At 56.2% G+C, this 176,244-nt stretch carries 147 protein-coding genes, 1 rRNA gene and 1 riboswitch (1 of these 149 running past the window's edge); of the genes, 96 read left to right on the top strand and 52 right to left on the bottom strand.

Features of this window, described 5'->3' with window-relative positions:
- Positions 1-7 precede the first annotated feature (7 nt).
- The 5 genes from rrf to aceK all read left to right on the top strand — a co-directional run bounded on the left by rrf (position 8) and on the right by aceK (position 6,323).
- A 5S ribosomal RNA gene (rrf, locus tag K5Y30_RS13635) occupies positions 8-123 on the top strand.
- Positions 124-420: 297 nt separating this feature from the next.
- Complete coding sequence (gene metA / locus K5Y30_RS13630) at positions 421-1,350, top strand: homoserine O-succinyltransferase (protein ID WP_154154813.1); 930 nt, start codon at positions 421-423, stop codon at positions 1,348-1,350.
- 265 nt (positions 1,351-1,615) lie between these two features.
- Entirely contained in the window at positions 1,616-3,214 is a 1,599-nt protein-coding gene (gene aceB / locus K5Y30_RS13625) for a malate synthase A (RefSeq protein ID WP_222211764.1), read from the top strand.
- A 16-nt stretch (positions 3,215-3,230) separates the two neighbouring features.
- A complete protein-coding gene (gene aceA / locus K5Y30_RS13620) occupies positions 3,231-4,532 on the top strand; it encodes an isocitrate lyase (protein ID WP_222211763.1) in 1,302 nt (433 codons plus the stop codon).
- Positions 4,533-4,589: 57 nt separating this feature from the next.
- Positions 4,590-6,323, top strand: a complete 1,734-nt coding sequence (gene aceK / locus K5Y30_RS13615) for a bifunctional isocitrate dehydrogenase kinase/phosphatase (RefSeq protein ID WP_222184917.1) — start codon at positions 4,590-4,592, stop codon at positions 6,321-6,323.
- Here aceK and iclR read toward each other — a convergent pair.
- Positions 6,320-7,153, bottom strand: coding sequence for a glyoxylate bypass operon transcriptional repressor IclR (iclR, locus tag K5Y30_RS13610; protein ID WP_101763122.1), 834 nt, complete (start codon positions 7,151-7,153; stop codon positions 6,320-6,322). The genes aceK and iclR overlap by 4 nt on opposite strands.
- A gap of 197 nt (positions 7,154-7,350) precedes the next feature.
- On the opposite strand from iclR, the gene metH reads away from it, so the two are divergent.
- Entirely contained in the window at positions 7,351-11,034 is a 3,684-nt protein-coding gene (metH, locus tag K5Y30_RS13605; protein ID WP_222211762.1) for a methionine synthase, read from the top strand.
- A gap of 97 nt (positions 11,035-11,131) precedes the next feature.
- Here the strand turns inward: metH and K5Y30_RS13600 are convergent, their stop codons facing one another.
- The 5 genes from K5Y30_RS13600 to pgi all read right to left on the bottom strand — a co-directional run bounded on the left by K5Y30_RS13600 (position 11,132) and on the right by pgi (position 17,095).
- Positions 11,132-13,222 (bottom strand): YjbH domain-containing protein, encoded by a 2,091-nt coding sequence (locus tag K5Y30_RS13600; protein ID WP_110868117.1) that lies wholly within the window; start codon positions 13,220-13,222, stop codon positions 11,132-11,134.
- Positions 13,222-13,959, bottom strand: a complete 738-nt coding sequence (locus tag K5Y30_RS13595) for a capsule biosynthesis GfcC family protein (RefSeq protein WP_137384939.1) — start codon at positions 13,957-13,959, stop codon at positions 13,222-13,224. The genes K5Y30_RS13600 and K5Y30_RS13595 overlap by 1 nt, the downstream gene beginning before the upstream one ends.
- A complete protein-coding gene (locus K5Y30_RS13590) occupies positions 13,956-14,603 on the bottom strand; it encodes a YjbF family lipoprotein (RefSeq protein ID WP_222211761.1) in 648 nt (215 codons plus the stop codon). The genes K5Y30_RS13595 and K5Y30_RS13590 overlap by 4 nt, the downstream gene beginning before the upstream one ends.
- 73 nt (positions 14,604-14,676) lie before the next feature.
- On the bottom strand, positions 14,677-14,925 hold the full coding sequence (gene yjbE / locus K5Y30_RS13585) for an exopolysaccharide production protein YjbE (RefSeq protein WP_101763117.1): 249 nt from the start codon (positions 14,923-14,925) through the stop codon (positions 14,677-14,679).
- Between the two features lie 523 nt (positions 14,926-15,448).
- Positions 15,449-17,095 (bottom strand): glucose-6-phosphate isomerase, encoded by a 1,647-nt coding sequence (gene pgi / locus K5Y30_RS13580; RefSeq protein WP_222184921.1) that lies wholly within the window; start codon positions 17,093-17,095, stop codon positions 15,449-15,451.
- Between the two features lie 373 nt (positions 17,096-17,468).
- A riboswitch (Lysine riboswitch) is annotated at positions 17,469-17,663 on the top strand.
- 112 nt (positions 17,664-17,775) lie between these two features.
- On the opposite strand from pgi, the gene lysC reads away from it, so the two are divergent.
- The 3 genes from lysC to panS all read left to right on the top strand — a co-directional run bounded on the left by lysC (position 17,776) and on the right by panS (position 21,186).
- A complete protein-coding gene (lysC, locus tag K5Y30_RS13575; protein WP_110868121.1) occupies positions 17,776-19,131 on the top strand; it encodes a lysine-sensitive aspartokinase 3 in 1,356 nt (451 codons plus the stop codon).
- Positions 19,132-19,395: 264 nt separating this feature from the next.
- Positions 19,396-20,088 (top strand): aquaporin Z, encoded by a 693-nt coding sequence (aqpZ, locus tag K5Y30_RS13570; RefSeq protein ID WP_222211760.1) that lies wholly within the window; start codon positions 19,396-19,398, stop codon positions 20,086-20,088.
- A gap of 174 nt (positions 20,089-20,262) precedes the next feature.
- Positions 20,263-21,186, top strand: a complete 924-nt coding sequence (gene panS, locus K5Y30_RS13565; RefSeq protein ID WP_101763113.1) for a ketopantoate/pantoate/pantothenate transporter PanS — start codon at positions 20,263-20,265, stop codon at positions 21,184-21,186.
- Positions 21,187-21,273: 87 nt separating this feature from the next.
- On the opposite strand, the gene K5Y30_RS13560 is transcribed toward panS, so the two are convergent.
- Positions 21,274-21,867 carry a YhgN family NAAT transporter gene (locus K5Y30_RS13560; RefSeq protein WP_110868123.1) on the bottom strand — a complete coding sequence of 198 codons (594 nt, stop codon included), beginning with the start codon at positions 21,865-21,867 and terminating at the stop codon, positions 21,274-21,276.
- Positions 21,868-22,063: 196 nt separating this feature from the next.
- Here K5Y30_RS13560 and asd point away from each other — a divergent pair, with 196 nt between their 5' ends.
- The 6 genes from asd (at position 22,064) to glgP (ending at position 32,965) form a co-directional block, all read left to right on the top strand.
- Positions 22,064-23,173 carry an aspartate-semialdehyde dehydrogenase gene (gene asd, locus K5Y30_RS13555; protein ID WP_222184923.1) on the top strand — a complete coding sequence of 370 codons (1,110 nt, stop codon included), beginning with the start codon at positions 22,064-22,066 and terminating at the stop codon, positions 23,171-23,173.
- A 357-nt stretch (positions 23,174-23,530) separates the two neighbouring features.
- Positions 23,531-25,717 (top strand): 1,4-alpha-glucan branching enzyme, encoded by a 2,187-nt coding sequence (glgB, locus tag K5Y30_RS13550; protein ID WP_101763111.1) that lies wholly within the window; start codon positions 23,531-23,533, stop codon positions 25,715-25,717.
- Complete coding sequence (glgX, locus tag K5Y30_RS13545; protein WP_222184925.1) at positions 25,717-27,696, top strand: glycogen debranching protein GlgX; 1,980 nt, start codon at positions 25,717-25,719, stop codon at positions 27,694-27,696. Before glgB ends, glgX begins: the two co-directional genes overlap by 1 nt.
- Before the next feature lie 10 nt (positions 27,697-27,706).
- On the top strand, positions 27,707-28,999 hold the full coding sequence (gene glgC / locus K5Y30_RS13540; RefSeq protein ID WP_192236049.1) for a glucose-1-phosphate adenylyltransferase: 1,293 nt from the start codon (positions 27,707-27,709) through the stop codon (positions 28,997-28,999).
- Positions 29,000-29,062: 63 nt separating this feature from the next.
- Positions 29,063-30,496 carry a glycogen synthase GlgA gene (gene glgA, locus K5Y30_RS13535; protein WP_101763108.1) on the top strand — a complete coding sequence of 478 codons (1,434 nt, stop codon included), beginning with the start codon at positions 29,063-29,065 and terminating at the stop codon, positions 30,494-30,496.
- Positions 30,497-30,517: 21 nt separating this feature from the next.
- Positions 30,518-32,965: a glycogen phosphorylase gene (gene glgP / locus K5Y30_RS13530; protein WP_192236047.1), complete on the top strand. Its 2,448-nt coding sequence runs from the start codon at positions 30,518-30,520 to the stop codon at positions 32,963-32,965.
- A gap of 98 nt (positions 32,966-33,063) precedes the next feature.
- Here glgP and K5Y30_RS13525 read toward each other — a convergent pair whose 3' ends face one another.
- Positions 33,064-33,621, bottom strand: coding sequence for a DcrB family lipoprotein (locus tag K5Y30_RS13525; RefSeq protein ID WP_137384946.1), 558 nt, complete (start codon positions 33,619-33,621; stop codon positions 33,064-33,066).
- Between the two features lie 116 nt (positions 33,622-33,737).
- Positions 33,738-34,403 carry a 7-cyano-7-deazaguanine/7-aminomethyl-7-deazaguanine transporter gene (locus K5Y30_RS13520; protein WP_137384947.1) on the bottom strand — a complete coding sequence of 222 codons (666 nt, stop codon included), beginning with the start codon at positions 34,401-34,403 and terminating at the stop codon, positions 33,738-33,740.
- Positions 34,404-34,596: 193 nt separating this feature from the next.
- Here K5Y30_RS13520 and tusA point away from each other — a divergent pair, with 193 nt between their 5' ends.
- Entirely contained in the window at positions 34,597-34,842 is a 246-nt protein-coding gene (gene tusA, locus K5Y30_RS13515) for a sulfurtransferase TusA (RefSeq protein ID WP_036649974.1), read from the top strand.
- On the opposite strand, the gene K5Y30_RS13510 is transcribed toward tusA, so the two are convergent.
- Both K5Y30_RS13510 and K5Y30_RS13505 read right to left on the bottom strand, forming a co-directional pair.
- On the bottom strand, positions 34,839-37,115 hold the full coding sequence (locus K5Y30_RS13510; protein WP_222211759.1) for a zinc/cadmium/mercury/lead-transporting ATPase: 2,277 nt from the start codon (positions 37,113-37,115) through the stop codon (positions 34,839-34,841). The two genes, tusA and K5Y30_RS13510, sit on opposite strands and share 4 nt — an antisense overlap.
- Before the next feature lie 92 nt (positions 37,116-37,207).
- Positions 37,208-37,837, bottom strand: a complete 630-nt coding sequence (locus K5Y30_RS13505) for a lysoplasmalogenase (protein WP_101763104.1) — start codon at positions 37,835-37,837, stop codon at positions 37,208-37,210.
- 164 nt (positions 37,838-38,001) lie between these two features.
- Here K5Y30_RS13505 and K5Y30_RS13500 point away from each other — a divergent pair, with 164 nt between their 5' ends.
- The gene (locus tag K5Y30_RS13500; protein WP_222211757.1) at positions 38,002-38,358 is read left to right on the top strand and encodes a DUF2500 domain-containing protein; all 357 of its coding nucleotides are present in this window, start codon (positions 38,002-38,004) and stop codon (positions 38,356-38,358) included.
- Positions 38,359-38,427: 69 nt separating this feature from the next.
- On the opposite strand, the gene K5Y30_RS13495 is transcribed toward K5Y30_RS13500, so the two are convergent.
- Together K5Y30_RS13495 and rsmD are read right to left on the bottom strand one after the other, a co-directional pair.
- Positions 38,428-38,697, bottom strand: a complete 270-nt coding sequence (locus tag K5Y30_RS13495; RefSeq protein ID WP_008109883.1) for a DUF1145 family protein — start codon at positions 38,695-38,697, stop codon at positions 38,428-38,430.
- Positions 38,687-39,283 (bottom strand): 16S rRNA (guanine(966)-N(2))-methyltransferase, encoded by a 597-nt coding sequence (gene rsmD / locus K5Y30_RS13490; protein ID WP_192412715.1) that lies wholly within the window; start codon positions 39,281-39,283, stop codon positions 38,687-38,689. The genes K5Y30_RS13495 and rsmD overlap by 11 nt, the downstream gene beginning before the upstream one ends.
- A gap of 232 nt (positions 39,284-39,515) precedes the next feature.
- On the opposite strand from rsmD, the gene ftsY reads away from it, so the two are divergent.
- The 4 genes from ftsY to rpoH all read left to right on the top strand — a co-directional run bounded on the left by ftsY (position 39,516) and on the right by rpoH (position 43,705).
- Entirely contained in the window at positions 39,516-40,961 is a 1,446-nt protein-coding gene (ftsY, locus tag K5Y30_RS13485) for a signal recognition particle-docking protein FtsY (RefSeq protein ID WP_222211755.1), read from the top strand.
- A gap of 5 nt (positions 40,962-40,966) precedes the next feature.
- Positions 40,967-41,635, top strand: coding sequence for a cell division ATP-binding protein FtsE (ftsE, locus tag K5Y30_RS13480; RefSeq protein WP_008109888.1), 669 nt, complete (start codon positions 40,967-40,969; stop codon positions 41,633-41,635).
- Positions 41,625-42,608 (top strand): permease-like cell division protein FtsX, encoded by a 984-nt coding sequence (gene ftsX / locus K5Y30_RS13475; protein ID WP_101763100.1) that lies wholly within the window; start codon positions 41,625-41,627, stop codon positions 42,606-42,608. The genes ftsE and ftsX overlap by 11 nt, the downstream gene beginning before the upstream one ends.
- A gap of 239 nt (positions 42,609-42,847) precedes the next feature.
- Positions 42,848-43,705, top strand: a complete 858-nt coding sequence (gene rpoH, locus K5Y30_RS13470) for an RNA polymerase sigma factor RpoH (protein WP_064737937.1) — start codon at positions 42,848-42,850, stop codon at positions 43,703-43,705.
- A gap of 95 nt (positions 43,706-43,800) precedes the next feature.
- Here the strand turns inward: rpoH and panM are convergent, their stop codons facing one another.
- Positions 43,801-44,187, bottom strand: coding sequence for an aspartate 1-decarboxylase autocleavage activator PanM (gene panM, locus K5Y30_RS13465; protein WP_192236041.1), 387 nt, complete (start codon positions 44,185-44,187; stop codon positions 43,801-43,803).
- Between the two features lie 402 nt (positions 44,188-44,589).
- On the opposite strand from panM, the gene K5Y30_RS13460 reads away from it, so the two are divergent.
- The 10 genes from K5Y30_RS13460 to ugpQ all read left to right on the top strand — a co-directional run bounded on the left by K5Y30_RS13460 (position 44,590) and on the right by ugpQ (position 54,663).
- Positions 44,590-45,717, top strand: coding sequence for a branched-chain amino acid ABC transporter substrate-binding protein (locus tag K5Y30_RS13460; RefSeq protein WP_061718403.1), 1,128 nt, complete (start codon positions 44,590-44,592; stop codon positions 45,715-45,717).
- Between the two features lie 66 nt (positions 45,718-45,783).
- On the top strand, positions 45,784-46,710 hold the full coding sequence (gene livH, locus K5Y30_RS13455; protein WP_101763097.1) for a high-affinity branched-chain amino acid ABC transporter permease LivH: 927 nt from the start codon (positions 45,784-45,786) through the stop codon (positions 46,708-46,710).
- Positions 46,707-47,978 (top strand): high-affinity branched-chain amino acid ABC transporter permease LivM, encoded by a 1,272-nt coding sequence (locus K5Y30_RS13450; protein ID WP_110868130.1) that lies wholly within the window; start codon positions 46,707-46,709, stop codon positions 47,976-47,978. Before livH ends, K5Y30_RS13450 begins: the two co-directional genes overlap by 4 nt.
- On the top strand, positions 47,975-48,742 hold the full coding sequence (gene livG / locus K5Y30_RS13445) for a high-affinity branched-chain amino acid ABC transporter ATP-binding protein LivG (RefSeq protein ID WP_222211753.1): 768 nt from the start codon (positions 47,975-47,977) through the stop codon (positions 48,740-48,742). The genes K5Y30_RS13450 and livG overlap by 4 nt, the downstream gene beginning before the upstream one ends.
- A 1-nt stretch (position 48,743) precedes the next feature.
- Positions 48,744-49,457: a high-affinity branched-chain amino acid ABC transporter ATP-binding protein LivF gene (gene livF / locus K5Y30_RS13440; protein ID WP_101763094.1), complete on the top strand. Its 714-nt coding sequence runs from the start codon at positions 48,744-48,746 to the stop codon at positions 49,455-49,457.
- Positions 49,458-49,739: 282 nt separating this feature from the next.
- Positions 49,740-51,056, top strand: a complete 1,317-nt coding sequence (gene ugpB / locus K5Y30_RS13435) for a sn-glycerol-3-phosphate ABC transporter substrate-binding protein UgpB (RefSeq protein ID WP_222211751.1) — start codon at positions 49,740-49,742, stop codon at positions 51,054-51,056.
- A gap of 63 nt (positions 51,057-51,119) precedes the next feature.
- On the top strand, positions 51,120-52,007 hold the full coding sequence (gene ugpA, locus K5Y30_RS13430; protein ID WP_101763092.1) for a sn-glycerol-3-phosphate ABC transporter permease UgpA: 888 nt from the start codon (positions 51,120-51,122) through the stop codon (positions 52,005-52,007).
- Positions 52,004-52,849, top strand: coding sequence for a sn-glycerol-3-phosphate ABC transporter permease UgpE (gene ugpE, locus K5Y30_RS13425; protein ID WP_222184940.1), 846 nt, complete (start codon positions 52,004-52,006; stop codon positions 52,847-52,849). Before ugpA ends, ugpE begins: the two co-directional genes overlap by 4 nt.
- Positions 52,850-53,923 (top strand): sn-glycerol-3-phosphate import ATP-binding protein UgpC, encoded by a 1,074-nt coding sequence (locus K5Y30_RS13420; protein WP_222211749.1) that lies wholly within the window; start codon positions 52,850-52,852, stop codon positions 53,921-53,923.
- The gene (gene ugpQ, locus K5Y30_RS13415; protein ID WP_222211747.1) at positions 53,920-54,663 is read left to right on the top strand and encodes a glycerophosphodiester phosphodiesterase; all 744 of its coding nucleotides are present in this window, start codon (positions 53,920-53,922) and stop codon (positions 54,661-54,663) included. The genes K5Y30_RS13420 and ugpQ overlap by 4 nt, the downstream gene beginning before the upstream one ends.
- Here ugpQ and K5Y30_RS13410 read toward each other — a convergent pair.
- Positions 54,660-54,938, bottom strand: a complete 279-nt coding sequence (locus K5Y30_RS13410; RefSeq protein ID WP_101763088.1) for a DUF2756 domain-containing protein — start codon at positions 54,936-54,938, stop codon at positions 54,660-54,662. The genes ugpQ and K5Y30_RS13410 overlap by 4 nt on opposite strands.
- A gap of 328 nt (positions 54,939-55,266) precedes the next feature.
- Here K5Y30_RS13410 and ggt point away from each other — a divergent pair, with 328 nt between their 5' ends.
- Positions 55,267-57,018: a gamma-glutamyltransferase gene (gene ggt, locus K5Y30_RS13405; protein WP_222211746.1), complete on the top strand. Its 1,752-nt coding sequence runs from the start codon at positions 55,267-55,269 to the stop codon at positions 57,016-57,018.
- 83 nt (positions 57,019-57,101) lie between these two features.
- On the opposite strand, the gene K5Y30_RS13400 is transcribed toward ggt, so the two are convergent.
- Positions 57,102-57,596 (bottom strand): GNAT family N-acetyltransferase, encoded by a 495-nt coding sequence (locus K5Y30_RS13400; RefSeq protein ID WP_222211744.1) that lies wholly within the window; start codon positions 57,594-57,596, stop codon positions 57,102-57,104.
- 228 nt (positions 57,597-57,824) lie between these two features.
- A complete protein-coding gene (locus K5Y30_RS13395) occupies positions 57,825-59,396 on the bottom strand; it encodes an AbgT family transporter (RefSeq protein ID WP_222211742.1) in 1,572 nt (523 codons plus the stop codon).
- A 217-nt stretch (positions 59,397-59,613) separates the two neighbouring features.
- Here K5Y30_RS13395 and K5Y30_RS13390 point away from each other — a divergent pair, with 217 nt between their 5' ends.
- The 4 genes from K5Y30_RS13390 to gntU all read left to right on the top strand — a co-directional run bounded on the left by K5Y30_RS13390 (position 59,614) and on the right by gntU (position 63,465).
- Positions 59,614-60,309 carry a pirin family protein gene (locus K5Y30_RS13390; protein WP_222211740.1) on the top strand — a complete coding sequence of 232 codons (696 nt, stop codon included), beginning with the start codon at positions 59,614-59,616 and terminating at the stop codon, positions 60,307-60,309.
- Positions 60,310-60,447: 138 nt separating this feature from the next.
- The gene (gene gntR, locus K5Y30_RS13385) at positions 60,448-61,443 is read left to right on the top strand and encodes a gluconate operon transcriptional repressor GntR (RefSeq protein WP_101763082.1); all 996 of its coding nucleotides are present in this window, start codon (positions 60,448-60,450) and stop codon (positions 61,441-61,443) included.
- Between the two features lie 142 nt (positions 61,444-61,585).
- Positions 61,586-62,122, top strand: coding sequence for a gluconokinase (gntK, locus tag K5Y30_RS13380; protein WP_036621490.1), 537 nt, complete (start codon positions 61,586-61,588; stop codon positions 62,120-62,122).
- 2 nt (positions 62,123-62,124) lie between these two features.
- Entirely contained in the window at positions 62,125-63,465 is a 1,341-nt protein-coding gene (gene gntU, locus K5Y30_RS13375) for a gluconate transporter (protein WP_210081840.1), read from the top strand.
- 85 nt (positions 63,466-63,550) lie between these two features.
- Here the strand turns inward: gntU and K5Y30_RS13370 are convergent, their stop codons facing one another.
- From K5Y30_RS13370 to K5Y30_RS13345, 6 genes are all read right to left on the bottom strand, one after another.
- On the bottom strand, positions 63,551-65,176 hold the full coding sequence (locus tag K5Y30_RS13370) for a Na/Pi cotransporter family protein (protein ID WP_222211738.1): 1,626 nt from the start codon (positions 65,174-65,176) through the stop codon (positions 63,551-63,553).
- A 108-nt stretch (positions 65,177-65,284) separates the two neighbouring features.
- A complete protein-coding gene (locus K5Y30_RS13365) occupies positions 65,285-66,277 on the bottom strand; it encodes an ABC transporter ATP-binding protein (RefSeq protein ID WP_222211736.1) in 993 nt (330 codons plus the stop codon).
- 2 nt (positions 66,278-66,279) lie between these two features.
- Positions 66,280-67,065, bottom strand: coding sequence for an ABC transporter permease (locus tag K5Y30_RS13360; protein WP_222211734.1), 786 nt, complete (start codon positions 67,063-67,065; stop codon positions 66,280-66,282).
- A 10-nt stretch (positions 67,066-67,075) separates the two neighbouring features.
- Entirely contained in the window at positions 67,076-67,921 is an 846-nt protein-coding gene (locus K5Y30_RS13355; protein ID WP_176970057.1) for an ABC transporter permease subunit, read from the bottom strand.
- Positions 67,921-68,730 carry an alkaline phosphatase family protein gene (locus tag K5Y30_RS13350; protein ID WP_222211732.1) on the bottom strand — a complete coding sequence of 270 codons (810 nt, stop codon included), beginning with the start codon at positions 68,728-68,730 and terminating at the stop codon, positions 67,921-67,923. Before K5Y30_RS13350 ends, K5Y30_RS13355 begins: the two co-directional genes overlap by 1 nt.
- 10 nt (positions 68,731-68,740) lie before the next feature.
- Positions 68,741-69,802, bottom strand: a complete 1,062-nt coding sequence (locus tag K5Y30_RS13345) for an ABC transporter substrate-binding protein (protein WP_101763075.1) — start codon at positions 69,800-69,802, stop codon at positions 68,741-68,743.
- 224 nt (positions 69,803-70,026) lie between these two features.
- Here K5Y30_RS13345 and K5Y30_RS13340 point away from each other — a divergent pair, with 224 nt between their 5' ends.
- From K5Y30_RS13340 to ubiA, 4 genes are all read left to right on the top strand, one after another.
- Complete coding sequence (locus tag K5Y30_RS13340; protein ID WP_222211730.1) at positions 70,027-70,725, top strand: UTRA domain-containing protein; 699 nt, start codon at positions 70,027-70,029, stop codon at positions 70,723-70,725.
- Between the two features lie 68 nt (positions 70,726-70,793).
- Positions 70,794-71,204: a phosphate-starvation-inducible protein PsiE gene (gene psiE / locus K5Y30_RS13335; RefSeq protein ID WP_061718383.1), complete on the top strand. Its 411-nt coding sequence runs from the start codon at positions 70,794-70,796 to the stop codon at positions 71,202-71,204.
- Between the two features lie 82 nt (positions 71,205-71,286).
- Positions 71,287-71,805, top strand: coding sequence for a chorismate lyase (gene ubiC, locus K5Y30_RS13330; protein WP_101763073.1), 519 nt, complete (start codon positions 71,287-71,289; stop codon positions 71,803-71,805).
- Between the two features lie 7 nt (positions 71,806-71,812).
- A complete protein-coding gene (gene ubiA, locus K5Y30_RS13325) occupies positions 71,813-72,697 on the top strand; it encodes a 4-hydroxybenzoate octaprenyltransferase (RefSeq protein ID WP_110868146.1) in 885 nt (294 codons plus the stop codon).
- Positions 72,698-72,745: 48 nt separating this feature from the next.
- Here the strand turns inward: ubiA and plsB are convergent, their stop codons facing one another.
- Positions 72,746-75,169, bottom strand: coding sequence for a glycerol-3-phosphate 1-O-acyltransferase PlsB (plsB, locus tag K5Y30_RS13320; RefSeq protein WP_222211729.1), 2,424 nt, complete (start codon positions 75,167-75,169; stop codon positions 72,746-72,748).
- 127 nt (positions 75,170-75,296) lie between these two features.
- On the opposite strand from plsB, the gene K5Y30_RS13315 reads away from it, so the two are divergent.
- The 4 genes from K5Y30_RS13315 to K5Y30_RS13300 all read left to right on the top strand — a co-directional run bounded on the left by K5Y30_RS13315 (position 75,297) and on the right by K5Y30_RS13300 (position 78,221).
- Positions 75,297-75,665, top strand: a complete 369-nt coding sequence (locus tag K5Y30_RS13315; RefSeq protein ID WP_222211728.1) for a diacylglycerol kinase — start codon at positions 75,297-75,299, stop codon at positions 75,663-75,665.
- Positions 75,666-75,770: 105 nt separating this feature from the next.
- Positions 75,771-76,385 (top strand): transcriptional repressor LexA, encoded by a 615-nt coding sequence (gene lexA / locus K5Y30_RS13310; protein ID WP_008109941.1) that lies wholly within the window; start codon positions 75,771-75,773, stop codon positions 76,383-76,385.
- A gap of 136 nt (positions 76,386-76,521) precedes the next feature.
- On the top strand, positions 76,522-77,844 hold the full coding sequence (gene dinF / locus K5Y30_RS13305) for an MATE family efflux transporter DinF (RefSeq protein ID WP_222211722.1): 1,323 nt from the start codon (positions 76,522-76,524) through the stop codon (positions 77,842-77,844).
- Between the two features lie 164 nt (positions 77,845-78,008).
- A complete protein-coding gene (locus tag K5Y30_RS13300) occupies positions 78,009-78,221 on the top strand; it encodes a CsbD family protein (protein ID WP_176970066.1) in 213 nt (70 codons plus the stop codon).
- Between the two features lie 74 nt (positions 78,222-78,295).
- On the opposite strand, the gene zur is transcribed toward K5Y30_RS13300, so the two are convergent.
- A complete protein-coding gene (zur, locus tag K5Y30_RS13295; RefSeq protein WP_222211720.1) occupies positions 78,296-78,814 on the bottom strand; it encodes a zinc uptake transcriptional repressor Zur in 519 nt (172 codons plus the stop codon).
- A 451-nt stretch (positions 78,815-79,265) separates the two neighbouring features.
- Between zur and traF the strand changes: the two genes are divergently transcribed.
- The 3 genes from traF (at position 79,266) to pspG (ending at position 82,130) form a co-directional block, all read left to right on the top strand.
- Positions 79,266-80,516: a conjugal transfer protein TraF gene (gene traF, locus K5Y30_RS13290; protein ID WP_137384961.1), complete on the top strand. Its 1,251-nt coding sequence runs from the start codon at positions 79,266-79,268 to the stop codon at positions 80,514-80,516.
- 96 nt (positions 80,517-80,612) lie between these two features.
- Entirely contained in the window at positions 80,613-81,611 is a 999-nt protein-coding gene (dusA, locus tag K5Y30_RS13285; protein WP_110868152.1) for a tRNA dihydrouridine(20/20a) synthase DusA, read from the top strand.
- A 252-nt stretch (positions 81,612-81,863) separates the two neighbouring features.
- Entirely contained in the window at positions 81,864-82,130 is a 267-nt protein-coding gene (gene pspG, locus K5Y30_RS13280) for an envelope stress response protein PspG (protein ID WP_222211718.1), read from the top strand.
- Positions 82,131-82,324: 194 nt separating this feature from the next.
- Here pspG and K5Y30_RS13275 read toward each other — a convergent pair whose 3' ends face one another.
- The gene (locus K5Y30_RS13275; protein ID WP_176970069.1) at positions 82,325-83,308 is read right to left on the bottom strand and encodes a quinone oxidoreductase; all 984 of its coding nucleotides are present in this window, start codon (positions 83,306-83,308) and stop codon (positions 82,325-82,327) included.
- Between the two features lie 73 nt (positions 83,309-83,381).
- Between K5Y30_RS13275 and dnaB the strand changes: the two genes are divergently transcribed.
- The 7 genes from dnaB to K5Y30_RS13240 all read left to right on the top strand — a co-directional run bounded on the left by dnaB (position 83,382) and on the right by K5Y30_RS13240 (position 90,091).
- The gene (gene dnaB, locus K5Y30_RS13270; RefSeq protein ID WP_101763062.1) at positions 83,382-84,788 is read left to right on the top strand and encodes a replicative DNA helicase; all 1,407 of its coding nucleotides are present in this window, start codon (positions 83,382-83,384) and stop codon (positions 84,786-84,788) included.
- Between the two features lie 128 nt (positions 84,789-84,916).
- Complete coding sequence (locus K5Y30_RS13265; RefSeq protein WP_008109951.1) at positions 84,917-85,408, top strand: Lrp/AsnC family transcriptional regulator; 492 nt, start codon at positions 84,917-84,919, stop codon at positions 85,406-85,408.
- A 228-nt stretch (positions 85,409-85,636) separates the two neighbouring features.
- Entirely contained in the window at positions 85,637-86,251 is a 615-nt protein-coding gene (locus tag K5Y30_RS13260; protein ID WP_008109953.1) for a YitT family protein, read from the top strand.
- A gap of 48 nt (positions 86,252-86,299) precedes the next feature.
- Positions 86,300-87,493 (top strand): amino acid aminotransferase, encoded by a 1,194-nt coding sequence (locus tag K5Y30_RS13255; RefSeq protein WP_222211708.1) that lies wholly within the window; start codon positions 86,300-86,302, stop codon positions 87,491-87,493.
- A 183-nt stretch (positions 87,494-87,676) separates the two neighbouring features.
- Positions 87,677-89,212, top strand: coding sequence for a catalase (locus tag K5Y30_RS13250; protein WP_255606654.1), 1,536 nt, complete (start codon positions 87,677-87,679; stop codon positions 89,210-89,212).
- 108 nt (positions 89,213-89,320) lie between these two features.
- Positions 89,321-89,737, top strand: coding sequence for a secondary thiamine-phosphate synthase enzyme YjbQ (locus K5Y30_RS13245; RefSeq protein ID WP_222184964.1), 417 nt, complete (start codon positions 89,321-89,323; stop codon positions 89,735-89,737).
- A gap of 3 nt (positions 89,738-89,740) precedes the next feature.
- Positions 89,741-90,091 carry an MmcQ/YjbR family DNA-binding protein gene (locus K5Y30_RS13240; RefSeq protein ID WP_101763060.1) on the top strand — a complete coding sequence of 117 codons (351 nt, stop codon included), beginning with the start codon at positions 89,741-89,743 and terminating at the stop codon, positions 90,089-90,091.
- A 6-nt stretch (positions 90,092-90,097) separates the two neighbouring features.
- Here K5Y30_RS13240 and K5Y30_RS13235 read toward each other — a convergent pair whose 3' ends face one another.
- Positions 90,098-91,162 carry an NAD(P)-dependent alcohol dehydrogenase gene (locus K5Y30_RS13235; RefSeq protein WP_210081826.1) on the bottom strand — a complete coding sequence of 355 codons (1,065 nt, stop codon included), beginning with the start codon at positions 91,160-91,162 and terminating at the stop codon, positions 90,098-90,100.
- Positions 91,163-91,381: 219 nt separating this feature from the next.
- Positions 91,382-94,210: an excinuclease ABC subunit UvrA gene (gene uvrA / locus K5Y30_RS13230; protein ID WP_222211706.1), complete on the bottom strand. Its 2,829-nt coding sequence runs from the start codon at positions 94,208-94,210 to the stop codon at positions 91,382-91,384.
- A gap of 222 nt (positions 94,211-94,432) precedes the next feature.
- On the opposite strand from uvrA, the gene ssb1 reads away from it, so the two are divergent.
- Positions 94,433-94,987, top strand: a complete 555-nt coding sequence (ssb1, locus tag K5Y30_RS13225) for a single-stranded DNA-binding protein SSB1 (protein WP_061718369.1) — start codon at positions 94,433-94,435, stop codon at positions 94,985-94,987.
- A gap of 99 nt (positions 94,988-95,086) precedes the next feature.
- Here the strand turns inward: ssb1 and K5Y30_RS13220 are convergent, their stop codons facing one another.
- On the bottom strand, positions 95,087-95,614 hold the full coding sequence (locus K5Y30_RS13220) for an isochorismatase family protein (RefSeq protein ID WP_210081825.1): 528 nt from the start codon (positions 95,612-95,614) through the stop codon (positions 95,087-95,089).
- A gap of 121 nt (positions 95,615-95,735) precedes the next feature.
- On the opposite strand from K5Y30_RS13220, the gene K5Y30_RS13215 reads away from it, so the two are divergent.
- Positions 95,736-96,566, top strand: coding sequence for an AraC family transcriptional regulator (locus tag K5Y30_RS13215; RefSeq protein WP_222184969.1), 831 nt, complete (start codon positions 95,736-95,738; stop codon positions 96,564-96,566).
- A gap of 72 nt (positions 96,567-96,638) precedes the next feature.
- Positions 96,639-97,592: a DMT family transporter gene (locus K5Y30_RS13210; RefSeq protein WP_176970078.1), complete on the top strand. Its 954-nt coding sequence runs from the start codon at positions 96,639-96,641 to the stop codon at positions 97,590-97,592.
- Positions 97,593-98,525: 933 nt separating this feature from the next.
- Here K5Y30_RS13210 and K5Y30_RS13205 read toward each other — a convergent pair.
- Positions 98,526-98,921 (bottom strand): IS3 family transposase, encoded by a 396-nt coding sequence (locus tag K5Y30_RS13205; protein ID WP_008109970.1) that lies wholly within the window; start codon positions 98,919-98,921, stop codon positions 98,526-98,528.
- Positions 98,922-99,447: 526 nt separating this feature from the next.
- On the opposite strand from K5Y30_RS13205, the gene K5Y30_RS13200 reads away from it, so the two are divergent.
- Positions 99,448-100,704 (top strand): polysaccharide biosynthesis C-terminal domain-containing protein, encoded by a 1,257-nt coding sequence (locus K5Y30_RS13200; protein ID WP_222184973.1) that lies wholly within the window; start codon positions 99,448-99,450, stop codon positions 100,702-100,704.
- Between the two features lie 8 nt (positions 100,705-100,712).
- Positions 100,713-101,663 (top strand): ATP-grasp fold amidoligase family protein, encoded by a 951-nt coding sequence (locus K5Y30_RS13195; protein WP_101763051.1) that lies wholly within the window; start codon positions 100,713-100,715, stop codon positions 101,661-101,663.
- Between the two features lie 55 nt (positions 101,664-101,718).
- On the opposite strand, the gene K5Y30_RS13190 is transcribed toward K5Y30_RS13195, so the two are convergent.
- On the bottom strand, positions 101,719-102,000 hold the full coding sequence (locus K5Y30_RS13190; protein WP_008109973.1) for a YjcB family protein: 282 nt from the start codon (positions 101,998-102,000) through the stop codon (positions 101,719-101,721).
- Between the two features lie 254 nt (positions 102,001-102,254).
- Complete coding sequence (gene soxS, locus K5Y30_RS13185) at positions 102,255-102,686, bottom strand: superoxide response transcriptional regulator SoxS (protein ID WP_036649992.1); 432 nt, start codon at positions 102,684-102,686, stop codon at positions 102,255-102,257.
- 98 nt (positions 102,687-102,784) lie between these two features.
- On the opposite strand from soxS, the gene soxR reads away from it, so the two are divergent.
- From soxR to K5Y30_RS13165, 4 genes are all read left to right on the top strand, one after another.
- Positions 102,785-103,261 carry a redox-sensitive transcriptional activator SoxR gene (gene soxR, locus K5Y30_RS13180; RefSeq protein WP_064737890.1) on the top strand — a complete coding sequence of 159 codons (477 nt, stop codon included), beginning with the start codon at positions 102,785-102,787 and terminating at the stop codon, positions 103,259-103,261.
- 43 nt (positions 103,262-103,304) lie between these two features.
- Positions 103,305-103,970 carry a glutathione S-transferase family protein gene (locus K5Y30_RS13175; protein WP_222211704.1) on the top strand — a complete coding sequence of 222 codons (666 nt, stop codon included), beginning with the start codon at positions 103,305-103,307 and terminating at the stop codon, positions 103,968-103,970.
- A 260-nt stretch (positions 103,971-104,230) separates the two neighbouring features.
- Positions 104,231-105,580: an NCS2 family permease gene (locus tag K5Y30_RS13170; RefSeq protein WP_101763048.1), complete on the top strand. Its 1,350-nt coding sequence runs from the start codon at positions 104,231-104,233 to the stop codon at positions 105,578-105,580.
- Between the two features lie 139 nt (positions 105,581-105,719).
- Positions 105,720-107,369 carry a Na+/H+ antiporter gene (locus tag K5Y30_RS13165; RefSeq protein ID WP_101763047.1) on the top strand — a complete coding sequence of 550 codons (1,650 nt, stop codon included), beginning with the start codon at positions 105,720-105,722 and terminating at the stop codon, positions 107,367-107,369.
- Positions 107,370-107,440: 71 nt separating this feature from the next.
- On the opposite strand, the gene K5Y30_RS13160 is transcribed toward K5Y30_RS13165, so the two are convergent.
- The gene (locus K5Y30_RS13160; protein ID WP_222211702.1) at positions 107,441-108,343 is read right to left on the bottom strand and encodes a LysR family transcriptional regulator; all 903 of its coding nucleotides are present in this window, start codon (positions 108,341-108,343) and stop codon (positions 107,441-107,443) included.
- A gap of 104 nt (positions 108,344-108,447) precedes the next feature.
- Here K5Y30_RS13160 and K5Y30_RS13155 point away from each other — a divergent pair, with 104 nt between their 5' ends.
- The 4 genes from K5Y30_RS13155 (at position 108,448) to K5Y30_RS13140 (ending at position 110,873) form a co-directional block, all read left to right on the top strand.
- Complete coding sequence (locus K5Y30_RS13155) at positions 108,448-108,870, top strand: CidA/LrgA family protein (RefSeq protein ID WP_008109984.1); 423 nt, start codon at positions 108,448-108,450, stop codon at positions 108,868-108,870.
- Positions 108,863-109,558: an LrgB family protein gene (locus tag K5Y30_RS13150; protein WP_222184979.1), complete on the top strand. Its 696-nt coding sequence runs from the start codon at positions 108,863-108,865 to the stop codon at positions 109,556-109,558. The genes K5Y30_RS13155 and K5Y30_RS13150 overlap by 8 nt, the downstream gene beginning before the upstream one ends.
- Before the next feature lie 83 nt (positions 109,559-109,641).
- The gene (locus K5Y30_RS13145; protein ID WP_222211700.1) at positions 109,642-110,187 is read left to right on the top strand and encodes a YfaZ family outer membrane protein; all 546 of its coding nucleotides are present in this window, start codon (positions 109,642-109,644) and stop codon (positions 110,185-110,187) included.
- Positions 110,188-110,327: 140 nt separating this feature from the next.
- Positions 110,328-110,873, top strand: coding sequence for a YfaZ family outer membrane protein (locus K5Y30_RS13140; protein WP_008109987.1), 546 nt, complete (start codon positions 110,328-110,330; stop codon positions 110,871-110,873).
- A 173-nt stretch (positions 110,874-111,046) separates the two neighbouring features.
- Here the strand turns inward: K5Y30_RS13140 and actP are convergent, their stop codons facing one another.
- The 3 genes from actP to acs form a co-directional block, all read right to left on the bottom strand.
- Complete coding sequence (actP, locus tag K5Y30_RS13135) at positions 111,047-112,699, bottom strand: cation/acetate symporter ActP (protein ID WP_222211698.1); 1,653 nt, start codon at positions 112,697-112,699, stop codon at positions 111,047-111,049.
- Positions 112,696-113,022 carry a DUF485 domain-containing protein gene (locus tag K5Y30_RS13130; protein WP_222211696.1) on the bottom strand — a complete coding sequence of 109 codons (327 nt, stop codon included), beginning with the start codon at positions 113,020-113,022 and terminating at the stop codon, positions 112,696-112,698. Before K5Y30_RS13130 ends, actP begins: the two co-directional genes overlap by 4 nt.
- A gap of 146 nt (positions 113,023-113,168) precedes the next feature.
- On the bottom strand, positions 113,169-115,124 hold the full coding sequence (gene acs / locus K5Y30_RS13125) for an acetate--CoA ligase (protein ID WP_222211694.1): 1,956 nt from the start codon (positions 115,122-115,124) through the stop codon (positions 113,169-113,171).
- 581 nt (positions 115,125-115,705) lie between these two features.
- Here acs and gltP point away from each other — a divergent pair.
- From gltP to K5Y30_RS13100, 5 genes are all read left to right on the top strand, one after another.
- Positions 115,706-117,007, top strand: a complete 1,302-nt coding sequence (gene gltP / locus K5Y30_RS13120; RefSeq protein ID WP_007888562.1) for a glutamate/aspartate:proton symporter GltP — start codon at positions 115,706-115,708, stop codon at positions 117,005-117,007.
- A gap of 197 nt (positions 117,008-117,204) precedes the next feature.
- The gene (gene murQ, locus K5Y30_RS13115) at positions 117,205-118,116 is read left to right on the top strand and encodes an N-acetylmuramic acid 6-phosphate etherase (protein ID WP_222211692.1); all 912 of its coding nucleotides are present in this window, start codon (positions 117,205-117,207) and stop codon (positions 118,114-118,116) included.
- Complete coding sequence (gene murP, locus K5Y30_RS13110; protein ID WP_222211690.1) at positions 118,116-119,546, top strand: PTS N-acetylmuramic acid transporter subunit IIBC; 1,431 nt, start codon at positions 118,116-118,118, stop codon at positions 119,544-119,546. The genes murQ and murP overlap by 1 nt, the downstream gene beginning before the upstream one ends.
- Before the next feature lie 531 nt (positions 119,547-120,077).
- Positions 120,078-126,146, top strand: a complete 6,069-nt coding sequence (locus K5Y30_RS13105) for an autotransporter outer membrane beta-barrel domain-containing protein (RefSeq protein WP_222211688.1) — start codon at positions 120,078-120,080, stop codon at positions 126,144-126,146.
- A 494-nt stretch (positions 126,147-126,640) separates the two neighbouring features.
- Positions 126,641-128,185, top strand: coding sequence for a PAS domain-containing methyl-accepting chemotaxis protein (locus tag K5Y30_RS13100; protein ID WP_222211686.1), 1,545 nt, complete (start codon positions 126,641-126,643; stop codon positions 128,183-128,185).
- Here the strand turns inward: K5Y30_RS13100 and K5Y30_RS13095 are convergent.
- Positions 128,182-129,132: an AraC family transcriptional regulator gene (locus K5Y30_RS13095; protein WP_222184994.1), complete on the bottom strand. Its 951-nt coding sequence runs from the start codon at positions 129,130-129,132 to the stop codon at positions 128,182-128,184. The two genes, K5Y30_RS13100 and K5Y30_RS13095, sit on opposite strands and share 4 nt — an antisense overlap.
- Before the next feature lie 104 nt (positions 129,133-129,236).
- Between K5Y30_RS13095 and K5Y30_RS13090 the strand changes: the two genes are divergently transcribed.
- From K5Y30_RS13090 to K5Y30_RS13075, 4 genes are all read left to right on the top strand, one after another.
- Entirely contained in the window at positions 129,237-130,424 is a 1,188-nt protein-coding gene (locus tag K5Y30_RS13090; protein ID WP_222184996.1) for an MFS transporter, read from the top strand.
- A gap of 294 nt (positions 130,425-130,718) precedes the next feature.
- Positions 130,719-130,928, top strand: a complete 210-nt coding sequence (locus K5Y30_RS13085; RefSeq protein ID WP_192412651.1) for a DUF1471 domain-containing protein — start codon at positions 130,719-130,721, stop codon at positions 130,926-130,928.
- A gap of 215 nt (positions 130,929-131,143) precedes the next feature.
- Positions 131,144-132,196, top strand: a complete 1,053-nt coding sequence (locus K5Y30_RS13080; protein WP_222184998.1) for a YncE family protein — start codon at positions 131,144-131,146, stop codon at positions 132,194-132,196.
- 122 nt (positions 132,197-132,318) lie between these two features.
- Positions 132,319-133,959 (top strand): dihydroxyacetone kinase subunit DhaK, encoded by a 1,641-nt coding sequence (locus tag K5Y30_RS13075; RefSeq protein WP_222185000.1) that lies wholly within the window; start codon positions 132,319-132,321, stop codon positions 133,957-133,959.
- A 76-nt stretch (positions 133,960-134,035) separates the two neighbouring features.
- On the opposite strand, the gene sbmA is transcribed toward K5Y30_RS13075, so the two are convergent.
- Positions 134,036-135,271, bottom strand: coding sequence for a peptide antibiotic transporter SbmA (gene sbmA / locus K5Y30_RS13070; protein ID WP_222211684.1), 1,236 nt, complete (start codon positions 135,269-135,271; stop codon positions 134,036-134,038).
- A gap of 296 nt (positions 135,272-135,567) precedes the next feature.
- Between sbmA and K5Y30_RS13065 the strand changes: the two genes are divergently transcribed.
- Genes K5Y30_RS13065 through K5Y30_RS13055 form a run of 3 tightly spaced genes read left to right on the top strand, consistent with a single transcriptional unit; the run spans position 135,568 to position 139,420 of the window.
- Positions 135,568-136,302 carry a gluconate 2-dehydrogenase subunit 3 family protein gene (locus K5Y30_RS13065; protein ID WP_222211682.1) on the top strand — a complete coding sequence of 245 codons (735 nt, stop codon included), beginning with the start codon at positions 135,568-135,570 and terminating at the stop codon, positions 136,300-136,302.
- Between the two features lie 2 nt (positions 136,303-136,304).
- Positions 136,305-138,089: a GMC family oxidoreductase gene (locus K5Y30_RS13060; RefSeq protein WP_222211680.1), complete on the top strand. Its 1,785-nt coding sequence runs from the start codon at positions 136,305-136,307 to the stop codon at positions 138,087-138,089.
- A gap of 11 nt (positions 138,090-138,100) precedes the next feature.
- On the top strand, positions 138,101-139,420 hold the full coding sequence (locus tag K5Y30_RS13055) for a cytochrome c (protein ID WP_101762363.1): 1,320 nt from the start codon (positions 138,101-138,103) through the stop codon (positions 139,418-139,420).
- A 196-nt stretch (positions 139,421-139,616) separates the two neighbouring features.
- Here K5Y30_RS13055 and K5Y30_RS13050 read toward each other — a convergent pair whose 3' ends face one another.
- The 4 genes from K5Y30_RS13050 to K5Y30_RS13035 form a co-directional block, all read right to left on the bottom strand.
- Complete coding sequence (locus K5Y30_RS13050) at positions 139,617-141,044, bottom strand: MFS transporter (RefSeq protein WP_222211678.1); 1,428 nt, start codon at positions 141,042-141,044, stop codon at positions 139,617-139,619.
- A 190-nt stretch (positions 141,045-141,234) separates the two neighbouring features.
- A complete protein-coding gene (gene abgT / locus K5Y30_RS13045) occupies positions 141,235-142,755 on the bottom strand; it encodes a p-aminobenzoyl-glutamate transporter (protein ID WP_222185008.1) in 1,521 nt (506 codons plus the stop codon).
- Positions 142,756-142,932: 177 nt separating this feature from the next.
- Positions 142,933-144,375, bottom strand: coding sequence for a M20 family metallopeptidase (locus K5Y30_RS13040; RefSeq protein WP_222185010.1), 1,443 nt, complete (start codon positions 144,373-144,375; stop codon positions 142,933-142,935).
- Entirely contained in the window at positions 144,372-145,685 is a 1,314-nt protein-coding gene (locus K5Y30_RS13035) for an amidohydrolase (RefSeq protein WP_222185012.1), read from the bottom strand. Before K5Y30_RS13035 ends, K5Y30_RS13040 begins: the two co-directional genes overlap by 4 nt.
- 113 nt (positions 145,686-145,798) lie before the next feature.
- On the opposite strand from K5Y30_RS13035, the gene K5Y30_RS13030 reads away from it, so the two are divergent.
- Both K5Y30_RS13030 and yjdN read left to right on the top strand, forming a co-directional pair.
- A complete protein-coding gene (locus tag K5Y30_RS13030) occupies positions 145,799-146,701 on the top strand; it encodes a LysR family transcriptional regulator (protein WP_176970108.1) in 903 nt (300 codons plus the stop codon).
- Between the two features lie 77 nt (positions 146,702-146,778).
- Positions 146,779-147,210: a VOC family metalloprotein YjdN gene (yjdN, locus tag K5Y30_RS13025; protein WP_101762355.1), complete on the top strand. Its 432-nt coding sequence runs from the start codon at positions 146,779-146,781 to the stop codon at positions 147,208-147,210.
- Between the two features lie 144 nt (positions 147,211-147,354).
- Here yjdN and K5Y30_RS13020 read toward each other — a convergent pair whose 3' ends face one another.
- From K5Y30_RS13020 to K5Y30_RS13010, 3 genes are all read right to left on the bottom strand, one after another.
- Complete coding sequence (locus tag K5Y30_RS13020; RefSeq protein WP_176970110.1) at positions 147,355-148,221, bottom strand: nucleoside-specific channel-forming protein Tsx; 867 nt, start codon at positions 148,219-148,221, stop codon at positions 147,355-147,357.
- A gap of 388 nt (positions 148,222-148,609) precedes the next feature.
- Complete coding sequence (locus tag K5Y30_RS13015; protein ID WP_137384992.1) at positions 148,610-149,968, bottom strand: HAMP domain-containing sensor histidine kinase; 1,359 nt, start codon at positions 149,966-149,968, stop codon at positions 148,610-148,612.
- Positions 149,965-150,624: a response regulator transcription factor gene (locus tag K5Y30_RS13010; protein WP_008105599.1), complete on the bottom strand. Its 660-nt coding sequence runs from the start codon at positions 150,622-150,624 to the stop codon at positions 149,965-149,967. Before K5Y30_RS13010 ends, K5Y30_RS13015 begins: the two co-directional genes overlap by 4 nt.
- Positions 150,625-150,789: 165 nt before the next feature.
- On the opposite strand from K5Y30_RS13010, the gene K5Y30_RS13005 reads away from it, so the two are divergent.
- The 3 genes from K5Y30_RS13005 to K5Y30_RS12995 all read left to right on the top strand — a co-directional run bounded on the left by K5Y30_RS13005 (position 150,790) and on the right by K5Y30_RS12995 (position 153,445).
- Complete coding sequence (locus K5Y30_RS13005; protein ID WP_008105596.1) at positions 150,790-151,155, top strand: helix-turn-helix domain-containing protein; 366 nt, start codon at positions 150,790-150,792, stop codon at positions 151,153-151,155.
- A gap of 75 nt (positions 151,156-151,230) precedes the next feature.
- Positions 151,231-152,121 carry a LysR family transcriptional regulator gene (locus tag K5Y30_RS13000; protein ID WP_222211675.1) on the top strand — a complete coding sequence of 297 codons (891 nt, stop codon included), beginning with the start codon at positions 151,231-151,233 and terminating at the stop codon, positions 152,119-152,121.
- A gap of 112 nt (positions 152,122-152,233) precedes the next feature.
- Positions 152,234-153,445: an MFS transporter gene (locus K5Y30_RS12995; RefSeq protein WP_222211674.1), complete on the top strand. Its 1,212-nt coding sequence runs from the start codon at positions 152,234-152,236 to the stop codon at positions 153,443-153,445.
- Between the two features lie 163 nt (positions 153,446-153,608).
- Here the strand turns inward: K5Y30_RS12995 and K5Y30_RS12990 are convergent, their stop codons facing one another.
- Positions 153,609-155,999: a glucose/quinate/shikimate family membrane-bound PQQ-dependent dehydrogenase gene (locus tag K5Y30_RS12990; RefSeq protein WP_222211673.1), complete on the bottom strand. Its 2,391-nt coding sequence runs from the start codon at positions 155,997-155,999 to the stop codon at positions 153,609-153,611.
- Positions 156,000-156,283: 284 nt separating this feature from the next.
- Positions 156,284-156,883: a hypothetical protein gene (locus K5Y30_RS12985; RefSeq protein WP_222211672.1), complete on the bottom strand. Its 600-nt coding sequence runs from the start codon at positions 156,881-156,883 to the stop codon at positions 156,284-156,286.
- A gap of 419 nt (positions 156,884-157,302) precedes the next feature.
- Here K5Y30_RS12985 and K5Y30_RS12980 point away from each other — a divergent pair, with 419 nt between their 5' ends.
- Entirely contained in the window at positions 157,303-158,541 is a 1,239-nt protein-coding gene (locus K5Y30_RS12980; protein ID WP_101762348.1) for an MFS transporter, read from the top strand.
- A gap of 64 nt (positions 158,542-158,605) precedes the next feature.
- Here K5Y30_RS12980 and K5Y30_RS12975 read toward each other — a convergent pair whose 3' ends face one another.
- Complete coding sequence (locus tag K5Y30_RS12975) at positions 158,606-159,766, bottom strand: Gfo/Idh/MocA family protein (protein WP_222211671.1); 1,161 nt, start codon at positions 159,764-159,766, stop codon at positions 158,606-158,608.
- Positions 159,767-160,033: 267 nt separating this feature from the next.
- On the opposite strand from K5Y30_RS12975, the gene K5Y30_RS12970 reads away from it, so the two are divergent.
- Positions 160,034-160,912 (top strand): BadF/BadG/BcrA/BcrD ATPase family protein, encoded by an 879-nt coding sequence (locus K5Y30_RS12970; RefSeq protein WP_222211669.1) that lies wholly within the window; start codon positions 160,034-160,036, stop codon positions 160,910-160,912.
- 18 nt (positions 160,913-160,930) lie between these two features.
- Positions 160,931-162,055 carry an ROK family transcriptional regulator gene (locus tag K5Y30_RS12965; protein WP_222211667.1) on the top strand — a complete coding sequence of 375 codons (1,125 nt, stop codon included), beginning with the start codon at positions 160,931-160,933 and terminating at the stop codon, positions 162,053-162,055.
- Positions 162,056-162,133: 78 nt separating this feature from the next.
- Here the strand turns inward: K5Y30_RS12965 and K5Y30_RS12960 are convergent, their stop codons facing one another.
- A complete protein-coding gene (locus tag K5Y30_RS12960) occupies positions 162,134-163,225 on the bottom strand; it encodes an ABC transporter ATP-binding protein (RefSeq protein ID WP_101762344.1) in 1,092 nt (363 codons plus the stop codon).
- Between the two features lie 13 nt (positions 163,226-163,238).
- Positions 163,239-163,838 carry a GNAT family N-acetyltransferase gene (locus K5Y30_RS12955; protein ID WP_222185036.1) on the bottom strand — a complete coding sequence of 200 codons (600 nt, stop codon included), beginning with the start codon at positions 163,836-163,838 and terminating at the stop codon, positions 163,239-163,241.
- Between the two features lie 528 nt (positions 163,839-164,366).
- Here K5Y30_RS12955 and K5Y30_RS12950 point away from each other — a divergent pair.
- The 4 genes from K5Y30_RS12950 to K5Y30_RS12935 all read left to right on the top strand — a co-directional run bounded on the left by K5Y30_RS12950 (position 164,367) and on the right by K5Y30_RS12935 (position 168,865).
- Complete coding sequence (locus K5Y30_RS12950) at positions 164,367-165,710, top strand: ABC transporter substrate-binding protein (protein ID WP_008105576.1); 1,344 nt, start codon at positions 164,367-164,369, stop codon at positions 165,708-165,710.
- Positions 165,711-165,769: 59 nt separating this feature from the next.
- Complete coding sequence (locus tag K5Y30_RS12945) at positions 165,770-166,642, top strand: carbohydrate ABC transporter permease (protein WP_154154622.1); 873 nt, start codon at positions 165,770-165,772, stop codon at positions 166,640-166,642.
- Entirely contained in the window at positions 166,642-167,457 is an 816-nt protein-coding gene (locus K5Y30_RS12940; protein ID WP_222185042.1) for a carbohydrate ABC transporter permease, read from the top strand. The genes K5Y30_RS12945 and K5Y30_RS12940 overlap by 1 nt, the downstream gene beginning before the upstream one ends.
- A gap of 79 nt (positions 167,458-167,536) precedes the next feature.
- Complete coding sequence (locus tag K5Y30_RS12935; protein WP_222211664.1) at positions 167,537-168,865, top strand: glycoside hydrolase family 28 protein; 1,329 nt, start codon at positions 167,537-167,539, stop codon at positions 168,863-168,865.
- A 76-nt stretch (positions 168,866-168,941) separates the two neighbouring features.
- Here the strand turns inward: K5Y30_RS12935 and K5Y30_RS12930 are convergent, their stop codons facing one another.
- Entirely contained in the window at positions 168,942-170,012 is a 1,071-nt protein-coding gene (locus K5Y30_RS12930; protein WP_222185046.1) for a tartrate dehydrogenase, read from the bottom strand.
- A gap of 85 nt (positions 170,013-170,097) precedes the next feature.
- Here K5Y30_RS12930 and K5Y30_RS12925 point away from each other — a divergent pair, with 85 nt between their 5' ends.
- Positions 170,098-171,003 (top strand): LysR family transcriptional regulator, encoded by a 906-nt coding sequence (locus tag K5Y30_RS12925; protein WP_222185048.1) that lies wholly within the window; start codon positions 170,098-170,100, stop codon positions 171,001-171,003.
- A 25-nt stretch (positions 171,004-171,028) separates the two neighbouring features.
- Here the strand turns inward: K5Y30_RS12925 and K5Y30_RS12920 are convergent, their stop codons facing one another.
- Positions 171,029-172,984 carry a sigma-54-dependent Fis family transcriptional regulator gene (locus K5Y30_RS12920; RefSeq protein WP_222185050.1) on the bottom strand — a complete coding sequence of 652 codons (1,956 nt, stop codon included), beginning with the start codon at positions 172,982-172,984 and terminating at the stop codon, positions 171,029-171,031.
- Between the two features lie 197 nt (positions 172,985-173,181).
- Here K5Y30_RS12920 and K5Y30_RS12915 point away from each other — a divergent pair, with 197 nt between their 5' ends.
- The 4 genes from K5Y30_RS12915 to K5Y30_RS12900 all read left to right on the top strand — a co-directional run.
- The gene (locus tag K5Y30_RS12915) at positions 173,182-174,201 is read left to right on the top strand and encodes a Gfo/Idh/MocA family oxidoreductase (protein WP_222185052.1); all 1,020 of its coding nucleotides are present in this window, start codon (positions 173,182-173,184) and stop codon (positions 174,199-174,201) included.
- Entirely contained in the window at positions 174,201-174,980 is a 780-nt protein-coding gene (locus tag K5Y30_RS12910; RefSeq protein WP_222185054.1) for a TIM barrel protein, read from the top strand. Before K5Y30_RS12915 ends, K5Y30_RS12910 begins: the two co-directional genes overlap by 1 nt.
- Before the next feature lie 85 nt (positions 174,981-175,065).
- A complete protein-coding gene (locus tag K5Y30_RS12905) occupies positions 175,066-175,980 on the top strand; it encodes a substrate-binding domain-containing protein (RefSeq protein ID WP_222185056.1) in 915 nt (304 codons plus the stop codon).
- A gap of 248 nt (positions 175,981-176,228) precedes the next feature.
- Positions 176,229-176,244 carry the start of a glycosyltransferase family 25 protein gene (locus K5Y30_RS12900; protein WP_222185058.1) on the top strand. It continues 749 nt past the right edge of the window, so only the first 16 of its 765 coding nucleotides appear in the window; it begins with the start codon at positions 176,229-176,231; its stop codon lies beyond the right edge, outside the window.

Below are 176,244 nucleotides of genomic sequence, written 5' to 3'. Positions count from 1 at the left end.
GAATTTGCCTGGCGGCTTTAGCGCGGTGGTCCCACCTGACCCCATGCCGAACTCAGAAGTGAAACGCCGTAGCGCCGATGGTAGTGTGGGGTCTCCCCATGCGAGAGTAGGGAACTGCCAGGCATCAGACAGTGAAGAAGCCCCGGACGAAAGTCCGGGGCTTTTTTACGTCTAAAATTTACTAAAATCGCAGAGAATAGAGCGATTTAGTGTATGAAAATCGCGCAAATCTCACCGCAAAACCTTCATTTCAAGAAGCTAATCCAGCATAAATATGCCACGACTTATCCCAAATCCCACCTAAAGCTGAAACATTTTCATAAACCGCATGAAGACTCGACATTCCCGACATAACAAGCTAATGTCGGGCATCTGGATGTCTAAACGTTTATACGGTTATCAGTAAGAGGTGAGTAGGTTATGCCAATCAGGATTCCCGACGAATTACCGGCAGTGAATTTTTTGCGTGATGAAAACGTCTTTGTCATGACGTCGTCGCGCGCCAGTGTTCAGGAGATCCGTCCGCTAAAAGTGCTGATTCTTAACCTGATGCCAAAGAAGATTGAGACAGAAAATCAGTTCCTGCGTCTGCTCTCTAACTCACCGTTGCAGATTGATGTGCAGCTGCTGCGCATTGATAGTCGCGAGTCGCGCAACACGCCGACGGAGCATCTGAACAACTTCTACTGCAACTTCGAAGACATCCAAAACGATAACTTCGATGGACTGATTGTTACCGGCGCGCCGCTGGGATTGGTCGATTTCAATGATGTCGCTTACTGGCCGCAGATTCAACGCGTACTGCATTGGGCGAATGAACACGTCACCTCCACGCTCTTTGTCTGTTGGGCGGTTCAGGCGGCACTCAACATTCTGTATGGCATTCCTAAGCAGACGCGGCAGAACAAATTGTCCGGTGTTTATGAGCACCAAATCCTGCATCCCCACGCCTTACTAACGCGCGGTTTTGACGACAATTTCCTGGCCCCGCATTCACGCTATGCTGATTTCCCGAGCCAGCTGATCCGCGATTACACCGATCTCGAGCTGTTTGCCGAGTCGGAATCCACCGGTGCATATCTGATGGCGAGCAAAGACAAGCGCCTGGCGTTTGTCACCGGCCATCCTGAGTACGATGCGCTGACGCTCTCGGGTGAATATCATCGCGATTACGATGCTGGCCTGCAGCCGGAAGTGCCGTTCAACTACTTCCCGCACGACAACCCAGAGCTGCCACCGCGCGCCACCTGGCGCAGCCACGGCAACCTGCTGTTCTCCAACTGGCTGAACTACTACGTTTATCAGATCACGCCGTTCGATCTGCGCCGGATGAATCCAACACTCGAATAGCTCCAACATCTCGTTTGATCCTGCCGCGCTAGCCGAAAGCTATCGCGGCTTTTTTTTGCCTTCAATTAACCAGTGGAAGTTATTGCCTTTATTTCGAGAGATTAAATTACATAAATATCAATCTCATAAATCAATATAAACATTAAAATGGAAATAGTTTTTGAAATTGAAATAAAAATCATTATGCTCTGATCTTGCAGGTTATAAAACACCCTACATCCGGATCCGATCGTTAAACGATGGATCAACCCAGGAGGCAGCCCGCATGACAGACTCGGTTATCAGCAATACGCTAACCTTCAGCCAGCCTTTTACCCACGCGGAAAAGCAGCTGCTTACCCCAGAAGCGATCGACTTTGTACACGCATTGGTGGTGCGCTTCGCACCAGAGCGCGAACGCCTGCTGAAAGCCCGCCAGCAACGGCAGAAGCGTTACGATCAAGGTGAGTTACCGGGCTTTGATTCGGAAACCGCTTCCATTCGTGGAAATGAGTGGCAGGTTCGTCCTATTCCGCGACTGCTGCAAGATCGTCGCGTGGAGATCACCGGGCCGCCGGATCGCAAAATGGTGATCAACGCGCTCAATGCGAACGTCAACGTCTTCATGGCCGATTTTGAAGATTCACTGGCGCCAACCTGGCGGAAGCTGATCGACGGACAATTAACACTGCGCGATGCCGTCAATGGCACGCTGAGCTTCACCAGTGAAACCGGCAAGATCTACCAACTGCGCGCCAATCCGGCGCTGCTGATGTGTCGGGTGCGCGGTCTGCATCTGAATGAAAAGCATGTGGAGTGGCGCGATCGGGCCATTCCCGGCGGATTGTTCGACTTTGCGCTCTACTTTTTCCACAACGTTGAAGCGCTGCTGGAGAAGGGCCACGCGCCATGGTTCTATCTGCCGAAAACCGAGCATGCCGCTGAAGTGGCGTGGTGGCGTGAGATCTTCCGCTTCAGTGAAGATCGCTTTGATCTGCCGCGCGGCACCATCAAAGCCACGGTGTTGATCGAAACGCTGCCGGCGGTATTCCAGATGGATGAGATCCTGTGGGAACTGCGCGATCACGTCGTTGGCCTGAACTGTGGCCGTTGGGATTACATCTTCAGCTACATCAAAACGCTGGGCCAGCATCCCGATCGTATCCTGCCGGATCGCCAGCAAATCAGCATGGATCAGCCATTCCTCGATGCCTATTCACGCCTGCTGATCCGAACCTGTCATCGTCGTGGCGCGCTGGCGATGGGCGGTATGTCGGCGCTGATTCCGAGCAAAGACGCGGAGCGCAATTTATGGGTGACGCAAAAGGTGCAGGAAGATAAAGCGCGAGAAGCGGGCAACGGTCACGACGGAACCTGGGTGGCGCATCCCGGCTTGGCTGATATCGCGATGGAGGAGTTTGACCGTCGGCTGGGCGATCAGCCCAATCAACTGCACATCACGCGTGAGCAGGATGCGCCAATCACCGCCGAACGTCTGCTGGCGCCCTGTCGCGGCAAGCGTACTGAAGCCGGCATGCGCGCCAATATCCGCGTGGCGCTGCAATATCTGGAAGCCTGGATCAGCGGCAACGGCTGCGTTCCGATTGATGGGTTGATGGAAGATGCCGCCACCGCTGAAATCGCCCGCACCTCCATCTGGCAATGGATTCATCACAAACAAATTCTCAGCGATGGCCAGCCGGTAACGGTGGCGCTGTTTGAACGGCTGCTGGAGGAAGAGCTGGCCACCTTGCAGCAAACCGTTGGCGCAGAACGTTTTCAAAATGGACGCTTCGACGATGCCGCCGCGCTGATGGCGCAAATTACCACCGATGACGAACTGGTTTCCTTCCTCACTCTGCCGGGCTACCGCCTGCTGCCTTGAACCTGGAGATATGACGATGAATCGTACGCAACAGATCAAACAACTGGAATCGAGCTGGAATGATGCGCGCTGGCAGGGAATTACTCGTCCGTACAGTGCGGAGGATGTGGTCAATCTGCGCGGTTCGGTCAATCCCGCCTGCACGCTGGCGGAGCGCGGTGCCACCAAACTCTGGTCGCTGCTGAATGGTGAATCGAGCAAAGGCTACATCAACAGCCTCGGCGCGTTGACCGGCGGACAAGCGGTGCAGCAGGCGAAAGCCGGCATAGAGGCGATTTACCTCTCCGGCTGGCAGGTGGCGGCAGATGCTAACCTGGCCGGGCAGATGTATCCCGACCAATCGCTGTATCCGGTGAATTCGGTGCCAAATATGGTGGAGCGGATTAATCAGAGCTTCCAGCGAGCCGATCAAATTCAGTGGGCCAGCGGCGTATCGCCAGAAGACAGTGATTTTATTGATTACTTCCTGCCGATTGTCGCCGATGCGGAAGCGGGCTTTGGCGGCGTGCTCAATGCGTTCGAGCTGATGAAATCGATGATTCAGGCCGGTGCCGGCGCGGTGCATTTTGAAGACCAACTGGCGGCGGTGAAGAAGTGCGGCCACATGGGTGGCAAGGTATTAGTCCCAACGCAGGAAGCGATTCAGAAACTGGTGGCGGCGCGTCTGGCCGCGGACGTCATGAACGTACCGACGGTGTTGCTGGCGCGCACCGATGCGGATGCCGCCGATCTGATCACCTCAGATTGCGACCCGCGCGATGCGGCGTTTATCACCGGCGAGCGCACCTCGGAAGGCTTCTTCCGCACGCGTGCCGGGATTGAACAGGCGATCAGCCGCGGGCTAGCGTATGCGCCTTATGCCGATGTGCTGTGGTGCGAAACCTCAACGCCAGATCTGGAGATGGCGCAGCGCTTTGCCGACGCGATTCATGCGCAGTATCCCGGCAAGTTGCTGGCTTACAACTGCTCGCCTTCGTTCAACTGGAAGAAGAACCTTGACGATCGCACTATCGCCCGTTTCCAGCAGGCGCTGAGCGAAATGGGCTACCGCTTCCAGTTCATTACGCTCGCCGGAATTCACAGCATGTGGTTCAACATGTTTGACCTGGCGCACGCCTATGCACAGGGCGAAGGCATGCGCCATTACGTGGAGAAAGTGCAGCAGCCGGAGTTTGCGGCGCGCGATAAGGGTTACACCTTCTCATCGCATCAGCAGGAAGTGGGCACCGGCTATTTCGATCGCGTCACCAACGTCATCCAGGGCGGACAATCCTCCGTGACCGCGCTGACCGGCTCCACCGAAGCCGCACAATTCTGAAGCCGTTGTAAGGTCGCCATTCAATGGCGACCACTTACCGCTAAAGGAGCGTTGCCGATGACGCCGAGAGAATCGCTGATCGCCCACACCATTCTGCAAGGTTTTGACGCGCAGTATGGCCGCTTTCTGGATATTACCGCCGGTGCGCAACAGCGCTTCGAGCAGGCCGACTGGCACGCGGTGCAGCAGGCAATGAAGGCGCGTATCCATCTTTACGATCACCATGTTGGCCTGGTCACCAACCAGCTGCGCATTCTCAATGACACTTCGGATTGGGATGACGCGTTCTGGCTACGGGTGAAAAGCCATTACGAAACGTTGCTGCCCGGCTATCCGCGCCATGAAATCGCCGAAAGCTTCTTCAACTCGGTCTATTGTCGCCTGCAGGGCCACAGTCATCTGTCGCCCGAACGCCTCTTCATCTTGCCGTCACAGCCCTATGCGCCCGCACCGGTTGCGCCGCGTCCGTTGTCGCGCCTCTATCGTCCGCAGCAGAATTGGCAGGAAACATTGCGTCAGGTGCTGAATGACATTCCGCTGCGTCTGACGTGGCAGGATCAAACGCGCGATATCGGCTGGATTGTGCGCCATCTGCACGAGCAGTTTGGTGCCGCACAACTGGCAACGGCGACGCTGGATGTCGCCAGCGAACTGTTTTACCGCAACAAAACCGCGTGGATCGTGGCGCGCCTGCAGCTGAGTGATGGCATGGTGCCCTGTTTACTGCCGATTCAGCGCGATGAGGCCGGCCGTTTATGGATCGATACCTGTCTCACCGACAGCGATGATGCCAGCATCGTGTTTGGCTTCGCCCGCGCCTATTTCATGGTTTACGCGCCGGTGCCAGCCGCGCTGGTGGCGTGGCTGCAACCGATTCTGCCGGGAAAAACCGTGGCGGAGCGCTACATGGCGATTGGCTGTCAGAAGCACGGTAAAACCGAATGCTACCGCGAATATCTGCACTATCTGGCGCACAGTCAGGAAGATTTCACCGTCGCACCCGGCATTCGCGGCATGGTAATGATGGTGTTCACGCTGCCGGGTTTTGATCGCGTATTTAAGGTGATCAAAGACCGCTTCGCACCGCAAAAAGAGGTCACCGATGCGCAGGTGCGCGACTGCTATCGCATGGTCAAAGAGCACGATCGTGTGGGTCGCATGGCGGATACGCAGGAGTTTGAGCACTTTGCGTTACCGCGCGCGCGTATTCCGGCCGAGCTGATGGCGGAGTTTGAGCGCGATATCCCGGAAAAAATCGAGGTGCGCGACGACGTGGTGATCATCCGCCATCTGTGGCTGGAACGTCGCATGGAGCCGCTGAATCTATGGCTGGCTCAGGCTTCGCCGGAACAGCGGCAGCACGCGATTGGCGAATACGGTGATGCGATTCGTCAGCTGGCGGCGGCGAACATTTTCCCCGGCGACATGCTGTTCAAAAACTTTGGCATGACGCGTCACGGCCGCGTGGTGTTTTACGATTACGACGAAATCCGCCCGATGACCGAACTGGTGTTCCGCGATGTGCCGCAGGCGCGCTATGAAGAAGATGAGCTGCAGGCCGAGCCGTGGTACAGCGTCGGGCCGGATGACGTGTTCCCGGAAACCTTCCGCTATGCGCTGTGCAGCGAACCGTCGACCGGCAAACTGCTGCAGGCGCTGCATCCGCAACTGTTTGATCCCAACTGGTGGCGCGCGCTGCAAACGCGCATCCGTGAAGGGCATATTGAAGAGGTAATTGCGTGGCGCGCCAGCCAGCGTTTCAGCGCGCGCTATGCGTCGGTGGCCGCTTAGCGGCCAGAATAGGTTTGAGTCACCTGCTTCGCGGCGCGGATCACCAGCGCACCCAGCTCGGTGATACGGTCGTCGGTCATGCGCGCAATCGGGCCGGAGATTGAGATGGCGGCGAAGGGTTCGCCATGTTCGTCATAAATCGGTGCCGCAACGCAGCGCAGACCCAGCGCGTGCTCTTCATCATCGTGCGAAAAGCCCATCTTACGAATCAGCGCCAGATTCTCCTTCAGGCTGTGCGGCGACATCAGCGTTTTCGGCGTGTAGTGATGCAGCCCTTTTTGATGCAGCAGCGCGGTAACTTGCTCATCGCTCAGATGCGCCAGAAACGCTTTGCCGGCGCCGGATGCATGCATCGGCAGCTTGCCGCCAATTGGTGCGGACATGCGCATCAGTTGCGTACACTGCACCTGATCGATGATCACCGCCTGATAATCGCTGAGATCCAGCACCGCCAGATTCACCGTCTCGCCGGCATCTTCCATCAGCTTGCGCAGCAACGGATGCACAATCGCCAGCAGATTGCGGCTCTGAAGGAAGCTGCTGCCGACCACAAACGCGTGCGAACCAATGGTCCACAAACCTAAGTCGCCCACCTGATGCACAAAACCTTGCTGCTGCATGGTGGAGAGCAGGCGATGAGTGGTGGAGTTGGGTAAACCGGCCTGTTGTGCCAGTTCGGTCAGCGCCACGCTGCCGTGGGATTCGGCAATCAGCTCCAGCAGGCGCAGACCACGCGTCAAAGATTGTACTTGCCCGCCGACGGGCGCGCTGGTGGTAGCCGTTGTCGCACGCGGTTTCTTGCCGCGTTTCACGGGCGCAGGGGTTGCCATAACGTCTCCAATTCGCATCAATGCTGGAAACCATTTTCGTTTTTAACCGCATTAATGCAAACGCTGACTTTCTGGTCAGACCTGTCATCGGCAATAGCTGAAAATGTCTCATCTGAGCTGACTTTTGATCACCTGCAAGTTGTGCCAGTATGACTGGCTGGCATATTAGCCAACGCAATGACGTGGACGAGGCGAGAGTGAGCAACAAAACAGAAATGCTGCAGCAGCAGCTGGCGCAACGCATTATGATTCTGGACGGTGGCATGGGCACCATGATCCAGAGTTATAAACTGAGTGAGCAGGATTTCCGTGGCAGCCGCTTTGCCGACTGGCCATCTGATTTGAAGGGCAACAACGATCTGTTGGTGCTAACCAAACCAGAGGTGATCCGCGAAATCCACGATGCCTATCTCGCTGCCGGCGCGGATATTCTCGAGACCAACACCTTCAACTCCACCACCATTGCGATGGCCGATTACGCGATGGAAGCGCTGTCGGCGGAGATCAACTTCGAAGCCGCCAAACTGGCGCGTGCCAGCGCCGATGCATGGACGGCGAAAACGCCGCATCGTCCGCGCTACGTGGCGGGCGTGTTGGGCCCGACCAACCGCACCTGTTCTATCTCGCCGGACGTCAACGATCCCGCCTATCGTAACGTCACCTTTAATCAGCTGGTGGAAGCCTACCGCGAATCGACGCATGCGCTGATCGCCGGTGGCTCCGACCTCATCATGATCGAAACGGTGTTCGATACCCTGAACGCCAAAGCGGCGATCTACGCGGTGCAGGCCGAGATGGAAGCGATGGGCGTGAAGCTGCCGCTGATGATCTCCGGCACCATCACCGATGCGTCCGGTCGTACGCTCTCCGGCCAAACCACCGAAGGTTTCTATAACTCGCTGCGCCACGCCGAACCGCTGTCGTTCGGCCTCAATTGTGCGCTGGGCCCGGATGAACTGCGTCAGTATGTGGCGGAGCTGTCGCGCATTGCTGAAGGCTACGTCACCGCGCACCCGAACGCCGGTTTGCCCAACGCCTTTGGTGAATACGATCTCGATGCGGCGATCATGGCTGAGCAAATTGGTGAGTGGGCGCGCGCCGGTTTCCTCAATATTATCGGCGGCTGCTGCGGCACCACGCCGGAACACATCGCGGCGATGGCGGCAGCGGTAGACGGCGTTGCGCCGCGCCAGCTGCCTGAGATTCCGGTTGCCTGTCGCTTAGCCGGGCTTGAACCGCTGAACATTCAGGCCGATTCGCTGTTCGTCAACGTCGGTGAACGCACCAACGTCACCGGCTCGGCCAAATTTAAGCGTCTGATCAAAGAAGAGAAATACAACGAAGCGCTGGATGTGGCGCGCCAGCAGGTAGAGAACGGTGCGCAAATCATCGACATCAACATGGATGAAGGCATGCTGGATGCGGAAGCGGCGATGGTGCGCTTCCTCAATCTAATTGCCGGTGAGCCGGATATCGCCCGCGTGCCAATTATGATCGACTCCTCGAAATGGGAAGTGATCGAGAAAGGCCTGCAGTGCATTCAGGGCAAAGGCATTGTGAACTCTATTTCGATGAAAGAGGGCGTGGAACCGTTTATCGCGCACGCGCGCAAAGTGCGTCGCTACGGCGCAGCGATGGTGGTGATGGCGTTTGACGAAGCGGGTCAGGCGGATACGCGGGCGCGCAAAATTGAGATCTGTCGTCGCGCCTACAAGATTTTGACCGAAGAGGTCGGTTTCCCGCCAGAAGACATCATTTTCGACCCGAATATTTTTGCCGTAGCGACCGGCATTGAAGAACACAACAACTACGCGATGGACTTTATCGGTGCCTGCGAAGACATCAAGCGCGAACTGCCACACGCGATGATCTCCGGTGGCGTCTCCAACGTGTCGTTCTCGTTCCGTGGCAATGAACCGGTGCGTGAAGCGATTCACGCGGTGTTCCTCTATTACGCCATCCGCAACGGCATGGACATGGGCATCGTGAACGCCGGTCAGCTGGCGATTTACGACGATCTGCCTGCCGAACTGCGTGACGCGGTGGAAGATGTGGTGCTGAATCGTCGTGACGATGGCACCGAGCGCTTGCTGGAGTTGGCGGAGAAGTATCGCGGCAGCAAAAGCGACGGCGAGCAGGAGAAACAGCAGGCCGAATGGCGCAGCTGGGACGTGGTAAAACGTCTGGAATACTCGCTGGTGAAAGGCATCACCGAGTTTATTGAGCTGGATACCGAAGAGGCGCGCCAGGCAGCAGCGCGGCCGATTGAAGTGATTGAAGGGCCGCTGATGTCCGGCATGAACGTGGTTGGCGATCTGTTCGGCGAGGGCAAGATGTTCCTGCCGCAGGTGGTAAAATCAGCGCGCGTGATGAAGCAAGCGGTGGCCTATCTCGAACCTTATATTCAGGCCAGCAAAGAGGCCGGACGCAGCAACGGCAAGATTGTGCTGGCGACGGTAAAAGGCGATGTGCATGACATCGGCAAAAATATCGTCGGCGTAGTGCTGCAATGTAACAACTACGAAATTATTGACCTCGGCGTTATGGTGCCGAGTGACAAAATCCTCAAAACCGCGATTGCCGAGAACGCCGATATCATCGGGCTTTCCGGCCTGATCACGCCGTCGCTGGATGAGATGGTTAACGTCGCCAAAGAGATGGAGCGCCAGGGATTCACCATCCCGCTGCTGATTGGCGGCGCGACTACCTCGAAAGCGCATACCGCAGTGAAAATCGAGCAGAACTATAGCGGACCAACGGTCTACGTGCAGAACGCCTCGCGCACCGTGGGCGTGGTGTCATCGCTGCTGTCCGAGACGCTGAAAGAAGATTTCGTGGCGCGCACGCGCAAAGAGTACGACACGGTGCGTATTCAGCACGCGCGCAAAAAGCCGCGCACGCCGCCGGTGAGCCTGCAAACTGCTCGCGATAATGATTATTCCATCGATTGGGAAAGCTATACGCCGCCGGTGGCGCACCGTCTCGGTGTGAGTCCGGTCGAAGCCAGCATTGAAACGCTGCGCAATTACATCGACTGGACGCCGTTCTTTATGACCTGGTCGCTGGCCGGCAAATATCCGCGTATCCTGGAAGATGAAGTGGTGGGCGAAGAGGCCAAACGCCTGTTTGCCGATGCCAACGCCATGCTCGATATGCTGAGCAGTACCGGCACGCTCAATCCACGCGGCGTGGTGGGGATTTTCCCGGCTAACCGTGTCGGCGATGACATTGAAATCTACAGCAACGAGAACCGCAATCAGGTGCTGTGCGTGAGTCATCACTTGCGTCAGCAGACCGAGAAAACCGACTTCGCCAACTACTGTTTAGCCGACTTTGTGGCACCGAAATCCAGCGGTAAAGCCGATTATCTCGGCGCGTTTGCGGTTACCGCCGGAATTGAGGAAGATGCGCTGGCCGAGGCGTATGACAAGCAGCACGATGATTACAACAAAATCATGGTGAAAGCGGTGTCGGATCGCCTGGCAGAAGCCTTTGCTGAATATCTGCACGAGCGCGTGCGGAAGGTGATTTGGGGCTTTGCCGCCCATGAAAATCTCAGCAACGAAGAGCTGATTCGCGAGAACTATCAGGGCATTCGTCCCGCGCCAGGTTATCCGGCTTGTCCGGAACACACTGAGAAAGCACCGATCTGGCAGCTGCTGGAGGTGGAAAAACATACCGGCATGAAGCTCACCGAGTCTTTCGCCATGTGGCCAGGCGCAGCGGTTTCCGGCTGGTACTTTAGCCATCCCGACAGCAAGTACTTCGCCGTGGCGCAGATTCAGCGCGATCAGGTGGAAGATTACGCCGCGCGTAAAGGCATGAGCGTGAGCGAAGTTGAGCGCTGGCTAGCACCCAATTTGGGTTATGACGCAGATTAATAGTCGGTAACGCGCAATAAATGGCGCCGCTACGGTATGTGCACCTCTCCGTAGCGGCGCGATTTATCGCGCGGGTTTCACACCACCCGCGCTGATGTTAATTAAACCGCGCATCACGATCTGACGTCAGGTCATACAGCTGATATTTACGACCCAGCATCTGCCCACCATCACGCGTCAACGGCACCCAGTTCACCTGCGCGCGGCCTCGCGTTGGCGTCACGGTAAACAGATCCATCGGCACCGAAATGTAGAAGCCTTTGGTGAAGTCGCCTTCGCCATAGGCTTCCGCCGACACGTTGGTTTTGGTGGCGTAGAAGCCCACCATCACGCCGCTATCAAACCGCTTCGACACATCTACGGTAACGCCTTTATCCTTCGCCAGATATTCACCGACGCTGGCTTTCACCAATACGTCCTGCATAAACCACGGACGCCAGTACGCGGTGAAATGTCCGGTTGGCGCTTTGTAATCGGTGAACTGCATCATGTTGTCCCAATCACGCTGCTTCACGTAGTTGGCATCAACCCCGAAGGCCCAGTTGCTATCTATCGGACGATACAGCACTTCGCCGCCGACGCCGCCGTACATGGTTTCCAGATAACCGCCGTAAACCTGGCCGTAGAAACCGTTGCCGAGCGCCTGCATGTAGTTGGCTTGCAGATCGTTAACGTAAACGTTGTTCTCAACGTAATCACGAATATGCGTACGCACGCGCGGCAGCGTTGAATCCGCCGGTGCGCCGTTGTAGTTGAACTTATCGTAGTTATTGGCGAGGTTGCCAAACAGGCTGCCGCCGACCAACAGGTGATCGGTAAGCCAGTAATCGGCGTTGGCCATCACGCCAACCTGATACATGTAGAAGCTTTCCGGTCCGCCGACGGACTGATTCAGCACCGGCGACAGGCTGTAGTTCAGACGATCTTTGCGGATGAAGAAACCTTGCTCGGTGGCACCGGGATCGACCGGATTTTCACGCGTCTGCTGCAGCGGCTGTTCATGCCCCAGCGGATAACCCACGAGTTCGTTATGCAGGCTGGCAACGTTGGTGCGCGTGCTCACCTGCGGCATATTGAAGCGCGACTCGGTGACGTCGATGGTATCGATGCCGGCCGGCAGGTTGTTCATGATAATGCGATTGGCGCGATCGACCCCTTCGCGCGTATCGCGATATTTGGTCTGCTCGCCGGACACATACAACGTGCTGCCTTTGGTTTGAATATGCGGGCCATTCAGTCCTGCGTTGTACTTCAGATCGGTCAGCTGGTTTGCCACCACCGTTGGCTGCAACAGATCGCCCTGCGGCTGCGGGTTGTAGGCCGGCTTCTCGCTATCGATATGCGACTGATGCAGATCGTTGAAATTGGTGCGCAGGGTAAAGCCGAACATAAAGGTGTTGCCGCGCTCGTAGCTGGCGTTGATGTCCGCCCAGTCGGTGAGGCGATAAATCGCGCCGACGTTGACCTTACTGCGCTGATCCAAACGACCGGCGAAATCATCCTGATAATCGTTGCCTTCGTACTCCAGCTTGAGGCGCAGCGGCTGCCACGGTGTTTGATACTCTACGCCGCCAAACAGCGCCGCAGGACCGTGGAACATCTGCGAGCCATTAATTGAACCCGCTTCGCCACCGCCGGTGCGGCTACAGAAGCTGTCGCTGTAGGAGCAGAACGGGTTCTTAATGGTGCCGCTGTTGCCGAGATAACCCCAGCCCAGACCCAAGGTGAAATCGAACGGGCCCCATGCTTTGCTCGCCACCAGATATTCGCTGTCGAACAGACCGGTACCGCCTAAATCGCGTGAGCCAACCGCCACTTCTGGCAGCCAATAGCTCTCTTGCCATAGGCGCAGCTTCACATCGAAGGCTTTATCTTTATAGCTTTGGTTGCCGCTGAAACCTTCTACTGCGCTGTAACGGCGGGTACGCACATCGGTATAGCGTACGGTGGTTTCCAGCCACGGGAACAGCTGCAGCGAGGCAGAATAGTAGCGATATTGATCGTTATCGCGGAAGTTGACGCTAAATTCGCCCTCTTTCGCCATACGCGCGGTGGGCGTCTGCATCAGGCCAACGCCACCAAAATCCGATTGAGAAGGACCGACCGGTTCAGGCCAGGTTTCCGCATGCACCTGGCAAGCGGCGGAAACAGAAGCAGCCAACAGGCTGAGAAGTAATTGTTTTTTCATCAGTCTGGTATCCGGTGAGTCAGAACGGAAAGCATGCGCTCATTCAAATCGCTTTGGCCCCATGGCAAGCTCCATGAGGTGAAACCGAGCCAGATAATGCTGCCGGGTTCCACTTCGATATGGCGATGATTCCAGTAGGCAACCGGAACTTGCTGGGTGCTGCCGGACGGCGCAATCACCGTGGCATAGCTGCGTTCCGCGCCGGACAGACGATCGTGGCCTTCGAGGTAATCACGCACTTCGCGGCCCGGCTGCCAGCGCGCTTTACCCGGATTGCTCAACGCCCCCAGCACCAGTACCTGCGTCGGCTGCGCCAGCATATAGAGGTCATAGCTGCCTTGCAGCGTGCGGTTATCCTGTGGACGCAGACGCACGTCATCGGGATCGAGCGAGGTGAACTGGCGGCCCGTTACCTGCAGCGCGCCAAGCTGGTGGATAACCGAGCCGATGGTTGCGGCCAACGACTCGCCGCTGTCTGCTTGCCAGGCGCGCAGATCGGCTAGCAGCTGCTTCTGTTGTTGCTGTGCTACCGCCGTTGCGCCGCGTTCGGCAATCACTGTGCCCGGCCACCAACTGCGCAGTTCAGGATGGGTGAGCAACTGACTAAGATTCTGCGCATCGTTAATTTGCAGTGTGTTTTTTCCCGGCAGATCGTGAACGGTGACTTGCGCCGCCGCCAGTGCGTGGCCAGCCGTGAGCAGCGTCAATGCTGCCAGCATTGGAGTTATTTTTTTCATGATTTCGCCGGCTTCAGAATGGTGGTTTCAACGGGGAAGGCATCGGCGGCCAGCATCTGGTTGGCCTGCAATACCGTGCCATCACGGTTATCGATCCAGAAGGTGTTCTGCCACTCCGCGCCTATGTTCTCCATGCGCACGGTTTCATGCCAGACGCGGCACGGTACGCGTTCACCGGCGATATCCAGCACCGTATCGTCACCGCGCTCGAAGCGGGAAACCGCTGTGGCGGCACGCACTTTATCTTGCTCGCGCCACTGCACCACGCGCGTCCAGCTGGCACCGTTATGCAGATGCAGCGCATCGGCGAGCGGATCCTGCGCCAGGTTACTGACGTCAGCGAGGTTGCTCGGTAAACCCAGGGTTTTGATCAGACGGCCATGCTGCATCACCAGCATCGCTTTATCCTGGGTGATCCACTTCTGTTGGCCGTTTTCGTTGTAACCGAGCACCACGAAGATGCGCGGTCCTTCATTGATGCGGGCATAGAGGCTGGCGTAGGGCAGGTTAGCAACCTGCTCGTTGGTGACCGTGACATCATCCGGGCCATTCACGGCCAGCATCACGGTTTGTTCGAGACCTTTTTGTGTTTGTGTGCAGGCCTGCAACAACAGGCAAAGAAGTAGCAAAGAGAGTCGGCGCACGGTGTATCCCTGTCTAAATAAGCCAAGCAAAAAATAACCACACGGGTGTGTGGTTATGCTTAAAGGTGCTACATCAACGAGTGGTGCTCGTTGTGGTGGTTGTTGTTGTACCGGTATTTGCACCGTCACCGCCGCCAGAAGCAGCAATGCCGAGACCCACTAACGCACCGAGCGCGCCGATACCCACAGCGGTAGACGCGCCGGAAGAGATTGCTCCCGCCTGCGCGCCTGCTGCAGCACCAGCTTCTTCCGGTGCGGCAATCGCAGCGGAAGAAACGGCAACGTAAAGTAAGGCTGCACCGGCAACCATCAGTTTTTTCATAACAACGTTTCCTGCATTTATATGAATCAATGAATGTAGGATTTACCCAGATTTCGGGCGCGTTCAGTATAGGGCAACAAATTACCAGAGTTCAGCATGAGTAAAAGAGGGCAGGAAGTCGGGGTTTTTCTGGTGATAAATACGGCGAATTGGCGTTAGCTACTTTTTTTTAACGCCTTTTTTCAGGCTGATAGGATAAGTGAATGGCTGCGCATTTCACGGCAGAGTTTTTCACTTTTGCACTAATTATTGGTACGGAATGGGAATAATCGGAATTTACTTATAAGGCTTAAATTAAAATCATAGATCAATCAGTTAGATAAACTATTTATCGGGCTGAATTAGGTCCATTTTTAAGCCAGGTAAGGTGCGGTAAATTGAAATGAATTACGAATTTCCTTACGCCACTTTAAGAATTTTCTAACCCTGTTTAAGGCAGTAATTAATAATATTGCGAGTGAGATGGCATGGTTGACAAAGAAAAGGCGGCAATTACGCCGCCTTGTGTAAATTAGCCGGAAAATTAACGCCAGGATTTGTAGCGATTAATTAAGCCATTGGTGGAGCTATCGTGGCTGCTAATTTCAGCGTCATTTTCCAGTTCTGGCAGAATACGGTTTGCCAGCTGTTTACCCAACTCAACACCCCATTGGTCAAAGGTGAAGATGTTGAGAATCGCGCCCTGAGTGAAGATCTTGTGCTCATACAGCGCAATCAGTGCACCCAAGCTGAACGGGGTAATTTCACGCAGCAGGATGGAGTTGGTTGGGCGGTTACCCTCGAACACTTTGAACGGCACGATGTGCGCGACAGATTCGGCAGATTTACCCGCATCGGTAAACTCTTTCTCCACCACATCGCGTGACTTACCAAACGCCAGCGCTTCGGTTTGTGCGAAGAAGTTCGACAGCAGCTTCGGATGGTGATCGGTCAGCACGTTGTGGCTCAGTGCTGGTGCGATAAAGTCGCACGGAATCAGTTTGGTGCCCTGATGAATTAGCTGATAGAACGCATGCTGGCCGTTGGTGCCAGGCTCGCCCCAGATGATTGGGCCGGTCTGGTAATCCACTGGATTGCCTTCACGGTCAACGTATTTACCGTTGGATTCCATGTTGCCCTGCTGGAAGTAAGCAGCAAAGCGATGCATGTATTGATCGTACGGCAGAATCGCTTCGGTTTCGGCACCAAAGAAGTTGTTGTACCAGATACCGATCAGCGCCAGCAGCACCGGCAGGTTCTGCTCGGCAGGCGTGTTGGCGAAGTGCTTATCCATGGCGTGCGCGCCACTCAACAGCTGCTCGAAGTTCTCGAAGCCGATGGAGAGAATGATCGACAAGCCGATAGCTGACCACAGTGAATAGCGGCCGCCAACCCAATCCCAGAACTCAAACATGTTGTCGGTATCAATACCGAACTCACCCACCGCTTTACCGTTGGTCGACAGCGCAGCGAAGTGCTTCGCCACGTGCTGCTGATCGCCCGCAGTTTTCAGGAACCAGTCACGCGCGCTGTGGGCGTTGGTCATGGTTTCTTGCGTGGTGAAGGTTTTAGATGCCACGAGGAACAGCGTGGTTTCCGGGCTGAGATCTCTCAGCGTTTCGGCGATGTGGGTGCCATCGACGTTAGAAACAAAGTGCATGTTGAGGTGGTTTTTGTACGGACGCAGCGCTTCGGTCACCATGAACGGGCCGAGGTCTGAACCGCCAATCCCGATATTCACCACGTCGGTGATGGCTTTACCGGTATAGCCTTTCCAGTCGCCGCTGATGATGCGCTCGGAGAAGCCTTTCATCTTCGCCAGCACCGCGTTGACTTCCGGCATCACATCTTTGCCGTCCACCACAATGGGCGTGTTGCTGCGGTTACGCAGCGCAACGTGCAGAACTGCACGCTCTTCGGTGCGGTTGATCTTTTCGCCAGAGAACATCGATTTGATGGCGCCTGCCAGATCGGTCTCTTTAGCCAGCGCCTGTAATTTTTCGAGGGTTTCCTCGGTGATGCGGTTTTTTGAGAAATCCACCAGCATCTGGTCATCGAAAGTGGCAGAGAATTTCGCAAAACGATCGGCATCTTGCGCAAACAGGTCGGCGATTTGCACCGATTTCATCTGCTCAAAATGCTGCTGCAGCGCTTTCCAGGCAGCGGTTTGGGTCGGATTGATATTTTTCATGGCAACACTCTAGTTGATATAAGAACCGTCATTCCATCCGGGGCGTCCTGCTGGCCCGGCATCCATAGCATTCTTGCACGGGGATGAGTATGACCACAGTTACTGGCTAAGGGAAAAAATTTGTGACCGTGGCCGCACTGTTTCAGGTAAATCCGGCAGCGATTGTCGGTGCTGCGCCAGCAGAATTCCCTGTGCCGCATCAGAAAAAAGCCGCTTTTGTCTGATTCGGACACTACTTTAGGCCGCTGTTGGTGGGCGCGTTTGTTCAACGATGCGTTTACCGAAGTGTAAAAGTGAGAAATCCTCAAAGTGCGGGGATGGACAGGGGGGAAAATAATCAGTAATTTATGCCCGCTACTTACACCTCCGGGTGTAAGCCAGAAGAGGCGCGTCGCCCAGGCAGTGTGTTTGAGGATCCGTATCCGCAGAGAACACATCAGGGGGTGTGACGCCGAGGTGGGGCAACACGCGGGGTGTTGCACTGTCGGCTGCAGGGGCTGAATCCTCTGGGTTGTCACCAGAATCGTCCACAGTCGGACGGTTCGCAAGGTGAAGCGCTTTTGGTGACTTGTCTACTACTGATCTTGTCTGCCCAATTCTGCTCTTCTCTTGTGCCTAGGCTGCTACTATGTCTTCCGCCCCAAAACGGAAGAAAGATAACCTGACACGGGGTTCGTAATATGTCCCAAAATCTTATCGTGGCTAAATTTGGCGGCACCAGCGTTGCCGATTTTGATGCTATGAACCGCAGCGCAGATGTTGTGCTGTCGGACGCCAATACCCGCTTAGTGGTGCTCTCTGCCTCCGCTGGCGTGACCAATCTGCTGGTTGCCCTTGCTGAAGGCCAGGAACAAGCGCAGCGCGCTTACCTGCTGGATGAAATCCGCCGTATTCAATATGCCATCATCGATCGTCTGCAATCGCCGGATGTGATCCGCGATGAGATTGATCGCATGCTGGAAAACATCACCATGCTGTCTGAAGCCACCTCGCTGGCGACCTCACATGCGCTGACCGATGAGCTGGTGAGCCACGGTGAGCTGATGTCGACGCTGCTGTTCGTGGAGATTCTGCGCGAGCGTCAGGTCAACAGCGAATGGTTTGACGTGCGTAAAGTGATGCGCACCAGCGATCGTTTTGGCCGCGCAGAACCCGAAGTGGCGACGCTGAAAGAGCTGGCCGCAACGCAGCTGCAGCCGCGCATTGCGGAAGCGCTGGTGGTGACGCAGGGCTTTATCGGTAGCGAAATAAAAGGGCGCACCACCACGCTTGGTCGTGGCGGCAGCGACTATACCGCTGCGCTGCTGGGCGAAGCGCTGCAGGCCGCGCGCATTGATATCTGGACCGATGTGGCCGGTATCTACACCACCGATCCACGCGTGGTGTCCACCGCTAAACGCATTGAAGAGATTACCTTCGAAGAAGCAGCGGAGATGGCGATCTTTGGTGCCAAAGTGCTGCATCCGGCCACTTTGCTGCCGGCCGTGCGTAGCGATATTCCGGTGTTTGTCGGTTCGAGCAAAGATCCCGCTGCAGGCGGTACGCGCGTGTGCAACGAAACCAAGAATCCACCGCTGTTCCGTGCGCTGGCGCTGCGTCGTAAGCAGACGCTGGTAACGCTGCACAGCCTGAACATGCTGCATGCACATGGCTTCCTCGCCGAAGTGTTTAACATTCTGGCGCGCCACAGCATCTCCGTTGATCTGGTGACCACTTCCGAAGTGAGCGTGGCGCTGACGCTGGACAGCACCGGTTCAACCACCACCGGCGACAGCTTGCTGACCCAGGCGCTGTTGACCGAACTCTCTTCACTGTGCCGTGTGGAAGTGGAAGAGAATCTGGCGCTGGTGGCGATCATTGGCAACAACCTGTCAAAAGCGTGCGGCGTCGGCAAAGAAGTGTTTGGCGCACTCGAGCCGTTCAACCTGCGCATGATTTGTTACGGTGCCAGCAGTTATAACCTTTGCTTCCTGGTTCCCACCCCAGACGCGGAAGAAGTGGTACGTGCGCTGCACAAGAATCTTTTTGGTTCTTAAGGCCAGTTTTTAGCATGCGTAATCAAGCCGGACCGGGTCCGGCTTTTTTATTGGTGAAATTTTTTAAACAATAATTCAAGCCCAGCGGCATTCACTGCTTCGCTCCAGACATTTCTGATGAACCCCATTATGGCTCGCGAGAACCGTCTCAAATACGCTGCTATCGCCTAAAAATCACCCTAATACCTTATTCTTCGGTTGCGCTTCAATCGCCAAAAACGATAATCCCGCCGCGAAAACATTAAATTATTTGAGGGAACAGAGATGAAAAGATTAGTGGCTGAAACGCTGGGCACTTTCGTGCTGGTGTTGGGCGGTTGTGGCAGTGCGGTTTTGGCCGCGGCGTTTCCAGAATTGGGTATTGGTTTTGCCGGTGTTGCGCTGGCGTTTGGTCTGACGGTGTTGGTGATGGCATGTGCCGTCGGCCATATTTCGGGCGGCCATTTTAACCCGGCGGTGACCATCGGTCTGACGGTTGGCGGACGTTTCCCGGCGGCGCAGGTTGTGCCTTATATTATCGCGCAGTTGGTGGGTGCGGTTGCGGCTGCCGGCGTGCTGTATTTGATCGCCAGCGGTAAAGCCGGTTTCGATGCCGTGGCCAGCGGCTTCGCGTCGAACGGTTACGGTGAACATTCGCCGGGGGGCTTTAGCCTGCAGGCGGGCATGATCGCCGAACTGGTGCTGACCGCCGTATTCCTGATTGTGATCATGGGCGCGACCGATAAACGTGCTCCGGCTGGCTTCGCGCCCATTGCAATCGGCCTGGCGCTAACGCTGATTCACCTGGTGAGCATTCCCGTCACCAATACCTCAGTCAACCCGGCGCGCAGTAGCGGTGTGGCGATCTTCCAGGGCGGCTGGGCATTGGAACAGCTGTGGATGTTCTGGTTGTTACCGATTATCGGTGCCGCGATTGGTGGTGCGATCTACCGCTTTGCACTGGAAAAAGCAGAGTAACTTTGCCGTATTTCAGCGGATCGGCAGCAGCCGATCCGCATTTTGCCCCGCAAGCGACTTCCCGCCTTACGTCAAGATAATGAAATGTTATGATCCCGCGTCCGTCGCTGTGGTCGTTCCCTGCGCGACATTTCATCTGTGGCAATATAAAAAAATTCCTAAGGAAGTCTGGTTATGCTCGGCAAACTTACCCGCCTGTTCCCGCTCTGGGCCGTGCTGCTCTCGGTCGCTGCTTATTATTCTCCTGGCACCTTTCTCGGCATTGGGCCGTGGGTGACTTACCTGCTGATGCTGATTATGTTCGGCATGGGCGTGACGCTAAACATTGATGATTTCAAACGCGTGCTGGTGCGTCCGGCGCCGGTGATCGCCGGGACTTTCCTGCATTATCTGGTGATGCCGCTGGCCGCGTGGGGCCTGGCGAAGCTGTTCCAGATGCCACCGGATCTGGCGGCAGGCATGATTCTGGTCGGCAGCGTGGCCAGCGGCACCGCTTCTAACGTGATGATTTATCTGGCGAAGGGCGATGTGGCGCTGTCGGTAACCATCTCATCCGTGTCGGCGCTGGTAGGTGTATTCGCCACACCGCTGCTGACACGCTTCTACGTTGATACCCACATTCAGGTGGATGTGGTCGGCATGCTGCTCAGCATCGTGAAAATCGTGGTGATTCCGATTAGCCTGGGTCTGATTATCCATCACTCCATGAATAGCGTGGTGCGCCGCGTTGAGCCTTATCTGCCGGCGTTTTCGATGGTGTGCATTCTGCTGATCATTAGCGCGGTGGTGGCTGGCAGCCAGGGCTTTATCGGTTCTGTCGGCTTGATGGTGATTGTGGCGGTGATCCTGCACAACGCGATCGGTCTGTTGGGCGGTTATTGGGGCGGTAAGCTGTTTGGCTTCGATGAATCGACCTGCCGCACGCTGGCGCTGGAAGTGGGCATGCAGAACTCAGGTCTGGCGGCGACGCTGGGCAAACTTTACTTCTCGCCGTTAGCGGCCTTGCCGGGCGCGCTGTTCTCGGTGTGGCACAACCTGTCAGGTTCGCTGCTGGCCGGTTACTGGTCGGGTAAACCGATCGATAAGAAGCAGAAGTAATATTCAAAAAAGCATCACATTCAATTCATGCACATAGCGTAGCGGCGCAATAAATTGCGCCGCTACGCTGCCTGCGCTCTGAATGTATTACAGCTTCAGATAGGTACGAATCCCATCCAGGAACATCTGCGTCGCCAGCATAATCAAAATCAATCCCATCAGGCGCTCCAGCGCGTTAACGCCTTTGTCGCCCAGCAGGCGTAAAAACAGACCCGACATCAGCAGAATCACCACCGTCAAACCCCACGCGATCAGCAGCGCGCCGACCAGATGCGTCATTTGGTTGGGATATTGATGCGACAACAGCATCAGCGTCGCCAGCAGGGACGGACCGGCCACCAGCGGAATTGCCAGCGGCACGAGGAACGGTTCTTCACCGGCCGGCAAGCCACTCGAGCTGCTCTCCTCTGACGGGAAAATCATGCGGATGGCGATCAGAAAAAGAATGATGCCGCCGGAGATCGACACGGTTTCGGTGCGCAGATTGAGAAACGCCAGGATGCGTTCACCGGCGAATAAAAACAGCAGCATCAGAATCAGCGCGATCAGCATTTCGCGCATCAGCACCACGCGGCGGCGTTTGGGTTCCAGATGCTTCAATACCGACATAAAAATCGGCAGGTTGCCCAGCGGATCCATAATCAACAACAGCAATATGGTCGCGGATATCATTTCAGTCATGTGTGGTTAGCCATTATTAGTTGTACTGCTGAAAAAGTTGGCGCAATCGAATTAATTCACTTGCCAGAAGTGCTGCATTTTGTAGAGTTGACGGTCATAGGTAAACCTGATTATTACGCAGACCGGCACGATTATCCGGCCAGTCTTTTCCTCGCACCACACGGCCTCTTTCGAGAGCACCCGAGACGGACAGAAAATGAAGAATGTAGGTTTTATTGGTTGGCGTGGCATGGTCGGCTCAGTGCTGATGTCACGCATGAGCGAAGAACGTGATTTTGATGTCATCAATCCGGTCTTCTTCTCCACGTCACAGCTTGGTCAGGCGGCACCCACATTCGGCGGTAAGTCGACCGGTGCGCTGCAGGATGCTTTTGATATCGAGGCGCTGAAGGCGCTGGATATTATTATCACCTGCCAGGGCGGTGATTACACCAGTGAAGTCTATCCGAAGCTGCGCGAAAGCGGCTGGCAGGGTTACTGGATTGATGCAGCTTCCACGCTGCGCATGAAAGATGACGCCATCATCATTCTCGATCCGGTTAACCATAATGTGATTCGTCAGGGCCTCGATAACGGCATCAAAACCTTTGTCGGCGGTAACTGCACCGTCAGCCTGATGCTGATGTCGCTGGGCGGTCTGTTTGCTAACGATCTGGTTGAATGGGCCTCGGTGGCGACTTATCAGGCGGCATCAGGCGGCGGCGCGCGTCATATGCGTGAACTGCTGACGCAGATGGGCATGCTGCATGACCACGTGGCGAAATCGCTACAAAATCCGGCTTCGGCAATTCTGGATATCGAACGCAGCGTGACCGATTTCACCCGTTCTGGCACTTTGCCAACCGACAATTTCGGCGTACCGCTGGCGGGCAGCCTGATTCCGTGGATCGACAAGCAGCTGGATAACGGCCAGAGCCGCGAAGAGTGGAAAGGCCAGGCGGAGACCAACAAAATCCTGCGTACCAGCAGTGTGATTCCGGTTGATGGCCTGTGCGTGCGCGTTGGCGCGCTGCGCTGCCACAGCCAGGCATTCACTCTGAAGCTTAAAAAAGACCTGCCGCTGAGCGAAATCGAACAGCTGCTGGCCTCGCATAACGAATGGGTGAAAGTGGTGCCAAACGACCGCGACATCACCATGCGCGAACTGACGCCAGCCGCCGTCACCGGCACCCTGACCACGCCAGTAGGCCGCCTGCGCAAACTGAACATGGGGCCGGAATACCTTTCCGCCTTCACGGTGGGCGATCAGTTACTGTGGGGCGCGGCTGAACCGCTGCGCCGCATGCTGCGTCTGCTGATCGACTAAGCGCAGCGGCAAACCAGAAAGGCCGGGGTTTCCCGGCCTTTTTTTAATTATCCAGGCCGCAAAAATTCATGCAAATTGCGCCTGACAAGTGATCCGCTTCCCTTTTTTGCTTGCCCGATAAGTATTTTTCACGATCCTCCCTGGCTTCTGCTATCCCCAAGCTATGATTTAACAGAGATGTGCCGGTTGTTAACTGTTTTTGTTTTTTCGAACTGAATGGTTGTTGTACACGGTGAAGATCTTTCCCACGGACGGTTGTGTCCTCACGGTGTACCTATGGCTCAATGAAAAGCAGCGCACCCGAGGCGATAATCCTGCCGACTCTGGTCGCCTGCGCAAAATCATAGGAAGAAAGTCATGTCAGAGCTTCCCGATCGCCAGGCGATCAATGCCCTTTTTGCCGGGAATTATGCCGATCCCTTTTCACTACTGGGCATGCACCAAACGGCTGCAGGCCTTGAAGTGCGTGCGCTGCTGCCCGATGCCTCCGATGTTTGGGTCATTGAAACCAACACCGGACGCAAATGTGCTCAGCTTACCTGCCTCGACTCACGCGGTTTCTTCAGTGGCGTGATTCCGCGTCGTAAAAACCGCTTTGGTTATCAGCTGGCAGTGAACTGGCACGGCCAGCAAAACCTGATTGATGATGCCTATCGCTTCGGCCCGCTGCTGGAGGAGATGGATGCATGGTTATTGGGTGAAGGCACGCATCTGCGTCCCTACGAAACCCTCGGCGCGCACGGCACCACCATTGATGGCGTGCACGGCACGCGGTTCGCCGTTTGGGCACCTAACGCGCGTCGCGTATCGGTGGTAGGCGAGTTCAACTTCTGGGATGGCCGACGTCATCCCATGCGTTTTCGCCGTGAACTTGGCGTCTGGGAACTGTTTGTGCCGGGCGCGGTAAACGGTCAGCTGTATAAATTTGAAATCGTGGATAATTCCGGCCAGATGCGCATCAAAGCCGATCCCTTCGCCTTTGAAGCGCAGATGCGTCCGCAAACCGCCTCGATGATCTGCGGGCTGCCGCCGAAAACCGAGATGCAGCCGCAGCGTAAGGCCGCCAATGCTTTTGACCAGCCGATTTCGATTTATGAAGTGCACCTCGGTTCATGGCGACGTCACACCGATAACAACTTCTGGCTCAGCTACAAAGAGCTGGCGGAACAGCTCATTCCTTACGTTAAAGAGATGGGCTTCACCCACATCGAACTGATGCCGATTAACGAACACCCCTTCGACGGCAGCTGGGGCTATCAGCCGCTCGGTATGTATGCGCCGACGCGCCGTTTCGGTACGCGCGATGAGTTCCGCCACTTCGTGGCCGCCGCGCATGATGCTGGCATTAACGTGCTGCTCGATTGGGTGCCAGGCCACTTCCCAAGCGATGATTTCGGCCTGGCGAAGTTCGATGGCACCGAACTCTACGAACACAGCGATCCGCGCGAAGGTTTTCATCAGGACTGGAACACGCTGATCTACAACTTTGGTCGCCGTGAAGTGAGCAATTATCTCTCCGGCAACGCCTTGTACTGGATGGAGCGTTTCGGCATTGATGGGCTGCGCGTCGATGCGGTGGCATCAATGATCTACCGTGATTACAGCCGCGCCGAAGGCGAATGGGTGCCGAACCAGTTTGGTGGACGCGAGAACCTCGAAGCGATTTCGTTCCTGCGTCACACTAACCGCGTTTTGGGTCGCGCCGCACCGGGCAGCGTCACGGTGGCGGAAGAGTCCACCGATTATCCCGGCGTTACGCGCCCTTCAGAAGATGGCGGCCTCGGCTTCTGGTTCAAATGGAACCTTGGCTGGATGCACGACACACTGGACTATATGAAGCTCGACCCGGTGCATCGCCGTTATCATCATCAGCTGATGACCTTTGGCATGATTTACAACTACACCGAAAACTTCGTGCTGCCGCTGTCGCATGACGAAGTGGTGCACGGCAAACGTTCGATTCTCGATCGCATGCCGGGCGATGCCTGGCAGAAGTTCGCTAACCTGCGCGCCTATTACGGCTGGATGTGGGGTTTCCCCGGTAAGAAGCTGCAATTTATGGGCAATGAATTTGCGCAGGGTCGCGAATGGAACCACGACACCAGCCTCGACTGGCATCTGCTGGAAGGTGAGGATAACTGGCACAACGGCGTGCATCGTCTGGTGCGCGATCTCAATCACACCTATCGCCATTACGCGCCGCTGCATCAACTCGACTTTGATGGGCAAGGTTTTGAGTGGCTGGTGGTCGATGACTACGAAAACTCCGTGTTTGTATTTGTGCGCCGCGATCGCGACGGTAATGAAATCATCGTAGCCAGCAACTTTACGCCAGTGGCGCGTCACAACTATCGCTTTGGCGTCAACCAGCGTGGCGGCTGGCGCGAGATCATGAATACCGATCAGCACGATTATCACGGCAGCGACACGCGCAATCACGGCGTGGTACACACCGATGAGATGGAGAGTCACGGTCGGCCGCAGTCGCTGAGTTTGACCTTACCGCCGCTGGCAACGCTTTGGCTGGTGCGGGAGAGCGACTGATGCTGGAGCAGGGGCAGCCGGAACCGTTAGGTGCGCACTATGATGGGCACGGCGTTAATTTTACGCTGTTCTCCCAGCATGCCGAACGCGTTGAACTCTGCCTGTTCGACGCGCACGGTGCTGAGCGCCGTTTCGCACTGCCCGCGCGCAGCGGTGATATCTGGCACGGCTATTTTCCCGCGCTGAAGCCCGGCCAGCGCTACGGCTATCGCGTACACGGTCCATGGGCGCCGCTGCAGGGACATCGCTTCAATCCGGCTAAGCTGTTGGTCGATCCCTGCGCCAAAGCGGTGGCGGGTGAAGTGGCGGACGACGCGCGTTTCAACGGCGGCGAACGTGAGCTAAATGGTTTGGATAACGCCGCCATCGCGCCGAAATCGTTGGTGACTGCCGAAGATTTTGACTGGGAGGACGATCACGCGCCGCGCACGCCGTGGGGCAACACGGTGATCTATGAAGCGCACGTACGCGGCTTAACCCAGCAGCATCCGGAAATTCCGGAAAGATTGCGTGGCACTTATGCGGCGCTGGGTCATCCTGCTATGGTGAAGTACCTGCGCCACCTCGGCATCACCGCGCTGGAACTGTTGCCGATTGCCCAATTCACCAGCGAGCCGCGCCTGCGCCGTTTGGGATTGAGTAATTACTGGGGCTACAACCCCTTTGCCTTGTGGGCGGTGGATGCGCGTTACGCCTCGGGCGAAAACGGTTTAACGCCGCTGCAGGAGTTTCAGCAGGCGGTTAAAGCACTGCATGCCGCGGGCATCGAAGTGATTCTGGACGTGGTGTTCAACCACACCGCCGAGCTGGAAGAGATCGGGCCAACGATTTCCCTGCGCGGCGTGGATAACGCCAGCTATTACTGGCTGGATGGCAACGGCGAATATCAAAACTGGACCGGCTGCGGCAACACGCTAAATCTCAGTCATCCGCAGGTGATGACGTGGGCGCTGGAAGCGCTGCGCTACTGGGTGCGTGTTTGCCATGTTGATGGGTTCCGTTTTGACCTCGCCAGCGTGTTGGGACGCACACCGGAGTTTCATCAGGATGCGCCGCTGTTTGCCGCCATCAAAGCCTGTCCGCTGCTGTCGCAGGTGAAGCTGATTGCCGAGCCGTGGGACATCGGCCCCGGCGGTTATCAGGTCGGCAACTTTCCGCCAGACTTCGCCGAGTGGAACGACCATTTTCGCGATGCGGCGCGCCGTTACTGGCTGCATGGTCAACTGAATAATGGCGATTTCGCCCGCCGTTTTGCCGCATCCAGCGACGTTTTCCAGCGTGAGGCGCGGCTGCCGCACGCCAGCATCAATCTCATTACCGCTCACGACGGCTTCACGCTGCGCGATGTGGTGAGTTTTAACAACAAACACAATCAGGCTAACGGCGAAGACAATCGCGACGGCAGCAGCAGTAACTTCAGCCATAACCACGGCAAAGAGGGACTGCAGGTCAATTTCGATATTGTCGAACGGCGGCGGCGCAGCGTGCATGGCTTACTGACCACGCTGCTGCTGGCGCAGGGCACGCCGATGCTGCTGGCGGGTGACGAACGCGGTCACAGCCAGCACGGTAACAACAACGCCTATTGCCAGGACAATCCGCTGACCTGGTTGAACTGGCAACAGGATGATTTTGGCCTGGTCGACTTCACTGCTGCGTTAATCCGCTTGCGCCAGCGCATTCCCGCATTGACGCAGGATCGCTGGTGGCAGGAGGGCGATGGCAGCGTGCAGTGGTGCAATGCCAGCGGCACACCACTGGAAACCGAGCAGTGGGAACAGGGGACGCACCGAATGCAGATCCTGCTCTCCGGCCGCTGGTTAATAACAATAAACGCCACGGAATCGGTGAGTGATATCGCCTTACCAGACGGAGAGTGGCGTGCCATTCCTCCTTTCGCCGGGGAAGATAACCCCATCCTGACAACTGTCTGGCACGGTCCCGCACACGGTGTGTGTGTGTTCCTAAAGCAATCATAAGGAGTCAGACATGGTGAAATTAGATAGAACAGATCATCTGATGCTGGCGCGCCAGCTCCCTACACAAACGGTCGCCCTGATCCTTGCTGGCGGGCGCGGTACGCGCCTGAAAGATCTCACCGCGAAACGCGCTAAACCTGCCGTGCACTTCGGTGGCAAGTTCCGCATCATCGACTTTGCGCTGTCCAACTGCATCAACTCGGGCATAAGGCGCATCGGCGTGATCACCCAATATCAGTCCCATACGCTGGTGCAGCATATCCAGCGCGGCTGGTCGCTGTTCAACGAAGAGATGAACGAGTTTGTCGATCTGCTGCCGGCGCAGCAGCGTGCCGCTACCGAACACTGGTATCGCGGGACTGCGGATGCGGTGACGCAAAACCTCGACATTATTCGCCGCTACAACGCGCAATACATCGTGATCCTCGCCGGGGATCACATCTACAAAATGGATTACTCGCGCATGCTGCTCGACCACGTCGATCGCGGTGCCAAATGCACCATCGCCTGCTTGCCAGTGCCGTTAGCTGAAGCCACGGCGTTTGGGGTGATGGCGGTGGATGCCGAAAACAACGTAATCGATTTTGTCGAAAAACCGCCGAAGCCGCCGTCAATGCCGGGTGACGATACCCGCGCGCTGGCCAGCATGGGCATTTACGTGTTCAACGCCGATTACCTTTATCAGCTGCTGGAAGAGGATCTGCTTGTAGCCGATTCCAGCCATGATTTCGGCAAAGATCTGCTGCCGAAAATTGTCGCCAGCGGCGAGGCGTATGCGCACTCCTTCACGCTCTCCTGCGTGCAGGTTGATGAAAACGCTGAGCCGTACTGGCGCGACGTCGGAACGCTGGAAGCTTACTGGCGCGCCAATCTCGATTTAGCGTCGGTCACGCCTGAGCTGGATATGTACGATCACAGCTGGCCGATTCGTACTCACATGGAGCCGCTGCCGCCGGCGAAATTTGTTCAGGATCGATCCGGCAGCCACGGCATGACAATGAATTCGCTGGTCTCGGGCGGCTGCATCATCTCCGGTTCGGTGGTGGTGAACTCGGTGCTGTTCCCGCGTATTCGCATCAACTCGTTTTGCAATATTGATTCCGCAGTGCTGCTGCCTGATGTGGTGGTTGGCCGATCGTGTCGTCTGCGTCGCTGCGTGATCGATCGCGCCTGCGAACTGCCAGAAGGCATGGTCATTGGCGAAAACCCCGACGAAGACAGCCGTCGTTTTTACCGTTCTGAAGAGGGCATCGTACTGGTGACGCGCGCCATGCTGGCCAAATTGGCCGGAGGCGGTCAGTAAGTGACGAAAGAATATAGAGAAAATTGCCGCGTGGAACGTGTGCGATAACAATAGGGGTTCAGGATGCAGGTTTTACATGTCTGTTCAGAGCTTTTCCCGCTGTTGAAAACCGGCGGACTGGCTGATGTCGTCGGTGCATTACCACAGGCGCAAATAGCCGATGGTACGGATGCGCGGGTGTTGATTCCCGCCTTTCCGGATCTGCGTAAAGGGATTCCTGATACAGAGGTCCTGGCGGAGTTGCAAACTTTTGCGGGACCGGTACGCTTACTTTTTGGACAATTTAACGGCGTTGGTATTTATTTAATCGATGCGCCGGGATTGTATGAACGTCCCGGCAGCCCGTATCACGATACGTCGCAGTTTGCTTACGTCGATAACTACCTGCGTTTTGCGCTGCTGGGCTGGATGGGCGCCGAGATTGCCAGCGGGCTGGATACCGACTGGCAGCCAGATATTGTGCATGCGCATGACTGGCATGCAGGCTTAACCTGCGCCTATATTGCGGCGCGCGGGCGTCCGGCGAAAACGGTGTTCACCGTGCATAATCTGGCGTATCAAGGGCTGTTTTCGGCGCGTCATCTGGATGAGATCCAGATCCCGCGCGCGTTCTTCGACATGCATGGACTGGAGTTCTTCGGGCAAATTTCCTACCTCAAGGCGGGGCTGTTCTTTGCCGATCACATTACGGCGGTCAGCCCGACTTACGCGCTGGAGATTACCCGACCGGAATTTGGTTACGGCATGGAATCACTGCTCGAACAGCGACTGCGTGAAGGGCGCCTGAGCGGGATTTTGAACGGCGTCGATCCGGGCATCTGGGACCCGGCGCACGACCTGCTGCTCACCGCGCGCTACGACAGCGAAACGCTGGAGAGCAAAGCGGAGAACAAGCGCCAGCTGCAAATTGCCATGGGCCTGAAGGTGGATGACAAAGCACCGGTGTTCTGCGTCATCAGCCGTCTGACCAAACAGAAAGGGCTGGATCTGGTGCTGGAAGCGCTACCGGGATTACTGGCGCAGGGCGGACAGTTGGTGCTGCTCGGCCAGGGCGATGCGGAGCTGCAGCAAGGTTTCCTTGCGGCGGCGGCGGAGCATCCGGGCCGCGTTGGCGTGCAGATTGGTTATCACGAAGCCTTCTCGCACCGCATTGTTGGCGGCGCGGATGTGATTATGGTGCCGAGCCGTTTTGAGCCGTGCGGCTTAACCCAGCTGTATGGTTTGAAATACGGTACGCTGCCGCTGGTGCGTCGCACTGGCGGACTGGCGGATACAGTGCAAGACAGCTCGCTTGAGAATCTGGCGGATGGCGTCGCCAGCGGTTTCACCTTTGAAGACAGTAATGCCTGGTCGCTGCTGCGGGCGATTCGGCGCGCATTTGTTCTGTGGTCTCGTCCTGCACTCTGGCGTTACGTTCAGCGGCAGGCGATGGGGATGGATTTTAGTTGGCAGGTGGCAGCACAAGCCTACCGCGATCTTTATCAACGTTTGCTGTAATGAGAGATTGGGATACTTGATATGAATGCACCTTTCACCTATGCCTCACCCACGCTGACGGTTGATGCACTGAAGCACTCAATCGCCTATAAGCTGATGTTTACTATTGGTAAAGATCCATCGATCGCGAATAAGCATGAGTGGCTCAACGCCGCGCTGCTGGCGGTGCGTGATCGCATGGTGGAACGCTGGCTGCGCTCCAGCCGCGCGCAGCTCTCGCAGGATGTGCGGCAGGTTTATTATCTGTCGATGGAGTTCCTGATGGGGCGCACGCTCGGCAACGCGTTGCTGGCGATGGGCATTTATGAGGATCTTAATCAGGCGCTGGAAGAGATGGGCCTCGACCTCAGCGAACTGATGGAAGAGGAGAACGATCCCGGCCTCGGTAATGGCGGTTTAGGGCGTTTGGCGGCCTGCTTCCTGGATTCGCTCGCCACGCTCGGTTTACCGGGGCGCGGCTACGGCATTCGTTATGACTACGGCATGTTTAAGCAGAATATCGTCGACGGGCAGCAGCGCGAATCGCCGGATTATTGGCTGGAGTACGGCAATCCGTGGGAATTCCAGCGCTTTAACACGCGCTACAAAGTGCGCTTCGGCGGCCGTCTGCAACATGAAGGCGCGCGGGTGCGCTGGGTGGAAACCGAGGAGATCGTGGCGATGGCTTACGATCAAATCATTCCCGGTTTTGATACCGATGCCACCAACACGCTGCGCTTGTGGGGCGCGCAGGCCAGTAACGAAATCAACCTCGGTAAGTTCAACCAGGGTGATTACTTCGCCGCGGTTGAAGATAAAAACCACTCGGAAAACGTGTCGCGCGTGCTCTATCCCGATGACTCCACCTATTCGGGGCGCGAGCTGCGTCTGCGTCAGGAGTATTTCCTCGTCTCCTCGACGGTGCAGGATATTCTCAATCGTCACTGGCAGATGCATGAAACCTGGGACAATTTGCCGGACAAAATTGCCATCCACCTCAACGATACGCATCCGGTGCTGGCGATCCCGGAACTGATGCGCATACTGATCGACGAGCAGAAATTCAGCTGGGACGATGCCTTTGAAGTGACCTGTCAGGTGTTCTCCTACACCAACCACACGCTGATGACGGAAGCGCTGGAAACCTGGCCAGTGGATATGATTGGCAAGATCCTGCCGCGTCATCTCAGCATTATTTTTGAAATTAACGACTACTTCCTGAAAACCATTCAGGAATATTACCCGGATGATTGGGAGCTGTTAGCGCGCATCTCGATCATCGATGAGAACGACGGCCGCCGCATTCGCATGGCGTGGCTGGCGGTGGTGGTGAGCCACAAAGTTAACGGTGTGTCAGAGTTGCACTCCAACTTGATGGTGCAATCGCTGTTCGCTGACTTCGCGCGTCTGTTCCCGGGCCGTTTCTGCAATAAAACCAACGGCGTGACGCCACGTCGCTGGCTGGCGCTGGCGAATCCGGCGCTCTCCGAGGTGCTGGACGAGGCGATTGGCCGCAACTGGCGCACCGATCTTGGCCAGCTCAACGAATTGACCACGCAGATCGATTATCCGGCCTTTATCCAGCAGATCGCCGACGCCAAGTTTGCCAACAAAAAACGCCTGGCGGATTGGGTGGCGAAGAACATGGATATCGTGCTCGATCCGCATGCGCTGTTTGATGTGCAGATCAAGCGCATCCACGAATACAAACGTCAGCTGCTGAACGTGCTGCACGTTATCACGCGCTACAACCGCATCAAGGCCGATCCCAGCGCCGAATGGGTGCCGCGCGTTAATATCTTCGCCGGCAAAGCGGCGTCGGCCTATTACGTGGCGAAACACATCATTCACTTGATCAACGATGTCGCCAATGTGATCAACAACGATCCGCAGGTGAAGAACAAGCTGAAGGTGGTGTTCATTCCAAACTATGGCGTGAGCCTGGCGCAGATCATCATTCCGGCGGCGGATCTCTCCGAGCAGATCTCCACTGCCGGTACCGAAGCCTCTGGCACCAGTAACATGAAGTTTGCGCTGAACGGCGCGTTAACCATCGGTACGCTGGATGGTGCCAACGTTGAGATGCTGGAGCATGTCGGCAAGGAGAATATCTTTATCTTCGGCAACACTACGCCGCAGGTCGAGAAGCTGCGCACCGACGGTTACAACCCGCGTAAGTATTATGAGGATGATCCTGAGCTGCATCAGGCGCTGACGCAAATCGCCAGCGGGGTGTTCAGCCCGCAGGAGCCAGGGCGCTACCGTAATCTGTTTGATGCGCTGGTGAACTTCGGCGATCACTATCAGCTGCTGGCGGATTACCGCAGCTATGTGGATACGCAGGACAAGGTGGACAAGCTGTATCGCCAGCCGGATAAGTGGCAGCGCAGCGCGGCGCTGAATATCGCCAATATGGGTTATTTCTCGTCGGACCGCACCATCCAGGAATATGCGGATGAGATCTGGCACATTTCGCCAGTGAGATTGTAAGGCGGGGAGCGTTGAACCAGGTCGCCATGAATGGCGACCCTACGAAAACCGCTTTGAGCCATTTGTAGGGTCGCCATTCATGGCGACCGTTTTAAGGCTTACTTCAACGTGATGCTTTTGACGATGCTATCTGCATCGCTTTGCGCTTGCTGCTGGTTGTCGGCTGGCAAGGTAATTTGCAGCGTCAGCAGTTTGCCATCCACTTTCGCCAGAATCACCGAAGACCATGAGGTCTGATTGTTGGCAGAAATCACCGTATCCAGCTGCTGTGCCGGCTGGTCTTTCAGCGTCACCGCTTTATTAGACACCACCTGCAGCTGTGGGTCGCGACCGCGCTGCTGCTGTTCCAGACGCTGTGCCAGCGCATCAAGCGCTTCGTTGGTGGGATCGCCGGCAATCACGATAATCGCGCGCTGACCGGTTTCGTCGGCATAGACGTGCATGTTGGTGGATTCAGAGCCGAGCTTGCCGCTCTTGTCAGACATGCCCGCCGGCAAAGAGAAACTCAGTTTGCCGTCCATCAGGTTAACCGTCTGGGCCGACTGGCTGGCGCTCGCACCGTTGCTGTTCGCTGCCGCATCATCTTTCTTCTGGTCACATGCCGCCAGGCCGATAACCAACAGGCCAATACCCACATATTTCACTACGTTACGCATTCTTTTCCCTTTTACATGATTCCAGTCAGCCGTTATACAAGCGGATTTAGTTAGCAAAAGCAACCGCCGGAGTGTCAGGAAATCTTAGCGTAATGCGGCATTTAGTGTATGTGCAATTAGCCGAAATTGATCTGCTGCTGCGCGGAACGTTCGGCTAAGCGCTTCAGCATGGCATTCAGCAGCACGCCGTAAGCGGGCAAGAAGAAGATCATGCAGATCAGCACTTTGAAGCTGTAATCCACCAGCGCGATTTCGACCCAATGCGTGGCCATAAACGGATCTGGGCTCTTGTAGAAGGCGATGAAGAAGAAGGCCAGCGTATCGCTGATATTACCGAGGAACATCGCTGCCGCTGGCGCAATCCACCACTGCGATAAACGGCGCAAACGGTTAAAAACGTGGACGTCGAGGATTTGTCCCAGCGCATAAGCCATAAAGCTGGCGCAGGCGATACGGGCAACAAACAGATTCACTTCTTCCAGTGACGCCCAACCTTGCCATTCGCCCTGATAGAACACGCAGGAAACAATGTAGGAGATCACTAGCGCGGGAATCATCACCGCCAGAATAATGCGACGTGCCAGCGGCGCGCCAAAGATGCGCACGGTCAGATCGGTGGCGAGGAAAATAAACGGAAAGCTAAACGCGCCCCATGTGGTGTGGAAGCCGAAGATGGAAACCGGCAGCTGTACCAGATAGTTACTGGAGGTGATCACCAGCAGATGAAATAGCGATAGCCAAAACAGCGCATGCATGCGCTGACGTGCAGAGAAGTTAATCATTGTAAGCCTTTTTAGTGATGGGGTGAGGGAACCCAGGTTCGTGCATTGGCACGGTGGTAAATAAAAAATCGGCGGCATCTTAACGCGTTGCGCAATTTATGCAATGGTTAATTTTAACGCAATCGTTATCGCCTTGCGTTGGCTTATTCGCGCGCTAGAATGAGCGCCCATCCCTAACAACTGACAGAGAATCATGAGCGATCCCTTTTCTGCGCCAGACCATCAGCTTGATGCCCTTGGCCTGCGCTGCCCGGAGCCGGTAATGATGGTGCGTAAAACCGTGCGCAGCATGCAGGCCGGTGAAACCTTGCTGATCATTGCTGACGATCCCGCCACCACGCGCGATATCCCCGGTTTCTGCCGCTTTATGGAGCATGAGTTGCTGGCACAGCAGACCGAAAGCCTGCCGTACCAGTTTCTAATTAAAAAAGGCGCCTAACGCTGACGCAGCAGGCGCAGCGCGTTGGCTGTCACCAGTGCGGTGGCACCGGAATCCGCTAAGACCGCCAGCCACAAACCGGTGAAGCCGAGCAGCGTGGTGACCAAAAAAATCGCCTTTAATCCCAACGCCAGCGCCACGTTCTGACGAATGATGGCGCGCGTGCGCCGTGCCAGCACAATGGTGCGCGGCAGAATCGCCAGCTGATTTTGCGTTAATGCCACATCTGCGGCTTCCAGTGCCACATCGGTGCCGCTGCCCATCGCAATGCCGATGGTGGCGGCTTTCATGGCGGGCGCATCGTTAATGCCATCGCCGACCATTGCCAATGCGTGCTGTGTGCCTAACGTCCTCACCGCCGCAACTTTATCGGCGGGCAGTAAACCTGCGCGATAATCGATGTTGAGCTTAGCGGCAATGGCCGCAGCCGCGCGTGGATTGTCGCCGGTCAGCATCATGCTGTTAACACCAAGCTTCTTCAGTTCAGACAGCGCGCTGAGGGCTTCAGTGCGCAACTGATCCTGCAAGGTTAACGCGGCAAGAACCTGCTGCTCCTGCAACAGCAGCACCACAGTTTGGCCTTGCGCTTCCAGCTGAGCAATCTGCTGCTGTTGTGCATTATCAAGATGGCTGACTTCGCGCGGCGTCAGCAGTTGATAGGTCACGCCATCTATCGCAGCACGAATACCACTGCCGGCCAGCGTTTGCTGCTGTGCAGCTTGCGGAAGCCTGAGCGCGCGCCGCTCGGCCTCGCTAACAATCGCCCGCGCCAGCGGATGGGTGGAACCCTGTTCAACGGCGGCGGCGATGGTGAGCAAGTTGTTTTCCGCCATCACGCCAAATGGCTGGATGTGGCTGATCTGCGGTTTACCGGCGGTCAGCGTGCCGGTTTTGTCGAACGCCATCATATTTACGCGACTGAGCCGCTCCAGCGCCGCGCCGCCTTTGATCAGCGCGCCCTGACGCGCGGCAGCAGCCAGGCCGGAAGTGATGGCAGCGGGCGTGGAGATCACCAGCGCACAGGGGCAACCAATCAGCAACAGCGTCAGCCCTTTATAAATCCACGGCAACCACGCGCCAAAGCCCAGTAGCGGCGGCAGCACCATCACCAGCAGCGCCAGCAGCATAATGGCGGGCGTATAGATGCGGCTGAAGCGATCGATAAAGCGCTCAACCGGCGCACGATGGGTTTCGGCTTCCTCAATCAGTTGCAGGATGCGGTCAATGGCACTTTGGCCCGGCTGGGAAATGACTTTCAGCGTCACCAGACGATCAAGGCTGGTGGCACCGGCCATGATCTGTTCGCCTGGCTCACGCGCCACCGGCAACGATTCACCGGTCAGCGCGCTTTCATCAAAGCTGGCGCTGGCGTGCAGCAGTTCGCCATCGGCGGGTAAACGTCCGCCGGCCGCCACTTCAATCACATCGCCGGGCTGCAGTGCTTCTAAGCGGACGTTTTCCCGCTGTGTGCCGTTGATGCGCGTGGCGGTAGCGGGACGCAGCGCCATCAGCGCGGTGACGCCACGGCGTGCGCGTGTGGCGGCGTACGCTTCGAGGCGTTCACCCAGTTGAAACAGCAGCAGCACCATCGCGGCTTCGGCGTGCGCGCCAATCACTAGCGCACCAGCGGCGGCAATGGTCATCAGCATCTCAATGCTGAACGGCGAACCGCTACGCAGCAGTTTCCAGGCGCTGCGCGCGATCGGCGCTAAACCTAACAACGTGGTGGCGATAAACAGGCGATCGCCCCAAACCGGCGAAAGCTGGCTCAGCAGCCAACTGGCGAGCATCAATCCGCCAAGCAGCAGCAAACCGGCGTTTTCCTGCCAGCGGCTTTCGGGTTGTGGCGACGATGGGGAATCACTGGCGCTCAGCGCGAAGCCGGCATTTTTCACCACCTGTTCAATGATGGCGCGGATATCCTGGTCGGCATCGACCACCAGTTTTTCACTGGCAAAAATCACGCGTGCTTTTTGAACCTGCGGTATACGTTGCACGGCGGTTTCGATTTTACGCGCGCAGCTGGGGCAATCCATGCCCGCAATCTGCCAGCGGAATTGATGTGAAGAGAGGGCGGGCCTGTCGCTTTCGGCGTCGCTTTCGCCGCCTGGCGAGCCGCTGTCGCTGTCACAGCAGCCGCAATCGCTGTCTGGCGTGATGGGCTGCGCCGCGGAGATGTTCAATGTTGCGGGTTTTACGCTGCGAATCGAGCATAGCGGCTGTGGCTGACGGTGTGATTTGCCACAGCGGCAAGGGTGAGCATGTTGATGCATGTAACCTCCGGAATCAGGGGCGGGCTGATGCCCGCGCCCTAATGCTACACTCTGGAGTGGACTCCAGAGTCAAGCGGAAGGTAAGGTTATCTTCAGTAGAGCCACAGTGAACGCACAATCATGAAGTGACCGGCGAAGTAGCAGGCGGCGACAATCGCGCTATCGGCGCTGAAACGGCGGCGATAATGCGAGATAAACCAGACAATATTGGCTAACAGCAGCAACGCGGCACCCACCAGCAGCGAGAAACTGAAGTCAGTTGGACGGAAGAAGTAGTTCTCCGCCGCCATCCAGTTCATCACTAGCGTCATGCCGATCAAGGTGCAGATAGGCCAGCGCAGATCTTCCAGTTTGCTCCATAGAATCCCGATAACAATCACGCCAATAATCAGGAAGGTGAGGGGAATCGGCCAGAAGAAACTCATGGTCATGTGTGCGGCAAAACTGATGGTGTACAGCAGATGCGACAGGAAGAATGCGCCCAGCGCATAGAGCATTTGCTGACGCGGTAACAGCATTAACGCGTCACCCACCAGCGTGGCGACCAGCCCGGCCAGAATCAAATAATCGGTAGTGTTGAAGGTTGGCGCTTGCCACGCCCAGGCAACGAGTAACAGCAAGGTGACAGGTTTAAATAGCCAGCGTTGCCATTGCGGACCACGGTATGAAGCATCGACGTAAAGCCAGCCGGAAAAAAGTACGGCAAGGAAAGACCAAAGCATGTTTTCTCCCTTTTCTGGACGAAATGTCCGCCAGTTTGATGAATTTTCCCAAAATCACCCTCTCAGTGTAAGTTACTGGCGCCAAATGTGACAATCAGCCGACTCTGGTTGTATGCTTTGTCGTCTTTACCCGTTCTGAATTAACGCAAAGCACGAGATAAATCATGAGCAAACCACCGCTAATCTTTTTCATCGTACTGGCCATTATTGCCGTTTTGGCGACCCGTCAGTTTATTAAACAGCGCCGCGAAACGGCGGTGAACGATGCCTCGCCGGTGCGCTCGCTGAGCGTGGAAGTGAAAACCAAACGCGAATTTCCGTCGCCCAATCGCCGTTCACGACAGCGCGAAGAGATTGTGGCGGAAGAGATGAAATATGAAGCCTGGTTCCATCCGCTGAACGGTGCCAGCGATATTAAAGTGACGGTGAATGCGAACCAGTATCACCAGATCGATAAGGGCGCGAAGGGCGAGTTGAAGATGAAAGGCACGCGTTTTGTGAGTTTTACTCCGGCCCCGTAGGGTCGCCATTCATGGCGACCTTGCCACAAACCGCACAATAATGGCGACCTGGCTATAAACCGCACGAAACTACATCTTCGGATAATGCTTTTTCTGCCACGCCAGCAGCTCAAACACGCCAAAAAAGAAGATCTTCGCCTGGGTTACGCCGCTCAGTTTTGGGGCGTCTTTTGGCTGGGTGGCGCGCAGCAACACCAGCTGCAGGCCGTGCATAATCACCATAAAGAACAGCGCCACGTGCACGAAATAGCGCAGCGGCGTTGGGAAAGGTTGCACCAGATTGAGCAATAAAAAGGCCCAGACGCAAATCATCAGCAAACGTCCCAAATTAAGCCACATCGTGCGTCTCCTGTTGGCGTTGATATAAGCGATAAGCCACCTGACCGGCAATCTTCTCGCGGTACAAATCCCAATTTGCGGGTGCGAAAGGCGCGCCGTTTTCCACTTCGCTCTCGACATAAATCAGCGCTTCAGCCGCTAACCAGCCATTTTGCTCCAGCAGCGACAATGTTTCCTGTAACAGCCCTTTACGGAAAGGCGGATCAACAAACACCACGTCAAACGGTTCGCCCGGCTGGCTTAACCACTGCAGCGTGTTGGTTTGCACCACTTTTGCCTGCGTAGCACGCAGCGTTTGCAGGTTCTGGGACAGCTGTTGCGCCACCGAACGCTCCAGCTCCAGCAGCGTGGCCGACGCTGCATAGCGAGACAGCGCTTCCAGCCCTAACGCGCCGCTGCCGGCGAAGCAATCGAGGCAGCGCGCTTCCTGAATATCCGGCGCCAGCCAGTTAAACAGGGTTTCACGTACGCGATCGGTGGTGGGGCGCAAACCTGCGCTATCCGGCACCGGTAATTTACGGCCGCGCCACTGACCGCCAATGATGCGGATCTGGCCAGCGCTGCTGCTGCGGGGGGATTTACTCATTTCGCTCACAACTCGTCATATTTTGTTGCGTAGTTTAACGGGCGTAGCGGGCAGAAGAAACGTTAAAAAAGGGTGCTGTGGTGCGCTGGCTGGAAAGTGTTAGACTACTGAGTTGGTATAGCGCGCGTAATTACCTGATTTTTACGCCGCTCACCCGCTTAAAATTGAATATTTTATCCCCTGGGAACAAGCGTGCTACCGGGAATAAGCCATCGAGGAGTAGGGTCACACAATGGCAAAAGAGAAAAAACGCGGCTTTTTTTCCTGGTTAGGCTTTGGCAAAGAAGAAGAGACGCAACAACCTGCTGAAGAGCAGCAGCAAACTGCCGAGGTGGTCGCTGAGCCTGCCGTTGAAGAGAGTGCGCTCGATCGCGCCGAAGCGCAGGCTGTTGAAACCGTCGCCGTCACCGAACAGGTGGCGGAACAGCAGCAGGTTGAACCGGAACTGATTGAAGAGCCGGTTATCGAGCCGCAGGAGCCTGAGCCGGTTACCGCAATCGTTGAAGAGGTGCTGCCAGAAGAGATAGCAGCGCCGGATGTGGTACCGATCGAAGAAGAGCCGCAGCTGGAAGAGCTGGCGATTAATGAGCCTGAACTGCACGAAGAAGCGCCATTAACTGACGAAGAACTGGAAGCGCTGGCGTTAGCGGAAACCTATGCGGAAGATGCTGAGCTAGCCGAAGCCACGCAGGATACCGTGAGCGATCTGCCGCTGGCCGCTGCGCCAATCATTGCGCAGGAGCAGGAGCGTCCGACCAAAGAGGGCTTCTTCGCCCGACTGAAACGCAGCCTGGTAAAAACCCGTGAAAACCTCGGTTCTGGCTTTATCAGCCTGTTCCGCGGCAAGAAAATCGATGACGATCTGTTTGAAGAGCTGGAAGAGCAGCTGCTGATTGCCGACGTTGGCGTCGAAACCACCCGCCGCATCATCACCAATCTGACACAACAGGCCAACCGCAAGCAGCTGCGTGATGCGGAAGCGCTGTATGGCCTGCTGAAAGCGGAAATGTCCGGTATTCTGGAAAAAGTGGATCAGCCGCTGGAAGTGGGTGGCAAAACGCCATTCGTCATCCTGATGGTGGGCGTCAACGGCGTGGGTAAAACCACCACCATCGGTAAGCTAGCGCGTCAGTATCAGGCGCAGGGCAAATCGGTGATGCTGGCAGCGGGCGATACCTTCCGTGCCGCCGCCGTTGAGCAGCTGCAGGTTTGGGGCCAGCGCAACAACATTCCTGTGGTGGCGCAGCATACCGGCGCAGATTCTGCCTCGGTGATTTTTGACGCCATCCAGGCGGCCAAGTCGCGCAATGTGGATGTACTGATCGCCGATACCGCGGGTCGTCTGCAGAACAAATCGCACCTGATGGAAGAGCTGAAGAAAATTACCCGCGTGATGAAGAAGCTGGACGAAGATGCGCCGCATGAAGTGATGCTGACGCTCGACGCCAGCACCGGGCAAAACGCTATCAGCCAGGCCAAACTGTTCCATGAAGCGGTGGGCCTGACCGGCATCACCCTGACGAAACTGGATGGAACCGCCAAAGGCGGCGTGATCTTCTCGGTTGCCGATCAGTTCGGCATTCCGATTCGTTATATCGGTGTTGGGGAAGGCATCGAGGATTTACGGCCGTTTAAGGCTGCAGACTTTATTGAGGCACTGTTTGCCCGAGAGGAATGATTGGGATGATTCGCTTTGAAGAGGTCAGTAAAGCTTACCTGGGAGGACGTCAGGCGCTGCAGGGAGTGGATTTCCATCTGCGTCCCGGCGAAATGGCGTTCCTGACCGGCCATTCCGGTGCGGGAAAAAGTACCTTACTAAAGCTGATTTGTGGCATTGAGCGCCCGAGCGCCGGGCAGATCTGGTTTAGCGGCCACGATATTTCGCGTCTGCGTCACAGCGAAGTGCCTTTCCTGCGACGTCAAATCGGCATGATTTTCCAGGATCACCACTTGTTGATGGATCGTTCGGTCTACGACAACGTGGCGATCCCGCTGATCATTTCCGGTGCCAGCGGCGAAGATATTCGTCGGCGCGTGTCGGCCGCGCTGGATAAAGTCGGCCTGCTCGACAAAGCGAAAAGCTATCCGATTCAGCTCTCTGGCGGTGAACAGCAGCGCGTCGGCATTGCCCGCGCGGTGGTGAACAAGCCTGCGGTGCTGCTGGCGGATGAACCCACCGGTAACCTCGACAATGCGCTGTCGGAAGACATCCTGCGCCTGTTCGAAGAGTTCAACCGCGTTGGTGTCACGGTGTTGATGGCAACGCACGATGTCGGGCTGATTGCACGCCGGAATTACCGCGTGATGACGCTCAATCAGGGACGTCTGCACGGAGGCCACGATGGTCAATAAACGCAACAAGCGCGCACCAGCGCCGAAAGCGAAGCAGCCCTCTAAAAGCAAGGCGCTGAAAGGCGGCTGGCAGGAACAGTGGCGCTATGCGCTGCGCGGCACGCTGTCGGATATGTGGCGTCAGCCGCTGGCGACGCTGCTGACGGTGATGGTGATCGCCATTTCCCTGACGCTGCCGAGCGTATGCTACATGGTGTGGAAGAACGTCAGCCAGGCGGCGACGCAGTGGTATCCCGCGCCGCAGCTAACGGTTTATCTGGATAAAGCGCTGGATGACACCGCGGCGGAGAACGTCACCGCGCAGCTCAAGCAGCTCGATGGCGTGGACAACGTCAACTATCTGACGCGTGAAGAAGCGCTGAATGAATTCCGCAACTGGTCTGGTTTTGGTGGTTCGATGGACATGCTGGAGCAGAATCCGTTGCCAGCGGTGGCCATCATCACGCCAAAACTCAATTTCCAGAATTCGGACACCATGGCGAATCTGCGCGATCGCGTATCTAAAGTGCAGGGCGTTGATGAAGTGCGTATGGATGACAGCTGGTTCGCGCGTTTAGCGGCGCTAACCGGGCTGGTGGGGCAGATTGCCTCAATGATTGGCCTGCTGATGGTGGTTGCGGTGTTCCTGGTGATCGGCAACAGCGTGCGGCTCAGCATCTTTGCGCGGCGCGATACTATTAACGTGCAGAAGCTGATTGGTGCCACTGACGGCTTTATCCTGCGTCCATTCCTGTACGGCGGTGCGCTGTTAGGTTTGGGCGGTGCGGTGCTGTCGCTGCTGCTCTCGGAAGTGCTGGTGTTGCGCCTGCAATCGGTGGTGGCGCAAGTAGCAACCGTATTCGGTACCACCTTTGTGCTGGAAGGTTTTTCCTGGGATGAAGGGTTGCTGTTACTGCTGATCGCCGCCATCATCGGCTGGATTGCCGCCTGGCTGGCAACAGTGCAACATTTACGCCGTTTTACGCCGCAGTAACCAAAAGCAACGTTTTTTGCTATACTCTTCCTCTGCTGCCGACGACCTGGGAGCAGAGGAATTCTCCTATATCCCCCGCCGTCATCTGTGTGTAAAATATTCACTGCTATAATTGAACTTGTGGATAACTTTGTCGTCCAAGTAGCACAGATTGCTTCTGGTTTTTTCGCGACGTTGACATAATGTAGCGTTTGCGCAAGGAACTGTGCAGCAAGTCCATTGAATTTGTGAGGGTTTGAATGACCAAAGAAATGCAAACTTTAGCGATTGCTCCTCTGGGTAACCTGGAATCTTACGTTCGGGCTGCCAACAACTGGCCGGTGCTGACGGCAGAAGAGGAAAAAGCATTGGCTGAGCGGCTGCATTACCAGGGCGATCTGGATGCAGCAAAGACGCTGATCCTGTCTCACCTGCGCTTTGTTGTTCATATTGCTCGTAACTACTCCGGTTACGGCTTGCCGCAGGCGGACCTGATTCAGGAAGGCAACATCGGCCTGATGAAGGCGGTGCGTCGCTTCAACCCTGAAGTCGGCGTGCGCCTGGTGTCTTTTGCCGTGCACTGGATTAAAGCAGAGATTCACGAATACGTGCTGCGTAACTGGCGTATCGTGAAAGTCGCGACCACCAAAGCGCAGCGCAAGCTGTTCTTTAACCTGCGTAAAAGCAAACAGCGTCTCGGTTGGTTTAACCAGGACGAAGTAGAAATGGTCGCACGCGAGCTGGGCGTGAGCAGTAAAGACGTGCTGGAAATGGAATCGCGCATGGCTGCGCAGGATATGACTTTCGACATGTCGTCTGATGACGAAGCAGGCGAAGGCAAAGCGATGGCGCCGGTGCTGTATCTGCAGGATAAAACCTCTGACTTTGCCGATGGCATTGAAGAGGACAACTGGGATGCACATGCGGCTGACAAGCTGAGCGATGCGATGCTGAGCCTCGACGAGCGTAGTCAGGACATTATCCGTGCCCGCTGGCTGGACGATGACAACAAAACCACGCTGCAGGAGTTGGCCGACAAATACGGCGTCTCTGCGGAGCGCGTGCGTCAGCTGGAAAAGAACGCCATGAAGAAACTGCGTGTGGCGATTGAAGCCTGATAGTGATCGGGTGGAAAAACGGGGCGACTTTTAAGTCGCCCTTTTTATTACCTGGTCGCTACGCAACATGCTCAGACATTCCGCGCGACATCCTTTCAACGTACCCAACCATCAGCCTGCGCACGAAAACCACAAGCCTGCATAAACGCCGCACGCACCCCCTGATCGGCGTCGCCGTCATCGGCAATCCACCAATCTGCTAACGCGCTATTCTGCGCGATTGTCTCTTCCAGCAAGTATTGCCCCACGCCACGTCGACGCGTGACTTCGCGAACGTTGAGGTGGGTGATTTTCCCCTGCGTGCCGCTGAGGGTCAGCTGCAGCGCCGCCAGTAATCGGTCGTTAAAACGCGCCGCATACAAACGCTGCGTGTCGCTGAGTTGTGCTTCCAGTTGCACAATATCGATTTCCGGCCAGACTTTAGCTAAATCGATACGATCCTGAGCGGTTAACGATGCTAAGCGCTGGATTGTCAGCTTCATACCTAATACCTGTACTAGTGCAAAGGCGATAGTGTAGCGAATTTAGACAGTCAGAGCGCTGTCACTTTTTTCTGATGAAAATAGGTCAAATGCCAGTCAGTTTGCCAGGATTGTGGAGTAAGCCATCAACGATAGTTGAAAAAGCCAGCATAACGCGCTGGTATCCTGCTGAAAAATCGGCCATAACAACCAGACGATTCTGCTGATCCACTCAGTCAATTCTGAATATGTCAGTTGATTTACAGAAGAAAGTTCCTGTTTAATAACCTGAAAAATAAAGCCTTATTACCTATAAATGCCAGAAAAGCGTGCTAACCCATTATTGCAGAATGAGTTTTCCTCTTTGACTGGCAGAAAATAAACAATCACAACAAACACGACACAACAGATGGGGAAGTTCGCATGAAAATGAGTAAAGGACGCGCATTACTGGCGGGCTGCGTTGCCCTGGCGATGAGCCATGCGGCGCTGGCTAAAGACATCAAAATTGCCATCGTAGGCGCATCAACCGGTCCGGTCGCGCAGTACGGTGACATGCAGTTTACCGGTGCCGCGCAGGCGATTAAGGACATCAACGCCAAGGGCGGCGTTAACGGTGACAAACTGGTTGGCGTGGAATATGACGATGCCTGTGACCCGAAACAAGCGGTTGCGGTTGCCAACAAAGTGGTTAACGACGGCATCAAATACGTTATCGGTCATCTGTGCTCCTCCTCTACTCAGCCAGCTTCAGACATCTATAACGACGAAGGCGTGCTGATGATCACCCCAGCCGCTACCGCGCCTGAACTGACGGCACGTGGCTATGCTGACGTGCTGCGTACTACCGGCTTGGATTCCGATCAGGGCCCAACGGCGGCGACCTACATCCTCGACCACATCAAACCAAAACGTATCGCTGTGGTGCATGACAAACAGCAATATGGTCAGGGTCTGGCGGAATCGGTGCAGAAAACCCTGAAAGCCAAAGGCGGCAACGTGGTGCTGTTTGAAGGTATCACCGCCGGTGATAAAGACTTCTCCACGCTGATTGCGCGTCTGAAGAAAGAAAACGTCGATTTCGTTTACTACGGTGGCTATTACCCGGAGCTGGGCCAGATTCTGCGTCAGGCAAAATCCGCTGGCCTGAATGCCGGTTTCATGGGTCCGGAAGGCGTGGGCAACGCTTCTCTGTCTAACATCGCTGGCGATGCGTCTGAAGGCCTGTTCGTGACCCTGCCGAAACGTTATGACCAGCTGCCAGAGAACAAGGCGATTGTTGATGCGATTAAAGCCAACACCGCGTCTAACCGCAAAGATCCAACCGGTCCGTTCGTCTGGACCACCTACGCGGCGATTCAGTCGCTGGTGGCCGGAATCGAGCGCAGTAAGAGCGATGAGCCCGATGCGATTGCGAAGAACCTGAAAGAGGGCGCTGCCGTTCCAACCGTGATGGGCAACCTGAACTGGGATGAGAAAGGTGACCTGAAGGGCTTCGAATTTGGTGTCTTCAAATGGCACAAAGACGGCTCTTCTACCGCAGTTAAGTAATCCCCCAAAATTCCCTTTCCCGCACGCGGGAGAGGGAATTATTCAGCTCCAGAGCAGGTCCTCACTATGTCCGAGCAGTTTCTCTATTTTATTCAGCAGATGTTCAACGGGGTGACCCTCGGGAGCACCTACGCGCTGATCGCCATCGGTTACACCATGGTTTACGGCATTATCGGCATGATCAACTTCGCCCACGGCGAGGTGTACATGATCGGTAGCTATGTCTCCTTTATCGTGATTGCCGCCCTGATGATGATGGGCATCGATACCTCGTGGCTGATGATCGCCGCTGGTTTCGTGATGGCGGTGATCATCTCCAGCGCCTATGGCTGGAGCATCGAGCGCGTGGCGTACCGGCCGGTGCGATCGTCCAAGCGCCTGATCGCGCTGATCTCAGCGATCGGGATGTCGATCTTCCTGCAAAACTACGTCAGCCTGACGCAAGGCTCGCGCGATCTTGCGCTGCCAAGCCTGATCACCGGCCAGTGGACGCTGGGCGAAAGCAACGGCTTTGCGGCCACGCTCTCCACCATGCAACTGGTGATTTGGGTGGTGACCTTCCTGTCGATGCTGGCGCTGACGCTGTTTATCCGTTATTCGCGCATGGGCCGCGCCTGCCGCGCCTGTGCAGAAGACCTGAAAATGGCCAGCCTGCTGGGCATCAACACCGACCGCGTTATCTCTCTCACCTTTATCATTGGTGCGGCGATGGCCGCGGTGGCGGGCGTATTGCTCGGTCAATTCTACGGCTCCATTAACCCATTCATCGGCTTTATGGCCGGGATGAAAGCCTTCACCGCAGCGGTATTAGGCGGTATCGGCAGTATTCCAGGCGCGATGATTGGCGGCCTGGTGCTGGGCATTGCAGAAGCGCTGACCTCGGCGTATCTGTCGACCGAGTATAAAGATGTGGTCTCCTTCGCGCTGCTGATTGTGGTGCTGCTGGTGATGCCAACCGGGATTCTTGGCCGTCCGGAGGTGGAGAAAGTATGAAACGCCTCGGTTTGGTCAACGCCGTGATCTCCACGGTGATGTTGCTGATTCTCGCCACCTTCTTTATGGGCGTGCGCCTCGATCTGGACGGCACCAAACTGGTGGTCGCCAATGCGGGCGCGGTGCGCTGGAACTGGATCTTCATGGGTTGTGCGGTGGTGTTTGTCTTCCAGCTGCTGCGTCCGCTGGTGCAGGGTAAATTCAAACGCAGCGGCAAAGGTTTTGTTCTGCCGGGTTTTGATGGATCAACGCCAAAGCAGAAGCTGTTGATGGCGCTGGTGATTGCCGCCGCCGTTATCTGGCCGTTTCTGGTCTCGCGCGGCAGCGTCGATATCGCCACGCTGACGCTGATCTACGTGATGCTCGGTCTCGGGTTGAACGTGGTGGTGGGTTTGTCTGGTTTGCTGGTGCTGGGCTACGGCGGTTTCTACGCCATCGGCGCTTACACCTTCGCGTTGCTTAATCACTATTACGGTTTTGGTTTCTGGGAAAGTCTGCCGCTGGCCGGTTTAGTCGCCGGTGCGTTTGGCCTGATGCTCGGCTTCCCGGTGCTGCGCCTGCGCGGTGACTATCTGGCGATCGTCACGCTCGGCTTCGGTGAAATCGTGCGTATTCTGCTGCTGAATAATACCGCGATCACCGGCGGCCCGAACGGCATCGCGCAGATTCCCAAGCCAAGTCTGTTTGGTCTGGAGTTTGGCCGCCGCGTCAGTGAAGGCGGCTGGAGCACTTTCCATGATTTCTTCGGCCTGAAATACGATCCCAGCGACCGCGTGATTTTCCTCTATCTGGTGGCGCTGCTGCTGGTGGTGCTGACGCTGTTTGTGATCAACCGTTTACTGCGTATGCCGCTGGGCCGCGCGTGGGAAGCGCTGCGTGAAGATGAGATCGCCTGCCGTTCGCTCGGCCTGAGCCCAACGCGCATCAAGCTGACTGCTTTCACCATCAGCGCCGTGTTCGCCGGCTTCGCGGGGACGTTGTTCGCCGCTCGTCAGGGCTTCGTCAGCCCGGAATCCTTCACCTTCGTCGAATCGGCCTTTGTGCTGGCGATTGTGGTGTTGGGCGGCATGGGTTCGCAGCTGGCAGTGATCCTTGCAGCGATTCTGCTGGTGGTATCACGCGAGCTGATGCGTGATTTGAACGAGTACAGCATGCTGGTGCTCGGCGGTTTGATGGTGCTGATGATGATCTGGCGTCCACAAGGTCTGCTGCCGATGAAGCGTCCGCATCTGAAGATGAAAAGCAGTAAACAAGGAGAGCAGGCATGAGTCAGCCTTTATTAGCCGTTGAAGGCCTGATGATGCGCTTCGGCGGCCTGTTAGCCGTCAACAACGTGGCGCTTGAGCTGCATCCACAGGAAATTGTTTCGCTGATCGGCCCGAACGGTGCCGGTAAAACCACGGTGTTCAACTGCCTGACCGGTTTCTACAAACCGACCGGCGGTACCATCAAACTACGCGATCAGCAGCTGCAAGGTTTGCCGGGCCAGAAGATTGCGCGCATGGGCATTGTGCGTACCTTCCAGCATGTGCGTCTGTTCCGTGAAATGACGGTGATTGAAAACCTGCTGGTGGCACAACATCAGCACCTGAAAAGCGGCGTGTTCTCCGGCTTGTTCAAAACCCCGGCTTTCCGTCGCGGTGAGAGCGAAGCGCTGGATCGCGCGGCAACTTGGCTTGAACGCATCGGTTTGCTGGATCTGGCTAACCGTCAGGCGGGTAACCTTGCTTACGGTCAGCAGCGTCGTCTGGAGATTGCGCGCTGCATGGTGACGCGTCCGGAAATCCTGATGCTGGATGAACCGGCGGCGGGTCTTAACCCGCGTGAAACGCACGAACTCGATGAGCTGATCGCCGAACTGCGTAGTGAGCACAAGGTTTCCGTGCTGCTAATTGAACACGATATGAAGCTGGTGATGGGCATTTCTGACCGCATTTACGTGGTGAATCAGGGAACGCCGCTGGCTAACGGCACGCCGGAACAGGTGCGTAACAATCCGGATGTGATCCGTGCTTATTTAGGTGAGGCGTAACATGGCAAACCCGATTTTAACTTTGCAGAATGTCAGCGCCCATTACGGTCCGATTCAGGCGCTGCACAACATTAATCTGCACATCAATCAGGGTGAAATCGTCACGCTGATCGGTGCCAACGGCGCGGGTAAAACCACGTTGCTCGGCACTTTGTGTGGCGAACCACGCGCCACCAGCGGCACCATCACCTTTGATGGTAAAACAATCACCGACTGGCAAACCGCGAAAATCATGCGTGAAGCGATTGCCATCGTGCCGGAAGGCCGTCGGGTGTTTTCGCGCATGACGGTGGAAGAGAACCTGGCGATGGGCGGTTTTTTCGCCACGCGTCAGCAGTATCTGGAGCGTATCGATCGCGTTTATCAGCTGTTTTCACGGCTGGCAGAACGTAAAGCACAGCGCGCGGGTACCATGTCTGGCGGTGAGCAGCAGATGCTGGCGATTGGTCGCGCGTTGATGAGCCAGCCGCGTTTGCTGCTGCTGGATGAGCCGTCGTTGGGTTTGGCGCCGATTATCATTCAGCAGATCTTCGACACCATTGAGCAGCTGCGTAAAGAGGGCATGACCATCTTCCTCGTCGAGCAGAACGCCAACCAGGCGCTGAAGCTGGCGGATCGCGGCTATGTGCTGGAGAACGGCCACGTGGTGCTGGAGGACAGCGGCGAAGCGTTGCTGTCCAACGAAGCGGTGCGGAGTGCGTATTTAGGCGCATAAGTTAGTGCTCGCTGTCCCCCATCCCGGCCTTCCCCCGCAAGCGGGGGAAGGAGACGCTGCCACATGCCACTCCCAACTCACATATAGCAGCATCTTCCTCCCCCATTAATGGGGGAGGACCGAGGAGGGGGACAGCCAGCACGTACCAGCCAGCACTCCTAACCCACCTGTCACATCCCCGTCATAAACCTGTTATTAATCCGTCATTTCCCCGTGTCATGTTACGTCGCGAACTAAAAAATGCGCGCATTCGCGCGTACTTAACAGCACAGGAAAAACCTTATGTCCGCTTTTACGCTTCGTCCCCGCCTGATGAGTGTCGTGCTCGGTCTGGCGCTCAGCGGTAATGCGCTGGCTGCAACTGAGATCCCTTTCTGGCACTCAATGGAAGGCGAGTTAGGCAAAGAAGTTGATTCTCTGGCACAACGTTTTAACCAGGCTCATCCCGATTACAAAATCGTTCCGACTTACAAAGGCAACTACGAGCAGAGCTTAGCGGCGGGTATCGCGGCGGTGCGCTCCGGTAAAGCGCCTGCGCTGCTGCAGGTATACGAAGTCGGTACGGCGACCATGATGGCGTCAAAAGCTATCGTCCCGGTCAACCAGGTGTTTAAAGACGCTGGCGTGCAGATGGATCCGAAACAGTTCGTGCCAGCCGTTGCCGGTTACTACAGCGACAGCAAAGGCCAGCTGATCTCGCAGCCGTTCAACAGCTCCACGCCGGTACTGTATTACAACAAAGATGCGTTCAAAAAAGCCGGTCTGAACCCGGATCAGCCACCAAAAACCTGGCAGGAGCTGGCGAAAGACGCCGAAGCGCTGCGCAAAGCGGGCCTGACCTGCGGTTACGCCAGCGGCTGGCAGGGCTGGATTCAGATTGAAAACTTCAGCGCCTGGCATGCGCTGCCGGTCGCCACCAAAAACAACGGCTTTGAAGGTACTGATGCGGTACTGGAGTTCAACAAGCCGGTGCAGGTGCGCCACATCGAAATGCTGGAAGCGATGAACAAGAAGGGTGATTTCACCTACTTCGGTCGCAAAGATGAATCCACCGCCAAGTTCTACAACGGTGATTGCGGCATCACCACAGCGTCTTCCGGTTCGCTGGCCGACATCAAACACTACGCCAAATTTAACTTCGGCGTTGGCATGATGCCGTACGATGAGACCGTTCCAAATGCACCGCAAAACGCCATCATTGGCGGCGCGAGCCTGTGGGTGATGAAAGGCAAAGATGCCAACACCTACAAAGGCGCGGCGGAGTTCATGAAGTTCCTCGCCCAGCCGGAAATCGCTGCCGAATGGCACCAGAAAACCGGTTATCTGCCGATCACCACCGCCGCGTACGAGCTGACCAAGCAACAGGGCTTCTATGACAAGAACCCAGGCGCAGACATCGCTACGCGTCAGATGCTGAACAAAGATCCGCTGCCGTTCACCAAAGGTATGCGTCTGGGCAACATGCCGCAGATTCGTACCATCGTGGATGAAGAGCTGGAAGGCGTGTGGACCGGCAAACAGGCGCCGCAAGCCGCGCTGGATAACGCTGTAAAACGCGGTAACGAACTGCTGCGCCGTTTTGAGCAGCAAGTGAAGTAACGCTGTTATCTCGGGGCCGACGCCTGGCGTTCGCCCCGATTTTTCTCCTGGATTGAGCCTGCTATGTCCTCATCGCGCCCCGTATTTCGCTCCCGTTTTCTGCCCTATTTGCTGCTGCTGCCGCAACTGGTGATTACGGCCATCTTCTTCTTGTGGCCAGCCGGTGAAGCCTTGTGGTATTCGCTGCAAAGCATTGATCCTTTTGGCATCTCCAGCACCTTCGTCGGAATGGCGAACTTTAAACGCCTGTTCAGTGACGAGTACTATCTGGCGTCATTCTGGACCACCATTGAGTTCAGTGCGCTGGTCACCATTTGCGGCATGACCTTTTCCCTGCTGCTGGCGGCGCTGGTGGATTACGTGATTCGCCTGCGCAAGCTCTACCAAACCTTGCTGCTGCTGCCGTACGCGGTGGCGCCGGTGGTGGCGGCGGTGCTGTGGATGTTCCTGTTCAATCCGGGCCTCGGTTTGTTCAGCCATCTGCTGAACCAAATGGGCTACAACTGGAACTACGCGCAAAATAGCGGTCAGGCGATGTTCCTGATTGTGCTGGCGTCGATCTGGCAGCAAATGAGCTACAACTTCCTGTTTTTCTTTGCCGCGCTGCAGTCGATTCCCAAATCGCTGGTGGAAGCGGCGGCGATCGATGGCGCCGGTCCGGTGCGTCGCTTCTTCAATTTGTCCCTGCCGCTGATTACGCCGGTGAGCTTTTTCCTGCTGGTGGTCAATCTGGTGTACGCCTTCTTCGACACCTTCCCGGTGATCGATGCCGCCACCGGCGGCGGGCCGGTGCAGGCCACCACCACGCTGATCTACAAAATCTATCGCGAAGGCTTCACCGGGCTGGATCTCTCTTCCTCCGCCGCGCAATCGGTGGTGCTGATGCTGCTGGTGATTGGCCTGACTATTCTGCAATTCCGCTTTGTCGAGCGTAAGGTGCAATACCAATGATTGAGAATCGACGCGGGTTGGACATCTTCAGCCATACCTTGCTGGTGCTGGGCGTGCTGACCATTCTGTTCCCGCTTTACATCGCTTTTGTCGCGGCGACGCTGGATAACGAGGCGGTGTATCAGGTGCCGATGACGCTGCTGCCGGGCACGCATTTGTGGGATAACATCGCGCGCATCTGGACACATGGCGTGAATGGCAACGGTCCGGCGTTTGGCATGATGATGCTCAACAGCCTGCTGATGGCGCTCGGCATCACCATTGGCAAAATCAGTGTCTCGATGCTCTCCGCCTTCGCGCTGGTGTGGTTCCGTTTCCCGCTGCGCTCGCTGTTTTTCTGGCTGATTTTCATCACCCTGATGCTGCCGGTGGAAGTGCGTATTTTTCCGACGGTGGAAGTGATTTCGACGCTGAATATGCTCGACAGCTACAGCGGCCTAACGCTGCCGCTGATGGCATCGGCGACGGCCACTTTCCTGTTCCGTCAGTTCTTTATGTCACTGCCGGACGAGCTGATTGAGGCGGCGCGTATCGACGGTGCCAGCCCGATGCGCTTCTTCTGGGACATTGTGTTACCGCTGTCCAAAACCAATCTCGCCGCGCTCTTCGTGATCACCTTTATCTACGGCTGGAACCAATATCTGTGGCCGCTGCTGATCATCAACGATGCCAGCCTCAGCACCGCCGTCGCCGGAGTGAAAAGCATGATCAACAGCAGCGGCGGGCCGACGCAGTGGAATGAAGTGATGGCGGCAATGTTATTAACCCTGATTCCACCGGTGGTGGTGGTACTCGTGATGCAACGTGCGTTTGTGCGTGGCCTGGTAGAGAGTGATAAATAAATGGCAGGCGTAACCCTTCAGACCGTTACCAAATCGTACGACGGTAAAAATCAGATCATTCAACCCCTGAATATCACCATTAACGATGGCGAATTTATGGTGATGGTCGGCCCTTCCGGCTGCGGTAAATCGACGCTGCTGCGCATGGTGGCGGGCCTTGAGCGCGTATCGTCGGGCGATATTTATATCGACGATAAACGTGTCACCCACATGGAGCCGAAAGATCGCGGCATCGCCATGGTGTTTCAGAACTACGCGCTCTATCCGCACATGACGGTGGGCGAAAACATGGCGTATGGCCTGAAAATTCGCGGCATGGGCAAAGTGCAGATTGATCAGCGCGTGATGGAAGCCGCGCGCAGCCTTGAGCTGGATCATCTGCTGCATCGCCGCCCGCGTGAGCTGTCGGGCGGACAGCGTCAGCGCGTGGCGATGGGGCGCGCTATCGTGCGTGAACCGGCTGTTTTCCTGTTTGATGAGCCGCTGTCGAATCTGGATGCGCGCCTGCGCGTGCAGATGCGTCTTGAGCTGCAACAGCTGCATCGCCGCCTGAAAACCACCAGCATCTACGTGACGCACGACCAGGTAGAAGCGATGACGCTGGCGCAACGCGTGATGGTCATGAACAAAGGCGTGGTGGAGCAGGTGGGCACGCCGGTGGAAGTCTACGAGCGTCCAGCCAGCCAGTTTGTTGCCTCGTTTATCGGCGCGCCCGCCATGAATTTGCTGCCAGGGCAAATCAGCAGCGACGGCACGCGTTTCACGCTGGATGCGCTTAACAGCTTGCTGCTGGGCGAGAGCAGAGCCAAATGGGCCAATCGTCCGCTGACGCTCGGCATTCGTCCCGAACACATCAAACTCAGCAGCCGCGATGCGGGCGGCATTCCGATGGTGGTTGAAACGCTGGAGATGCTCGGCGCGGATAATCTGGCGCACGGTCGCATCGGTAACGCGCGCATGGTGGTTCGTTTGCCGCACAGCGAGCGCCCGCAGGCGGGCAGCACCTTGTGGCTGCATCTGCCGTCAGATGCGTTACACTTCTTCGATTCAACCTATGGAAAGCGTCTGGAATGAGTCAACATAACTGGCCTTATCCGCACATTGTCGCGCATCGCGGCGGCGGCAAACTGGCTCCGGAAAATACCCTCGCGGCGATTGATGTCGGCGCGCAGCACGGTCACACCATGATCGAGTTTGATGCCAAGCTGTCGCAAGATAAGCAAATTTTCCTGCTGCACGACGATACGCTGGATCGCACCAGCAACGGTTGGGGCGTGGCGGGCGCGCTGTCGTGGCATAAGCTGTCACAGCTGGATGCCGGCGGCTGGTTTAGCCGCGATTACGAAGGCGAACCGCTGGCGCTGCTGAGCGAAGTGGCCGAGCGTTGTCGCCAGCATCAGATGATGGCGAACATCGAGATCAAACCCACCACCGGGCAGGAGGTGGAAACTGGCCGCAATGTGGCGCTGGCCGCACGCGAACTGTGGCAAGGACAAACCGCGCCGCTGCTCTCCTCCTTCTCTTACGCAGCGCTGGAGGCGGCGATGGAGGCAGCACCTGAACTGCCGCGCGGGTTGCTGCTGGATGAGTGGCACGACGATTGGCAGGCGCTGACGGCGCGTCTGGATTGCGTGTCGATCCATCTCAACCACAAATTACTCGAAGCCAAACGCACCGCGCAGCTGAAAGCGGCCGGTCTGCATATTCTGGTGTATACCGTGAATCAGCCCGCGCGGGCGCGCGAGCTGTTGAGTTGGGGCGTCGATGCTATCTGCACCGACCGCATCGATATTATCGGTCCCGACTTCCGCTAGTTCTGCTGCTGTTTCTGGCCCGGTTGCGACTGAATCACCCGCTGCTGGGCGCTATCCCGCTGTTCCTGCACCTTGCGCTGGACATCCTGACTTTGCTGCTGCTGATTCTGCTGCAACCTGAGCTTCTGCTGTTGCTGCTGATTCTGCATCTGCGACTGCATCCGCTGCTGGCTCGGGTTGAAGCCGGGTTTGTTCGGATCGTTGGTGCTGTTCAACGTATTTGCCATGCTGCTTAACGGCAGCAATGCTGCGATCACAATTAGCCATTTGTTCATGGTCTTCCTCCATTCATGCAGCCTGCTGTGTGCTGATGCTGCCAAAGTGGCAACACGCGCTGCAGCCATAAGTTTATGCGATATCACAAACCTATGATCCAGGAGTGCGCCGAATTTAGCTTACTGCTACGCTTTTTACCGTGTTTGCAAACACTTGCATCAATAAATAACAAATGGATACCCATAATAATTCGAGGCGCAGGAAGGCGGCAAACGAGAGAGTCCCGATGAGCTTACATAAGTAAGTGATTCGGGTGAACGAGAGCAGCCAACGCATCTGCACCTTGAAGTATGAAGGGTATAAATAACTTTAAAAGGATGGTGGCAGATGAGGATACAGGGCAACGTGCGTCAGTTCGGCTGGGCATTATTGATGAGTTTGACCGTGGTGCAGGGCGCACACGCTGCGCCCGCTAACGCGCCGCCGGTTTCGTATGGCGTTGATAGTGATACCTTTCACCCGGTAAAAGCCAAACATGGCATGGTGGCATCGGTGGATGCGATGGCGACAGAAGTCGGCGTCGATATTCTTAAGCAGGGCGGTAACGCGGTGGATGCGGCGGTTGCGGTGGGTTTCGCGCTGGCGGTGACGCATCCGCAGGCCGGTAATCTCGGCGGCGGGGGCTTTATGCTGCTACGCACCGTATCGGGCCGCACCACCGCCATCGACTTCCGCGAAATGGCACCGGCGCGCGCGTCACGCGATATGTTCCTTGATAAGCAGGGCAACGCTGATAGTAAGTTGTCACTCACTTCTCACTTAGCCTCAGGCACGCCGGGCACCGTGGCCGGTTTTGCGCTGGCGGCGCAGAAATACGGTACCTTGCCGCTGAGCACTTTACTGGCGCCTGCCATCAAACTGGCGCGTGACGGTATCGTAGTGAACGATGCGCTGGCCGACGATCTCGCCACCTACGGCAAAGAGACGCTGATCAACCACGACAACAGCCGCGCGATTTTCTACAAAGCCGACGGCAAGCCGTACCAGAAGGGCGAACGTCTGGTGCAGAAAAACCTCGCGCGTAGCCTGCAATTGATTGCTCAGCAAGGGCCGGATGCGTTCTATAAGGGCAAAATCGCCGATGAAATTGCCGGTGAAATGGCGCAGCACGGCGGCCTGATCGGCAAGCCGGATCTGGCGGCCTATCGCGCGGTAGAACGCAAACCGGTGAGCGGCACCTATCGCGGCTACGAAGTGTTCTCCATGCCGCCGCCATCCTCCGGCGGGATTCACATCGTGCAGATCCTCAATATCCTGGAAAACTTCGACCTCGCGAAGTTTGGTTTTGGCAGCGCGGATGCGATGCAGGTGATGGCGGAAGCGGAAAAATACGCTTACGCCGACCGTTCAGAATACCTTGGCGATCCTGATTTCGTCAAAGTGCCGCAGCAGGCGCTAACCAGCAAAGCCTACGCCAAAACACTGGCGCAGCAGATTGACGTCAACAAAGCGCGTCCATCCAGCGAGATCAAGCCGGGCAAACTGGCGCCGTATGAAAGCAATCAAACCACGCACTTCTCGGTGGTGGATAAAGATGGCAACGCGGTCGCGGTGACTTACACGCTGAATACCTACTTCGGCAGCGGCATTGTCGCCGGACAAAGCGGCATTTTGATGAACAATGAAATGGATGATTTCTCGGCCAAACCGGGCACGCCAAACGTCTATGGCTTAGTCGGTGGCGAGGCGAATGCGGTGCAACCGGCCAAACGTCCACTGTCATCGATGTCGCCGACTATCGTGGCGAAAGACGGTAAAACCTGGCTGGTGACCGGCAGCCCAGGCGGCAGCCGCATTATCACCACCGTGCTGCAAATGGTGGTGAACAGCATCGATTTCGGCATGAACGTAGCGGAAGCAACCAACGCACCGCGCTTCCATCATCAATGGTTGCCCGATCAGCTGCGCGTGGAGAAAGGTTTCAGTCCGGATACGCTGCGCCTGCTGGAAGCTAAAGGGCAGCATGTGAAAGTGATGCCCGCGATGGGCAGCACGCAGAGCATTATGATTGGGCCGGACGGCACGCGCTATGGCGCATCCGATCCGCGTTCAGTGGATGATTTAAGCGCAGGTTATTAATCACTTGTAGGGTCGCCATTCATGGCGACCTGGTTTCCAGGTGCGCATCAATGCGCACCCTACAAAGAATCTGCGTATTCACATTAACCTTTCAAGCGCGCCATATAATGGGTATCCACCATTTCGCCGTCGCGCATGGCGTGCCGACGTGCGGTACCTTCAATCTCAAAGCCAAACTGCTGATAAAGGCCAAGCGCTTTGTGGTTATCGGCGAACACCGTCAGCTCAATGCGCGTCACCTGCAGCCAGTTGTCGCACAAATCAATCATCGCTGACATCAGCGCTTTACCGACGCCGCGCCGATGAAAAGCAGAATCGACGCCCATGCCAAAGGTCGCAGTATGGCGACGGCGCGCCACCGACAGCACTTCCACAGTGAGTTGCCCGGCAATCTGATCGTCAATACACGCCACTAGCATATGCACACCCGGACGCAGATTACTGAGGCGTTCCTGCCACAGCGTCGGCGATTGATAAGGCAGATGCAGCGTGCTGGCCTGCGGTTCAGGCTGGCTGTACATGCACGTTAAAGCAGCTGCATCTTCGGGAATGGCGTGACGAACAACGATCTGACTCATGAGCGACTCCTTGTGCAAAATGGATAAAATCCCCTTTAACATCAAGGAATTCTCGCTCTTCGTCAATGCAAAATAATTCGCAAAAGGGCTTTACAGACGCGAATGATAATGATTATTATTGTCATGCGAGCTCGGAAACGTCTCCTGACAACCGGGTAAGCACGACATTGCTCACATTGCTTCCAGGTATTATTTAGCCAGCTCGGGTGCTGGCTTTTTTTTTGCCTTTTACAGGGTGTACCAGGTTGCTGCACCGGGCCCGACCGGCAGATTAAAGACAAACACCCACAGCACAAACAGCAGCGTCCAGCCAATCATAAACACCACCGAATACGGCAACATCATCGCCACTAGCGTACCAATACCCATATCGCGTCGATAGCGCGCCGCCACCGCCATAATCAAGCCAAAGTAACTCATCATTGGCGTAATCACGTTGGTCACCGAATCACCGATGCGATACGCCGCCTGAATCACTTCCGGCGCAAAGCCGACCAGCATCAGCATCGGCACAAAGATCGGTGCGGTCACCGCCCATTGCGCCGAGGCGGAGCCAATCATCAGGTTGATAAAGCCGCAGATCATGATGAAGCAGACAAACAGCAGCGGCGCGCCCATATCGATTGATGCCAGCAGATTGGCGCCTTTTACCGCCACCACGGTGCCGAAATTGCTCCAGTTAAAGAACGCCACGAACTGCGCAGCAAAGAACACCAGCACGATATACATGCCCATGCTGCTCATACTGGCTGACATGGCGTTAATGACATCGCGATCGTTGCGCATATTGCCGATCATGCGGCCATAAACCATGCCGGGAATGGCGAAGAAGACAAAGATAAACACCACAATGCCCTTCAGGAACGGTGAGCCCGCCAGCGTGCCGGTTTTCGGGTTGAGTAACACGCCGTAGCCCGGAATCACGGTCAGGATCAGCAGCAGCGTAACGCCAAGAACCGCCCAGCCCGCGCCTTTCAACGCCCGACGTTCTTGCGTCGTCAGCGCGCCCATATCGCCTCGCACCGCATCACCTTCGCTGTCGTGATATTTGCCCAGTTTAGGTTCGACGATGCTGTTGGTGATCCAGGTGCCAAGAATGGCAATCACGAAGGTACTGACAAACATAAAGTACCAGTTTACTTCCGGGCCAACATGGTAGTCAGGATCGATAATCTGCGCGGCGCTTTGGGTAATGCCCGAGAGCAGCGGATCGATGGTGCCAAGCAGTAAGTTGGCGCTGTAGCCGCCAGAAACCCCGGCAAACGCCGCGGCCAGGCCCGCCAGGGGATGACGGCCCAATGAGTGGAAAATCATCGCGGCCAGCGGAATCAGCACCACATAGCCCAACTCAGAAGCGGTGTTGGAGATAATGCCAGCGAAGACGATGGTGAAGGTGATGAGCTTTTTCGGTGCGTTAAACACCAGCGCGCGCATCGCCGCCGAGAGCAGCCCTGAATGTTCGGCAATCCCCACACCGAGCAGCGCAACCAACACGGTGCCGAGCGGCGCAAAGCCGGTAAAGTTGGTGACCAGATGGCTGACGATGCGTTGCAAACCTTCGGCACTCATCAGGCTAACCACGTGAATCACACCGTCTGGTGTGCGTCCTGCCGCGCCAACTGGGCGGGGATCGATCACGTTGACGCCAAACGCTGCGGCAACGGCAGACGCAACAATGATAAACAGTGAAAACAGGGCAAATAGAGTAATCGGATGCGGTAATAAATTACCCAGCCATTCAACGGTATTCAAAAAGCGCTCAATCGGGCGCTTAGCGGGTGGAGTGATGTGTTCTGACATAATTTTTCCTTGTTATTCCTGCTTGCAGGGTCCGTGATGCTCATTGTTATGTAGTGGGTTATCTACAAGACCAATCTCGTTCGCACTTCCTCATCAGTAAAACCTGGGTCGTTTTTTCGTTTTCATTCACTTTTTTTGAACAGAGGGATGAAGTTTTTCAGCTATCAATCAATCCTACGCAGTACCAAACTGTAAAAAACATTGAGGAGAATTGAACATGATTTATGTACGTAAAGCTGAAGAACGCGGTCACGCTAATCACGGTTGGCTGGATAGCTGGCACACCTTTTCTTTCGCCGATTATCACGATGCCAACTTTATGGGCTTCTCGGCACTGCGCGTGATTAACGAAGATGTTATCGATGGTGGTCAGGGCTTCGGCACCCATCCGCATAAAGACATGGAAATTCTGACCTATGTGCTGTCTGGCACCGTTGAACATCAAGACAGCATGGGCAATAAAGAGCAGATTCCGAGCGGTGAGTTCCAAATCATGAGCGCCGGTACCGGCGTGCGACATTCGGAGTACAACGCCAGCGCCACCGATCCGCTGCACCTGTATCAGATCTGGATCATTCCAGAGCGCAAAGGCATTGAGCCGCGTTACGCGCAACGCCGTTTCGATGATGTTAAAGGCCGCCAGTTTGTGCTGACGCCGGATGAACGTGACGGATCGCTCAAGGTGTTTCAGGACATGACGTTGTCGCGCTGGGTCTTTGCTGAGGGCGAAAGCGATAAAGTGACAGTTGAAGCCGGTCGTCGCGTGTGGATTCAGGTGGTGAAAGGGCTGGTGAGCGTGAATGGCGAACAGGTTGGCAGCAGCGATGCGCTGGCGATTTGGGATGAAAGCGCGCTGAGCATCAAAGCTGACAGCGATGCAGAGATTCTGCTGTTTGATTTGCCACCGGTTTAAAGGTCGCGCAATGAATGGCGCCGCTGCAATATCTGCACGTATTTGTAGCGGCGCGATTGATCGCGCAGGTTTTCCTCAAAAGCAGTGCATGACAAAAAAATGATAAACTCGTCGTATCTCTGATTTCAGGCGCATACGATGAAGAAGAAAAGACCGGTATTACAGGACGTTGCCGATCGTGTCGGCATCACAAAAATGACCGTCAGTCGCTACCTGCGCAATCCCGATCAGGTTTCTGCGGCGCTGCGCGATAAGATCGCCGTGGCGCTGGACGAACTCGGTTACATCCCCAATCGCGCCCCCGATATGCTCTCCAATGCCACCAGCCGCGCTATCGGCGTGCTGCTGCCTTCCTTAACCAACCAGGTTTTCGCCGACGTATTGCGCGGCATTGAGGCCGTCACCGACGAAGCGGGTTACCAAACGCTGGTGGCGCATTTTGGCTACAACGCGCAGAAAGAGGAGTTACAGCTGCGATCGCTGCTCGGCTGGAACATCGACGGCGTGATTCTCACCGAGCGTACCCATACGCCGGGCACACTGCGCATGCTGGAAGTAGCGGGCATTCCAGTGATTGAGATGATGGATTCGGTCACGCCGTGCCTCGATATGGCGGTGGGCTTTGATAACGTCGAAGCCGCGCGGCAGATGACGCATGCTATTCTGAAAAAAGGCCATCGCCATACGGTTTATCTCGGCGCGCGACTTGATGAACGTACCTTGCAGAAGCAACAGGGCTACGAAAAAGCGATGCGCGAAGCGGGGCTCACGCCACACAGCGTGATGATGGAAGATGCCTCCTCTTTCAGCGCCGGCGCGCAACTACTGTGCGAGGCGCAAAAGCGTTATCCGGAAACTGACAGCCTGTTTTGTACCAACGATGACCTCGCGGTAGGCGCGATGTTTGAGTGCCAGCGTCAGGGATTACGCGTGCCGCAGCAGATGGCGATTGCCGGTTTCCACGGCCATGACATTACGCAAGTGGTGAATCCGCGCCTCGCCACGGTGTTAACGCCGCGCGAGCGTATGGGACGGGAATCGGCAGCGATGCTGCTGGCGCGCATTGGCGGCGATCGCACGCTAACGCAACCGCTGGATGTTGGCTTTGAAATCTCCGAAGGTGACAGCATCTGATTTTGGCGATTATTTGAGTCAGTTCACACTTTCGTGCTTTTCCACCTGAGAAGGGTTGCCAGCCTTTCAGTGGGCTCTGACAATGGCAGCTCGATTTGTTATCGGTAACATTGGGCAGAATTCACTGCCGGAGCGCAAAACAATGACAACGCCATCTCCATCGCACCACGTCTTTATCCTGATGGGCGTTTCCGGCAGCGGAAAATCTGCCGTCGCCAATCAGGTCTCTCATCAGTTAAACACTGCATTCCTCGATGGGGATTTCCTCCATCCGCGCAGCAACATCATGAAAATGGCGGATGGCCATCCGCTGGACGATAACGATCGCCAGCCGTGGCTGCAGGCGCTGAATGATGCGGCATTTGCCATGCAGCGCACGCAGGAGATCTCCATCATCGTCTGTTCGGCACTGAAAAAGTCCTATCGCGACATCCTGCGTCAGGGCAACGAGAATCTGAAATTTATCTATCTGCAGGGCGACTTCGAAACCATTGAATCCCGCCTGAAAGCGCGTAAAGGTCACTTCTTCAAACCGCAGATGCTGGTGACGCAGTTCGCCACGCTGCAGGAACCCGGCGCGGATGAGCCCGATGTACTGGTGGTTGATATCAATCATTCACTGGATGAGGTAGTTGCGGCCACGGTTGCGACCATTGAGGGTGCAATCAACAAGGGTTAGTCATGAGTACCGCAACGCTAGTGTTAACCGCAGCAGGCTCTGTCCTGCTGTTGCTGTTTTTGGTGATGAAAGCGCGTATGCACGCCTTTGTTGCCCTGATGTTAGTCTCCATTGGTGCCGGTCTGTTTTCCGGCATGCCGCTCGATAAAATCGCACAAACCATGGAAAAAGGCATGGGCGGAACGCTCGGCTTTCTCGCCATTGTGGTGGCGTTGGGCGCGATGTTCGGCAAGATCCTGCATGAAACCGGCGCCGTCGATCAGATCGCCATCCGCATGTTGAAAACTTTTGGGGAAAGCCGCGCGCACTATGCGATGGGCGTCGCCGGGTTGATCTGTGCGTTGCCGCTGTTCTTCGAAGTGGCGGTGGTGTTGCTGATCAGCATTGCGTTCGCCGTGGCGCGTCGCACCCAAGGCAATTTAGTTAAACTGGTGATCCCGCTGTTTGCCGGTGTTGCGGCGTCCGCCGCGTTTCTGCTGCCGGGTCCTGCGCCGATGCTGCTGGCCGCGCAGATGCACGCTGATTTTGGCTGGATGATTCTGCTGGGCCTGTGCGCCGCGATTCCGGGCATGCTGATTGCGGGCCCGCTGTTTGGCAGCTTTATTGCCCGACATGTCAGCTTTAGTGCACCGCCGGAAGATCATCAGCCGGAAGTGGAAGAGGGCAAACTGCCGTCGTTTGGCTTTAGTCTGGCGCTGATTCTGTTCCCGCTGCTGCTGGTGGGCCTGAAAACCATCGGCGCACGCTTCACCACGCCGGGTTCCCATCTGTATGAGTGGCTGGAGTTTATCGGCCATCCGTTCACCGCGATTTTGCTGGCCTGTCTGGTGGCGATTTATGGCCTGGCTTATCGTCAGGGCATGGATAAAGAGAAGGTGATGCAGGTATGCGGCAGCGCGCTGCAACCGGCGGGCATTATCCTGCTGGTGATTGGTGCGGGCGGCGTGTTCAAGCAGGTGCTGGTGGATTCGGGCGTTGGCCCGGTTTTAGGGCATGCGTTGACCGGCGCAGGCATGCCGATTGCGCTGGCGTGTTTCATCCTTTCTGGCGCGATTCGCGTGATTCAGGGTTCGGCCACCGTGGCCTGTTTAACCACCGTCGGTTTAGTGATGCCGGTAATAGAACCGCTGCACTACAGCGGCGCGCAGCTGGCCGCGCTGTCGATCTGTATCGGCGGTGGCTCGATCATTATCAGTCACGTGAATGATGCGGGTTTCTGGCTGTTTGGCCGCTTCACCGGCGCCACCGAAGCCGAAACGCTGAAGACATGGACACTGATGGAAACCATTTTGGGCACCACCGGCGCGATTGTTGGCATGATTGCGTTCAGTTTGCTGTCGTGATGTAAAACCAGCGCAATACATTGCGCCGCTACGGACCATTACGCGGATTTGTAGCGGCGCGATTTATCGCGCGATTCTGACCTTCTTAATCCTCTTCCCGCTCATCATCCGGCTGATCTAAAACCGTGTACGCCACGGCGCAGAACAGCGAATTTAAACGCTTCAAATCGCCCAGCAAGCCAAGGTGCAACGAGCTGGTTTCAATGCTTTGTACGTTCTGCAGATGCAAGCGCTCGACGTGCGCGTGGGAGAAACGGCGAATCAGGATGCGGAAGCGGTGCTTGGATCGGCGCAGGCGTTTGGCGCTGGTGACATCGTGCGACAAAAACACTGACAAACTCAGACGCAGGTTATACAGCACCTGTTCCTGCAAGGTTTGCAGCTCCTCCAGTCCTTCGGCAGAGAAGGCACGGCGCGCGGTCAGTGACTTATCCGCTACGTCGGCGCACATGCGTTCAATAATGTCGCCCGCCTGCTCCAGGTTGAGCGCCATCTCAATGATCTCCGCCCAGCGGCGCGAATCATCCTCCGGCAAATCCTCTTTCGGCATACGCGCCAGATAGAGTTTGATCGCGGTGTAAAGCACATCAACATCATCATCCAGCCGCCGCACCGCGCGCTCTTCGCGCAGGTCGCCGTGCACCACCTTATTGAATGACTCAATCATCTGCTCGACCACATCGCCGATGCGCAGTGTTTCGCGTGAGGCGTTAGCCAGCGCTAACGCCGGCGTATCCAGCGCGCTGCTGTCGAGGTGTTTGGGTTTGAGATGGGCTTCGTTTTCGGGATCATCGGCAATCATACGGCGGCAAAGGCGCGCCATTGGATCGGCAAACGGCACCATGACTAAGCAGCGAATCAGGTTGTAGAAGACGTGGAAGAAGATCACCAGCTCTTCATCATTGACTGGCAGCTTATCCAGCACATCGGCGACCACATTGACGAACGGCAAAATGGCGATGCTGCCAATCAGCTTAAACAGCAGGCTGCCGAGCGCGACGCGTTTGCCCGCTGCGTTGGAGCCGCTGGCGTTGATCATCGCCAGCAGGCCGCTACCGAGGTTGGCACCAATCACCAGACAGAGTGCCACCTTGAAGGAGATGACACCGGTGGCGGTCAGCGTGGCGGTAATCAGTACCGCCGCGAGGCTGGAGTAACTGATGATGGCGAACACCGCGCCAATCAGCGCATCGAGCATCACATCGCCGGTCAGCGTCGAGAACAGCACCTGCACTCCGGCCGCCTGGGTGATCGGTTTGGCGGCCGCGACAATCAGCTGCAGCGCCAGCAGAATCAGGCCAAGCCCAATACTGGCGCGGCCCAGCTGCCCAATGCGCGTTTGCTTGCGGCTGAGAAAGAACACTACACCAAAGAAGATAAACAGCGGCGACAGCCACGACAAATCAAAAGTCAGGATGCGCGCCATGATCGCGGTCCCGACATCCGCGCCCAGCACCACCACCAGCGCAGGCGTCAGGCTCACCAGATTCTGCGCAACAAAAGAGGTAACCAGCAGCGTGGTGGCGTTACTGCTCTGCACCAGCGCCGTGACGCCAATGCCGGCAAGAAACGCCATCGGTTTTTTTTCGACGCTGCGACTGAGTACGCGACGCAGATCGGCACCGTAAACGCGCATGATGCCGGTGCGCACAATGTGTGTGCCCCACACCAGCAGTGCAACGGCAGAGAGTAGATTAAGCAGAGTTAACACGTATAGAGGCTCCTCATCCGTCAGGCTCAAACCACACCGATTGCCAGCCTGACGGTGAGCACAACCGGTAAAACCTTCGCCGCGTTGTGTCGCCTTTTTTCGTTTAAATTAAGCAACCTGGCGCAACGTCGACATCTCTAACTGTAGCCCAATCTGCATGCCAGCGGGATGCAAATCTGCCACGCTGCGGTTGAGTACATCTATCGAGAGTTCCACGTTTTGCGCACGCACCCGATAGCGAATCACGTTGCCAAGCAAGCTGTGGCTGAGGATGGTGGCGGGAATGCCAGCCTGCGGTGCGCACAGCTGGATCGACTCCGGGCGAATCGCTACCTGGCCGCTAAACGCCTGTCCGGTCAGCTGCGTTGCCTGCTCGGCGCTCAGCAGGTTGTAGTTGCCGATAAAGCCGGCGGCAAATAGATCGGCCGGTTGGGTATAGAGCATTTCCGCGTTGCCGTTCTGCACGATCTTTCCCCGATTCATCAGCACGATGCGATCGGACATGGTCAACGCCTCTTCCTGATCGTGGGTAACAAACAAGGTAGTGAGTTTCAGCTCGCGCTGAATATTGCGGATCTGTTCACGCAGATGGCGACGAATGCGCGCATCCAGCGCCGACAGCGGTTCATCCAGCAACAGCAAGCGTGGACGCGTCACCAGCGAACGCGCCAGCGCCACGCGCTGACACTGTCCGCCAGAGAGCTGATGCGGATAACGCCGCGCGAAGTCGGTGAGTTCCACCAGCGCCAGTACCTCCATCACGCGTTTCTGAATCTCGCTGCTCGCCAGCTTCTGCATCTTCAGGCCAAACGCCACGTTCTTCTCAACCGTCATGTTGGGGAACAGCGCGTAGCTCTGGAACACCATGCCGATGGTGCGCTTCTGCGGCGGCAGCGGCACGATATCCTGACCTTGCAGCAATACTTTGCCGCTATCGACTTCGGTCAATCCGGCGATGCAGCGCAGCAGCGTCGATTTGCCGCAGCCGCTGGGCCCGAGCAGCGTAACAAACTCGCCTTCTTCGGCACTGAAATCGATGTTTTCAAAAATGGCGGTCGGGCCGTAGCTTTTAGTCAGCTGGGTGACGCTCAAATAACTCATGGTCAGCCTCGTTCAGGATTGAGGGCATTCGCCAGCCAGGTAACCAGCAGGACGACGGCAAAATAGGAGATCACCAGCGCGCTGGTGAAGTGGCCGCTGCCGTTGCGCATGTTAAACAGATATACCTGCAAGGTTTCATAGCGGGTGCCGACCAGCATATTGGCAAAGACAAACTCACCAATCAGGAAGGAGAAGGAGAGCAGCACCGCGATAAATACCCCTTTGCGCAGGTTTGGCAACACCACAAACAGCGCCGCCTGCCAGGTGCTGGCACCGAGCAGCTGCGCGGCATCAATCAGCTCTTTCAGGTTGATGGCCTGCATATTGTTGGAGATGGCGCGATAGATAAACGGCAAGGCGATGGTGAAGTAGCAGCCGATCAAAATCCACGGCGTGCCGGTCAGCATCAGCGGCGACGACGAATAGAGTTGCAGCAGCCCAACCGACGACACCACCGGCGGTACGGCGAAGGGCATCAGGATCAGCACATTCATCACCGCATCCAGTTTCGGATAATAGTAAGCGATTACAAACATGGCAGGCAGCACCAGCACCAGCGAGAACAACAGCGCACCGCAGCAAACCAGCAGTGAATGACCGAGCGCGGTCAGGAAACGCGCATCGCTCCACAGCGTGCTGAGCCACTTCAGCGTAAAGCCCTGCGGCAGGATGGTGTCGCTCCAGCTGGTGGAAATGCCGTACAGTAAAGTAGCCAGCAGCGGCGCGGCTAAAATGGCCAGCAGCAGCCAGACAATCAGGCGATGATAAAATTTTTCCGCGCGCGACACGTGTAGCTCCTCAGGAAGGTTTGGCGTTGAGATAGCTGCGGCGCACCAGATACTGCTGCACCACGGTAATCAGCGCCATAATCAGCACCAGCAACATCGCCAGCGCGCCGCCGGTGTTGGGATCAAGCGAGATGTCGCCAGAGACCAGCGCGGCAATGCGTACCGGCACCACGTTAAAGTTGCCGGTAGTGAGCGCGTAAATGGTGGCGTAAGCGCCGAGCGCGTTCGCCAGCAAAATCACGAAAGTACCGAGCAGCGCCGGGAACAGAATCGGCAAACCGATGTGCCACCAATAGCGCCAGCGGCCTGCACCCAGCAGCGCGGCGGACTCTTGCCAATCCTGTCGCAAGCCATCAAACGCCGGATAGAGCAGCAAAATGCCGAGCGGGATTTGGAACCAGGTGTACACCAGCACCATGCCGTCACGCGAGAACAGTTTGAAGCCTTCCAGCACGCCGTAATGGCGCAGCAGCAGCGTCAGACAACCGTTCAGACCGAGCAGAATGACAAAGGCAAACGCCAGCGGTACGCCGGCGAAGTTGCTGGTCATGTTGGTAAATGACATCAAAAAGCGCTGAAAGCGGCCGCTGCCGAGCTGATGCAGCGAATATCCGGCAACCAGTGAGATCAGCAGGCCGTAAATGCTCGACCAGATGGAGATGTCGAGCGACAGGCGAAACGCCTGCAAATAGAACGGCGAGGTGAGGATATCGCTGTAGTTGTCGAAGCCCCAACGCTCATTGATGTCGCTCCAGAAGCTGTTGATGGCAATCCACAGCAACGGCGCGAGCTGGAATGCCATCCAGAACAGCGCAAACGGCAGCAGCAATAGCGCGGCGAGCGTTTTGCCCTTCATTACTGCCGCTCCGCCAGTAACGCGCGACATAGCGGTTTGTCATGTTCGACGCCGAGTAAGGTGCACACGATGCCGCACAGTTCGGTTTGCTGCGGCTGGAGATCCGGCTGCAGCGAGAAACCTTTGCCAAACACGAACAGCGGCACCTGCGTCTCTTCCGGCAAAATGCCGCCGTGCGAGCGGTCATCGTTCATGCCGTGATCGGCGGTGACAATCACCTGATAACCGGCCGCCAGCCAGTCCGGCATCCACTGCGACAGATAACCATCGGCCATGCGCGCGCGGTTGCGATACTGCGGCGATGACAGGCTGTGCTTGTGTCCGGCATCGTCAATGTTCATCGGGTGGATCAGCAGGAAGTCGGGATCGTGCCGCAAACGCAGGCTTTCTGCGTCTTCAAACAGGTGGGAATCCGGATAACCGTCGTCCCAGTAAAAATGCCCGTACTGAATCGGCAGATCGGGCGCGACCGTGTGGCGGTCGCGCGCTGCGTTGAACGGGGATTGATTGTAGAGCTCACTCACCCAGTGGTAGGCGGCCGCCGCGGTGGTGAGACCGGCGGCACGCGCGTAATGGAAGATGCTGCGCTGATTACTCATGCGACTGACGCCGTTGTGAATAATACCGCTGCGCACCGGTGGAATACCGGTGAGAATGCATTCGTACAGCGGGCGCGACAGCGAAGGCAGTTCGCAAGTCAGCGTGTAATATTGGCCGTTGCCCTGCGCGCATTCGGCAAACAGATAGCCCATTGCGTGCTGCGCTACCTGATTACTCAGCCCATCCAACACCACCAGGATCGTTTTCATCCCTCGCTCCTTACTGCTTCATATTAATGATGACGTTCTCTTGCCACAGACGCGGCAGCATTTTCGAAGTTTTATCCCACGCGGCCTGGTCTTTGATTGGACGGGCATTCTTATACTCAGACTGTGGCAGCAGCTTGGCCTGCACGTCGGCGGGCAGAGTTAAATGCTCGGCACGAATCGGGCGCGCATAGCCTTTCGCCAGGTTGATCTGGCCTTCATCAGACAGGATGTATTCACGCGCCAGCTTGGCGGCGTTCGGATGTTTGGCGTATTTATTGATGATGGTGCTGTAGCCAGAAGTGACGGAACCGTCGGAAGGGATCACCACTTCGTAGCGGTTTTTGTCGATCTGATCGCGGTAGTTCAGACCGTTAAAGTCCCACACCACCGCCACCTGAATTTCGCCTTTTTCAATGTTGGCAATCACCGGATCGGTCACGCCAAGGCGGCCTTCTTTCGCCAGATCGCCAAAAAAGCTCAACGCCGGTTTTACATTCTTCTCGTCACCGCCTAACGCGTAGCTGGCCGCTAACACGCCGTTCGCTGCCTGAGCCGCAGTGCCGACGTCACCGATAGTGACCACATACTTACCTTTCTTCAGATCGGCCCAGCTGTGCGGCACATCTTTGACCTGCTGCTTATCCACCAGGAACGCGATGGTGCCGGTATACGCCAGCATCCAGTTGCCATCCTGATCTTTCGCCCAGCTCGGGATTTGCTCCCAATGCGTTGGCTTATACGGTTGCGCCACGCCTTTAGCGACGGCAATCGGACCGAAAGCAGCGCCCACATCACCGATATCGGCGCTGGCGTTCTCTTTCTCTGCAGCAAATTTTGCCAGTTCCTGCGCCGAGGACATGTCGGTGTCGCTGTGCTTCAGGCCATATTTGCTGTTGAGGTCACTCCAGGTATCTTTCCAGTTGGCCCAGCTATCTGGCATGCCGACGCTGTTGACCTGACCTTCGGCGCGCGCGGCTTTTTCTAACGCGGCGAGGTCATTATCTGCGGCTTGCGCGGCGGGCAGCGCAAGCAGTACGGCACTGGCTACTACAGAGGCGATAAACGCTTTCATCTCGATTGCTCCCGGTATATGTTGTGGGACTTCTTGGTCTAGTCCAGCAAGAACCGAGCCAATGTAGCCCGAATAGATGAAGGTTTTATGACCATGGTGGTGAAACGGGGTGTGGCGCGACGATCCACATGCGGTTACAGAGCGCTAAAGCGTGGGTTGTTCTCTGTCACATTGTAGTCATCGAACTGTCATAGTGCAGATTTGCCCCAAAATGAGGCTGAAAAATGATGTCGAAAACGGCGGATGTGATTGCAGCAGGGCTGCGGGAACGCATTGATAGCGGTGAATTTGCCAGCGGTCGTTTGCCCGCCGAACGCAGCTTAAGCGAACACTATTCCACCACGCGCATTACGTTGCGTGAGGCGCTGGGTTTGCTGGAAGCGCAGGGCATTATTTATCGTGAATTGCGTCGTGGCTGGTTTCTCGCACCGCCTCGGCTGGTCTACAACCCCTCTCATCACAGCCATTTTCACGCCATGGCCGCTGAGCAAGGCCGTATTGCCAGCACTGAAGTGCTGGAGGCGCGCGAAGTGCCAGCGCAATTAGCCATCGCGCGTCATCTGCAACTGCTGGAGGGCGATCGGGTTTACCGCATTCGCCGTTTGCGCCGTATTGATGGCCGCGCCGTGTTGTATGTCGAGCATTACCTCAATCCCGCCTTCTTTCCGGGATTGCTGGATGAAGACCTGACGCGTTCACTCACCGATCTTTATGACCAGCGCTATGGCATTCGCTACGGCGGCGCGCGTTTTACCATTTTGCCGGGACCGCTGCCGGTGCGCGCTGCGCCTGCGCTCAACGTGGCGAGCGGCACGCCCGGATTGTTGATTACCCGCATCAATCGCGATCAGCACAAGCGCGTGATTGATTGCGACTGCGAGTTCTGGCGCTATGACGCGCTGTGCGTGGATGTCGAAGTATAAATATTGTGATTTTGATCACACTACAGCATGATAGCGCCAGTAAGTAATTGAGAGCGTGAGGCGCAAAAATGACAATAAAAACAGGGGTTGGGCAGTACATCTCTTTAGCATTGCAGTGGGTGCTGAATATTGGTCTGATCATTCTGGCCATTATTCTGGTGGTGTTCCTCGGTAAAGAAACCATTCATCTGGCCAACGTGCTGTTGAGCACCGGTGAGCAGACGTCTTCCTATCTGCTAATTGAAGGCATCGTTATCTATTTCCTCTACTTCGAATTTATCGCGTTGATTGTGAAGTACTTTCAGTCTGGCTATCACTTCCCGCTGCGCTACTTCATCTACATTGGCATCACGGCGATTATCCGCCTGATCATCGTCGACCATAAAAATCCGTTCGATACGCTCTACTACTCGGCGGCGATTTTGATTCTGGTGGTGACGCTGTGGCTAGCGAACAGTAACCGCCTGAAACGCGAGTAATAATATCGCGTGGCACAACGAGCCGTGCCACGCATTCTCCTCTGCGCTAAACTAGGGCAACTTTTTTCCCGGAGATGTCCTGATGTCGCATGACGCGCTGCGCCAGTTACGCGCACTGCACTGGCTGCCAGCCTCTTCACCGCAGCTTTCTGCCCCGCTACTTGACTGGTTAATGGAAGAAGACTCCATGACGCGTCGCTTCGAGCAGCATTGCCAGCAAGTGACCGTAAAACTGATCCGCGAAGCGTTTATTGGCGCTGAAGAGATCTCGGAAGAAGCGGAATTTTTGCCCGCCGACCCGCGCTTCTGGTTACGTGAAATTGTGCTGTGCGGTGATGGCGAACCTTGGCTGATTGGCCGCACCGTGGTGCCAGAAAGCACGCTGAACGGCCCCGAGCAGATGCTGCAACAGCTCGGTACGCGCCCGCTTGGCCGCTATCTATTCTCTTCATCTACCCTGAGTCGCGATTTTATCAATCCCGGTCAGGTTGGCGATTTATGGGGACGCCGTTCCCGCCTGCGTTTGTCGGGCAAGCCGCTGCTGTTAACTGAACTGTTTTTACCGGCGTCGCCGCTCTATCGCGCGCTGGATCAAGGATAAAACCACTGTGCAAAACACCTTACCCATGACCAAATGGCAGGCTTACTGCCGCCTGATGCGTATCGATAAACCCATCGGCACTGTGTTACTGCTGTGGCCAACTCTGTGGGCACTGTGGCTCTCCGGCATGGCGATTCCACCGCTGCCGGTGCTGCTGGTGTTTGTGCTCGGCGTTATCGTGATGCGTGCTGCTGGCTGCGTCATCAATGATTACGCTGACCGCAAAATCGATGGTCACGTCAAGCGCACGGCGTCACGTCCGCTGGCCAGCGGCGCGGTATCCGGGAAAGAGGCGAAGTTGCTGTTTGCCGGTCTCGGTTTGCTGGCGTTTATGCTGGTGTTGACCATGAACACCATGACCATTTTGCTGTCGTTTGGCGGCCTGGCGCTGGCGTGGGTTTATCCGTTTATGAAGCGCTACACGCATCTGCCGCAGGTGGTGCTCGGCGCAGCGTTTGGTTGGGCGATTCCGATGGGATGGGCAGCAGTTAGTGAGTCCTTACCTTTAGTCTGCTGGCTGGTTTTCCTGGCGAACATCTGCTGGACGGTGGCCTATGACACGCAGTACGCGATGGTCGATCGCGATGACGATTTGAAGATTGGCGTAAAATCGACGGCGATTCTGTTTGGCCGTTACGACAAACTGATTATCGGTTTACTGCAGCTGGCAACGCTCGGTTTGATGGCGCTGGTGGGCATGATGCTTCATCTGAATGGGGCGTTTTACTGGTCGCTGCTGCTGGCAGCAGGCTTGTTTGTGCATCAGCAGAAGCTAATTGCCCAGCGCGAGCGCGATCCCTGCTTCCAGGCGTTTCTGAATAACAACTATGTGGGCATGGTGCTGTTTCTCGGCATTCTGCTCAGCACCGTGCCGTTCGCGGATCTGTTATAAACAAAAAAGGCGCACTGAAGTGCGCCTTTTTATTAGCTTGTCGCCGCGTTAATCGTGGGTGACCGCGCTTTCAATCGTAAGACGCACGTCGCTAGTTACCAGTTCCGCCAGCATCTGCCACATCATATGACTGCGTTCGGCATCGGCATCGCCTTTGTCACTGATATATCCTTCATCACGCAGCGTGAGGACCAGCGCAGTAAACACTGCTTTATCAAAGAACTCTGGTGCGTTGATACCGTGCAGCACAGACAGGCGTTGAGCCAGCGTGCGGCTCTCTTTCTCCAGCGTGCCACGGTTGATGGCCGGTTTCGCGCTGAGGATAGCGAAGGTAATCGCGAAGCGCTGCAGCGTCTCACGAATACCCGCCGCCAGCAGTTGCAGCGAACGGTGACGTGCCGGCGTCATTCTTAGTTGACCATCCTGCAAGGTGATCAGGCCCTGACGCGCCATCTCTGCACAGAGTGCGTTAAGTAGCGCAGGCAACTCCGCCTTGTCCCAGCGCAAGAACAACTCGCTCTTTAGCATCGGATATACTAGGCTAACCTGACGCAGCAGCTCTGCTTCGCTGATTTCACGATGTTGCTGCACGATGGCGGCAATCAACGATGGCATCACCAACATGTGATGAATGTTGTTGCGATAGTAGGTCATCAGCACCGCCTGCTCGCGCGGCAGAATGATGATGTCGCCAATGCTGTCTTGCTCGGTCTCGAACTTGTTCATGCCCATGGCGTGATCAAGCAGCGCTTCGGCGCTCATGTCAGGCACCGTGGCTTCCGGCGAATATGGCACATTGCGCAGCAGTTGGGTGTAGCACTCTAACTGCTCAATCAGCTGTTCGCGGGTCAGTGAACGCTGACGTGACGCCAGCAGTGCGGTGACGCACAGGTTCATGGCGTTGGCTGCACCGGCTTCGTTGATGCGCACCATCAGCTTCGCCGCAATGTCATTCACGGCGGGCGTCATCCAGGCAGGGCGTTGCGGTTCGATAGGATCAATCGCATCACGCCATTCGGGCACGTTTTTGTTCAGATAGTTCATCAACGGCAGGGGTTCACCGAAGTTAACGTAGCCCTGGCCGAGATTGCGCAGCTTACGTAAACCGCGCACCATCTGCAGGAAGCTCTCTTTCTCTTTGGCCGCACCCCGCAGCTCTTTGGCGTACGTGCCCACTTCCATCACATGCTCGTAGCCGATGTAAATCGGCACGAAGGTGATTGGACGACTGCCGCCGCGCAGCATCGCCTGCAGCGTCATTGATAGGGTGCCGGTTTTTGGATCCAGCAAACGACCGGTACGTGAACGTCCGCCCTCCACAAAGTATTCAACGGAGTAACCCCGGCTAAACAGCTCGCCAAGATATTCACGGAACACGGTGGAATAGAGTTTGTTGCCCTTAAAGGTACGACGAATAAAGAAGGCGCCCAGACGACGGAAAATCGGGCCGGCTGGCCAGAAGTTCAGGTTAATACCGGCAGCAATGTGCGGCGGCACCAGGCCTTGATGATAAAGCACGTAGGAGAGCAGCAGGTAATCCATGTGGCTGCGGTGGCAGGGCACATAGACAATCTCATGACCATCCTGCGCCAGCTGACGCACGCGCTCACCGCCATGCACGTTGATGCCCTGATACAGGCGGCTCCACAGCCAGCCCATCACGCGGTCAGTGACTTTAATCGCTTCATAAGAGAAGTCCGCCGCCACTTCTTCCATCATTTCGATGGCGTTCTGCTGGGCTTTCTCATGCGAAATCTTTTTGCTGCGCGCTTCATCTTCTACTGCTTTTTCGATCGCTTTGGATTGTAACAGCTTGTTGAAGAGATCCTGACGCGCAGGCAGACGCGGGCCGACCGCAGCCAGACGTTGGCGGGCAAAATGAATGCGCGCCACGCGAGCCAGCTTTTGGGCAATCGACTTATCGGTGCCGTGCTCGGTCGCCATCTGGCGCAACGAAACGGTTTGCGAGAAGCGCACAAAGCTGTCGCGGCCGTGCCACAAAATGGCGAAGAACTTCTGCACGCCATTGAGTACGCGCAGATGCGGCGTGGACTCACCGGCGGTTTCACGTCCTGGCGCACGGCCAAACATCACCGCGACTGGCAGCATTTGCACATCGAGTTGCGGGTTGCTGCGGTGCAAATCCAGATAATCGTGGAACAGCTTTACCGATTCGGGATTGGCCACGAAATAGGGAATCACGCGTGGGCCATCGTGAATAAACACATGGCGTGGCAGCAAGGTGCCATCAATCTCCAGCGGAGCCAGCGGATCGGGCAGATCATGTTTCAGGCATTGAGCACGCAGTGTGAGCAGGTCAGCCTTTGAATCATAAGGCAAAACATACATCACCGGACGTGTGGGATCGATCCCATGTTCAGAGATAGGATCGGTCGGAATGACCTTACTTTTTACCAAAATAGAGAGTGGTAAATTCAATAATTTGTAATAGAGTTTACGCCAACCTGACATAGACAACTTTAAGCCTCTTGTTAGCAAAGCGCGGCAAGCATACCAGAAAGCGCAGCGAAGGTCTGTGGCTCTGCCGCCTCAAACTGCCCACACATTGACGTCAAAATAGTTCAAGGGTTCCATAGACATGGCAAATAACGTCACCGGTTTAGTAAGAATAGTGAAAGCCGCCGGTTATTCCTGGCAGGGCCTGCGTGCCGCATGGCAGCACGAAGCCGCTTTTCGGCAGGAAGCCATTGCCGCGCTGGTGGCCATTCTCGTGGCTTGCTGGCTGGATGTAGATATCCTTTCCCGCATCCTGATGATTGGCTCGGTAGTGCTGGTTATCATCGTTGAGATCCTTAATAGCGCTATCGAAGCGGTGGTCGACCGCATCGGGCAGGAGCAACATCCGCTCGCGGGCCGCGCCAAAGATATGGGATCGGCTGCCGTATTGCTGACTATCTTACTGGCTCTGTTCGTCTGGATCGCGCTGCTCTGGACGCATTTGAGATAGGGATTCCAGATTCATCAAACCGCTGATTTTTCCCTCTGTTACGGTTTTCATTTCGCGAATACCTGTATATACTCACAGCGACTGTATAAACAACCAGGGGGCGGGATGAAAGCGTTAACTGCACGGCAGCAACAGGTCTATGACCTGATTCGCGACCATATTAACCAGACGGGCATGCCGCCAACGCGTGCGGAAATTGCTGCGCAACTGGGTTTCCGCTCGCCCAATGCTGCCGAAGAGCATCTGAAAGCGCTGGCGCGTAAAGGCGTAATTGAAATTGTTTCCGGCGCATCGCGCGGGATTCGTTTGCTGATGGAAGAAGAACCGAGCGAAGGGCTGCCGCTGATTGGCCGCGTCGCTGCCGGTGAACCTTTGCTGGCACAAGAACACATCGAAGCCCACTATCAGGTGGATGCTAACCTCTTTAAACCGAGCGCCGATTTCCTGCTGCGCGTGAGCGGCATGTCGATGAAAGACATCGGCATTATGGATGGCGATCTGTTAGCGGTACACAAAACGCAGGAAGTGCGTAACGGCCAGGTTGTCGTGGCGCGCATTGATGATGAAGTCACGGTGAAACGCTGGAAAAAGCAGGGTGCGATTGTACATCTGCTGCCGGAAAACACCGATTTCCAGCCGATTGTTGTTGATACCCGTGAGCAGTCGCTAACCGTTGAAGGTTTAGCTGTCGGGATTGTGCGCAACGGCGAGTGGCTCTGATCAGTTTCTGATCCTCCTCAACTGCGGCGGTGTGTGTTTGCGCTGACCGCAGTCTGCTGTTTTACTTCTCTGTGACTCTTTCTGCGGCTCATTCTGGCGCCGTTACGCTGATTACCGCACACAACGGAATGGGCTAATGCAGCTGTTTTCCTCTTCAGATAAAACGCTCTGGCGGCTAGCGCTGCCGATGATCCTGTCAAATATCACCGTCCCATTACTGGGTGTGGTGGATACCGCCGTTATTGGTCATCTCGATAGCCCGATCTACCTCGGTGGCGTCGCCGTGGGCACAACCGCCACCAGCTTCATTTTTATGCTCCTGCTGTTCCTGCGCATGAGCACCACCGGACTCACCGCTCAGGCATTTGGCGCCAATGACAAAACCGCGCTGGCGCGCGCTTTCACACAACCGCTACTGATTGCGCTGGTTTTTGGTGCGCTGTTTATGGTGCTGCGAACACCGGTCAGCAGCCTGGCGGCAGCTTTAATGGGTGGCAGCCCGGAAGTGCAGCAACAGGCGAAAATATTCATTGAGATTCGCTGGCTGAGTGCGCCCGCAACCTTGGCCAATTTGGTGATTCTTGGCTGGCTGCTGGGCGTGCAGTATGCGCGGGCACCGATGGTGCTGCTAATCATCGGCAACCTGGTGAATATCCTGCTGGATCTGCTGTTCGTGCTCAAACTGCATTGGGGTGTCGCCGGAGCGGCGGCGGCTACCGCACTGGCAGAATATGTCACGCTGGGCGTGGGTTTGTGGATGGTGGTGCGGGTGCTGAAGATGCGCGGTATCCATTTTACTTTACTTAAAAACAGCTGGCGCGGCGATGCGGCGCGGCTATTCCGCCTCAATCGCGACATTATGCTGCGTTCTTTGATGCTGCAAATCTGCTTCGCGTCGCTCACCATCCTTGGCGCACGCATTGGGCCGGATGTAGTGGCAGTCAATGCGGTGCTGCTGATGTTCCTCACTTTCACCGCATACGCGCTGGATGGATTTGCCTACGCGGTTGAAGCCTGTTCGGGTGAAGCGGTTGGGGCCAAAGATCGCAGCCGACTATTGCTGATTTGGCATGCGGCTTGTCGCCAGGCATGCTTCGTCGCCGCGATCTTTGCGCTGACTTATGCATTCACCGGTCCGGAGATTGTGGCAATGCTGACGTCACTGGAAGCGCTACGAGAGATGGCCGACCGCTATTTGATTTGGCAGGTGATTCTGCCGCTGGTTGGCGTATGGTGCTATCTGCTGGACGGCATGTTTATCGGCGCGACGCGCGGGCGTGAGATGCGCAACAGCATGGTGATGGCGGCGATCGGCTACGGCGTCTCGCTGCTCACGCTGCCGTGGCTCGGTAATCACGGTTTATGGCTGGCGGTGACGGTATTCCTCGCGTTACGCGGACTGACGCTGTGGCTCATTTGGCGTGGTCACTGGCGGCGCGATAGCTGGTTCAACGCCTGAATAAGCGAAGCGTAACCTACAGATTAATCTGTATTTCTCTGCAAACTGCGAAGCGGCTACTACAATTACCTTATACGGCGCACATGAGTAGCGCGTTGTCTGGGTATATCGCCAACTTAGCAGGCCATATATCTATCTCACTCAGGATGTAGTGGAGGATTATTATGAACAAAGACGAAGTGAGCGGAAACTGGAAGCAGTTCAAAGGCAAATTTAAAGAGAAGTGGGGCAAGCTGACCGATGACGACTTTACCGTGATCGAAGGTAAACGCGATCAGCTGGTTGGTAAAATCCAGGAACGCTACGGTTATGGTAAAGACCAGGCCGAGAAAGAAGTAAAAGATTGGGAAACAACCAATAAAGATTACCGCTGGTAATCTCCCTTACGGATGATGCTCCTACCCACCAATCATTTAGCGTAGTGATTGGCCCGGCACAAGGAAGTGCCTCTCTATTTTCTAACCCGCTTTTTACTCTCGACCTGATGATCATGCTCGCAGCTTTCATGATGCGTGCAAGCCGCCACTTCTGCGCAGTTCTCACACAGACCATGTGCCTCAATCACGGTATGGCGCAGAGAAAATCCCGCCTGATCCGCTAAAGCAGCAATGGTCTTTTCCACGCCATGAGCATGTTTTTCGCTAACTGCCGCACAACCGTCACACACCAGCATTACCGAAGTATGTGCCGGCTCATCAAAATGATGGCAAACCACGTAACTGTTATTCGACTCTACGCGATGAATAAATCCCTGTTCCAGCAGGAAATCCAGCGCGCGATAGATTGTGGGCGGTTTTGCTTGCGGTTCACTGACACGCAGTTGATCCAGCAAATCGTAAGCGCTTATCGAACCATTCTGCTCTGCCATTAAGCGCAACACTTCGGCGCGTTGAGTGGTCAGGCGCACGCCGCGATCAAGGCAAAGTGATTCAGCCTGGGTAAGAAGTTGTTCTGGCGTGAGGTTTGACATAAGCATTCTCCGGGTTGCAGGTGATGTTATTTTATCACACAAATTTTTACGCTGCTGTGATTGCTTATTATCCTTAAAATCCCTAAGAAAATTCCCCCCAATCAATAGATTACCTTCGCCATTTTTCCGTCAATATTGTTGCAACCCTTATGTCTGCAAAATGCGTCCGGCCAGGCAGCGCAACGCCTGCACGGATTTTGCTTTGCAACTCACCGGGTTAGCGGCTATGGTTCAAAAGGTCTTAAGTAATTTCTGGTCTCATTTAACTCACTGTTAATTTTTCTGCATAAAAACACAGCGGAATGGCGTGGAAGCGTCCAATTCTGCGAATAGCAGTGCTATTTCCTTTTAATTCACAGCAATGAAGCGTTAGCCAGGGTTCAGAATAGCGGCTAACTAAACTTTCAGTCGGTGAGTGATTCAGCGACATTTCAAAGGTGATGGCAGGCTCATGGCGAAGACATTATTCAGGCACAAAAAAGTAGCTTATCTTGTTGGTTTGAATGCAGTATTTCTCTCTTCCTCAGCTCTGGCAGCAGGTACATGGTACGACGCGCGTAACGACGCAATGGGCGGTACCGGCGTAGCCTCTTCCACCTGGAGTTCAGCGGTGCTGGCTAACCCAGCATTGATGACCAAGGCGCAGCCTGAAGATAACGTCAGCATCATTCTTCCATCAGCCGGCGCACAGGTTACCGATAAAGACAAATTGATCGATCGCGTTGACGACATTACCGATACCGTTGATCGTTATCAGGACGTGATCGATAACCTGACCTTTCAGGATTACCTCAATGGTTACCCGCAGCTGAAGGCCGCCGCGGGCGATATGGCTAACCAGCTCAGCGACCTGCGTGGTAATAAAGCTCACGCAACAGCCGGCGTGGCCGTGGCCGTCACCGTTCCGAATGAAACCTTACCTTTTGCCTTTATCACCAAGGCTTACGGCACTGCGATTGTGCGCGCCAACGTGGCAGATAGCGATATTGCCTACCTGCGCGCGGTTGCCAATGGCACGAGAGTGCCTGTGCCGGGTGATGAAAATAACTTACGCTCCAGTGCCAATGGCCTGGCGGCATTAGTCACCGATTATGGTGTGTCAGTCGCGCATGAGTTCTCGATTGCCGGCCATCCGGTTTCTGTCGGCGTGACGCCAAAGCTGCAGAAAACCTGGCTGTATAACTACACCGCGAGTATCTACAACTACGACAAGAGCGACATCAACAGCAGCCGCTACCGTAGCAGCGATACCGGTTTCAACATGGATGCGGGTGTCGCAACAGATTTCGGTGAGAACTGGACCTTTGGCGTGACCGGACAAAACCTGATCTCGCGCGATCTCGATACCAAAGAGGTGAACGGTTACCGCGATACTTATCAAATTCGTCCGTTGGTCACTACAGGGCTTTCCTGGAATAACGGGCCGTTTACGCTGGCTGGGGATGTTGATCTGACTGAAACCAAGCGCTTCAAGTCGGAAGACACCAGCCAATATGCTGGCGTAGGTGCGGAATATCGTGTGCTGGATTGGCTGGCGCTGCGTGCCGGCTATCGCGCCGATCTGAAGTCGACCGATACTGACGTGTTCACCGCCGGTTTGGGTGTGTCACCGTTCAACAATGCTGTCCATCTGGACCTGGCCGGTTCTGTAGGTAAAGACAACACCGTAGGTGCCATGCTGCAGCTCGGATTCAACTTCTAATTACCCGTCTGATAACGGGCGGCTGTGCCGCCCGTTTTGCTGTGATATGATTGTGCAGTTTCTCATCACTTACTTACTGCGGATTTACTGCGTTTCATGACCGATACTTTCTCCTCGCAACGTTTTTCCATCGCCCCAATGCTAGATTGGACCGATCGTCACTGTCGTTATTTTCACCGTAAGCTGAGCGGTGATACGCTGCTGTACACCGAAATGGTTACGACCGGCGCGATCATTCACGGTAAAGGCGACTATCTGGCCTACAGCGAGGAAGAGCATCCGCTGGCGCTGCAGCTGGGTGGCAGCGATCCCGCCGCGCTGGCGCAGTGCGCTAAGCTGGCAGAAGAGCGTGGCTACGATGAGATCAACCTCAACGTGGGTTGTCCATCCGATCGCGTCCAGAACGGCCGTTTTGGCGCCTGCCTGATGGGCGATGCGGCGCTGGTTGCCGACTGCATTAAAGCGATGCGCGATGTGGTGAGCATTCCGGTGACGGTTAAAACCCGCATCGGTATTGATGAGCAGGACAGCTACGAATTCCTGTGTGATTTTATTGGCACCGTGGCGCAACAGGGCGGCTGCGATACCTTTATTATCCACGCGCGCAAAGCGTGGCTGTCGGGTTTAAGCCCGAAAGAGAATCGCGAGATTCCGCCGCTCGATTATCCCCGCGTTTACCAGCTGAAGCGCGATTTTCCGGCGCTGACCATGGCGATTAATGGCGGCATCAAAACGCTGGAAGAGGCCAAACTGCATCTGCAGCATATGGATGGCGTGATGATGGGGCGCGAAGCCTATCAGAATCCGGGCATTCTGGCGCAGGTTGACCGCGAGCTGTTTGGCCGCGATACGCCGCGCGTCGATCCAGTGGCGGTGGTGCGCTCGATGTATCCGTACATTGAAGCTGAATTATCCAAAGGCATGTATCTCGGCCATGTGACGCGCCATATGCTTGGCCTGTTCCAGGGCATTCCGGGTGCGCGCCAGTGGCGTCGCTATTTAAGTGAAAATGCCCATAAACCCGGCGCCGATGTGCGCGTGCTGGAAGCGGCGTTAGCGCTGGTAGCGGATAAAATTCCGCAGGAAGTGATGTAATCATCGTTGTTATGAGGTCGCCATAAATGGCACCCTACGAAAACCTGCGCAATTCGGGATTTTGTAGGGTGCGCATTAATGCGCACCGGAAAGCCATTGGGGTGGTTTTTTCTGCGCCATAAATTAGTTTTTTGCATCATCTGATTAATCCTTCATTCATCCCTTATCCAATGCTTTCAAACAGTTAGCCAGATTTATAAGTTGGCACGTATCTTGTAATGTTCCTGATGTTACTTACACAGGAGAGCCTTCGTGGAAATTCTATTTGTTATCGGCTTTTTTCTGATGCTGCTGTTCACCGGCGTTTCGCTGCTGGGCGTTATTGCAGCATTGGTGGTGGCGACCGCTTTGATGTTCTTTGGCGGATTGCTGGCAATTGTTATTAAAGTGTTGCCATGGCTGGTTATGGCGGTTGTCGCTGTATGGCTTTATCGGGCATTTACCACGCCAACAGGTGAGGCAAAATTACGCAGGCTGAAAAGAAAAATCAGCGACTTAGATAGAAGGGACTGGCGCTAATTGCGGTGACGATCACAGACTCGGAAATTGCTTAGAATAATTCCGCATTTAAACATATTTTTTACTTATGTTTTCTGTCAGGATGATTGGCGTTGTTTCAAACGAATTCATCGCCGCTGTCCCTACACCAGCGCGAACTATAAAAAAGAAAGAAAAAGGGGCTTCCTACGGGAAGCCCCGTTTGCATTTAGCGATCAGGGAATCAGCAAGCTGGAACCTTGAGTTGCGCGGCTCTCCAGCACCTGATGCGCGCGCACCGCGTCACTTAAGGCAAATTTCTGCTGCTCGGGCACGTTAAGCTGAATCGCCCGGCTGGCAATCAGTGAGAACAATTCATTGCTGGCGGCATCCAGCTCTTCACGGTTGGTGATGTAGCCGAACAGCGAAGGGCGGGTGACGAACAGCGAGCCTTTCTTGTTCAGAATGCCGAGATCAACGCCGGTTACCGGCCCCGAAGCATTACCAAAGCTGACCATTAATCCGTGGCGACGCAGGCTATCCAGCGAAGGTTCCCAGGTATCTTTCCCCACCGAGTCATACACCACGGCCACTTTCTCGCCATTGGTCAACTCGCTGACGCGCTTCGCGATATTCTCTTCACGATAGTTAATTGTCGCCCAGGCACCGGCATCTTTAGCTATCTTCGCTTTCTCTGCGGAACCTACCGTGCCAATCAGATGTGCGCCAAGCGCTTTGGCCCATTGGCAGGCGATCAACCCCACGCCACCTGCAGCGGCATGGAACAGGAAGATTTCATCGGCTTTCACTTTATAGGTTTGGCGCAGCAGATACTGCACGGTTAAGCCTTTGAGGAAAGAGGCCGCGCCTTGTTCAAATGAGATGCTGTCCGGCAGGATCACCAGACGATCTTCCGCCACATTATGCACTTCGCTGTAGGCGCCCAGCGCGGCCTGACAATAGACCACGCGGTCTCCCGCTTTAAACCGCGTCACCGCCGATCCGACACGCTTCACCACGCCGGCGGCTTCGGTGCCCAAACCGGAAGGGAAGCTGCTTTGCGGATACAAGCCGCTGCGCACGTAGGTATCAATGTAGTTAATGCCAATCGCCTTGTTTTCCACCTGCACTTCATGTTCGGCGGGATCGGCCAGTTCGAAATCGACCCATTGCAGTACATCTGGGCCGCCGTGTTGGTTGAACTGAATACGCTTTGCCATTCTGACTCCTGTGATTGTTCATCCTGGGACGGTATACTTGCGCGTCCCTTTCACGATCGGTAATGCATTCACTATGGCAGGAAATAAACCCACCAACAAATCGAACGAACCCCGCGATCGGCAGCTGGAAGGCGTGAAAATGCCGCCGCATTCCATAGAAGCGGAGCAGTCGGTGCTCGGTGGGTTGATGCTGGATAACCAGCGCTGGGACAACGTTTCTGAACGCGTCGTCGCCAGTGATTTCTTCAACCGCTCGCACCGTCTGATTTTCACGGAAATGCAGCGTTTGCTGGAAGCTGGCCAGCCGATCGACCTGATTACGCTCTCTGAATCGCTGGAAACGCTGGGTGAATTAGAGATGGCCGGCGGCTTCGCCTATCTGGCCGAACTGGCAAAAAATACGCCAAGTGCCGCGAACATTGGTGCCTATGCCGATATCGTGCGTGAACGTGCGGTAGTGCGCGAAATGATTTCTGTGGCGAACCAAATCGCCGATGCCGGTTACGATCCGCAAGGACGTAGCAGTGAAGATCTGCTCGACTTTGCTGAATCGAACGTTTTCAAAATTGCTGAACAGCGCGCTAATAAAGATCAGGGCCCGCAGAATATCGAGCAGATTCTGGAAGCCACGGTATCGCGCATTGAGTCGCTGGTCTCAACGCCGCACGACGGCGTCACCGGCGTCGATACCGGCTATCAGGATTTGAACAAAAAAACCGCCGGTTTACAGGGCTCGGATCTGATCATCGTCGCGGCGCGTCCTTCGATGGGTAAAACCACCTTCGCCATGAATTTGTGCGAAAACGCCGCGATGCTGCAGGACAAGCCGGTGTTGATTTTCAGCCTGGAGATGCCCAGCGAGCAGCTGATGATGCGTATGCTGGCGTCGCTGTCGCGCGTGGATCAGACGCGCATTCGTACCGGTCAGCTGGAAGATGAAGATTGGGCGCGCATTTCCGCCACTATGGGGATTTTGCTTGAGAAGAAGAACATGTTTATCGATGACTCTTCTGGCCTGACGCCCACCGAAGTGCGCTCACGCGCGCGCCGCATCTTCCGCGAAAACGGCGGGTTGAGCCTGATCATGATCGACTACCTGCAGCTGATGCGCGTGCCTGCGCTGTCGGACAACCGTACGCTGGAGATCGCCGAGATCTCGCGCTCACTTAAAGCGCTGGCGAAAGAGCTGAATGTGCCGGTGGTGGCGCTGTCGCAGCTAAACCGCTCACTGGAACAACGTGCGGATAAGCGCCCAGTGAACTCGGATCTGCGTGAATCAGGTTCGATCGAGCAGGATGCCGACTTGATCATGTTCATCTACCGTGACGAGGTGTATCACGAAAACAGCGATCTTAAAGGCATCGCCGAGATCATCCTTGGTAAACAGCGTAACGGCCCGATCGGTACGGTACGCTTGACCTTTAATGGCCAATGGTCGCGCTTTGATAACTACGCTGGCCCGCAATACGACGACGAATAACCCTTTCATTCCGGATGCATGCACGTTTTGTGCATGCATTTCACGTCATCAGAAAATAGTGTTGGACAACCCCGGCTTTAATCAGGTTATCTGTAGCAAAGCGCCCCTTATTACGCTGTGGAAACAGAATGACTCAGGTAGACGATCACGACCTTAAGATATTGACATTATTACAATCTAACGGACGCCTCACCAACCAGGAACTCAGTGATTTAGTCGGACTTTCGGCGTCGCAATGTTCACGCCGCCGCATCAATCTTGAGCAGGCCAATCTCATTCTCGGCTATCACGCACGCCTCTCGCCCGACGCGGTGGGCCTTGGCATGGTGGGATTGATTGAAGTGCGATTGAAAAACCATACGCCGGATTATGAAGAGAGTTTTCATCGCATGGTGGAAGAAGAAGCCGCGATTGTTGATGCGTTCAAAACCACCGGCGATGCCGATTATCTGCTGAAAGTGGCGGTGGCCGATCTGGCCTCACTGAGCGCGCTGATCAGCCAGTTAGTCGCTGGCCATCAAAGCGTGGCGCACGTGAAAACTTCCGTGGTATTGAGCCGTTTAAAAGAGAACGGTTTGATGATGATCCCGCAGCACAAAACGCGCCAAAAAAGTGCGTGATGTGCTAATCTGGTGCAATTATTGCCTCAATAATGCAAAAAACGCGCACCAGAAAACAGATTTGTGCATGGGTTGATGGTTTAAGTCGCAACTGATGCACAAAAACCTGCAATAAAGCGCCTTAGTTATCAATTGGATAATCACTGGCACCCATCGGCGGCGAGCGTACGCCGCCGATGTGGTGCGTTTTTTGCATTTGAACCGCATCATTTGCAATGAGATTAACCCATGGATAACGTTGTTCAACCCACTAAAGTTCCGCATTCGCTGATTGAAGATGCGCTGGCGATAGTCCTCGGCACGCTAATGGTCTCTTTCGGCGTCATTATGCTGAAACAGGCGGGCGCACTCACCGGCAGTTCTGCCGGTATTGCTTTCTTAATCAGCTATTTGTCACCGCTCTCCTTCGGTAGCGCCTTCTTCCTGATCAACCTGCCATTTTACTGGCTGGCCGTGCGACGCATGGGGTGGGAATTTACCCTGAAAACCTTCTGCGCGGTTGGCCTGGTGTCGCTGTTCACCCATCTGCATCCGCTGTTTGTGCATTTTTCTGCGCTAAATCCGTTTTATGCGACACTGTTCGGTAACGTGGTGATGGGCATTGGGTTTATAGTGTTGTTCCGTCACAAAGCCAGCCTCGGCGGCATCAATATTTTGGCGCTCTGGCTGCAGGATCGCATCGGTCTGCGTGCCGGAAAACTGCAAATGGCGGTCGATACCTGCGTGGTATTAGCGTCGCTATTTGTGGTGTCGTTACCGATGCTGTTTGCTTCAATCGCGGGCGCGGTGATCCTCAATCTCATCATCGCAATGAATCATCGTCCCGGCCGTTACATGGTTTGATGACGCATCTTTACCTCTTATTTATGACCAATCATGGAGATCTGCACCGTGTTTCAAAACGTTGATGCCTATGCCGGCGATCCGATTCTGTCGTTGATGGAAACCTTCAAACAAGATCCGCGCGATAACAAAGTAAACCTGAGCATTGGTCTCTATTACAACGAAGCGGGCATCATTCCTCAGCTGCAGGCGGTTGCCGCAGCAGAAGATCGCCTGCAGGCGCAGCCGCATCAGGCGTCGCTGTATCTGCCGATGGAAGGTCTGAACGCTTACCGTAACGCCATTGCACCGCTGCTGTTCGGTAAACAACATCCGATGCTGCAAGCGGGCCGCATTGCGTCCATCCAGACGTTGGGCGGCTCAGGCGCGCTGAAAGTCGGTGCTGATTTCCTCAAGCGTTACTTCCCGGCGTCCAACGTGTGGGTGAGCGATCCGACGTGGGAAAACCACGTCGCAATCTTCAACGGTGCCGGTTTCGAGGTGAATACCTATCCATGGTACGACGCAGAAACCAACGGCGTGAAGTTTGATGCGTTCATCGCCAAACTGAAAACCTTGCCGAAGCAATCCATCGTGCTGCTGCACCCGTGCTGCCATAACCCAACCGGCGCCGATCTGACCAACGCACAGTGGGATGAAACCACCGAAGTATTGAAAGCGCAGGAGCTGATTCCGTTCCTCGATATCGCTTATCAGGGCTTTGGCGCGGGCATGGAAGCGGATGCTTATGCGATTCGCGCGATTGCGGCTGCGGGTCTGCCTGCGCTGGTCAGCAACTCGTTCTCCAAGATTTTCTCGCTGTATGGCGAGCGCGTTGGCGGCCTGTCCATTGTCTGCGACAGCGCGGAAGAGTCCGCTCGTGTGCTGGGCCAGCTGAAAGCCACCGTGCGTCGTAACTACTCCAGCCCGCCAAACTTTGGTGCGCAGGTGGTTTCCTGCGTGCTGAATGACGAAGCGCTGCTTAACAACTGGCTGGCAGAAGTTGAAGCGATGCGTTTACGCATTATTGAAATGCGCCAGTCGCTGGTGAATGTATTGAGCACCAAGCTGCCGGGTCAAAACTTCGATTACCTGCTCAAGCAGCGCGGTATGTTCAGCTACACCGGCCTGAGCGCGCAGCAGGTTGATCGTCTGCGCGATGAGTTCGGGGTCTACCTGATTGCCAGCGGCCGCATGTGCGTTGCTGGCCTGAACAGCCGTAACGTTAACCAGGTTGCTGAGGCGTTTGCCGCAGTGATGTAAGCCAGGATTTGATGATTAAAAAACCGTCAGCTCAGGCTGGCGGTTTTTTTTTACTTTTTTGTTAAGGATAAACGAGACTGGTCTTGTTAATGCTTAACTCCTTGAATGTAAAGATTCTCCAGCCGAAAAATGGCCGAGCGCGACAACTTCATCGCGAATTTTTATGCACAAGGAAGCATGCTCATGACCCTGACCGCCCGTTCTTATTTACTCAAACCTACGGCTATTGCGCTTGCGTTAGCCTTCACCGTTCCGGCTTACAGTACCGAACTGACGCGCGATAACGGCGCGCCGGTGGGTGATAACCAGAATTCACAAACCGCAGGCGAGCACGGCGCAGTGCTGCTGCAGGACGTGCAGCTGATCCAAAAGCTGCAACGCTTTGACCGAGAACGCATTCCAGAGCGCGTGGTACATGCACGCGGTACCGGCGCGCACGGCGAGTTCCGCGCCAGCAAAGACATCAGCGACTTAACCATTGCCGAAGTCTTTAAACCAGGCAGCGTGACGCCAGTATTTGTGCGCTTCTCATCCGTGGTGCACAGTAAACATTCACCGGAAACGCTGCGCGATCCACGCGGTTTTGCCACCAAGTTCTACACAAGCCAGGGCAACTGGGATTTAGTGGGTAACAACCTGCCGGTGTTCTTTATCCGCGACGCGATTAAATTCCCGGACATGGTGCATGCGTTTAAGCCCGATCCACGCACCAATCTTGGCAACGACGCGCGCACCTTTGATTTCTTCTCTCACGTCCCAGAAGCCACGCACGGCCTGACCATGCTGTTCTCCAACATGGGAACGCCAGCAAACTATCGCCAGATGGATGGCAACAGCGTGCACGCCTATAAGTTCGTCAACGCCAAAGGCGAAGTGCACTACGTGAAATTCCACTGGAAAACCCTGCAGGGCGAGAAAAACCTCGATCCAGGCGAAGTGGCGGCCATTCAGAGCGGCACCTTCAGCCACATGACCGAAGATTTAGTGGCATCGATCAACAACAAAGCTTTCCCGAAATGGGATCTCTACATTCAAACCATTAAAGCCAGCGATCTGGATAAGTTCGACTTCAACCCGCTGGACGCCACCAAAATCTGGCCGGGTATTGCAGAAGTGAAAGTCGGCCAGATGGAACTGAATCGCAACGTGGATAACTTCTTCCAGGAAACCGAGCAGGTGGCGATGGCGCCATCGAATTTGGTGCCGGGCATTGAGCCATCGGAAGATCGCTTGCTGCAAGGTCGTCTGTTCTCTTACGCCGATACCCAGATGCACCGTTTGGGCGCCAATGGCCTGACGTTGCCGGTCAACGCGCCGCGCGTGCCGGTGAGTAACGGTAATCAGGATGGCGCGATGAACAGCGGCAAAGCTGACGATCATGGCGTGAACTATCAGCCAAGCCGTATCTATCCGCGCGAAGAGCTGCAGAGCGCCCGTTACAGCCACAGCCCGCTGAGCGGCATCACGCAGCAGGCGATGATTGCTAAAACGCAGAACTTTAAGCAGGCGGGCGATCTGTATCGTTCCTTTAACGACAAAGAGAAAACCGATCTGATCAATTCTCTGGGCGGCGCGCTGAAAGGTGTGGATGTGCAGAGCCGCGCCATTATGCTGTCGTACTTCTACAAGGCTGACAAAGATTACGGCGAGCGTCTGGCTGCGATCACTAAAGATGATGTGGGCAGCATCAAAACCATGGCCGCTAAGCTGAGCGACTAACCTTCAGGCGGCAGAGTTCACGCTCTGCCGCTTTTTCCTCTCTTCAGGGTTTACCTTTCGCCGACATGCTGCACACTTAAACGGTGTGATTACTTTTAGGATTCTGGCATGTGGCATCAACAAACGCTTACGCTTGGCGCTAAAGCGCGCGGCTTTCATCTGATCACCGACGAGATTGTCGGCCAGCTTCACGGCTTATCCGATGTGCGCGTCGGCCAGCTGCATCTCCTGCTGCAACACACATCGGCGTCGTTAACGCTCAATGAGAATTGCGATCCCACCGTGCGCAGCGATATGGAGCAGCATTTCTTACGCCATGTTCCGGAAAGTGCGCCTTATCAGCACGACTACGAAGGGGCTGACGACATGCCCGCACACATCAAATCGTCGCTACTCGGCGTTTCGCTCCTGATTCCGGTCAACCGTGGTCGCCTGATGTTAGGCACATGGCAGGGAATCTGGTTGGGTGAACATCGGGTGCAGGGCGGTGTGCGGCGTATCGTGGCGACCTTACAAGGGGAATAAAAGATGAATACTTCGGATTTACTGACGTACTGCATGAGCAAGCCGGGCGCGGAGCAAAGCTTTAAAGAGTGCTGGCAGGCGACGCAGATTAAGAGTGAAGGTGTGCTGTTTGCCATGCTTTATGAGGTAAAAGGGCGTCCGGCCTTGTCGCTGAAAGCCACGCCTGCGCTGGCGGAGTTATTACGGGAGGAGCACAACGATGTGTTTCCCAGCGAACATTTAAACAAGTCGCACTGGAGCACGCTGTGGCTGGATGGTTCGCTGAAAGATTCGCAGATTTACTATCTGGTGGATGCATCCTGGCAACAGGCTGACGCCACGCGCGCGGCGGGCGTCAACCATGATGAACACTGAGGCGAATTAAGCCGCAGATTCCTCGCGCAGGGTATTGATATCAATCACGAAGCGGTATTTCACGTCGCTTTTCAGCATACGTTCGTAGGCTTCGTTGATTTGATTCATCGCGATCAGTTCGATATCTGAAGTGATACCGTGCTTACCGCAGAAATCCAGCATTTCCTGGGTTTCCGCGATGCCGCCAATCAGTGAACCTGCAATGCTGCGACGTTTGAAGATCAGGTTGAAGACCTGCGGTGCCGGGTGATCGTGCTCCGGCGCGCCGACCAGCGTCATATTGCCATCACGCTTCAGCAGGGCGATGAACGGGTTGAGATCGTGCTGTGCCGCAACGGTGTTCAGGATGAAGTCGAAGCTGTTGGTGTGCGCGGCCATTTGATCGGCATCTTTCGAGATCACCACTTCATCTGCACCCAGGCGTTTACCATCTTCAATTTTTGACGGTGACGTGGTGAACAGCACCACATGTGCGCCCATCGCATGCGCCAGTTTCACGCCCATGTGACCAAGGCCGCCCAAACCGACGATACCGACTTTTTTACCCGGACCGACATTCCAGTGGCGCAGCGGTGAGTAAGTGGTGATACCGGCACACAGCAGCGGCGCAACGCCCGCCAGATCGAGATTTTCTGGTACGCGCAGCACGAAGCTTTCATCTACTACCATGCTGGTGGAGTAACCGCCGTAGGTGATGGCTTTGGTTTCGCGATCTTCGCCGTTGTAGGTGCCAACGAAGCCATTTTCGCAATACTGCTCCAGCCCTTCCTGACAGCTTGGACAGCTGCGGCAGGAATCAACCATACAACCAACACCGACCAAATCGCCCACTTTGTAGTTGTGGGTGTGAGCGCCAACGGCCGTCACGCGACCAACAATTTCATGGCCAGGCACCACAGGAAAAATGGTGTTGCGCCATTCGTTGCGCGCGGTATGCAGGTCCGAGTGGCAGACGCCGCAGTACAACACTTCAATCTGCACATCATGAGCGCGCAGTTCGCGTGGCGTAAAATCGAACGGGGCGAGTTTTGCTTTCGCGTCCTGTGCGGCATAGGCATGCGTAATATTCATGGTGTCTCCAGTAGGATGTGTCGTGATTTCTATGCGGGATCCCGTTCAGCACACTGAAGGGATAAAGGGCGTAAGGGACGCCAAAAGGAACGTTGTAAGGATAGTCAGCAGGGGGGAATGCGTATATGCCTGAAGTTGTCTGATTCTTGCCTGTTCCTGCATTTCGTTGCGGAATCCGACAGAAAAAAACAGGCCCGCAATGGCGGGCCTGAGAGAAATTTACTTCTTCAACATTGGCTTAAGGAAACGCGCCGTGTGTGATTTTTCACACTCCGCCACCGTTTCTGGCGTGCCGGACACCAGAATTTCACCGCCGCCGCTGCCGCCTTCCGGGCCGAGATCGACAATCCAGTCTGCGGTTTTCACCACGTCGAGGTTGTGCTCAATCACCACGATGGTGTTGCCCTGATCGCGCAGCTGATGCAGCACTTCCAGTAACTGCTGAATATCCGCAAAGTGCAGGCCGGTGGTCGGCTCATCGAGGATATAGAGCGTCTGGCCTGTGCCGCGTTTTGACAGCTCACGCGCCAGCTTGACGCGCTGCGCTTCACCACCAGAAAGCGTGGTAGCTGACTGGCCCAGACGGATATACGACAGGCCGACATCGACCAGCGTTTGCAGCTTACGCGCCAGCGCCGGCACCGCATCAAAAAATTCGCGGGCTTCTTCGATGGTCATATCCAGCACTTCGTGGATGCTCTTGCCTTTGTATTTAATCTCCAGCGTTTCGCGGTTATAGCGCTTGCCTTTGCACTGGTCGCACGGCACGTAGATGTCGGGCAGAAAGTGCATTTCTACCTTGATCACGCCGTCACCCTGACAGGCTTCGCAGCGTCCGCCGCGCACGTTGAAGCTGAAGCGCCCCGGATTGTAGCCGCGTGAACGCGCTTCCGGCACGCCGGCGAACAGTTCGCGCACCGGAGTGAAAATGCCCGTGTAGGTCGCGGGATTCGAACGCGGTGTGCGACCGATCGGGCTCTGATCGATATCGATCACTTTATCGAAATGCTCCAGGCCGGCGATTTCACGATAAGGCGCGGCTTCGATGGTGGTCGCGCCGTTGAGCTGGCGCTGCGCAATCGGGAACAGCGTATCGTTGATCAGCGTCGATTTACCCGATCCGGACACGCCGGTGATGCAGGTAAATAAGCCGACCGGAATCGTCAGCGTGACATCTTTGAGGTTGTTACCGCGCGCACCGGTGAGTTTCAGCACTTTGGCCGGATCGCCTTTGACGCGCTCTTGAGGGATCGCAATCTCACGTTTGCCGCTGAGGAACTGGCCGGTCAGGGAATTTTCATTCGCCATAATCGCGTGCACATCACCTTCGGCAACCACCTGACCACCGTGCACGCCCGCGCCCGGACCGATATCGATCACATGGTCAGCGGCACGAATTGCATCCTCATCGTGCTCCACCACAATCACCGTGTTACCGAGATCGCGCAGGTGAATCAGCGTGCCAAGCAGGCGTTCGTTGTCGCGCTGGTGAAGGCCGATTGAGGGTTCATCCAGCACGTACATCACGCCGACCAAACCGGCACCAATCTGGCTGGCCAGACGAATACGCTGCGCTTCACCGCCGGAGAGCGTTTCCGCCGAACGTGACATCGACAGGTAATTCAGGCCGACGTTCACCAGGAAGCTCAGGCGATCGCCAATCTCCTTCAGGATTTTTTCTGCAATCTGCGCACGCTGACCGCTCAGCTTCATGTTGGCGAAGAAATCCATCGCATGACCGATGCTCATTTCTGAGATGGTCGGCAGGTTGGTGTCTTCAACAAAAACATGGCGCGCTTCGCGACGGAGACGCGTGCCTTCACAGCTGGCACAGGCGCGGTTGCTGATAAATTTCGCCAGCTCTTCGCGCACCGCGTTGGATTCCGTCTCTTTATAACGGCGCTCCATGTTGTGCAGCACGCCTTCAAATGGATGGCGGCGCACTGAGGTGTCACCGCGATCGTTGATGTATTTGAATTCGATATTCTCTTTGCCTGAACCGTACAGAATCACATCGCGCGCTTTGTCGCTCAGACTGTTAAACGGGGCTTCGACATCGAACTGCAGATGCTCTGCCAGCGAGCGCAGCATCTGGAAATAGTAGAAGTTACGGCGATCCCAGCCGCGAATGGCGCCGCCCGCCAGTGACAGCTCGGGGTTCTGAACCACTCGATCGGGATCGAAATATTGCTGCACGCCCAGGCCATCGCAAGTCGGGCAGGCGCCAGCCGGGTTGTTAAACGAGAACAGGCGCGGTTCGAGTTCGCGCATGCTGTAGCCACAAATCGGGCAGGCAAAGTTAGCCGAGAACAGCATCTCTTCGGCGTTGGTATCGTCCATATCGGCGACGATCGCGGTACCACCGCTCAGTTCCAGCGTGGTCTCGAAGGATTCGGCCAGACGCGTTGCAAGATCCTCGCGCACGCGGAAACGGTCAATCACCACTTCGATGGTGTGCTTCTTCTGCAACTCCAGCTTCGGCGGATCCGACAGATCGCACACTTCGCCATCGATACGCGCACGGATATAGCCCTGCGCGGCGAGGTTTTCCAGCGTTTTGGTGTGTTCGCCTTTGCGATCTTTCACCACCGGCGCCAGCAGCATCAGACGACGGCCTTCTTCCTGCGACAGCACCTGATCGACCATTTGACTCACGGTTTGCGCCGCCAGTGGAACGTCATGATCCGGACAGCGCGGTTCACCCACGCGTGCAAACAGCAGGCGCAGATAGTCATGAATTTCGGTAATGGTGCCGACGGTGGAACGCGGGTTATGCGAAGTCGATTTCTGCTCAATGGAGATGGCGGGCGAAAGACCTTCAATATGGTCAACGTCCGGTTTCTCCATTAATGAAAGAAACTGGCGCGCATAGGCCGAAAGCGATTCAACATAGCGACGCTGGCCTTCCGCATACAGCGTATCAAACGCCAGCGAAGACTTACCGGAACCTGACAGACCGGTGACCACAATGAGCTTATCGCGAGGGATGATCAGGTTGATGTTCTTCAAATTATGGGTGCGAGCACCGCGGACTTCGATCTTATCCATTCACCTTTCCCGGATTGAACAACACTCGCCATGCCTTGCCAGCACGACCAGCAGAAACGGTCCATTATGGCACAAAAAATAAACTGAATAAATATCCAGTGTTTTTGCTATTCTGTCCGCCGATAAATTTTGGAATCCCGCTCTAAAGTGGGCACACGCCAATGTGACGTGATACAATTTTTCGCTTAGACTTTTAGCATCAACTCATCGGGAGACAGCAACATGGCCAGTCGTGGCGTAAACAAAGTGATTCTAGTCGGGAATCTGGGTCAGGATCCGGAAGTGCGCTACATGCCAAATGGTGGCGCGGTAGCCAACATTACGCTGGCCACGTCAGAAAGCTGGCGCGATAAGACAACCGGTGAAAACAAAGAGATCACGGAATGGCACCGTGTTGTGCTGTTCGGCAAGCTGGCGGAAGTGGCTGGCGAATACCTGCGTAAAGGTTCTCAGGTTTACATCGAAGGTCAGCTGCGTACCCGCAAATGGACCGATCAGGCCGGCCAGGAAAAATACACCACTGAAGTGGTGGTTAACGTTGGCGGCACCATGCAGATGCTGGGCGGACGTCAGCAGGGCGCGAACGCAGGTGGCGCACCGGCGGGCGGCCAGGGCGGCGGCAATAACAATGGTTGGGGCCAGCCACAGCAGCCACAACAGCAGCCGCAGGGCGGTGGCAACCAGTTCAGCGGCGGTGCGCAGCAGCGTCCACAGCAGCAGAGCGCGCCTGCTAACAACGAACCGCCAATGGATTTTGACGACGATATTCCGTTCTGATAATCCGCCTGAGCTATCTCAGGCCGGACGTTATCGAATCCAGAAATGCCATTCCGCGAGGAGTGGCATTTTTTATCTCAAGCCAAACAAGGTGCAGCCTTAATGCGGTCGCCATTCCCGCAATAACGCTTCCGTCTCACGTACCAGCACCGGGTTGCCCGGCATAATCAAATCGGCCCACACTTCGTTGTGCTGATTAATTTGCTGTTGTGCGGAAACATAGGTGCGGTCGGCGGTGGTGTGCGCATCGGCGGCGACGGTGATGTGATAGCCAAGACTGGCGCCGACTTTGATGGTGGTATCGACACAGTAATCAGTCGCGCAGCCGCAAATAACGAAGCTTTTAATACCGCGTTGGTCGAGCTGAGCGGCGAGATCGGTTTGCCAGAAACTGTCGCAGGCGGTTTTATTGACAAAGATGGCGTTGGCCGGCTGATTCAACTCGGGGACGATGGCCCAGCCTGCTGAATTGACCTCTAAACCTGGCCCAACGTGCTGGATGAAGATCACCTGATCGGCCGCAGCGGTTAACTGATTGATCCGCTCGCAGCGTCCGGCACGATCAAAACGCGGCGATGCCAGCACGCCGTTTTGCATATCCACTACCACAACCACACGATTAGCCATTTTTATCTCCTGTTAAGTCTTGTCAGTGTCCGGTTAACTCGCAACGAGGTAAAGCAAATCCGCTTTGCATTTATCGCCACTGCCGCGCATGCTTATAAGCGATTTATTCCGGAGGTGTGTCGTGAAGGTGGTTCCTGAAATCTTTCCTTGTGAGCAAGATCGTGCGCAGTTTCAGCATTTCGCTGAGCTGCCGGGCATCGAGCTGTATCAGGCGCACATCTCCCGCTACGCTTTTGAACCGCATACTCATGAAGCCTTTGGTATCGGCACTATCGAATCCGGCGCCCAGCGCTTTCGCTATCGCGGCGCCAGTTACACCGCGCCGCAGCATTCGCTGGTGATGATGAATCCTGACGAGCTGCACACCGGTGAATCTGCCTGCGACGAAGGCTGGCGTTATCGCATGATCTATATCGATCCGCAGGAGATGGATCGTCTGACCGGCGATCGTCATTGGTGGTTCACCGACGCTCTGCGCACCGATGCGCGTCTGGCGCAGCCGTTTTCTCAATTGCTGGCGCAGATGTGGCAGGCGGAAACCACGCTGGAGCGTGAAAGCATTTTGCTCGAACTGCTGGAGTTAATGCGTCCGCTGGCGCGTCAGGGACAGCAACGACCTGTCGAAGGCGCACATCGCTTTGATGCGGTAAGAGACTATTTGCGTGAAAATCTCGCCGAACCGGTGCGCCTCGAAGAACTGGCTGCGCTGGCATCACTGTCGCCGTGGCATTTCCTGCGCAGTTTTAAACAACACTTCCACGTCACGCCGCATCAAATGCTGATGGCTTTTCGCCTGTTCGCCGCAAAGCAGCAGTTGGCACGCGGCGACAGTGCCGCAACCGTCGCTGCATCGGTTGGTCTTACCGATCAGGCACATCTTACCCGCGCCTTCGCGCATCGCTACGGCATCACGCCGGGCCGCTATCAAAAACAGGTGTTCCCTTCACGCTAACCGCAATCTGCTACAAGCCTTTAGCCTGCGCCTGCGTCACACTGCAGCGGAATGCATATAAAGGAAGAGTTTATGTTTGCTGGAATACTGTTTGCGCTGGCGGCGGGACTGATGTGGGGATTGATCTTTGTGGGCCCGCTGCTGATACCGGATTATCCCGGCACCTTACAATCGGCCGGACGCTACGTCGCCTTTGGTTTGGTGGTGTTGCCGCTCGCCTGGCTGGATCGCCGTCGTTTGCGTCAGCTGGCGCGCAAAGACTGGATTGAAGCGCTGAAGCTGTCGCTGATTGGCAATTTGCTCTATTACGCGTTTCTCGCCAGCGCGATTCAACGTACCGGCGCGCCCATCTCCACCATGATTATCGGCACCTTGCCGGTGGTGATTACCGTGACGGCCAATCTCTGTTATGGCCATCTTGAAGGGCGCTTGCCGTGGCGCAAGCTGACGCCGGCGTTGCTGATTATTGCTGCCGGCCTGGCTTGCGTGAATGCCGCCGAACTCCAGACGCAAGGTCCCGATTTTGATTGGTCGCGCTATCTCACCGGTTTAGGGTTAGCGATTCTGGCGGTGGCATGCTGGACATGGTATCCGCTGCGTAATGGTTTATGGTTACGCGCGCATCCCCAGCACAAGCCATCCAGCTGGGCGACGGCGCAAGGTTTGGTGACGCTGCCGCAGGCGTTGGTGTTCTATCTATTAGTCTGCGTGCAACTCCACTGGCAGCAACCTGCGTTTGCGCTGCCCTTCGGGCCGCAGCCGCAACGCTTTCTATTATTGATGTTAGGTATCGGGCTGATTTGCTCATGGCTGGGCACACTGTGCTGGAATGCGGCCAGCCAACGCGTGCCGACGGTGATCATGGGGCCGCTGATTGTGTTCGAAACCTTAGCCGGTTTGCTGTGGACATTCCTGTGGCGACAAAGTTGGCCGCCGCTGTTAACCGCTGTCGGCATTGGTTGTCTGATTATTGGCGTCATCTACGCAATGCGTATTAAACCCCAGCCGCACATCACTGCGGTATAAATCATCAAAATAGCGCTGCTGAATAATCATTTCGGCAGCGTACTACGCTGTATTTTAAGAATTTGACCAACCCCTATCACACGCCTCAAGGCCCATTCCTACGCTCGCCTTGCCGTCGATATAACATTTCGGCTAATTTCAGCCGCCTTTTTAGCCCTGATTTGTCATAACAAGTCATACCGTTACGTCCGGTGCCTGAGCGTTTAAGGGTAATAAGCCTCCTTAAACCTTCACTAATCTCCGATCTTCCTGGCTATCGCAGGCCCTAAAGCGGAAAAAAGCGGCGCGTTAAGGCGGAAAAACATGCATCTAACCTACCGTTTATTGCCGTTTGGCACTGAAGATTGGCACTCGAAAGCCACTTTTTGCTTAAGGGAATCGGGCGATGTTAAGAAAGATTCCATTAACCGTTGGCAAAAAACCATTAAGCGTAACAATGAATAGGGTGCAGGAATTTAACTTATCTCCTGCTTTTTGGCTGTTATTGTTTAGGGTAGATAACCTTTCTTATCAGGATTATTCCTGGCAACAGGATAGGGAATTATGGTCTACGCGCGTCAACCAGCTGACCAATGAATCTCAGAATAGATCCAGTTAAAAACAGAGGTTATGTGTGAGCGGTTACACGACGTTGTTCATTAATGCTTAACAGAATTGTCTGCATTCAGGGCTGATGATTAATGTTGGTAAAGTAATAATTGAAGCGCCAATCTCACCGAAATGAGATTGGACTTCGTTTGAATGGCTTGAATAGAGAGACTTTTGCTGATGTGAATCTATTTTACCGCAAAAAAGGAAGCAATTCCGCGATGGTATTCATCAGGAAAAATTGGAGCGAATTGTTATGTTGTGAACGCCGTATTAAATGATCTTCATATCTTCTGGTAAGAACAAATCTCAGCATTAAGTCAAATAACATCGGCCTTAATGGTGTTAGCGATTATCTGTACCTGCAGGATAATGATAAACGCTACGGCTAATATCCAGTAAACGACAGCTACGACGGGTACCTATGTCGAATGTCGTTTGCAGAAAGTTAACCGCCTGACGCTTTTCATTCGTGGTAAAGAAGTTTTTCAATACGCTTTGCAGCATCTCTTTATCGGAACTCAGAGATTGCAGTTCACGCGTGAGGTTAAGAAGCTGATCTTCCAACTCCTTGATTTTGCGACCTTCCTCGGAAGAGAGCCCAGAAAACTTCTTCTTCCAGCTATAGAAAGTGGCCTCGGAAATGCCAAGCTCCTCACAAATCTCCCTGACTTTCACTCCCGTTTCAGAAGCTTTAATGGCATTTGTGATTTGCTCTTCGCTATATCGTGACTTTCTCATAAATGCTATTACCTTTCTTATCAATTAGTGGATGAGAATTACTGTATTAATATCTGGCACTGCAAAAACACTATTAATTCAGTATTAAAGTGCGCGATTTGAATTGCGAGGGTTAAATTAAGATATTTAGAAGAAATATCATCATGGGATAAATCTTATTTTATTCCGAATGGCATTGAACGCCTTCCTGGCTTTAGGTTTTTGATATAAATTCTCTCCATCCCAAATGCAGAAAAATACTACATTCATTGGAAAATCGGCATAAACCACTTGCAGAAATGTCAGGGTGTGCCAGTAAACCTTTGCTTAGAATTTAAGCTGAAATCGTTTACATCCACCGAGTTTCGCACCGGATATAATCGGAATTTTCCTGAATATAATTCCTAATTGCTGACGCGAGTCTCATTTTTCGGACCAGTTTGGTTTGAAGTTAATAATTTAAGTCAGGCCCACTGAGCGCTTGTTAATTCATTTCAAGGACGTTGTACCGAAAGTTGTTGTAGTTCGTAATACTAAGGATCAGTCAATGAAATTGAGCGTAATGTCTAATGCCGCCTGGATGATGTCTGAAAAGATCGTCTCCGTGTTCGGCGTCATATTTGTGACCTCCTACGTGGCAAAATCCTTTGGTCCAACCATCTTTGGCCAAATGGCGTTTTCGACCTCGCTGTTTTCCATGGTGCAGACCGTGGCGATTTTCGGTACGGAAACCATTCTGTTTAAACGTATCAGTAAGAGTGCGCCGAAAGGGCTGCGCCTGATGACCGTAGCGCGCAACATGCGCATGGTTTTGCTGTTGCTCACATCGCTGCCCGTCTTGATTTGGGTCTGGTACAACATGCAGGAAAACTTCCTCGCTTTTGCACTGGCCTCGTTTATCTCTTCGGTTTTCGTAACGCAGGACACCTTCAGCGTCTACAACAATGCGCGCTTAGCCTCGCGACTGAACACCCTCGCCAACTCTGTCGGTTTGCTGCTGGGCTTCAGCTTAAGTTTCACCATTGCCTGGCTGCACCTCAATCCGCTGTGGCTGACCGTATCGATTGTCGCCGTCACGCTGGTGCCGTATGTGATTAAGCGTTTTAACTTTTACCGCGAAAATCAGGACGTGGCGCCGCCGCAGGATAAGCGCAACACCTATCTGCGCTATTTGCTGTATGCCGGATTACCGCTGGCCATCTCCAGCATCTTTATCTCGGTGCAGGTGAAAGCGGCACAGATGTTCCTGGCGGGCATCGCCTCGGCGCGCGATCTCGGGCTGTTTGCCGCCGCCAATACCATTTCGGCCTCCTGGATTTTTATCCCGGTCGCCATCATCACTTCCTGCTTTTCGGAAATCTTCCGTGAGCGTGGAGAAACCGCCATCAAGCTGACAGCACGGCTTAATGGTTATGTCATGGGTGTTTCATTGTTGTTGTTAGCGGTGATCGCGATGTACGGCGAAAAAATCATCATCGCTTTATATGGTCACGAGTACACACAGTCAGGAAGTCTCATTACGTTGTTGTCGTTAGCAACCTGCTTTTCGGCGATGGGGACCGTAGCGTATCGCTACATGGTCAAAGAAGGCGGGTTTAATTATCTGTTGAAGAAAATCGTTTGCCTGATGGTCATCAGCTTGCCGCTGTCGTGGTGGCTGATCCAGAGCTACGGCATCATGGGTGCCGCATGGAGCGTTTTCATCTCAGAATTGCTGTCTCTTACCGTAATGAATTACTTCTTCAAAAACGGCGTCATCCAAAAAATCCAGGTTTCCTCACTCAACTACAAAACCTACAAATGAGGTCAGATATGCTCAAGTTGAAAGATGAACTCAGAAGAAGCGTTCAGTACTTCATCAAGAAGATGCCCTGGGCATACCAGGATCGTATCTACTATTTTCACAAGTTCCGCAAATTGCCTAATCTGCGCGAGCCGAAAGTGTTTAACGAGAAGGTGCTGTATCGCAAATTCATCCATGGCGATTATCAGATTTATGGTCGTCTGTCGGACAAATATTCGGTGCGTGAATATATCGCCGAGAAAGTGGGCAGCGAATACCTGATCCCGCTGGTTTACGAGACCAGCGATCCCAGCTCATTGCACACGCTGCCGAGCTGGAAAAATACCGTTATCAAGCCGAATCACGCCTCCAACATGGTGGAGATCCTGCTGGAAGAGCCGGATGCGTTGAAGAAGCAGCAGATTATCAACGATTGCCATCGCTGGCTGAAGACCGATTTCGCCAACGAAGCGCGCGAGATTCACTATCGCTACATCAAGCCACGCATTCTGGTGGAGCAGTACATTGGCGATGGTAAATCGGCACCGATTGACTACAAGTTCCATATGTTCAACAAGCGCGACGGTAGCTTTGAGTATGTGCTGCAGGTGATCTACAACCGCTGCAATCCGCTGTTGTCGATGAACTTCTACGTCAACAACCTCAACGAGGCGTATCACAAAATTCGTGATACCGGCCTGGACGTGACGCCGCAAATGGCCTCGTTGCAGCACGCGTTGGCGTTGAGTAAAAAGCTGGCGAGCGATTTCGATTATGTGCGCGTGGATTGGTACATCGATAACGAGCAGATCTACTTCGGCGAATTAACCTTCACGCCGGGCGCCGGTTTGGTGACCGGTTTGGATCGCGGGTTAAATCAGATGATGGGTGATATGTGGATTCAGGATCGCCGCGGTACGAAGATACCGGGCATCACGGTGGCGGAAGTGACCATTCCGGCCGTATTGAAGAAAATTTAGAATCACACAGCAAAATAAAAAACCCCGCTTCGGCGGGGTTTTTTATTGGCGGCGATTAAGGCATTGGCCAATCGGTTGGCGTCTGGCTCATCACTTCGATAAAGGCGTTTTTGGAGATTTCCATAAAGTTATGCAGATTCTCCATGCTCAGCGTGATACCGAGTAGGCCAGTAACAAACCAGCATGACATGCCAACGCCGATGCCACCGCACAGCAGCGCCATCACGTGGTGACTGTTCTGACGCAGTCGAATTTTCATGGTGCTGGCGAAAAACATCATTACCGCACTCAGGAGTTCCCAGCGCATTACAATCAAACTGGTGGTTAGGGTGGCCATCTGCAAAAACCTCTTAGAATCAGTGATATCCCCGACATTCAATCGACATCACTGGCGGCTGAGAAGGAAGGTCAGGGAAGTCCTTCTGGCCGTCTTACTGAATACAGGAAAGTGTGACTTGGCTCACATTATATCACTCGATTTTAAATTTTGAACAAAATTTATACCGGGTCAGGTAGAAAGATTTTTATCGAAAGGGATTGAAGGCTGGCGGGAAAAAGGAAGGTGCGCCCGCAAAGGGCGCGCAGAAAAGGTTAGCTAACCGGGCAGCACTCGCCGGTTGTACGCTGGGCAAAACTGGTCATGTTGTTGTCTGCACAGTCAAAACTGAGCAAGCGCGGACGCTGAATCATCGCCTGACGACGCATGGTATGACGATAAGCGGTTGGCGTTTGCGAGAACTGACGGCGGAACACGCGCGAGAAGGTCTGCTGCGAATCGTAACCGTATTGCATCGCGATATCGAACACCGGACGCTGGGTTTGACGCAGCGCTTCCGCGGCCAGCGTCAGACGACGTTCGCGAATATAGCCACCCAGCGTTTGTTTCGTGACGGCACGGAACATACGCTGCAGATGCCATTTTGAGTAACCTGATTTTGCCGCGACTTCATCAATAGACAGCGCTTTATCCAGATTCTGATCGATCCAGTTGGACAGCGAATGAATGATTTCCTGTTGCATCATAGCCTCATCCTTCTGATGTTTTTTGCCTGGTGAGAAATTCGAAGTTTTGCTGGGGTGCGAGTATAATTCCTCAAGTTAACTTGAGGTAAAGGCCCTAAATGAAAAAAGAACGCAATTACCCGAAGCCGGTTTTGACGCCGGGCGAAGTGGCGAAGCGCAGCGGCGTGGCGGTGTCGGCGCTGCACTTCTATGAGACCAAGGGATTGATCTTCAGCTCGCGCAACGGCGGCAATCAACGTCGCTACAGCCGCGACGTGCTGCGTCGCGTTGCCATCATCAAAATTGCGCAACGCATCGGCATTCCGCTGGCGACGGTGAGCGACAGCCTGACGCATGTGCCGGCTAATAAACGGATGTCGACGCAGGAGTGGGACGCGCTGACGCAACACTGGCGCGAGGAGCTGGATAAACGCATCGAAACCCTCACGCGCTTGCGTAACGATCTTGATGGCTGCATTGGCTGCGGCTGTTTATCGATGCGCGATTGCCCGCTGCGCAACCCCGGTGACCGGCTGGCCGAGCAAGGTTCGGGCGCGGTACTACTCGATCCGGAACAGGACGAGCAAAAACGCTGATCGACTATACTTGGCGGAACACTTTTACCGGCAAGGAAACCGTATGATCACCGTTCACCATCTGGAAAACTCCCGCTCGCATCGCGTGTTATGGCTTCTGGAAGAGCTTGCGGTGCCTTACCAAATCAAACGCTATCAGCGTGAAAACAGCCTGCTGGCACCCGATTCCTTAAAGAAAGTGCATCCGCTGGGCAAATCCCCGGTGATTACCGACGGCAATCGCGTGATTGCCGAGTCAGGCGCGATTCTCGAATACCTGCAACTGAAGTACGACAGCGAACATCAGCTGGCGTTGAGTCATGAAGATGAGCAGATTCAGGCGCGCTACTGGCTGCACTATGCCGAAGGTTCGCTGATGCCGCTGCTGGTGATGAAACTGGTGTTTGCGCAGTTGGGCAAGAAGCCGGTGCCGTGGCTGCTGCGCCCGGCCGGCATCGCACTGAGCAAAGGGATTCAGAAAGCCTGGCTGAACAAGCAGCTGGCTTTGCACGGCCGCGTAATCGAAGAGCATCTCACGCAGCATGCATTTTTTGCCGGTTCACGTTTTAGCATCGCCGATGTGCAGATGAGCTTTCCGCTGCTGGCGCTGCAGTTGCGTGGCTCGTTACGCGATACGCCCGCCACCGCCCGCTGGCTGGAAACCATGCAGCAGCGCGCGGCCTGGCAACGCGCGATCCGGCAGGGCGGCGCGATTGAGTTAAGCCGCTAAGTTCAGCCAGGTCGCCATAATTGGTGGCCCTGCGGGGTGAGTTGCCTGGATTTATCCTGTCATACCCGTGATTAAGAGTTGAAAACCCCAGGGCAAACGCCAGATAATCGTTTGCCTTTTTTTCCGCGTCCCCCTTTACGGCATGGAATAAGCGGCGACGTAAACGTTTGCCTGGATTTTCATCATGAAAATCCGCCATCAGCGAACGGCAAACGTGCGCCGCGCGGCGACTCACATCACAAAAATATTGAGGAAGAATTATGTCTGGCGAATCGCGCCCGGCCAGTGGAAAACTGGACGCCTGGTTCAATATCTCTGCACGCGGCAGCAGCGTGCGTCAGGAAGTATTGGCGGGTCTGACAACGTTTCTGGCGATGGTGTATTCCGTCATCGTGGTGCCCGGCATGCTGGGCAAAGCGGGCTTCTCGCCAACGGCGGTGTTCGTTGCCACCTGTCTGGTCGCCAGTTTTGGTTCGATCATCATGGGTTTGTGGGCCAATCTGCCAATGGCGATTGGGTGCGCCATCTCGCTGACCGCCTTCACCGCCTTCAGTCTGGTGCTCGGCCAGCACATCAGCGTGCCGGTGGCGCTTGGTGCGGTGTTCCTGATGGGCTTGCTGTTCACGTTGATTTCGGTCACCGGCATCCGCGCATGGATTCTGCGGAACTTACCGATGGGCGTGGCGCACGGAACCGGCGTAGGTATTGGCCTGTTCCTGCTGCTGATCGCCGCTGACGGCATTGGTTTAGTGGTGAAAAATCCGGCTCCGGGCTTACCAGTGGCGTTGGGTCAGTTCGCTTCGTTCCCGGTGATCATGTCGCTGGTGGGACTGGCGGCGATTTTTGGTCTGGAAAAACGCCGCGTGCCGGGCGGCATTCTGCTGACCATCATCGCCATCTCGATTCTCGGCCTGATTTTCGATCCGGCAGTGACCTATCAAGGTCTGTTCGCGATGCCGAGCCTGAAGGATGCCAACGGGCAATCAGCGATGTTTAGCCTCGATATCATGGGCGCGCTGCAACCGGTGGTGCTGCCAAGCGTGCTGGCGCTGGTGATGACCGCGGTCTTTGATGCCACCGGCACCATCCGCGCGGTAGCAGGGCAGGCGAATCTGCTGGATAAAGAGGGGCAGATCATTAACGGCGGTCGTGCGTTAACCACCGATTCCGTCAGCAGCCTGTTTGCCGGTTTAGTCGGCGCTTCGCCGGCTGCGGTCTATATCGAATCGGCGGCGGGCACGGCGGCGGGCGGAAAAACCGGTCTGACGGCGATTGTGGTCGGTTTGCTGTTCCTGGTGATTCTGTTTATGTCGCCGCTGGCCTATCTGGTTCCGGCTTACGCGACCGCGCCGGCGCTGATGTACGTTGGCTTACTGATGCTGAGCAACGTGGCAAAAATCGACTTCAACGATTTCGTTGATGCGATGTCCGGCTTGTTGACCGCCGTGTTCATCGTGCTGACCTGCAACATCGTCACCGGCATCATGCTCGGCTTCGCTTCACTGGTGATTGGACGCCTGTTTGCCGGTGAGTGGCGCAAGCTGAACGTGGGCACCGTGGTGATTGCTGTCGCGCTGGTCGCGTTCTATGCCGGTGGCTGGGCCATCTGACCTGAAAGTTGAATAATTCCAGGATTATTCGCTTTCTGCATCACGCCGCACATCGGGTTGCTCCGCTGTGCGGCGTTTTGTTTTACACTTTCCCACGCAACAACATCGCTTTAATGAAATTGATTCGCCTAAGGAAAGCATGGAAATCTTCTTTACTATTCTCATCATGACGCTGGTGGTTTCACTCTCCAGCGTGGCGGCACGTATTCTGCCGTTTCAAATTCCCCTGCCGCTGGTGCAAATTGCCGCCGGTGCTTTACTCGCATTTCCCGTCTTCGGCCTGCATGTCGATTTTGATCCGGAACTGTTCCTCGTGCTGTTCATTCCGCCGCTGCTGTTTGCGGATGGCTGGAAAACGCCGATCAACGAGTTCCTCCATCACGGTCGCGAAATCATGGGGCTGGCGCTGGTTCTGGTGCTGATCACCGTAGTCGGGATTGGCTACCTGATTTACTGGCTGGTGCCGGGGATTCCGTTGATTCCCGCCTTTGCGCTGGCGGCGGTACTCTCGCCAACCGATGCCGTGGCGCTGTCCGGCATCGTCGGTGAAGGGCGCATCCCGAAAAAAATCATGTCGATTGTGCAGGGTGAAGCCCTAATGAACGACGCATCGGGCCTGGTATCGCTGAAGTTTGCTGTCGCGGTGGCGATGGGCACCATGGTGTTTACGTGGGGCGGCGCCAGCGTTGAGTTTCTCAAAGTGGCGGTCGGCGGTTTGGTCGCCGGTGTGGCGATATGCTGGCTGTATGGCCGCTCGCTGCGTCTGCTGAGCCGCTGGAGCGGGGATGACCCGGCAACACAGACCGTGCTGCTGCTGCTGTTACCGTTCGCCTCGTACCTGATTGCGGAACACCTTGGCGTGTCGGGCATTCTCGCCGCCGTCGCCGCCGGTATGACCATTACGCGTTCCGGCATTATCCGCCAGGCACCGCTGGCGATGCGTCTGCGTGCGAACAGCGTGTGGCAGATGCTGGAATTCGTGTTCAACGGCATGGTGTTCCTGATGCTCGGCCTGCAGCTGCCCGACATCCTTTCCACCTCGATTGCGCAGGCGCAAGCCGATCCTAACGTGGAACTGTGGATGCTGTTTACCGACGTTCTGTTGGTGTACGCCGCGCTGATGGTGGTGCGTTTCGGTTGGTTGTGGATCATGAAGCGCACCAGCATGCGTCTGCTGAAGAAGAAGCCGCTAGAGTTTACCAATTACTCGCTGCGTGAATTGCTGATTGCCTCTTTTGCCGGCGTGCGCGGTGCCATTACGTTGGCCGGTGTGCTGTCGATTCCGCTGTTCCTGAGCAACGGCGATCCGTTCCCGGCGCGCTATGAGTTGGTGTTCATCGCTACCGGCGTGATTCTGGTGTCGCTGCTAGTTGGCGTGGTGCTGCTGCCGATTCTGCTGCGCGACGTAGAAAGCATCGATAAGGTCGGCCATCGTCGTGAGATTCAGTTTGCGCGTGCCGCGATGGCGGGTGTGGCGATTGAGAGCCTGCATAAAATGGAGCAGCGTCTTGAGAGCGATACCGAAGAGAACATCGATCCTGAGCTGCTGAAAGAGGTCAGCCTGCGCGTGATTGGTAATCTGCGTCGTCGTGCGGAGGGGAAAAACGATATCGAGCAGGCGCAATTTGCCGAAAATCTTGAGCGTCGTTTCCGCCTCAATGCGCTGCGCGCCGAGCGCGCCGAGGTCTATCATCTGCGCGCCACGCAGGAGATCTCCAACGAGACAATGCAGAAACTGCTGCACGATCTTGATCTGCTGGAAGCGTTGCTGATTGAGAAAGAGGAATAGCAGTAAGCCATATTGTTCATCGGTAGCGGCGCAAAACATTGCGCCGCTACGCTAATGTGCTGCGGTTGTTTTTACACCGACAACCGCGGCGCACTATCCGGCCAGTGTTCACGGCAACATTCAATCCACGCCTCCGCGCTGCGCGACAAATAACTGCCTTCCCGCCAAATCAGCCCTAAGCTCCACTGCAGCTCCGATTCCAGGGGCAGCCACAGCAGCGACTGCTTATCCAGCCGCTGACAAATGGGCTCCGGCAGAATCGCCAATCCCATGCCCGCCTGTACCATCGCGGCAAGGAAATCCCACTGCGCGCTGCGCAACGCAATTGTCGGCGTCAGGTTCTGGCGTTGAAACGCTTTGCGGATCTGGCGATTCAGCGCGAACTCTTCATTGAGGATCAGCAGCGGATGTTCGGCTAACTCTGCCAATCCGACTTTATGGTGATCGCGCCATTTTTCGCTGCGCGGCAGCAGCACGCACAGCGGATGGTGCATCAGCTCCAGCGTATTGAGCGGCAGTTCTGACTCAATCGGTAGCGCGGTGAGAGCGATATCCAGCGCGCCACTCAGCACCGCTTGCTGCGCCGTCAGTCCGCCGAACTCTGATATTTTCAGCTGTACGCCGGGATAACGGCGGCGAAAGGCGGAAATCGATCCGGCCATCTGCATGCCGACCATCGGCGGAATACCCAGCCGCAGCTCGCCGGTTTTCAGCTGGTTGATGTCGCCTAACTGCGCTTCAAGCTGGTGGAACTCCTGCAGAATCACCAATCCGCGCTGATAAACCGCCTGACCGCTATCGGTAAGATGCAGTTTGCGGCCTTCACGCAGCAGCAAGGTGCAGCCGAGCTCCTCTTCCAGCTGGCGCAGCATTTTGCTGATAGTAGGCTGTGTCACGAACAGCTTCTCAGCGGCGCGGGTGAAGCTTTGCTGGCGCACCACTTCAGTGAAGTAGCGCAGGGCGCGCACATCCATAAACATTCCTTTTTGGCATAGTTTGAATAATTTTAATTCATTTCTTTCACAGTTTGCGGCGGATTTATACTGGGCACCTCAATTCTTCATCAGGGTGCAAGGCTATGATGGCATTAAGCCCGCGCAGAACGGATCTCCTGCAACGTACGTTTGTTCCGCTGCAGCTGGTGCTGTATGTCGGTTTGTTTATTTTCAGCGACAGGCTGGTGAGCTGGCTGCATCTGCCGCTGCCCGCCAACGTGGTGGGCATGGTGCTGCTGCTGGTGTTGATCATGACGCGCATCGTGCCGCTGCGCTGGGTGAAAGCCGGCGCCAACTGGCTGCTGGCGGAAATGCTGCTGTTCTTTATTCCGGCAGTGGTGGCGGTGGTGAACTACAGCGATTTGCTGCGCAGCGAAGGCTGGCGCATCTGCGTGGTGATTGGCGTCAGTACCTTGCTGGTGCTGGCTTCGACTTCACTGGTGGTCGATCGTTTGTATCGCTTCGAACTGGCGCGCGCCGCACGCAAGCAGGCGCATCATGAATGATCTGCTGATTAGTCTGCTGTGTCTGGCGTTCACGCTGCTGGTCTACTACCTCAACAAAATTCTTTATCGCCGCTGGCGCACGCTGCTGTTGATGCCGCTGGTATTGACGCCGCTGGTGCTGGTGGCGCTGTTGCTGCTCACTCACGTTAGCTGGAAAAATTACATCGCTGAAAGCCACTGGCTGATTTGGCTGCTTGGCCCGGCGACGCTGGCATTTGCCGTGCCGGTGTATGAGAACCTCGACATCATCAAGCGACACTGGCTGTCGCTGAGCGTAGGCGTGCTGACGGCCACGCTGGTGGCGGTATGCAGTTCGGTGTGGCTGGCGCGCTTGCTGACGCTGCCAGAAACCATCCAGCGCAGCCTGGCGGTACGCTCGATTACCACACCGTTTGCGCTTGCAGCCGCTCAACCGATTGGTGGCCAGCCGGATCTGGTGGCGCTGTTTGTGGTGATCACCGGCGTGTTCGGCATGGCGGTAGGAGACGTGCTGTTTCTGCGTCTCGCCATCAAGCAGGGCGTGGCCAAAGGCGCGGGTTTTGGTGCGGCATCGCACGGCGCAGGCACCGCGCGCGCGTATCAACTCGGCCAGCAGGAAGGCGTGGTATCCAGCCTGGTGATGATGCTGTCTGGCGTGGTGACGGTGATTCTCGCGCCGCTGTTAAGCCACTTACTGTGGGCCACGTAATCGTGCGTTTTTGAGTCAGGACTCGTATTCGTATTTTGTCGCTTTGCGTAGTGTTTGCCTGCGCAAATAACAAGGAAGCGACAATGAAACAGCACTTTTTAGCATTGGGCCTGATGCTGGCCTCTACCGGAATCGGCGCGACTGAAACCGGCATCAAAGGGAGCAGCGATTTTTTTGCTGCAGCGATTAATAGTGAAAAAAACGCGGCAGGCCTACAATACGGCGCAGAATATGTGAAGGGCGAACATCAAACGCAACTGGTGGAAGCCAATTTGGGTTATGGCTTTACGCTCGGAGCACTGCATGTGGCGCCACGTGTAGGGCTTTTCTGGGCTGATCTCGATAACGATAAATCCAAAAGTCAGGGCGCGAATGCGGGCATTCGCTTGATGGCCCCGTTACCCAAAGCGGGTCAAACCTGGCTGTATCTCGATTACAGCATGGCGCCAGACTTTGCGACCTATCATCTGCACCATCTGCATCAGTTAGAGGTAGGTATCTATTACCAACCAGCTAACTGGCTAACGCTCAGTTCGGGTTATCGTTACCTGTCGAGTGATGGAAAATATGGTGAAAATGACCAGCGTTTGATCGATGGATTGTTTATGGGCGCAGCCTGGCGTTTCTAGTCTGAAAAGTGGCCTTGCGGGGCCACTTTTTTCTCCGCGGTAATCCATTTTTACGTAAAGCTTTCCAAATAATGTTGTCTCTCGTCACCAGGCTGGTACCCTTGCCGCCGAATTAATTGTCCTTCATGGAGTGGAATCACATGTTAAAGCAACTTGTTACTGGAAGCGTATTGGGTCTGGCACTGCTGAGCAGCGGCGCACAGGCAATTGAGGGCAGTGTTGACGTGGGTGAGCATAGCACCAACCTGAACCTTGGCCTCGGCACCACTTCACCAGGCCTGTTCCTGAAAGGCAACTGGCTGCGCAGCGATCACGATGGCAGCACTTACGGTGCGGGCCTCGGCTATAACATCGACGTGGGCGATTTCCGCATCGCACCGACCGCGAAAGCGCTGTTCACCCATCCGGAAGATGGTCGTGATGGCTTCACCGTGGCAGTCGGTGGCGCAGCGCAGTACAGCTTCAACAGCATGTGGGGCCTGTACGGCGAATATTACTATGCGCCAGAAGCTTTCTCCGATCGTCTGGATAGCTATCAGGAAGCCTCAGGCGGCCTGAGCTTTACGCCGATTTCGCTGCTGAACCTGCGTGTGGGTTATCAGTACATCGAGCTGAACAACAAAGGCAGCCGCAAAGATAACGTACTGGTCGACGGCCCGTATGTTGGCGCGTCACTGCGTTTCTAATTGTTTAAATTAGAATGAAAAATGGCGGCCCAATGGGTCGCCATTTTTGTTTGGGTGCGGTCTGCCCCTCATCCCGGCCTTCTCCCGCAAGCGGGAGAAGGAGAAAATCGCGCCGGTCTGTTCCCTCTCCCATTTATGGGAGAGGGTTAGGGTGAGGGGAAGCCAGCACGGAATTAATGCGACTTACCCTGCGAAATCCCAATCCCCGTCTGTGAGCGAATAAACTGCCCACGGAAGCGGGCACGTTCCTGCGCACCGCGAGCAGAATGGTCGGTAATCGAGAACAGCCAGATACCGATAAACGCCGCCAGCATTGAGAACAGCGCCGGATACTCATACGGATAGATCGGTTTCTCATGCCCGAGCACCTGAACCCAAATCGTTGGGCCAAGAATCATCAGCAGTACCGCAGTAATGAGTCCCAGCCAACCGCCCACCATCGCGCCGCGCGTGGTGAGTTTCGACCAGTACATCGACAGCAAAATAATCGGGAAGTTACAGCTGGCGGCAATTGAGAACGCCAGGCCGACCATAAAGGCAATATTCTGTTTCTCAAACAAAATCCCCAGCGCAATCGCCACCACACCTAACACCAGCACGGTGATCTTCGAGATGCGCAACTCATCGCGTTCCGTCGCCTTACCTTCGCGGATCACGCTGGCATAGAGATCGTGTGAAACCGCCGAGGCCCCCGCCAGTGTCAGACCTGCGACCACCGCCAGAATGGTGGCGAAGGCCACGGCCGAGATAAAGCCGAGGAACAGGCTGCCGCCGACCGCGTTCGCCAGATGCACCGCTGCCATGTTGGTGCCGCCGAGCAGCGCGCCGCTGGCGTCTTTAAAGGCCGGATTCGATCCCACCAGCAAAATCGCGCCGAAGCCGATGATAAAGGTCAGGAAGTAGAAGTAGCCCATAAAGCCGGTGGCCCAGAACACGCTTTTACGCGCTTCACGCGCATCGGCCACGGTGAAGAAGCGCATCAGAATATGCGGCAAACCGGCGGTACCGAACATCAAACCTAGCCCCAGCGACAGCGCCGAGATCGGATCTTTCACCAGCCCGCCCGGTTGCATAATCGCCGCGCCTTTCGGGTGCACCGCCATCGCTTCGGTGAACAGCGTGTTAAAACTGAAGCCGGTGGCTTTCATCACCATAATCGCCATAAAGCTGGCACCAAACAGCAGCAGCACCGCTTTGATGATCTGCACCCAGGTGGTCGCCAGCATGCCGCCAAACAGCACGTACAGCACCATCAGAATGCCGACCATCACCACCGCGATATGGTAATCGAGGCCGAACAGCAGCTGGATCAGCTTACCGGCACCCACCATCTGCGCGATGAGATAAAGCGCCACCACCACCAGCGAGCCGCAGGCCGACAGCGTTCGAATCGGTTTCTGCGCGAGGCGATAGGAGGCGACATCGGCGAAGGTATAGCGTCCGAGGTTACGCAGACGTTCGGCAATCAAAAACAGGATCATCGGCCAGCCGACGAGGAAGCCGAGCGAGTAGATCAACCCGTCGTAACCGGAGGTGTAAACCAGAGCAGAAATACCGAGGAAGGAGGCGGCAGACATAAAGTCACCGGCGATGGCGAGGCCATTCTGGAAACCGGTGATGTTGCCGCCTGCGGTGTAGTAATCGCTGCGCGAACGGGTGCGTTTCGAGGCCCAATAGGTGATGCCGAGCGTCGCCGCGACAAACACCACGAACATGATAATCGCTTCATAGTTGGTGGCTTGCCGTTGCACTGCGCCGGTAATGGCATCAGCGGCAAACACGCTGGCGGGCACGATGGCTAAAAACATCGAAAGCAGGCGCTTCATGATTTCACCTCGCTCAGGATCTGTTTGGTCAGACGATCAAACTCGCCGTTGGCGCGCCACACGTAGACGCCGGTCAGCACGAATGACATCACGATTAAACCGACACCAATCGGAATGCCGCGCGTGACGTTAGTGCCCGCGTGCAGCGGTGTGCCGAGCCAGGCGGGCGCAAAGGCGATCAACAAAATAAAGCCGATATAGAGCACCAGCATGATCACGCTGAGCAGCAGCGCAAACGCCTGGCGCTTGCGCACCAGTTCATGAAAGCGCGGATTATTCTCGACTTGTTGCCAGACTGCTTCCTGTTCAGGGGTTTCGTTCATCACATTTTCTCCAGAGGCAAGGCGGCCAGCATACTCACGATTAAATGATTTAACTGGCTGAATATTCTAGTTTTATAAGTTGTGCGAACTCAGAACTACGTGGCATATAAGGGCGGCCAAATGGCCGCCCTTACAACAGAAGCCGCTTACGGCATTGAGATGGACTGTTTTTCCTCCAGCAATTTCTCTACCACGCCCGGATCGGCCAGCGTAGAGGTATCGCCGAGATTGCTGGTATCGCCCGCGGCGATTTTGCGCAGAATGCGGCGCATAATCTTGCCGGAGCGGGTTTTTGGCAGCGAGTCGGTCCAGTGCAGCACATCAGGCGTAGCAATCGGGCCAATCTCTTTACGCACCCAGTTACGCACTTCGGTATACAGCTCTGGCGACGGCTCTTCGCCGTGGTTGAGCGTGATATAAGCGTAGATCGCCTGGCCTTTGATGCTGTGCGGAATGCCCACCACCGCGGCTTCGGCAATCTTCGGATGCGACACCAGCGCCGATTCAATCTCGGCGGTGCCGAGACGGTGGCCGGAGACGTTGAGCACGTCATCGACGCGGCCGGTGATCCAGTAATAACCCTCTTCATCACGGCGCGCGCCGTCACCGCTGAAGTAGCGATTTTTGAAGGTGGAGAAGTAGGTCTGTTCGAAACGATCGTGGTCGCCATACAGCGTACGCGCCTGGCCTGGCCAGGAATCGACAATCACCAGGTTTCCTTCGGTGGCACCCTCGAGCGGATTGCCTTCGTTATCCACCAGCGCTGGCTGCACACCGAAGAACGGTTTAGTAGCGGAACCGGCTTTCAGTTCGGTCGCGCCCGGCAGCGGCGTGATCATGAAGCCGCCGGTTTCGGTTTGCCACCAGGTATCGACGATCGGGCAACGACTGTCGCCAATCTTTTTGTAATACCACTCCCAGGCTTCCGGGTTGATCGGTTCACCCACCGAACCCATGATGCGCAGGCTGCTGCGATCGGTGCCTTCAATCGCTTTATCGCCTTCGGCCATCAGCGCGCGAATCGCGGTTGGCGCGGTATACAGCAGCGTCACCTTATGTTTATCCACCACTTCCGCCATGCGGCTTGGTTTTGGCCAGTTCGGTACGCCTTCAAACATCAGCGTGGTCGCGCCGCACGCCAGCGGGCCGTAAATCAGATAGCTGTGGCCGGTGATCCAGCCGACATCGGCGGTACACCAGTAAACATCATCAGGATGATAATCAAACACATACTTAAAGGTGCTGGCGGCATAAACCAGATAACCGCCGGTGGTGTGCAGCACGCCTTTCGGCTTGCCGGTGGAACCGGAGGTATAAAGGATAAACAGCGGATGTTCGGCATCGACGGCAACCGGTTCATGCTGATCGCTGGCCTTCGCCACCAGATCGTGCCACCACAGATCGCGGCCTTCGCGCCAGCCGGTGTCTTTACCGGTGCGTTTAAACACCACCACATTTTTCACCGTGGTGACGTTTGGATTGTTCAGGGCATCATCGACGTTTTTCTTCAGCGGAATGCTGCGTCCGGCGCGCACGCCTTCATCGGCGGTGATGATCAGTTTGGCGTTGGAATCGACCACGCGCCCGGCGACAGCTTCCGGTGAGAAGCCACCGAAGATCACCGAATGCACCGCGCCAATGCGCGCACAGGCCAGCATGGCAACGGCGGCTTCAGGCACCATCGGCATGTAAATCGCCACCACGTCGCCTTTCTTCACGCCCAGGCTATCGAGCGCATTGGCAAAGCGGCAGACGTCCGCATGCAATTCGCGGAAAGTAATGGTTTTGCTTTCGCTGGCGTCGTCGCCTTCCCAGATAATGGCGGGATGGTCGCCACGCGTGGCGAGATGGCGATCAAGGCAGTTCGCGGCGAGGTTCAGTGCGCCATCTTCATACCAGCGAATTGAAATATTGCCGGGGGCAAAGGAGGTATTTTTCACTTTGCTGTAAGGCTTAATCCAGTCGAGGATTTTGCCTTGCTCACCCCAAAAGGTGTCGGGATCGTCAACCGATTGTTGATACAGCGCCGCATACTGATCGGCATTAATGAGAGCATTCGCTGCAATGGCAGCGGGTACGGGATGCTTGTGTATTTGGCTCATGGCTGACCTCCTTGAAGATGTTAATCATATGTCAATCAATGGTTAATTGAAGACCACGACAGGGCTTTGTTTCTGTTTTGTAGTCTGGATCACGACCTTTTATCACCAGCAAATCCCCGGCGATCGGCGGGTAAAAACGCCGCGCCAGTAGCGCGATCTTCTGCTTTAAGCCTAAGAGATCTCAGCCTCTGCTGTGCAAATAATCAGCAAACGCGCCGGGCCGCTTTTTGCGCAATATTGCATAGCTATGCTGAAACTTATCGAATTAACACTTTTCATAACAGCGAGTTATGACTGTTAACCTTTGTCAGCATTTTATGCTACTAACCTGAATAAGATTTGCGCTATCGCGCCGGGGGTTGCATTTACCGTAGTGAAAATGGTACTTATCTCGGCCCTGTTCAGCAGGTATCAACTCAGACTGCATCACCCCGCAGGCGCAAAATGCCTGCACAGCTGTAACCGACGTAGTCATAAATAACCCTCTATTTTATCGGGCTTTTGCTCACTTCCCTGTGTGACATTTCTCCTGCACCTTCGCAGCAGAGCAAAGGGGTTTTTAACTGAGGAAATAACGCGTTATGAAAGGTTTTAAGTTCACCCTTGCATGGCAGATTTTAGTCGCGCTGATTCTGGGCGTGATTGTGGGAACCGTGCTGCATAATCAGCCCGACGATCGTGAATGGTTAATCACTAACATTCTGACGCCAGCGGGTGACATCTTTATTCATCTGATCAAGATGATTGTGGTACCGATTGTTATCTCCTCACTGATTGTCGGCATTGCTGGCGTGGGTGATGCGAAAAAGCTCGGACGTATTGGTGTCAAAACCATTATCTATTTTGAAGTGATCACCACCCTTGCCATTGTGGTCGGCATCACGCTGGCCAACGTATTCCAACCCGGCAGCGGCATTGATATGTCAACGCTGGCAACGGTGGACATCTCTAAATACGAAGCCACAACGGAAGCGGTTCAGGGCGCACCGCACGGTCTGGTCACCACCATTCTGTCGCTGATCCCGCAGAACATCTTCGCCTCGCTGGTGAAGGGCGACATGCTGCCGATTATCTTCTTCTCGGTGCTGTTTGGTATGGGCCTGTCGGCGCTGCCATCGGAACATCGCGATCCGCTGGTCACGGTATTCCGTTCGATTTCCGAAACCATGTTTAAAGTGACGCACATGATCATGCGTTATGCGCCAGTCGGCGTGTTTGCGCTGATTGCGGTCACCATTGCTAACTTCGGTTTTGCGTCGCTCTATCCACTCGCCAAGCTGGTACTGCTGGTGTACGTGGCGATTCTGTTCTTTGCTTTCGTGGTGCTCGGCACGGTGGCGCGCTTCTGTAAGCTGCGCATTACCACGCTGATGCGCATTCTGAAAGACGAGCTGATTCTGGCCTATTCCACCTCCAGCTCAGAAACCGTGCTGCCGCGCATTATGCAGAAGATGGAAGCCTACGGTGCGCCGAAAGCCATCACCAGCTTCGTGGTGCCGACCGGTTACTCGTTCAACCTCGACGGTTCAACGCTGTACCAGAGCATCGCGGCGATCTTTATCGCCCAGCTGTATGGCATTGACCTGTCGCTGACCGACGAGATCATTCTGGTGCTGACGCTGATGGTGACCTCGAAAGGCATCGCTGGCGTGCCGGGCGTCTCCTTCGTGGTGCTGCTGGCAACGCTGGGCAGCGTGGGCATTCCGCTGGAAGGTTTGGCATTTATCGCCGGTGTGGATCGCATCATGGACATGGCGCGTACCGCGTTGAACGTGATCGGTAACGCGCTGGCGGTGCTGGTGATTGCGCGCTGGGAAGACCAGTTCGACACCAAACAAGCTGCCGCCTACGAGCAACAGCTGCGCACGCAAAGCGCCAGCTAATCTTCCAGGTGCGCATGAATGCGCACCCTACGAAAACCTCGCCATTCATGGCGACCGCTACGCACAGAAACCCGCTTCGGCGGGTTTTTTTATGTCCGCTGCGGCAAAAAGCAAAAAAATCCCGCGCAGCAGAGGAATTAACAATTCTGTGTGATATATAGTTTTACGAATAAATTATTCTCACACAGGAGTGTCTCATGCAGATCGATCTGAGCCAGATGATCACTGAAGGTCGTAATCCCGCCAGCCACAACATCGATGAGCTGACCACCGAAGCGATGCTGCGGGTGATCAATGATGAAGACAAAAAAGTGGCGCTGGCGGTGGAAGCCATCGTGCCTCAGATTGCGCAGGTGGTGGATGCCATCACTGCTGCCTTCAGCAAAGGCGGTCGCCTGATCTATTGCGGCGCGGGCACTTCGGGTCGTTTGGGGATTCTGGATGCCAGCGAATGTCCGCCGACCTTCGGCACGCCGCGCAGCCAGGTTGTTGGGCTGATTGCCGGCGGCCACACTGCGATTTTGCAGGCGGTGGAAAACGCCGAAGACAATGTGGAGCAGGGCGCGCAGGATCTGCGGGATATCCAGTTCAACGCGAATGATGTGCTGGTCGGGATTGCCGCCAGCGGCCGCACGCCCTATGTGCTGGGCGCGCTGGCGTATGCGCGTCAGCAAGCCGCATTTACCGCAGCGTTAACCTGTAATCCCAACAGCCCAATGTCGCAGGCCGCGGATGTGGCGTTGACCCCGGTGGTGGGCCCGGAAGTGATCACCGGTTCTTCGCGCATGAAAGCCGGCACGGCGCAGAAACTGGTGCTGAATATGCTCACCACCGGCGCGATGATTCGCAGCGGCAAGGTGTACGGCAATCTGATGGTCGATGTGGAAGCCACCAACCAGAAGCTGGTGCAGCGCCAGGTGAACATCGTCAAACAAGCCACTGACTGTGACGATGCCACCGCGCAGCAGGCGCTGGCGGCGTGTAATGGGCATTGTAAAACCGCGATTGTAATGGTGCTGGCGGGATTAACGGCCGATGAAGCGAAATCGCTGCTGAGTCAGAATCAGGGCTTCATTCGCAACGCTTTGCGTGACGCAGGAGCGCAATAATGGCGGCCATTACCGAAGATCTGGTACGCGACATTTTGCTGGCGGTGGGCGGCGCCAATAATGTGGTGCAGTGCGGCAACTGCATGACGCGCCTGCGTCTGACGCTTGCCGATGCCACGCGAGTGGATAGCGGCACACTCAAAACACTGCCGGGCGTGCTGGGCGTGATTGACAGCGATGCACAGCTGCAGATCGTGCTCGGTCCCGGCAAAGCGCAAACCGCAGCGGAGAAGATGCAGGCGCTGCTTAATCAGCAGGAGCCGGGCGATCTGCAGGCCATCGCCAGCGCGCAAAAACAGCAGATGAAGGCGAAGCAGACCAGCGCGCTGCACCGTTTTCTCTCCTGCTTTGCCACCATCTTTACGCCGCTGATCCCGGGTTTTATCGGTGCCGGTTTGCTGCTGGGTTTTGCCACGCTGATTGAGCAGATCTTCCATCTCAACCAGCCGGGCGATCATGCACGCTGGCTGCTGGATACCGTGGCGTACATGAAGGTGTTTGGTAAAGGGCTGTTCACCTTCCTGAGTATTTTGATCGGCTACAACGCGCAGAAAGCCTTTGGCGGTACCGGCGTGAACGGGGCAATTATCGCCGCGCTGTTTGTGCTCGGTTATGTCCCTGACGCGAAGGTTGGTTATTACAGCGGGATGCAGGATTTCTTCGGCATGGTGATCGATCCGCGCGGCAATATTATTGGCGTGCTGCTGGCGGCGATATTTGGTGCCTGGGTTGAGAAACAGCTGCGGAAAATGATTCCCGATAATCTCGATATGATCCTGACATCGTTGCTGACGTTATTAATTACCGGCGCAGTGACTTTCCTGGTGATTATGCCAATCGGCGGCGAATTATTTAAAGGCATGTCGTGGTTGTTCATTCATCTGAATAACAATCCGTTTGGTTGCGCTATTCTGGCCGGACTGTTTTTGATCGCGGTGATGTTTGGCATTCATCAGGGCTTTATTCCGGTCTATTTCGCGCTAATGGAAACCCAGGGCTTTAACTCGCTCTTCCCAATTCTGGCGATGGCCGGCGCCGGGCAGGTCGGCGCGTCGCTGGCGTTATGGTGCAAAGCGGATAAAGACTCACTGCTGCGTAAACAGATCAAAGGCGCCATTGTGCCGGGCTTGCTCGGTGTCGGCGAACCGCTGATTTATGGCGTGACGCTGCCGCGCCTGAAGCCCTTTATCACCGCCTGTTTTGGCGGCGCGCTGGGCGGCTTCTTTATCGGACTGGTGGCGTGGCTGGGATTGCCAGTAGGAATGAACACCGTGTTTGGCCCGTCAGGTTTAGTCACGCTGCCGCTAATGACCTCATCGCAGGGCATTTTTGCCGGTATGACGGTCTATCTCGCCGGGCTGATCGTGGCGTGGATTGGCGGGTTTGCCTTTACCTGGTGGGGCGGCACCCGCGATGTGGATTTGAGTTGAGTGCAGTGCGGATATCGACCCGGTCGCCATAAATGGCGCCCCTACAAACCAACTCCCCGTAGGGTCGCCATTCATGGCGACCTGCTCTAACTGTGACTCCGTTCACACTTTTAAACTCTCTCGTATCGCTTACCCTGGCACTGTGCCGTTAACTCATTAAGTACCGTTTGTAAGTAAAGCGTCAGCAGAAAATAAAGGATTTATTAAGGAGATAGAAAGCTAGACCTTAAATTTAAAATGGCCTCAATTTATTTATAATATTTAACCTGCCTCGCAATTATTTGCCCAATAACACAATAAGTTACCCACAATTGCCTTTTGCACCTGACAGTAAAAAAGTCTATACCTAAAGCCAATTAATCTATAACAACAATTCTATCCCTTTTTTCGCTGCAACGTATTTCTTCACACAGTTGTTCTCAAATTAGATTGCTACACGGGATTGGTCATTATCTGCCGTTTTATCCCCTCGCGATGAATTTAACGCTGTTGCAAAAACAGCGCGGACGCTGCACGCCCACTGGAGGAAGTATGAGGTTTAAATTAAATCCTATCGCATTAGGGATGTTGGCAGCGCAATTGCTGATCTATCCAGCAATGCAAAGTCAGGCTGTGACCTTGGGGACTTACACACCAGAAAATAATGACAACCAAACAGGTAAAATTACCGTCAGCAGCGGCAATGAAACGCTGACCGGCAATCAGGCATTCACGGCAGGAACGGATGGCGCGGTCACCACCACGCTCGGGCAAGTGGCGATCACCTCGGGATCGCAGTATCTCAATCAGGATCGCCTTGATCCCGGCCCGCAAAACTTCGCCATCACCACGCCTGATCCCGCAACCGGTACCAACAGCACTTTCCAGGTTTATAACTCTGCCAGTCTGGTCGCATTAGCGCCTGTCACCAGCGCCACCAGCGTGCCGGATGTGCAAAATGTCAATGATGCGCAGTACATCGATGCGCGTATTGCCGATGTCACCGGCGGCACGCTGGATGTGAATATCGGCCAGGCGAATGCGCTCAGCAGCGCCAGCACCAATAGCTGGACCATGGCCGCCAAACAGACACAGCTGTTTGATGTGAGCGGCAGCGGCACGGTGAACTGGAACAGCAATAACCGCATCAGCTTTTTCGGTGCCACCGCCACGCCGGACGGCGCGGGATCGGCCACCAGCAGCTATCAGGTACAAAACCTCGCCACCTATAACGGCGCTTTCAGCGTGCAGACGCTGGATGGCAAAAGCACCAGTTTTACCGTCACCAACGCCAGCCAGCTGCAAAGCTACAACAACTGGCTGATCAGTCAGCTGCAGGCGGGCAATCTTGATAAAACCCGCTACCTGCCCGAATTCAACAAAGCCGTCACCTTCACCAATGCCAACATCGTCTACAACGTCAGCGCCACGCCGCCTGACGAGGTGACGCAAGCTATTGGCAATCGCATTGTGATTAATGCCAATGGCGCGGGCGCGAGAGTCAATCTGGCTGCGGGTAAAACGCTGGAAGTGGTCGGCGCGACGGGCGGCGCAATCAAAGCCTCGAACGGCGCGCAAGCAGTGATTGATGGCAAGCTGGCGAGCCGCGGCAGCATCACCAATAACGGCACGGCGCTGGTGCTAACCGACAACAGCAGCGGGATTAACAACGGTGTGATTAATGGCGGATTCCTCAATCGTCAGGATGGCACCGGCATTGGCTCAACCGGCTATGGTGCTAACGGCGTAGCCGTGCAAACCGGCAGTACCTTCAACAACAACGGCATCCTTAACTTCGCCACCACCGGCAGCAATTCACAGTATGGCGTGGCGGGCATCAATCTTGGTGTGTCCTCCACCGCCAACAACAGCGGCAATATTAACGTCGGCGTCAACGGTTCCAGCGCCCGCGGCACCGCGTCTGGTGTGTTACTGACCGATGCCACTTCCAGCTTCACCAATAACGCCAGCGGCAATATCTACATTGGTCGAGGACCGCAGAATAGCCTGGGTGAGGCGACGGCGGATACCGCGATGAACCAGAGCGGTTTAACCAGCGGTATCGCTCTGGTCGCCAACGGCAACGCGGTAAACAACGGCAACATTACCATTGGCACTAAAACGCAAAACGCGGCGGGGATGTCGGCGACCGGCGCCAATAACGCCACCATGATCAACAACGGCACCATCAATGTGAACGGTACGGCTGCCACCATTCCGCGTGAAAACGTCGGCATGCTGGTGACCAACAGTGCTGGCAACATCAATAACGCCGGCACCATCAACCTGAATGGCGTGAATGGCACCGGCCTGAAAGTGCTGGCCACCAACGGCAACGCCGCCAGCGCCACCTCAACCGGCACCATCAACGTGGCAGGCGGGGCCGATCCGGCCAGCGGCACGCGCAACTATGGCGTGTGGGTAGAAGGGCAAGGAACGGGCACGGCGCAGGCCACCGTCGATGGCCCGATTAACCTCAGCGGCAATGGCGCGATTGGCGTGCATGCGCGCGGGAATTCTACGGTTACGGTGGATCCGGCTGCGGTGCCCACTTTCTCTAACGGCACCAATCAGATTGCCTTCTTTGCTTACGGCCCGAATGCGCTGATCAACGTGTTGGGCAATAATCCATTTGATGTCACTACGCAGAACTCCACGCTGTTCCGCGTTGAGCAGGGTGCAGATTTTAACGGTAACGCTTTGTCGCTCACCGCGTCGGGCGCGGGTTCTACCGCCGTGCTCGGTAGCGGCGCAGGTACCGATGTCAACAGCGGCGCGGCAGTGATCAACGTCAGCGGCAGCGGTGCCAATGGCATCACGGTGGAAGGCGGCGCAAATGGCGTCATTAATGCGGCAACCACTATGAATCTCACCGGCAGCAACGCGATTGGCGCGATTGTTGACGGACAAAAACACGATATCTTTGGTAGAAACAGCGGCTCGCCAGTGACCAGCACCAGCCTGAACTCAGCGGCGTCACTAAATGCGTCGCAGAGTGGATTGACCGGTTATGTGGCACGCAATCGCGCGCAGTTGACCAACACCGGCGATATCACCTTCAGCGGTGCCAACTCCACCGGCATTCGCGTCGAGAGCGGCGCAACCGGCACCAACAGCGGCAATATCAATATCAACGATGGCGGCACCGGCATCGCGGTGAACAGCGGCAGCAGCACCTTTGCCACCACCGCCAATAACACCGGCACCATTAACGTTAACGGCGGCAGCACCACTAATCGCAGCCGCGGCGTCAGCGCCAGCGGCAATCGCGCGATAGCCAACCTGAATGGCGGCACGCTGAATCTCAACGGCACCGGCGCGATTGGGGCGGAAGCGCTCAACGGTGCGCTGGTGAATATCGCCGCCGGTTCAGCGCCGGTATTCAACAACAGTGACCAAATTGCCTATCACGCGGCGGGCAGCGGATCGCGCATTAGCTCCGCCACCAAAGCGTTAAATATTAACAGCAGCGGCTCAACCGGCTATCGCATTGATGACGGCGCGGCGCTGAGTTTCACCACGCCGACCACCCTCACCGCCAGCGCCAGCAACAGCACCGGCGCGATTATCTCCGGCAGCGGCAGCAGCCTGAATAGCAGCAACGCCAACTTCACCGCCAGCGGCCAGGGCAGTACGGCGATCCGTGCTGAGGGCGGTGCGAACGCCACGCTCGATAGCGGCAGCAGCATCAATCTCAGCGGCAGCAATGCGGTCGGCGTGCTGGTCAATAATCTGCGTACCGATTTGAGTAACGCGCTGGATGGCAGCGCGGCGGCCACCCGCGTTACCAGCAACGGCAGCGTGAGCGGCGCGGGCAATGGCGCGATGGGTTTTGATGTCACTAACGGCGCAGAGCTGGTCAACAACGGCAATGTGAACCTCACCGGCAGCAACAATATTGGGATCCGTTCGCGCGCCGGCAGCACGCTGACCAACAACGGCGTGGTCAACGTAGCCAACGGCACCGGGCTGGATGTCTCCGGCAGCGGCAGCACGCTGGCGAAAGGCGGCACCATCAATGTCGATAACGGTATCGCGGGCGTGCGCATCAGCGACGGCGCGCAGCTGGCGCTTACCGGCAGCGACACGGTGATTACCACGCGCGGCAATGCGCACGGCATCCTGCTGGACAGCGGTGCGGCCGCTCTCAGCGCCAGCGACGCCACGGTGAACGTGGTGGGAAGCGGCAACGGCATCGAAAACCGCGCCGAACTGAGCAACGTTGGTCTTAGCAATCTCACCATTAACGTCAGCGACGGCAACGGGATTCGCACCGCCGTACCATTTGATCCGGCTTCGACGGTGACCACCAACGTCTCCGGCAGCGGCAGCGGCCTGAATATCGCCAATGCCGATGGCTCCACCACCCGCGGCGATCTGACGTTGGGGTCGGGCTATCAATTTAATGTTACCGGCGCAGGCGGCACCGGTATTCGCGCCAATACCACCGGCAATGTCACCACCGCCGCCAATGTGAATATCGATAATGCGGCGGGCGGATCGGCGCTGGTCTCCAGCACGGCGGGCACCATCGTCAATACCGGCAACTTCACCTCCAACAGCCTGACGGCGCCGGTGGTGGATCTGCGCGGCGGTAAAACCATCTTCGAGAACCTCGGCAACATCATCACCGCCAATCCACAAACCGTGGCGGTAGCGGGCAGCAACGCCGATGACGAAATCCTGCTGACGGAAGGCGCGGTGCAGGGCGATATCAATCCGGGCGGCGGATCGGATCGGTTTCGCTGGACGAGCGGCACGCTCAACGGCAGCCTGACGATGGGCAACGACAACAACAACCGTGCCGAAGTGAGCAATGTCGATCTCGGCACCACCTACCATCTCACCAGCGGTAGCGGCACCGGCAACACCTTGACCTTCAACCAGATCGACTCGCGCGGCGGCAGCTTCAGCGCCGACGATCTCAGCAAAGGCGTTAATCTTGGCAGCGGCTGGAGCACCATCAACTTCGCCAATACCCAATGGACACTAACCGATAACCTGCAGCTGGCGCACAGCACCATCAATGTCGATGCGGATTCCACGCTGTATGCCGGCGATAACGTGCATCCAACGCTATCCGGCGGCACCGCCGATTCGCTGCTGGTGAACAACGCCGGTACGCTGGATCTCACCAACGGCGCGGGTTCACCGGGCAACACGCTGGATATTGCTGGCTCGCTGGCATCGAGCGGCGGCCAGCTCAATCTGGTCACTAACCTCAACCAAGGTGGCGCGCTGAGCAATCAGTTCACCGACCATCTCAACGTCACCGGTAATGCCAGCGGCACCACGCTGGTGAATGTGAAACTGGCGGATGCCAGCACCGGCGCGCTAACCGATCTCAATCAAAACGGTGGCGTTGAGGGCAACGAAGGGATCTCGCTGGCGCAGGTCGGCGGCAATGCCAGCGCCAACAGCTTCGCGCTGAAAGATGGCTATCTCGGCGCCGGGCCGTGGCAATATCGGCTCTACACCTTTGCGCCGGGCAGCAGCGATCCCAATCAACGTTTAGTCAGCGGCAGCGGTAATAACTATTGGGATTACCGCTTGGCGAATTACTACGTGTGCGAAGACAGCGCCAGCTGTCAGCCGACCTTTGTCACCGATGCCTTTGGTACGCCGCAAAGCTATGATTCGCGTCCAGCGGTGGTGCCGCAAGTACCATCGTATGTCTCTGCGCCGGTCGGTTTAGCCTATTACACCTCGGCGATTATCGATGATCTGCATAAACGTCTCGGTGAATTGCGCCACGAGCAGACGCGTCCGCAAGGCAACGGCGGCGAGATGTTCCTGCGCTATATCGGCTCAAATCTGAAGTACAAGAGCGATAAGAGTTTCCGCGACTTCGGTTATGACTTTGACCTCGATTACAGCGCGGTGCAGGTGGGCGGCAATCTGCTGCGACTTGACGGCGAGCAGGATAGCCTGCGCGGCGGTGTAGCTTATACGCGCGGCAACACGCGCATTCGTCCGCATGCGGCCGACGGCTACAGCAGCACCACCTTCGACAGCGACAGCCTGGCGTTCTACGGCACCTGGCAGCGTCAAAGCGGTTTCTATCTGGACGGCGTGTTGTCATTTGACTGGCATCGCGGCGAAACCGACATTGCCCGCACGCAAAAGGTGGCGAAGCTGAAAGGCAACGGCTGGACGGCATCGCTGGAGAGCGGCTATCCGTTTGAGTTGGGCGATGGCTACAAGCTGGAGCCGCAGGCGCAGCTGATGTACATGAAGCTGAATATGAATGACTTCACCGATGAAGACGGCAACAAAGTGCGTTACGGCGACTATAACCAAACCATTGGTCGTGTCGGCGCACGCCTCGATCGCACCTGGATCGACGACAGCAATCGCCAGTACACGCCTTATCTGCGCGCGAACTACTACAAAGGTTGGGGCGGCAGCGCGGATACCTCGGTGTCATCGGTGGATAATCCAGCGTTTGGCGCAACCTTCAGCAGCGGGAAGTTTGGTCAAATGTGGGAACTGGGCGCAGGCGGCACCGCAACCCTGCAGAAGGATGTTTCGTTGTATGCGGAAGCGGATTATCGCAAAGAGATCGCTGGCAATGGTGCTAAAGGGTGGCGGTATAACGTGGGGGTTCGCTGGCAATTCTGATTTCCCTGCGCCCTTTGCGCTGCAGGTGCGTTGGCTGCGCTCGCTCACCCCGGTCACAGAGTTCACTCTGCTCCCGGGGATGAGCGAGCTTGCCGCCTTCCTGCAACACAAATGGCTTTGGGAAATCCCATCTCCCTGCGCCCTTTGCGCTGCAGGTGCGTTGGCTGCGCTCGCTCATCCCGGTCACAGAGTTCACTCTGCTCCCGGGGATGAGCGAGCTTGCCGCCTTCCTGCAACACAAATGGCTTTGGGACACTCTATTGCCCTTCGCCCTGTAGGTCTGATGAATGCGTTTAAATTAAAGATTGATTTGGTTTACTGTAAAACCCGGTTAATCGATGAGCTAAGTGAAAAAGTGTGAAAGCCGCTGCAAAGCGGCTTTTTTATTGGCCTGAATTTGAAACTGGTGCTAAAGCTCAAGCCGTACGATGCCGAAAAGATAAAAAAGTATTATCGATTGTTTCTTTTCGCCTGCGTATTGCAAGGACACACACATGCGTAACAACCAGCCCGTCTCTCAGCGTGAATTCGCTTTTGACGATGACGCCACATTGATGTCGACTACAGATCTCAACAGCTACATCACCTATGCCAACGACGCCTTTATTGAAGTCAGTGGCTTCAGTCCAGAAGAGGTGAATGGCCAGCCACACAACATGGTGCGCCACCCGGATATGCCGCCGGAAGCCTTTGCCGATATGTGGACGACCCTCAAACAGGGCGAGCCGTGGACGGCGCTGGTAAAAAACCGGCGTAAGAATGGCGATCATTATTGGGTGCGCGCCAACGCCATTCCGGTGGTGCGTGAGGGCAAAGTGCAGGGCTTTATGTCGGTGCGCACCAAACCGTCAGCGGAGGAGGTGCGCCAGACTGAAGCGCTATACCGCGACTTCCGCGAAGGCCGCGCCAAAGGTCGTCGCTTCCATAAAGGCTTGATGGTCGGCACTGGCTGGCGTCGCCTGGGTTCGATCCTGAAAACGTTGCCGCTGCGCTGGCGCATTCGCTCAACCTTATTAACGCTACTGCCGCTCTCGGTAATCGGCGTCTGGCTGCTGGGCCTGGCACCGCTGGCGATAGGCTGCTTTGCCGGCGGCATGGCGGGCCTTTTACTGCTGGCGAGCCTGTGGCTGGAGCAGCAAATTTCACGTCCGATGGAGCGCATGTGCCGTCAGGCATTAAGCGTGGCGACCGGCGCCAGCCATAAAGTGGAGCAGATCGATCGCGTCGATGAGATCGGCGTGACGTTGCGCGCCATCGGCCAGCTCGGCCTGATGTTCCGCTGGCTGGTGGATGATGTCAGCGGCCAGGCAATTAACGTACTCAGCGCCAGCGATGCCATTGCGCGTAGCAACGACGAACTGAGCCGCCGCACTGAACAAGCTGCCGCCAACGTGCAGCAAACCGCCGCCACCATGAACGAAATGACCGCCACGGTAAAGAGCAACACCGACACCGCCAAAGAGGTGAATGGGTTGTCGGAAAACACCAGTCATGCGGCGATCAAAGGCGGCGAAGTGATGCAGGAGATGGTGGGCATGATGGCGGAGATCGCCGACAGCTCGAAGCGCATCGCCAACATCACCAGCGTGATTGACGGTATCGCTTTTCAGACCAATATTCTGGCGCTCAACGCCGCAGTGGAAGCCGCGCGCGCCGGTGAGCAGGGCAAAGGCTTTGCGGTGGTGGCCGGTGAAGTGCGCAATCTCGCGCAACGCAGCGCCAAAGCCGCCAGCGAAATCAAACATCTGGTGGAAACCAGCGCCAGCCGCGTGCAATCGGGCAGCGATCACGCCGATGCAGCCGGGCATACCATGCAGGAGATTGTCGATCAGGTGCAGAATGTCACTGCGCTGATCGCGCAAATCAGCGGCGCGACCGCCGAGCAGGCCATCGCCCTAACACAGGTCAGCACCGCGGTGGAAGATCTCGACGATATCACCCATCAAAACGCCGCGCGCGTGGCGGAAAGCGCCGAAGCGTCGGGCCGTATGAAGCATCAGGCCAATCGTCTGGTGGAAGCGATCAGCGTGTTCCGCTAACGCATTTCGCGTTCGGCGCGCAGTGCGCCGGGTGGCGTGCCGACAATGCGTTTAAACGCGCGGCTAAACGCCGCCAGTGAACCGTAACCAAGGTGGAAGGCGACGCTTTCCACCGCTTCGCCCTCATTCACGATGCGTTCCACCGCCAGCCGCATGCGCAGCTCGGTAAGATAGCGCAGCGGCGTCATGCCGGTTGCCGTCTGGAAGCGCGCGGCAAACACCGAGCGTGAGCTGCCGGATTCGCGCGCCAGCCGTTCCACCGTCCAGTTTTCGCCGGGTGCGCGATGCATCGCTGCCATCGCCAGGCTAAGACGCGGATCGCGCAGCGCCTGCACCAGTCCGCTGCCTTTGCCGCAGCCATTCTCTACCCAGCCACGTACAATCTGCGCCGCCACCACATCCGCCAGCCGCGATAAAATTCCGGCGAAACCGGCTTTGCGCTGCCGCGTTTCGCGCTCCATCGCATCGAGAATCGGCTGGATTTCCGGGTATTGCGCCAGCAGCGTACTCACCAGCATCACATCTGGCATGGTATGCACTAGCGGCTGCATGCCGCCCAACTCAAACGCCATGCAGGCGCTGAATAGAATCACATCGCTGTTATCCGGGCAGAGTTCGGTGCTGTCGTCGATGGCGCAGACGCTGGCGCAAATCGGGCGGCTATTAAATGTCGAAATGGGTTCGCAAATGGCTTCTTCGCTGGAGATCAGTGCATGCGGTTTGCCGTGCGGGATCAGCAGCGCATCGCCGGCCTGTAGCGGATAGATCACGCCCGACGCCGAACGGATCATTAACGATCCGCGCCCAACAAAATGCAGCTGCGCGCGACCGGGCGCGTCGTCATATTGCAGGCCAAAAGGCGCGTGCAGCGCAATACGCTGGTATTTGACGCCATATAGGCGCATGCCCATCAGCAATTCACTGGTCAGATCTTCATAGCGGCTCATACCAATCCCAGACGAATAATCAAAAAACAAAGTTTCTGCATCATAGATCGTCTGATGATCAGTCACTATGCTTAACGCTAAATATTTTGTGATGGGGATCACAGATGAGCCTGGATACTGAAATAGCTGAAACACCTTTAGAAGTCGAGAAACCGGCGTGGGGCGCGGTGTTTGCCATGGCCTTTGGTGTGTTCGGCCTGATTACCGCAGAGTTTCTGCCGGTGAGTTTGCTGACGCCAATTGCTGATACGCTGCACATCAGCGAAGGGCAGGCGGGACAAACCGTTACTGTCACGGCGCTGGTGGCGCTGCTCACCAGTCTGGTGATTGGCAACGTGACGCGTCAGCTCGATCGTCGCGTGGTGATGCTGGCCTTTACGCTACTGCTGATTGCCTCCGCGCTGCTGGTGGCCTTTGCCGAGAATCTGCCGATGATTCTGCTGGCCCGCGTCTTGCTTGGCGTGGCGATTGGGGGTTTCTGGACGCTCTCGACGGCGATTACCATGCGTCTGGTGCCGAGCGATCAGGTGCCGCGCGCGCTTTCCATCGTGTTCAGCGGTATTTCGCTGGCGACCATTATTGCTGCGCCGCTTGGCAGCTATCTGGGCGGCATTATTGGCTGGCGTAACATCTTTATTCTGACCGCCGCATTGGGCGTGTTGGCGCTGCTGTGGCAGTTCTTCACCTTGCCGGCGATGCCGCCGGTGAATAAAGCGCGCAGCGGTGGCGTGCTGGATCTGCTGCGTAAAAGCGTGATGCGCTGGGGCATGCTGGCGGTGATCATGATGTTTACCGGCCACTTCGCCTTCTTTACTTATCTGCGTCCGTTCCTCGAAGGCAGCGCGCAGCTGAACGTCAATCAGCTGTCGCTGGTGCTGCTGGCGTTTGGCGTGGCGAACTTCTTCGGCACTTCGCTGGCGGGATATCTGGTGACGCGCAGCGTATCGCTGACGTTAACCGCGATGGCGCTGGTGATGAGCGTGACCGCGCTGCTGCTGGTGAGTTTCGGCGATGTGTCGTGGCTGGTCGCGGCGGGCGTGGCGCTGTGGGGCCTGGCGTTTGGTTCGATGCCAACCGGCTGGTCAACGTGGATTTCCCGCGCGGTGCCGGACGATGCGGAATCGGGCGGGGGCTTGCTGGTTGCCACCATTCAGCTGGCGATTACCGCCGGTGCGGCAGCCGGCGGCTGGATGTTTGATCTGCAAGGCGCAGGCGGCGTATTCCTCGCCAGCGGCGTGCTAATGCTGCTCGCCGCCATCACCATCTTCACCCGTGTCCGCCACCACGGATAACCCCGTAGGGTCGCCATTTATGGCGTCATCTTTATTACATACGCGTAAATCGGTCGCCATGAATGGCGACCCTACGAAAGCTCACCTATCGCAGCCATAAATCCTGCCTTTTTATTAAATGTCAGATTTTTAACCCTTTGCACAAAGGTTAACCCAAACGTGCTTTTTAAGTTCAAAATATTCGAACAACAACGGCAAATCTCTCCGCTTTTTACTGATCAATTCTGCGCCTATTATATCTCTCAACAAGGCGATGACGCCTTACTCAATCAAACGTACATTAAGGAATTGACCATGAAAACTATCAAAACTTTTGCTGCTGTTGTTGCTCTGACCGTTCTGCCATTCGCTAGCTTTGCGCAAAGCATCACTGCAACCGCTTCAACGCTGGATGGTGCAGAAGCGCAAATCGCTGCTCAGGCGCACGAAGCTGGTGCTTCCTATAAAGTGACCGAAGCCAACTTCAACAACGGCGTGCACATGACTGCCGAACTGACCAAATAAGTTGCGTTAACGTTCTGTGCTGACAGGGTGCCTTCGGGCGCCCTGGCGGCGTTTGTAAGCGGATAAAATCCTGTCACTTTCCCCTCGAAATGATTACTATTCTCAAAAAGTAGCATCCTTCGTCGGCTCGCCTCGGGCTGTCTTTTTAACATTGGTTGTAATGTCGGGCTTTCACTTCACTGCCATCAGGCGGTGTTTTTTGCTATGGAGAAGTTATGAAGGCGAATAAAAAATCGTGGGCGCTGCGTCCACTGCTGCTGGCAACGGCGCTGTTCTCAACCTCTGCGGTGATGGCGGCGGAGTCTCAGCCGTTCAACCAGGTGATCTCAAAAGGCGCATACGAACTGGCGTTCAGCAACAGCGATAACGCGCTGTTCCTGGCGACCGCGCAGAGCACCACCGACAAAAAAGGCGGCACCGTTTATCGTCTCGATCCGCAGGATTTGGCGGTAAAACAAACCATCAACACCGATCTGCCGACCTTTGGCGCGGCGATCAACCAGAAAACCAACATTCTCTATTTCGGTAACACGCGCGATGCTGCACTGACTGCAGTGGATGCCACCAGTGGCAAAGTGATCAACACGCTGGTGCTGGATGGTCGTAAGCGCAGTGAAACTGTGCGTCCGCTGCAGCCGCGTCAATTGGCGGTTGATCCGGCTACCGATCGCGTCTACATCACCGGCCTCGGTGAGCAGAGCGTGGTGTGGGTGGTGGATGGCAAAACCCTGCAACTGATCAGCACCGTGCCGAACACCGGCAAAATGGGCACCGGTTTGGCGATCGATTCTGCGGCGCAGAAACTCTACGTCACCAACTCCGATGGCGAACTGGTGACCATCAATACGCGCCTGAACGCGATTGAAAAGCGTCAGAAAATCGATGGCGACAAAGATCACTTCTTCCTCAATATCTCGCTGGATACCAAAGGCCATCGCGCCTTCCTCAGCGACTCCAAACAGTCGCAGGTGCTGGTGCTGGATACCCGCACCCAGCAGGTGATCCACAAGATCGATGTGCCGGAATCGCTGGCGGTATTGTTCAATGCCGATCGTGATGAACTGTACGTTACGCACCGTAAAGCGGGCGAAATCAGCATCATCGACGCTAATAGCTACAAAGTGAAACGCACGGTGAAAGCGCCGGGCCTGCCAAACAGCCTGGCAGTTTCCGCCGATGGCAAAACCCTGTTTGTCAGCATCAAGCAGCCGGGTTCTCGCAAAGAACCACCGAAGAATCCAGACAGCGTTCTGCGTATCGCTTTATAAGCGGTAATAGTCTGAATTAAAGGGCGGCTTGTGCCGCCCTTTGCATTTCCGCACTTCGCTGCGCCTCTTCTGTGCGCACATACGCTACCTTGTAGGACGACAACACCAATGGAGAGGATGCAATGAGCCAGTTTTTTATGCATGAGAAAAACGATCTGGTTAACGAAGCCATCGAAGGGGTTTTGCTGAGCACGCCGTGGCACAACCTTAGTCGCCTCGATCTCGGTGATGAGATTCGCGTGGTGGTGCGTTCGGACTGGGATAAAAGCAAAGTGGCGCTGATCTCGGGCGGCGGTTCCGGCCATGAACCGGCGCATGCCGGATTTGTCGGCAAAGGCATGCTGACGGCGGCGGTGTGCGGCGATATCTTCGCCTCGCCGAGCGTCGATGCGGTGTTGAACGCCATTGTTAACGTCACCGGCGATGCCGGTTGCCTGCTGATTGTGAAGAACTATACCGGCGACCGCCTCAACTTTGGTCTGGCGGCAGAGAAAGCCAAAAACCTCGGCTACAAAGTTGAGTTGGTTATGGTGCAGGATGATATCGCGCTGCCGGAAAACCCGCAGCCGCGCGGCATCGCCGGTACTGTGCTGGTGCACAAAATTGCTGGCTTTGCGGCGGAGCAGGGACAATCGCTGGATGAAGTCAAAGCGCTGGCGCAACGCACGATTGATGCCACATCGTCCATTGGTTTGGCTTTTGCCACTTGCCATGTGCCGGGCGAAAAACGCGATGAGCGCGTCGAGCCTGGGCACAGCGAGCTCGGCATGGGCATTCACGGCGAGCCAGGCGTGATCACGCTGGATACGCAGGACAGCCGCCAAATCACCAGCATCATGACCGATAAACTGGCGCAGGCGCTGCCGGACGGCAAGCAGGCGCTGCTGCTGATCAACAATCTCGGCGGCTTCTCGCAGCTGGAGCTGGCGCTGCTAACGCGTGAAGTGTTGCAGTCGCCGCTGGCGGCGCGCATTACGCATCTGCTGGGGCCGGCAACACTGGTCAGCGCGCTGGATATGAAAGGTTTCTCGCTGACGCTGCTGGCGCTGGAGGAGTCGTTCCTTGAAGCGTTAAACGCGCCGGTTCAGGTGCTGGGTTGGGTGCCGGTATATGACTTTGCGCCGATCAGCCTGCAACGTGCAGAGAAAATCGGCAGCGTACTGGATTTTGATGCCTCTGAGAATGCGGAGGTGGCACGCATCGTCGCCAGCGTCACGCAGACGCTGATCGATCTGGAAAGCGAGCTGAACGCGCTGGATGCCAAAGTGGGCGATGGCGATACCGGCTCAACTTTTGCCGCCGGGGCGAAGAAAATTCAGCGCGGCCTGCAGGAAAAACAGCTGCCGCTGGATGAGCTGCCAACCTTGCTGGCGCTGATTGGCGAGCAGCTGGCGACGGTGATGGGAGGATCGAGCGGCGTGTTGATGTCGATTCTGTTTACCAGCGCCGGTCAGCAGCTGGAAGAGGGCAGCGCACTGCCGCAGGCGTTGATGCACGGGCTGGAACGCATGAAGCATTACGGCGGCGCACAGCCGGGCCATCGTACGTTGGTGGATGCGCTGCAACCGGCGCTGGAAGCGTTAGTGGCGGGCGAGTCGCTGGCTGCGGCGGCAGAAGCGGCCCAGAAAGGCGCCGACGCCACCGCGCAGATGCAGAGCGCCAAAGCGGGGCGTTCTGCATATCTGAATCAGCAGAGTCTGGATGGCGTGAAAGATCCGGGCGCGTATGCGATTGAGAAGGTGTTTGCGGTGTTGGCGGGTTGATGTAGCAAGGTCGCCATTAATGGCGACCCTACGCCGTAGGGTGCGCATTTATGCGCACCGTTTCAAAAACCGCACCTTACTCCGCGGCTTCGCGCATCATCTCTTCGTGCGGAATATCCTGCAAAATCTGCTCGAAACTGCGCAGACGTTTGTAGATCGACATCAGCTCAACCAGCGTCGACCAAGAGGTAATGAGATACTGGAATGACGAACGCACCTGATCAAACACGTTAGTAATTTGGTTCATCATGCCCAACGTAATGGATGCGGTCACAATCGACGGTAACAGTAAAAACAGTCCAAACAGATTATCGACCTGCAGATAAAGAATGCGGGTGATATTAAAGTACAGATAGTGGAAATAGAGGCGGAAATAGTTATGGCGTACGCGGCTAAATAACTCTGCCACCGTTGGCGGAGCCGCCCGATCGGCATGATCCTCCCCGTACACCAGCTCTTTACGATAGGCCGCTTCAACCCGTTGATTGCGGAACTCCAGTCCGGGTAGCTTGATACCCACCAGCGCCAGTAAACCCGTACCAAAAATTGACCACAGCAGGGCGGCGATGACCAGCGCGTAAGGAAGATTGCCAAGAATTGGCACCTCTTTAACGTTGGGTGACAGTGCGACCAACACCGGCAGAAATGCCACCAGCGTCATGATAGCCTGAATAAAATTCACTCCCCAATCTTCCAGTGTGCCGGCGAAGCGCATGGTATCTTCCTGGACACGCTGCGCAGCACCTTCCACGTGGCGTAAGCGTTGCCAGTTATGCATGTAGTAGTTGTTCATCGCAGTACGCCAGCGGAATATCCAGTGGCTGATAAAGAAGGAGCTTATTACACCAATCACTACCGCGATCAGCGCGATACCGAGGAAAGCGGTGAGCTGATGGTAAAATTCCTCAATAGTGACGGCATTCGCCTTGCTCAGTGCTTTTTGGATCATATTGCCAAACGGATTATACCAGGCATTGATCGCCACGCTCACCTGCACGCTAAACCAGGTAATGAAGATGATTAACGCAGCCCCCCAAACCGACCAGCGCTGCCATGGATGGTTATCAATCACGCGCCACGCCAGGCCAAAAATCCCGGCAACGATCCAGTAATAGGCATAAAACCACAGTTGGCTGATGTGAATAAAACGGCTGGCATTGGTTGGCAAAGGTTGGTGCATCGCCGCCTGCAGTGCAGGCCAGCGCGCCGGGAAATCACTGAAAAAGCCAAACCAGGCAAAAATCGCCAGCAAACTCCAAATCGCAGCTGAGCTGAAAAACAGCGTTGGCCGCGGAAAAAAGGACTTAAACATAGGCACTCCGCTGTTGTGTGTACGCTTTTATACCGCTTCAGACCTCTATCTGTCTGTTGTGGGTTGTATCAGACGATGTCAGTTTCGCCGCTGCGATGTAAAACGACAGCGGCAATTGTTAAGTAATTAGTGCGAATTTGTTTCTAACAACTGAATTATCCACAGCAATGGTGTTACAATATTTGCACTGTTACCGGTAACAGTGCTGCTGTATCCCTTAAGCTATCAATAAAAAAACAATACAACGCAACTACTTAACTTTCATGCCGCATTATATGTGGTACTGAGGCAATGTCATGTCAGAACAAAAAAATGGTCACACTCGCAGGGATTTTCTGCTGAGAACCATCACCCTGGCGCCGGCAATGGCGGTGGGCAGTACGGCGATGGGCGCACTGGTGGCACCGATGGCCGCTGGGGCAGCAGAACAAAACGCATCACCACAACAGGCGCGTAGCTACCAGCCAACCTGGTTCACCGCCGAAGAGTTTGCCTTTATCACTGCGGCCGTGGCGCGCCTGATCCCCAACGACGAACGCGGTCCTGGCGCACTTGAAGCTGGCGTGCCGGAGTTTATCGACCGTCAAATGAACACGCCGTATGCCACCGGTAACAACTGGTACATGCAAGGCCCGTTCAATCCCGATCTGCCAAAAGAGTTGGGTTATCAGCTGCCGCTGGTGCCGCAGCAGATCTACCGTCTCGGCCTCGCCGATGCCGATGGCTGGAGCAAAAAACAGCATGGCAAAGTGTTTGCCGAGCTGACGGGCGAACAGCAGGACGCGCTGCTCACCGCGTTTGAAAGCGGCGCCGCCGAGTTCCCGCAGCTGCCGGCTAAAACCTTCTTCTCCTTCCTGCTGCAAAACACCCGCGAGGGTTATTTCAGCGATCCCATCCACGGCGGCAACCAGGGCATGGTGGGCTGGAAGCTGATTGGCTTCCCAGGCGCGCGCGCTGACTTTATGGATTGGGTGGAGCGCGGTGAACGTTATCCGTTCCCGTCAGTGGATATTCGCGGGGAGAGGACGTAAGCGTGGCAAATGAATTGAAAAAAGTGGATGCGGTGGTGGTTGGTTTCGGTTGGGCGGGCGCCATCATGGCGAAAGAGCTCACCGAAGCTGGCCTGAATGTAGTAGCGCTAGAGCGCGGTCCGCATCGCGATACTTATCCAGATGGATCTTATCCGCAGTCGATTGACGAACTGACCTATAACATCCGCAAAAAGCTGTTCCAGGATCTGTCGAAAAGCACCGTGACCATCCGTCACGATGCCTCGCAAACTGCCGTACCTTATCGCCAGTTGGCGGCATTTCTGCCCGGCACCGGCACCGGCGGTGCAGGTTTGCACTGGTCGGGCGTGCATTTCCGCGTTGACCCGGTGGAGCTGAATCTGCGTAGCCATTACGAGCAGCGTTACGGTAAAAACTTCATCCCGGAAGGCATGACGATTCAGGATTTCGGCGTCAACTATGACGAGCTGGAACCCTTCTTCGATCAGGCCGAGAAAGTGTTTGGCACCTCGGGCAGCGCCTGGTCGATCAAAGGCAAGCTGCTGGGCAAAGAGAAGGGCGGCAACCCGTACGCGCCAGATCGTTCCAGCGACTTCCCGCTGCCGGCGCAGAAGCGTACCTACTCGGCACAGCTGTTCGCGCAAGCGGCGGAATCAGTGGGTTATCACCCTTATGATATGCCGTCGGCCAACACCTCAGGCCCGTACACCAATACCTACGGCGCACAGATGGGCCCGTGCAACTTCTGCGGTTTCTGCAGCGGTTACGCCTGCTACATGTATTCCAAAGCATCGCCAAACGTCAACATCCTGCCCGCGCTGCGTCAGGAACCGAAGTTCGAACTGCGCAACAACTCTTACGTGCTGCGCGTTAATCTGACCGACGATAAAAAGCGCGCCACCGGCGTGACCTATCTCGATGGTCAGGGCCGCGAAGTGGTGCAGCCTGCGGATCTGGTGATCCTGTCGGCGTTCCAGTTCCACAACGTGCACCTGATGCTGCTCTCCGGTATCGGCAAGCCGTATAACCCGATTTCCAACGAAGGTGTGGTGGGCCGTAACTTCGCCTATCAGAACATTTCGACGCTGAAAGCGCTGTTCGACAAAAACACCACCACCAACCCGTTTATCGGTGCCGGTGGCGCAGGTGTGGCGGTGGATGATTTCAATGCCGACAACTTCGATCACGGTCCGCACGGCTTCGTTGGCGGTTCGCCATTCTGGGTGAATCAAGCCGGTACCAAGCCGATTTCCGGTTTGCCGACGCCGAAAGGCACGCCAAACTGGGGCAGCCAGTGGAAATCTGCGGTAGCCGATACCTACAACCATCACATCTCGATGGATGCGCACGGCGCGCACCAGTCCTATCGCGCTAACTATCTCGATCTCGATCCAAACTACAAAGATGCCTACGGCCAGCCGCTGCTGCGTATGACTTTTGACTGGCAGGATAACGACATCAAAATGGCGCAGTTCATGATCGGTAAGATGCGCAAAATCACCGAAGCGATGAACCCGAAAATGATCATCGGCGGCGCGAAAGGGCCGGGCTCGCACTTCGACACCACCGTGTATCAAACCACGCACATGAGCGGCGGCGCGATCATGGGTGAAGATCCGAAAACCAGCGCGGTGAACCGTTACCTGCAGAGCTGGGATGTGCCAAACGTGTTTGTGCCAGGTGCGTCGGCGTTCCCGCAGGGACTCGGCTACAACCCAACGGGCATGGTCGCCGCGTTGACATATTGGTCAGCCAAAGCGATTCGTGAACAGTATCTGAAAAATCCCGGCCCGCTGGTACAGGCATAAGGAACACGGCGATGATCAAAAGCATTTTAGCCCTGTTTCTGGGCACCATGACGTTCGCCGCAGTGGCGGACGAAGCAGGTTCGGACGCGTTGGTGAAGCGCGGTGAGTATCTGGCGCGCGCGGGCGACTGCGTGGCGTGTCACAGCGCGCAGGGCGGCCAGCCGTTTGCCGGTGGACTGCCGATGGCGACGCCGATCGGCACCATTTACTCCACCAACATCACGCCGGATAAAACCACCGGGATTGGTGACTACAGCTACGACGATTTCCAGAAAGCGGTGCGTCACGGCGTAGCGAAAAACGGCGACACGCTTTATCCGGCGATGCCGTATCCGTCTTACGCGGTGGTCAGCGATGACGACATGAAGGCGCTCTACGCCTACTTCATGCATGGCGTGCAGCCGGTGGCGCAGGCCAACAAAGAGAGCGACATTCCGTGGCCGCTGTCGATGCGCTGGCCGTTGTCCATCTGGCGCGGCATCTTTGCGCCGGATGTGAAAGCGTTCCAGCCGGCGGCACAGGAAGATCCGCAACTGGCACGCGGTCGCTATCTGGTGGAAGGTCTCGGTCACTGTGGCGCTTGCCATACGCCGCGTAGCATCACCATGCAGGAAAAAGCGCTCAACAATGGCGAAGGCAATAACTATCTCGCCGGCAGCAGCGCACCGATTGATGGCTGGACCGCCAGCAACCTGCGTGGCGATAACCGCGATGGCTTAGGCCGCTGGAGCGAAGAGGATCTCAGGCAGTTCCTGCGTTTTGGCCGCAACGATCACACCGCGGTGTTTGGTGGCATGACCGATGTGGTGCAGCACAGCCTGCAGTACCTGAGCGATGACGATATCAGCGCGATTGCTAAGTATCTGAAATCCCTCGGCGCGAAAGATCCGAATCAGGCGGTGTTTAAGCAGGATGATGCGGTGTCTCAGGCGTTGTGGAAAGGTGACGACAGCCAGCCAGGTGCCTCGACTTATGTCGATAGCTGCGCGGCGTGCCACAAAACCGACGGCAGCGGCTATCAGCGCTTCTATCCGGCGCTGCGCGGCAATCCGGTGGTGATGGCAGACGATCCGACCTCGCTGATTCACATCGTATTGGTCGGCGGCACTTTGCCTGGCGTGAAAGGCGCACCAACGGCGATCACCATGCCGGCGTTCGGCTGGCGCCTGAACGATCAGCAGGTAGCGGATGTGGTGAACTTTATCCGTGGCAGCTGGGGCAATGGCGTGAAGTCAAGCGTGTCGGCGAAGGATGTGGCCGAGCTGCGTAAAGACGAAACCGTGCAGCCGAAGCAGGGTAATGCGGATATTAAGGTGTTGGAAGGGCAGTAACCCGTTCTGTGCTCGCTGTCCCTCGTTCTGTGCTCGCTGTCCCCCTCCTCGGTCCTCCCCCATGAATGGGGGAGGAAGATGCTGCCACATGTCAGTGTTGAAGCTGCATGTGGCAGCGTCTCCTTCCCCCGCTAGCGGGGGAAGGCCGGGATGGGGGACAGCCAGCACGATCCGGAACAGCCAGCACGCTCAACCCTCAAATATTCTCCAAATCCATCCCACGGGTTTTCGGCCCGTAAATCCCCACCGACAGCATCACAATCAGCATGCTTAGCACGATAAAGGCGATCACGCCCTGGCTGCCGGCATACTGCAAAATAAGGCCAATCAAAATACTGCTGAACACCGTCGACAGGCGGCTAAACGAGTAGCAGAAACCCACCGCGCGGGCGCGAATGTGCGTCGGGAAAATCTCGGTCTGATAAGCGTGATAGCTGAAGGTTAGCCATGCATTGCTGTAAGTGATCAGGAAACCACAGATGATCATCAGCACCGGATTGGTCATAAACGCAAACAGCGTGCCGAACACCACCGTCATCAGCGATGAAAACACGATCTGCCATTTATTCTCGAGCTTATCGGCGTAGCGGCTGCAAATCAGCGAGCCGAGCGGGTAGGCCAGCGTAATGAAAAACGCATACAGCAGGCTGTGTGTGACGGTCGCGCCTTTGCCCGACAGTAGCGCCGGCAGCCAGTTGCCGAAGCCAAAGAAGCCAATCGCCTGGAAGAAGTTCATCACCACCAGCATCAGCGTGCGCTGGCGATAGGCCGGTGCCCAAATCTCGCTGAAACGCCCTTGCTTAGGTTGCTCAGGTGCGAACTGTCCGCCATCCCGGCCTTCCCCCACAACTGGGGGAAGGGGAGAAGCGATACCACAGCGCTTTTCCATCGCACTCAGCACCTGATGCGCTTCCTGATGTCGTCCTTGTTGCGCCAGCCAGCGCGCCGATTCGGGCAGGTTTTTTCGAATCAGCCAGATCACCAGCGAGCAGACCGCACCGGCAATCACCACCCAGCGCCAGCCTTCAAGGCTGAGAATGGTTTGCGGCACCAGCCACCACGACATCAGCGCCACCGTCGGCACCGACAGGAACTGGATAAAGAAGGAGAAAGCGAACGCGCGGCTGCGCAGATGCGCTGGCACCCATTCGGAAAGATAGGTATCGATGGTCACCAGCTCAACGCCGAGGCCAATGCCGACCAGGAAGCGGAACAGGATAATCATCTCTGCGCTCTGCTGGAACGCCATCAGCAGCGAAAACGCGCCGTACCACGCCAGCGCGCACATAAAGGTCAGGCGGCGACCAAAACGGTCGGCGTAGGGCGCAAGCAAACTCGCGCCGACAAACAAACCGAGGAAAGTAGCGGAGGCAAATGCGGCCTGGTCGGCGATGCCGAACACGCCCGCAGAACCGGTATGAAACACGCCCGCCGCCACCAGGCCGGAGCTGATATAGCCGGTTTCAAACAGATCGTAGAGCTCAAAGAAGCCGCCCAGCGCCAGCAGCGTGATAAAGCGCCACAGACCGGCGGACGAGGGTAGCGCATCAATGCGCCCGGCTAAGGTGCGGCGATCCGCGCTCATGTGATCGTTCGCCATCCCTGTCGACGTGATGGTTGTCATTATTATGTATACCTCGGTGTTTGCAGAACCCGCTGACGGCTGAGATGGGTTTTAAAAATAATTAACCGTTAGCAAGCGAAGGAATAGCAGGATAATAAATTCGCTGAGAGTTGCCGAGAGGCGGGACGGTGACATTTTGGCAACATACGTTGCAGTTCACAGAAAAGTGATCGCCATCCGTGGCGCAGGCTTAGTGCAGGCTTGGGTAGACGCCGGGACCGATCGGTAAACCCAGCGCGTACCACGCCAGCAGCAGCACAATCCAGGTGGTGAAGAACACCAGCGGATAGGGGAAGATCAGCACGTAATAGGTGCCCAGTTGCGCATCTTTTTGATAGCGCTGCAGGAAGCCGAGGAACAGCGGCAGGAATGGCGACATCGGTGCCAGCGGCAACACCGCAGAATCGGCGATGCGGAAGATCATCTGCGCAAAGGCGGGATGGAAGCCAAGCAGCATAAACATCGGCACAAACACCGGCGCCAGAATCGACCAGATGGCCGATCCGCTGGCGATAAACATGCACAGAAACGCCGACAGGAACATCAAGCCCATAAACGCCGGTGCGCCGCTGATGCCCGCGCTCTCTAGCACATCGGTCAGGCCAATGGCCATGAACTTGCCCATGTTGCTCCAGTTGAAGAAGGCCACGAACTGCGACAGCGGAAACACCATCACAATAAAGCCCGCCATGCTCTTCATCGGATCCACCAGCAGCTGCGGGATATCATCCGCGCGGCGAATCTGTTTGGTTACCGCGCCATAGGCAATCGCCACCACAAAGAAGAACAGGATGATGATTGGCACGATGCCCTGAATAAACGGCGAGGGAATAATGCCGCCGGTTTTTGGATTGCGCAGCGGCGCGTGTTCCGGCACCACCAGCAGCACCATCAGCGCGATAAACACCAGCGCGGCGATACCGGCGGCTTTTAGGCCGCGATTCTCTAGCGCGGTGAGCGGCGGCAGACGATCGCTATTGCCGCCGTTCCACGCGGGCAGGCGCGGCTCGACAAACTTATCGGTTAGCAGCGCACCGGCGATGGTCAGCACAATCACCGAACTGGCCATAAAGTACCAGTTGTCGATCACGCTAACGTGTACGGTATCGCTCACCGCTTTGGCGGCTTCGCTACTGATGCCGGACAGCAGCACATCGGTGGTGACAATCAAAAGGTTGGCGGTAAAACCGGAGGCCACGCCCGCGATCGCCGCCATCAATCCCGCCACCGGATGACGTCCCACCGCGAGGAAGATCAGCGCGCCGAGCGGCGGCATCACCACCAGTGCGGCATCGGAGGAAATGTGGCTGAAGAAGGCGATAAACAGCACCATGTAGCTGGCGTAGCGACGGCTGACGCGCGAAGCCATCTTCACCATCAGCGACTGCAGCAGGCCGACTTTTTCTGCCAGGCCGGCACCAATCACCAGCGCCAGAATCGATCCCAACGGCGTGAAGCCGCTGAAGTTTTTGATGATGTTGGGCAGGATCCACTGAATCCCGGCAACGCTCAGCAGGTTGTTGACCCGCACCAGCTCGCCGTTGGCCGGGTTTTTCACCGCTACGTCAAGGCTGCTGAGCACGGCGGTGGCGACCATCAGCACCACAATCAAATAGACGAACAGTAAAAACGGGTTCGGCACTTTGTTGCCAACGCGTTCAATCCAGCTAAACAGCTTTCCGGGGCTGCGGTTCTCCGTTGTTATTTCCATGGCAGGTCCTCATATGTCGTCTTATTGTGTTTGCATGCCCGCTGGGGGCTATATTTTTTGTATTTTTTTGGTATTTCAGTGGTCGCCAGGAATGGCGATTTGTTTCGTGCGTTCATGGTGACGGTCGCCATAAATGGCGACCCTACGACGCAAGGTGTGCGCCGGGAAAACGCATGGTTATTTCAACTTCGACGGTGTGACATCCGCTGGAATCGGGCAGGCGTAAGGCTGCTCGCGGCGCACGCGCTGGAACTCGTCGCGGCAGCGCGCCAGCGCCTCATCATCCTGCAGCAAGGTCAGCGCGGTGGCGGCCATCACTTTGGCGGCCAGACACATGCCTTTGTGCGCAATGGACGTGCGGCCCTGCGCCACCAACTGCCAGGTGTGGAGCGGCGTGCCAAAGGCGAAGCAGGGCGCAAAACACTGCGCAGTGGGCGTCACCCAACTCACATCGCCGACGTCGGTTGAGCCGTAAAGGATCTCGCGCGTCACCGCATAGGGCGCCACTTCATCCATCAAAATCTTGTCGCCCAGCGCCTCTGTCCAGGCAACGCCCGCTTCACCGCCGGTGCGCGCCGCATTGAGACGCGCGTTGCGCAGATCGTCTTTGCTTAGCGTGGATCGTATCTCGGCGGCAAACGCCTGCTCCGCTTCACTGTAGTCAGGCAAACCAAACTGATGCAAATAGCGCTCCATCACGCTTTCCAGCGCGCGATTCGGCACGTAATTGGAGCAGGCTTTATCGAAGCGCACCGTCATCTGCGTGTCGGTCATCAGGGCCGCGCCTTTGGCGATGTTGATGACGCGCTGATAGATATCCTGCGCCTGATCGAGCTGCGGCGCGCGAATCAGGTACAGCACTTCGGCGTCGGCTTGCACCACATTGGGGGAGACGCCGCCGGCATTGGTCACCGCGTAGTGCAGACGCGCTTCCTGCACGATGTGCTCGCGCAGGAAGTTGGCGCCGGTGTTCATCAGCGTCACCGCATCCAGCGCGCTGCGCCCTAAATGCGGTGAGTTGGCCGCATGCGCCGCCACGCCTTTGAAGCGGAAGGCGGCCTGAATATTGGCCAGCGTGCTGAGGTTGAACATGCCGCTGAAACCTTCAGGATGCCAGGTCACCGCCGCGTCGACATCGTCGAACAAGCCTTCGCGCACCATAAAGGTTTTGCCGGAGCCGCCTTCTTCGCCCGGGCAGCCGTAAAAGCGCAGCGTGCCGCGCTGGCCGTGTTGCGCCCACCAGGCTTTGATGGCGAAAGCGGCGGCCAAACCGGCGGTGCCGAGGAGATTGTGTCCGCAGCCGTGGCCGTTGCCGTTTTCCACCAGCGGCTGTGGCGTGGCGCACCCCGATTGCTGGCTTAAACCGGCGAGCGCATCGAACTCGCCGAGAATGGCGATCACCGGTTTGCCGCTGCCAATGCTGGCGATAAACGCGGTGTCGATGTTGCCGACGCCGCGCTCCACGCGAAAACCTTCTTGCTCCAGCGCATCGGCCAGCAGTGCGGAGGACTTTGTCTCTTCAAAACGGGTTTCCGGTACGTCCCAGATGGCATCGCTGAGGGCGGCAAAACGTGGCTGATTTTGGTTGATGTAGCGATCAATAAATTCGCTGTGGCTCATCGCTGGCCTCCAAACTGTGCGTGATTGAGGGCCAGCGTCGCCAGCGTTTGCACCGCGGTCGCCATGATCGCTTCGTCAAAATCAAACTTCGCGTTGTGATGGCCCGCCGCCAGATCGCAGCCGAAAATCACGTAGGAGGATTGGCCGCCGCGCTGCTGCACGCGTTCCAGCATGTAAGTGGCATCTTCCGAGCCCGCCGCCTGCTGTTTCGTATCGACCACTGAGGTGAAAATGCCCAGCGCCTCGGCCTGCTGGTGGATGAACGCCACCCACGGCGGGCTCGGCGTGCAGCTGCGCGCGCCGCCCATCAGTTTGACCTCATATTCCACGCCGTACATCGCTGCCGCACCGGCGATCACGCGCAGCGCCTGCTGATAGATATCATCGTTGACCTGATTGCTGACGCCGCGCGTTTCCACCTTCATCAGCGCGCAATCGGGCACCACGTTGCGCCCGCTGCCCGCCTGCAATACGCCGACGTTGACGCGCGCCACTCCGCCGCTGTGCTGCGGCAGGTTGTGCAGCGCCAGCGTGGCCTGCGCCGCCGCCAGCAGGGCGTTACGGCCCTCTTCGGGTTTGCCGCCGGCGTGCGCGCCGACGCCGGTGAAACTGACGTCGAGTTTGGTGGTGGCGAGGAAGCTGTCGCTGCCACAAACGATTTCGCCGGCGGGCACGCCGGTACCAAGATGAATGGCGGTGAACAGATCGACATCATCCACCACGCCGGCCGCTACCATCGCTTTCGCACCGCGCACGCCTTCTTCCGCTGGCTGGAAAATGATTTTGATGGTGCCGCTCAGCTGCGCTTTCATCTCCATCAATACGCCTGCCAGCGCCAGGCCGATGGTGGTGTGGCCGTCGTGACCGCAGGCGTGCATCATGCCGGGATTGCAGGAGGCAAAGCCTTCGCGCGTTGGCAGATGATCGGCGGCGTGGCTTTCGTTCTGATCGAGCGCATCCATATCCACGCGGAAACCCATCACCGGGCCGGGACGACCGGTTTCCAGTGTAGCGACCACGCCACAAAATCCGCCGGAGAAGTGTTTAATCCACTGCGGCAGCGCGCCTTGCTCCAGCGCGCGCGCTTCCTGTTGCGCCAGCACTTCATCAGAGGGCAATCCCATGCGCGAGTCGGCATCGATCACCTCGCGGCCCAGCTTGAGTTGATAACCAAGACGATGCAGCTCTTCAGCCACCAACGTGGCGGTGCGGAACTCCAGCCAGCCCGATTCGGCAAAGTGGTGCAGATCGCGTCGCCAGGTCTGCATCTGCGGGATGCGCGCGTTGACGAGCTCAGAAAGGGTTTTCATCGGCATTTCCTTTGTGTTGGTTTTTTATGCATTCATCCGAATCTACACATTGGTTTTGCCGCGCATAAGATGCGAATATCTTGCTACTGATAAACAACGGTTATCACCAAACTATGTCTGCGAATCTCAAACTTCATCAGCTGCGCGCTTTTGTTGACGTGGCGCGTCAGGGCAGCATCCGCGCCGCCAGCCGCTTGTCCGGGCTTTCACAGCCTGCGCTGACCAAAGCGATTCAGGAACTGGAGCTGGCGCTGGGCGCGCGCCTGTTCGAGCGGCGACAGCAGGGCGTTACGCTGACCGATATCGGTGATAACTTTTTTAAGCATGCCAGCCTGGTGCTGGAAGAGCTGCGGGTGGCGCAGGAGGATATTCAGCAGCGGCTGGGATTAGCCGGCGGGCGCGTCAACATCGGCGTGGGCGGCAGTATTGCGCGCACGGTTATGCCGCAGGTGATCAATCAGTTTCATCGCGAGTATCCGCTGGTAAAGGTGCGAATTGTTGAAGGCCAGCTGGTTTCGATGGTGCATGAACTGCGTCAGGGCGAGCTGGATTTCACCATCAATACCTACGATAAAAATCATCTCGATCAGGAGTTAATTTTTGAACGGCTGATGGAGCGCGACTATCAAGTGGTGATGCGCAAAGGGCATCCGATGGCGCACGCGCGCACGCTGGCCGAGCTGCAGCACTGCGACTGGACCATGCCGACGCCGCAGGGAAGCTATTATCGGCTGCTGCACGATCTGTTTGGCGAGCGCGGCATGGCGCCGAAAATCGTCGTCACCTGCGAGACCTTTATGGCATGCACCAGCCTGGTGGCGCAGAGTGATTTCGTCAGCATTATTTCGCGCGATGTGATTGAAGATCCTACACATGGCGGCCAGCTGATTTCCCTCGATCTCGACGAACCCTTACCGAAAGCCACTTTCTATCTTATCCAGCGCAAAGACACCGCGTTGACGCCGATGAGCGCCTACATGGCGCAGCTGTTCCGGCGCTACTGTCAGCAAAGGTAAGAGTGCGGCCCGGCTCGCAACTGTATAAATAATGCGCACTACACTTGCAGTGGACGTTCCCTTATGGAGTACAGACCATGCAAGTTACCCCGTATGTGTTTTACAGCGGTCGCTGCGAAGAGGCGATTGCCTTCTACCTCGACGCCACCGATGGCGAGCTGCTGTTCAAGATGACCTATGGCGATATGCCGGATGAAACGCCGGTAGAGGATGAAGGTTGCATCTCGGGCGTGAGCTTTTCGCCGGAGCAGATCATGCATGCCCATCTGCGTATCGGGCAGGGCGAATTAATGATGAGTGACGGCGCACCGCAGGCGGCGTATGGCGGTTTTGCTGTGAGTTTATCCACGCCGGATGAGGCGCAGGGCAAGCGTTGGTTTGATGCGTTGTCAGCGGGCGGTGAGGTGACGAAAAGCTGGGCACCGACGTTTTGGGCCAATGGCTTTGGCATGTTGACCGATAAGTTCGGCGTGCCGTGGATGGTGAATGCGTATAAGCCGCAGATTTAGGTGGGTGCGGTGTTCAACCAGGTGCGCATAAATGCGCACCCTACGTGTAGGGTCGCCATTCATGGCGACCGTTCCACCAACCGCACCATCTCATGGCGACCGTTTCACCAACCGCACCCATCTCATGACGACCGTTACACTCAATTAGAAGTTATAACCCACTACCAGGTAATAGCCAAAACCAGTCGATTTCACTTCAAATGGACCGTTACCGAAGTTCAGCTCCTGTCCATCAGCCCACTGGCCGCCGTTGTGGAAGTAACGCGCCACGGTTGAAACATGCCAGTGATCGTAGTTCAGCGACAGAATGTGGCTCGACGCAATCGAGTTGCTGGTGCGCGAACGATCGGACTTATCACGCAGATCTGAACCCCAGTCGAAGTTGGTGAAGCCGATATAGCTCAGCTTGCCGCCCCACAGATCGGTAATCGGCACAAAGTATTTCACCTTAAAGCGATAACCATCCCAGCTGTTTTCGTTCGCCGCACCGTAGTTTTCCCACTGGTACTTAGCGTAAACGTTCAGCGACAGGCCGATATCGCTGTGCGTATCGATGTCGGTGCCAAGACCCATGTACCAGGTGTTCTGACGGTTATCGCTGTTGCGACCCATGTCATAGATGTAGTTGTTGGCGAAGTACCACTCTTTAAACGGACCAAAAGAGAGATCGGTGCCGGTCAGCTTATCGATGGAGAAACGTGGCTCAATTTCCATGAACATCGGCGAACCGTGGTCGAACACGCCGTTAGCGTTGCTGTTGCCCACGCCGAAGAAGTTGGTCAGATCGAGGTAGCCATAGAAATCGAACCAATCCTTTTTGGCAAAGGCTTCATATTCCAGGTACACGTCGTTGTTGAACTGGGGTCCAAAACGGGTGTGGTAGCTGCCCACCACGTTCACGCTCTGATGCCACCAGTCAGAAACGTACTGCGGATCGCTGTCTGCCGCTTGTGCCGCACCAGTCCAGCTGCTGGCCAATAAGGCCCCTGCTATCAACGCTTTATATTTCATTATTGTTAACCACATGCTTTTGATCGCCGAGCCGTCGCCGCGATCGGGTGAAATTGATCCCAGGGGATGGGCAGTGAGTTGTCGTATCCGGTCTGCATCGCCAGATTTTCAAGCTTGCGTAATGTGCCTGTAACAGAGGCATAGAAAATAGATTTTGGTCACGTTTGTCAAAAAGTGTTGCAGTTTGATTCACTGGAAATGTGATCGCCATCACATTAAACCCGTGTAGCGAACGGAACCCCGCAACCGTTTACGTGTCGCGTACAGCAGGAAACGTGTTTGATATAGGAAAGGGATGTCGCGGCGCGATTTATCGCGTTGTTTTGATGTCGCACCGTGCCCACAGCAACTTTGCGCAATAAATTGCGCCGCTACGGCACGGTGAAGTTTATGGCAATGTCACGCGCACCTGCAGGCCGGCAATCTGCCCCTGCGGATCGTGGCGGTTCGACAGCGCAACCTGCATCTGATGTTTCTGCGCTACGCTGCGCACAATCGACAAGCCCAGTCCGCTGCCTTGCGCCTGCACATCCGGCGAACGGGTGAAGCGGTCAAAGGCACGCTCGATAAAGGATTCCGCCATGCCGGGACCGTTATCGACGATATCCACCACGGTGTGATTGCCGACGCGATGCAGCAGCACATCGACCAAACTGCCTTCTGGCGTATGCAGCATCGCATTGCCAATCAGGTTATCGAACAGGCTGCGCAGATCGGAGCGGCTGGCGTGCAGCCGATAGTGTGTGGTGCCGTTGAAGCCGATATCGATGCCGCGCTTATCCGCCACCACCATCAGCTGCTCAATGCTCTCTTTCAGCAGGTCGTCCAGTTCGATGCTTTCCACTGTGGCGACCACCGATTGATCTTCCTGACGCGAGATATTCAGCAGCTGCGTCACCAGATGGCGCGTGCGCGTCACGCCCGCTTCCAGCTGGTCAAACTGACGGCTGGCTTCACCGGGTTGAATATGTTGCCGCAGATTCTCCAGTTGCAAAGTCACGGCGGTGACCGGCGTGCGCAGCTCATGCGCCGCATCTTCAAGGAACTGGCGCTGCGATGACCATGCCGCGCGCAGTCGATCCAGCAAGGCGTTGTAAGCTGCCACCAGCGGCAGCACTTCATCCGGTAAACCATCAGGTGAAACGCTATGCGGATGCAGGGTTTCCTGCGCTGCGATATGGCGCGACGCCACGCGTAAATCGCGCGTAATAGCACGCACCACCAGCCATATCACAATCAGTGAGAGCGGCATCATCAGCACCAGCGGAATGATGGCGGAGAGCGCTCGCTTGACCATAATACTTTTCATGTAGCCGATATTGTGTAGCACCTGAATGTTGCCAATTTCACTGCCCAGCTCGCCGGGCCGCGTGTAAACACGCCATTCGCAGTCGTCGCCACAGTCTCCGACTTTCAAATCGGTCCAGCCTTTTTTCAGCTGCAATGGCGCATGCAGGCCCGGCCAGGAGCTGGCGCGCAGATGATTGCTTTCGTCCCACAGCTGGACGATATAGGTGCTTTTCAGTTTCTCTTCATGCATCACCATCGGCATTAGGGCCGGCATACGTTGGCTGCTGGCCCACGCATCGGCGATCTTGGCGAGCTGGTCGTCTTTCATGGTGCCCATCATGTCGCCGTAGCAGTGATAGAAATACCAGGTGACGCCGCCAATCATCGCCAGATGCAGAATCACCAGCGTGGCGAGCAGCTTGTTACGCAGCGAGCGCATAAAGGTGAAAGGTTTCATATTGCCGGTACCCGCCAGCCAAGTCCGCGTACGTTGCGGATCACTTCGTTATCCAGTTTGCGACGCATTCCGTGGATCAGCACATCCACCGCGTTGCTGCTGACCTCTTCGCCCCAGCCGTAAATGCGGTTTTCTAACTGTTCGCGCGAAAGAATGGCGCCCGGCCGCTCCAGCAAGGCGTAGAGCAGGGCATATTCGCGTGCGGTGAGCTGTTCGCGCTGGCCTTTGTACAGCACTTCGCGCGTCATGATGTCGATCTGCACATCGCCGCTGCCGAGCAGAGAATCTGCTGCACCGTGGCGACGGCGGGTAATGGCACGCATACGCGCCAGCACTTCTTGCAGATCAAAGGGTTTCAGCAAATAGTCGTCGGCGCCGCTGTCCAATCCCTGAATACGTTGCTGCACGGTATCGCGGGCGGTGAGCACCAGCACCGGCGTCATGTCGCCGCGCGTGCGCGCACGACGCAGCACCTGCAGGCCATCTTCACGCGGTAAGCCCAGATCCAGTAACACGCAGGTATAGCCGCCTTCGGCCCAGGCATTGCTGGCATACACGCCGTCGCGTACCCAATCCACCGACCAACCTGCCGCTTCCAGCGCTTGCTGCAGATTGGCGCCAATCATTTCGTCATCTTCTACCAGCAGCACACGCATGATGCCCTCCAACTTAACTGAACGCAGTGTAGCGACAGATAATTAGGCCAGAATTATACCCGTTTTCCCGCTTGCTAATTCTGCGCTAATTTTCTGCTAATTAAGGGATAAATTTAACGCGCTATTGTGGCGGCACTGGACATATTGCCAACGCAGGAGAATCCCATGAATCAGCGCGAATTTATCCGTAGTTTGCTGGACTGGATAGAGAATAACTTAGGGCACGATCTGCATCTGGATGAAGTCGCACGCCGCTCGGGATACTCCCGCTGGCATCTGCAACGTCTGTTCCGTCAGCACACCGGCTTTTCACTGGCCGAGTACATTCGCCAGCGCCGGTTAACCGAATCTGCGCTGACGCTGATTAACAGCGATGAGGCGATTTTGCAGGTGGCGATGAGTTACGGCTTCGATACGCAGCAGGCTTATACTCGCACCTTCAAAAACTACTTCATGGTGACGCCAGGCCAGCTGCGCCGCCAGCGTCGCGTTGAGCCGGATCGTTTATTGTTCCCATTGGCCGTTGCGTAGGGGCACCATTCATGGCGACCGGGATCGGAGATTTGTTGTAAGCTGCTGTTCTCACTCTCTTAACTGCCAGAGAACATGGATAACAGCGACAATCTCTCCGCCATGATGCTGTTTGCACGCGTCGTGGAACGGCAAAGCTTTAGCGAAGCCGCACGCACCTTAGGCGTCTCCAAATCGCACGTCAGCCGTGAAGTGGCGCGACTGGAAGTGCGCCTCGGCATCAAGCTGTTGCAGCGCACCACGCGCAAAGTGGTGCTGACGGAGCTCGGCCAGGCTTACTATCCGTTCTGCGTGCGCATGCTGGAAGAGATGCATCGCGCCGACGCCTTTGTGCAGCAGGTACATCAACTGCCCGCAGGCAACGTGCGCTTGCAGGCGCCGATCACCTACGGCTGTCAGTGCGTGGTGCCGACGCTGAATGACTTTATTCGCCGCCATATTCACATCAACGTCGATCTCGACCTCACCACCAGCGATGACCCGCAACCCAGCGCCGACGTGGCGATTGTGATCCGCGCGCGTGCGCCCGACGCGGCCAACTATCGTGAACTCGCCAGCATTGATTGGGGCTTGTACGCCACGCCAGATTATCTGGCGGCGCATGCGCCCATCGATCATCCCGACCGCCTGATGCGCCACGACTTGCTGCTGTTTCACGGCCCCGCGCACACCGCCGCGCTGCCGTTTCGCCGTGATAAACAGCGCCTGGCGCTGGATGTGCACAGCCGTTTCCGCGCCAACAACAGTATGGCGCTGCTTAATGCCGCACTGGCAGGCACCGGCATCGCTTATCTGCCCGCTTATATGACGCAAGATGCCTTAGCGCGCGGCGAAATCCAGCAGGTGCTGCCGGAGTGGCAAATGGATCGCCTGCACAGCTATCTGTTGCTGAAAGAGCAGCCGCAACCCTCTTCGCCGGTCACCTTGCTGTGCGATGCGTTAATCAACACCCTCAGCACGGCGTGATTGTTGTTATCTGGCAACAATGCTGCGCCGCCTGGCAATTATCCGCGCTACTCTGTTTTCTGCGAAGCGTCACTGTTAGCCTGCTAAAAAAGCAAAAAACAGGGATATCACCATGCAGCAACCTCCACTCGCGTTAGCGCCCGAACAGCAACACTGGAAGCGAAATTTGTGTGTCTGCGTGCTGGGTTCGTTCAGCACCATTGTGGCGATGACGCTGCTGTTGCCGTTTCTGCCGCTCTACGTGCAGCAACTCGGCGTGCAGGAACCCGCGGCGATTGCGCGCTGGTCGGGTGCGGCCTACGGCGCCACCTTCCTCAGCGCCGCCCTGACCGCGCCGTTATGGGGCAAACTGGCCGATCGCTATGGCCGCAAACTGATGCTGATCCGCGCCAGCCTTGGCATGGCGATTGCGATGTCGCTGATTGGCATGGCCACCGCGCCGTGGCAGCTGGTGGCGCTTCGCTTACTGGCGGGTTTGCTTGGCGGCTACGCCTCGGGATCGACCATTCTGGTGGCGGCGCAAACGCCAAAAGAGCAAACCGGTTGGGCGCTCGGCGTGCTGTCGTCCGGTATTATGGCGGGCAACGTGGTGGGGCCGCTGCTGGGCGGCGTGTTGCCGCCGCTGATTGGCATTCGTCACACCTTCTGGCTGACCGGCGCGGTGATTTTCCTCGCCTTCCTCGCCACCACCTTTTTACTGAAAGAGGTGCCGCGCTCCTCCGGTAAGAAAACCGTGCAAAGCAGTGCAGCCGATGAGGCACCGCCGAATCTGCCGGTGGTGCGCCTGATGTGGCTGTCGGGCATGCTGCTGATTTTCGCCAATATGTCGATTGAGCCAATCATCACGCTGTATATCGGCCAGTTTGTCAGTGGCGATCACGCAATAACCGTCACCGCCGGATTGGTGATGGCAGCCGCCGCGCTCGGCAGCATTATTTCCGCGCCACGTCTGGGACGGCTGGCCGATCGCGTCGGGCATGGTCGCGTGCTGGTGTATGGGCTGATAGCCTGCGCGCTGCTGCTGATCCCGCAGGCGTTTATCCGCGAAGCGTGGCAATTGGTGGTGCTGCGTTTTCTGATGGGCATGGCGCTGGGTGGCTTGATGCCGTGCGTTACGGCGCTGATTCGCCACAGCGTGCCGCAGTCGCAGGTGGGTAAGATGCTGGGTTATTCCACTTCGGCGCAGTATGTCGGCCAGGTTTCAGGTCCGCTGTTTGGCGGCTTTATCGGCGGTGCGTTTGGCATGCGCCCGGTGTTTCTGGCGACCTGCGTGATTATGGCGCTGTGCGCGCTGTTAAACGCGCGGGTGCTGCGTAACCGCTAACCGTTCGACATGATGACCACTCGCGCCCGTAGGGTCGCCATTTATGGCGACCTTCATGATGACCGCACGAGATAATATTGTGCGGTTTTCGCAAAGGTCGCCATAAATGGCGACCCTACAAAAAAGCGGGCCTAAGCCCGCTTTGTTACTTCAACGCGAAAACTTACTTCGCATCAGGCAGTGCATAAGCAATCACATAATCGCCCAGCTTGGTGCCAAACGAACCGTGACCACCGGCAGCGATAACAACGTACTGCTTGCCATCCACTTCATAGGTCATCGGCGTTGCCTGGCCGCCTGCTGGCAGACGTGCCTGCCACAACATTTCACCGGTGTTGGTGTCGAACGCACGCAGGTAGTTATCTGCGGTAGCACCAATGAAGAACACGTTACCGGCGGTGGTGATTGGGCCGCCCAGCATTGGCATACCCATTTTGAACGGCAGTGGCACTGGCGCGCTATCGCGAACCGTACCAATGCGTTTTTTCCACACGGTTTCGTTGGTCTTCAGATCAACTGCGGAGACATAGCCCCACGCCGGTTGTTTACATGGCAGACCAAACGGTGACAGGAACGGATTCAGTTCCACGCCGTACGGTACGCCGTACTGTGGCTGGATACCGGTTTCGGTACCTGAACCGCCTTTATCGTCAGCCGGTGGCTCGATCGGGTTGCCCGGACCGCGCGGAATCAGCTTCGACACAAACGGCAGCGCCATTGGGTTAGCAATCGCAATCTGACGATGTGGGTCAACTGCGATACCGCCCCATTCGAACATGCCAAGGTTGCCTGGGAACACCAGCGTACCTTGCTCAGACGGCGGGGTGAACGGGCCTTCATAGCGCAGACGCTTGAAGATCACACGGCACACCAGCTGGTCGTACAGGGTCGCGCCCCACATGTCCTTGTCCGTCAGATTCTGTTTCGGACGGAAGGTCAGTTCGGAGTACGGCTGAGTAGGTGCAACGTGGTCACCTTTGGCGGCGCCCTGTGGAACCGGAGTTTCCGGCGCAGGGACAACCGGCTCACCGGTACGACGATCCAGGACAAAGATGTTACCGGTTTTCGCCGGTGCATAAATCACCGGTACGGTTTTGCCATCTTTAGTCGTGATATCAGCCAGCGTCGGCTGCGACGGCAGGTCCATATCCCACAGATCGTGATGCACGGTCTGATATGACCACACCAGTTTACCGGTGGTGGCGTTCAGCGCCAGTACGCTGCTTGCATAACGTTCCTGCTCTGGTGTGCGGTTGCCGCCCCAGATATCTGGCGTTGACACACCCATCGGCAGGTAAACGATATCCAGTTTCGGATCGTACACCGCCGGTGCCCATGAGTTCGGTGAATTCATGGTGAAGCTGTGTTCATCCGCTGGAATCGCGTTTGGATCTTTCGCACCCGGATCGAACACCCACAGCAGTTTACCGGTGTTAACGTCGAAGCCACGGATGGCGCCTGACGGCTCACGGGTAGAGTAGTTATCGGTGACCGCACCCGCTACCACAATGGTGGTGTCGGTGATGACAGGCGGCGACGTCGGCTCATACTGGCCTGGCGTCAATACCGGCTGCTTGTGCTGCAGATCCAGTTCACCGTTGTTGCCAAAGGCAGCACAACGTTCACCGGTTTCCGCATCCAGAGCGAACATGCGGCCATCGTTTACCGGCAGGTAAATACGGCGCGAGCACAGCGCAGGTTGGGTATTAGCCGCATCAGCTGCAGCAGGGACTTCGTGGTAAGAAACGCCACGGCAGGTCACGTGCTGGAAGGTTGGATTCGGCTTCAGGCCCGGATCAAATTTCCACTTCTGCTTACCGGTTTTGGCATCCAGCGCAAACAGAATCTGGTGCGGTGAGCAGAGATACAGGGTGTCACGGATTTTGATTGGCGTGACTTCATCGGTGATTTCGCCCGGATCGTTTGGCGTCTTCAAATCGCCGGTCTGGAACTGCCAGGCAACCTGCAGCTCTTTCACATTACCGGCGTTGATCTGCTTCAGCGGGGAGAAGCGGGTGCCTTGCTGGTCACGCGCATACGCCGGCCAGTCAGCATCAGCGATGTTGCTCAGCGGCTGTGCCTGCGGAGCATTGGCTGCTGCCGCTGGAATTTCACCGTTCAGCTCTTGCGGATCGTGGAATACCGCCCACGCCAGCACCAGCACGCTGGCAAGCAGCGCCACTGACAGCAGCGCCAGAGCGCCTTTGCCGGCATTATTCAGACCGCGATACACAAACGGCAGAATCAGCCAGATGCCGAAGATCACCAGCACATCGGTACGCGGTGCCAGCGCCCAGAAGTCGAAACCGACTTCCCACACGCCCCACACCAGCGTTGCCAACAGCAGCAATGCGTACAGCAGTAATGCTGAGCCGCTACGGCGCCACAGCAGAATAGCGGTGATCAGCATGACCACACCGCCAATAACGTAGTACCAGGAACCACCAATGGCGGCTAACCAAACGCCACCAACCAGCATAAACGCGCCCGTCAGCAGTGCAAACAGCACTGTGAGAAAACGGATTACGCCAAAAGATGAGGAAGCTTTCCCCATAATATTGACCTCTTTCTTTGCCATTAAAAACTAAAAAGGAAACAACGCGTTGGGTTGCTTCCCGACATAGAGTACGAAATAACGAAACGGTTCGAGCGACGCTTTCCGTGCGGCGAGATGTTCCCTTTGCGTTAAATTTTATCTTAAAAACGTTAAAGGGTTTGATATTTTTAGTGCTTTACACTCGTTGAGGGGAAGTAGTGCGACATTTTATGAGGGAATAAAGGTGTTATGTCCGGTTAGATCGGGCCATAACACCTAAGAGCAACACTTCGTGTAAACGTTTACCCTTCAAACAGCGTGCTGCTGGTGCGTTGTTCCTGCCAGCCGCTCAAATTAAGTTGCGCATAGTGCTCAGCAGGCAACGTTAACTGTGGCGTACGTAATATTACTTCCACTTCTCTTTCACGACAGGATTCCAGCAGAAAGGGAAAGCTGAACTTGAGATAATTATCATTAAAAAACTCCTCGGTCAGCGCAATACCGCTAAAGGGAAACGCAGCGATATTCTTCCAGCAGGTGCCGGGCGGTGCCAAATCATAGAGCCAAAATGAGAAACGCTCTGCGGCCCTACGTAAAGCACTATCTTGCTGAACTAAATCGGCATAATTGATTGCCAGCTGTACATTCTCATCCTGCAGGCTGGAATAAATTTCCGGATCCTGTAAAAAACGCATAAGGTTATTTCCCGTTAACGGGATGATTATTAATTCGGGTGTATTCGGCAACTGATTATGCAGCGAAATTATGTTGCGTCCATTAAGTATTGCTGTGTTTTCCTGTTCGCAATGCATAAAGGGGGCTGAATAACACACGCCAGCTAGCGCCCCGTCGAAGCGATGGATGCGCTCAGTAACATAAGGATTATAAGAACTGTTTTCCATTTATCTCTGTGAATAAATTAATTAACTGGAGCGTCTTAATTATTATAAGGACGGCGGGATAATGAAATCTAAACACAGTCAATATAGATCGTTTTGTTTATCAAGATCACCTTTTTTTAACTGTCACTGATAGAGAGATATTAGGCGCCACGCAGGATGAATTAATCGGCTATTGCAACATTGGGAAACTTTTGGATATTTTCATCTCATAACCATCAGCCTGCTAATATTAAGAGCTCCACGCTTAGCTAATTTTTGGATAAGCTTCTGTTTTTAAACAGCACGGCTAGCCATTGCCTGGCTCAGTAAGATGCCGCACTCTGTGGCCTGAAAAAATAAAGCGGAAGCCGCAATGTGGCTTTTCACCAGGTTGGTGCAACGACGCTAACCGATGTAATTGTTTAGGATGGGATAAAACTATGGGTTCTCCAGTCTCCGCAGCAGAGGATTCATTGCTGCGGCACAGGTCGTTTGTCGCCTTTTGGTTGGCGCGCACCTGTTCATCGTTTGGTTTTCAAATGTTTTCGGTCGCGGTCAGCTGGCAAATCTACGCGCTGACCCACAGCGCGATGGCGCTCGGCATGATCGGTCTGATGCAGTTTCTGCCTTCTGTACTGCTGGCGCTGCCCGCCGGGCATCTGGCCGATCAGCTTGACCGTCGTCGTATCGTATTGCTCGGACAATTTATTGAGTGGCTGGCGCTGCTGGGGCTGGTTGCGCTCACGCTGATGAACTGGGCGGGCAAGATCGAGATTTGGGGATTGGTGTTTCTGATCTCCGTCGCCAAGGCGCTTGAGTGGCCAGCGATTACCTCGATGCTGCCGGCGCTGGTACCGCCGCCGATTCTGGCGCGCGCTATGGCCGCCAGTTCGGTGGGCGGACAGGCGGCGGTGATTATCGGCCCAACGCTCGGTGGCTTCCTATATGTCGCCGGTCCGGAAGTGGTGTATGGCGTCTCGGCGCTATTCTATCTGTTCTCCATCGTGCTGGTGAGCCGACTGCGCTACGAGCGGCCGCCGCAGGCGCGCTTGCCGATGAATCTGCCGAACCTGTTTGCTGGCGTGCGCTTTATCCGCGATCGCAAAGATGTGCTCGGCGTGATTTCACTTGATCTGTTTGCCGTGCTGCTAGGTGGCGCCACCGCGCTGCTGCCGATCTTCGCGCAAGATATCCTGCATACCGGGCCGTGGGGCTTGGGCATCCTGCGCGGCGCGCCGTCGGTCGGTGCGCTGCTGGTTGGCGTGTGGCTGAGTCGTCACAAGCTGGAAAAGAACGTCGGCATGATCATGTTCGGCTCGGTGGCCGGTTTTGGCGTTGCGACGCTGGTGTTCGCGCTCTCCACGCAGCTGTGGCTGTCGGTGATCGCGCTGGCGGCATTGGGCGGCTTCGATATGGTCAGCATGGTGATTCGCGGCGCGCTGGTGCAACTCGATACGCCGGATGACATGCGTGGCCGCGTGAATGCGGTCAACGCCATCTTCATTAATACCTCGAATCAGCTCGGCGAGTTTGAGTCAGGTTTACTGGCGGCATGGATGGGCGCAGTGCCCGCGGCGGCGATTGGTGGCATCGGCACGCTGATCGTGGTGGGCGTGTGGATGACGATTTTCCCGCATCTGCGTAAGCGGCAGAAGCTGGAAAACGAAACCGTTACCTAACTTCAACATCGCGCGATGAATCGCGCCGCTACGGATTGTAGCGGCGCAATTTATTGCGCGTGTCTTACGCGGTTGCTGCTTTCCCCAGGTTGGCGTCAAATTTTTTCCAACTCTCCGTCATATCCACCACGGTTTTCGATTTACGCGCTTCATCGATTTTGATCGCAGTGAGGCCCGCTTCCAGTGCGTCCACCACTGAAACCTTCAGCGGCGTTCCCTGTGTAATGTGTTTCACTATCTCTTCTGCCATCAGCGCATCCGCGCCGTAATGGCCGTCATAGGCGTTGCCGTCATACTCGGTATCCACTTCGCGTGCACCGGTGCGCGCGTTGTGCACGCGGAAGTAGTTACGCACGAAGTCACCTTCGGCCATGCCATCGGTGCCCATCACGCAGAAGCGGCGGAACTCATCCGGTACATTAAGGTTGGCGTGGAAGGCGAGGGTCGCGCCACCGGCATACTCAATCAGCGCGGTTTGGTAATCGACGATGTCGGCATCGCCGTCAAACACCGCATCGGTACTCGACCAGCCGCTCGGTTTAACGTGATACACCTCTGACTGCGCTGTTACCGCACCTTTAGGCGCGTGCTGTGGGGTGAAGTTTTTGCGTCCGCCAAAGCTGGCAACACGAACCGGACGCTCGCCGACCAAACCCTGGTAAAGATCGATATCGTGGCAGCATTTTTCCAGAATATACGGGCCGGCGTACTTCTCCAGACGACGCCAGTCGCGCTGGAAGAACGCACCGTGATACGGCTTGATGTGTTCGGTGGCTTCAATTGAGGTGATTTCGCCGAGGCGATTTTCATCACGCGCGGTGAGCAGGTCGCGATAGAGCGGCGAGTAGCGCAACACCAAACCGACCAGAATGCGCTCGTGACCATATTGCTGCACCAGCTGCGCCATCGCCATGGTCTGCTCTTCGTTGATCACCACCGGCTTCTCGGTGAACACCGTGTAGCCCGCCGCTAAGCCCTGACGAATGTGTTCAAGGTGCATAAAGTTCGGCGAACCCACCAGCAGCAGATCAAAGCCGCCGTGTTGCAGCAGCGCATCCACGCTAGCAAACGCGGTGCCCGCTTCGATGCCAAAGCTGTGCAGATTCGGTAATCCCGCCGGAGCGGGATCGACATAACCCACCACGGAAAACGCTGTGTCGGCTTTGTTGAACTCTTTCACCACATGGGAAAGACGAAAGCCCAGACCAATAATGCCCACTTTCATGTTGTACCCCTGAAGCCCGTTGCCTTTAAGCCGCCCGACCTGTCAGGCTGCTGATAATCTGACCGCTAACTTATTACGACAGAAAAACTAATGTCAATCCGTGTGGCGGATCTCAAATGGTGAAAAATTGTTATTCATTTGATTTATATAAATTTTAATTAACTATACGGATTGCCTATTTATTTATTATTGCGATTTAAGTTTTTTTCCCCTATCTTTCGCACATCTATAAGCGTCATACCGTTTCGGACTGGCAGGAGGAAGCGCGTGCAATCACTAATGCTGGGTATTGATGGCGGTGGTACGCACTGTCGTGGACGCCTGACCGACAGCGCCGGACGCCTGCTGGCGGAAGCCAAAGGCGGTCCCGCTAACGTCTGGTCGCAGTTTGATGCCGCCATCGTGGCCATTGATCAGGTCATTGACGATCTATTTACGCAGGCGAATTTACCCGTTGAAGCGCGCGACCGCACGGTGATCGTCGCCGGTTTGGCGGGCGCGAACGTCGCCTCGGTGCAAAGCCGTCTCGCCAGCTGGCAGCCACGCTGTCAGGCGCGCTATCTGTTTACCGATGTCGAAATCGCCTGTGCCGGTGCGCACGCCGGTGCGCCAGGCGCGGTGTTTATTATTGGCACCGGCAGCCAGGGCGCGGCCTGGGATGGCACGCACTTCACGCTGCTCGGCGGCTGGGGTTTTGCCCTGTCAGATGCCGGTTCGGGTGCGATTCTCGGCCAACGCGCGCTGCGGCTGGCGCTACTGGCGCACGAAGAGATTGTGCCCGCCTCGGCGTTAACGCAGCGCATCATGGCAAGCTATCAAAACAGCCCGGAACAGCTGCTGATGTGGTCGAAACAGGCGACACCCGCTGATTGGGGCCGCGTGGTGCCTGAGGTGTTCGCTGCCGCGCAGCAGGGCGATGTGAACGGCACAGCGCTGGTGCAGCAATCCGCCGCGGATATCGTGCAGATGGTGCAGCCGCTGCTGGCGCGCAGCCACGGCAAGCTGGCTTTGATGGGCGGATTAGCCGCGCCCATTCAGGCGTGGCTACCGGCGGATATCGCCGCGCTGCTGGTGCCGCCGCAGGGCGATGCGCTAAGCGGTGCGCTTCGCCTGGCCACGCAGTTCAGCCTGACACTTCCCGCTTAACTTCAGATAAAGAGGCTCATGAGCGCTCCCAACGTAACCGCGCGCATTCTGCGGCTGATTGTCGAAAATGCGCCTATTAGTCAATCCGATCTCAAAGTGCGCAGCGGCCTGAGCATGTCGACGGTGTCGCAAGCCACCAATCGTCTGCTGACCGGCGGCATCGTGCAGGAGTTAGGGCTGCGTCGCGTCTCGATGGGACGGCCCAAAACGCTGCTCGGCCTCAATCCGGATCACGCCAGCGTGGTGGGGATTCAGCTCAACGCCGAACGCAATCTGATGGTGCTGACCGATCTCAGCGGCAACATCATCGGCGAGCAGCAAATTCCTTCCGGCGCGATGACGCCCAAGCAGCTCGGCGATGCGCTGGCGAAGTTTTTGCGCGGCGTTGAGGGCAAAAAGGTTGGGGCGATTGGTCTGGCGCTGTCGGGCTTAGTCGATGCCAGCAACGGTGTTTGCGTGCTGTCACGCGCGCTGGGCTGGGATAACGTGCCGATTGCCCATCTGCTGGAAGAGCGCTTCTCGCTGCCGGTATTTATTGAAAATGACGCGAACGCGCTGGCAATGGCGGCGCTGGTGTTTGGTCAGCTCGGCCATGCGCAGTCGGCGGTGATTGCCACCTTTGGCAAAGGCATCGGCGCGGGAATTCTGCTTGATCGCCAGCTCTATCGCGGTCGTCACGGCAAAGCCGGAGAGATTGGCGTTTCGCTGCTGGGCGATGGTTCTGAGCGTCTGCTGGAGGATGTGGCGTCGTCACAGGCGATTCTGCAGCGCGTGGCGTCCACCAGCAAAGAAGAGGTGCCGCACACGCTGCGCGATCTCGATGTGCGTCCAACGCCGGAGGTGCTGAGCGCGCTGGCCGAGGCCGGGCAGCATTTGGGAATGTCGCTGGCGAATCTGTCGGTGGCTTACGATCCGGACGTGGTGTATCTGGCGATGGAGCCGCAAATGGCTTCGCGCATTTTGCTCGACCACGTTACGCAGAGTTTCCAGACTTACCGTTTGAAGCTGACGCCGCACATGACGCCGCTGCAGTTCCTTACGGAATCCAACCGCATGTGGGCGCAGGGCGCTGCCGGGTTTGCGGTGAATAAGCTGCTGGATTTGTTGGCCGCACAGGCCGATGAAGAGATCGCACCGCAATAATGAATCACGCGATAAATCCCCGCCCATTCTGTCGCGGCGCGATTTATCGCGCCGCGACGAAAAGATGCGGCTTTTACCTTATCTGAGTCGCAAACCCTGCTCATCAAACAATAAACAATGCTCGGCACGCAGCTGATAACTCAGCCGCTCGCCAATCGCGTGTTCCGCCACGTTACGCTCCTCAATCACCAGCAGCTTCTCTTCGCCAATATCGAGATAGAGATAATTGGTGTGTCCCAGCATCTCGCTAAACGACAACTCGCCGCTAAAACTCAGGACATCATCGTTGCTGCTCACTGGCTGGAAATGCTCTGGACGTACGCCCAGCGTGATTTTCTGCCCTTCGCGGCACGACGCGGCGATCGGCAACGTAAGCTGATTAATGCCCAGCGCCGGCACCCGCAGTTGCACCGCGCCCGGCGCGATCGCGGCCACTTCGGCAGTGAGGAAATTCATCTTCGGCGAGCCAATAAACCCGGCGACAAACAGGTTGTCGGGATCGCGATACAGCGCCATCGGTGCGCCGACCTGCTCAATGCGGCCCTGACGCAGCACCACGATGCGATCCGCCAGCGTCATCGCCTCCAGCTGATCGTGCGTCACGTAGATCATGGTGTTGCCCAGCGAAGCGTGCAGGCGAGCAATCTCAATGCGCATCTGCAAACGCAGCTCGGCATCGAGGTTCGACAGCGGCTCATCAAACAGAAAAATGCGCGGATGGCGGATTATCGCGCGGCCAATCGCCACACGTTGCCGCTGTCCGCCGGACAGCGCGCGCGGTAAGCGGTCAAGAAATTCGGTCAGATGCAGGCGCGCCGCGGTCTGTTTGATCGCCTGCTCAATTTCCGCTTTCGGGCGCTTCATCACTTCCAGCGGATAGGCCAGATTGCCGCGCACCGTCATGTTCGGGTAGAGCGCATAGGACTGAAATACCATGGCGATGCCGCGCTCGGTGGCGTGCTGATCGGTCATATCGGCGCCTTCAATCAGCAACTTACCGTCGGTGATCTCCTCCAGCCCGGCAATCATGCGCAGCAGCGTAGATTTCCCGCAGCCGGAAGGGCCGACAAACACCACGAATTCGCCGCTGTTAATGGTGAGATCGATGCCATGAATCACGTTTACATTTTCGTAGGACTTTTTAACGTTTTGCAGATGCAGGCTGGTCATGCGATGCCTCGACTCAGAGAAGTTGGCCCATATAAATGGCGTTGCTGCGCACAATCGGCGTGAAGCCAAGGCGCTGATAAAAGCCGCACACCTGCTCGTTCTGCAGGCTGACGCCGAGATAAACGCCCGGCACGCCCGCAGCACGCAGATCGTGTAGCAGCTGTTCAATCAGCTTGCGGCCCCAGCCACCTTGCTGCGCGGCGGGTAACAGATTGATGTGCAGATGCGCAGGCCACTGCGTCACCAGCTGATCCGCTGCCGCATCGGGCTGATGAATCGCTTCCAGCACTTTGCTGTCGAGCGGCGCCTGCGGCGCGTAATCGCGATACTGCTGTTGCAGCTGTGGCCACCAATCAGTATTCAACTTTGCTTCGAAGGCGCGCGTATCGGGCGCGGCGACCGCGTAGCCGACTACCTCGCCGTGCTGTTCCAGCACATAAGCAAATTCGGGCGCAAAGCGCGCGTAGGGAATGACAAAGCGCAGGCCGGGCAGCGCGGGATCGGAGTAGAGCGCGCTGGCATCGGTGCCGGCATTGGCGGTCTCTAAGCAGATGCGCGACAAGGCGGGAAAATCTGCCTCGCTGGCGCGACGAATAACACCTTCAGCCGTCATGGTGGAGCCTCTGTGGTCAGGAGATGAACAGATTTTACGGTAAAGAAAGCCGACTTAGTTTTCAAGGTGTAATAATTGCGCTGGCGCACAAAGCTGATGCGAACTATAACCACAAAGCATGACTGGGCGGCTGACAAACTCACGCGCAACGCCGGTATGAGCGCTGGTTGAAAGCACATTGCCTTTCGCTCACCTATTGCTGTGATGATAACTATAGGATTTTCGTATGCTCTATCAGTGAGTTAATGCGTCTCTCTTGGCTGAGTGATTTATACCGATGCTCAGGCTTTACTGTGCGGCGCTGTCCGGTTTGCGCGCTGAATCGCAGCATCCTCTGCTGTTCTGGCGGCTTTTCTTCTTACTCTTTGCACTGTATCACAGAGCAAAAATTCCGCAGTGGTGATGTTTGACTTTCTTTTGTGCATAAAGTAAGTATGAATTATGTGCGTTGTCGCTGCTGAATCAACCTGCCGGGAATCGCAGGTGTCGAGATGAAGGGATGCCAGTCATCTGTTGGAGAAACCGAGCATGATGTGTGATTCAACCAATCGTCCTTCCCGTTTGCAAAGTTCACTGCGCACCGTGTCGCGTCTGGTCTCCGCCGGGATTCTGCTCGGTGCGACCATGGCAGCCGCGCAGGCCGTTACCCTGAATGAGTGGGACATTTACAACTATCCGCAGCAGACCGAAGCGGTGGATGAAGCGGTAAAAGCGTTCCAGCAAAAGAATCCGGGCATTGTGATTCAGCGTTCGGTGCACTCCTTCGAAGACACGCGCATTCCACTTAAGCTGGCGCTGACCGCCGGTGACGGCCCGCAAATCGCCCAGGTGAATCAGGGCGGCGGCGATATGGGCTCGCTGGTGAAAGACAAGCTGCTGTGGCCGTTGGATGATTACGCCAAAACTTACGGCTGGACCACGCGCTTCCCGGATTCGATCCTGAAACGTAACCGCTGGTCAGATAAACAAGATTTCGGCAGCGGCAAACTCTACGGCGTGGCGAGCCTTGGCGAAATGGTGGGTTTGTACTACAACAAAGCGCTGCTGGATAAAGCCGGTGTTGCGGTGCCTAAAACCTTGCCGGAACTCGAACAGGCGATGGAGAAACTCAAAGCCGCTGGCACACCGCCGATGATGCTCGGCCTGCTCGACGGCAACATGGGCCAGCAGCTGCTCAGCACCTTGTGGGAAGCGCAGATTGAGAGCAGTGACCGGAAAAAACTCGACGATCTGATTTACGACGTAGGCGGCACGTTTAAAGACGACAAGCTGGTGAAAGCCGCCAACCTGATGAAAGGCTGGAACGACAAAGGCTATCTGTTCCCCGGCTTCCAGGGCATTGGGCACGACGATGCCGCGACCCTGTTCCAGAACGGTCAGGCAGCGTTCCTGGTGAGCGGAACCTGGTATCTCGGCCAGTTTAAAGACAACAAAGATCTGCACTTCGCTGCGATGCCAGCGGGCGAGGGCGTGCAGCATCCGCTGATGGTGGGTGGCACCGATCTGGCGTTCTCCATCACCAGCACCGCCAAAGACAAAGCGCAGCAGGATGCCGCAGCGAAGTTCATCGATTACATCGTCTCAGATGAGATGGCGAACCGCTGGCTGAAAGTGGGCTTCCTGCCGGCCGGCACCAGCAAAAATGCGCAGATTCCGGCGGATAACCCGCTGCTGGCAGAAGCGTATCAGGTGTGGGTGACGCTGAATGACAACGATGGTCTCGGCCATTATCTCGACTGGGCCACGCCAACCATGAACGCCGAGCTGAATCAGAATGTGCAGCTGCTGCTGGCGGGACGTCAAACCGCCGACCAGATGGTGATCAACTTCGATAACAACTATCAACGTTACCTGAAAACCCTCAAGCACTGATGACGTACGGCCCGGCGCAAGTGGCCGGGCCGCGAACAGGCCCGCAAGCGAGTACGGTTATGCTGAATAAATCTGCCTGGCGCAATGCGCTCTATCTTCTGCCCGCGGTGCTGGTATATGCGGTGTTTCTGCTGCTGCCGCTGTTGGCCTCGTTAGGGATCAGCTTCACCGAATGGGACGGCACCTCGTGGCCGATTTTCATCGGCATGGGTAACTATCTGCGCATGTTCCAGGATCCGGTGTTCTGGGTGGCGCTCGGCAATAATGCCTTGCTGATGCTGTTCTACACGCTGTTTCCAATTGGCGTTGGACTGCTGCTGTGCAGCTTCCTGTATGAGACGCGCAATAACAAAGAGCGTAGCGTGCTGCGTATTCTCTTCTTCCTGCCGTACATCATGCCGATGGCGGTGCTCGGCGTGGTATGGCGCTGGCTGTATAACCCGGCGTTTGGCCCTATCGATCAGTTTCTGCGCGCCATCGGTTTGCCACAGCTGGCGAAGTCATGGCTGGGGGATTTTACCTGGGCGCTGCCCGCGGTCGGTTTTGTCGCCACCTGGTACTTCTTCGGTTTCTGCCTGGTGCTGTTTATGGCTGGCTTGCAACGCATGGATCCGTCGCTGCTGGAAGCGGCCGATCTCGATGGTTCATCACGCCGCCAGAAATTTATGCGCATCACGCTGCCGTCGCTGCGTCCGGAACTGCGTATCGCGCTGCTGCTGACGGTGATCGCCAGCCTGAAAGCCTTTGATCTGGTTTACGTGATGACGCAAGGCGGGCCGGGCACGTCCACTATGGTGACCAACATCTTTATGTATAAGCAGGGCTTTGACCTGCACTACTTCGGCTATGCCTCCGCCGTGGCGGTGTTCAGTATGCTGATTGTGTTAATGATCAACGGCTTAATTCATCTATGTCTACGGGAGCGTCACTGATGCGCGGCACGCCAACTGTCTCACGCGCGCTGATCTGGATTGTCGCGTTGATGACCATCCTGCCGTTTTTAATGGCGCTGATGACCTCGTTCAAAACCCAGATGGAGCTGTTTCAGGGCGTGTTCACTTTGCCCTCATCAATCAATTTTAAAAACTATGTCACCGCGTGGCAGCAGGGACATTTCAACGTCTACTTCATGAACTCGGTGCTGGTGGTGATTCCGGTGGTGATCTGCAGCATTCTGCTCGGCATTCTGGCGGGATTCGGTTTCGCCTGGCTGAAGATCCCCGGCAAAACGATGGTTGCCGCGCTGCTGGGCCTTGGCATGGTGCTGCCGAGTGAGGCCTTTATTATTCCGCTCTATCACGAGCTGCGCTGGATGGGCCTCACCAATACCTATTTGGCGCTGATACTGCCGCAAATCGCCCTGTCGCTGCCGTTTACCACGCTGATGATTGCCACCGCGTTGCAGCAGGTGCCGCGCGAGCTGGTGGAAGCGGCAGTGATGGATGGTGCCTCACGCCGCAAAATTCTCTGGGGCCTACTGGTGCCGGCGATTTGGCCGACGCTGTCCACGCTGGCGCTGCTGCTGTTCATCTGGACGTGGAACGAGTTCCTTATCCCGCTGATTCTGGTGAATAAAGATGAGCTGCGCACCTTGCCGATCGGCATGATGTTTTTCCAGAACAAAAACACCATCGATATTCCGGTGCTGATGGCGGGCGCGATGATTGTCATCCTGCCGCTGGTGGCGGTGTTCCTGGTGTTCCAGCGCAAATTTATCAGCGGCGTCACCGAAGGCGCGGTGAAATAACCATCTTGTCCACCAGCAAAAGGTTTTGGTCATGCGGCGCGTGCTGCAATAGCGCATCGCCGCTATTCAGGAGAACCGCATGCACGTTTCACTGGCTGATTTCTATCCCATCGCCGATGGCGAAACGCTGGATACACACTGCTTCCAGCGCGCACTCAATCATCTGGCAACGCGCGGCGGCGGCACCTTATCAGTGCCGCCTGGCCGCTATCATCTCGGCACGCTAACGCTGGGTTCCAACATTAATCTGCATCTCGAAGCGGGCGCCACGTTGCTCGCCAGCTCACGCGTTGAGGATTATCAGCAGCAGCTGGCACAGAGCCAGGCTGAACTGTCGCAGCATGTGCTGCTGTACGCCGTCGGGCAGCGCAATATCAGCATCAGTGGCAAAGGGGTGATCGACGGTAAAGGCGATGCGTGGTTTGCTGCGGAAAAGGACGAGCAGGGTTATCGCCTGCCGCGTGCGCAGCGCCCGCGCATCGTGGTGTTTGAGGATTGCGAGCAGGTGACGCTGCAAGATTTCACCATCATCCAGGCGCCGATGTGGACGGTACATCTGGTGAGTTGCCGCCATGTACATGTCGACCATCTCACCATCAATAACAGCATGAGCATGCCGAACACCGATGCGTTGGATATCGACAGCTGTGAAGCGGTGTTTGTCAGCAACAGCTACCTGAGCGCGGCCGATGATGCCATCTGCATCAAAACCAGCCAAAAACCCGCGCATCTGCGACGTGCCGCGCGACAAATCATGATCAGCAACTGCCTGCTGCGTTCCTACAGCTGCGCGTTCAAAATCGGCACCGAAACCTTCGACGACGTGGAAGATGTCACCGTCTCCGGCTGCACCATCTTTGATTCCAACCGCGCGATTGGCTTGCTGTCGCGCGATGGCGGCCAGTTCCGCCGGTTGCTGTTCAGCAATATCACGCTGGCCTGCCGTCACGCGCCGCCGTGCCATTGGGGGAAGGCTGATGCGCTGTTTGTTTCAGTGCGCGCGCGTGATCCAGCGATAGCGCCGGGCAGCATTGAGCAACTGCAATTCAGCAACGTCAGCGGTGTGATGGAAGGGGCAATTAACCTGCATGCGGAACAGCCGGGACAGATTCGTGATGTGATGCTGACGAATGTGCAGCTGCGGCAAGTGGTGGCGACAGGTGCGGATCAAGGGCATTACGATGTGCGCCCGCCGTGTAATCCGGAATCGCCGACCGGCATGGGCCTCGACAATGCGTACAAGTTGGATAGCGCATCCGGTTTAGCGTACGGCGTCGCCGCTTATCCGGATGGCTTGCCGGGCGTGTTTGCGCGCGGCGTGGAGAATCTGCAGTTAAATAACGTGGCGATTACGCGTCCGCAGCCGTTGCCGCCCGGCTGGCATGCGGAAACGGTGCAGATTTCGTAGGGTGCGCACCTGTAGTGAGGTCGCCATAAATGGCGACCCTACAACGGCATGGCGGGCATTTATGCGCACCTGGATATTACAGCGCCTGTGCGATAGCCGCGCCCAGCTCCTCGGTTGACGCGCTGCCGCCAAGGTCGCGCGTCAGGCTGTTGCCCGTTGCCAGCGTGCGCTCGATGGCATCCAACACCGCCGCGCCCGCTTCGGCGTAACCGAGATGCTCCAGCATCATCGCGCCGCACCAAATCTGGCCAATCGGGTTGGCAACGCCTTTACCGGCGATATCGGGCGCCGATCCATGCACCGGCTCGAACAGGCTGGGGAATTTACCTTCCGGGTTGATGTTGGCCGAGGGCGCAATGCCAATGGTGCCGGTACAAGCCGGGCCGAGATCCGACAGGATGTCGCCAAACAGGTTGCTTGCCACCACCACGTCGAACCAATCCGGGTGCAGCACGAAGTTGGCGGTAAGAATATCAATATGATATTTATCGACTTTCACTTCAGGATAGCTCGGTGCCATCGCTTCCACGCGGCTGTCCCAATACGGCATGGTAATGGCGATGCCGTTGGATTTCGTAGCAGAAGTAAGATGCTTTTTCGGGCGCTTTTGCGCCAGTTCGTAGGCAAATTTCAGGATGCGATCGACGCCAATGCGCGTCATCACCGTTTCCTGAATCACCACTTCACGATCGGTGTCGGGGAACATGGTGCCGCCCACCGACGAGTATTCGCCCTCGGTGTTTTCACGCACCACGTAGAAATCGATATCGCCCGGCTGACGATTGGCCAGCGGCGCTTTGACGCCCGGCATCAGGCGCACCGGGCGCAGGTTGACGTACTGATCAAACTCGCGACGGAACTGCAGCAGCGATCCCCACAGCGACACGTGATCCGGCACCACATCCGGCCAGCCCACCGCGCCAAAGTAGATGGCATCGAACTGGCTGAGCGTGGCGAACCAGTCATCGGGCAGCATTTTGCCGTGCTGCTGCCAATATTCGGCGCTGGCGAAATCAAACCATTGCCACTCCAGCGCAATATCAAATTTCTTTGCCGCTGCATCCATCACGCGGATGCCTTCCGGCATTACTTCTTTGCCAATGCCATCGCCAGGGATGACGGCGATTTTATAGGTTTTGCCGCTCATAGAGGTTCTCGCAGGTTGCTGTTGATGTTCTGTACGCAGTATAACCCTGCATCTGTGGGAAATAATTAGCCTGAGCGATAAGCCAATGTTGAATAAAAGTAGAGAATCGCGCACTTCAACCGACGATCTGGCCTTCTTCGTGCGCGTGGCGGCGCTGGACAGCTTAACCGCCGCCGCACGCGAACTCGGCTTATCGTTACCGGCGGTGAGTAAGCGGCTGAGCCAGCTTGAGCAGCGGCTGGGCGTGCAGCTGCTTAAGCGCACCACGCGGCGGCTGGAGCTGACGGCGGAGGGCAAACGCTATCTGGAGGGTGCGCGTCCGCTGCTCGATCAGCTAGCGGAGCTGGAAGAGTCGGTGAGCAGCCAAACGTCGGTGCTGCGCGGCTCGCTCAACATCAACGCCTCTTTCGGCTTTGGTCGACGTCACGTCGCACCTTGCGTGTCACGTTTTGCCGCGCTGCATCCGGAATTGGCGATGAGTTTGCAGCTCAGCAGCCAGCCGCTCAATTTTCTTGATGCGCGCGTGGACATTGATATCCGCGTCGGCGAGCCGCCCGATGCGCGACTTATCGCCCGTAAGCTGCGCACCAATCCGCGCGTGCTGTGCTGCTCGCCAGCGTATGCCGCGCGCCACGGCATGCCTGCCAGCATCGCCGCGTTGGCGCAGCACAACTGCATTTTGCTGCGCCAGTTTGACAGTGATTTCGCGCTGTGGCGTTTAGGCGATGGCACCCAGCAGCTGACGCAGAAGGTGCGCGGCAGCTTAATCACCAACGATGGTGAAGTGGCGATGCAAATGGCGTTGGATGGGCACGGCATTCTGTTGCGTTCGTGGTGGGATGCGCAGCACAGCATCAAGCGCGGTGAATTGTTGCACGTGCTGCCAGCGTGGAGCGCCGCCGATGGCGATATTTTTGCCGTTTGGCAGCCGCAGCGTCAGCTGCCGGCGCGGATTAGTGCGTTTGTGGATTTTTTGCAGGTGGCGTTGTAGATGGGCGAGGGTAAGCAAGCCGCACCTACCCACGCCGCAATCCCGCCACATCCACCTGCCACTGATTCAGCTTGTTATACAGCGCGGTGCGTGAAATCCCCAGCAGCTGCGCGGACTGGCGCAGGTTGCCTTTTTGCTCGCGCACCACCTGCATCACATGCTGACGCTCATTCTCCTGCAGCGAGGTCAGTTCGCTGGCGACAGGCGCGCTACGCTGCACCATCTCTTCCGGCAGATCGTGGCGATCAATCTCCAGCCCTTCACACAAATTCACCATGCGCTCGACCAGATTTTCCAGCTCGCGCACGTTACCGGGCCAATGCCACGCCTGTAAAAAGCTCATCGCCTCGGTGGAGAGCTGCGGCGCGATGCGCTTCAGCCGGGTGCAGAGCGCCTGAATAAAGGTATTCACCAGGCCGGGAATATCCTCCTGACGCTCGCGCAGCGGCGGGATCTCCAGCGAAATCACATTCAGGCGATAGTAGAGATCGCGGCGGAACGCGCCTTTTTCCACCGCATCCAGCAGATTGCAGTGGGTAGCGGCGATGATGCGCACGTTGACCTTGATGGGATGGGCCGCGCCGATTCGCACCACTTCGCCCTCCTGCAGCACGCGCAGCAGGCTGGTTTGCGCCTCGAGCGGCATCTCGCCAATCTCATCAAGGAACAAGGTACCGCCATCCGCCAGCTCAAATTTGCCCGCCGAGCCACCGCGCCGCGATCCGGTAAAAGCGCCGTCGACATAGCCAAACAGTTCGCTCTGCACCAAATCACGCGGCAGCGCGCCGCAGTTCAGCGCGATAAACGCTTCCTGCTGGCGCGGACTGGCGTTGTGAATCGCCTGCGCAAACAGCTCTTTGCCGGTGCCGCTTTCGCCGGTTAATAACACCGTGCTGTCGCTGCGGCTGCTGGCGCGCGCTTTCTGAATCGCTTGCAGCACGCGCGGCGCGTGCCCGCGAATCATCTCAAAGGTGTAGCTGGCGCCCACGCCCATCACGCGGCGCGTAATGGCGCGGATACGTTGATTCTCGCGCAGCGATAGCACGCGGCCACCGTCGGGTGCGGGCATCAGCGAAATCAGGCAGGAAAGCGGATTCACGCCATCCGGCATAAATTGCAGCTCGCGGTCATTGCAAAACGGCATGGTGAGCAGCGATCCGCCTTGCGGTTGCAGCAGCACGTCGATCGGCCCGGCGCTGGGATCGAGGCCGCTAAAGATCTGGCGCGCATAGCGGTTCAGCGTTTTGATGCGGCCGTGACGATCGCAGACGATCACGCCTTCGTTCAGGGTTTCGAGGATCGACTGCTGCTCGGCCAGCAAACGGCGCAGCATCAGCTGCTGACCAACCGCTTCGGCTGCCGCCTGCACCGTGCCGAGCGTATGCGCATTAAAGTTGTCGGGCGTTGCGGTCAGCGTTAGCACGCCCAGCAGCTGGCCGCTGGCATCGCGCACCGGTGCGGCAGCACATTGGCGATGGCGTTTGCGCAGATCGAGCTTCCAGTTTTCGCCGCTCAGCACATACACCAGCCGCTGTTCAATCAGGCAGCGCGCGGTGCAGTTGGTGCCGAGCACCTCTTCGCGCAGGATGCTGCCGACCGGCGTCAGATCCGCGCCGCAGAAGTGCAGCGTCACGCCTTGCGCATCGGTCAGATTGATGTGGCCATCCGGGTTATACGCCAGCAGGTTTTCCATGATGCTGCGCGCCACGAGGATCAACTCGGCGTTATGCTCAAGGATCGCCGCCAGTTCTGCGGCGGGCGGCGAGACATAGGTAAAGGTGGCGGGATCGATCGCGCGCTGCTGCGATCGTTGCCACGACTGCAAAATGCTGTGCCGCATCCAGCCGGGCTGTTCACCGCGTTCGAAGCTGTGCCAGCCCTGCCACAACAACGTGTCCCATTCGCCCACCTCCGCGCTGTCCGGCAAGCTGAAGATCGGATCGCTCTCATCTTTAAACGGCAAACGCTCACTGGCACGCATGTCACACTCCTGATCAAGATGGAATGTCCATTTTATTTACATGTGAAGTTGACATGTAAATTTTGTTGCCAGATTGTGAGCTATATCTGTGTTATGCCTCACATAAAACGCGGTGCTGCAGTTGGCATCGCCTTTGCACTAGCGATTGCACATCCCTGCGCTCGAATGAGCATATCCAAAACAATAAGGACTAGGTCATGACATTTCATCTTAAGCCAGTACGCGTCGGCCTGATTGGCGCCGGACGCATGGGCAGCTTCCACGCGGAAAACCTGGCCTGGCGCGTGCCGGGTGCGATCCTCGCAGCGGTGGCCGATCCGCAACCGGGCGCGGCCGACGCGCTGACCAATAAGCTCGGCGTCGCTAAAGCCTATAGCGATCTGCATGCGCTGCTGCAGGATCCCGAAATTGAGGCGGTGGCGATTGCCGCACCGGCGCGTACCCACGCCGAATGGGTGATCGCTGCCGCGAAGGCGGGCAAGCATGTGTTCTGCGAGAAGCCGATGGCGGTGACGCTGGATGAGGCGGATCGCGCTATTGCCGCCGCGAAAGCGGCTGGCGTGGTGTTGCAGGTCGGTTTTAACCGCCGCTTTGATTCCGGCTTTGCTGCAGCGATCGCGGCGGTGAAAGCGGGTGAAAATGGCACCACGCAGCTGAGCCGATCGCTGACGCGCGATCCGGGCCTGCACGATCCTTCGCGTATCCCGCAGTGGACGATCTTCCTTGAAACGCTGATCCACGATTTCGACACGCTGCTGCACTTCAACCCTGGCGCGAAGCCGGTGGAAGTCTATGCGCTGGCCGATGCGCTGGTGCGTCCGGATTTCAAAGACAAAGGCTTGCTCGACACCTCGGTGGTTACCATCCGCTTTGATAACGGCGCGATCGCCACCGCTGAAGCCAACTTCCAGGCGGTATACGGCTACGATGTGCGCGGCGAAGTGTTCGGCAGCAAAGGCATGTTGCAGGCGGGCCACATCAACGCCAATCACTGCGTGCGCTATCACCAGAATGGCATCGCGATTGAAACCTCACGCATGGATTCAGACCTGCTGCGCGAAGCCTATGTGGCGGAGATGGCCGAGTTTGCCCGCTGCATTCGCAGTGGCGAAATGCCGCGCGCCACCGGTGAGGATGCGCGTAACGCGCTGGAAATCGCGCTGGCCTGTATTGATTCGGTGCAGCAGCAGCAACCCATCAAATTGGGAGGTCGCTAATGGCCGGTTATCAGCTTTCGGTATGTGCCGAAATGGTGTTTCTCGATCTGCCTTTTGTCGAGCGCGTGAAACGCATTCATGAACTGGGCTTTGGCGTCGAAATCTGGGGCTGGGCCAACAAAGATATCGATGCGCTGGCGGCGACCGGCGCGCGTTTCACCTCGATGACCGGCTACCTCAGCGGCAACCTGACTGATGATGACGAGATTCAGCAGCTGCTGCAAAGTGCCGAAGCGTCGCTGGCGGTGGCCGAGCGGCTCAACTGTCCGGCGTTAAACCTGCATGGCACCGGGCTGGACGACAAAGGTTTGCCGGTTAAACCGGTAGAAGTGGTTACCGGCGCGATGTGGCTGAAAGCGGCCGACACGCTGCGCAAAGTGGCGCAGCTCGGCGAGCGCGCCGGACGCGTCTTCACGCTGGAGAACCTTAACTTGCCGATTGATCATCCCGGCACGCCGTTCGCCTTGGCCGCCGACACGCTGGCGCTGGTGGAAGCGGTTAACAGTCCGGCGCTGAAGATGAACCTCGACCTGTATCACGCGCAGATTGGCGAAGGCAATTTGATCGAACTTATTCGCCGCTGTGATTCGGCGATTGGTGAGATTCAGGTGGCCGATGTGCCGGGGCGTCAGCAGCCGGGCACCGGCGAGATTAACTATCGCGCCATCGCCCGTGCGCTACACGATGTCGGCTATCAGGGCACCGTGGCGCTGGAAGGCTGGGCCAGCGGTGAAAGCAATGCCGCGCTGCAGCAGTTCCGCGATCATTTCACCCTTTAGCTGTTCTGCCGCCGGGTATTTGCCTGTTGCCCGGCGTTAACTGCATGAAATAAATAATAATATCTCAACCCTACAGGATTAAGCCATGAACATCAGAAATGTGATGCTGTGTCTCTGCGCGCTGCTGCTCAGCCTGAGCGCGAGCGCTAAAACCTTCACCGTCGGCGTCGCGCTGGCTAACTTCGATCTCAACTTCGTTTCGATTCTGCGTACCCAGATGCAGGCAGAGCTGAAAGCTAACCAACTCAACAGCCAGTTTGTCGATGCCAAAGGCGATGTCGCGCTGCAAGTGCAGCAGGTGGATGATTTTGTTAATCAGGGCGTCGATGCCATCATCCTCAATCCGGTGGATACCCAAGGCGTATTGCCGATGATTACCGCGGCGAAAAAGGCTGGCATTCCGCTGATCTTCGTCAATCGTAAGCCCGAAGTGAAGCTGCCAACCGACATGGCGTATGTCGGCTCAGATTCGGCGTTGGGCGGTGAAATGCAGATGGAAGCGCTGGCGAAGAAGATGAACTACAAAGGCAACGTGGCGATTCTGATGGGCGCGCTATCGAACGAGGAAGCGCGCGAACGCACCCGCGCGGTGGAAGCGGTGATCGCTAAATACAAAGATATGAAGGTGATTGAGAAGCAGAGCGCCAAATGGCAGCGCAACGAAGCGGTGGATGTGGTATCGAGCTGGCTGCTGAATCAGCGCCCGATTGACGCTATCGCAGCGAATAATGATGAGATGGCGATTGGCGCTATCATGGCGCTCAATCAGGCGAAGAATGAGAAGATTTTGGTCGCCGGTATCGACGGCACGCCGGATGGTCAACAGTTCGTGAAGAACGGCAAAATGACGCTGACCATTTTCCAGGATGCAAAAGGGCAGGCGACCGGCGCGGTGCAAGTGACCAAAGCGCTGCTGGAGAAGCAGAAAGTGCAGGAATTTAACTGGATCCCGTATCAAACCATCACGCCTGAGAACTATGCGCAGTTTGTGGTGAAATAGTTTGCTCCCTCACTCTAACCCTCTCCCGCAGGCGGGAGAGGGAACAGTTTAGGCTGAACATGTGCCATCAACGTTCCTTTCCTTTTGTTAATCCCCAGAATCAATTCTTCACTTTGCTTACAACATTCAACGAGCCAATTTAGCAAAAAGAGCTGAAAATCGTGGATGTTCGTGTAAAATTCCTCCGTTAAAAACGATTAAGTTTTTGCATGATTTTGTCTTTTTTTTAGCTTAATGCTGAGGCGTAGATGAAGGTTTTTGTCA

The sequence above is a fragment of the Pantoea sp. DY-5 genome (genome assembly GCF_019795955.1).
GTDB classification, from domain to species: Bacteria; Pseudomonadota; Gammaproteobacteria; order Enterobacterales; family Enterobacteriaceae; genus Pantoea; species Pantoea leporis.
The sequence above is the reverse complement of the archived record's forward strand: the minus strand, read 5'-3'. Positions and strand labels throughout refer to the sequence as shown.

Bases quoted from the DNA above. Each gene is read 5' to 3' on its own strand.
- metA (WP_154154813.1), top strand. From the start codon at position 421: ATGCCAATCAGGATTCCCGACGAATTACCGGCAGTGAATTTTTTGCGT.
- aceB (WP_222211764.1), top strand. From the start codon at position 1,616: ATGACAGACTCGGTTATCAGCAATACGCTAACCTTCAGCCAGCCTTTT.
- aceA (WP_222211763.1), top strand. From the start codon at position 3,231: ATGAATCGTACGCAACAGATCAAACAACTGGAATCGAGCTGGAATGAT.
- aceK (WP_222184917.1), top strand. From the start codon at position 4,590: ATGACGCCGAGAGAATCGCTGATCGCCCACACCATTCTGCAAGGTTTT.
- iclR (WP_101763122.1), bottom strand. From the start codon at position 7,153: ATGGCAACCCCTGCGCCCGTGAAACGCGGCAAGAAACCGCGTGCGACA.
- K5Y30_RS13600 (WP_110868117.1), bottom strand. From the start codon at position 13,222: ATGAAAAAACAATTACTTCTCAGCCTGTTGGCTGCTTCTGTTTCCGCC.
- K5Y30_RS13595 (WP_137384939.1), bottom strand. From the start codon at position 13,959: ATGAAAAAAATAACTCCAATGCTGGCAGCATTGACGCTGCTCACGGCT.
- yjbE (WP_101763117.1), bottom strand. From the start codon at position 14,925: ATGAAAAAACTGATGGTTGCCGGTGCAGCCTTACTTTACGTTGCCGTT.
- pgi (WP_222184921.1), bottom strand. From the start codon at position 17,095: ATGAAAAATATCAATCCGACCCAAACCGCTGCCTGGAAAGCGCTGCAG.
- lysC (WP_110868121.1), top strand. From the start codon at position 17,776: ATGTCCCAAAATCTTATCGTGGCTAAATTTGGCGGCACCAGCGTTGCC.
- aqpZ (WP_222211760.1), top strand. From the start codon at position 19,396: ATGAAAAGATTAGTGGCTGAAACGCTGGGCACTTTCGTGCTGGTGTTG.
- panS (WP_101763113.1), top strand. From the start codon at position 20,263: ATGCTCGGCAAACTTACCCGCCTGTTCCCGCTCTGGGCCGTGCTGCTC.
- K5Y30_RS13560 (WP_110868123.1), bottom strand. From the start codon at position 21,867: ATGACTGAAATGATATCCGCGACCATATTGCTGTTGTTGATTATGGAT.
- asd (WP_222184923.1), top strand. From the start codon at position 22,064: ATGAAGAATGTAGGTTTTATTGGTTGGCGTGGCATGGTCGGCTCAGTG.
- glgB (WP_101763111.1), top strand. From the start codon at position 23,531: ATGTCAGAGCTTCCCGATCGCCAGGCGATCAATGCCCTTTTTGCCGGG.
- glgX (WP_222184925.1), top strand. From the start codon at position 25,717: ATGCTGGAGCAGGGGCAGCCGGAACCGTTAGGTGCGCACTATGATGGG.
- glgC (WP_192236049.1), top strand. From the start codon at position 27,707: ATGGTGAAATTAGATAGAACAGATCATCTGATGCTGGCGCGCCAGCTC.
- glgA (WP_101763108.1), top strand. From the start codon at position 29,063: ATGCAGGTTTTACATGTCTGTTCAGAGCTTTTCCCGCTGTTGAAAACC.
- glgP (WP_192236047.1), top strand. From the start codon at position 30,518: ATGAATGCACCTTTCACCTATGCCTCACCCACGCTGACGGTTGATGCA.
- K5Y30_RS13525 (WP_137384946.1), bottom strand. From the start codon at position 33,621: ATGCGTAACGTAGTGAAATATGTGGGTATTGGCCTGTTGGTTATCGGC.
- K5Y30_RS13520 (WP_137384947.1), bottom strand. From the start codon at position 34,403: ATGATTAACTTCTCTGCACGTCAGCGCATGCATGCGCTGTTTTGGCTA.
- tusA (WP_036649974.1), top strand. From the start codon at position 34,597: ATGAGCGATCCCTTTTCTGCGCCAGACCATCAGCTTGATGCCCTTGGC.
- K5Y30_RS13510 (WP_222211759.1), bottom strand. From the start codon at position 37,115: ATGCATCAACATGCTCACCCTTGCCGCTGTGGCAAATCACACCGTCAG.
- K5Y30_RS13505 (WP_101763104.1), bottom strand. From the start codon at position 37,837: ATGCTTTGGTCTTTCCTTGCCGTACTTTTTTCCGGCTGGCTTTACGTC.
- K5Y30_RS13500 (WP_222211757.1), top strand. From the start codon at position 38,002: ATGAGCAAACCACCGCTAATCTTTTTCATCGTACTGGCCATTATTGCC.
- K5Y30_RS13495 (WP_008109883.1), bottom strand. From the start codon at position 38,697: ATGTGGCTTAATTTGGGACGTTTGCTGATGATTTGCGTCTGGGCCTTT.
- rsmD (WP_192412715.1), bottom strand. From the start codon at position 39,283: ATGAGTAAATCCCCCCGCAGCAGCAGCGCTGGCCAGATCCGCATCATT.
- ftsY (WP_222211755.1), top strand. From the start codon at position 39,516: ATGGCAAAAGAGAAAAAACGCGGCTTTTTTTCCTGGTTAGGCTTTGGC.
- ftsE (WP_008109888.1), top strand. From the start codon at position 40,967: ATGATTCGCTTTGAAGAGGTCAGTAAAGCTTACCTGGGAGGACGTCAG.
- ftsX (WP_101763100.1), top strand. From the start codon at position 41,625: ATGGTCAATAAACGCAACAAGCGCGCACCAGCGCCGAAAGCGAAGCAG.
- rpoH (WP_064737937.1), top strand. From the start codon at position 42,848: ATGACCAAAGAAATGCAAACTTTAGCGATTGCTCCTCTGGGTAACCTG.
- panM (WP_192236041.1), bottom strand. From the start codon at position 44,187: ATGAAGCTGACAATCCAGCGCTTAGCATCGTTAACCGCTCAGGATCGT.
- K5Y30_RS13460 (WP_061718403.1), top strand. From the start codon at position 44,590: ATGAAAATGAGTAAAGGACGCGCATTACTGGCGGGCTGCGTTGCCCTG.
- livH (WP_101763097.1), top strand. From the start codon at position 45,784: ATGTCCGAGCAGTTTCTCTATTTTATTCAGCAGATGTTCAACGGGGTG.
- K5Y30_RS13450 (WP_110868130.1), top strand. From the start codon at position 46,707: ATGAAACGCCTCGGTTTGGTCAACGCCGTGATCTCCACGGTGATGTTG.
- livG (WP_222211753.1), top strand. From the start codon at position 47,975: ATGAGTCAGCCTTTATTAGCCGTTGAAGGCCTGATGATGCGCTTCGGC.
- livF (WP_101763094.1), top strand. From the start codon at position 48,744: ATGGCAAACCCGATTTTAACTTTGCAGAATGTCAGCGCCCATTACGGT.
- ugpB (WP_222211751.1), top strand. From the start codon at position 49,740: ATGTCCGCTTTTACGCTTCGTCCCCGCCTGATGAGTGTCGTGCTCGGT.
- ugpA (WP_101763092.1), top strand. From the start codon at position 51,120: ATGTCCTCATCGCGCCCCGTATTTCGCTCCCGTTTTCTGCCCTATTTG.
- ugpE (WP_222184940.1), top strand. From the start codon at position 52,004: ATGATTGAGAATCGACGCGGGTTGGACATCTTCAGCCATACCTTGCTG.
- K5Y30_RS13420 (WP_222211749.1), top strand. From the start codon at position 52,850: ATGGCAGGCGTAACCCTTCAGACCGTTACCAAATCGTACGACGGTAAA.
- ugpQ (WP_222211747.1), top strand. From the start codon at position 53,920: ATGAGTCAACATAACTGGCCTTATCCGCACATTGTCGCGCATCGCGGC.
- K5Y30_RS13410 (WP_101763088.1), bottom strand. From the start codon at position 54,938: ATGAACAAATGGCTAATTGTGATCGCAGCATTGCTGCCGTTAAGCAGC.
- ggt (WP_222211746.1), top strand. From the start codon at position 55,267: ATGAGGATACAGGGCAACGTGCGTCAGTTCGGCTGGGCATTATTGATG.
- K5Y30_RS13400 (WP_222211744.1), bottom strand. From the start codon at position 57,596: ATGAGTCAGATCGTTGTTCGTCACGCCATTCCCGAAGATGCAGCTGCT.
- K5Y30_RS13395 (WP_222211742.1), bottom strand. From the start codon at position 59,396: ATGTCAGAACACATCACTCCACCCGCTAAGCGCCCGATTGAGCGCTTT.
- K5Y30_RS13390 (WP_222211740.1), top strand. From the start codon at position 59,614: ATGATTTATGTACGTAAAGCTGAAGAACGCGGTCACGCTAATCACGGT.
- gntR (WP_101763082.1), top strand. From the start codon at position 60,448: ATGAAGAAGAAAAGACCGGTATTACAGGACGTTGCCGATCGTGTCGGC.
- gntK (WP_036621490.1), top strand. From the start codon at position 61,586: ATGACAACGCCATCTCCATCGCACCACGTCTTTATCCTGATGGGCGTT.
- gntU (WP_210081840.1), top strand. From the start codon at position 62,125: ATGAGTACCGCAACGCTAGTGTTAACCGCAGCAGGCTCTGTCCTGCTG.
- K5Y30_RS13365 (WP_222211736.1), bottom strand. From the start codon at position 66,277: ATGAGTTATTTGAGCGTCACCCAGCTGACTAAAAGCTACGGCCCGACC.
- K5Y30_RS13355 (WP_176970057.1), bottom strand. From the start codon at position 67,921: ATGAAGGGCAAAACGCTCGCCGCGCTATTGCTGCTGCCGTTTGCGCTG.
- K5Y30_RS13350 (WP_222211732.1), bottom strand. From the start codon at position 68,730: ATGAAAACGATCCTGGTGGTGTTGGATGGGCTGAGTAATCAGGTAGCG.
- K5Y30_RS13345 (WP_101763075.1), bottom strand. From the start codon at position 69,802: ATGAAAGCGTTTATCGCCTCTGTAGTAGCCAGTGCCGTACTGCTTGCG.
- K5Y30_RS13340 (WP_222211730.1), top strand. From the start codon at position 70,027: ATGATGTCGAAAACGGCGGATGTGATTGCAGCAGGGCTGCGGGAACGC.
- psiE (WP_061718383.1), top strand. From the start codon at position 70,794: ATGACAATAAAAACAGGGGTTGGGCAGTACATCTCTTTAGCATTGCAG.
- ubiC (WP_101763073.1), top strand. From the start codon at position 71,287: ATGTCGCATGACGCGCTGCGCCAGTTACGCGCACTGCACTGGCTGCCA.
- plsB (WP_222211729.1), bottom strand. From the start codon at position 75,169: ATGTCAGGTTGGCGTAAACTCTATTACAAATTATTGAATTTACCACTC.
- K5Y30_RS13315 (WP_222211728.1), top strand. From the start codon at position 75,297: ATGGCAAATAACGTCACCGGTTTAGTAAGAATAGTGAAAGCCGCCGGT.
- lexA (WP_008109941.1), top strand. From the start codon at position 75,771: ATGAAAGCGTTAACTGCACGGCAGCAACAGGTCTATGACCTGATTCGC.
- dinF (WP_222211722.1), top strand. From the start codon at position 76,522: ATGCAGCTGTTTTCCTCTTCAGATAAAACGCTCTGGCGGCTAGCGCTG.
- K5Y30_RS13300 (WP_176970066.1), top strand. From the start codon at position 78,009: ATGAACAAAGACGAAGTGAGCGGAAACTGGAAGCAGTTCAAAGGCAAA.
- zur (WP_222211720.1), bottom strand. From the start codon at position 78,814: ATGTCAAACCTCACGCCAGAACAACTTCTTACCCAGGCTGAATCACTT.
- traF (WP_137384961.1), top strand. From the start codon at position 79,266: ATGGCGAAGACATTATTCAGGCACAAAAAAGTAGCTTATCTTGTTGGT.
- dusA (WP_110868152.1), top strand. From the start codon at position 80,613: ATGACCGATACTTTCTCCTCGCAACGTTTTTCCATCGCCCCAATGCTA.
- K5Y30_RS13275 (WP_176970069.1), bottom strand. From the start codon at position 83,308: ATGGCAAAGCGTATTCAGTTCAACCAACACGGCGGCCCAGATGTACTG.
- dnaB (WP_101763062.1), top strand. From the start codon at position 83,382: ATGGCAGGAAATAAACCCACCAACAAATCGAACGAACCCCGCGATCGG.
- K5Y30_RS13265 (WP_008109951.1), top strand. From the start codon at position 84,917: ATGACTCAGGTAGACGATCACGACCTTAAGATATTGACATTATTACAA.
- K5Y30_RS13260 (WP_008109953.1), top strand. From the start codon at position 85,637: ATGGATAACGTTGTTCAACCCACTAAAGTTCCGCATTCGCTGATTGAA.
- K5Y30_RS13250 (WP_255606654.1), top strand. From the start codon at position 87,677: ATGACCCTGACCGCCCGTTCTTATTTACTCAAACCTACGGCTATTGCG.
- K5Y30_RS13245 (WP_222184964.1), top strand. From the start codon at position 89,321: ATGTGGCATCAACAAACGCTTACGCTTGGCGCTAAAGCGCGCGGCTTT.
- K5Y30_RS13240 (WP_101763060.1), top strand. From the start codon at position 89,741: ATGAATACTTCGGATTTACTGACGTACTGCATGAGCAAGCCGGGCGCG.
- K5Y30_RS13235 (WP_210081826.1), bottom strand. From the start codon at position 91,162: ATGAATATTACGCATGCCTATGCCGCACAGGACGCGAAAGCAAAACTC.
- uvrA (WP_222211706.1), bottom strand. From the start codon at position 94,210: ATGGATAAGATCGAAGTCCGCGGTGCTCGCACCCATAATTTGAAGAAC.
- ssb1 (WP_061718369.1), top strand. From the start codon at position 94,433: ATGGCCAGTCGTGGCGTAAACAAAGTGATTCTAGTCGGGAATCTGGGT.
- K5Y30_RS13220 (WP_210081825.1), bottom strand. From the start codon at position 95,614: ATGGCTAATCGTGTGGTTGTGGTAGTGGATATGCAAAACGGCGTGCTG.
- K5Y30_RS13210 (WP_176970078.1), top strand. From the start codon at position 96,639: ATGTTTGCTGGAATACTGTTTGCGCTGGCGGCGGGACTGATGTGGGGA.
- K5Y30_RS13205 (WP_008109970.1), bottom strand. From the start codon at position 98,921: ATGAGAAAGTCACGATATAGCGAAGAGCAAATCACAAATGCCATTAAA.
- K5Y30_RS13200 (WP_222184973.1), top strand. From the start codon at position 99,448: ATGAAATTGAGCGTAATGTCTAATGCCGCCTGGATGATGTCTGAAAAG.
- K5Y30_RS13195 (WP_101763051.1), top strand. From the start codon at position 100,713: ATGCTCAAGTTGAAAGATGAACTCAGAAGAAGCGTTCAGTACTTCATC.
- K5Y30_RS13190 (WP_008109973.1), bottom strand. From the start codon at position 102,000: ATGGCCACCCTAACCACCAGTTTGATTGTAATGCGCTGGGAACTCCTG.
- soxS (WP_036649992.1), bottom strand. From the start codon at position 102,686: ATGATGCAACAGGAAATCATTCATTCGCTGTCCAACTGGATCGATCAG.
- soxR (WP_064737890.1), top strand. From the start codon at position 102,785: ATGAAAAAAGAACGCAATTACCCGAAGCCGGTTTTGACGCCGGGCGAA.
- K5Y30_RS13175 (WP_222211704.1), top strand. From the start codon at position 103,305: ATGATCACCGTTCACCATCTGGAAAACTCCCGCTCGCATCGCGTGTTA.
- K5Y30_RS13170 (WP_101763048.1), top strand. From the start codon at position 104,231: ATGTCTGGCGAATCGCGCCCGGCCAGTGGAAAACTGGACGCCTGGTTC.
- K5Y30_RS13165 (WP_101763047.1), top strand. From the start codon at position 105,720: ATGGAAATCTTCTTTACTATTCTCATCATGACGCTGGTGGTTTCACTC.
- K5Y30_RS13160 (WP_222211702.1), bottom strand. From the start codon at position 108,343: ATGGATGTGCGCGCCCTGCGCTACTTCACTGAAGTGGTGCGCCAGCAA.
- K5Y30_RS13155 (WP_008109984.1), top strand. From the start codon at position 108,448: ATGATGGCATTAAGCCCGCGCAGAACGGATCTCCTGCAACGTACGTTT.
- K5Y30_RS13150 (WP_222184979.1), top strand. From the start codon at position 108,863: ATGAATGATCTGCTGATTAGTCTGCTGTGTCTGGCGTTCACGCTGCTG.
- K5Y30_RS13145 (WP_222211700.1), top strand. From the start codon at position 109,642: ATGAAACAGCACTTTTTAGCATTGGGCCTGATGCTGGCCTCTACCGGA.
- K5Y30_RS13140 (WP_008109987.1), top strand. From the start codon at position 110,328: ATGTTAAAGCAACTTGTTACTGGAAGCGTATTGGGTCTGGCACTGCTG.
- actP (WP_222211698.1), bottom strand. From the start codon at position 112,699: ATGAAGCGCCTGCTTTCGATGTTTTTAGCCATCGTGCCCGCCAGCGTG.
- K5Y30_RS13130 (WP_222211696.1), bottom strand. From the start codon at position 113,022: ATGAACGAAACCCCTGAACAGGAAGCAGTCTGGCAACAAGTCGAGAAT.
- acs (WP_222211694.1), bottom strand. From the start codon at position 115,124: ATGAGCCAAATACACAAGCATCCCGTACCCGCTGCCATTGCAGCGAAT.
- gltP (WP_007888562.1), top strand. From the start codon at position 115,706: ATGAAAGGTTTTAAGTTCACCCTTGCATGGCAGATTTTAGTCGCGCTG.
- murQ (WP_222211692.1), top strand. From the start codon at position 117,205: ATGCAGATCGATCTGAGCCAGATGATCACTGAAGGTCGTAATCCCGCC.
- murP (WP_222211690.1), top strand. From the start codon at position 118,116: ATGGCGGCCATTACCGAAGATCTGGTACGCGACATTTTGCTGGCGGTG.
- K5Y30_RS13105 (WP_222211688.1), top strand. From the start codon at position 120,078: ATGAGGTTTAAATTAAATCCTATCGCATTAGGGATGTTGGCAGCGCAA.
- K5Y30_RS13100 (WP_222211686.1), top strand. From the start codon at position 126,641: ATGCGTAACAACCAGCCCGTCTCTCAGCGTGAATTCGCTTTTGACGAT.
- K5Y30_RS13095 (WP_222184994.1), bottom strand. From the start codon at position 129,132: ATGAGCCGCTATGAAGATCTGACCAGTGAATTGCTGATGGGCATGCGC.
- K5Y30_RS13090 (WP_222184996.1), top strand. From the start codon at position 129,237: ATGAGCCTGGATACTGAAATAGCTGAAACACCTTTAGAAGTCGAGAAA.
- K5Y30_RS13085 (WP_192412651.1), top strand. From the start codon at position 130,719: ATGAAAACTATCAAAACTTTTGCTGCTGTTGTTGCTCTGACCGTTCTG.
- K5Y30_RS13080 (WP_222184998.1), top strand. From the start codon at position 131,144: ATGAAGGCGAATAAAAAATCGTGGGCGCTGCGTCCACTGCTGCTGGCA.
- K5Y30_RS13075 (WP_222185000.1), top strand. From the start codon at position 132,319: ATGAGCCAGTTTTTTATGCATGAGAAAAACGATCTGGTTAACGAAGCC.
- sbmA (WP_222211684.1), bottom strand. From the start codon at position 135,271: ATGTTTAAGTCCTTTTTTCCGCGGCCAACGCTGTTTTTCAGCTCAGCT.
- K5Y30_RS13065 (WP_222211682.1), top strand. From the start codon at position 135,568: ATGTCAGAACAAAAAAATGGTCACACTCGCAGGGATTTTCTGCTGAGA.
- K5Y30_RS13055 (WP_101762363.1), top strand. From the start codon at position 138,101: ATGATCAAAAGCATTTTAGCCCTGTTTCTGGGCACCATGACGTTCGCC.
- K5Y30_RS13050 (WP_222211678.1), bottom strand. From the start codon at position 141,044: ATGACAACCATCACGTCGACAGGGATGGCGAACGATCACATGAGCGCG.
- abgT (WP_222185008.1), bottom strand. From the start codon at position 142,755: ATGGAAATAACAACGGAGAACCGCAGCCCCGGAAAGCTGTTTAGCTGG.
- K5Y30_RS13040 (WP_222185010.1), bottom strand. From the start codon at position 144,375: ATGAGCCACAGCGAATTTATTGATCGCTACATCAACCAAAATCAGCCA.
- K5Y30_RS13035 (WP_222185012.1), bottom strand. From the start codon at position 145,685: ATGAAAACCCTTTCTGAGCTCGTCAACGCGCGCATCCCGCAGATGCAG.
- K5Y30_RS13030 (WP_176970108.1), top strand. From the start codon at position 145,799: ATGTCTGCGAATCTCAAACTTCATCAGCTGCGCGCTTTTGTTGACGTG.
- yjdN (WP_101762355.1), top strand. From the start codon at position 146,779: ATGCAAGTTACCCCGTATGTGTTTTACAGCGGTCGCTGCGAAGAGGCG.
- K5Y30_RS13020 (WP_176970110.1), bottom strand. From the start codon at position 148,221: ATGAAATATAAAGCGTTGATAGCAGGGGCCTTATTGGCCAGCAGCTGG.
- K5Y30_RS13015 (WP_137384992.1), bottom strand. From the start codon at position 149,968: ATGAAACCTTTCACCTTTATGCGCTCGCTGCGTAACAAGCTGCTCGCC.
- K5Y30_RS13010 (WP_008105599.1), bottom strand. From the start codon at position 150,624: ATGCGTGTGCTGCTGGTAGAAGATGACGAAATGATTGGCGCCAATCTG.
- K5Y30_RS13005 (WP_008105596.1), top strand. From the start codon at position 150,790: ATGAATCAGCGCGAATTTATCCGTAGTTTGCTGGACTGGATAGAGAAT.
- K5Y30_RS13000 (WP_222211675.1), top strand. From the start codon at position 151,231: ATGGATAACAGCGACAATCTCTCCGCCATGATGCTGTTTGCACGCGTC.
- K5Y30_RS12995 (WP_222211674.1), top strand. From the start codon at position 152,234: ATGCAGCAACCTCCACTCGCGTTAGCGCCCGAACAGCAACACTGGAAG.
- K5Y30_RS12990 (WP_222211673.1), bottom strand. From the start codon at position 155,999: ATGGGGAAAGCTTCCTCATCTTTTGGCGTAATCCGTTTTCTCACAGTG.
- K5Y30_RS12985 (WP_222211672.1), bottom strand. From the start codon at position 156,883: ATGGAAAACAGTTCTTATAATCCTTATGTTACTGAGCGCATCCATCGC.
- K5Y30_RS12980 (WP_101762348.1), top strand. From the start codon at position 157,303: ATGGGTTCTCCAGTCTCCGCAGCAGAGGATTCATTGCTGCGGCACAGG.
- K5Y30_RS12975 (WP_222211671.1), bottom strand. From the start codon at position 159,766: ATGAAAGTGGGCATTATTGGTCTGGGCTTTCGTCTTTCCCATGTGGTG.
- K5Y30_RS12965 (WP_222211667.1), top strand. From the start codon at position 160,931: ATGAGCGCTCCCAACGTAACCGCGCGCATTCTGCGGCTGATTGTCGAA.
- K5Y30_RS12960 (WP_101762344.1), bottom strand. From the start codon at position 163,225: ATGACCAGCCTGCATCTGCAAAACGTTAAAAAGTCCTACGAAAATGTA.
- K5Y30_RS12955 (WP_222185036.1), bottom strand. From the start codon at position 163,838: ATGACGGCTGAAGGTGTTATTCGTCGCGCCAGCGAGGCAGATTTTCCC.
- K5Y30_RS12950 (WP_008105576.1), top strand. From the start codon at position 164,367: ATGATGTGTGATTCAACCAATCGTCCTTCCCGTTTGCAAAGTTCACTG.
- K5Y30_RS12945 (WP_154154622.1), top strand. From the start codon at position 165,770: ATGCTGAATAAATCTGCCTGGCGCAATGCGCTCTATCTTCTGCCCGCG.
- K5Y30_RS12940 (WP_222185042.1), top strand. From the start codon at position 166,642: ATGCGCGGCACGCCAACTGTCTCACGCGCGCTGATCTGGATTGTCGCG.
- K5Y30_RS12935 (WP_222211664.1), top strand. From the start codon at position 167,537: ATGCACGTTTCACTGGCTGATTTCTATCCCATCGCCGATGGCGAAACG.
- K5Y30_RS12930 (WP_222185046.1), bottom strand. From the start codon at position 170,012: ATGAGCGGCAAAACCTATAAAATCGCCGTCATCCCTGGCGATGGCATT.
- K5Y30_RS12925 (WP_222185048.1), top strand. From the start codon at position 170,098: ATGTTGAATAAAAGTAGAGAATCGCGCACTTCAACCGACGATCTGGCC.
- K5Y30_RS12920 (WP_222185050.1), bottom strand. From the start codon at position 172,984: ATGCGTGCCAGTGAGCGTTTGCCGTTTAAAGATGAGAGCGATCCGATC.
- K5Y30_RS12915 (WP_222185052.1), top strand. From the start codon at position 173,182: ATGACATTTCATCTTAAGCCAGTACGCGTCGGCCTGATTGGCGCCGGA.
- K5Y30_RS12910 (WP_222185054.1), top strand. From the start codon at position 174,201: ATGGCCGGTTATCAGCTTTCGGTATGTGCCGAAATGGTGTTTCTCGAT.
- K5Y30_RS12905 (WP_222185056.1), top strand. From the start codon at position 175,066: ATGAACATCAGAAATGTGATGCTGTGTCTCTGCGCGCTGCTGCTCAGC.